Genomic DNA, 230,686 nt, shown 5'->3' on the forward strand with positions numbered 1-230,686 from the left:
TAGTATGATATGCAATTGTTCGATTTATCACTAGAAGAGCTAAAAAAATATAAACCAAAGAAAACAGCACGTCCTGATTTCTCAGACTTTTGGAAGAAATCACTCGAAGAACTGCGCCAAGTGGAGGCAAAGCCAACACTTGAACCTTATGACTATCCAGTGAAGGGCGTCAAGGTGTACCGCCTGACGTATCAAAGCTTTGATCATTCTCGTATTGAAGGCTGGTACGCGGTACCAGATCAATCGGGTCTGCATCCAGCGCTCGTTCGTTATCATGGCTATAATGCCAGCTATGACGGCGGCATTCACGACATCGTCAACTGGGCGCTGCACGGCTATGCGACATTTGGTATGCTTGTCCGCGGTCAAGGCGGCAGTGAAGATCAGGCAGTGACACCAGGCGGTCACGCTCTAGGGTGGATGACAAAAGGTATTTTATCAAAGGAGACTTACTATTATCGCGGTGTTTATTTAGATGCGGTTCGTGCACTCGAAGTCATTCAGTCCTTCCCGGAAGTGGATGAACACCGGATCGGCGTGATTGGTGGGAGCCAGGGAGGCGCATTAGCGGTTGCAGCTGCAGCTCTTTCAGACATTCCGAAGGCCGTCGTGGCAGATTATCCTTATTTATCAAACTTCGAGCGTGCCGTGGACGTTGCATTGGAGCAGCCTTATTTAGAAATCAATTCATACTTTCGAAGAAACAGTGATCCGGAAGTGGAGAAAAAGGCATTTGAGACATTAAGCTATTTTGATTTAATCAATTTAGCTGGATGGGTGAAACAGCCAACATTGATGGCGATCGGTCTGATTGACAAAATAACCCCGCCATCTACTGTGTTTGCGGCTTACAACCATTTAGAAGCAGATAAAGACCTTAAGGTATATCGCTATTTTGGACACGAGTTTATCCCGGCTTTTCAAACAGAGAAGCTCTCCTTCTTACAAAAGCATTTACTAAAATAAAAGAACAAAGAGGCCGCTCTAGGAGGGCCTCTTTTCAGATTTTTGACAAAGGGATAAAATGATTTTTATTTTAGCCCTTTGTCTTCTTTTCAGCGTGATAGAAAACCTTTGCAGTCTAGGAAGGACGAGTACCGGAGCGGAGCGAATTTGTCATTCGTGAGCACCGGCACACAGATCTGACAAAGAATGCGAGGGTTTGTCTACACGCTGAGAGGCCGTTCTAGGAGGGCCTCTTTTTTAATAACTCGTATTCTGTCTCGTTTTTTCATCAGGCACTAACGCTGTGATAATAAGGGCAAGAGCTGTGATGATATGCAGGATGAATCCAAGTATCGGAATCCAGGCAAGGCACGATGTGATAATCCCAATGATACTTCCAATCACTGGTCCTTGGTCTCGCTTCGATAAGACGAGTGTGATAATATGCAGAATAAGCATGACCATGAGCGGTGTATAGCCATTGCTGATCACAAATAGTCCTCCAATGACAGGGATGGCAAGACAGGCTTCAAAAATCCCGGTGATCCATTTCATGATGCGAGATATAGACATGAGATCCAACTCCTTTTTCATTATGTCTTATTCGTATTTTCCCAAAACGTGAAGAAGTCATGCAGGATTCTATAGAAAGAGTTGATGGATGATGAGAGAGAGAATCAAGGAAGAGCTGAAAATCATCGAAGAGACGTATGATGTAAAGATTTGCCTCGCGGTCGAATCCGGCAGCAGAGCATGGGGATTCCCTTCGACTGATAGTGATTATGATGTTCGTTTTTTATATGTTCCTCGAAAAGAATGGTATTGGGCGATGGAAGAACATCGTGATGTCATTGAACGGCCGATTGATGATGTGCTTGATATCAGCGGCTGGGAGCTGAGAAAGGCACTTCGTTTATTTAATAAATCGAATCCGTCCATCATGGAATGGCTGTCTTCTGACATTATCTATGCTGAATCTTTCTCTTTGGCAAAGCAGCTAAGAGAATTAAAGGATCGAGCGTTTTATCCCGCAGCATTGATGTATCATTACCTCAATATGGCGAAGCGGAATGAAAGCGGGTATTTACGAGGAGAGCAGGTGCGAATCAAGAAGTATTTTTATGTACTTCGTCCGCTGCTTGCTTGTCAGTGGATTGAACGCTACCAGACGGTTCCGCCGATGGATTTTCATGAACTGCTCGAGGAACTAGTGGAGGAAGGCCCGCTTTTAGCGGAAATCCATGAGCTGCTCAAACGTAAAATGGACGGCGAAGAAATGGATGTAGAGAACCGCCTCGCTTATGTCCATCCATTTATCGACAAAGAGATCGCGCGATTTGATGAATTGGTGAAAAGCTACAATCAGCCGAAAGAAAATCTGATGCAAGAATTAAATGAGCTGCTGCAGTCTACCCTTGATGAGGTGTGGGCGTAAGCAGGGAAGAGCCAGCCGGATCGCGGCAGGCTCTTTTTTATCTCTTATTGTGATAAAACCACAAAAAAAGTCAGAATTTTTGTCATCTTCAAATATTGTAGCGGACAGCTTATGAGCTTTACAATAAAGACATAGCTTACAAAGAGTGGGAGGTGCCCTTTATGGAGTCGGTCACAAGAAATTTCTTCTTGTTTTTGTCAAAGAGCAGTCTCTTGAACCATATTGCTCGTAATTGGGGAAGTGCTGTTGCATCTAAGAAAATCATCGGAGGGAAGGATTTTGAGAGTGCCATCCCTGTCATCAAACGATTAAATGAACAAGGAATGGCCGTGACAGTTGATCACCTTGGTGAGTTTGTCACAAAGGCAGAGATTGCAAATGAGCGGACGACTGAGTGTATACAAACCATTCAGCGGATTGCTGAGGCGGGACTCAATTCCCACGTGTCACTCAAAATGACATCACTTGGCCTGGATATTGACGATGACCTTGTGTATCGCAATATGAAACGTATTTTAGATACGGCAGAGAAGCACCGTATCATGGTGACAATCGATATGGAGGATGAACAGCGCTGTCAAAAAACGCTGGACATTTTTAAAGAGATGAAATCTCAATATGAGTATGTCAGTACGGTCTTGCAGGCGTATTTGTACAGAACAGAAAAGGATCTTGATGACCTAAATGAGCTGCAACCATTTTTAAGACTTGTAAAGGGTGCCTATAAGGAATCTGCCGAAGTGGCGTATCCAAACAAAAAAGACGTCGATCAGAATTATCAAAAGCTGATCGAAAAGCAATTGCTCTCAGGGAATTATACAGCCATTGCGACACATGACGATCAAATGATCGAGTTCACGAAAAATATTGTGAAAAAACACAATATACAAACAAGTCAGTTCGAATTTCAAATGCTGTATGGCATGAGATCAGAAACGCAGCAGGCACTTGTAAAAGAAGGCTATCAAATGAGGGTCTATACTCCGTATGGACGAGAGTGGTATGGCTACTACATGAGACGTCTTGCAGAACGGCCGGCAAACATTGCCTTTGCTTTAAAAGGGATGACGAGAAAATAATTTGAAACGGGAGCGTGACAAACATGACAACACCTTACAAGCATGAACCATTCACGGATTTTAGCCAGGAAGAAAACCGCAAAGCGTTTGAACAAGCATTAGCTAAAGTAACAGAATCACTTGGTCAAACCTATCCGCTCGTGATTAATGGAGAAAGAATCGAAACGAAAGACAAGATTGTTTCGATCAATCCAGCGAAAAAGGATGAAGTGGTTGGAACCGTATCAAAGGCCGGGAAGGAAGAGGCAGAACAAGCGGTTCAAGCAGCAGCGAAAGCATTTGAAACATGGCGCTATACGTCTCCAGAAGAAAGAGCTGGCGTATTATTCCGAGCTGCGGCAAGCATTCGCCGTAAAAAGCATGAGTATTCAGCCCTTCTTGTAAAAGAAGCAGGTAAGCCTTGGAATGAAGCGGATGCAGATACAGCAGAAGCGATTGACTTTCTAGAGTATTATGCCCGTCAAATGCTGGAGCTGGCGAAAGGCAAACCAGTGAACAGCCGCGAAGGGGAACGCAATCAATATGTTTACACACCAACTGGCGTGACGCTCGTTATTCCGCCGTGGAACTTCTTGTTTGCGATCATGGCTGGAACAACAGTAGCGCCAATCGTCACTGGGAATACGGTTGTTTTAAAACCAGCGAGTGCGACGCCTGTCATTGCAGCCCGTTTTGTGGAGGAGCTTGAGCAAGCCGGTCTGCCAAAGGGTGTTGTCAACTTTGTACCAGGAAGCGGAGCAGAGGTTGGGGATTACTTAGTAGATCATCCGAAAACAAGTCTGATTACATTCACTGGATCAAGAGAAGTAGGGACACGTATCTTTGAACGCGCGGCAAAAGTGCAGCCAGGACAGCAGCATTTAAAACGTGTCATTGCTGAAATGGGCGGTAAGGATACAGTGGTTGTTGATGAGGATGCAGATGTTGAATTAGCGGCTAATGCCATTTTCACATCAGCCTTCGGGTTTTCAGGTCAGAAATGTTCAGCTGGATCTCGGGCTGTCGTCCACGAGAAGCTGTATGACCAAGTGGTTGAGCGAGTGAAGGAAATCACAGAAACGAAAACAACAGCCAATCCACTTTCTGCGGATGTCTACATGGGACCTGTCATTGATCAAGCGTCCTTTGACAAGATTACGGATTATATCGAGGTTGGCAAACAGGAAGGCCGCTTAGTCACTGGCGGAACGAGTGATGATTCGGAAGGATACTTCATCCACCCGACCATTTTTGCAGATCTTGAGCCTACTTCCCGCTTAATGCAAGAAGAAATCTTTGGACCAGTCTTAGCTTTCTCGAAAGTGTCTAGCTTTGATGAAGCACTTGAGGTAGCCAACAACACAGAATACGGTTTAACAGGTGCTGTCATTACGAATAATCGTGATCACATCAACCGTGCGAAGCAGGAGTTCCATGTGGGGAACCTTTACTTTAACCGTAACTGCACAGGTGCCATCGTTGGTTATCACCCATTCGGCGGCTTCAAAATGTCAGGAACGGATTCAAAAGCAGGGGGTCCAGATTACCTAGCTCTGCATATGCAGGCAAAAACGATTAGTGAAATGTTTTAATATGGAAAAGCATGAACCTGCACTGACGGGTTCATGCTTTTTTTGCCTGCCTGCGACTTGTTTCTATACAAATCTGACTGGAAAGAAGTATGATAAATGTATCACTTAATCAGGGAGCAATCGGGATGGAAGAGATATTAGAAAAGCTTCACACATTTTTTGATGTCGATAAATTAATTGCATTTATTAGCGGATATTTAAAAAAACCAGTCATTTTAGAAAGCACAGAGTGTCAGCTCCTTGCTTATAATTCTTACAGCATTCAGCAGTTTGACCCAGTCAATCAGCAAACGATTTTCTCAAAGGAATGTCCGGGATCTGTGGTCGATTGGTTAAAGAGAACAGGGGTAATCGAGCGCCTTTTCGCGGAATCAAAGCCTTTTTATGTGAGCGGTCATGACGAGCTCGGATTTAATCGGCGGGTAGCTGTGAGCGCCAAGCATAAACAAGAGGTAGTAGGCTTTATTTGGGTGCAGGACATTGAGGACTCCCTCTCTCAGGAGGAGCTGCAATTTTTACACGAAGCTTCTTTTCAGGTTGGAAAAGTGATTTATAAGAATAAGAAACAGCTTGAGAAAAAGGAAGGCAAGATTGAAGAGTTTTTCAAAAAGGTCATGGATGATCATTTTTATACAGAAGAAGAGCTGAAATGGGAGGCTGAGAACTTAAGCATTCCACTGCCAGCCGTATTTACCGTCATGGTCGTGCACGCTGCCGATAACAAAAGTGAGACGGCAGAAGATGTGAAGGATGTCATTCGAACGTATTTGCAGCTAGAGGATAAGGTGAATCACGTCTATTCGGTTCAAGCAGATATCGTCGTCATATTAGGCAGCCTGTCAGACCGTCACTCACCGAAAGCGACTGCCGCTGATGTCATCAAACATCTGCAATCAAAAACGCATGCACATCCTTCCCCTTTGTATATCGGGATGGGAAGAGAGTATCGTGATGTCATGAAAATGAGTACAAGTCGATTTGAAGCGATAGAGGTCGTGAAGGCAGTGAAAATTGTCGGAGGACAAGAACTCATTCCATATGATTACGAGAATCTGGGGGTCTTCCGGTTTTTAGATTCCATTTACAGCCATCAAAAAAAGAAAAACGACTTCAATCCAGATTTGTTACGTTTGAAGGAAAAAGACCGCGAGAGTCAAACGTCGTTTTTAAAAACGCTGGAAGTCTACTTATTGAATAACTGCAAGCTAAAGCCAGCTGCGGAGCAGTTGTTTATTCATCAAAATACATTAAACTATCGAATGAAACAAATTTTTGACATGACCTCGATCGACTTAAGTCATTTTAGTCAGCGGTGTGAGTTGTTTATTGAATTGATGCTGATGAAAAAAGATCAATAATGATGATGGAATCCGCAGGTGCACGGGATCACCTGCGGATTTTCATGTGAAATGTGAAAATGGCATACAACGGATGCATTTCGTTGTATGATAGATAAAGATTTTATGAGAAAAGTGAAAGGGGGGCCACCTTTGGGATCAGTCACCTTAGCTATTTTGATTTTCATCATGACCCTCGTCCTTGTCATTTGGCAGCCAGGACGTATCACCATAGGATGGTCAGCATGTGGAGGCGCCATTCTTGCACTTGCCTTTGGCGTCGTTCATCTGGGCGATGTGTGGGAAGTCACGCAAATTGTATGGAACGCCACCTTTGCCTTTATTGGCATTATTATCATTTCGTTAATTTTAGATGAGATCGGTTTTTTTGAATGGGCTGCACTGCATATGGCAAAAGCCGCAAGGGGCAACGGTGTCCGCATGTTTATTTATTTAACATTGCTCGGTGCTGTTGTGGCTGCTTTTTTTGCCAACGATGGAGCGGCACTGATTTTGACCCCAATCGTTTTATCTGTGGTGAGAGCGTTGAAGCTGGATGAGCGCATGGTGCTGCCTTTTGTGATGGCAAGCGGCTTTATTGCAGATACAACCTCCTTGCCATTTGTCATTAGTAACCTGGTCAATATCGTATCAGCCGACTATTTTCATATTGGTTTTCTAGAATATACAGCGAATATGTTCGTGCCAAACCTTGTGTCGCTTGGAGCGAGCATGCTGGTTCTGTATGTGTTTTACCGAAAGCTTATCCCAAAAACCTACGATCTGTCACAGGCGAAGGAACCGGCATCAGCTATTCGAGATATTCGCATGTTCCGCTTGTCTTGGTATGTACTCGGCTGTCTGCTTATTGGTTATTTTGCAGGGGAGCTGATCGGTGTTCCAGTGTCCATCATCGTAGGCGGGATTGCCCTTGCTTTCTTGTGGCTGGCGAGAAGAAGTCCGCAAGTGGCGACAAAGCGAGTGATCAAAGAAGCGCCGTGGTCCATTGTGTTTTTCTCGATCGGCATGTATGTCGTCGTATATGGACTGAAGAATGTCGGTCTTACAGAAATATTGGCGGCATGGATCCAGCAAGGGGCATCACATGGCTTGCTTGCAGGAACGATGTTTATGGGCGTGCTTGCCGCAGTGTTGTCTTCTGTAATGAACAATCTGCCGACCGTTTTAATTGATGCGATTGCCATTGGACATACAGATACAGCAGGTGTCATGAGAGACGGACTGATTTATGCCAATGTCATCGGCTCCAACCTTGGGCCGAAAATGACCCCAATCGGCTCATTGGCGACATTGCTGTGGCTTCATGTCTTAAAGAAAAAAGGCGTCCATATCTCTTGGGGGGCTTACATGAAAGCCGGAATCATCCTGACCATCCCAACCTTGATTCTCACTTTACTTGGGTTATATGTGTGGTTATGGCTCATTCATTAAAAAAGAGCAGATCTCATGGATCTGCTCTTTTTTTGCTACAGATATTTCGCATAGCGTTTTTCTAAAAAGTCCTGAAGCAATGAGACGACACTGCAAATGCCCCAGTAAATGAGTGCGACCAAAATATACATGGTCATATAATCGAATTCTCGTCCGCCCACAATTTTTGCTTGCTGGAAGAGCTCTGGTACAGTAATCATCGCTGCCAGTGAGGAAGCTTTGATTAAATCGAGCATGACATTGGTCAATGGCGGCAGGGCGATGCGGACGGATTGAGGCAAAATGACACCGCGCATCGTTTGCCAATAGCTGAGACCTAATGATTTAGCGGCTTCTACCTGTCCACTTGGAACAGAGGAGAGGGCTGCCCGGTTAATTTCTGCAATATAGGCAGCACTATTGAAGCTGAATCCAATAATGGCGGCAGTGACCGCTGTGAACTCAATGCCGATATAAGGGAACCCAAAATAGAGAATAAACAAAATCACCAGAATGGGCACGCCACGCATGAATGAGATATACAGCCGTGCAGGCAGCCGAAGAATCCATGAATTCGCCATTCTGGCAAGAGCGATAAAAAAGCCAAGAATGGTACCAAAAAACATGCTCACAAAGGAAATGAGCAGCGTCAGCCAGATGCCTTTCATGACAAATGGAAATGACGCCTTTGCCAGTGCAGGATTAAATATATATTCTAAATGAATATCTCCCACGATTGCGGCTCCTTATTTGGAAATGTCGACATCTTCGACATCAGCATCAATTTTCTTTGAGACGTCTGCATGATTAAAGAATTTCTCAGAAATCTTTTTCATTGTTCCGTCTTTTTTCATGTCGCCTAATACACGATTTAATTCTTTTTGAAGCTCTTTGTTGTCCTTCTTCATAACAAAACCTTGTTCATTCGGCATGTACTTCAAGTCAGGGTGAATCGTAATATTTAGTTTAGGAAATGCAGCAAGAGCCAGTGTCTGCAAGTAATAATCATTTAGAATGACATCTGTTCGGCCGTTTGCAACATCCTTTAAGTATTGCTCGTTTGTCGCATTATCATAAATGACTTCCTTTGCACCGTACTTACGAGCAACATCCATGTAAATCGTCGTGGCAGCACCTGCTGCTTTCTTTCCTTTTAAATCTTTTAAAGTTTTAATGCCAGATAAATCATCTTTCCGTACGATAGCCGTTCCGTAGGAATATTTATAAGGAGTTGAAAAGGCGAACTTGTCTTTTCTGTCATCTGTGATGTCGATATCATTTGCAGCGGCATCCACTTGACCAGAATTAATGGCGCTCAGCATTCCATCATAGCCCATTTCTTTAAATTCTACTTTCACATCAAGACGTTTAAACGCTTCTTTGACGACTTCTACTTCATAGCCAGTTAATTGATCCTTGCCGTTAGAAGTATCATGATAAGACGTTGGATAAAGGGTGCCTGAAGTAGCAACGACGATTTTCCCCTTCTTTTTAATCTGATCCCACTTTGTGTCTCCAGATTGAGATGAGCCTGACTGACTGCAAGCAGACAAGATAAGTATGAAAGCAGATACAACAAGCATGATCCATATAGGTTTTTTATGATAAAAACGACTCATTTAAGAATCCTCCTCTATTTTTTATACAAAACAAAACATAGCACGCTTTTTCTGTTAGGACAACGTTTTCAGAAGAAAAGTGAAAAAGTAAGAATATTATAGGCAATTTGCGTTTTGAAATAATGTATAAAAAAGGAAAGTGAGCGCAAAATAAAGGCGAATAAAGGAGGGAACAACAATGATGAAAAAAATGAGTGGCTTGATCATCTTGTCGATGATGCTGTTATTTGGTTTTCATATAGAAACGGCTCATGGAGAAACACCTCAAATGGAAAAGCGCCCGGTGACACATCAAGTGAAATTAACAGCAGAGCAACAAAAACAAATTGAAATCCTTGAGCAGCAAATTCTTTCTAAGCGAAAAGAAGTCATTGAGAAATATGTACAGTATGGTGTGTTAACAAAGGAACAAGGCACACACATCACGAAGCGAATGGACGAGCATTACAATCACTTAAAGAATAACGGGTTTGTTCCATTACTTAAAAAACCACAGCACCATCGCCCTTAATAATGATGAAACCGGCAGCGAGGTGCCGGTTTTTTATTGTTGATCAAAAGGTGAGACTTTCCCCATCTTGAGGGATAAAAATGGCTTGATCTGCATGGTGCTCTTGAATGTACGCTTCTAAAGCAGCTCTTGTTAACAAGCAATGATTCACAGCTTCAAGATGACAGGCGACAATTTGAGCTTTTGGCTGAGAACGGTGAATGTCTAAAATTTCTTCCTTGGTCATTGTAATCGGATCGCCTTCTAAAAATTGAGCAGCTCCGCTATTGACCACAATGACGTCTGGCCTGCATGTATTCACAACCTCTTTCGGTTCATCACACCAAATGGTATCACCTGCAATATAAAGGGTAGGTTCATCAGGATGAGAGAAAACAAAACCGCTCACCTGTCCCATCCGCTTCGCCGTTTCTCCTGTCCCATGCTGTCCGCCTGTACGTTTAATATGAATGCCGCAAATGTCCATTTCATCTTCAATGCATGTGACATGCTGAAATCCAGCTTCTTCAACTTCTATTCGGTCCTTCTCCGATTGAGTATAAATTGGCCTATCTTGAGCTAATTTCCTTTTTGCCTCATCGTCAAAGTGATCCACATGTAAATGAGTGAGTAAGACAGCATCTTGGTGTAACAGACTGTCTAAATCAATGTTTACAGGAAGCTCCACAATAGGGTTGTTCAAATGTTGATTGGCTGTATGAGGGAACGGTGGATATGTTCCTTTTGCTGCTAAAAAGGGATCGATTAAAAAAGTTGAATGACCATAGTGAAGGTATAAAGTAGCATTGCGAATGAGTGTAATTTTCATAAGAAGGCCTCCTTTTTTTCTTATTAAGTTTACAGTATATTAAAAGAGTTCTATGTGACAGAGGATCATGAAAGTCTTTCATCGGAAGGGCTTGATTTTTGAAAGAGGTGAGCCAATGCTAGACCAAACAGATATGAATATTTTAAAAGAACTATCAAAAAACAGCCGATTAACCATGAAAGCTCTAGGTGAAAAAGTTCATTTAACTGGTCAAGCTGTTGCAAATCGGGTGTTAAAGCTAGAAGAAGAAGGCGTGATTGAAGCGTATACCATTTCAATTGATTGGCGGACAAAAAAGACGATTCAAACATTTTTGCAGCTCTATACCCGTAGTCATCATCATGAACCACTTCTGTCGTTTCTTTATGAAAAGGAAGAAATTAAGAATTTATTCAAAATAAGTGGTGAGGGCTGTTATATGGCTGAAGGACATTTCTCCAGTCATGATGAACTTGATCAGTTTTTAACGGAGCTGACAAATTACGCAAATTACAAACTGTCTATTGCGGTTAAACGTCTCATTCATCAGTAATAGAAGTGACGCAGGAGGAAAAGGAACGATGCAAAAATTAATCGAAAATCAAGCTGAACCGATGACAAAGGAAAGAATCAAAGCAGATCTGGTTCAACTTGGTGTGAAAAAGGGCATGATTTTATGTGTCCACTCATCATTATCATCTATTGGCTGGGTAAACGGAGGCGCTATAGCCGTCATACAAGCATTGATGGAAACCTTAACAGAAGAGGGGACGCTGATTATGCCGGCACAAACGTTAGAGCTTTCTGATCCCGCCGATTGGATCGATCCGCCTGTTCCTTATTCATGGTGGAAATCGATCAAAGAAACAATGCCAGCATTTGACCCAGCTTACACGACGCCAACAGCCATGGGAAAGGTGGCGGAAACGTTTTGGAAATACCCAGATGTTGCGAGAAGCAATCATCCCAATTTTTCATTCACAGCCTGGGGGAAAAGAAAACATGACATTCTGAAACACCATGCGCTATCCTTTGGCTTAGGAGAGGATTCGCCTCTTGGCCGCATGTATGATCTTCATGCTCAAGTGCTGCTGATCGGTGTATCATTTGAGAGCATGACAGCTTTTCATCTAGCTGAATACCGAATCCCTCAGCAGGACCTCATGACAAGAGGAGCTCCTATTTTAGAAAATGGGTGGAGGGTATGGAAAGAGTACCAAGATATCATCACAAGAGAAGAACTATTTGAACAGATTGGCCGTGATTTTCTGCAATCAGGAGGCACCCATCATCACAGTCAAATCGGCCTTGCCAATTCATACTTACTGCCCATGAGAGAATCGGTAGACTATGCGGAAAAGTGGCTTGATCTATACGATCAGTCGTAATCTACACCGTTTGGAAATTTACATAATAAACGTCTTGACCAGGCTGCTGTGAGGTATAGCAGGTAAGCTGATAGTCTCCTTTTGGAATGGAGAAAGACAGCACTTGGGCCATGACGCTTGTGATATAAACTTGATCACTTGTATGCGTAAAGGGCACTGTTATGGCTCTATCAACCGAGACTTGGGGCTCATCGCTATTTAATGTCACAACAATAGACGCTTTTCCATTATTGACCCCTTCAAAGGAAACTCCTTGATCTCCAGTTGCATATCCTTGAAGAATGTCCTCATCTGTCCAATCAATGATAGGTGGTGTTTCGCTTCCGGTGTATACAGTGATTTGGTGATAGGAGATAGATAGGGAATAGGCTTGGTTCAAGTGATTCATATAAAAAACTCCTTTATTTATGAATTTTTGTTGGAACGTGAATGGTTGAAAGAGTGATTCTTGAGGAGAGTGTTAGGCAGCAAGACGATTGTCGCCGTCTTGCGCTATTTGTTGTGGGATCTAGATGTGAAATTGCGAGACCATTGCTTTTAAATCTCCTGCTAAATGGGCGAGCGCTTCTGATGAAGCTGTTACTTCTTCCATTGCAGCAAATTGTTCTTCTGTTAAACCGGCTACTTGCTGTGAATGTTCACTCGTTCGTTTAACGCCTTCTGTAATAGAGGCGAAAGACTGTTTCGCATCGTTTGTATAAGCTGCGATTTTTTGAGATGCACTTGATAAATGTTTTATGCCATCTGCCATTTCTCTCATTGACTGCTGGATATCATGAAATGATTCCTCTGTATGAGAGATAAGGACAGCCCCTTGAGCAGCTTCCTCTCTTACTCGTTTGATGGCATTCGTCGAATGAGTCATCTCTTTTTGTATTTCAGAAATGAGACGGGAAATCATGTTTGATGATGCTTGAGATTCTTCAGCGAGCTTTCTCACTTCGTCTGCGACTACAGCAAACCCTTTTCCATGCTCACCTGCCCGTGCTGCTTCAATTGCTGCATTTAGAGCAAGCAGGTTTGTTTGACTGGCGATATCTGTAATGACTTTGGAAATATGATCAATTTCAGCTGAACGTGTTTCCAACGCTTGAATCGCTGTACCGTTTTCTTCAATTGATTTTGCAATAGACGTCATTTGTGAATGAACTTCACCGATATTGTGTACACCTTTTTGGGCCACTTCTTGTGCGGAGTGACTTCTTGAAGCCATTTGTCCTGCATTTTCAGTGATGTTTGCCAGCTCGTTTGATACTTGAATCATCGTGTGCTCACTGGCTGTCATTTGAGCTGATTGTTCTTCCGATGATTGTGCTACTTCTTGAATCGTGTGGGTGATTTTTTCTGATGCTGCACTCGTTTCTTCTGCGCTAGCTGACAGCTGCTCAGAGGATGTGGCCACTAATTCAGACGTGTTCATGACATTTAGAATGGTTTGATTTAGTTTTTCACGCATCTTATTGAAATGACCAGCCAGGTCAGACAATTCATCACCGGCAGTATCCGTTACATTGATGGTTAAATTACCTTCGCCTGCACTCTTAATGGCAGAAGCCATATGCTTGAGACGCGCCTGAATCCGCTTAGTGAAAATAGAAATAATGATGACTGAAACGCTCAGACTTAACAAAAGGACGATGACAAATTTTATATAGAATGACTGAAGCATTTGTGAAATCATGCTTTGATTGGCGCCTGTATAAAAAATACCAATTGTTTTGCCTGCTTCATTTTTGATCGGCATATAAGCCGTTTGATAATCTTTCCCGGCAACATTTGCTGTGCCGTAATAGTTTTCTCCTTTATCTAAAACAGTGGTCTTCACTTCAGGAGAGACTTCTGTACCTACAGCTCGTTTCCCGTTTAATAAGACATTCGTGGCAACACGGGTATTTCCTTGAAAAATCGTGATGGTATCACCGGTATATTCGGCTAATTGATCAACCAATTGGTTATGATCATTGATTTGAGTATTTCCTTTGTATAGCTTGTCCTCTTTTATCTGCCACGAGCCTGCTACTTTTTCATTCAGATAGGCGTAGCCTAGCTTTAAATCACCTTTTGCTTTTTCAGTTGCCATTTGCTTGATGTTTTCTGTCATTTCGCGATTCACCACATAACCAACAACTGCGGAAAAGATGATGAGGACACTTAAAAAGATCAGCAAAATTTTGGCACCAAGCCTCAGTTTTCCTTTTTTCTTCATGCTTTTTGACTCCTTTAGGTATAAGGTAGGATATCCCTCCTTAAGGATTATCGGCATGAAAAAAATGTTTAAAATACCTGCAAGCAGTCATGTGAAAATTTTTTTAATATAGAAAAGGGAAAGGCTGTTAATCGATGATAAATTGAATTCTTGTGCCGTCAGGATCATCCGATAATTGATGACTTACCCATGAGCCTGCGCCTCTATTATCTGAAGGGCGTACATATTTCACAGAAGCTCCTGTGCCTCCTTCTTTACACATTGCCATTGGCCATTCGTCCCGATCATATCCGCGCTTTGTTGGAATGCCATGTAGTGATCGATCCCTCTGTTCATCGCTATGTTTACGGTCAATTGTGCAAATGGACGAATGACCTTCATCAATGGCTTCTTCTATGTGCTTGGCTGTTTCGGGATAGCGATCTGATGGAAAGTGAATGGTTTTGTCATAAGATGAATTCGCTGTCTCTTGTTTCCCTTGCTCCAGCTTGATATAGCCTGTTGCTACACCAATGACAATTAATAAAAGCAAGAGAATGATTTTAAGAAGTTTCATAGATGCGGGCTCTCTTTCTTGTTTGCGTATTTTGTAAACAGAAGTATAGCAGAATTACTTACCAATTTCTCCTGGTTTTGAAAAAACGTCTTTTAAAATTCAAAAAACAGATTTTACTCGATCTCTTGCTTTTCATTTTTGTAGAAATTCATAAAATTTTTAATTTTGTGGTTTATAAAATGATTATGCTCATTCAAAATGGCATTATCACTGCTTTATTAGTTAATTTCAAGATTTTAACACACAGAAATATCAAAAAAATAAAATTGACTAAACCTATATGCTTTAATAATATGGAATCAAATATCAAAAAATGTCGTAATTTATCGAAATATGATTCTAATTACATTGCAGGGAGGAAGTACAAATGGCGGATGTCTCATATCGGCTCGGAATAGACATAGGCGGCACATTTACTGATTTATCGCTGATAAATGAAGCAACAGGGGTGCTGACTGAACTTAAGACGCCTACAGTGACAGATGACCCAGCTCAAGGAATTATCAATGGGCTAAATCTTCTAAAAAAAAGGGGTGTTGATTTATCCAAAATCCAATACCTCGTTCACGGTATGACAATCGGTCTTAATACATTATTGCAGCGAAAAGGAGCAGATTTAGCCCTTTTTGTGACGGAAGGCTTTCAAGATATATTGTCACTTCAACGTTTACGACTACCCATTCCTTATGACTTCAATTCTCGTTTGCCAGAACCATTGATACCACGAAAGCATGTATATCCAATTTCTGAAAGGTTGATACACGATGGTACGATCAAAAAACCTCTCCATCTGCAGCAATTAGATGATGCAGTCCAGCATGTTATGTCTAAAAAGCTAGCAGGTATCGTCATTTCTTTTTTACATAGTTATCAAAACCCAGTTCATGAATTACAGGCAAAAGCCTATATCAATCATCATTATCCGCAGTTAGAAGTCCTTACCTCATCTGAATTATGGCCTCAAATGAGGGAATACGAGCGTACAGTGATGTCTGTGGTTAATTTGTACATTCAACCAAAGGTGAAACAGTATTTACAAACATTGAAAAGCCGTTTGAAGGAAGAAGGTGTACCAATTTCTCCATACATTACACAGTCAAATGGTGGTTTAATGGATGCAGAAAGTGCAGCTGCCTCACCTGTTAAGACTCTCTTTTCTGGCCCGGCAGCTGGTGTCATCGGTGCAGCAAGAATTGCAGCATCAGCGAGCGAACCCAACCTGATCACTTTTGATGTCGGGGGGACGAGTGCAGACATCTCGATTATTCAAAATGGACAGCCGACAATGGCTCAATCGAATCAGCTTTCAGGTTTCCCTATTATTCTTCCATCTGTTGCGATGTATTCAATAGGAGCAGGGGGAGGTTCGGTCGCATGGATTGATCAGGGAGGGCTTCTCAAAGCAGGACCGGAATCAGTTGGCTCAAACCCGGGACCCGCTTCGTATGGAAAGGGAGAAAAAGCGGCTTTAACCGATGCGTTTCTCATATGCGGTTATCTCAATCAAGAACGTTTTGCCGGAGGACATTTACAATTACAACTGTCTGCGGCGAAAAAGGCCTTTCAGCCAATTGCTGATCAGCTCAACAAAACGGTTGAAGAGGCGGCTGACCAGCTCATTCAAGTAGCCGTAGCCAATATGTACACGGAATTAAGCAATGTCATGGAGCAGCAAGGGTTTGACCCTAGAGATTTTAGTTTGCTGGCGTTTGGCGGAGCAGGACCGGTTGTGGCGAATTTCCTTGCGAGAGAAATTCATGCGAAAAATGTGGTTGTTCCTCCAAGTCCGGGTACATTATGTGCGTTAGGTGCTTTAACAGCTGATTTTATTCATGATGCGGTGCTGTCTAAGAAAATATGCTTACAAGACTATTCGATCAACCAACTAAAACAAGATTATGAGATGCTGTCGCGAAAAGCGACTGATTGGGTCAGTCAGCAGAACATTCAGCATATCAATCAGACATCCATTCTATTATTAGCAGACGCGCGTTATCAAGGACAGGCATTTGAGATTGAATTGCCATTATCAATTGATTGGCTAAAGCAGGAACAAGATATCCACCAACTCATTGAAGCCTTTCACAAATTGCATCAGCGTCAATATGGCCATAGGGATGATCAGGCAAAAATCGAATTTACTCATTTACGCGTTCGAGTTATAGGCGAGACGCCTTCGCTGCCTTTCTCACCTGTTCATGAAAGCAGCGGTCAGTCTTTGAAACCATATGAATATAGACGAATCTTTATAGAAGAAAAAGAATACGAAGCATCGGTTTATAACCGGGATACGCTGTCAGTAGGTTCTATTGTAAATGGGCCTGCCGTTATTGAGCAGGATGATACGACAACGTTAATTTTGCCAAACTGGTCAGGCAGCATTGATCAATCAGGTAACTTGGTGATTTCAAAGGAGGCGGTTTTACATGAGAACTGACCCAGCAAAACTTGAGATGATGCGCAGTTATTTTAATGCGATTGCATCGGGTATGGGACATGTCATTGAACGGACGTCATTTACGACCTTCGTCAAAGAATCTGCTGATTTTGCGACAGCATTAGCCACACCTTCTGGAGATTTCTTTGTTTATCCGAAGACAGTAGGTGTGACGATCTTTTTAGGGCTGAGTCTAAGAAAAGCGATTGAAGAAAGCGGGCCGATGCAGCCAGGAGACATTATCATCACAAATGATCCTTATACGACAGATGGTTTGGCGACTCACCTTCCAGATGTCCATATCATTAAGCCGATTTTTGTAGATGGTGAAATTGTCAGCTATGCTTGGTCTTTTGTTCATGTCAGTGATGTGGGCGGACTTGTGCCTTCGAGTATTTCACCGACAGCGACGGATGTTCATCAAGAAGGATTAAGAATTCCGCCAGTAAAAATTTATGAAGGTGGGAAAGAGAATCAGGTCGTACGTACCTTTTTAAGAGCTAACAGCCGCTCTAGTCATTTAAATGATGGTGATATCAATGCGATGATTGCTGCAGTCAATACAGCAGATATTCGGTTAAAAGAAATGATTGAGAAATTTGGAAAAAACGAAGTGAAACAAGGAATGATAGACTTGCTGAAGCAAGCAGAGGATCGTGCTGGAAAGGTCATTGAAGCTATACCTGATGGAACGAGTGAATTTGCTGATTATTTAGATGATGATATGATTTCGGACGTCCCTATTCGGTTGAAAATCAAGCTAACGATCAAAGGAAAACAGCTGACGCTCGATTTTTCTGAGTGTGATCCGCAAGTAAAAACAGCCTTTAACCTTGTCACCAATGGTCAGAAGCATTCCTTTCTTTATCAAGGGTTGATTAATTACATCATTAGTAAGGATCCTTTTATACCGATCAATGGTGGAATAACGTATCCAATTGAAGTAATCTCTCCTAAAGGAACGCTGGTGCATCCAGAATACCCTGCCTCTGTCGGAATTAGGCATTCAATTACGATGAGGCTGTACAATGTCGTGCTAGGCGCCATTGGTAAGCTGTTACCTGAAGCAGTGCCGGCAGCAGGAGCAGGTCAATCTGCCATTGTGGTTCTCTCTGTACCTGATGATCGAACGGGAGGCAGGAAAATGTCCGTTGTCGAGCCATTAGGCGGAGGCGGCGGTGCTCAAAATGGTACTGATGGAGTGGACGGTATTGATCATTCATCTGGCTTTTTGAAGAATACCCCAATTGAGAGCTTGGAACAGCATATTGATATTCATGTTCATCGATATGAGCTTCTGCCGAATACAGGTGGAGCTGGTGAAAATCGAGGCGGACATGCGATTGGTTTGGAATTTGAAATGATGAAGCCTGAATCGATGGTGACAGCACGAGGAATGGAACGGATGAAGTTTCAGCCTTGGGGATTAATGGGCGGCCGAGCAGGAGCGATTGGTGAGGTCAAGCTGATCACAGCAAATGGTGAGAAACAAAATCAGCCCAAAATAGATGTTCTGCGCCTTGAAAAAGGTGATATCGTTCAATTGGTTTCACCAAGTGGAGGCGGCTGGGGGAATCCATTTGTTAGAAAGAAAGAAAAAGTCCTCCAGGAAGTGGAAGCAGGTCTATTAAGTGAAGAAAGAGCGCTGCAGCAATATGGTGTGAAAGTGTATTTAGACCAAAATGAATGGAAGATTGATGAAGTGCAAACGAGCAGGGTGCGTGAAAAGGTTGATGATCCTGCATCTACTGAGTTGTGGGATTTCGGAGAACAAAGAACAGCTTATGAGAAAGTATGGACGGACGAAGCCAGCAGTGAGCTAGCCGTTCAGCTGCGTTCTTATCCGGCTAATGAACGTACGCACTATAAACATGCAGTTCATCAACATTTCAGTCATAGAAATGAGCCGTTAACAAAGGAAGATATTACTCAAGCACTTCGTCAAATGAATGGACAAAAAGGGGGAAATGAATCATGAAAAGAAGATTAATCGCTATTTTTGCAGGTATCCTATCAATCGTTTTACTGCTGACCGCTTGTGGTGGAAATGGAAAGGATCAAGGCAAACAGCAGCAGACCGTGATTGTTGGTGTATATGGAGGCGATTGGGAAAAGAATATCAAACCAATCCTTGAAAAGTTCGAAAAAGATACGGGAATTAAAGTGCAAACCGTCTCTGGGGCGGATTCTGAATGGTTTACAAAATTAAAAGCGTCAAATGGTAAAAATCCACCGTATGACTTGCTTATTTTACAGCCTGATACGATTCAAAGAGGCATCGCAGCAAACGTTCTTGCGCCTATCGATGAAGATCAAGCACCGAACGTCAAAAAACTTTACCGCTCTGTCCAAAAGAAGCTCACTGTTGATGGAAAACAATATGCAGCAGGCTTTAGTATGGGTCAGCTTGGAATTGCTTATAGAAAAGACCTCGTAAAGCAGGAACCAAACAGTTGGACTGACCTATGGAGCAGTCAGCTGAAAGGGAAGGTAGCCATTTCATCTCCGACTTATTCAGCCGGTTTGCAATTTTTCTCTGCACTTGTTCATGCTCAAGGGGGGACAGAATCAAATCCTAAGGATATTGATAAAGCATTTAAAAGTCTCGCGCAATTAAAAGGTCATGTAGCTGCTTTTCCAGATAACCCAGGATCGATTCAAACCTTGTTAGAACGTGGCGACGTCGCGGCTGTTCCATATTGGGACGGGCGAGTATTTGCACTTGAAGAAGAAGGAATGGATATTGGTTTCTCCTATCCGAAAGAAGGCGCTGTTGCAGCTGTTGCGAGCTGGGCTTTAACGAAGGGAAATCAGCATGAAGAAGCGGCATACAAACTATTAAACTACTTAAGTGGTAAAGAAGCTCAGGAGGCTTTCTCTGAAAAATCTTATTATGGCATGTCGAATTCTGATGTGAAATACGGTGACAAGATTAAGGGGAAAGTGAAAGTCGGAGAGAATTACTACAGCAAGCTGACTTGGGTAGATTATGAAACAGCGACCTCGGAGCTTGGCAATTGGACAAATAGATGGAACGAAGTATTAGGCGGAGGAAAATAGGTGATCGCATGAGTGGAATCCATTTAGAACACATCAGTCAGCACTTCGGTGAGCAGATTGCTCTTAACGATGTCAGTCTTACGGTGAATGAGGGGGAGTTTTTCTCCCTTCTTGGTCCTAGCGGCTGCGGAAAATCAACGTTATTAAACATCATTGGCGGTTTTTTAGAACCAACAAAAGGTGTCGTCTATATTGGTGATCAGGATGTAACAGCTTTGCCGCCTTACCAAAGAAAAACAGGTATGGTCTTTCAAAGCTATGCACTTTTTCCGCATCTGACTGTATTTGATAATGTGGCGTACGGGCTAAAGGTTCAAAAGAAAAAGAAGGCGGAAATCAAAGAGAAGGTGATGGAAAGCTTGTCTCTTGTTCAATTAGAGGCATTTGCGAAACGGATGCCCCACCAATTAAGCGGTGGTCAGCAGCAGCGGGTAGCAATTGCAAGAGCGCTGGCGATTCAGCCGGCTGTCCTCCTTCTTGATGAACCGCTTAGCAACCTAGATGCTAAACTGAGAAAAAACATGCAGACAGAGCTTCGAAATATTCAAAGGAATGTCGGGATTACAACCATTCTCGTGACACATGATCAAGAGGAAGCTTTAAGTCTTTCTGATCGAGTTGGGATTTTAGGAGAGGGAAAAATCCAGCAGATTGGAACACCTTTAGAGGTGTACCGTCAGCCAAACAATCGATTTGTAGCTGAATTTATCGGACAGGTGAACATCTTTGAGGCCGTCTACAATGAATCTGATGCTGCATTTACGGTTTCTCATATAACCCATTCAAACGGTCAAAAGCTTCAGCTGCAGGCTGCGGCGCATCAAAAGAAGAAGGAAAAGCAGTTACTTATGCTGCGTCCTGAAAGAATCAGCATCTCTTCAGAGCGGGAGGAAGCTCGGCCAAACCATGTATCAGGCGTGCTGTCAGATGTGAGTTATATTGGGCATTCATTACGTTTGGTTGTGGGGCTTGATCATGGTGAAATCATTGTCCATGCTTCTGATGCTGCATTTCCTGAGCTGCCTAAAGTTGGAGAAACCGTTCATATCCATTGGCAGCCTGAAGATATTGTTTTCTTAGATTCGAAGGTGCATACGTGATGCGAATCAAGAAAAAGAATCAACGATTTCATTGGTTTATGCTGCTGCCAGCCTGTTTGTTTCTTGTTGTATTTTTACTAGCTCCGCTTGTGATGATGCTCGTCCTCAGTTTTCGCGATGTCGATTCGATGATGAATACATTACAAACGTATAGTTTTTCTCAATATATTCATGTGTTCACGACAGATGCATATGTGAAGGCGATTGGAAGTACTGTGTGGGTGGCTTTGCAGACAACGGTGATTTGTTTATTGATGGCATACCCCGCAGCATACTTGCTCGTCAAAGCACCTAATCCGCGTCTGCGGGCATTTTTCTATATCTTACTTGTATCGCCGCTTTTGACAAGTGTTGTGATTCGGACGTTTGCATGGATTGTTCTTCTTTCGCAAAATGGTCTGATCAATGGCATGCTACTAGATTTACATGTGATTGAGAAGCCGCTCTCGATGCTGTGGAATATGAATGCGGTCATTATTGCCTATGTCCAAGTCATGCTGCCATTTGCAGTACTGCCTATTGCAACGAGCCTAACCGATATGGATCGTCATTTAAGACCGGCTTCTATGAGTCTTGGAGCTGGCCGTATTCGAACCTTTTTTCATGTCACCTTACCGCTGACCATTCCAGGCATGGTGACTGGCGCGATCATCGTCTTCTCACTGGCAGCAGGAAGTTATATCACCCCGCTTTTAGTCGGCGGACGGATGCAGCCGCTGCTGCCGCTGTCAATTTATCAGCAGGTGATGCAGGTATATAATTTGCCTCTTGCTGCAGCTATGTCCTTTACATTGTTGGTTTGTGTGCTTGTGGTGGTCAGTCTATTAAGCTATTTCTTGAAGCGTTGGGAGGCGAGGATGCATGCGTAAAAAATCAATAGGTGACCGCTTGCTTTCCATCCTGATTTGGACTGCTGGATCATTGGTTTATCTTTTTTTAACCATACCTGTTCTTGTGATCGTCCTATCTGCTTTTAGTCCAAATGCTTTTCCTGAATTTCCACCGACTTCGTTCTCTGTTCGCTGGTTTCATGAGGTCGTGTCAAATCCAGAATGGATGGAATCTCTTCGGATCAGTGTGATTCTGCTATTCATCGTGACGCCTCTCACGGTTCTTTTAGGGACAATGGCTTCGTATGCTTTAGCAAGGCTTTCCTTTAAGGGAAAGGAGGCTGTCCAAGCTTTCATTCTGTCACCTCTCATGATTCCTCAGGTGGTATTAGGGATTGCTATGCTTTACTTGTTTACGGCTATGGGATTTACAGGGTCTTTGTGGGCGCTCGTTATTGGCCACGTCATCATTGGTTTTCCTTATGTGGTTCGAACGGTAGGCGTAAGTGTTTCGAATTTAGATCCGCGGCTTGAGCTGGCTTCAATGAATCTTGGTGCAGGACCCATTCGCACGTTTTTTCGAGTCACACTGCCTTTGATTAAACCGGGAATCATTGCAGGCGGGGTGTTTTCAGCTGTGACGTCATTTGGGGAAATATCAATCAGTTTGTTCGTTTCCTCTCCTCAAACCATCACAATTCCCGTCAGGACCTTTAATTACATTGAGCAGACCTTTGATCCGAGTGTCAATGCGATATCTGTCATATTTATTATCATTTCTATCATTGCGCTGCTCATTATTGAGAAAACGATTGGTCTGTCTAAGGTGATGTAAATATAATGAAGAAACAAGGAGTTGTCATTTGAAATGGCAGCTCTTTTTTTGTTGTTTTTACAGTAAAAAAATTCATTTTTTTAGGGAATGTAGTTCTTAAGATTTAAGAATTTGCGGGGGACGAAAGGAGACCTCTATCCTACATTTTCGGTCATATTTTCAAAATTTAAGGGAAAATATGAAATTTTTGCGGTATTTAGTCGATTATTTTCGGTTGAACGCAACTATTATTAGTTATTTTCGGTAAATATCGTCAAACATCAGGTGATACCTTCGGTATGACGCATGAATCTTTACACCCATTTTTCGGTGAAAAAAACAATATTTTCATATAAAGTGGACGTAAATAGAAAATATCTAAAAGAAAAGAAGAAAAAGGCAAATCTATGGAAACATAGAGACGCAAAGCCATGTCCTAAGGTAAATGATTCTTTTTTTGCTATGGTCGGCAGGCTACCGAATGAAAATGGGAGTCCCTCCGTTTTATTCGGGGTGGGCTCCTTTTCTGTTAAACCGTCTATTTTAATGAAATAGACTTGGTTCTTTTGATATAGAGGGTGCAGGGTGAAATTGGTGGAGAAAACATAGAAGAGGCGGAGGATGAGAATGAATACAGTTTATTACCCCTTAACACATGCGCAAAAGCGAGTATTCTACACGGAAAGATTTTATCCAGGTACAAGTATTTCTAACTTGGGTGGTTTCGCCAGATTGAGATCAGTATCAGGTCTCGATCCTTCTTTGGTCGTTGATGTGCTTCAAGCGTACATTCGACAAACTGACTCTCTTCGGCTGAGGCTCGTGTATCGAGATGAAGAGGAGGAGCCCGTTCAATATATCAAACCTTATGAAAAACAGTCGATTCGCATGGAGAAGGGCTGGAGTGAAGAGGAAGTAAGGGCTTGGGCAAACGAGCAAATTCGTGAGCCGATGCCATTGATTGACAGCCCCTTGATTGAATTTACGGTGTTTCAAATCAGTGATCAAGAGTGCTGGCTGTTCTGTAAAGCACATCATATTGTGGCGGATGGTATTTCCATCATTCTAATGGGAAATCGCATTATTGATTTATATCATGACATGCTGCAAGGAGTAGACATCTCGCCAGTTGAGGAGATTTCCTTCGTTGATCACATCATGAGTGAGCAGACCTATGAATCTTCTAAACGTTTTCAAAAAGACCAAGCTTTTTGGAATGAGCAATTTGCTCATATTCCAGACTTCGCATCATTAAAGCCGCATAAGGGATACGAGATGAGTTTACATGCGGAGCGATTTTCAGGGGATGTTCCAGATTCTTTAAAGGAGAAGCTTCGTGTCTTTTGTGAAGAGCAGAAAGTCAGCATGCTTTCAATGTTTATGTCCACTGTCTATATTTACTTACATCGTTTTAGCGGTATGGAAGATGTCGTTCTTGGAACCTTTATGGGCAACCGGACGAATGCCAAAGAAAAAAAGATGATTGGGATGTTTGTATCCACGATTCCAATGCGGGCATCTGTTCAAGGGTCGCAATCGTTTCTTGATTTCGTAAAGCAGGTCATGGCGGATCAAATGAAGATCTTACGTCATCAAAAGTACCCTTACAATCTGCTCATGAATGATTTGCGGGAAAGAGAAGGGTTTACAGGACGTCTTTTTGATATTTCTTTAGAATATCAGGTCATGCAGTGGCAGAAAAAAGAGAATTTGTCGTTCATTACTGAACCGATTTTTAGCGGGAGCGGAATGAATGACATTTCAATACATGTGAAAGACCGCTGGGATACTGATACATTGACCATTGATTTGGATTACCGTACAGATGTATTCACAGAAGAAGAAATGAGTAAGATGTTTGATCGATTCTTGATATTACTAGAAGCGGCGGTCTCTCAGCCTGATCAGCTGATCGGGACACTGCCTTTACTTTCAGCAGGTGAACAAAAGGAGCTGCTGCAATTATCTGAGGGAGAATCTTTTGAAAGACCAGCAGCAAAACCGGTTCATCACATGTTTGATGAGACAGCAAACAAGTATGCAGATCGGGCAGCTGTTGTAGCAGAAAATGGAACAATTACTTATGGAGAGCTGCAACAACAGGCAGAAAAGCTGGCGCAGTTTTTACAAATGAAAGGTATCTCACGTGATGTGCCTGTTGCTGTTCTAATGGATCGGAAGACAGATGCCATGGTGGCGGTCTTCGGCATATTAAAGGCTGGCGGGGCATATGTACCAATTGATCCGGCACTACCTGAGGAGCGCATTCAATTTATTGTGGAGGATTCAGGTGCCTCTATTGTGTTAACAGAGGAATCGTTCATTCAAGAGTATCCAGCCCTCTCGGAAAAATTGATCGTGCAGCAGCAAATATTATTAGATGATGGACGGCTGCCTGAGCTTATAGATCAGACGGCGCCGGATGATTTAGCCTACATGATTTATACATCGGGTACGACTGGAAAGCCGAAGGGCGTCATGATTGAGCATCTTCAGCTGCATCATTTGGTCCATGCTTTGCATCATGAGATTTATCAAGGGACGAATGAGTTACAAATGGCGCTTCTAGCCCCATTCCATTTCGATGCATCTGTGAAACAAATCTTTGCTGCCCTTTTATTTGGACATACGCTTCATATCATCCCGCGAGAAACGACGAGAAATGGCATGCAGCTAGCGGCTTATTACAGAAAACATCAAATTGAAGCGGCAGATGGAACTCCGGCGCATGTGCAGCTTTTACTTGCAGCGGATTTGGACGGGCTGTCATTGACGCACATGTTAATTGGGGGAGAAGCGCTGCCTGCGAAAGCGGCACGTTCACTCATCGAAGCGGTTCGTATGAGTCAGCCTGATTTTACTCTGTGGAATGTGTATGGTCCAACTGAGACGTGTGTGGATGCGGCGGTTCATCGTCTGGATCTCAGTGAGCTGAGCGAATCAACTGAACAGCGTTATGTTTCGATTGGCAAACCGCTTGGTCATCATCGTATTTATATTTTAAATGAGCATGATCAATTACAGGTGCATGGGGCAGCCGGAGAACTATGCATTGCCGGTATAGGTGTTGGGCGAGGCTATGTGAATCAGCCTGAATTGACAGAGAAGGTCTTCACGGCAGACCCGTTTTCTCCGGATGAGCGGATGTATCGAACGGGCGATCTAGTCAGGTGGCTTCAAGATGGCACGATTGATTATCTTGGCAGAATGGATGATCAAGTGAAAATAAGGGGTTACCGCATAGAAACAGGCGAGATTGAAGCGGTGATGGAGCAGGTAGATGGAGTTGATAAAGCTGTCGTGCTAGTGGTCGATGAAGCGGATGGGGAAAAGGCGTTAAGTGCTTACTATCAAGCTCGTCAAGAAGGTGTGTCTGTTGACATGCTGCAAGCGGCTATCAAACATCAGCTTCCAGCATACATGATGCCTCTTTATTTCAAAGAGCTTGATGCTTTTCCACTCACAGTGAGCGGCAAAGTCGACCGTCGTGCACTTGCTGCGTTAAAAGGTGATAGAGCGGTTCATGCTGTTTATACGGCACCTAGAAACGATATAGAAAAGAAGCTTGTTCATTTGTGGGAAGACATTCTTGATCAAGAGAAGATCGGTGTATATGATTCTTTCTTCGATCGAGGCGGGCATTCGCTCAAAGCGATGACCGTACTTACACAGGTTCAGCGAGACTTGCAAGTGGAGGTGCCGCTGTCCGTTTTATTTGAACAGCAGACGATTGCTGCTTTGGCTGCTTATATTGAGCAGGCAGATAGGTCTTCTGAAACGGTGATACCAAAAGCGCCGGCGGCAGATCATTATCCATTGTCGCCTCCACAGCAGCGCGTCTATATGGTGAGTCAATTGGAACAAAGCATTGCATATCATATGCCTGCTGTTGTGAGGTTAAAAGGAACTGTGCAGCTTGAGAGGCTGACTGAAGCCTTTGAAAGGCTGATCTCACGACATGATATGCTGCGTACTTCTTTTCATACGATAAAAGGTGTTCCTCGTCAGCGGATCGCTTCATCAGTGTCCTTTCAAATAGAACAGCTGACAGACGGTACGATGGAAGAAAACATGCAGCAATTTGTCAGACCTTTTGATCTTGAGTGTGCACCACTTCTTAGAATTGGTTTGCAGTCATTGCATGATCAGGAGCATTTGCTCTTTTTCGATATGCATCATCTGATTTCAGATGGTCTTTCGATCGATTTAATGCTGCGTGAGCTGTCAAATGCTTACGAGGGATCGGTTAGAGCACCATTGAAGCTTCAATATCAAGATTATGCTGTTTGGCAACAGCACCAAGGTTTTCAAAAAGAAGAGGCATTCTGGCTGCAAGAATTTTCGGGGGATATTCCTGCTTTACAGCTGCTGACCGATTATCAGCGTCCAGCTGTCCAGTCTTTCGCAGGTGATCGTGTCATCAAAGAAATAGATGAAGCGTTAAAGAATCAATTACAGGAGCTCGCAGCGAATCATCACACGACACTGTATACGGTTCTGCTTTCTGCTTACTATACATTGCTTGCGAAATATACGGGTCAAAAGGAATTTGTGGTCGGAACACCAGCGGCAGGGCGTGTGCATACAGATTTGAATGATATGATCGGTATGTTTGTCCAGACACTTGCTTTGCGGTCGGAGGTAGATCCGAATGGAACCATGTCTCAGCTGATTGAGCAAGTAAAGAAAAAGACGATGCAGGCATTTGAGCATCAGCAATATCCATTTGAACGGCTGCTTGAAAAGCTGAATGTGCCAAGAGATTTTAGCCGTCATCCATTGTTTGATACCGTCTTTACACTCGCGCCGGATCATGGAGCAGCCCAGCATATTGGAGACATGCTGGTCGAGGTTGAAGAAACCAATTTCCATATTGCGAAATTTGATTTAACACTGCAAGCCATGGAGTCAGATCAAGGTTTATCCTTTGTACTTGATTACAGTACGGCGCTATTTAAGCGAAGTACAGCAGAACAGATGCTTAAACACTATGTTTATCTGCTGGAACAGATGGTTCAAACACCGCAGGAAGCTATTCAATCCTATCGATTATTGTCTGAACAAGAAGCAGAAGCTCAGCTAAATATGTGGAATCCGTTACCTTCGCCTTATCCAACAGAAGAAACTATTGTGACGCAGTTTGAAAAACAGGTGCATCAGCATGGTCATCAGCCTGCATTGCAATGTGAAGATGTGGTTCTTTCTTATCAAAAGCTGAATGAACGAGTGAATCAGCTGGCTCATTATTTACGTGAAAAAGGTTTTGAAAAAGGGATGAAAGCGGCCTTATTCTTTGAACGATCCAATGAAATGGTGCTCTCTGTTTTGGCTGTGCTTAAGGCGGGCGGTGTCTATGTACCAATTGACCCCGATTTCCCTGATGAGCGCGTGAAGCACTTTTTAACAGACAGCGGTGCACAATTCTTATTGACACATCAAGTGCTGCGCCATCGCTCGGTGCTCACTGCATTTGAGGGAACCATCATAGAAATAGAAGATCAAGCGATTGCTCAGCAGTCAGACAGCCCTATAGATGCTCATATTTTACCTGAGGACTTGGCGAATTTGACCTATACATCAGGTACAACAGGTAAGCCTAAAGGAAATATGGTGACACACCGGAACATTTTGAGAACGGTGAAGCAATCGAATTATCTCACGGTTCATCATGAGGACACGGTGATGAGTATTTCAAACTATGTATTTGATGCCTTTATGTTTGATGTGTTTGGTGCTTTATTAAACGGAGCGAAACTCATTGTTCTGCCAAAGGACCATATCTTAAACATGAATGAGCTTTCTGGAGCGATTGAGAAGGAAAAAGTCAGTATTTTAATGATCACGACAGCTCTTTTTCACTTACTCATCGATATGAAAAAAGACAGCCTGAAGAATGTAAGAAAAGTGCTGTTTGGCGGAGAACGTGCTTCTGTGCCTCATGTAGTGACTGCACTTGAGATAGTTGGGAAAGACAAGCTTGTTCATATGTACGGACCTTCTGAGAGCACAATTTTCACCACATATTATCCTGTGAATCACATTGAGAAGCAGGCGTTATCCATCCCAATCGGAAAGCCAGTGAGTCAAACGGCTGTTTATATTGTAGATGAGTTTGGACATGTTCAGCCGCCGGGCGTGGCGGGAGAGCTATGTGTCGCTGGTGATGGACTGGTGAAAGGATATTATAAGCAGCCAGAACTAACAAACGAAAAGTTTGTCAAAAATCCTTTCCGCCCTGAAGAGACCATGTATAAAACGGGCGATCTTGCACGCTGGCTGTCAAATGGAGATATTGAATTCATTGGACGGATCGATCATCAAGTGAAGATTCGCGGACAGCGTATCGAGCTTGGAGAAATTGAACATCAGCTGCTGCGGCATCCTCAGGTGAAGGAAGCTGTCGTCATTGCTGCGCCGAATGATACGTTATGTGCGTATTTCACAGCAGAAGGATCTGTCTCATTAACTGATTTGCGCGAGCAAGCAGGACGTGAACTGCCTGTGTATATGATGCCGGCATTTTTCATGCAATTAGACGAGCTTCCTTTGACGAATAACGGCAAGGTCGATAGGCGGGCGCTGCCAGCACCTGATCTCAGTGAACAGGGGACAAATGAATACACCTCTCCTCAAACAGAAACAGAGCGTCTGCTGGCGAACATTTGGGAGGAAGTTCTTGAAGTGCCGCGAATCGGCAGGCACGATCATTTCTTTGAATGCGGGGGCCATTCGCTGCGAGGTATGAAAATGCTGAACAGGCTGTATGAAGAGATGCAGGTGGAGCTCACTTTGAAGTCTTTATTTGAATCCCCAACATTAGAGGCGTTTGCCCTTGCGGTTGATCAAGCGGATCAAACGGAGATCAAGCGAGTGGAAAACGCCAAAGAGGCGGCCTATTATCCAGTGACATCTGCTCAGAAAAGACTGTTTGTTTTGGAGAAAATGACTGATGCGGAGCAAAGCTATCACATGCCGGCTGCCTTAAAGCTAGAAGGCATATTCGATGAAAAACGCTTTGAAAAGGCAATTGATCAGCTAGTCCAACGTCATGAAGCTTTCCGAACGAGCTTTGATTTTGTTCAGAATGAACCCGTTCAACGGATTGAAACAAATGTCTCTATAGACATTGAAAAAATTGAACAGAACGGCCGGGATATACAGGAATTGATGAATGACTTTATCAGGCCATTTGATGTAGAAAAAGCGCCTTTACTCAGAATAGGGCTGGTTTCCGTCTCCGTAAATGTCCATTATTTACTGATTGATATGCATCATATCATTTCAGATGGTGCGTCTGTTGGCATTTTAATTGAGGAGCTTTCAGTCCTGTATCGAGGAGACAAATTAGAGGAATTGCCTGTTCAATATAAGGATTATGCTGTTTGGTCAAAAAGTGAGGCATCTGCTGCGCAAAAAGCAGCTGAAGAGGCATTCTGGCTGGATCAATTACAAGGGGAGCTGCCTGTACTGGCACTGCCGGAAGATCTGCCGAGGCCAAAAGTGCAAACATTCGCAGGAGATCGTGTCTCATTTAAGATCGAAGGTTCGCTTAAAGCGAAATTGGACGAACTCGTTAGAGCGCTCAACAGTACGACCTATACAGTCCTGCTTGCTGGCTACAGTCTTCTTTTAAGCAAGCTTTCAAGACAAGAGGATATCATCATTGGTTCTCCGGTTGTGGGCAGAACGCATCCTGATATTCAATCTGTGATCGGCATGTTTGTGAACACGCTGGCACTTAGAACAAAACCAGCAGGACATCAGACAGCTGCTGAATTTGCGTCAAATGTTCATCAGCTTGTGTTAGAGGCAAACGAGCATCAGCTGTACCCATTTGAAGAATTGGTAGATCAGGTGCAAACGGTTCGAGATACAAGCCGCCATCCAATTTTTGACGTGGTATTCTCAATGGAAAATGCGGATATTCGTGATTTATCAATGGATGGGCTTCACATTGTTCCACAGGCATTCGAAGAGAATATCGCCAAATTTGATTTGACCTTAACTGGAAACGAATCCGCAGATCAAATTGAGCTCGTGTTTGATTTTAATTGTTCTATCTTTCAAAAGTCGTCAATTGAAAAGTGGAAAGAATATTTCCTTCATTTGCTGGAACAAATGGTGTCATCACCAAATCAATCGTTAGATCAAATGCAATTATTGTCACCGCAGCAACAGCAAAAACAGCTGAACGAATGGTCAGGACCTGCCCTTGATGTCCCGTCAGATCAAACCGTTCATGCGCTAATTGAGTCTAGGGCACAAGAAGCACCTCATCAAAAAGCAGCGACCTTCTGCGGAATAAGCTGGACGTATAAAGAGCTGAACAGCCGGGCGAATGTAGTCGCTTCAAGGCTCATCGCAAACGGCACAAAACCAGGCGACCGTGTCGGCATTCTCACCCGCCCATCTCTTGATATGACTGCCGCTGTCCTTGGTGTCCTCAAGGCAGGTGCGGTATTCGTTCCAATTGATGCGGACTATCCAGCGCAGCGTATTGCGTACATGCTGGAAGACTGCGGGGCAGAGGTACTTCTGATGCAGAAAGGACTTACTGCACCAGCTTCATTCACAGGTCATGTCCTGTTCATAGAAGATGCGGTAGAAGGAGAAGCTCACGAGATTCGGGTTCATATCAAACCAACAGATCTCGCCTACATGATTTATACCTCTGGGACGACAGGACAGCCGAAAGGTGTCATGGTCGAGCACCAGTCCCTTGTGAATCTTGCATTCTGGCACAATGATGCCTTCCAAGTGACGAACAAGGATCGAACTGCGAAATATGCCGGCTTTGGCTTTGACGCTTCCATTTGGGAGATGTTCCCGACATGGATCGCCGGCGCAGAGCTGCATATCATCGACGAAGCAATTCGCCTCGATATGATCAAGCTTAATGCGTATTTCAATGAAGAAGGGATCACCATTGCCTTCCTGCCAACGCAGTTATGCGAGCAGTTTATGTCAATGGACAACCATTCTCTGCGCTACTTACTAACAGGCGGAGACAAGCTGAAACAGGTGAAGCCAGTTCCATATAAACTCATCAATAACTACGGTCCAACAGAAAATACGGTTGTAGCGACAAGCGGAGTCATCAATCCAGATCAAGGCACGCTTCCGATTGGAACAGCGATTGCCAATACACGTTTCTACATCATGGGTTCGTTATATGACCTGTCGCCGCCAGGCGTACCGGGCGAGCTTGTGATTGCAGGAAAAGGGCTGGCGAGAGGCTACTGGAATCTTCCAGAGGAAACAGATAAACGATTTGTCCCAGATCCATTTTATCCAGGCGAGCGCATGTACCGCACAGGCGATTTAGTGAAATGGACAGAGGATGGCGAGCTAATTTATCTCGGCAGAATAGACCATCAGGTCAACATTCGGGGCTTCCGGATTGAGCTGTCAGAAATTGAAGCGCAGCTCCTGACGCTGGATTCGGTCAAAGAAGCCGTTGTGACCACGGTCAAAGATGCGGGTGATCAGGACGCCCTTGCCGCTTACGTGATCACGGAGAATGATCCAGATACAGAGAACTTAAAAGAAAGCCTGAAACGAACGTTGCCTGAATATATGGTGCCAGCATGGATCATAAAGCTAGACCAATTTCCAATGACGGCCAATGGAAAGGTCGATCTCAAAGCATTGCCAGCACCTGATATCGAAGCGAATCAAACGGTATACGAAGCCCCAAGAGACGAAGTGGAAACACTGCTTTGCGGCATTTGGGAAGATGTCCTTGGCGTCAGCCAAGTCGGCATTCACGATCACTTTTTCTTCCTTGGTGGAGATTCGATTAAAGGTATCCAAATGGCAAGCAGACTCACGCAAGCGGGCTGGAAGCTCGATATGAAACTTTTATTCCAGTACCCAACGATTGCGGAGCTGCGCCCATATATTGAGGAAGCTGATCAAATGACAGCTGACCAATCACCTGTCGAAGGAGAAGTCATTTTAACACCGATTCAGCGCTGGTTCTTTGAACGAAACTTTACGAATCAGCATCATTGGAATCAATCGGTTATGCTTCATGCGCCGAATGGCTTGAATGAGGAAATCGTTCAGCAAGTGCTGGAGCAGCTCATGATTCATCATGATGCATTGCGAATGGTGTATCCGCTCGAAGAAGGGCGCGTCATCCAGCGTCATCGAGGAATCGAGGAAAACAATGTGGCAATTGATATGGTGGAAGTAAAAGGAGAGCTGTCGCAGCAGATCCAGCAGGTAGAGAAGCTGGCAAATGAAGTGCAGGCGAGTATGTCGCTAGCGGAGGGACCACTAGTGAAACCTGCCATTTTCCGAACGGACCAAGGGGACCATTTATTGCTCGCTGTACATCACCTTGTCATTGATGGTGTGTCATGGCGTATTTTCCTTGAAGATTTCATGGCTCTTTATGAACAGTCGAAGCGCGGGGAAACTCTTACCCTTCCTGAAAAAACACACTCCTTCCAAGAATATGCCCAAAAGCTGACTGAATACGCTGTGTCAGATGAGCTGCTATCGGAAAGAGATTATTGGAAAAAGGTACTTGCGCATTCCGTTCCTCCGCTTCAAAAGGATCATGTCACGGGGGATCAACGAATGCTTCATACAGAGACCCTTCGTTTTACATTGTCTGAGGAGGAAACGCACAGTCTGCTGACGGATGTACATGAAGCCTACCAAACGGAAATCAATGATATTTTGCTGACGGCATTAGGATTGTCCATGAAAGAGTGGACAGGTGAAGACAGACACTTTATTCATCTTGAAGGGCACGGGAGAGAGGACATCCTCCCTGGGGTCAATGTATCACGGACCATTGGCTGGTTTACTAGTATGTATCCAGTATTACTGGATATGTCGCATGCAGACGATCTTTCTTATCAAATCAAGCATTTAAAAGAGGAACTCAGGCACATTCCGAACAAGGGGATCGGCTATGGCGTTTTAAAATACTTAACGCCTGACAAGATGAAGGACGATATCGATTTTCAAGCCACACCCGATATCAGCTTTAACTATCTTGGTCAGTTTGATGAACAGATCGGCGGCGAACTGAGACGCTCTGCATGGCATGCAGGACAATCGCTGAGCCCTGAATCCGAGAAACCTCATGCGCTAGATATTGTTGGTTTCGTAGAACAAGCAATGCTCCATGTGACAATTTCCTATCATCACCTTGAATTCGAAGAACGTACGATGGAACAGTTCAAGGAACTTCTAGAAAAGAATGTGAAGGCATTGATCTCACATTGTCGATCACAGGATGAGAGTCAGATCACACCTAGTGATGTGGGGGATGAGGATCTCACCATGGATGAACTTGAAAAGCTAATGGACCTATTTTAAGCAAAACGAAGAGGTGGACTTATGAGCAAGCAGAAAATTCAAAAGGTATATCCTTTAACACCAATGCAAGAGGGCATGCTGTATCATGCCATGCTAGACCCTAATTCCTCCTCTTATTTCACACAGCTTGAGCTTGGAATAAGCGGAGATTTTGATCTCGATCTTTTTGACAAGAGTCTCAATGAACTCATACGGACATATGACATTTTGCGTACAGCCTTTGTCTATCAGCAATTACAAAAGCCTCGTCAGGTTGTACTGGCTGAACGTCATTTAGATGTGTATAGAGAGGATCTATCTCATCTGAATCATCAAGAGCAGAAAAAGGTATTGGATCAATATAAAAAGCAAGTGAGAAAGCAAGGATTTCACTTAACGAATGATCTATTGTTGAAAGTCGCTGTTTTTCAACTAAATGAAACAAACTGGCACCTGATTTGGAGCAACCATCACATCATTATGGATGGTTGGTCCATGGGTGTGTTGATGAAAAAACTGTTTCATTACTATGAATCTTATCGGAACGGCCGAACACCGGATCGCTCACAAGGTAAGCCTTATGCGGACTATATCCAGTGGCTTGGAAAGCAAAACAAACAAGAAGCGGAAGACTATTGGACGGAGCGGCTGGATGGGGCTGTTCAGCACCAAGGGCTGCTGCAGCAACAAGAAGCGAACGGACAATATGACCATCAGGAATGGACGTTTACATGGGACGCTCAAACGGTACAAGCTATTCAAGATGCGGCAAGACAATGCCAAGTGACAGCACCGAACCTTTTTCAGGCTGTCTGGTCCGTTCTTTTAGGCACCTATCATGCAGCGGATGATGTCACATTCGGAACAGTCGTATCAGGTAGACCTCCAAGTGTGTCTGGAATTGAGCGCATGGCAGGGCTGTTTATCAATACGATACCTGTTCGGGTGACATTGGATCAGGAGCAGACCTTTAAACAGCTGTTTCAAAAGGTTCAGCAGCATGCACTGGAAGCAGAAAACTATGATTTTATGCCGCTTTATGACATTCAGCAGAAAACAGCTGCTGGAGGAAAGCTCTTTGATCATTTGGTTGGGTTTGAAAACTATCCTTTAGATCAGGAGCTGTCTAGTGACACCATGTCTGCACGTCTCGGTTTTGCCATTGATGTAAAGGACGGATTTGAACAAACGAATTTCGATCTCAATGTCCTTGTCTATCCTGGTGAAACGTGGACATTGACATTCAAATACAATGCGGTGGCTTTTGAAGAAAAAGTCATTGAAAACATATCAAAACATCTGACCAATCTTATGAAGCAAATCATTCACAATCCTGATGTACGCCTTCATGAAGTGACATGTATTACAGAAGAAGAAAAGCAGCAGATTGAAGCTTGGAACCAGACGGAGCGAGATTATCCGAAGCACCTGTCCATTCCTGAGCTGCTCAATGAACGTATCAAGGCGCAGCCTCACCATCCGGCATTAGTCGAAGGCGAGCGAACATTCACATACGAAGAGCTTGGACAGGAAATCCGTCGTTTAGCCGGCAATCTTGTTGAAAACGGCGTTCAGCCGGGGGATGCTGTCGCGGTGTATATGAACCGATCAGCGGATGCGGTGATCGCCATTTTAGCCATTTTACATGCAGGGGCTGCTTATGTACCGATTGACCCAGCTCAGCCTGATGAGAGAATCCGTTGGATGCTTGAAGACAGCGGCGTATCCATTTTGCTCTATGCTGACAGCCAGCCGCCGGTTGATGAAAGCATCAAAGCTGTTCATGTGAACCGCATGTCTCATCACTCACAAGCGGAGTTATCGGTCCAGACGTCTCCATCTCAATTGGCATATATCATGTTCACATCGGGATCAACTGGACGTCCAAAAGGAGTTCAAATTGAGCATCAGCATATTGTGAGGTTAGCATGCTCTCAGGAAAAAATAGGGTTGAACACGTCGGATCGTATGGCGCATACAGGAGCTGTCAGCTTTGATGCGATTACCCTTGAAATCTTCACTACGCTTTTGAATGGAGCGACGCTTTATCCTGTTGACCGTGATACTTTATTGGATATTCACCGTTTCGAACAATTTATCCAAACACATCAGATCACGGCGCTCTTTTTAACGACTGGTTTATTTAATCAGCTCGCTCAGCAGCGGCCGCAAATGTTCAAAGGGTTAAAAACATTATTTACCGGCGGTGATGTGATCAATGTGAAAAGTGCGGAGCTTGTGAAAAAACATCATCCATCACTTACCTTGCTGAATGTCTATGGCCCAACAGAAAATACAACCATCTCGACCGTTTACGAAGTAAGAGGAGATGAAACGGGTCCGATCCCAATTGGTCAGCCGATCAATCACACGTCAGCTTATATTTTGGATGACTATCAAAGACTTCAGCCGATTGGAGCCCCAGGAGAGCTGTATGTGGGCGGAGATGGTGTTTCAAGAGGGTATATCAATCGTTCAGATTTGACTGATCAAGTATTCATGGCAGATCCTTTTAAGCCGTCAGGACGGATGTATCGAACAGGGGACTTGGCTAGATATGGTGCAGATGGTCAGATTGAATTCCTCGGCAGGACAGACGATCAGGTGAAAATTCGTGGTTTCCGTATTGAGCTGGGTGAAATAGAATCAGTGCTTCACCAAGAAGCGGGCATAGATGAAGCAGTTGTACTTGTTCAGCAGCTTTCCTCAGATGAAAAGGAAATCACCGCTTACTTCACAGGGACGCTGACAGAAGAAGAGGCACTAGGTTTATTCAATCAAAAACTGCCAGCTTATATGGTGCCGCACCATGTAATGAAGCTGGATACCTTTGCACTGACATCGAACGGGAAGGTAGATCGAAAAGCTTTACCAAAGCCTGACGAAGTGCAACGCGAAGAGATCAAAATCATTCTGCCTGAGACTGAGACAGAAAAGGCACTCGCTGACATTTGGGAGGAGCTTCTTGGGAAAACGATTGGGGTAGACGAGCATTTCTTTATGGCTGGCGGGCACTCGCTCAAAGCGATGATGATGTCTGCGAAGGTTCAAGAAGTGCTTCAAAAGGAAGTGCCGATTCAAGTGATTTTTGAGAAGCCGACGATTCGCTCATTAGCGGCTTACATCGATCAGGATGGTCAAGAAGAAACCGGACAGTCTATTTTACCAGCAGAGCAGGCCGACGAATATCCGGTATCACCAGCTCAACGCCGTTTATACATTTTGCAGACACTTGAACCTGACAGCACAAATTATCATATTCCGATCGTCTTAACGCTTGAAGGAACACTCGAATATCAGCGGCTCAAATCAGCGTTCAATCAGTTAATCCAAACACATGAAATCTTAAGAACGAGCTTTCATATGAATGGAGAAGACATTGTTCAAAGGGTGCATGAATGGACTGAATTTGAACTTCCTGTTCATGACATCAAGGAAGAAGAGGCTGAGGCATTTCTTACTGAACGTCAGTCGCCATTTGATTTAACAGCAGCACCTCTTTTGCGAGCTCAGCTGCTGAAAGTCAGTGAGAATCGTCATCTTCTCGTTTTGGAAGCACATCATCTCATTACAGATGGCAGCTCCATGAAGACATTCATTCAAGATTTGGCGAAGGCCTATGATGGAGAAGCTCTTACAGAAAGAGTCATTCATTATAAAGATTTCGCTGTCTGGCAGTTAAGTGAAGAAGAAACGAAGAAACAGAAGGAGCATGAAGCGTATTGGCTGAAGCAATTCGAAGGAGATTTACCGGTTTTAGAGCTGCCAACTGATTATCCGCGTCCAGCAGAACGTGATTTTTCTGGAGAACGATTCATGTTTGGCTGTGATCAAGCAACGACTCAGCGAATTCATGAACTGCTTCAGAAAACCGATACGACCATGTATATGTTCTTGTTATCTGCCTTTCAAGTGCTGCTTGCCTCCTATAGCGGGCAGGAAGATATCATTGTGGGTTCGCCTGTTGCTGGACGGACACACCCTGATATTCAGGACATGCCGGGGATGTTTATCAACACCATTGCGATGCGCGGGAAACCAGAACAAACCAAAACATTTTTACAGCTGCTTGAAGAAATAAAAGAAACAAGTATTGACGCTTTTGCACATCAAAGCTATCCACTCGAAGAGTTAATTGCACATCTTCCGTTAGACCGTGATACAACTCGGAGCCCGCTTTTTAGCGTGTCATTTAACATGCAGAACATGGAGGTTCCGGCGCTAAAGCTCGGCGATCTGCACATTTCGCCTTATGCCATTCAGCATCACTCGGTCAAATTTGATCTATCTCTAGAAGCATTTGAACGCGAGGGAGCATTAAAGCTGAGCTTTGACTATGCAGCGGCATTATTTAAAGAAGAGACCGTCCGCCGGTTCGGAACTCACCTCCTGGCGATTATTCGTGAGGCGGTTCGTTATCCGGAGGAACAGATCGGCTTGCTCCGTATACTGGATCAGCATGAACAAATAGAGCGTCTGGAGAAAAAAGCCGAAGGACAAATGAATCGTCATGAGCCATTCCATGTCCAATTTTCACGTCAGGCGAAGGAAACACCGGATGCTGTCGCCGTCATGGATGATCAAAGAAAACTCACCTACCGCGAGCTTGAGGATATGTCATATGCACTTAGCTGTGAGCTTAAAAAACGAGGCGTAGAGAAAGAAAAAACTGTGGCACTGATTCTTGACCGCTCTGTCTATGTCATCGTCTCCATGCTCGGTGTGATGAAAGCAGGAGGAGCGTTTGTCCCGATTGATCCAGCTTTTCCGGCTGAACGAATCCGCTACACATTAGAGGATTCAGATGTACAAGTCATCGTGACAAATGAGTCTCTAGCAGATTCCTATCAAAATCATAAGTCGATTCAAGTGGTGCAGGTTGAACAAGCAGTGCATCAAAGCCACTCACTAGAACTGCCAGAAGTATCGGTCGATCAGCTCGCTTATGTCATTTACACATCTGGTACTACAGGGCAGCCGAAGGGTGTACAGCTCACGCATCGTAATCTATCACACTATGTCAACTGGCTGACAAATGAGGTGACATTGCAGGAATGTGATCGGACGGCACTGCTTTCTTCATATGCATATGATCTTGGTTACACAAGCATTTTCCCTGTTTTAAAAGCAGGGGGGACACTCTATGTTCCTCGAGAAGACGTGTATACAGACCCTGTACGTTTGATGCGTTTGATTGATGAACAAGAGCTGACTTATATCAAAATGACACCATCCCTATTTCATATGATGGCAGATTCTAAGGAACATTCATTTAACGCTTTACGCCTGGTGGTACTTGGAGGAGAACCGATTATTCCTGAGGATGTTGAGACATTTATGATGCAGCATCCATGCGTGGCAGTCATGAATCATTACGGTCCGACAGAGACAACCATTGGTACAGTGACCAAGCTGATCACACCGCAAGAGCTGGACGCTTTGAAGGAACGATCTTTGATCGGGCAGCCAATTGCTCACACAAGAGCGCTCGTATGCAATCAGCAGCAGCGGCTTGTCCCTTATGGCGCACCGGGAGAGCTTTATATATCTGGAGAAGGCGTGTCAAGAGGATATTTGAATCAGACTGAATTAACAGCGGAACGTTTTCTTGAAAATCCATATGATCCTCAAGAGAGAATGTATCGCACAGGCGATTTGGTCAGACAGCATGCAAATGGAGATATTGAGTTTCTTGGAAGAGTCGATGACCAAGTGAAAATCCGCGGTTATCGCATTGAGAAACAGGAAATTGAGCATGCTGCACGTGCTCTGGCATCTATTCAAGAAGTCTATGTGAAAGTCCTGCACCTGTCCCGTTTACCGGAGCTTGCACTCTATTACACAGCACCTGAACACATTGGAACACTGACGTTTAGAGAAAATCTTGCGGAGACACTGCCGGATTATATGATTCCAACGTACTTTGTGAAAGTCGATCACATTCCACTTACCCAAAACGGAAAGGTGGATGCGAAGTCTCTGCCGCTTCCGCATGAGGTGCATATGAACCATGCGGCGCATGTGGCACCAGAAACGGAACTTGAGCAGGCGCTGTGTGACATTTGGTCAGAAGTTCTTGGAGTTGAACAAATAGGCGTACTTGACCACTTCTTTGAGTTGGGAGGTCATTCCCTCAAGGGCATGGTGCTCATTTCGAAGGTGCAAGCGAAGCTGAACAAGCATGTGCCGCTCAAAGTCCTTTTTGAAAAACCAACCATACGGGCAATGGCAGCCTACTTGGAAGAAACGGATTCTTCGGTGGTGACATCCATTCAGCCGGCAGAAAAGCAAGATTTCTATCCCGTCTCTTCTGCTCAAAAACGGATGTATGTCCTGCAGCAGCTGCATCCAGAAGCAGTTACTTATCATATGCCAGCCGTTTTAATGATGGAAGGCAGCCTTGATGTAAAGCAGCTAGAAGCAGCGCTTCAAGCCTTGATCGACAGACATGAATCATTGCGGACAGCCTTTGTAGAAATTGACGGCGTACCCGTTCAAAAAGTCTATCGCCAAGTACCGTTTACATTAGAGGCTGTTGAAATAGAGGGCGATCAGGAGCAGTCTGTCGTCGAGTCATTCATTACACCATTCTCATTACATCAAGCACCATTAATGAGGGCAAAAGTGGCGAAGCTTTCTGATGAGAAATATGTATTCATGATGGATATGCACCATATCATTGCAGATGGTGTCACACGCAGCCTGCTCATTCAAGAACTGGCAGAGCTGTATGAGAAAAAGACGTTACCGCCAGTTCAGCTGCATTACAAGGATTTTGCGGTATGGCAGCAGGAAGAAAAGCAGCAGACACTGCTTGAGAAACAGCGGCAGTATTGGCTGGAGCAATATGCGCAGCCGCCGGAAGACTTAGCGCTGCCTCTTGATTTTCCGCGTCCTCAAGTTCAGTCATTTGAGGGAGGGCGAGTCGATAGATGGTTGTCTGCTGAAAAGGTGCAGTCCATCAAAACGCTCATGGCGGAAAAAGGTGTGAGCTTAAACATGGTGATGCAAACGGCATTTGCTATTTTCCTTTCCAAGTTAACTGGGCAGACAGATATCGTCATAGGCGCAGTGACCGCAGGACGTACGCATGCTTCAATCGAGCGGGTTCCAGGCATGTTTGTCAATACACTGGCTCTTCGAAACGAAGTACAGCCAGAAGAAACGACAGCACAGCTGCTTGAAAAAATGAAAGATCGCAGTCTATCAGCCTATGAACATCAAGAATTCCCGTTTGAGGAATTGGTGGCTCAGTTAGATCTTCCGAAAGACACGAGCCGCAATCCATTGTTTAGTGTCATGCTGACAACAGATGACCGTGATCTGACGTTACCGGATTTGAATGGACTCAAACTGTCGCAAAAGCAGCAAGATACCGTTCATGCAAAATTTGATATAACGCTCGGTGTATTTGAAGAAAATGATCAAGTAGGCTTGCGCTTTGAGTATGCAGCGGCCCTGTTTAAAAACAGCACCATTCAGCGCTGGAGCCGATATATTGAAAAAATCATAGACGATATGCTGGCTAAGCTGAATCAGCCGATTTCAGCGCTATCTCTCATAACTGAAGAGGAAAAACGAGAGCTGATCAATGAATGGTCAGGACCAGACCTTGATGTCCCGTCAGATCAAACCGTTCATGCTCTGATTGAGTCTAAGGCACAAAAAGCACCGCATCAAAAAGCAGCGACCTTCTGCGGAACAAGCTGGACGTATAAAGAGCTGAACAGCCGGGCGGATGTAGTCGCTTCAAGGCTCATCGCAAATGGCACAAAACCAGGAGACCGCGTCGGCATTCTCACCCGTCCATCTCTTGACATGACAGCCGCTGTCCTTGGTGTCCTCAAGGCAGGTGCAGCATTTGTTCCAATTGATGCGGACTATCCAGCACAGCGTATTGCGTACATGCTGGAAGACTGCGGGGCAGAGGTACTTCTGATGCAGAAAGGACTTACTGCACCAGCTTCATTCACAGGTCATGTCCTGTTCATAGAAGATGCGGTAGAAGGAGAAGCTCACGAAATTCAGGATCATATCAAACCAAGTGATCTTGCCTATATGATTTACACGTCTGGGACGACAGGACAGCCGAAGGGTGTCATGGTCGAGCACCAGTCCCTTGTGAATCTTGCGTTCTGGCACAATGATGCGTTCCAAGTGACGAACGAGGATCGAACTGCGAAATATGCCGGCTTTGGCTTTGACGCCTCCATTTGGGAGATGTTCCCGACGTGGATCGCCGGCGCAGAGCTGCACATTATTGATGAGGCAATTCGTCTTGATATGATCAAGCTCAATGCGTATTTCAATGAAGAAGGCATCACCATTGCCTTCCTGCCGACTCAGTTATGCGAGCAGTTTATGTCAATGGACAACCATTCTCTCCGTTATTTACTAACAGGTGGAGACAAGCTGAAACAGGTGAAGCCTGTTCCATACAAACTCGTCAATAACTATGGTCCGACTGAAAATACAGTCGTAGCGACAAGCGGAATGATCGATCCAGAACAAGGCACGATTCCGATTGGAACAGCGATTGCCAATACACGTTTTTACATCATGGGTTCGTTATATGACCTGTCGCCGCCAGGCGTACCGGGCGAGCTTGTGATTGCAGGAAAAGGGCTGGCGAGAGGCTACTGGAATCTTCCAGAGGAAACAGATAAACGATTTGTCCCAGATCCATTTTATCCAGGCGAGCGCATGTACCGCACAGGGGATTTAGTGAAATGGACAGAGGATGGCGAGCTGATTTATCTCGGCAGAATAGACCATCAGGTCAACATTCGGGGCTTCCGGATTGAGCTGTCAGAAATTGAAGCCCAGCTCCTGACGCTGGATTCGGTCAAAGAAGCCGTTGTGACCACGGTCAAAGATGCGGGTGATCAGGATGCCCTTGCCGCTTACGTGATCACAGAGAACGATACAGAGGACTTAAAAGAAAGCCTGAAACGCACGTTGCCTGAATATATGGTGCCTTCATGGATCATAAAGCTAGACCAATTTCCAATGACGGCCAATGGAAAAGTTGATCTCAAAGCATTGCCAGCACCTGATATCGAAGCGAACCAAACGGTATACGAAGCCCCAAGAGACGAAGTGGAAACCCTGCTTTGCGGCATTTGGGAAGATGTCCTTGGCGTCAGCCAAGTCGGCATTCACGATCACTTTTTCTTCCTTGGTGGAGATTCGATTAAAGGCATCCAAATGGCAAGCAGACTCACGCAAGCAGGGTGGAAGCTCGATATGAAACTTCTATTCCAATACCCAACGATTGCGGAGCTGCGCCCATATATCGAGGAAGCCGATCTTCTCACAGCAGATCAATCACCTGTCGAAGGAGAAGTCATTTTAACACCGATTCAGCGCTGGTTCTTTGAACGAGCATTTAGCGATCAGCACCATTGGAATCTCTCGATGATGCTTCATGCGCCAAATGGATTTGACCTTTCCATTACAGAACAAGTCATGCAAAAACTGCTTTCACATCATGATGCACTGCGCATGGTATACAGACAGGAACATGGCGGCATCCTGCAATACAACCAGCGGGAGCTCCAGGAACCGATGGCGATTATTTCTCATGATGTCTCAAAAGAGGACGATGTGAAAAAGTCTATTTCCACATATGCCAATGAGTATCAGCGTCAGCTGAACCTCGAAACAGGTCCGTTAATGAAAGTGATTTGTTTCCATGCAGAAGATGGCGATCATTTACTCATCGTGACACACCATTTAGTCATTGACGGTGTCTCATGCCGAATTTTACTAGAGGACTTTATGTCCCTATATCAGCAGGCAGCTCAGGGACAAAAGCTTGTCCTGCCGCTGAAAACTCATTCCTTTAAAGAATGGGCAGAGGCCATTGAACGTTATGCACAGTCACAGCCATTAAAAAGTCAGCAGGAGTATTGGGCAGAAATTGAAAACAAACCATTCACCGCATTACCTGTTGATTATGAAGTGACGAAAAGAAAAGTTGCCGAAACCAAATCGGTTCAAATGCAGCTGACAGAAACAGAAACTGAGCATCTTTTGACCGATATTCATCTGCCGTACACAACGGAAATGAACGATATTCTTTTATGTGCTCTCGGTCTTGCTGTTCAGGAGTGGACAGGTGAGTCCCATGTACATGTGCAGCTTGAAGGTCATGGTAGAGAGGATATTTTATCAGGGCTGGATGTCTCTCGCACGATTGGCTGGTTTACGAGCATGTATCCAGTTGTTCTTGAAGCGAAGCTAGATCAGACCATAGCTGATGCCATTAAAGGAACGAAAGAAATGCTGCGCCGTGTGCCAAATAAAGGAATTGGCTACGGGATTTTAAAATACATGACAGCCGCTGAACCGTCAGGACAGCACGTACATCCTGACATCAGCTTGAACTATCTTGGACAGATTGATCAGGAAGTGACGACAGAACTCTTTGGGCCGTCGACTTATGATATGGGACGACAGGCAAGCCCGGATTCGGAAGCTGTTTATAAGCTGAACCTTAGTGGTCTTGTTCAACACAATCGATTCATTTTGTCTTGTTCCTATTGTGCAAGTGAATATGAAGAACAGACGATACAGCAGTTCATGGCATTGTTGAAGGAAAAAACCCAATCCATCATCACCCATTGCTTAGCGCAGCAAGAACGGGAATTTACGCCAAGTGACTTCTCTGCGGCTGACCTTGAAATGGATGAAATGGACGACATTTTTGACATGCTTGAGGAGAAATTGACTTAACAACAACACGAGATCAGTCATAAAAACAGGAAGGGAGGATGAAATAGATGAGTCAATTTAAAAGGGATCAAGTTCAAGACATGTATTATCTGTCACCGATGCAAGAAGGAATGCTGTTTCATACCCTCCATCATCAAGAAAAGGGCTTTTATGTAGAGCAAATGGATATGAACGTTAAGGGCACACTGCGTCATGACTTACTTGAGAAAAGCATGAATATCATCGTGGAGCGGTACGATATTTTTCGTACCGTGTTTCTCCACGAAAAAGTAAAGCGCCCTGTTCAAGTTGTGCTAAAGGAACGTCCTTTTACACTTGATGTTGTGAACTTGCAAGATCTTTCTGAAGATGACCAGCTTGAACGTATAGAGAAATTCAAACAACAGGATCAGCTGAGAGGATTTGACCTCTCGAAGGATTCTCTCATGCGGGCATCTGTTTTCCAAACGGGCCCTGCCAGCTATCGCTGGATATGGAGCTATCATCATATCCTTCTTGATGGCTGGTGCTTTGGGCTTGTGGTGCAGGAGTTATTTGCGATTTACCATGCACTTTTACATGACGTCCCTTACAAGCTAGAACCGGTCAAACCATATAAAGAATATATAAAGTGGCTGGAAAAACAAGATAAACAAGCATCACTTCAATATTGGCAGCAATCATTAGCAGGGTTTGATGGACAAACGACCTTTAAAGAACAGCGGAAACAAACGAATGAACATGAATTAGGCGAAATTGAATGGTCCATGAGCAAAGAAGAAACGGCCGCTTTATCGGAGTTAGCGCTTCAGCAAAATGCGACGCTAAGCAGTGCGCTTCAATCCGTTTGGTCGATTCTGCTGAGCAGGTATCAGCGGTCAAATGATGTGCTGTTTGGAACAGTTGTATCAGGACGTCCAGCAGACTTGGCTGGCGTTGACAGGATGGTTGGATTGTTCATCAATGTCATCCCAAGAAGAATTCAGCTGACAGATCATATGACATTTCGTGCGCTCCTGTCAGAAACACAGCAGCAGTCTCTTGCAGCCGAGCCTCACCAATATATTCCGATTTATGATATTCAGGCAAAGACAGGCCAGCAGCAGCTCATTGATCATATTGTTGTGTTTGAAAATGTCCCAACCGCAAAGAAGGACGAGCAAGAAGCACGGTTAGGGTTCACGGTGGAGGACATGAATGTCTATGAAAAATCAAACTATGATCTCAATCTGCTCGCATCACCTGGAGAAGAATTACTATTGAAGCTGGCCTTTAACCAAAGAGCGTTTGATCCTCAATTTGTTCACAAGTTAAAGGAACAGCTCAGTCTATTGATCAATGAGGCGGTCAAGCATCCCGATCAATCGGTTCATACACTCCCACTCGTCACGAAACAGGAAAAACAGCTGATTCTTGAGGAATGGAATGCACCTGAGCTTGAGCATGACCAGTTGTATTTGTCGAAATGGTTTGAGCATAATGTCCGCAAACAGCCAAATGCAGTGGCACTATCAGCAGAAGAGCAAACGATGACATATGCTGAACTGAATGAACAGGCCAATCGATTGGCAAGGCATTTGCAAAAAAATGGGGCCGAACATCAAACGGTCATCGCCATTTTAGCCGATCGAACGCCTGAACTCATTGTCAGTCTGCTTGCTGTTTTAAAAGCTGGCGCAGCCTATGTGCCCATTGATCCTGATTATCCAGAAAGCCGCATTCAATACATGCTTAAAGACAGCGGAGCGACGCATCTTCTGACTCACTCATCCTTTATTGGTCAGGCGAAGGGACTCGCGTTTGATGGCACGTATCTATTTGCAGATGATCAGGAAATTTCACTGATGAGCTCAGAGAATCTGCCGCTAGAAGCAGGTTTACATGATACGGCTTATATCATGTATACATCAGGCACAACGGGTCAGCCAAAAGGCATCATGACAACCCATTCAAATATTGCCCGGGTGGTCAAAAATACGAACTACTTAACCATTTCAGAAACAGATACACTGCTGTCGCTATCCAACAGCGTATTTGATGGCTTTACCTTTGATGTATATGGTGCGCTTTTAAACGGAGCGAAGCTTGTCCTGCCGAAAAAAGACACGATTTTAGATATGCACGAGCTGACGGAGCTGATTAAAAGAGAAAGTATTTCTGTCATGTTTATCCCAACTGCTTTATTTCATCTTCTCGTTGATGAAGAGACCGATTGGATGCGCAGTGTGCGCAAGGTGCTGTTCGGAGGGGAGCGTGCATCTGTACAGCATGTGAGAAAAGCCTTTGGTGTCATGGGAAAAGGGAGATTAATTAATGTCTACGGCCCAACCGAATCAACGGTTTTCGCCACCTATTATCCTGTAGATGAAGCTCCACCGCTAGAAGCGCATTCTATTCCAATTGGAAAGCCGATTAACCAAACGGGTGCTTTTATATTGAGCCAGCAAGGACAGCTTCAGCCGATTGGAATGGTCGGAGAACTTTGTCTCAGCGGCAAAGGACTTGCGAAGGGGTATTTGAATCGTCCTGATCTGACAAAAGAAGCCTTTATCACACATCCATTTGCTGCGGGAGAAAGGCTGTATCGTACGGGAGATTTGGCTTATTTTCGAGCAGACGGTCTGATTGAGTATGCAGGCAGAGTGGACGATCAGGTGAAAATTCGCGGCCACCGAATTGAGCTGACAGAAATTGAAGCCCACCTTCTCATGCATCCAGGCGTAAAGCAAGCTGCCCTGATAACGGATCAGCATGGCTCGCAGCATACAAGACTGCTCGCCTATATGACGTGTGAGGAGGAGTGGAAGGACAAGGTTGATGTGATCAAGTCAGGGCTGAAGGAGAAACTTCCGGCTTACATGCAGCCTCATGAGCTGATCAGACTTGAGAAAATGCCGCTGACACCAAACGGAAAGGTTGATAAACGTCAGCTGCCAAAGCCAGAGGTGCCTCAAGGAAACCGCCATGTGAAGCTTCCGGCAAATGAGGTAGAACAAAAGCTGATTGTCATGTGGCGTGAAGTGCTTGAACGAGATGATATCAGTACAGATGACCATTTCTTTGAGCTTGGCGGACATTCTTTAAAAGCGATGTCGCTTTTATCAAAGGTGTCGAAGGAGTTCGATGTTCAGGTGCCTATTCACTTGCTGTTTGAGACGCCGACAATTGAAGCAATCAGCCGTTATATTCAGCAGCAGGATCATGAAGCTGCCGGCTATCTTGTATTCAATGAATCTCAAACTTCAACAGTCTTTGCTCTTCCGCCATTACCAGGCTATGGCTTTATCTATCAGGAAGCCGCCAAAACGCTTGATAGCGTTCGTTTGATCGCCTTTGACTTTATTGAAGCTGATCACCGCATGACGCAATACGTTCAGCATATTCAGCACCTTCAGCCTGAAGGGCCGCTGACTTTGATGGGCTACTCTGGCGGGTGCTATCTGGCCTTTGAGCTCGTTCAATTGCTTGAACAAGCAGGGCGGACGGTGGATAAGGTCATCATGATCGATTCCTATAAGAAAATTGGAGAAAGTGATTTAGAAGGACGATCCATCGATGATGATATCGCAGCGATTGTCCATCAATCGAAGCAAAGTGAACTTGCCCAAGAAGAGCTCGTTCAAGAAGCGCTTGCTCAAAAAACGCGGGTCTATTATGAAACATTTGTTAAGGGGGTGAATCAAGGGAAAATACAAGCAGATATTGATTTCATCCAATCAGAAGAGCAAATTGAGATTCCAGACTGGATGGATCATTGGGAAGAAGCGACGACCGGTGCTTATCGCTATTATCAAGGCTACGGTGAGCACGCTGACATGTTCAAAAACAAAGAATGTGCAGCTCAAAATGCCCAGCTGATCCAAAAGATCGTGAATCAAAAAAATAGAGAAGCCGTTTTGTAAACTTTAGTTCAGGCAGGGGTGCATATTGGCAGCCCTGCCTGTCAAAAAAGGAAAGGAACTCATATGAAACCATCAATTATGAACGAATCAAATGTACATGAATCAATGGATACGATTTTACAAGATGTACAGAGAACCATTTTACAAACCAACGAAATCGAACGCTTCGCTGTTTTTTCTCGTGAAAAAACCATTCGACCGCGGCCATATCACCTCTCTCATTTATTTCTCGACAATCACATGGAGCAGGAGGCCGCAGCTGAATCGATACAGACGCAAACGGCTTCCCCTGCTTTAGCGGACATGCCGCCCGCCCTTTCCTATGGAGGGGATCTAGATGTTAACGCAGGAGCCCAAACCTTGCAGGACGCCTTAACAGAGGCGGCAAAAACGACAAATGGGCTGACTTATATCGTCAATAGTGAAAATGAACTCACGCAATCCTACGCGCAGTTAAAGGAGGACGCGGAGCGGGTTCTGACAGGTTTGAGGGCGCTCGGACTTAAACCGGGTGATCCTGTGTTCTTTCAGTTTTCATCCAATCATGCGATGGTAACAGCCTTTTGGGCGTGTGTGTTAGGCGGATTTGTTCCAACACTAGTGTCCGCTGCACCGACCTATCGTGAAATGAATGCCTCTGTGAAGAAGCTTCATCATGCGTGGAATCTGCTGGAGCATCCGCTCATTCTAACAGATGACTCGCTGATTGATGAGGTGCAAGGCTTATCTTTATTGTGGCATACAGACAAGTTACGTGTCGCAGCCGTTGAGCCGATGCTTTCTTTAGAAAGAGATATAGAAGCTTATCCAGCGTCACCGGATGATTCAGTCTTTTTTATCTTAACGTCTGGAAGTACAGGGATGCCCAAATGTGTAGAGCATTCTCATCGAAGCGTGCTGGCGAATGTCAAAGGAACAGTGGCAGCCAATGGGTTTACACAAGAGGATGTGTCGTTAGATTGGATGCCTTTAGATCATATTGGCGGCATTGTGATGTTTCACCTTGTCAATGTGTACACGGGCTGTGAGCAGGTTCGGGCGAGAACAGATGATTTTATCGCTCAGCCGCTGCGCTGGCTTGACTGGATGGACCGCTACCGTGCAACGAAGACATGGGCGCCTAACTTCGCATTTGCGATGATCAATGATTATGAGAAAGACATTTCGTCAGGATCATGGGATCTTTCTGCCATGACCTGTATGATCAACGGGGCAGAAGCGGTCGTACCGAAAACGATTCACCGATTTTTACACCTGCTGGCTCCGCACGGTTTAAAGGGAGACGTCATTAGACCGGCATTCGGCATGTCTGAAATTTCTTCAGCCGTTGTCTTCTCTTTTGCGATAGAGCGGGGAGATGCAAGCAGCGGGGTTCTAACCTTTGAGGAAACATCACTCACAGAGCAGCTAAGACCAGCAGAGGCACGTGAGACAGGAACCGTCAGCTTTACAGAGCTGGGAAGACCGATTCCGGGTATCACGATTCGTATCGTTAATCAGCAGCATGAGCTTCTTCCCGAAGATCATATTGGCAGTGTGCAAATTAAAGGGCCGACGACAATGAAGGGCTATTACAAGAATGACGAAGCGAATCAAGAAGTCTTTCAAACAGACGGCTGGTTCCACACAGGGGATTTAGGTTTTCTGCACGAAGGAAGGCTGACATTAACCGGTAGAGAAAAAGACATGATCATCATCAACGGGAAAAATTATCACAACTATGAAATAGAAGTCATTGCAGAGGAAGTACCCGGCGTCGAAACGAGCTTTGTAGCGGCCTGTTCCGCTCGGATGGAAGCATCTGCATCCGACGAGCTGATTCTCTTTTTTACACCGAAGCTGTATGAACCTTCTTATATCATGAGGGCAAGTCAGAATATTAAATCCCATATTGCTACAAAAATGGGACTGTCTGCATCGCGCGTGATTCCTGTCCAGAAGCATGCCTTTCCGAAAACAAGCTCTGGAAAAATAGAAAGGGCACAGCTCAAGAAGCGATGGCAAGAAGGCGAATTTGATGAAATCATCAAGGAGCTGGACATTAGACTAGAAAATGAACACACCTTGCCTGATTGGAGTTTACAAAAGATGTGGACACCTGCTCCGCTTCATAAAGCTGAAAAACAAATATCAGGAAACACGGTGATCTTTGCAGACACATTAGGACTGGCAGATCAATTGAGATCCCTTTCAAGCAATGAACAAACTTATATTACGGTTGAACCGGGTCAAGCATTCACACAACTCACACATACACACTTCATCATCCACCCGAATCGGCCGTCTGACTACGAACAACTCTTTGAGACGCTCCGTTCGTATGGCGTTTCGGTGAAACAAATCATTCACCTTTGGAACTATACAACTCAAGATGACACACTTCATGCAGCGTTGGCGAAAGAAGCGCAGAAAACTGGCAGCATGAGTGCATTATATGTAACAAAAGCGATCGCTGCCTATGAGGAGCCGGTAGCGATCACCTTTGTCTCTGCTCATGCGATGAATTTGCCAGAGGATCAAAAACATGATGTGGAGAAAGCAACGACAGCAGGACTGATGACAGCTGTTCAGCATGAATGGCCGTTTATCCAGGTGAGATGTCTTGATTTTTCTCTGGCAGAACCGGATGCTGGCCGTTCTCATGCATCATCGATCATGACAGAGCTCACACATGACACAAGCCATCATATCGCCGCTTATCGCGAAGGTGTTCGTTATACTCCTCTTTTAACACCGCTTCATCTGGAAAAAGAACAAAGGATGAAGAAACCGCCATTTGAATATTCCGGGCTTTATGTGATGACAGGCGGGCTTGGCGGCATTGGACGAATGCTGAGTGAGCACCTGCTGACATCCTATCAAGTGCATCTTGTGCTGGTTGGAAGAAAAGCGCGAGAGGCTTTATCTGCGGAGCAGCAAGACGTATTGATTTCACTTGAGAATCTAGCGGAAAAGCGCGGCGGCACCGTTCTTTATGAAAAAGTGGACATCACTGACGCAAAAGCCATTGAAGCCCTGATCTCAAGACAGGAGACGGCTTTAGGCAAAAGGCTGCATGGCGTTATTCATTTCGCTGGCATCATTCAAGAAGAGCTGCTTCGTGACATGACGTCTGTGTCATTACATGCGATGTACGAAGCGAAGGTATATGGCACGATTGCGCTTCATGAAGCAGCCTCTAAACGGCAGAATGTCTTATTCCTTTCTAGCTCGTCAGCTCGAACGTTAAAGGGCGGGATGACCGTTGGGGCTTATTGTGCGGCCAATGAGTTCGTTGAACAATTTGCTCATTATCAGAGGCTGACATCTACAGTGAAGCCGTATTGCTTTAGCTTTAGCATGTGGGATGAGACCGGAATGAGTGAAGGCTCGATGATCAAAGGCATGCTAAAAGAAAGGGGCTATCTCCCGATTCCAAAGCGGGCGGGCATTCAAACAATGCTGGCATGTTTGATGACAGATGCTCCTCTCATTTATATCGGGTTGGATCGGTCGAAGCAGGAAATTCAAGAGATGATACAAGGGGAGATTCAAGCAGAGCAGGCCGTCTATGTCTTTTTCAAGACCGATCAAACAAAGGCTGTTGAAGAAAGGCTGTATCAGTCCATTTATACGTGTATTCAGTCTCGTCTCTCTGGTGAATGTTCCGTCCATCTATACCCAGAAGAATACTGGAAAGAAACAGAGGATGGGATGCCGGACGAAGTGCATTTCAATGAATTAATAGAGGAAAGCGGACATGATTCAGAGGACAGAGCACCTCAAACCGAGACGGAGAAACTCTTGGCACACATTTGGTCCGAGCTGCTTGATGTCTCAAACATCAGCTGCGGTGATCATTTCTTTTTACTCGGAGGTCATTCGCTCAAGGCAACGCAAATGCTGTCTGCTGTTAGACAAAAAACGGGATTTGATGTGCCGCTCGCTGTTCTTTTTGAGCATACGAGACTTGGAGAGTTAGCGGACTGGATTGATTCACATGCCAAAGCCGATGAAGCGATTCCGATACGGAAAATAGAAAAGGGTCAGGAGCTTCCGATGTCCTATGCCCAGCAAAGACAGTGGTTTCTCTATCAATTACAGCCTGATCTGCCATTATACAATAATACGATTTCCTTTCGGATGAATGGTCCTTTAGATGTGAAGGTGCTTCAGTACAGCCTGCAGCAAATGGTGCAAAGGCATGAATCACTCAGAACATCCTTTGCGATGAGCGGCGATGAACCGGTACAGATCATACATGAGCATATGACTCTTCCAGCGCTTGAGGTGGTCGATGTATCAGATCTGGCATCAAAGGAAGAAAAAGAACAAAAAGCGGCTGAGTGGGCGAAAAAAGAAGCGGGCACCCCTTTCCGTTTAGAGCATGATGCACTCTTTCGCGCGAAACTGATTCGGCTGTCAGAAACAGATCATTTGCTGCTGATGTCCATTCACCACATCGTGTCAGATGGCTGGTCGATTGGCATTGCCGCAAGGGAGCTATCCGAATGGTATACAGCGATGATCGAGGGGAGGGAGCCTGATCTCTCACCGCTGCCGATTCAATATGCGGATTACGCACTTTGGCAGAAGGAGTATTTGACGGGAGAAACGCTGCATCAGCAGCTTTCCTATTGGAAGGAGCAATTTGCGGTACCTGTGGAAGAGTTGATGCTGCCGTATGACTATCCGCGTCCAGCCGTTCAATCCTACAGGGGAAAGACGAAAAAATACCGCCTGCCGAAGCCGCTATCTGAGCAGCTGGCTGCTCTTTCTAAAAATACAGACTGCACCCTTTATATGACATTACTTTCGGCTTTCTCTACCTTGCTGCATCGATTGTCTTCACAGGATGAGTTTGTCGTTGGATCCGTCATTGCCGGGAGAAATCGGGCGGAGATGGAGCAGCTCATCGGATTTTTCGTGAATACACTGGCACTTCGGATTGATCATAGCGGCAATCCGGCTTTCACAGAGCTTTTAGAGCGAGTGAAGGAAACAACAATGGGCGCCTATGCGCATCAGGATGTGCCGTTTGAGATGGTCGTAGATGAGCTGAATATTGTACGTGAGGCAGGCAGGCAGCCGCTGTTTCAGGTCATGTTTGTTCTGCAAAACCTGCCCCTTGAAGCTTCTCCGATGGGCGAGGCGACATCCGTTTTAGCCATTGAAGATAACGATACGGCTAAATTTGATCTATCCCTGTTTGTTTTTGAAGGGGCGGAGGGTCTTCAATTAAAACTGGAGTATGATGCAGACTTATTTTCTGACGACACGATGGATCGGTTCCTTTGTTACTACGAGCAGCTGCTTGCATGTATTTGTGAAAATCCAGCACTGCCGATCAGACAAATAAATTATCTTCCAGAGAAAGAGAAGCAGCAGCTGCTCTATGAATGGAGCGGCAAAACAGATCAACCATCAGGCCCTCTTCTCATCACAGAACGGTTTGAAGCGCAGGTGAAAAAGACACCTCATGCGATCGCCCTCGAATCTGGGGAAAACCAGTGGACGTATCAGGAGTTACAAGAGAAAGTCGACCGGCTTGCCGCTTATTTGCAGCATCGAGGAGTGAAGCCGCATGAACCGGTAGGGCTTCTGATCGACAGGTCGCCTGAAATGATTTTTGGGGTGCTGGCGATTGTGAAAGCAGGTGGGGCTTATGTCCCAATTGATCCTGAATATCCAGAAGCACGCATTGGTTATATGCTGAGGGATACAGGTATTCAGCTGTTACTGACAAAAAATGAATGGCTGAAACAAGTCTCGATCAGTCAAACCGAGCTCATTTGTCTTGATCAGGGATATGAAGAGTTTTTATCAGAGGCAGAACTCAAAAAACCTGCTGCTTTAAAACCTGATGGACTCGCTTATATCAATTACACATCAGGATCAACCGGTCAGCCAAAAGGGGTTTTAATTCCGCATCAAGCGGTCATCCGGCTTGTATGTGAAACAGATTATGTCACCCTTGATGAACATACGCGCATTTTACAGATCGCGAGCTTTTCCTTTGATGCCTTTACGTATGAAATATGGGGAGCCCTGCTCAACGGAGGAAGACTGATACTGACTGATCGAAATACGATCTTATCAATGGATACGCTGGCTGACACGCTGACATCTTACAAGATCACAACAGGATTTCTGACAGTGCCGCTGTTTAACCGATTAACAGAAGAACATCCAGAAGCTTTAAGTGGATTTGACGCCTTATTGGTCGGTGGTGATGCTTTGTCAGCTGCTCATATCCGTAAAGCGCTGCCGTATTTACCTGAAGGCCTTTTAAACGGCTATGGACCAACTGAGAATACGACGTTCTCCTGTGTGCATCATATTCGGGCACTGGATGAAGGGCAGGCCACGGTTCCTATCGGTCAGCCAATTGCGTATTCACAAGCCTATATACTAGACGACCAGCTGCAGCCGGTTCCGCAAGGTGTCATTGGAGAAATCTACGTAGGCGGTACAGGGCTTGCACTCGGTTACCTTGGAGATGAAGAAAAAACATCGCAATCATTTATCCCGCATCCTTTCCAAGAAGGAGCGCGTTTATATAAAACAGGCGATATGGGCCGCTGGCTGCCAAACGGCATCATCGACTGCCTTGGAAGAATCGATCATCAAGTGAAAATTCGCGGACACCGCGTCGAATGCGGAGAAATTGAAGCCGCTATGCTGCGCTTTGAAGACATCATAGAATGTGCGGTCATTCCGCATCAGCATGAGAGTGGTCATAAGCGATTGATCGGTTATTTTGTCCAAAAGGGCAGCATCACCACGCAACACATTCGCCATCAATTAAAAGAAATACTGCCAGATTATATGGTGCCAAGCCTATTAATAGAGCTGGACGAACTCCCGCTCACGGCAAATGGCAAGGTAGACCAAAAACGTCTCCCGCCGCCAGAGTGGAAACAGGAAAAAGTGGAGAAACCGGCTGACAGCGCACTCAGTGAGGAAGAACGCGTACTGGAAAAAGTGTGGACTCAGCTGCTCGGTACTCCTTCAATTGGTGTACACGATAACTACTTTGAGCTTGGCGGAGATTCGATTATTGTCATACAAATGGTGGCGCGCTTAGCACAGGAAGGCTACGTCATTCAGCCAAGAGATGTATTTGAAAAACAGACGATTTCACAGCTGGCACTCGCAATGAAAAGGGCAGATGTTTCTGTAACCTATGATCAGTCACCTGTGACAGGAGCTGTTCGTCTGCTTCCGATCCAATCATGGTTCTTTGAGCAATCAATGACAAACCAAGATTATTGGAATTTATCAGCGCATATGGAATTCAAGCAATTCATACAGCTAGAGCCGCTGACACAGGTTCTCTCAAAAATTGTCGATCACCACGATATGCTGAGAGCGGTTTATACAAAAGCAGCAGATGGTTCGTGGATTCAAACCATTCGTGCGCCTGGCATCACCCCTTGTGTCACCTTCTTTGATTTGACGGGTGTTTCTCAGGAGGAAGCGCTGGAACAAATCCGTATGGAGACCGCTGCTTGTCAAGGAACGTTGTCATTAGAGCGAGGAGAAGTGATCAAAGCCATACTTTTTCACACAAGTAATGGTACGTCTGAACTCTTTATTGCTGCCCATCATCTTGTGATGGATGGAATCTCATGGCGCATCATACAGGAAGACCTATTAAATGGACTGAAGCAGCTTGCGGCAGGTCAGGAAATCGCGCTTGCAAAGAAAACCGCGTCCTATCAGCAGTGGGCAGATGCTCTTTATGAATATGCACAAACCAATCAATTACAAGAGCAGGTTCCTTTTTGGCAAAATATCATCAATCAAGAGGAAGAGGGTTCTCCTTTTCAAACACCTGCACTTTTCAATATAGAAGAACATGCAGAGATCCTGTCTATTCAATTGACAAGGGATCAAACAGATATTTTACTAAGGCAGGCATCACAAGCGTACCGTACAGAGGTAAACGATTTACTCTTATCAGGACTCACGCAAGCCGTTGGAAAGCCGCTGCTCATTACGTTAGAAGGACACGGACGCGAGGATTTATTTGAACAAATGGATTTGTCACGAACAGTCGGATGGTTTACAAGCTCTTATCCTATTTTTATTCCTTTTATTCAAACCGATGTTGAGAGACAAATCAAAGATGTCAAAGAAACCTTAAGAGCTGTGCCGCAAAAGGGAATCGGCTATGGCTTGCTTCAATACATGACAGCATCTCGTTTACTCAAAAAAGCAGCGCCGCAGATGAGCTTTAATTACCTTGGACAGTTAGATCAATTAGACGGTGAAGTACATCTTTATTTAGCAGATGAACGAAATGGACATGTACATGATCCAAAAGCAGAAAGACAGCATTTGATCGATGTATACGGATATGTTGTGAACGGTCAGCTTCAGATGAATTTTATGATCCATCGTGAACTGCTTCAGTATGAAGAGGTGCGCCTGTTACCTGAACGATTCAAAGAAAAAATGGAAGATATTCTGACGCATTGTATAGAGACAAAAGGCGGCTTTACACCATCTGATTTTCCAATGGTTCAGCTGACGCAAGAGCAAATTGATGAGCTTCCAGACAGTGTAGTGGATGTGTATCCACTATCTCCAATGCAGCAAGGGATGCTGTTTCATGCACTATTAGATCAAGCGTCACAGGCGTATTTTGGTCAAGTGCATATGACGCTCGAAGGCTTAACGGACGGCGCAGCCTATGAAAAAGCCTGGAATCTGCTTGTAGAGCGTCATTCGATTTTGCGGACAACATTTGCTTGGGAAGGGCTAAAGGAGCCTGTTCAGTTGATTCAATCAGAAGGAAGCATTCATCTCACTCAGCACGATGTGCGCCACCTGAGTGAAATGGATCAGAAGGAAGCCATTCAGCAATATTTGCAAACAGATCGTTTAAAGGATTTCAAACTAGAAGATACGGATGAACCGCTGATTCGTATTGCTTTATTCCATCGTGATGAAAACACATGCACGTTTGTTTTTAGCTTTCATCATATTTTAATCGATGGCTGGAGCTTGTTCAGTTTCATTCAAGAATCCTTTTCTTTGTACCGCTCTCTTGTGGATGAACGGGAGATGGATCTTCCTGCTGTACGTCCATATAAAGATTTTATCGAGTGGCTGCAAAAGCAGGATCAAGAGAAGGCGCTAGAGTTCTGGAAAGGTTATATGTCAGGAGTAGAGGAGGCTACACCGCTTCCAGGAGAAGACGGGCCAGCTTCGGATCAAGAAGCAGGTGTTGATCAGCTAAGTATCAAACTAACGCCCGAAATGCAGCAGAAACTCGAAGAGATGACAGGCACGCAGAAGGTGACAATGAGCACCCTGATTCAAACAGCGTGGGGGCTGCTTTTGCATCTTCATTCAGGATCAGAGGATGTCGTGTTCGGAGTGACAGTATCAGGACGGCCGGCGGACTTACCACAAGTTGAAAGTATGACAGGGCTCTTTATTAACACATTGCCGCTCCGTTTGCCGATCACGCCAGAGTGGACCATTTCCAAGCTGCTGGCACATACGCAAGAAACAGTTTTTCAGATGCGGGAATTCGAATATACCGTACTGCCAGATATTCAGCAGCTGACCAACATCCCGAATGGAGATTCATTGTTTAACAGTATTGTCGTGTTTGAAAACTATCCGATTGAATCTATCGAGCCTTACGGTATACGCATTTTAGACATTGCGAGTCATGAAGAAACGAACTATGACCTGACCCTTGTGGCAGTTCCGGGAGATACGCTGGAGCTGCGGGTCACATACCGCTTCAATCAATATACAGAAAAGCAAATACAATCGCTGATGCAGCAGCTGATCTACACACTTGAAGCGATGACAGAACAAATGGAGACACCCCTCTCTTCCTTCACGATCGTCACGAATGAAGAAAAAGAGCGGATGATCACCGATTGGGCGAAAAACGCACAAGTCAGCGTGCTGTACCCAGATCAAGAAGAGGTCTATTCAGGTGTGCATGATCCTTCCTGTGAGACGGAAATATATGTCCTGAGCGAAGAGCATCAGCTCATGCCGGTAGGATTTCCGGGAGATATTTTTATCGGCGCAAAGGATATCAAAGCACTTTGCGGGGAGCTTGCCGATTGGATGGAGACGCATAAAATTCCGCATCCATTCAAACATCAAACTGGCGAATACCTCTATCCGACAGGGGATGTCGGCGTTTGGGCTGAAGAAAACAAGATTCAGATTTTGGATTGGATGTAGGAGGAGAAGAAACGATGTTAGTGAGTAGACGAAAAGGACATGCAGCAAATCATATCGTCAGAATCAACGGAAAACGGATGGATCTCAAAGCATTAGAGCAAGTCATGATGCTTCATTTTCCGCTAAAGGAATGTGCAATCATTCCGAAGAAAAATCAAGAAGGCAGTCTATCGCTTGTGCTATTTGCACAGGCGAAGGACCCTTCGCTGACAAGAGAGGATCTGAAGAAAGGTCCGCTTCATCCTCATGAAGTGCCAGCAGCTCTCGTCTTATTACCTTCTTTGCCAAAGACAGAAAGTGGAGCAGTCGACACAGAGGCACTGCTTTCAATTGAAAGCATAGATCAAGAGGAATTAAGAAAGATAGAAGAGCGCACCAAAGCTATAGATGGAGTAGAGGAAGCGGCTGCTTTCATTGAAAGTCAGTCAGAAAAACGAACGCCCTATCACTTAGATGATCTGTTTCCTGATCGACAGCGTACTCAAGGGAATGTACCGCTTTCGAAAAGTGAAGCGAGCGAAACAAAACCATCATCTGTCCATGAGAAGCCGCCCGCACTTGTGTATGGCGGAGATGTGATCAAAAAGCCAGGCACACCTGTCACACTGACAGAGGTGCTGATTCGATCAGCCTTTATGTCACCAGACCGCGGGGTGACCTATATGAAAGAAGACGGGCGTACGTTGACCCAAACCTATCCTGAATTACTAACAAGCGCTGAACGGGTTCTGTCCGGTTTAAGGGCAGCAGGACTGACAAACGGCGATCAGGTGTTACTTCAATTGAAAGATCATCAAGATTTTATCACGGTATTCTGGGGCTGTATTCTCGGAGGAATCATTCCGACCCCGGTCTCTGTGCCGCCGGTTTATGATGAAATAAATCAAGGTGTGAATAAGCTGAAGGGCGTGTTTCAGCTGCAAAATGAACCTTTCATTATTACGAATGAAGCAAGTGCTGAGGACATTGCTGGGCTGCGTGAGACATTTGAAGCAAAGATCATGCCTATCTTAACCATTGAAGCATTGCTGGCGTATGAACCAGATGAACAGCATTATGAGCCGGAGCCGGATGAGCCTGTGCTGCAGCTCCTGTCTTCAGGAAGTACGGGTGTACCAAAGTGTATCCGTCATCATCATCAAAGCATTTTATCTAGAATTATGGCTTTTGAGCAGGTAAACGGCTTTACACATGAGGATGTGTCGCTTAACTGGATGCCGCTTGATCATGTTGGTGGAATTGTCATGTTTCATGTACATGACGTCTACCTTGGCTGCCAGCAGATTAGTCCATCCATCGATCAATTTATCGAGCGGCCGATGGTGTGGCTGGATTGGGTAGAAACATACGGTGTCACTAGAACATGGGCCCCAAACTTTGCTTTTGCCATGATGAATGAATATGAGGACGACATTCGTAAGGGGAGCTGGGACCTGTCTACTCTGACTTATATCATGAATGCAGCCGAAGCGGTTGTCCCGAAAGTCACGCAGCGCTTCATGCATATCATGAGTCAGCACGGATTAAGCCGTCATGCGATGGTACCTGCTTACGGCATGTCAGAAACATCCTCAGCCATTGTTCAGTCAAAAAAATTCATGCGTAACGGTGAACTGGATGGACAGCTGACGATTGATCAAACCTCGTTAACAAGTGAGATCCAATATGTGACGCACGATCATCCGAACAAGATGACGTTTACAGAAGTCGGCACGCCGATTCCATCTGTATGGATTCGAATTGTCGATGAGCATCACAAGGTGCTGCCAGAAGATCAGGTCGGGCGCTTGCAGGTGAAGAGTCCGACAATTATGATGGGCTACTATCAAAATGAGGAAGCCAATCAAGAAGTATTTGCGGAAAACGGCTGGTTTCACACGGGGGATTTAGGGTTTATTCACGAAGGACGTCTCGTTCTGACCGGTCGAGAAAAAGACATCATTGTCATCAACGGCGCTAACTATTTGAATTACGAAATTGAAGCGGTTGTTGAAGAGGTGGACGGGGTTGAAGTCACCTTTGCCGCTGCGTACGGCATTTACAATCCCGAATCAAGTAATGACACGCTTGCCGTCTTTTTTGTCTCACAAAGGGATTCAATAGAGGAACAAATCACGATGATTCAACAGATGAGAGAGGCCATCATTCGAAAAATCGGCATAGAGCCTGATCACATCATTCCGGTGAAAAAAGACCAATTTCCGAAAACGGAGAGTGGGAAAATTCAGCGTGCCCAGTTAGGCGCAGCACTAAAAGATGGAGCATTCCGTGACATTGAACAGGCACTGGATCTTGCTTCTGAAAATGAACAAACACTCCCAGATTGGTTTTTCAAACGCATTTGGGCTAAAGAGCATATCGGTCCAACTCAGCCTTTTGCTGACCATGTACTCGTTTTCGAGGATGAAAAAGGGCTTTATCAATCGCTTTACGCCCAATTTGAACAAAAGAATCAGCCATATATTTCTGTGAGAAAAGGGCATGAATTTTTGCGTCTTTCCAAAGGGATGTACCAGATGAACCCGAGAATTAAGGGGGATTACGTCAGGCTCGTTGCAGCACTTGAAGCAGATGAACTAAAGACCGGGCGCATGCTCCATCTGTGGAATGTGTCAGACAAAGAAGACATCGTTGATCCTGCGCAGTTCAAAGAGCTGCATGCCAGCACCAATCAATCCATTTTGTACTTGTATCAAGCATTACGACAAGCAAATAAAGAGCCCATCCGTCTTGTCGTTGTGACAAAAGGCGGTCAATTTGTGAAGCCTGAAGACGATCTTCATGTGGAGAAAACGCCGCTTGTCGGTCTACTCAAAACCATTCCGCAAGAATGGGAAGGGGCAGAGGTGTCTCATCTTGATATTGAAGCGGAGAATGTAGAACAAGATGCCAAGCATATTGCGGAAGAATTGTCTGCGATTCATATAAAAGCAGAGGTGTCTTACCGAAATGGGCACAGATTCGTACCAAAGCTGGAAAAAGTCGATATGATCGAAGCGCCTCAAACTGAAGGTTTTTTAGAATATGAAGGTCTTTATTTATTAACTGGAGGACTTGGCGGGATTGGATTTGAGCTGTCTAAGCAGATGCTCCAATTTGGCTTAAAGCTCGTCTTGATCGGACGGACTTCTCTGGAAGACAGCTTGGAAAAGAAAGAAACCTTCTCACAGCTAAAAGATGTTGGTGACATCATTTATATCCAAGCGGATGTGACCAACTTATCTGACGTCGAAGAGGCGATTTATCAAGCAGAAAAGCATTTTGGACAATCAATCCGGGGGGTGCTGCATTTAGCCGGTGCTGGCAATGTGTCTGAGCATTTTCAGCATGTGGACAAGTATACACTGGCTCATACGTCAGAAGAGGATTTCACAAAAGAAATGTCAGGAAAAGCAGACGGGGCATGGGTCCTGCAGAAAGCCTTTAAGTATGATCCGACCGTACCGCTTGTCTTTTTTGGATCGGTCAATGGCTTTTTTGGCGGCACAACATTTGGGGCATACTCTGCGGCCAACAGCTTTTTAGATGGACTCGCGCACGCTCTCACCTTTCAAGAAGGAAGACGAGCGATTTCTTTGAACTACAGTATGTGGGATAATCTCGGTTTGTCTAAGGGACATACCGGAGCAGCTCTCACTGTTCGCAAGGGATTTCAATTGATTGGAAAGAAGCAAGGTCTCCATTCATTATGTCTAGGTGCCCGGCTCGATGAAGCGCATCTGTTTATCGGTCTCGACGGAGCAAATCCAGACATCGCCGGGTATCTTCAGCCAGCTCCAATACCGGTCTTTGAGAAAAAGCTTTTTTACACCGTTCAGCCTGGCAAAGAAGTGCATGTTGAAGAGATCACGAGCGCCGCAGAAGGTAAATGGGACATTCAGCAAGTACAGGAAATACCGAAAAAACAAGATGGCTCTATTGATCATGAAGCCCTCAAATTGAATCATCACAAAAATGGACAAAGTCTTGAAAAGCAATTGCCAGAAACGAAGACAGAGCAGCTTCTTGCTGCCATATGGGAAGATATTTTAGATGTGGATCGCGTGTACAAAGAGGATCAATTCTTCGACCTTGGCGGACATTCACTAAAAGCGACTCAAACCATTTCTCGGATCAACCATGAATTTTCAATGAAGGCGCCTTTAAAAATATTATTTGAAAGCAAACATCTCGCACATTTGGCGCAGATGGTTGATGACATCAAAGGAACGCCAGCCGTTCAGGAAACCGAAATTTCAAAGCTTGAAAAACAAACAAGCTATGAGCTGTCACATGCCCAGAAGCGCATTTGGTTCTTATCCACATTAGAAAAGAGCCATCATTACAATATATTAGGTGCTTGGAAGCTGACAGGACCATTACACATTCAAGCATTAACAAAAGCGATTGGCCTGTTAACAAAGCGGCATGAAGCACTTAGGGCAGTATTTAAATCACTTGGCGGCAAGCCGGTCCAACTCATTCGAGAAGACCTTCCGCCATCTGTGACAGTGGCAAATTTCTCGTTATTTAATGAAAAAACGAGAGCGAGAAGACTCAAGCAGCTCATTCAGCAAGAGGCAGAACGTGTCTATGATTTAGAAAGAGGACCTCTTGCGCAGTGGACGATAGTAGATATGGGCAAGGAGGAGTATTATCTCCTTTGCGCGCAGCACCACATCATTTCAGATGCATGGTCACTCAGCCTGCTCATTCAGGAGTTAGAAGTGGCATATGACGCACTGCTTGCAGATGAAACGCCGCAGCTCCCAGTCTTAGAAATTGAATGGACAGATTATGTACATTGGGAAAATGAACAATTAAAGCATCATCAAGAAGATCAAACCTATTGGCTCAATACGCTACAAGGTGAACTTCCAGTGCTGGAGATGCCGTTTGACCGTCCTCGTCCGCCGGTTCAAACATTTAACGGGGCTACAGAGCAAATTGTACTGGATGAACCGCTTATCCGCCGCTTGCAGGCTTTGTCCAAGCAGCAGGGCACGACCTTGTTCATGACGATGCTGTCCGCGTACTACGTCCTGCTTCACAAGCTGTCCGGACAGACAGATATCATCATTGGATCCCCTATTGCAGGGCGGGATGCCAAGCAATCAGAGAAGCTTGTTGGGATGTTTGTGAATACACTTGCGCTGAGACAGGACGTCTCAACAGCAGAGACGTTCGCTGATCTCTTGGAAAACGTGAAAGAGATGACGTTAAAAGCCTTTGAGCATCAGCATTATCCATTTGACAAGCTTGTCGATGACCTTTCGTTAGATCGAGATTTAAGCCGGTCACCTATTTTTCAGGCGGCCATGGGGTATGTCACCAATTCGCTCGATGTAAATCTCAAAGGGCTGACAAGTGAACATGTGATGGTTCATCATACAGTATCTAAATTTGATCTCACCCTGCATATATTTGAACAGGAAGAGCAGCTGTCGATTCATGTAGAATACAATACGGATTTATTTGATCAAGAGACGATCCAACGTTATATGAACTATTATCTCCATTTGTTAGAGGGCATGACGGCTCAGCCTGAGCGTACATTTGCTGATTATTGCTTAATGGACAAAGTGGAACAGGCGGCGATGATCATAGGAAAAAATCAAACAGATACGCCATATCCAAAGCGTACGATTCAAGAATTGTTTGAAGAACAGGTGCAGCGTGATCCGAATCGTATTGCCTTGTCCTATATGGATGAGCACATGACGTATGAAGCTTTGGGTGAGAAGTCGACAAAGCTTGCTGCTTACTTGCAGTCAAAAGGAATTGGACCAGGCTCCCTTGTCCCGATGCTTTTTGATCGCTCCTTTGACATGATTGTTTCGGTCCTAGGAATCGTCAAATCTGGTGCTGCGTATGTTCCGATGTCACCTGAATATCCAGATGCACGCATCCGTCTCATCGTTCGTGATACGCAAAGCGATGTGATCATCACCCAGTCTCATCTTGCAGATCGTCTAGTAGACTTTACAGGTACAAAGATTGACATGGACAAGCCAATACCAGAAACAAAAGCAGTGTATCAAAGAGAATCATCCATCATAGGTGAAGACCAGATAGCCTATGTTAACTACACATCAGGCTCAACAGGTACACCAAAAGGCGTGATGCTCCCTCATGCAGGAGTTGTCCGCTTGGTGAGAGAAACAAACTATATAAAGCTCGGTCCAGATGACAAAATGCTTCAGCTCTCAAACTATGCTTTTGATGCTTTTACATTTGAATTATGGGGAATGCTGCTGAATGGCGGTCAGCTGATTCTACTCCCAAAATATGCAGCACTGAATATGGACGAATTAACGCAGTTCATTAAAACGCATCAAGTAACAGCCAACTGTCTGCCAACCGCTTTATTTAATCGACTGGTGGAGCACGATCCAAAAAGTGTGGCAGGCTACCGCACATTACTCGTTGGCGGGGAAGCCATGTCTAGTGAGCATGCACGAAAAGCATTGCCGCATATGGAAGGTGTGCTCGTCAATGCTTACGGTCCAACAGAAAACACGACCTTAGCCACAACACATCAAGTCACACATGTGCCAGCAGGCGCAAAATCAGTTCCAATTGGTGTACCGGTGTCCAACTCAACTGTCGTCATACTGGATGATGCGCTCAATCCAGTACCAGCAGGCGTCAAAGGAGAAATTTATATCGGCGGAACTGGCCTTGCTAAAGGCTACCTTCATGATCCAGAGCGGACAAAGGAGCGGTTTATTGACAATCCTTTTCCTGAACTAAAGGGAGACAAGCTGTATCGTTCAGGTGACCTTGGTACATGGCGGTCAGATGGCACCATTGAATATCTTGGCCGAAAAGATCACCTGGTGAAAATTAGAGGCTACCGAATTGAATGCGGAGAAATTGAGACAGCCCTGCTCAAGCATCCGCAAGTCAAAGAATGTACAGTCATCGCCAAAACGTATGGCAGCTCAAAACGGCTGGCGGCCTACCTTGTGATAGATGGAGAAAATCCTGTTCCGGGCTGGAAAGCCTTTTTGCAGGAAAGCCTGCCAGGCTATATGATTCCAAGTTACTTTGTCGTACTGGATGAAATGCCGGTGACGACGAACGGGAAAGTTGATCAAAAAGCACTGCCAGAGCCAACAGAAACAATTTCCCTTTCACATGATGACGACAAACCGGTCACCGAAACGGAAGAGCGGATTGTCGCAGCTTTCAAGGAAGTGCTTGGTGTGAAACAAGTAGGTATGCATGACTCCTTCTTTGATCTGGGCGGCGATTCCATCATGAGTATTCAGGCTGTGGCCAAATTAAAAGAAAAAGGTGTTCGTGTTGATCCAAAATGGATTTTTATGCACCCGGCGCCTGCACAGTTAGCCGCACATTTGGACGCAGTGCCAGAAGCCGCTGAGAACGTCGAAAGGTCTCCAAAGGACTACGTGATCGAGCTGAAAAAAGGCGATCCAGCTGAACCGAGAATATTCTTTGCGCCGCCTGCTGGTGGGACGGTGATGGGCTATATTGATGTTGCTAAGCTTATGACACATCAAGGCGCTGTGTACGCTTTGCAGTCTCCTGGCCTATATGAGGATGAAGAGCCACAATTCCTCCATTACACGGAGCTTGTGACCCTTTTTATTGAAGCTATTGAGACGTTCTACCGTCCGGGGATTGACTATCTCGCAGGGCATTCAATGGGCGGGCATCTTGCCTACGGAATGAATCAGCGGCTCTGCCATGCAGGAAAAGCACCGAAAGGACTCATCATTTTAGATACAGTGCCAGTGCTAAGAGATGAGGCAGATCAGGCACTTCATGCCGATATGAACGAAGAAGAAGTGAAAATGCTCGCACTTGTCCTTGGAATGGGGAATCTGGTCGGCATTCAGCCAGAAGCTTTACAAGGATTGAGCTTCCAAGAAGTGAAGCAGAAAATACTCAAAGAGGCAGAAAAGGATGAAGTTGTTCATCAATTCATGAATGATCAATATTTAGATAAATATTTGCAAATGCAAACGCATAATACGATCATGTCACAAGCCATTGAATTAGAAAAAGAACCATTCCCTGTGCCATTTTATATTGTCCAAAGCAGTGATCACGCAAGCGATTTCCAGAAGAAGTTCGCAGACTGGGAGGCTTATACGAAAGAGTCGTGCTCGTATTACCACATCAAAGGCGACCATGTCACCATGATGAAAAGACCGCAGGCAGATGAACTGGCACGGATTCTTCAAACGATTATAAAGGGGTAAAGACGTATGAATCAGTTATTGAAAACCTTTGAAAAAAAATCAGATCTCATTCAGCTTATTTGTTTTCCTTTTGCCGGCGGATATTCCGCCTCATACCGTCCGCTCTTTGAACAGCTAAAAGACATGGCCGAAGTCACAGCAGCAGAGCCCCCAGGGCACGGCACCAATCTCATGCCGCTTGAATCAAACATTGACCGGCTGGCAGAGCTGTATAAAGAAGGACTCACGGACAAATTGAACCGCCCATTTATTCTGTTCGGACATTCAATGGGAGGACTTGTGGTATACAGACTAACCCAGCTGCTAGAAAAGGAAGGAATTTATCCCGCAGCAGTGGTGATCTCAGCCATTCAGCCTCCACAAACAAAACGCCAGATGCTGACCCATTTATCCAATGAAGCATTTGTACAGCATATTGCCGAAATGGGCGGGATTCCTAAGGAATTATTAGAGAACAAGCCAATGATGGATTACTTTACGCCGTCCTTGCGTGCAGACTACCGGGCACTGGAAACCTTCCAGCACACAGATCAATCGATCATCGACACACCTGTTTATTTATTCAATGGGAAGCAAGATGAGAAATGCATGCAGGATGCAAGCGGCTGGCAAAAATGGGCTAAAACCATCGAACGCACCAATTTCGATGGAGGCCACATGTACATCAACACACACCTTGAGCAATTTGCAGAAGAGATGAGACATGTGATTGAGCTTGCAGCCAAGCAACTGATCAGACATTAAAAAGAAAGCGGCCCTCTTTAATGAGGCCGCTTTTTCTTATGAATGCTGTTTCTTCACCACATTCCCGCCAATGACTCCACCAATGACCAGCACTCCTCCGATGAGATGGTACCAATCAATCGTTTCGTGTAAAATGAGAACCCCGGCGGCGACCGTGATAAACGCGGATAAATTGTTAAAGATGCTGACCTTCGCCGCTTCAAGCTGAGAGAGTGCATAATTTGATAAATACGCCGTGAGAAGCGATGAAACAATGCCTAAAAAGAGCATCGACCATACAAAGGATACTTGTGTAAATGGACTGAAAAACTCCGGCAATGACCCATTGATCGAATGCCGGATAAGCGCGGCGGCATTGAAAAAGACAAAGCCAAAGAAGGTCATCACAAAGGTGAGTTCGATCACGTGGAATCGTTTTGTAATCACTCTAGCAAACACACTATATGCACTGGATGACAAGGCTGAAAGTAAAATCAGCACATAACCGATGAAGTGAGAATGCTTGACATCAATTCCCTTCATGACAAAGAGAAGCATCACGCCGCACACAGAAAGAAAGGTAAACAGCACTTGTATCCATGTCGCACGTTCCTTTAAAAACCAGGCTGCCAGCAGCATCGTCAGAATGGGAATCGTCGCTTGAATGATGCCAGCCTCTGAAGAAGATGTATACATCAATCCCCATACTTGAAAAGCAAAGAACAAAACAGGATAAAGCAAGGAAAACGGAACGATATAAATGAGATCACGCCATTGAATGGATATTCGATACTTTTTTCGTAGAAACGGATACAGCAATAGAGCGGCTGCAAAAGAAATGGTAAAGCGGTGTGCCAATAAATCTATTGGGTTTGCTGATTCTAATGCTATTTTGACAAACAAAAAGGAAAAGCCAATGATAGAGGCGTATGCGATTGCGGAAGCATACGCTTTTTGTTTTGACATATTCATAACGTGACTCCTTACATGAGCATGCATGCTTCAAATGAATTGACCGGTTCTGTTCTTCTATCGTAATCGGATCACTTAACGTGTACAATAAGAGAACATGATATCTGTACCGGTACAAGGAGGAAAAGGTGTGAGGAAATATGATCAGCTTGTCTTGAGCTTAAAAGAAAAAATGGAGTCTGGTGAGTACAGTGCTGGGATGAAAATTCCATCCATTCGCCACTTAGCGGCTCAATATGCAGTGAGTAAAAGCACTGTCATCAAGGCGCTGGATACATTGGAGCGTGGACATCTGCTGTATTCTGTAGAAAGAAGCGGCTACTATGTCGTGAAAACGAAGCAGCCAGCAGGCAAGCAGGACGGCACATGGATTGATTTTGCTTCATCTGCACCTGATCCCGTCGTGTTTCCATATGTCGATTTCCAGCACTGCATCAACCAAGCGATCGATTTGTATCAAAATGACTTATTTATTTACGGCACAACCAACGGCTTACCATCACTGCTGCCAGTCATTTCAAAGCGATTAATGGATTATCAAGTGTTTGCTCATCCAGAACAGATCGTCATGACCTCTGGTATTCAGCTCGCTTTATCCATTTTAAGCACCATCCCTTTTCCGAATGGAAAACAAACCATACTAGTCGAACAGCCGGGTTATCACTTATATCTCCAATATTTAGAGAAAAATCAATTGCCTGTGCGCGGAATTCAGCGGACGGAAAAAGGGCTGGATCTTCAGGAATTAGAGCGTATCTTTCGAGAAGAGGAGATTCGTTTTTTCTATACGATGCCAAGATTTCAAAACCCGCTTGGAACGAGTTTATCAAAACGAGAAAAAAGAGCGATTGCAGCCCTTGCTGAGAAATATGATGTCTACATTGTTGAGGATGATTATATAGCAGATTTAGAATTCGACACAAAAAGAGACCCGATCTACTCGTACGATCAGGCAGGAAAGGTCATTTATTTGAAAAGCTTTTCTAAAATCATTTTTCCGGGGCTTCGAACAGGAGCGGTCGTCTTACCTGAAGAACTGATTCGACCTTTTAGCGAACACAAACGACTGATTGATATCGACAGCTCCATGCTGTCCCAGGCAGCCTTAGAAATATATTTAAAAAGCGGGATGTTTGAGCGGCATAGAGACAGGATGCAGGCGACCTATCGAAACCGCGCCAAGCAGCTCGTAGCAAGATTAAAAAATGATCAGAGCGCTTATCTGCTGGGAGAACAGGAGCCGGCTACCCATACACATTTGCGTGTCGACCGGTCGATTCCCATGAACCAGCTTATTCAGCAGCTGAAAAAGGCATCTGTTTCCATTCAGCCAATTGACCGTTATTACCTGTCGGCCTATCAAAAGGAGCCCATTCTTCAGCTGAACATCTGGCAGGTGAAAGAAGAGCAGATTACACGCGGAGTCGATCTATTAAAGACGGTATTTCAGCAAAGCACGCGTTATTAAAGGCGGGACAGTACATCGCTGCAAGCGAGTCTCTCAACGCTTTCAGCCGCAGCAGGTTTTCGTGTGCATACCGCCATTTGGTAGGCAGGGTCAAGTGAGTATGTTTGAACAAAGCAAGGCGCTTCATGATCAGGTAATGTCAACGCAGCCTGTCCATCCTCTGACAGACGGGCTGTAAAGGACGACAGCCCATAGGATAATCCTTTTCCAGTCAGCTTGATAAAGGCCTCCTTCATTGACCATAGATGAAAGAAATAGGCTTCCTGCCGTTCTGCCGGTTTTGAGAGTAAATCCTGATACTCATCCGCTGAAAAAAATCGTTTGGCAATCTCCAGATCAATAGGCTTGATTTCCTCAATATCAATGCCCACAGGTGCATCATCTACTGCGCAAACGACCCAATCGCCAGAGTGAGAAAGATTAAAATGAAAAGAAGGAAGCTGCCGGACAACAGGTTTGCCATTGCCCTCTGTTTCAAAAACGATCTGATCCATAGGCAGCTCGTACATATCATGGATCGTTTGACGAACCAGCACTTCACCTAACAAGGTTCTTCTTGCATCGATCAAAAAACGAAAGCGTTCAGCCGCAGCACGCTTTTCAGATGACACAAAGGGTTTCAGACGTTCTATTTGTTGTCGTGCATTGATTTCATCTAAGTGTTGTAATTGGATAGCAAATATCTTCATAACGAACCTCTAATTTTTTACATTGATTGTACCATTGGAGAGCGGCGTGCAAAAGGGTCCATTAACGTAAAAAGGCAGCGAGCCCCGCTACTTTTACGTACGATTCACGATGTGAACACCATTCGGATCAATTGTATCAACTCCATCATCATCCGTCATGAGCACGTCAAGCAGGGAAAGCCGTTCTCCTTTTTGCCAGCGAATGGGCTGATTCAAAGGTGATAGCAGCTGATCAACTTTAGGTGTCTTTGACAAATCAGGAACAGCAATTGTCATCGCATGCAGCGCATCGTTTCCATTTTCAATGACATCTGTACGGCGCTGTAACTCAAGCCTTAAACGAAGAGGTGTCGAAAGAAACGTTCTCCGTTCCCCAGCTTGGATTGGCCAGTTTAGTTCTTTAGCTTGTTTAAGCAGCTGATCATATTCTTTGTCTGAGACAAGAAAGCCGATGTGATCAAAAAGGACTTTTTTACTATAGCCAAATGTGATATTGATCTGTCCTTTTCTCATTTCGATGATTCGAAAGGTCGGCTGCTCTTCTCTAAAATCATCCCATGTCAGCGGGGGATGATAGGAGCCATCCTTTGTGAAACGGCCTTTAACCTCAAAGCCTAGCGAACGATATGTTTGTTCTGTCTCTTCAACAAATGGTGTCCAGTAATGATAGTGGAAAAGCTGCATGAGGTCTCATCTCCTATATCTGAATATTCCGTTAAATAATTTTAACACAAGAAAAGCCATTCTTATCATAGAATGGCTTGCTTTCATCTTGTAAGGGTTTGAACAGGTTTCTCTGCTGTTTTTGTAATGAGCAGCTGTAGGAGCCGTGTTGATTGCGGTAAGGAGAAACGCAGGACAAGACCTGTGAAGATAGCAGTCAAAATCGTTCCAATACCGATCGGTCCGCCGAGCATCCATGCAAACAAAAGCACAGTTAACTCAATACCATTTCGAACCCACTGAACGTTCAGCCCTGTTTTCGCTGAGATGAGCAGCATTAATGAATCCCTTGGCCCAGCGCCAAGATTGGCTGAGACATAAATGCCAACACCATACCCAGAGACAACAACACCTGTAATAAATACATATAAAGCCGGTAAATATCCATGTGGCGCAGGTAATACCGCATTAAAGAAATCAATAAACACGCCAATCAGCACCATATTGAGCAGGGCGCCGATCTTTGGAAATGATTTCGTGAAGACAGAAGTCAGTGTCACAATCAGTGCACCAATAATGATCGACCATTGTCCAATGGTTAAACCAAAATGCTGAAACAGTCCATAATGAAATGCGTCCCAAGGACCAATGCCAAGGATCTTTCCTTTCACTGTCAGCGATAGTCCAAAAGCAAGTACGATCAATCCAGTAAAGTAAAAAAACCAACGTAAAAGATGTTCCCGCTTCAAAAGCTTTCCCTTCTTTCTTAAACACTCGATTTCCATCGTAACATACTCGCACGCCCCTTTAAATGGCTTTGCTCAATTGTAATCGCTTACTCAAAAAAGAATTTTGTCGAATTGTAAGGGTCAAAGCATCAAAACAAGCAGCAAGACTTTCGGATTGTTTTTTTTAGCAAAAGAAGCCATTAATTTCCGCATTTTAAAAGAAAAAGAAAATAATTCAATATATTTTCCCAAAAAAATAATCTGCAACCAATTAAAGAATAATTATCTTTAAATAGAAGAGATTGTATATAAATCATGTCATTAGACCTGTTTGGAAGAAAAGGAAAATGCGGAGGTATACGATAAAAAAGGTCATTTTATTGGAAAAAACATAGGTGAATCAAACATCGAGAAGTGTATGTTACTAAATGACTATTTTTGTCGAAAATAGTCATTTAGTCATGTTGAGGCATTTGAAATGTTACTGATATTCTTTACCAAAGTGTGGGAGGTGAACTGGTACATACCATTACAATATGAAGCGAGAAAAAGGGGAGGTCAAAGAATGAACTTATTAAAAAGAACGAGTCAATTATTTCTTATATTGGTGCTGATCGTTGGAAATCTATTAACGGTCTCTCCATCTATCACTAAGGCCGCAGGAACAGTGGCAGTCAACAACACAGATTCCTATATCATTGGAAGTAACCCGTTAATTCTTTATCAGCTCGATGGGAATAACCCAACTAGCGTAAAGGCTAGTGTTCAGGTGAAAGGAATCAATTCGACTTCAGTGAACGGTGTGGCTGTAAATGATCAAGAAAATTTGGTGTATGCAACTACGACAGCAAATGGGGAGCCTGTTCTTTATAAAATAAATGCGACGACAGGACAAGCTGAGCGTGTAGGCGTTTTAGCTGGAGGTGCGTCTAATGCCGTTGTCCATAATGGGAAATATATACATTCTTACTCTTCGAATGGAGAATATTTCCTTGGAACATACGATTTAGCTACGGGTCAAAAATCGTCTAAAAAAATTGTCGGATATGACATCGGGTCTGGCGTTGGCGGAGATCTTGTCGTTGATAAGGACGGCTATCTTTGGTTCGCATCAAATGGCAGTGGGGCCATTGCGCAAATGAACCCTGATACAGCAGAAGTCATTCGTGTCATTCCGATTAAAAATGCAGATGGTAAAACGATTGACGGAGGCGTTCGGGGGATTAGCTTTTTGCCCAATGGACAAATGCTATTACAGTCAGGATTAAATGACTCTATTGGCCATTCCACTCTTTTTACACTTGATGCGAAAACATTAAGTACAACATATATGGGCACTGTAGGTGATTCATTATCTTACGATTTAGCTTCGCGGGTTAAGCCAGAATTTGATCCATATCCTCCAGAGCTTGAATCAGAAAAATCAGTTGTCTTACAGAAAAAAGCAGAGGGCAACACAGATGAGAAGCATCCAGAAGTAGGCGACACGTTACTTTATACAATTAAAGCAAAAAATACCGTGCAATATGGTATTGTCAAAAATCTGATCGTATCAGATAAACTGCCAAGCAGCTTAACGTATGTTTCAGGGTCTCTTAAGGTGGATGGAACGAGCGTAACAGATGCAAAAGATCAAGACAAAGGTGATTATACAAACGGCACTGTTTCAGGTCATATAGGTGACGTAAAAGATACCGATTGGCACACAGTGACATTTGAAGCGACGGTAGGCAAAGGTCAGGCAGGCAAAGATATTCAAAATACCGCGAATGTCAAAGGGGAAAACACACCGCCGGATGAACCAACAACAAACATAGAAATTTACCCGCGTGATCCAAAACTTGAATCAAAAAAATCAGCGGTCTTGCAGAAAAAAGCAGAAGGGAATACAGATGAGAAGCATCCAGAAGTAGGCGACACATTACTGTATACCATTCAAGCCCGTAATGCGATTGAAGACAGCGTCATTGAAGATCTTGTGATTTCTGATAAGTTACCTCAAGGGTTATCATATGTACCAAATTCACTTCAGGTAGATGGAAATCCAGTCACAGATGCAAAAGATGATGATAACGGTGATATGACAGATGGAACTGTCACCGGAACGATCGGTGAAGTGAAAGATGCGAAATGGCATACCGTGACGTTTGAAGTCACAGTTGAAAAAGGTCAGTCAGGCAAAGATATTCAAAATACAGCCAATGTTACAAGCGGCAACACACCGCCAGACGAGCCGACAACGAATGTAGAAATCTATCCGCGTGACCCGAAACTGACTTCAGAAAAATCAGCGGTCTTACAGAAAAAAGCAGAAGGGAACACAGATGAGCAGCATCCAGAGGTCGGTGACACCCTTCTTTATACAATTAAAACAAAGAATACGATAGAAGACAGTCTCGTTGAAAACTTAGTGATCTCAGATGAACTGCCGGAAGGATTGGCGTATGTACCGAATTCACTTCAGGTGAATGGAGATGCAGTCACAGACGCAAAGGATGACGATAACGGAGACTTTACAAACGGAACCATCTCAGGACAATTTGGCGACATTAAGGATACAGATTGGTATACAGTGACGTTTGAAGTCACGGTTGAAAAAGGACAATCTGGTAAAGACATTCAAAATACCGCGAGTGTCACAGGTGAAAACACACCGCCAGATAAGCCGACAACAAATACAGAAATCTATCCGCGTGATCCAAAGCTTGAATCAGAAAAATCAGCGGTCTTGCAGAAAAAAGCAGAAGGTAACAAAGATGAGAAACATCCAGAAGTAGGCGATACCCTTCTTTATACAATTAAAACAAAGAACACGGTAGAAGACAGTCTTGTTAAAAATCTTGTGATCTCAGATCAATTACCAAAAGGGCTGAAGTATGTCACTGGATCTCTTCAGGTTGATGGAGAATCTGTCACAGATGTGAAAGACGACGATAGTGGAGACTACACAGATGGAAAAGTTACAGGTTCTTTTGGTGATGTGAAGGACACGGATTGGCATACCGTGACGTTTGAAGTGACAGTTGAAAAGGGACAGGCTGGTCAAGACATTCAAAACACAGCCGAAGTAACTGGCGAAAACACGCCGCCAGATGATCCAACAACAAAAACAGAAATTTATCCTCGTGAACCAAAACTAGCATCAGAAAAGGCTGCGAGTATTCAGAAAAAGGCAGAAGGCAACAAGGATAAAAAGACACCACAAGTAGGCGATACCCTTCTTTATACGATCAAAACAAAGAATCTTGAAGAAGACAGCATCGTCAACAATCTTGTGATTTCCGATGAACTGCCAGAAGGTCTTCAATATGTCGAAGGTTCACTAAAAGTAGATGGACAAACCGTCACAGATGCAAAAGATGATGACAACGGAGACTACACAAAAGGCACAGTCACCGGTCAATTTGGCGATATTAAAGATACGAACTGGCATACGGTGACGTTTGAAGCGAAGGTCGCTAAAGGCCAATCAGGTAAAAGCATTCAAAACACAGCGAAAGTAACAGGCGAAAACACACCGCCAGATGAACCAACAACCGAAACAAACATTGATCCAAGAGATCCAAAGCTTGAATCAGAAAAAACATCTGAGATTGCTCAAAAAGCAGAAGGCAATACAGATGAAAAACAAGTACAGGCAGGCGACACCCTTCTTTACACCATCAAAACAAAAAATAGTGTAGAAGACAGTGTCATCAAAGATCTAGTGATCACAGATAAGCTGCCAGAAGGTCTTCAATATGTCGAAGGTTCACTTAAAGTAGATGGACAAACCGTCACAGATGCAAAAGATGACGACAATGGAGATTACACAAAAGGCACAGTGACCGGTCAATTTGGTGATATTAAAGATACGGACTGGCATACCGTGACGTTTGAAGCGAAGGTCGCTAAAGGCCAATCAGGTAAAAGCATTCAAAACACAGCGAAAGTAACAGGCGAAAACACACCGCCAGATGAACCAACAACCGAAACAAACATTGATCCAAGAGATCCAAAGCTTGAATCAGAAAAAACATCTGAGATTGCTCAAAAAGCAGAAGGCAATACAAATGAAAAACAAGTACAGGCAGGCGACACTCTCCTTTACACCATCAAAACAAAAAATAGTGTAGAAGACAGTGTCATCAAAGGTCTAGTCATCGCAGATCAATTGCCAGAAGGTCTTGAATACGTTGAAGGATCATTAAAAGTAGATGATCAAGCTGTGACAGATGCAAAAGATGATGACAACGGAGACTACACAAAAGGCACAGTGACCGGTCAATTTGGTGATATCAAAGATACGGACTGGCATACGATTACTTTTGAAGCGAAGGTTGCTAAAGGATCTGAAGGTAAAACCATTCAAAATATCGCAGTTGTGAAGGGTGAAAATGTTGATGAACCAGATAAACCTGAAAATTCAACAACGGTAGAACCGCCGCATGTGCCAGAGGTGCCAGGGAATCCAGAACAGCCTTCTCATTCAGAAACGGATACACCTGGACATCATCTTCCGAACACTGCAACAGCAATGTACAACCTTTTACTAGCAGGATTTGCCCTCGTACTAATAGGTGCAGCTCTTATCATCTGGAATAGAAGAAAAAGAAACGGATAAACAGTCATGTTTCAAAAATTCATCTCAGCGATATTGATCACAGCAGGTCTTTGTCTCGCAATTGTAGGGTATTTAAATATCGTTGATGGACAAAAAGAAGTAGAACAGTCATTTCAGTCTGCACAAGCAGCTATCCAGCAAAAGGGGCAAAAGGATTCCCCTTTTGCGCCGCAGGCTGGTGAAACGATTGGGATCTTGCACATCCCAAAACTAAGAGCTGAGTTACCGATTGTAGAAGGAACAGAAGCAGATGATTTAGCAAAAGGTGTTGGTCACTTTCATGAGAGTTATTTTCCGAATCAACAGGGACAAATCGTTTTATCAGGGCATCGTGATACGGTGTTTAGGCGAACAGGAGAACTTGTGAAGGGAGATCAACTCATTATTGAGCTTTCATATGGACGTTTTGTCTATGAAATTGAGAAAACAAAGATTGTGAAAAAAGATGATCAAAGTATTATTACACTACAACAGGAAAAGGAAGAACTTGTCCTGACAACATGTTATCCTTTTTCTTTCATTGGTCCTGCACCAAACAGATATATCATATATGGGAAGCGTATTTAGTCACTGGAGCAGCCTGCAGATTAACCGATTTGATCGCTTAATCCCTTTATAAAGAGGGAATCGTCTATATCATATCTAGAGATGCAGGAGGGGGCAATTTGTTAAATAACGATTATGTTAAATATATAGATAAATTTGGAAGAATTGTTCTTCCGACAGAGATGAGAAAACGGTTGAACATTCATCCGCAAGATTTTATGGAGATTTATCGAGAAGAAGACCAAATTGTGATGAAGCCGTATTGGCAGGACAAACCTTGTATTGTAACAGGACAAGTGACGTGTTCCAATAAAGTGCTATCCGGCGGGGTGGTTATCAGTCCAGAGGGAGCGAGACTGCTCCTGCAAGATTTACTGGCGCTTCGCCTTCAAAAAGAGATATAAAAAAAGGCTGTCCTCACCACGTGAGAACAGCCTTTTTTCATCATACTGGATTCAAAATCCGGTTTAAGAATTGTTTTGTTCGTTCTTCCTTTGGTCGTTTGAAGATTTCTTCTGGAGGACCTTGTTCGACGATGACGCCGCCATCAATAAAAATCACTTCGTCTGCTACTTCTTGGGCAAACTTGATTTCATGTGTGACAACTGCCATGGTCCAGCCTTCCTTCGCTAGATCCTTCATGACTTTTAAGACTTCCCCGACAAGCTCAGGGTCAAGCGCAGAGGTAGGTTCATCAAAAAGCATAAGCTCTGGCTGAATGGCAAGTGCACGGGCAATCCCGACACGCTGCTTTTGACCGCCTGACAGCTGGAATGGATACAGGTCTTTTTTATCTTCAAGACCGACCTTTTGCAAGAGCTGAATGGCTTCTTTTCGAACCGTTTCCTTTGGACGGCGCTGCACCTGAACAGGACCTTCCATCACATTTTCAAGCACTGTGCGGTGAGGAAACAGGTGATAATCTTGAAACACCATTCCTGATTTCCGGCGAAGCTTCAGCAGATCAGCTGATTTATTTTTTTTCGAAAAATCAATCGAGAAATCATCGAAGGTAAAGGAGCCGCCATTTGGTATTTCAAGTGCATTTAAACAGCGAAGCATCGTTGTTTTTCCTGAACCAGATGGACCAAGAATGGCCACAACCTGGCCTTTGTTAATCGAAAAATCAATCGACTTTAAAATCTCATTTTCCCCAAAGGATTTCTTTAAGCCTTTGACTGTTAGCATGTCGTTCCCTCCTTACCTTGCGACATATCGATCAAGTCGTTTTTCAATTTGGTGCTGAACGAGCGATAGAATGAAGCAGAATACCCAATAGATGAGGGCTGCTTCCATATAAATAAACAAGATTTGATCCAAGTTCGCCGCAGCAATTTCCTGTGATTTACGGAACATCTCTGCCACGAGAATTTGGGAGGCAAGGGATGTATCCTTCACCAAACTAATGAATGAATTAGAGAGCGGTGGAATCGATACACGCACAGCCTGCGGTAAAATCACGCGGACGAGTGTTTTGCGATGCGTCATTCCGATTGAATAACCAGCTTCCCATTGTCCTTTTGGAACAGACAGGACAGATGCACGGATAATTTCCGACGCATACGCACCTACGTTTAATGAAAAAGCAATAATGGCACTTGGATATGGATCCAGTGTGATATTAAATGTCGGAAAGAAATAGAAAATAATAAACAATTGCACAAAAAGCGGCGTTCCGCGAACGGCCGACACATAGATGGAGAAGATCCATCTGAGGGCTTTCATTTTAGACATTCTAGCAAGAGCTGTCACAAGCGCGATAAAAATACCAATAATAAAGGCAATGATGGCGAGGGGAATTGTATAATAAATCCCCTGCATCACCATTGGCCAAAAAGATTGCTGAAGAAGATCCCAAGGAATGACGACTCCTAGGATATTATTTTGTAACATCTTCACCAAACCATTTCTTAGAAATCTTAGCGAGTGTACCGTCTTTCTTCATTTCTTTTAGTGCGCCATTCACTTTGTCAACGACTTCGCCGCTGCCTTTTCTGAAGGCAAAATAAGTTTCTTGTGGATCTCCTGTTTCAAATGCAACTTTTAGGTTTTTGTTACCGCTTGTTTTCAAGTAATTCAATACAGCCAATTTGTCATTGAACGTTAGATCAGCACGTCCTTGCTGAATCAATTGAATGGATTGTGCAAGACCTTCAACGCCTTCAATCTTAGCGCCAGCATCTGTTGCTAGTTTATTGTAGTTACTTGTTAATGATTGTGCTGCTTTTTTACCTTTGACATCAGATAGTTTCTTGATGTCGTTGTTATCTGACTTTGTCACAACAATCGCTTGAGACGTTGTGTATTTATCAGAGAAATCATATTGATTTTCACGTCCAGTTTTACCAACTTGGTTCGCTACCACGTCAAAACGTTTTGCATTCAGTCCAGCAAACATGCTGTCCCATTGTGTTTCTTTGAATTCAGGTTTTAGGTCAAGACGTTTTGCTACTTCTGTGATGACTTCTACATCGTAGCCAGTTAATTTATCTGTCTTTTTGTCATGGAATGTGAAAGGAGCATAAGTACCCTCTGTTCCGATCGTCAGAACACCTTTATCCTGAATGGATTTCCAAAGGTCGCCTGATTCCTTAGACCCAGATTGTTTATTCGCGTTGTCGCTTGCACCAGATCCACATGCCGTGATCAATGCAACACAAACGCCTAACATAATGGCAAAGAACATTTTTTTCATTTTATTCCCCACTTTTCTTGTTGGTATTTACAACATATGATCTTACAGAGAAGCAACCTAAAAGTAAAGCATTTGAAACTAGCTTGAGCGAATCTCACCAACTTTATGCCCGCAACCCATTTCTTTCAAACCTAAAAAGTCATTCATCTTATTTGTGCGAACATTACTAAAATAAAGACTTTGAGACAGTGACCATAGAAGGAAGCATATTTATTATAAAAGATGTATAATTAGTAGGTTGTTTTGAAAATGGAATGAATCACATGGAGACATGTTTTGATAACAGAGCATCTTAGAAGAAGGAGGGCATCATTGTGGATGTTGGACAAAATCAGCCTGAACAATTGAAAAGGGCGATGACCTCCCGCCATTTATTTATGATTTCACTTGGCGGTGTCATTGGGACAGGCTTTTTCTTAGGAACGGGCTATACGATTGGACAAGCAGGGCCGGTCGGAGCCGTTCTTTCATATATTGTGGGCGGATTGATCATGTATTTAACCATGCTGTGTCTTGGGGAGCTGTCTGTTGCACTTCCTGTGTCGGGGTCGTTTCATACGTATGCGACGAAATTTGTCAGCCCGGCAGCTGGTTTTGCTGTTGGCTGGATTTATTGGCTCGGCTGGGCGGCAACGGTCGCCCTAGAGTTCTTATCAGCAGGACAGCTGATGAGGCGCTGGCTCCCGCAGGTGGATGTATGGATTTGGTGTCTCATATTCGGACTCTGTCTTTTCTTATTAAATGCCCGGTCAGCGAAAGCGTTCGGGGAGTCGGAGTTTTTCTTTTCTACCATTAAGATTATTGCGATTTTACTCTTTATTGGCGTAGGCGGAGCGGCGATGTTTGGGTTTATTGATACAACGAGCGGTGAACCCGCGCCTTACTTCAGTCATTTTGTGAATGATGGGCTGTTTCCAAATGGCCTGCTTGCCGTTGTGGTCACGATGATCACGGTGAATTTTTCGTTTCAAGGAACAGAACTGATCGGGATTGCGGCAGGAGAAAGTGAAAACCCTGAGAAAACCGTTCCCCGTTCGATCCATCAGACCGTATGGCGTACACTTGTCTTTTTCGTCTTATCTATTTTTGTCTTAGCCGGTATGGTGCCTTGGAAGGAAGCCAGTGTGCTGCAAAGCCCATTTGTTACTGTGTTTGAGAGAACGGGCATTCCTTTTGCGGCAGACATCATGAACTTTGTCATTATCATTGCTTTATTATCTGTTGCGAACTCTGGCTTGTATGCATCGACGAGAATGCTGTATTCCTTATCAAAGGAAGGAATGGCAGGGAAGGCGTTCAGACGAGTCAATCAGCGCGGTATTCCGATGAATGCCTTACTGCTCACCTTCCTGTTTACAGGGATTTCGCTGTTATCCGGGTTCTTTGCAGAGAAAACGGTATTTGCCTGGATCGTGTCCATTGCCGGTATGAGTGCCCAGACAGGCTGGATCACGATTACATTATCACAGCTGCTTTTCCGTAGAAAATATTTGAAAGCAGGCGGAAAGCTGGAAAACTTAAAATTTAAAACGCCTCTTTATCCAGTGCTGCCGATCATTGCAATTACACTGAATACCATCGTATTGGTCAGCCTTGCCTTTGATCAAGAGCAGCGCATCGGGCTATATGTCGGTGTACCGCTCATGATCATTGGGTATATTGTCTATCACCGCTATGTGAAAAAGCATCAGGCACAAAGTGAGCCACTGAAGCTGCAAATCCATGGAGATGACGAGATTCGGTTTTAAAATCAAAAAACACTAAATATAAGATATTTTAAAACACCTCAGATATAAATCTGAAGGTGTTTTTTTCTTGAAGTGATTCTGGAACTTCTCATATCAATAGAAGTACTATTTAACTGTGCTGTAGTTCTCAACTAACAACAAAAGTTAGTTCATATCCTGCTGTTTCAAATCTTGTTGTTCAAAATGTTGGAGTTTATTCTGATATCCTACGTTATTATTACCCCAAAGCTTCTCGTAATCCCATCCTGTTAGCGCTTTCAAAACACTTCTTGTTTCATCATCAGCCTGTTCCATTGAACCATTATTCTTTAACCTATTAATTTCATTAATCATAATGGAATGGGTTTTCTTAGATAATTTAAATTTAAATGAAATAACTAAACTAATACCGACTAGCCCTACAGTTCCGAAAAACAGAATACCTACAATCCCATTTATTGCTGTCGTAGACTGCGTCGTCGCGCTTGCAACAAATCCACTTTCCTGTAAAATAACTCCTACCAAGAATGTGGCTAAAGCTGTAGTACTCTTGCGTGTAAAAGTCATAATACCTGCAAATATTCCTTCTCTTCTTTTACGAGTGACCATTTCATCTACATCAGGAATGAAAGTGTAAATATTCCATGGTATATAATATAATCCACTCTTTCCGATTCCTAAGATAACAGAGAAAGCATACAGCGCTATAATCATATAAGTTGGTTGTGTGAAGTATAAAAATATATAACCACTTATACATGTAATAATAGCAATATAAGATATTCTCAAAGATGGCGCAGGACCTATTTTAATCACGAGCCAACCAAACAATATTGTACATAACATTTGAAGTAATGAACCAATAGATAATAAATCGGCTGCGAGCACTGCATCTTTATTTAAAGAAAACACAACAAAGTAGACAAAGACAGCGTTTAAAATATCCATGGCCGTAAACGAACAAATATACATCGTGAGGTGCTGACGGAAACTTCTTATTCTAAAAGTAGATGTTAAGTCAATGATGACTTTTTTTATGGATTCTATAGCAGGTACTTTTTCTACACCATCAGGTTCTATCATGTCTTCTTCTATTTTACGTTCCCATGTTGTTCTATGTGTAATTAATAATGCCGCCATAAAAATAAAGGTGAAGATAATCCCATTGTAAAGAAAAACTTGAGGTGAATCTTTTCCGAATATTTCGAATAATCTGCCTGGAATAAAGGTAGCTAAAAATGTTCCTAGTCCTGAATAGATTAATCTTATTGTTGAGAGCTTGGTCCGTGCATTAAAATCATTCGTCATTTCAGCTCCAAGTGTTTCAAATGGAATTAATACCATTGCTGCAAGGAATTCTAACAAAATATAAACCGTTAAATAGTACCAGTAATTCATATCAGAAATCCAAAGAAGAGAATAAATAACCATTAAAGGGCTTCCAACTAGCAAAAAGAATCTGCGTCTTCCAAATTTTTTCCCAAGTTTTGTACGACCAAAATTGTCCGTGATATGGCCCATAATTGGGCTTGCTATCGCATCAATAATACGTGCAATTGCAATAATAGATCCTGCTTCAACAGGGGTAAGACCACAGTATGTAATGAAAAAATATAACATCCATGCGCCTATTATAGCGAATGCTCCCCCTCCAAATAAATCCATTGTTCCATAACCAATATAATTTTTGAGTGTTAGTTTCCTGTTCTCAGTCTGCATTCTTATTTCTCCTTTCCAAGCCTACTTATAAATTTAAAAAAACATATAAAATAAAGATGTATGACAAGGAAAAAAATAAAAATATTAAACACCTGAATACGCCATAAAACCTCCATCAACAGGAATTGTCACGCCGGTAACAAATGCTGACATATGATCATCAACAAGCCATAATAGGGTACCAAGAAGATCTTCTGGCGTACCAAACCTTCTCATTGGTGTGTTCGAAATAATCTTATGAGACCTTTCTGTATAATCTCCTTCTTCATTTAGGAGAAGGTTTTTATTTTGTGAGGTTAAAAAGAAGCCCGGTGCAATAGCATTTACTCTAATTCCTGCCTCGGCCATATGAACAGCTAACCATTTGGTGAAATTTTCAATTGCAGCTTTTGCGGCGCTATAAGCAGGTACTTTGGTCATTGGAGAAGGGGCACTCATAGATGACATGTTGATGACAACTGCTCCCTTTTGATGAACCATATGTTTAGTGAAAATTTGTGTAGGAATGAAAGTCCCCATAAAATTTAAATCAAATACATTTTGCACACTATCTGTACTTAAATGAAAAAAAGTATTTAACTTAGGATTAGTAAGGTCTTCTGTTTGAAATATTTCGTTGGTTGTATTTGCACTTGAGTGGTTACCACCAGCTCCATTTATCAATATTGTACACATGCCTAATTCCTCTGATACAATCTTCTCGGCTTGTTCCACACTATCTTTATTCATCACATCACATTTAATCGCAATCGCTTTCCCACCCATAAGGTTAATTTCTTCGGCTACCTTTTCGCCCTTTTCGACTGTTCTATTTAAAATAGCCACAGACACGCCATGTCTAGCAAGTTCCTTTGCCATGGCGCTGCAAAGTACGCCACTTCCTCCTGTTATGACAGCTACTTTACCAGCTAAATTTTTATTTTCTTGTATGTTTACCATGTAGCTTCCTCCTTTGCTTCTTTTCGTACAGACTGTTTATTTTTTAAAGCATCCCAAGCTCCCCACAAATACATAATTCCAAGTGCTCTATCATAAAGACCATATCCAGGCCTGCATTGTTCATCCCAAATGTGTCTTCCATGATCGGGTCTACAATAACCTTTGAATCCGCTTTCATAATAAGCATGGATAATGGCTGAAACGTCTACTGATCCATCTTTTGATCGATGCGATGTTTCAACAAAGTCCCCGTTATCATATACGCGTACATTTCTTATATGAGTAAATGGTATTCTATCAATAAATTCGTGAATCATAGAAACTAAATCATTCTCTAAGTTTGCTCCTAAAGATCCTGTACAGAGCGTTATACAATGATATGGGCTGCTATTTAGTTGTAAAATTTTTCTGATGTTTTTTTGGTTAGTTACTATTCGCGGTAGACCAAAGACAGGCCAAGGTGGATCGTCAGGATGAATAGCCATCTTAATATCATGAAGTTCTGCAATTGGAATAATTTGATCTAAAAAATATTTCAAGTTGGCCCATAAATCATCTTCTGTTATATTTCTGTAGGCTTCAAACAGTTGGTGAAGGTGATTTAACCTCTCTGGTTCCCAACCTGGCATGGTTAAACTGGAGTTCTCACTAATTTTATTTACTAATTCTTTCGGATCAATATCTTTAATTCGACTATGTTCATAAAATAGAGCTGTAGATCCATCAGAAAGTGTTTTATTTAAGTCTGTACGGATCCAATCAAAGACAGGCATAAAGTTATAACATATGACTTTAACACCCACCTTTGCTAGCTTCTGAATTGTTTTCTTATAATTTTCTATGTATCGATCTCTAGTTGGAAGTCCGAGCTTAATGTCTTCATGAACATTCACGCTTTCAACTACTTCAATATGAAGGTTATGTTTATCAGCTAATTTTTTCATTTCTAACATTCTTTCTATTGGCCACTCTTCTCCTACGGGCACATCATGCAGTGCCCAAACAATTCCTTCCACTCCTGGAATCTGCTTTATTTGTTCCAGTGTGATCGTGTCGTTTCCTTCTCCAAACCATCTGAATGTCATCCTCATCTATTATCACCCCTAATTTTATTTGAAATAATTTGGATATTCTTTCTTCAATAATTCTTTATCAACAAGTGCAATTTTCAAATGTTCTTCCATGATTTTTTCAGCTTTATCAGCATCTTGATCTTGTATAGCTTTGAAGATATTCACATGTTGAGAAAGAATATGATCCCAATTATAATCTGTTACTAGCCTTAACATGCGACTCCTATTAAAGTGTACATTCATCTGTTGAATAACTAACCATGTTTTTTCTTTTTTACACTGTTTGAAAATAGTTCTATGAAACTCCTCATCTAATTCAAACATTTTTTTATAGTCTTTTTTCTTAACGCAAATTTTTTGCATACTTAAATTCATATCTAAATCATTCATCAACTCTTCAGAAAATTCCTGACAGGCTAGTCTAATCACTGCCTTCTCGAGATGTTCTCGCATAAACCGTGCTTCCTCCACAAGGTTCAAATCAATTAAAGAAACAAAAGTACCTCGTTGAGGATAGATACTTAATAATCCTTCTTGAGATAATTTTAAAAAGCTTTCTCTTACAGGAGTTCGACTCACATTAAATTGAACTGATATTTCTTTTTCAGAAATATTTGTCCCAGGTGGAAGCTTCAGGCTTAATATTTGATCTTTTAGCATATTGTAAACTTGTTCCCTCGTAGAGAGGTTTTGGTTTTTAAAATCAATATTCATTATTCTAATCTCCTTTCTCTAACATACTACCATACAAGTTCATGAGAATGGTAGACATTGATTTGATTTTTCTGAATATTTGTACTGTGAGCATTTGATGATTCCAACTATGTTAGACATTATCAATCATAAAAGTGTGGGATATTTAAAAGAAAATTCAAAAAAATATACAAAATTCAAAAAGATTGAGTTATAATGTTTTTGAGCTACCATACTAGTATAACTAGAATATTCATAAAACTCACGGTACTCTAATCTATCAGTTAGGTGAATCATTAAGTTTTTTGAAAGCGCTATCTCGTTATTAGAAGTGAACATTTATCTTCTTACAGAAGGGAAAGATGTATATGTCCAACATCGCAATAATAGGAACGGGATCTATTGCAACTGCCCATATCGAGGCTTATCTTGCAATGCCTGAAATGAGTAAAATTGTAGCTTTAGCTGATATTTATCCTGAAAAAGCAATGTCTGCAGCAACAAAATATAACCTAGAAGCACGAGTTGTCGCTAACTACCAAGAGTTATTGAATGATCCTACTATTGATGCCGTTTCCATTTGTACACCTCCTTATATGCACGCAACCATTGCCATCGATTTTCTTAAAGCAGGCAAACATGTCTTAGTAGAAAAACCGATGGCTTCTTCTCTAAAAGAATGTGACGAAATGATAAAAGCAGCTATTGAAAGCCAGAAGCTTTTATCCGTTGTTGCTCAAAACAGGTTTATGACTCCCATTATGAGATTAAAACATGTCCTTGATCAAAACCTAATTGGAAAAATCGCTCATACTCAAGTTGATTCTTTTTGGTGGCGTGGTCATAGTTATTATGATTTATGGTGGCGCGGTACATGGGAAAAAGAAGGTGGAGGTTGTACACTTAATCATGCTGTCCATCATATTGATATGTTGCAATGGATGTTAGGATTGCCGACTGACATTTTTGCAGCAACTAGTAATACCTTGCATGATAATGCAGAGGTTGAAGACCTTTCTATTGCTGTACTTCGTTATGGAAATGGCAGCTTAGCACAAGTAACCAGTTCTGTGGTTCATCATGGAGAAGAACAACAATTGATTTTTCAAGGTGAAAAAGCTAGAGTATCTGTCCCATGGAAAGTAAATGCTCAAATAGCTAAAGAAAATGGGTTTCCTCAAGAGAAAAATGATGAGGATTTAGAAAATCGTATTCAGGAAGCTTTTAATCAATATCCGGAATTACTATTTGAAGGGCATAAAGGACAAATAAATAATTTTTTAATGGCTATCAAGGGTAACCAGAAGCTTCTAATTGATGGAACAGAAGGAAGGAAAACACTAGAGCTTATTACAGCCATCTATAAATCTGCAAACCTTGGTGTTCATGTGAAGCTTCCTCTTTTAGCAGACGATCCTTTTTATACACGTGAAGGAATGCTCGCGAACGTGAAGCATTTTTATGAAAAACAAAGCAGTGTAGAAAATTTTTCAGACGATACTATAACCGTTGGAGGTAATTACGAGAAAATATGAATCTAACGTTATTAAGTGATAAATATTAAAAATAAACTGGAAGCTAGCTCGAGGAGGAACAATCATGCAGAAAAGTGATGGAATGAATTATGCTCCTAAGGGAAAAAGTGCCCCTGTCGTTACAGAAGGACAATTCGTAATGGCAGCTATAGGTCTTGATCATGGACACATCTATGCAATGTGCAATGGATTAACTGAGGCTGGGGCTACATTAAAATGGGTTTATGATCATGATCAGAAAAAAGTACAAGAATTTTGTAAAGCATATCCGGCGGTACAGGTAGCCAAAAGTGAGAAAGAAATTCTCGAAGACCCAGATGTAAGGCTCGTGGCAGGCGCAGCCATTACATCTAAACGCTGTGATTTAGGGCTGCGTGTTTTAGATCATGGTAAGCATTACTTTACGGATAAATCCCCTTTTACAACGTTAGAACAATTGGAGCTTGCTCGTAAAAAAACAGCTGAAACGGGACTTAAATGGGCTGTTTATTATAGTGAACGTTTGCACGTGGAGAGTGCCGTATTTGCTGGTCAATTGATTGAACAAGGAGCAATTGGCAAAGTGGTACAAGTTCTTGGAACTGGCCCACATCGTAGTAATGTAGAAAGCAGACCAAGCTGGTTTTTTGAAAAGGAATATTATGGAGGTATTCTATGTGATATTGGAAGTCACCAAATTGAACAATTCCTTTTCTATTCTGGCGCAAAAGATGCAAAAGTTGTACATAGTAAAGTGGGCAATTATAAACATCATCAATATCCAGAATTAGAAGACTTTGGTGATGCTACGTTGATTGCTGATAATGGGGCTACAAACTACTTTAGAGTAGACTGGCTGACTCCTGATGGCCTTAGCACTTGGGGGGATGGGCGCACATTCATTCTCGGAACAGATGGGTATATTGAAATTCGCAAATACGTAGACATAGCAAGAGATAAAATAGGAGACCATTTATACTTAGTAAATCAACATACAGAGCAACATTTTTCTCTAAATGGAGAAGTAGGATTCCCTTACTTTGGTGAACTTATTTTAGATTGTTTAAACGATACTGAAAATGCTATGACTCAAGAACATACTTTTAAAGCCGCAGAACTATGCTTAATTGCACAACGAGACGCAATCTACGTAAATACGGAGTTGGAATTAAGTAAGATCTAAAAAAGTGAGGTGTTATTTTTGTTAATAACACCTTATTTCATTTCATTGAGATTTTCTAAACAAGTATGAAGGATAAAGAAACGATAAAATGTATAGAGGTGACGATATTGTCTACATTCCTAAGCGAAGATATGATGCTTAATCACGAAAGTTCAAAAGTTCTTTATCATGATTACGCGAAAAATATGCCAATCTATGATTTTCATACGCATTTAATGGCTGCTGAAATTGCTACTAACAAAAAATATGAAAATATGACTGATATTTGGCTTAATGGAGATCACTATAAATGGAGGGCGATGCGATGGTTAGGCGTAGAAGAAAGATTTATCACGGGGAATGCAAGTGACAAGGAAAAATTCTTAGCTTGGGCCCAAACTGTTCCATATACAATAGGAAACCCTCTATATCATTGGTCACATTTAGAATTAAGTCGTTATTTCAATATCAATGAGTTGTTCTCAGAAAAAAATGCACATAAAGTTTGGGATATCTGTAATGAGAGATTAAATGAAAGTAACATGTCCACCAATGGAATTTTAGAAAAATTTAATGTAAAAGTTGTATGTACGACTGATGATCCAATCGATACTTTAGAAAATCATCAAATCATACGTAAAGATGTAGGAATTACAACTAGGGTCCTACCTACATTTAGACCGGATCATGCTTTAAATATTGAACAATCAAATTTTGTGAATTATATAGAACAATTAGGTGATTCAATCAACGGCGTTGTTTTAACATATGAAAACTTTATCGCTTCATTACATTCACGAATTGATTATTTTCACGCGAATGGATGCAGAATGTCTGATCATGGTTTTGAAATATTTCCATTTTCACCAGCTACTGAACAAGAAGTGTCTTCTATATTTGTACGTGCTCTGCAAGGAAAAACACTATCCCTAGAGGATATCAATAAATTTAAAACAAACACTCTTATTCACCTGAGTAAAAAATATCATTCTCTTCATTGGACTATGCAATTACACATAGGTGCTTTAAGGAATAATAACACAAGAATGTTCAAGTTAACGGGAAAAGATAGTGGATACGACTCTATGTCTGACTTCCACCTAGCAAGACATTTAAATGGTTTTTTGAATGAATTAGACAAAGACAATCTTTTACCTAAAACAATTATCTATAATTTAAATCCCGTTCATAATGCGATTGTGGCCTCTACTATAGGGAATTTTCAGTCTTCTGATGCCAGAGCAAAAATTCAATTTGGATCCGGGTGGTGGTTTAATGATCAAAAAGACGGCATGCTAGATCAAATGAAAACATTATCTAATATAGGTTTGCTTAGCACTTTCGTAGGCATGCTTACAGACTCAAGAAGCTTTTTATCGTTCCCTCGCCATGAATATTTCAGAAGAATTTTATGTCATTTATTTGGGACTTGGATAGAAAATGGTGAGCTTCCAAGGGATTACGAATTTATAGGGAAAATAGTCAAAGATATTTGTTATAACAATGCCGTGAATTATTTTAACATTGAAATAAATGAGACAGTACCAATAAAAACGAATGAATAATACAGTAAGATATAAATTTTCTTTCTGAATATAAAGCTCATGAAAAAGAGTTTTCTCCTATTGAGAACAGCTTTTTTTCACGAGCTTTTTCTAATAATATTAAGAGATTGATTTACTTATACTGGTGATTGGTCGATCATATTACATAATGAAGTTTTGATGATAAATAAAGTGAAAAACTGGACATGATGTACTCATGTCCAGTTTTTTATTAATGAACGCCTTTCATCGCTTTCTTAATCACTGGTGTAAGTAATAGCATCACACCGCATAAAACGATGGCCAGGAATCCGATGATACCGAAATAAACGGTTTCTGGCACTTTATCAAACAGTTTGACTACTTGCGCATTGATTGCCTGTGCCATCGCATTTGAAAGGAACCAAAGGCTCATCGTTTGCGCTGAGAAGGCAGCAGGTGCCAGCTTTGTTGTCGCAGAAAGTCCAACCGGTGATAAGCAGAGCTCTCCGATCACGACGAGGAAGAAGCTCAGAACGAGCCATAATGGGCTCACAAGTGTATTCGGACCAGACATGTATGCAGGAATGATCATGATGATGAAGGATAACCCTGCAAACAAAAGACCGAGTGAGAACTTAATCGGGGTAGACGGCTGTTTCTTCCCAAGTCTGACCCATAACCAAGCAAACACTGGAGACAGCAGCACAATAAAGATTGGGTTCAATGATTGGAACCACGAAGAGGCTAATGTCATCCCAAGGAAATTCAAGTTTGTTCGTTGATCTGCATATGTCGCTAAAATGTTTGAGCCCTGTTCTTGAATCGCCCAGAACATCACGGCAGCAAGGAACAATGGAATATAAGCGAGGACCCTGGATTGCTCCACTGCGCTCGTCTTTTTACTGAAATACATGATAATGAAATAAACAATCGGAATGAGTACACCAAGGGCACTGACAAACCAAGTGAATAGATTAATTGTGAGTGCGCCTGTTTGAATGCCAATGACAGCAAAAACCGCGAGCAAAATCACAACCAATGATCCGTAAATTTTGAAGTTCTTACGTTCGGCAGCTGATAACGGATTTGTCACATAAGTACCGGCAAGACCAAGGTTCGGTTTTTTTGTAATGACAAATGTAATGAGTCCAACAAGCATTCCAACGGCAGCGATTGAGAACCCGAGGTGGAAATTCACTTTTTGACCGAGTGTTCCGACAATTAATGGGGAGATAAAGCCGCCCATGTTGATTCCCATGTAGAAAATACTAAAGCCAGAGTCCCTGCGCGGGTCTGTTTTTGTATACAGGTCGCCAACAATGTTTGAAACGTTTGGCTTGAGAAGACCTGTCCCGATAATAATCAGTCCCATACTAATAAAGAGCGCTGTTGCTCCGCTTGGCAAAGCCAAAATCACGTGGCCAAGCATAATGAAAACTCCGCCATAAAAAACCGTACTGGATGATCCAAATACCCGGTCGGCGAGCCATCCGCCAATAACTCCTGACATATAGACAAGTGCACCGTAGACAGACATGATCGAATTGGCTGTCGTCTGGTCAAAGCCTAGACCGCCTTTTGTCACCTCTGTGTACATATAATAAATAAGCAGTGCACGCATGCCATAATAGGAGAAACGCTCCCAAAATTCAGTGAAAAACAGTGTGTAAAGTCCTTTTGGATGTCCAAAAAACCCTTTTTGAGGAACACTTTTAACAATTTTATCGTGGTCAATTGTAGACATGGCATAGATCCTTTCTTAAATAAAGAGATATGAGAAAAATGATATTCTTGTATAGTTCTTGTGTCAATATAAAACTATTCTAAAACAGGAAAATGTTAGTTCAATAGGCGTAAAGACTCAAAAAAATGAAAAATTCATTGAAGTGAAAATTATCGGAAAGTTATTCCAAAAGAATTTATTTAAAATTTGAAGCAATGTACAAGCAAACCTTTGACACATGCATAGGATGACGAGAGGACATGTGTAAAAAGGAGTGATTTAGGTTGGGGGAATTGAATGAAGCTGATCTAAAAAAACCTGTTGTCAATGTACTAGATTTTGGCGTAATTGCTGACGGGAAAACGGATTGTACAGCTAAGCTTAATGAATGTTTAGAATGGACAAAAGCACAAGGGTATTCCCATGTCTGGCTGCCGAGCGGCACGTATTTCATAGATGCGGTATACAGAGGTGATTCATTTTTTCCTTTTCGAGGTGCGGGTATACGGGTGCCAAGTCATATATTCATTGAGATGGCGTCAGACGCTGTGATAAAGGTAAAACCAAATGATTCATGGGGGTATGCAGCCTTTTATATAGGAAAGGTTCAGCATGTGACCATCCGAGGCGGGCGTATTGAAGGGGATCGTCATGAGCATGTATACAAGCCGCTCCCCACTGAACGAAGAACCCATGAATGGGGCTTTGGGATATGTATTGAAGGTGCCTCACATGTGGAGGTGAATCATGTCCAAATAAAAAATTGTACGGGAGACGGCATCATTGTCAGTCCCCATGGTTTATTGACAGAGGGTGAACCCTACTCACCTGCTGCATCTATTCATATTTCTGGCTGCACCATCACAGATTCGAGACGCAACAATATTTCGATTACAGGCTGTGATGGGGTTATTGTCGAGGACTGTCTCTTGGAAAGAGCAGGAGTAAATGGGGTCGAGCCAAGAATGGGCATTGATATTGAAGGCTATGGAGAAAATGCCGTTAATATGGAGGAGCCACTGAATATTCAGATTCGTAATAACATCGTCAGAGGAGGTGCTGCAAGCTCCATCTATAACTTTAACGGCTATGGTGTGATCATTGAAGGAAATCATACAGATAGCAGTATTTCCTATGGCTTTTCCACCGAAACGATCATTGCCAACAATTTGATTCGTGCAGTAGGAGGAGGTGTTACAAAAGCAGGGATTACGAGCTTAGGCGTCTCACTTGGTCAAACGGAAAACAATGTGATGATTATTGGCAATATGATTGAGGGGTTTGAAAAAGGAATTGATGTGAGGGGAGACAGCGTTCACATTACAGGCAATAAGATTAGTCTTTTTGAAGATGCGGCTGTGTCCGTTTATATGGCGAATCGTATTCTAATAGAAGGAAACCATATTGAATCAGGAACGAATACCGGAAAAAGAAGCGCCTCGCTGCGTATCTATCAATCGGATAGTGTCGTCTTTTCAAACAATACGGTCTACTCAGTTATCGATGCGGCCATGGTGAGAGGAACGAATATTCTGATCCAGCACAATCAATTCAAAGAATTCAGCAGAGGAATCTGGGTGCAGGAAGGGGAAGCCGGGATCAACGGCAATCACTTTATTCAAGAAGGACATCCAGAGCTTGTATCCTCGTATACCATTAGTATCACCGGAAATGCAAAGGCTTTCATCTGGCAGAATCGCTTTAAGGACTATCAAAACTACGCTGTATACAGCAGTACGACGGGGGCATTAGAGATTAAAGATAATTCCTTTGAAGAAACATCCTTATATGTGGTGATGTATATTAAAAATGGTTCACCACAAATTGGAGATAATCGTTTCTATTTAAATCGATCGATTGGACAGCCGACGGCGATTTTTATTGACCAGGCCGCCTCAGCCCGTGTGCTGCGCAATAACATCATCAATCTATCTCCTCAAAAAGCAATTGCCGTCCGCACCGCAAATTCCACTCATTCTGTGATCGCTCACAACATGCTGGAACGAAGTCAATTGGTGACACATACAACAGACCGGCTCATCGGAAATATAGAGATAGATACACCGTCATGAGCGTTTGAAATCCCTTATTTTGGGGGTTCAGAAGGCGGTTGACAATCCTGTAAAAAGGGCATATAGTAATAATTATTTTTCATTTTTTCGCAACATTTGCCCTTTTTTTATTAATAAAACCGATTAATTCAATCAGAAAAATGTATCTAAGGACTTCAGTTTGATACATTTAGGATATAGAAAGGATGAAGAACAAGTGTCACAGCCGAAAAGGAAGCTCAAGCTAGGCGTATTCATCGCAGGAACTGGACATCATGTTGCCTCTTGGAGACATCCAAATGCAGTACCAGACGCAGCCATGAATCTAGATTATTTTAAACAATTAGCGAAAAAGGCAGAGGAAGGAAAGCTGGATTTACTCTTTTTAGCCGACAGTTTATCCATTAATCAAACCTCTCATCCGAACGTATTAACGAGATTTGAACCGCTGACCCTGCTTTCATCCATTGCTGAGTCTACTTCAACCATTGGTTTAGCAGCAACAGCATCCACTACATACAGTGAGCCTTTCCATATTGCAAGGCAGTTTGCCTCCCTTGATCATTTATCAGGCGGAAGAGCGGCATGGAATGTGGTCACATCTTCTATTGAAGAAACAGCGAAAAATTTTAGCGGAGAAGAGCATTTAGCACACCATAAACGATATGAGCGGGCAGAAGAGTTCGTCGAGGTCGTCAAAGGTCTCTGGGATTCTTGGGAGGAAGACGCTCTTGTCAGAAACAAGGAAACGGGAGAATTCTTCAAATCTAATAAGCTTCATGAGCTCCAGCACAAAGGTGAGTTCTTCTCAGTAAGGGGTCCTCTCAACGTATCACGCACGCCGCAAGGGCAGCCAGTGATCATTCAAGCGGGATCTTCCGAAGATGGCCAAAAGCTTGCAGCAAAAACAGCAGAGCTCATTTTCACTGCACAAAACGATCTCGATAAAGCGAAGGAATTTTATCAAAGCTTGAAGGGGAAAGTAGAGGCTGCTGGCCGTGCTAGAGAGGACGTCAGTATCATGCCGGGTATCTTCCCGATCATTGCTGATACAGAGGAAGAAGCCCAAGCGAAATATGAAGAATTACAGGAGCTGATTGTTCCTGAGATTGGACTGAGCATTCTGCAAAATTACTTAGGCGGAATTGATCTGTCTCAGTATCCTTTAGACGGACCGCTTCCAGAGATTGATCCGAGCACGTCAAATGCGGTGAAAAGCCGTTTTGATCTCGTGATGAATATGGCGAGAAAGGATAACCTGACCATTCGCCAGCTTTATCAATCGGTTGCCGGCTCACGCGGTCATAATATTTTTATTGGAACACCGCAGCAGCTGGCAGATGTGATGGAAACATGGCTTCATGAAGAAGCAGCAGACGGCTTTAATGTCATGCCGCCGCTCTTGCCAGAAGGGCTGGATGTGTTCGTAGACCGCGTCGTCCCAATTCTTCAGGAACGCGGCTTATTCAAAACCGATTACACAGGACAAACCTTACGAGAAAATCTCGGATTAACAGAGCCAAAAAATCGCTACACGACATAAGGGTGAGGTGAATAACGTTGGGATACACGTTTCGTCTGGCAACAGAGGCAGATATAGAGGCGCTGCTTGAACTGACTACAAGAGCCTATGAGCCAATTCGTGAGCTTGGAATCCAGTTCCAAGCAGCACATGCTGATTTCGCTCTCGTTCAGAAAAATGTACAAAAGAATCTTTGCTATGTGATGGAAGAAAACGGAGAGCTTCTATCCACTTTATCACTCCGTATGCCTTGGGGAGAGCAGCCAGGACCGTTCGGCGTCCCTCACATCTGGTGGTTTGCATCAGAACCAGCTGCCAAAAAAGGCACAGGTTCTGCCTTGCTGGAATGGGTTGAAACCGAAGTGCTAAGGGATACACTGAAGGTGCCGTACGTGTCGCTCGGTACAGCTGATAAGCATCCATGGCTGATAGAGATGTATGAGCGTAAAGGCTATGTCAGAGCAGGAGAAAAAGATTTAGGCAAAGGTCATATCACGGTTTATTTCAAAAAACAATTAAGATCAGATATCATACAACCATAAGAGGAAGAAGGGTTTACAAACATGAAAAACAAAAAGTGGCTAATCGTTCTATTTGCAGCAATGCTGGCAGTTTTAGCAGCGTGCGGCGGGGGTAATCAGAGTGAAGGCAAAGACGAAAAAGTGTTAAAAGTAGGCGCTACAGGACAAAGCTATCCGTTTGCTTATAAAGACAATGGCAAGCTTGTAGGATTCGATGTTGAAGTAACAGAAGCCATTGCGAAAAAGCTTGGCTACAAACTAGACTGGCAGCTGAGTGAATTCAGCGGACTGATGGGACAGCTGACATCTGGTAAGCTCGATACCGTGTCAAACCAAGTCGCAGTCACAGACGAGCGTAAACAAACGTTTAACTTTACAGATACGTACGCTTACGCAGGAACACAAATCATCGTGAAAAAAGACAACAACGACATCAAAGGTCTTGACGATTTAAAAGGAAAAACAGTGGCGGCGGTTCTTGGCTCTAACCATGCTAAAAACTTAGAGAGCAAAGACCCAGACAAGAAAATCAAGATTAAAACATATGAAACGCAAGACGGCGTATTAAATGAAGTGGCAAATGGGCGTGTAGATGCTTATGTCAACGGACGCAGTGTATTACTTGCTCAAATTGAAAAAACAGGTCTGCCGCTGAAAATCGTAGGCAACCCAATTGTGTATGAAGAAGTAGGCTACCCATTTGCTAAAGATAAAAAGCATGACAAACTAAGAGAAGAATTTAACAAAGCCATCAAAGAATTAAGAGAAGACGGGACACTTAAGAAATTGTCTGAGAAATATTTCAAAGACGATGTCACAGTGCCAATTAAAAAATAACGACAGCGGCGGTGAAGAGCAGACATGAACAAAATTGATTGGCAGTATATGGTGACGGTTTTTCCGACATTGCTTCAATACTTGCCGATAACGATCTTCATGGCGATTGTCTCCATGGTATTTGCCATTATCATTGGTGTGGTATTCGCTCTCATTACGAAAAACCGGATACCTGTTTTATACCAATTTGCCAAGCTGTATATTTCTTTCTTCAGAGCGGTTCCAACCTTGGTTCAGCTCTTTCTCATTTATTTTGGTCTCCCGCAGCTATTCCCTGCGATGACCTCAATGGATGCTTTAACAGCGGTCATTATCGGATTAAGTATTAAAAACTCAGCATACTTAGCAGAAATTTTCAGAGCGGCTCTGAACTCAGTGGATGAAGGGCAGCTGGAGGCGTGCTTATCTGTCGGTATGACAAGATGGCAGTCTTACGTTAGAATTATTTTCCCGCAGGCCATCAGAAATGCAATTCCAGCGACGGGGAATACCTTTATCGGTCTTTTAAAAGAAACATCTCTTGCCTTTACGATTGGTGTGGCAGAAATGTTTGCACAAGGGAAGATGATTGCATCGGCGAACTATAAATACTTTGAAACCTATTTAGCCGTAGGGATCGTGTATTGGGTGATGACGATCATTTATAGCTTCCTGCAAGACCTATTTGAACGAAAAATCAGCAAACCTTACCGGAATTAAGGAGGTGTGGACATGATCAAGCTCACCAATTTGAAGAAATCATTCGGCGATCTTGTCGTCTTAGACGGAATTAATCTAGACGTGAAAAAAGGGCAGGTTGTGGCCATTATCGGACCTTCTGGCTCCGGTAAATCCACCTTGCTGCGCTGCTTAAATTTATTAGAAACACCTGATGAAGGTACGATTGAAATTGGCGATGCGAAGCTCGATGCGTCCAAATATTCACGTAAAGAAGCCTATCACCTGCGTCAACAAACGGCCATGGTGTTTCAAAACTATAATTTGTTTAAAAACAAGACAGCACTGCAAAACATTACAGAATCATTGCTTGTAACGAAAAAAATGACGAAGCAGCAGGCGAATGAAATCGGTATGAAACTGCTGAAGCAGGTAGGGTTAGAGCAAAAGGCTGACAGCTATCCAGTCACGTTATCTGGCGGACAGCAGCAGCGGATTGGGATTGCCCGTGCGTTAGCAGTTGATCCACATGCGATTTTGCTGGATGAACCAACGTCAGCGCTTGATCCAGAGCTTGTTTCAGGTGTGCTTCAAGTCATTAAATCCATTGCGATTCAAGAAACAACGATGATCATTGTCACACATGAAATGGCGTTTGCAAGAGAAGTGGCAGACCATGTGATTTTCATGGCGGATGGTCATATTATCGAGCAGGGGACGCCAACTGAGTTATTTGATGAAACAAAGAATGAACGGACGAAACGATTTATCCAAAAAGAAGCAGCGGCTGAAGAAGCATAAGCTGCTTTTTATTCTTTAGAGGGGTGAGTGTCTAGTGAAATCAATAGGAAATGAAGATTTAAACAAACGTTTGATTCATATTCGCCGAGCGCTTCATGAGCATCCAGAGCTGGCGTTTGAAGAATATGAAACGACAAAGAAACTGCGCCGCTGGTTAGAAGAAGAAGGGATTACTGTGCTTGATATCCCGGCACTTCAAACAGGTGTTGTCTGTGAAATCAAGGGAGAACAAGAGGGACCGACGATTGCTCTGAGAGCCGATATTGATGCACTTCCGATTGAAGAAGCATCAGGCGAACCATTTTCTTCAAAGGTACCGGGTAAAATGCATGCATGCGGTCATGATTTCCATACAGCTTCTATTTTTGGTGCGGCTCTTTTATTAAAAGAGCGGAAACACGAGATCAAAGGAACGGTTCGTATTTTGTTCCAGCCGGCTGAGGAAGTTGCTCAAGGGGCGAAACACGTCATAGAGGCAGGCGTTTTAGATGGAGTCGATGCGATTTTCGGTATGCACAACAAACCTGACCTGCCAGTCGGCACGATTGGCATTAGAGAAAAAGCATTGATGGCGAGTGTGGACCGGTTTGAAATCGATATTAAAGGAACGGGTGGTCATGCGGGTATTCCAAATCACACGGTAGATCCCATTGCCATCAGCGGGCAGATTACAAGCGCCCTTCAGCAAATCGTCAGCCGACGCATCAGCTCCTTGCATCATGCGGTTGTCAGCATCACACGCATTCAAGGCGGCACATCATGGAATGTGATTCCCGACCGTGTCGAGATGGAAGGAACCGTTCGGACGTTTGAGCCTGAAGTAAGAGCGATGATTCCAGAGCTTATGAAACAAATCGTCAGCGGGATTGCAGAAGGTTTTGGAGCAGAGGCAGAAGTGAAATGGCATCCTTATTTGCCTTCTGTCATGAATGATGAGCGTCTGACAAAGGTGGTAGAAGAAACGGCGGACTCGCTTGACTTACATGTCGTGCAGGCAGAGCAGTCACCGGGAGGAGAAGATTTTGCCCTGTATCAAGAACGCATTCCAGGCTTTTTTGTATGGATGGGGACTAGTGGTACGAAGGAGTGGCATCACCCTGCGTTTACATTAAATGAAGACGCACTTCCAGTTTCCGCTGCCTTCTTTGCTGAGCTTGCCGTTCAGGCATTGGAGTCTCGATCATGGAATTAACAAAACAACTGGCAGAAGCAGTGCTTTCTGCTGATCCGCTGCAAGATGAACGGGCCATTCAAATGGCGAGAAATGGTCTGTTAGACGCTGCGGCATCAGCGCTTGCTGCGAAAGAGGATGAAGGAATTCAGAAGCTGATGCAGCTTGTTGAACAGGAAGGAGGAACCGCTCAGATTCCTGTCATTGGACAAGGAAAGAAGGTGAGCCGCCAATCCGCAGCGATGCTGAACGGCTACCTCATCCATGCCCTTGATTATGATGATGTGCACTCAGATGTGAGAGGACATCCAAGTGCGGTCATCATTCCGGCGCTGCTATCACAGCTGACAGACGGCAAAGGGTATGGCGAGCGGTTTTTAGCTGCCTATATCACTGGTGTTGAAGTGATGGCAAGACTTGGCGAATCCATCGGCAAGGCGCATTATGAGCGGGGCTGGCATAATACAGGAACACTCGGAGCCATTGCGGCAGTATGCGCGATTGGTTATTTGAAACAAGTCTCGCAGGAAGAACTGACGAAAGCAATTGGCTTTGCCGGAGCGCAATCAGCCGGAATGCGAAAGCAGTTTGGTTCTGATATGAAACCATTACAAGCCGGCTTAGCTGCTAAAACAGCCGTTTGGTCTATGGATTTAGCTTGTTCAGGTTTTGGAGGGAATGACTCGGTTCTTGATGGCGCACTTGGTTTCTTTTCACTCTATGGAGATATGGAACTTGCGAAAAGTCGTTTACTAGAGGGCTATGGTTCTTCATGGCGTATCGTTTCACCGGGGCTGTGGTTCAAAGTATATCCATTCTGCTCAGCTGCCCACCATGCAGCAGATGCGATCCAATCCTTAATGAAAGAGCGGGCTTTCTTGCCGGAGCAGGTGAGACAGGTCGATGTTATATTCCCGCCAGGCGGAGATGCAGCGCTTATTGAGCAGACACCTTTGACTGGAGAAGAAGGACGATTCAGTGTCGAATACGTCATCGCACTGGCGGTGTTTGGACAGACGCTAACGCTGGATGCCTTTACGAAAAAAACCATTCCATCAGACATGCGAACATGGATGAAGCGGGTGAGCAGAGGATATGATCAAACGATAGAACCTCATCCCGATGCTGTTCCAAAAGGACGCTTTACGATTGTGAAGCTCACCTTATCTGACGGCACGACCATCAGCAAACGTGTTGATATTCCTCAGGGAGCACCAGGACACGCGTTATCGAAAGAAGACATCATACAAAAGTTAAGCAGTGTCACAAGCGCATCACAGGCACAGCAGATTTTACAGGTGGTTGAAGAGGGAAACAACGCTGCTTATTTGAAGTTGCTGGCACGATAAAAAGCTCATCGATAGAGATGAGCTCTTTTAAATAGATCTATCATATAACTGTCATGAAGTTCTTTCTCTAAATATATGAGACTTCCTCATGAGTTAAAGAACCATAAATGACGCTGTCCTCGTCTTGATATTTTGTAAAGTCATGTTGAATATCTTCAACTAATATCTTGACCATCTTCTGCAATTCCATCATAAAAAAACCTCATGTGATTCACCGCAGTATTAGTTCTTTCAAAAAGTATGAATAAAAGATGACCAATCGATGATAAGTTCATAAAAACAGTGGAATCCAATTGAGATTTGAAAGGGAACATGTAAAATAAAGCTACATAAAGAAAAACAATGGTAGCAGCGGAGGCTGATCATGAAAATATTAATGATTGAAGATAATCAGAGCGTTTGTACAATGACGGATATGTTTTTTCAACGAGAGGGATTTCAAGCGGAATTCGTTCATGATGGATTAGAAGGATTGAATCGCTTTAAGCAAGAGGAGGATTGGGATCTACTCATTTTAGATGTCATGCTTCCTTCGATGGATGGTCTGACCATTTGTCAAAAAGTGCGCCAGATCAGTGACATTCCGATTATCATGCTGACAGCCAAGGAAACCGAGTCTGATCAGGTACTTGGTTTTGATCTTGGGGCAGATGATTATGTGACCAAGCCCTTTAGTCCACTAACCTTGATGGCAAGAATTAAAGCGGTGAAACGACGCTTTGCTCATACAACTACTCAAGAAAAGATGAATGAGGGCGAACGGCTGGAGACAGCACATTTTCAGTTGGATAAGAAAACGAGGGAAGTTTTCCTGGATGGAAAGCGAATAGAGAACCTCACACCGAAAGAATACGATCTGCTGTGCTTTTTTATTCAGCATCCTCGGCAAGTATTTTCACGAGAACAATTGCTTGAGCAAATTTGGGGATACCAATTTTATGGGGATGAACGAACGGTAGATGTTCATATTAAACGGCTGCGCCAAAAAATTGGGGACGGGCCTAAGCCCTTTTTGTATACAGTATGGGGCGTAGGGTATAAGTTCGATGAAGATTAAATATTTTTATCAGCTGCTGATCAGTCACCTTGGGTTATTGCTCATCGCCATTGTCATTATCAGCACCCTTTTATCTCATTTTGTGAAAGATATTGCCTATCAAAACAGAGTGAATGAAATGAGCTCCTATGGGAATGAAATCTTGCAAGATTATAAACGTCTCCCTAAAAGCGAGATGACCTTTCGTCTGCGTCCATTTGAAGATATTCTTTCGACGAGGCAAATTCGTTTTTTCGTGTTTGATGAAAAAGGAGATATTCTGTCTCAGCAGCAAGAGATGCCGCCGCATGAAGCATTATTGACAAAGGATTTATGGGCCAAACTCTCGAAAGGAGAGCAAATCATTGTCAAGCGAAGTGATTCACGCCGCCTTGATCAAGAGGCATCACTTGTGGCGCTCCCTGTCATGGAGGATGGAAAGCTAAAGGGCGGAGTCGTTCTTATTGCCCCGATTCAAGGCGCTGAACAGCTCATCGCCCAAATGAATCGTTATCTGTATATCATCGTATTTGTGGCGCTGACGATCACCTTTATTCTCAGCCTGTTCCTGTCTAAATTTCATGTGAACCGCATCAAAAAGTTGAGAGAGGCGACTGAAAAGATTGCGCAAGGTGATTACAACATCAAGCTTGAAAACAAACACCTTGACGAAATTGGCACACTTGGTGAGGATTTTAATATGATGGCCAAGCGTCTTCAGCAATCAAGAGAGGAAATTGACCGGCTCGAAAAGCGAAGACGCCAATTCATCGCAGATGTGTCTCACGAATTGAAAACACCGCTGACCACCATTCGAGGACTGGTGGAATGGCTGAACACTGCGGATGTGTCAGCAGAAGAGAAAGAGAAATGCTATGCCTTAATCACTGATGAGACAAAACGTATGCTGCGCCTCGTCAATGAAAATATGGATTATGAGAAAATTAGATCGAATCAAATTACCCTTCAGAAATTTCACTATCCACTTATTGACACATTTGAAGTGATGAAAGAGCAGCTGAGCCGAATCGCCGAAGAGAAAAACAATCAGCTGATCGTGGACGTTGATCCCAAGCTAAAGGTTTATGCAGATTATGACAGGCTTATTCAAATACTTGTCAATATTACAAAGAACGCGATTCAATTCACAGAAGACGGCCGTATTTACTTAAGAGGAAAACAAGAAAATCAAGAGACGATCATCGAAGTGGAAGACACAGGCATTGGCATTGCGCCAGACGAAGTCAAACACATATGGGAACGTTTTTATAAAGCGGATCTCTCAAGAACGAATACACCGTATGGAGAATACGGATTGGGCTTGTCCATCGTGAAGCAGCTTGTGGACCTGCATGAAGGGCATATTGATATGAAAAGTGAAAAAAACAATGGAACGACATTTACCATACGACTGCCGTTTCCAGAAGAAAAGGGCTAAAATGAAGTTCATTTTAGCCCTTTTTGGTGAATCACCACTTATTCATTCTTGGTAAACGTCAATCCAATATGAGCAAGTGCCTGCGGTAAATCTTTGCGAATGGTGATGTCTTTAAACGATATATTGGATTGAATCGCACTTAAAGCAAGGTCTTGCTTAATGCCGGTTAAAACTGCTGAAATTCCTAAAAGTCTCAGCGTTTGTGCATAGCTGACCAAATATTGAATGCTTTGTTCATTCAGGCTTTTTGTTCCCGATACATCAATGACCAAATGAGAGAGTGACAGCCTGTAGCTTTCCTGTAAAATGGTTTCCAAAATATGCTGAGCACGTGTCTCTTCGATATCACCAAGCAGAGGAAGAACGGCGACACCGTCAACCACTGGTACGATCGGTACAGACAATTGCTGAATTTGCCGGTTAGCACGGTCTAGTTCGAGAACGTAGCTTAATAAAGAAGCCATCGTTTCAAACATATACACATGCTCTTCTGTAAATTGCTTCGGTCTCAAATCAAGTCCGCAAATCGTCCCGTAGTTCGTCCCATCAGTGAAATCAATGGGAACCCCAATAAACGAGCCGCTTTGAAGATGTTTCGTGACCTCTAAGTATTTAGATCGATCATCCCTCGAAATGTCAGGGATGACAAGTGTATCCTGATGATCGACCGCCAGCTTGCAAAATGTTTTTTCGTAAGGAAGTTCTTCTCCTTCTTCAAGAAGCTGCTCGTCATGATTTAGCACCTTTACAATCTGATTGGTGTTTTGATCATTTTTAGCAATAAACAGTGTATTCACATCAATGAATTGACTCATCATGTTTAAAATACTAGTAGAAGCATCATGAAAATTGCGAAACTGTTTTAATAGTTGTTGACGAGGCATTGTTTTAGGACTCCTTGTAGCTCCGAACATAGGCCGGAACGTGTAGTTGATGTGTCTCTATCATACAAAATCAAACAAGAAATAGATACACTTTAATGCGCAAAAACACTCTGACCGTCGAGATGAAAAAAGACTGCCGATCCAAAGATCTGGCAGCCTGCTGATTAAAGAGAGACAGGGACAGTAGACATAGAGAAAAATTCCTCATACAAGGCTTGAACAGCTTCTTTTTCTTGCGCTGCTTTGACGCCAAACATCATGCTGACCTCTGAAGAGCCTTGATTGATCATTTCAATATTGACCTTCGCTTTTGAGAGCGCCTTTGCAGCTCTTGCTGTTGTGCCAACATTATGACGCATCGCTTCTCCTACAACCATAATAAGCGAGAGGTTTCGCTCTAAAACGACCTCATCTGCATCAAGCACGAGCTTCAAGCGGTCTAGCAGCTCCTCTTCAATTTGCTGCTCCTCCAGCTGATCCTGCCGTAAAATAATGTTCATATCATCAATGCCAGAAGGTACGTGCTCATACGTAAGCCCATATTCCTCTAGTGTTTGCAGCACCTTACGTCCAAAACCGACTTCTCTGTTCATCAAATATTTGCTAATGTAAATGCTGCAAAATCCATTGTCTGAGGCAATTCCAACAACAGGTCCATTTGTATGATCCCGCTGATTCACGATTTTTGTACCTTTTGCCGACGGGTTATTGGTGTTTTTAATCTGAACCGGAATGCCTGCACGGAAGGCTGGAATAAGTGCTTCATCATGGAACACAGAAAAACCAGCATAAGACAGTTCGCGCATTTCCCGGTACGTCAGCTCAGTAATCTCTTTCGGTTCATGAACGATCGTTGGATTGACTGCATAGACAGCATCCACATCTGTAAAGTTTTCATACATATCTGCTTTCAGGCCGTTCGCCAAAATGGAGCCGGTAATATCGGAGCCGCTTCGCGAAAAGGTGACGATGTCTCCTGCTAGACTAAAGCCAAAAAAGCCGGGGAATATAATAATGCCAGAGCGCTCTCTTAATTTGTACAAATGATCATATGACTCCGGCAGGACTTGCGCTTGGCCAGGCTCATCGCTCACAAACAAACCAGCTTCCTTTGGATTCACATAATGAGCTTCAACACCTTGGTGGCGGAAATAGGCGGCAATGAGCTTAGCGTTATTGTCTTCACCGCTTGCTTTAATGGCATCAAGATAGCACTCAGGGCGTGATGAATCAGCCTGTAATAGTGCCTCTAGATCTTGCCTGATGGTATCGATAATGTCATGACCTAATCCGAGTTCATCTGCTATTGAGGCATACCGCTCGATAACTGCTTCCTTTAAATCATGTGCTTCACCTAAACGTAAATATTGTTCACCGCAGCTAATTAATAGATCGGTGACCTTCGTATCCGTTGAATGCCGTTTTCCTGGTGCGGAAACAACGACTGCTTTTCGAGCTGGATCTGCTGTTACAATGTCAAATACCTTTTGCAGCTGCTTGCCAGAGGCAAGTGAACTGCCACCAAATTTAACGACCTTCAATGCATACATCTCCTATAGTAAAAATTTTCTCACAAATTGAATAGTTCCTATTATCAACTCTTTTCTTTAATTTATCAAGGTTTTTCTTCACTAGAAATACAAATGTATTTATAGAGAGGACGGTATTGTGTGAGTATATGAAAAAAGAGCCGGCCATATGCCGAGCTCTTTTTCTTATGAAGAAGACGAGGAGGAAGATATCTCCTGCTTCATCACTTTGTTATCACGTTTTGCCTTTAAGAAAAAGGAGAGGATGAGTCCAATGACTGCAATCAGACCAGAAATGAAAAATGATGTATTCATTCCATGAACGGCTGATTTTAATGGATTGGCTAATTCTGCATTTGCAGCAGAGCTGCTCATGATGGAAACAAGCACAGCCGTTCCAATGGAACCGCCTACTTGTCTCATCGTGTTATTCATCGCTGTCCCATGCGGGATCAAATGAGGCGGTAATGCGTTAATACCTGCCGTTGTCAGCGGCATCATGATCATCCCAACCCCGATTAAGCGAAGCGTATAGGCGACCGTAATGAGAGCGATCGATGAATCAAGGGTGAGCAGCATAAATGGCAGGGTGGTAACGGTGAGGATCGTAAATCCGCCTAATGCCAGCCCTCTTCCGCCGACTTTATCAAAAATCCGTCCAATAATTGGTGACAGGAGTCCCATAAAGAGAGCACCCGGCAATAAGATAAGCCCTGTATCAAGTGCAGACAGCCCTCTGACATTCTGCGTATAAAGCGGCAGAATCGTCTCTGTCCCAATCAATAAAGCAAAGACAAGCATCCCGAGGAAAGTTGTTAAGCTAAAGATCGCAAATTTAAATACGCCAAACTCAAGCATCGGTCTTGTTAAGTTCGACTGGCGCAGGATAAAGAAAAACAAGCTCACGGCGCCGACAATCAGCGAAATGAGAACAGTTGCACTCGTCCATCCATACGTGCCGACACTAGAAAATCCGTAAAGCAGCCCGCCGAAACCGAAGGACGACAAGATGACAGATAACACATCAATACGTGTCTCTCTTTGCTGCGTCACATTTTTCATTAAGAAGAAAGCAAGAATGAGATCAATGATACCGATTGGCATAACAATATAAAACAGGGCCTTCCAGCTGAAGGAATCGACAATCCAGCCGCCAAGTGTTGGTCCAAGTGCTGGTGCGAACGAAATGACAAGTCCGACCATGCCCATTGCCTGCCCGCGTTTTTCTTTTGGGAAAATGGTTAAAAAGATCGTTTGCATCAGCGGCATTAAAATCCCTGCACCGGCTGCCTGTACGATACGCGCTGCAAGTAACACCGGGAAATTCGTAGCAAATGAAGCAAGAATTGTACCGGCTGTAAAGATGCTAAGTGCCGTTAAAACTAAAGAACGGCTCGAAAATTTCTCAATTAAGAAAGCTGTAATCGGGATGAGAATCCCGTTTGTCAGCATAAAGGCTGTTGTAAGCCATTGTCCTTTGCTGACCTCAATATTGAAGTCCCCCATGATATGTGGGATCGCTGGAATAAGAAGCGTTTGGTTTAATATCGCGACGAATGCCCCAACGAGGAAAATCCCAACAATCACAGATCGATTGTAAGATGTTGTTGATTGGTTCATGTTATCCCTTCTTTATCTATAAAATGATGTTTTTTAGCTGTGACACGTTTTGTGATAAAACGCTGTTTTTACCTAAATAATCGAGCAGAGAGCTGACTAAAAAGGTTCTCGGTTCATCCTTTGATAATTCTTGATTGAGCAGCTCATACGCAGAGAGGAGATCGTCCTTTTCTTCTCCATTTGACAGTGCTTGAAGCTCCTGTTTGATCTTCGTTAAGTACGAGATGACAAGTTTTTCCTCATCATATTCGTCCTGTGAGGAAAACAAATAAGAGTCCATCAGCTGATCTGTTAACACAGGCTCAATCGAGCAAGGCTTTTTCGATACACGGTCCATCACACCGATGATCATCTCGGCAGCATTTTCTAATTTGATGTTCTTGTGCTCAATCGCCAGCATTAAGATGAATTCTCTCATTAATCCATTGAGAACAATCACAAGATCCCAAACATAAGGAGCGACAGATTCACCATATGTGCTCAAAATAATGTCTCTGTGCCGCTGCATGATAATGGAGCGTGTCTCGCGCAAGTGTTTAATGACAATAGGCGAATGCTGTGAAAAAGCTTCAAAGGACAGCATGTTCAAAAATTTATGATTCTCCTTAAACTCTTCAAGCTCAAGCTTGATCTTCTTTGTGAATTTTTCCTTTTTGGACAGCGTCGTTTCTGAATGAATGATCTGAGAAATCTCTCTCATTTTGCACTGATTGTATTTAATCAGTTCTAATAGAAGAGCTTCCTTTGAATCAAACAGTTTATAAATAGACGCTTTTGATATTTTACAGGCATCGGCAATTGACTGCATCGAGACACTCATATAGCCTTTTTGAGAAAATAATTTCTTTGAAACCCGCAAAATCTCTTCTTGCTTTTCGTTCATCTTCATAAGTCCTTTCCGAATCGGCAAAACCATATGGTCACAATGGAAACCGAGTGGTCACTTTTGCTATGATAACAAAACCAATGACCCATGACAAGAAAATGAACTTAAAAAAATACCCGTCTGCATGACAGGTATTTTATCCTTCCGCATGTGCGACATATATTTTTGTTTTGCCGTGAAGTTCGACGACCAACATGTCTTCTCTCTCCTTCACAGAGTAAATAGCGGTCCCTTTTTGCAACCTAGAAGCTGTTCCATGCTGAAAATCTTTAGTAGATGTTCTTTTTACAACACCTACTTGCTGATGTTTGGTGACGGTTTGTTGATCGTCCATATCCAAGTTATTTTGATAGACAGTTCCTTTCCATTGAAAGATATCGGCATGGGGCTCGTGAGCTAATAACTCTTCCGCACTAGGTGGTTTTGACTGAAAAGATTGAACGGACTGGCAGGCGCATAAGGAGATCGTGAGCATCATCATCATTAAACTAATCCATATGTTACGTGTCAAAATGGGTTCCTTCCCTTCAAGGCAGTCTCATTCATAATGGACGTTTGTGAAGTCATATCGTTACTTGACTAGTCAGCTCCAGATGAATGAGATTGTATGTTGGCACAAAATACGATACATTTATCGTATGACGAATCCAAACCATCCAAACCAAGAAGATATGAGACTGATTTCTGTGCTGCACGCATTGGCTGATCCAATCCGGTTAGAAATTGTTCGCTGCTTAGCAGAGGCGGGGGAGAGGACATGCGGCACGTATGAGATGAATATCGCCAAATCCACGCTTTCCCATCACTTCAAAGTGCTGAGGGAGGCAGGCGTTGTGAAAGTGAGAATTGACGGAAAGCACCGTTATTACTCTCTAAGAAAAGAAGACATCGAGGCCGCTTTTCCTGGACTCGTGTCATCCATTTTAGCCGTAGATAAAGAGCGGTGGTAAGCCAGCTGTTTCTGTAAAGAGCAGCTGGCTGTTTTATTTCCCAAAAATGGCGTCATACAGCCGTTTCACCGCTGGCTCAATATCCTCTGGCTGCATATGCGAGAAGCCAAGGACAAGCGGGACAAAGCCTTCTTTGTGACCGGGTACTTGCTCATCAAGGGTAAAACGATCCATTCCGTACATTTTCAGCTTTCTTTCTTTCGCTCGCTGTAAAATCTCATGCTGAGACCGATTTGAGCGGAACTCTGCGATAAAATGAAGCCCAGCATTTTCTCCAATAATCCGCACATTGTCAGCAAAAACCGTATTGAGCTCTCCAATGAGCTGCTTCCGTTTTTCCTCATATAAACCATTCATTCTTTTAATATGCCGTTGATATGCCCCATCTTTTATAAAATGAAGAAGGGTGTATTGTGTAAAAAGATTGGCTGTTTGAATGAAAAAATGCTGTTCTTCTTTATAGCGTCTCAATAAATGCTGAGGCAGCACCATATAACTTAGCCGTAAGCCAGGCAGCAATGATTTTGAGAAGGTGCCCATATAAATGACTTTGTCATATCGATCCAGACTTTGCAGCGCCGGAATGCTGTCTGTACCATATTTAAATTCACTGTCATAATCATCCTCAATGATATAACGATCTGGCTGATCGGCTGCCCAGTTTAACAGCTGAATGCGCCGGGAAATCGGCATAATCACCCCTGTTGGAAATTGATGTGAAGGGGTAATGATCAACACATTCGGCTGTTTTTTATGAATGTCGCTCATTCGCACCCCTTTTTGGTCAATGCCAATCGTTTCAATTTGGTGATGATTGTTTTTCAGCATTTGATAGAGCCGGCGGTAACCGGGGTTTTCTAATCCATATACTTGATCGGCCGGAAGAATGCTTGATAACGAATGGATCAGTGACTGTGTGCCTGCACTTAAAATGAGCTGTTCCGGATAGCATTTGACTCCTCGTGCAAGTCCGATCAGCCGGGCGATCGTTTCCCTCAGCTCATACACACCTTGTGGATGCGGAAGCTCACCGAAGGCTTCTTGATGGAGGTGGATCGCCTTTTGTTCACTTTTCAGCCAGCTTTTAAATGGAAAGTTCGCTGTATCGACGGAGATATGTGAAAAGGAATACCAGTCGTCTCGTGCAATCGGCTCCTCCTTTAAATCTTCAGGAAGAGAAGAGGGTTTCAGCTGACCTGACTCATGAAACGTCTCTAGTGATTCCACGAAAAACCCTTTGCGTTCAACCGAATATAAATACCCCTCGGCAAGCAGCTGCTGATAGGCGCCATTCACTGAATTAACGCTGACGTTTAATGCATCAGCTAACTCTCGTTTGGACGGTAATTGATCGTGCGGCTGAAGGTTGCGGTTTAAGATTTCCCCTTTAATTTTCGTATAAATTTGATGATAAATATATCCGTTTTGCCCTGTTTGATCTAGTTGAATTGTCAGCATCTCACCATTCCATCCTCTCTGGTACCATGAAAAAAATGATATTGGTACTTTCTATCATACCAAAAAATATTCAGAATAATAAAAAAGGATATAAAGGGGATGGATGACAATGAGTCAAACGACAACAAACCGTTTTTCAACCGAAGAATGGCAGGGAAAAAGAGATCAATACGTCGCAAGAGGCGTCAGTAATGGCAACCGTCATCTTGCAGCGAAGGGGAAGGGAGCCGAGCTGTTCGATATCGATGGGAACCGATTTATCGATTTTGCAGGCGCCATTGGCACATTAAACGTAGGACATTCACATCCAAAGGTTGTTGAAGCGGTCAAAGCACAGGCAGAGAGCCTGATTCACCCAGGATTCAACGTGATGATGTACGAATCGTATATCGAATTGGCAGAGAAGCTGTGCCATCTCACACCAGGGGACCATGACAAGAAAGCCATTTTTCTTAATTCAGGTGCAGAAGCGGTTGAAAATGCAGTGAAAATTGCACGTAAATATACGAAAAGACAGGCCGTTGTGTCGTTCACAAGAGGTTTTCACGGCAGAACGAATATGACAATGAGCATGACGAGCAAGGTCAAGCCATATAAATTTGGCTTCGGACCATTTGCGTCAGAGGTGTACCAAGCACCATACCCGTATTACTATCAAAAGCCAGAAGGATTAAGCGATGCAGCGTACGACGAGTACATCATTGATCAATTCAATCAATTTTTCGTCGCAGCCGTTGCACCAGTAACCGTTGCTTGTGTGGTCATGGAACCAGTCCAAGGGGAGGGCGGATTCATTGTGCCATCGAAGCGTTTCGTTCAGCATGTCGCTTCATTCTGTCAGCAGCACGGGATTGTCTTTGTTGCAGATGAAATCCAAACCGGTTTTGCAAGAACAGGGAAATACTTTGCGATTGAGCACTTTGATGTGGTGCCGGACTTAATCACTGTGTCAAAATCTCTTGCAGCTGGCCTGCCGCTGAGCGGTGTCGTTGGCAGAAAAGAACTGCTTGATGCGGCAGATCCAGGGGAGCTTGGGGGAACATATGCAGGAAGTCCGTTAGGCTGTGTAGCAGCACTGGCTGTTCTTGATATCATTGAAACAGAACAATTGAATCAACGATCTGAACACATTGGACAAGTCATTGAGGACAAAGCAAATGAATGGAGAACAGCGTATCCATTCATTGGGGAAGTCCGCCGGTTAGGGGCAATGGCGGCAATTGAAATTGTGGAAGATCAAACAACGCGTACACCAGATAAGAAAAGAGCCGCAGCTATTGCAGCATATGCAAATGAGCACGGGCTGCTCTTATTAACGGCAGGGATTAATGGGAATATCATTCGCTTCTTAACACCACTTGTCATCACAGATGAGCTGCTTCACGAAGGACTAGGGATCATCGAGGACGCCTTCAAAGCACGCTAAACAACAAAGGGGGATGGTTGTATGCAAAAACAACAAATGGCAAAAACCATGTCGCAGTCTGACGTACTGTTTTTGTCCATTGGTGCAATGCTTGGCTGGGGCTGGGTTGTACTTTCGGGAGATTGGATTTTAACAGCTGGATTTTTAGGCAGTGTGATTGCTTTCGTTATAGGCGGTATTCTCGTCATCTTTATTGGACTTACGTATGCTGAGCTTTCGTCTGCGATTCCAGAGACAGGCGGAGGGCTCGTCTTTGTCCAGCGGGCTTTTGGGATGAAAGCAGCGTTCGTCTCAGCATGGGGCGTATTGTTTGGTTATGTGTCCGTGATTACGTTTGAAGCTGTCGCCTTGCCGACCGTCATTGATTATGTGATTCCAACACAGCATGTTGGCTTCTTATGGAATATAGGGGGATGGGACGTTTATTTCACGTGGGTATTGATTGGATCTGGCGGTGCATTGTTTTTAACAGCGCTGAATTACATTGGGGCGAAGCCTGCTGCCATTTTTCAATCCGTGTTCACAGTGGCGATTATTCTGACAGGTTTTCTTCTTTTAGGCGGCGCAACATTTAATGGAGATTTTGCAAACCTAGAGCCTATGTTTCAAGGCGGTGTTGGCGGTCTTATGGCGGTGTTAGTCATGATTCCCTTTTTATTCGTTGGGTTTGATGTCATTCCACAAGTAGCGGCGGAGATTAACGCACCAAAAAAAATCATTGGGAGAATCTTGATTATCTCCATCGTGAGCGCGGTCATTTTTTATCTACTTATTGTCTTTGGGGTAGCTGCTGGAATGTCAAAAGGACAGCTTGAAGCCTCTTCATTAGCGACAGCAGATGCGATGGTACAGCTTCTCGGTCATCAAGCGTTTGGAACAGTGCTTGTCATTGGAGGGGTAGCAGGAATTGTGACGAGCTGGAATGCTTTTATTATCGGTGCAAGCCGTATTCTATATGCTATGGCGGAAAGAGGTATGATTTCTAAATGGTTTGCGTATATTCATCCAAAGTATAAAACACCGACAAATGCCATTTTATTTCTTGGTGCTTTGGCTTTTTTCGCTCCATTATTAGGGCGCCCTGCCCTCGTATGGATTGTCAATGCGGGCGGTGTAGGAATCATCGTCGGGTACTTAATAGTATCCATTGCTTTTATGAGACTTCGCAAAACAGAACCTGAGCTGGAACGTCCATACAGCATTAAATATTGGCGGACCACAGGTGTTTTAGCCATCGGACTGAGTCTTCTTTTCCTTTCATTTTACTTTCCAGGAATGCCGGCGTCCTTATCGTGGCCAGCTGAATGGATATTGCTTTTAAGTTGGGTACTCATTGGGTATATACTATATGTAATGAATCCAAGAACGAAGGAGACGGTAGAGCATGACAAACGAACTCAAAGTGTATAATCCTGCAACAGGAGAAGAAATTGCTTCAGTTGCTCAGCATACAAAAGAACAAATCGAAGACGCAATTTCCCGCTCACACAAAGCATTTAAATCATGGGCGAAAACGTCAGCGCATGAACGTGCCAATATCATTCGCAAGTGGTTTGATCTGATGATTGAGCATAAAGAAAGGCTTGCGAAAATCATTACAGAAGAAAACGGAAAGCCGTACCAAGAAGCATTAGGGGAAATCGTCTATGCGGCTGGTTATATTGAATGGTACGCAGAGGAAGCAAAGCGAATCTACGGCAGAACCATCCCGTCACATACGACAAACAAACGCCTTTTCGTCACAAAACAGCCAGTTGGTCCTGTTGCTGCCATTACTCCGTGGAATTTCCCTGCGGCGATGATTACGAGAAAGGCAGCTCCAGCGCTTGCAGCAGGCTGTACGTTTATTGTAAAACCTGCTGAAGACACACCGCTGACAGCCATTGAACTAGTAAAATTAGGTCATGAAGCTGGCATTCCAGAGGATGCACTGCAATGGGTTGTGGGAGATGGAAAAGAAGTGGGTGAAATCTTCACAGATAGTCCATTGATTCGTAAAATCACGTTTACAGGCTCAACGCCCGTCGGAAAGCATTTGATCAAAAACAGTGCCAGCACAGTCAAACACGTATCAATGGAGCTTGGCGGTCATGCCCCGCTCATCGTAGACAAGGATGCAAATCTTGAATTAGCTGTCAAACAAGCAGTGGCATCTAAGTTTCGGAACGCCGGGCAAACCTGTGTCTGTGCCAACCGCTTAATTGTGCATGAAGACATTCATGAAGCATTTGCTCAAAGCTTCAGCAAAGAAGTAGAAAAGCTGAAAGTGGGAAATGGCTTTGAAGAAGGCACATCCATCGGTCCGATTATTAACAAGCGCGGCTTTGATAAAATTGTCGGCCAAATTCAAGATGCAGTGGATAAAGGGGCGAAAGTTCTTGTCGGCGGCGATACGCATTTCGACGATGACAAGTCGTATTATTTTGTCCAGCCAACGGTTCTTACACATGTGGACCTTTCGATGAACATCATGCATGAAGAGACCTTTGGTCCAGTGGCACCGATTACGACATTCAAAACGTTAGACGAGGCAATTGAATTAGCCAACGATACACCTTTTGGCCTTGCAGCTTATTTCTTTACAGAAAATTATCGAAACGGACTCTACATTTCAGAAAATCTCGATTATGGGATTATTGGCTGGAATGATGGCGGTCCATCGGCTGTCCAAGCACCTTTTGGCGGTATGAAAGAGAGCGGGATTGGCCGAGAAGGCGGCATCGAAGGGATCGAACCTTATTTAGAAACAAAATATGTATCGATTGGGTTAGACGAATAAACGTGAAAAAGACTGTCCGAGGAATCTCGGCAGTCTTTTTTTATTAAACAGCCGGCGGGAAAAGCTGATCCACCGTTTCTTTCGTTTCTTTCAGAATTTCGTGTATGTAATCTGTAGATGCCTGCTCCATGCTGCTGAACAAAAGCCGTTCAACAGGCTGAATGCCAATAAAATTGAAGACTTCAGTATCCGTTGTCATGTGATGGGAGGAGGTGAAAATCTTATTGGAATCCAGAAAAGTCCTCGGGGCATCGTGCGTGTTGATGATAACACCTTGTTTGTGCCGAAGCAGATTTTCAATCTCTCCAACCTCATTGATCTGATAAGCAAAACCCTCAGAAAAGACGCGCTCTACATAACCCTTTAGCATAGCCGGCAAGCCTGTCCACCATATTGGAAAAATAAACGTCAGCACATCCGCCTGCTGTATCAGCTTCTGCTCTCTTTGAATGGCGATCGGGACATCACCGCATTTGATGGCAGCCTTTTCTGCAATGGTGAGCTCTGGTGAAAAACCTAGAGCATAGACATCACGAACAGTCACTTTATGACCATTGTTCAAAAGAGTGCTCACAACAAGATCTAATAAGGTTTGATTTAAGCTTTGCTGGGGATGAGCAAAAATGATTACATGGTTCATCTCATAGCCTCCTAGGTGGTCATGTGTCCCATTATGGCATGCGGCTTTATCCTATTCAATCCTATATTGGCAATAACAAGTTGGGAAAATGGAAAATAATTGATCTCTCGCATTTGTTCCGATATGTGTAAAGGAAGAAAAAGCGATCGTTTCTGAGAAAACGATCGCTCATACAGCCTTTATTTCTTTCTAAAAGCAAGTCCAAGTGCAATCAGTGCCACGACTAGAGCAGCAATGGACAGACCAAGGACAAGTGGTGAGGAAGAAGCAGAGGCTGTTTCAGAGGCCTTTTCTTCTTTTGGTTTTTCCTGGCCATGTGAATCCGTTACGGTATTAGATGCCACAATGTTTGTGATGGAATGAGGTTTATCAGCATCTTTATCGCCAGTCCATTCAACGACCGTTCCATCCTGATAATATTGATACGCATCCCATGCAGCTTCACCTGCTTTCTCAGGGTTTTTCGCTACAAAAACGAATTGCTGGAATTGTCCAGCAAGCACACCTTTACCTGTTGCTTCCCAAGTCACTCTTGTCACCTTGCCATCTTTCTCTTCAGTAGACGTTTTCCAGCCAGGTACTGGCTCATATTGCTGGAATTCTACGCCTTTAGGTATTGTCAAGACAACCTTTGTCGTCGGGCTGTCACTCTCAGAAGGAACCTTTAATGTATAGGTTTCCCAAGCATTTGTCGCAGATGTATCAGGCTTGACTGTCACGTGCGCACTCACAGGAATCGCCAATAAAAATGAAGCGAGAAGCATTGGTAATAAAGCTTTAACGTATTTTTTCATTTGTCATGAACTCCTTTTAATTTCTTCTAATAAATGTAGTATCGATATTCTTAAAAGAACCAGTTAACGCATGGATTTCAATTTTCCATGTGCCTTTTTCATTTAATAAGAGATTTTCAGCAGAGAAATGACCATTTTTTAATCGTTTCAGCTGGAATTCACTTGGTGTCTCATCACCGAATAAAGCCACCTTATGGATCTTGGCTGTCACAGATTGAATATCAGTGATCGTTTCTCCATTCTTCTTTGTAAATGCCACTTCGAACGAGTTTTTGCCCGGGGCATTCGGGGTAATGCTCAAGGACACAATGTCACGATGCTCGACCTGATTTGCGCCAAAGAAGGGCTCAGGTGCAGGCGGAGGAGGGCTCGGAATATTGGTGAAGACAGCCGTTAATAACAAAATGGCGATCCCGATCATCCATTCAGCTCGTAAGGAAATGCTGCGTTTCTGCTTCTTTTCCCATCTCAGCATCAAGTAATGCATAAGCCCAAGGAGGCCCATGATGATAAATAAACCAAGTTTGATTAAAAAGGTGCGTCCGTATGCTGATTGGAAAAGAGCGTCAAACGATTGCAAAATAAAGATGGCATTCACAAATCCTGAAAACACAATGAGCCCAACAGAGAGCAGTGCCCAAGGATGAAATGCTGCCAGCGTACTCCGAATGAGCGGCTGATCTTCATTTGGCAGTTTCTTCATCAATAGAAGGACAATGGCTGTTAAACCACCGACCCAAATCGAAGCAGAGACGAGATGGATGAAATCAAGTGATGTTGTGAGTATTTTATTGTCTGTTGCGGCTGGATGTCCGATTTGTGCTTTCACCCAAAGGAGCACTGTGAATAGGAGCAGTGGAAACAGCCAAACCCGAAAAGAAGAGAAGTCCCCTTTTCTCACCGCCACAATCGTCCAGATGGTGAGAAGAACAAATGACGCCATAAGCATCATCCACAGACTGCCGCCAGAAGTGGACGCAATCGTTTCTTGTAAAAGCGAAGGCTGAAATGCCCCCCAAAAGGACACGTCTGCCGCTGATTTTGTTTGAATCGGCAGCTGGAACACAAGTGCTCCGCCCATCATGATCAATGACACGGTCAAAAGCCGCTTCATTCGTTTCGCCAATACAGGTGAAATCGCTGCCCTAAACCAAAGCAGTCCAAACAAAATGGTCCCAAGGAATAAGCTGAATGACGTATAAAGAAAGGCTTTATCAATAGTTGAGGCCACATCAATGGATTCATCCGTTTGACCTTGTTCTAATTGGTCAAAACCGCCATCCGCTTTTCCAATACTAAACGGAATCATGCCAGAGACAGAGTGTCCGTCCGCTGATACCGCATTCCACTGAATGGTGTAAATTCCTTTTGGTAAATTCTTTTTTAAAGCTGCTTCCATGATCTTTTGATCTTTAATGACCGTATCTCCTTTATCCACACGATCACCTTTTGCATTTAGCACCTTAATGGCATGAAATCCGCTTTCAATCCCTTCACTAAATGTGATCGAAACTGAAGGGGGCTGCTGATCCAGCTCTTCATTTGCCGCTGGGTTCGAGCTCACGACGTATGCGTGAGCAAATGCTTCCTTTGGAATGAAAAAAGTGAACATGACCATGAGAAGCAGAAGCCACTTACTATTTTTAAACAAGGTGAATAACCGCCTTTCTACCTTTGAAAATGTCTCATGTATCAGAAAGAAAGCGGCAGTAAACTGTGAGTCACAGAAAAAAACCGCTCCTCCTATTGTACCGCCCTCTCTAAAAGGTAAACGAAACAAACAGCAAGATGGTTCACTTTTTCTGTGTCATGTCTGCGCAGACATTTCTTGATTGAATAGATTTGATCAATTATAAGCCTATTCGATTTAAGAAGAGGAAACAAGAAGAGACCATTTGAAAGTTGTGAAATTCCCATGAATTTTGCGTAAAAACAACGACAGATCAAGCTTTTCACCCATTATATGTTGGGATCTGACAGAGAGTTCATGTCATATTTCAATTTTGTCACACACTAAGTGACAAAGTGACATTTAGTTTCAATTGAAGAGAAAGTGAAAGCGTTTTACGATAGGCATAAGGGCTTCACTGAATCTTGTTCTTATATCTTTTGACCTATAAAGCCCTAAATAAAGGGAGAGAAGAAAGGAGTTTTCATAGATGCAGGAAAAAAGCGGATTTCGCGTAAAAGTACAGCGCTTCGGAAGCTATTTAAGCGGTATGATCATGCCGAATATTGGAGCGTTTATCGCTTGGGGACTCATCACCGCATTGTTCATTCCAAGTGGTTATTTTCCAAATGAACAATTAAATACACTAGTTGGCCCAATGATCAACTACTTGCTGCCGCTCTTAATCGGTTACACAGGCGGGAAGCTCGTATATGACCATCGAGGCGGGGTACTCGGTGCAACAGCTACGATTGGGGTTATTGTCGGTTCGGACATCCCGATGTTTTTAGGTGCGATGATCATGGGACCGCTTGGCGGTTATCTCATTAAGAAAATCGATCAGCTGTTTAAAGACCGAATCAAATCAGGTTTTGAAATGCTGATTAATAATTTTAGTGCAGGTATTCTAGGTGCCATTTTAGTCGCCATTGCTTTCTACGCAATCGGCCCAGTCGTACTAGGTCTGAATAAAGCCCTTGCGGCAGGTGTAGATATCATTGTGAATGCACATTTACTTCCGCTGGCAAGTATCTTCATTGAACCAGCGAAAGTATTGTTCTTAAACAATGCAATTAACCAAGGGATTTTAGGTCCATTAGGGGTGGAGCAAGCGGCGAAGACAGGCCAGTCCGTTCTGTTCTTGCTTGAAACAAACCCAGGACCAGGTCTAGGTGTTCTTCTAGCCTACATGTTCTTTGGAAGAGGGACTGCAAAGCAGTCTGCACCGGGTGCGATTGTCATTCAATTCTTAGGGGGAATCCATGAGATTTACTTCCCATACATCTTAATGAAGCCAAAGCTCATTTTAGCGGTTATTGCTGGGGGAGCAAGCGGCGTTCTGACCTTTACACTGCTAAATGCAGGCTTAAAGGCTGTGCCGTCACCAGGAAGCATTATCGCTCTTATGCTCATGTCACCAAAAGGCGGCCACCTTGCCGTACTAGCAGGTGTTGTCGTGGCAGCGGTCGTATCGTTCCTTGTCGCTTCTGTCATTTTGAAAGCGTCTAAAGCAGTGGACGAAGACTTAACAGCAGCAACAGAGAAAATGCAAGACATGAAAGGCAAGAAAAGTGCAGCAGCAGCTGCTCTTACAGCACAAAAGGAAGGTGCTGAAGCAAGCGAGCAAGCAGCATCTCCAGATGAAATCAATCCAGATGACGTGAACAAAATCATCTTTGCCTGTGATGCAGGAATGGGCTCAAGTGCGATGGGTGCGTCCGTTTTAAAGAATAAAGTCAAAAAGGCAGAGCTTGATATTGATGTGACAAATACATCCATCAGCAACATCCCAGATGATGCCGATGTGGTCTTTACTCATAAAGATTTAACAGATAGAGCCAAGGCAAAACTGCCAGGAGCTGTGCATATCTCAGTTGATAATTTCTTAAACAGCCCGAAATACGATGAGCTGATTGAGAAATTGAAAAAATAACATGACGAAACGGGTTGAGTCCAATTTTTCCTAATTGAACTCCCCGTTTTGGTTGTTTTCTGATTTTCTATTCTAAAAAAGGTGTGTGATCTTTCATGAAACAAGTACTTTCAAAAGACAATATTTTTCTAAACGAACAAGCAGGCTCTAAAGAAGAAGCCATTAAAAAAGCAGGCGAAGTCTTAGTGGCAAACGGTTATGTCACAAGTGATTATGTGGACAAAATGTTTGAAAGAGAAAATATTTCTTCTACATTTATGGGCAACGGAATTGCTATTCCTCATGGAACAGAGGATGCGAAAGCGGCTGTCCTTCATTCAGGAATTTCCATTATCCAAATTCCAGATGGCGTTGAATATGGCGATGGAAATATTGCCAAAGTCGTATTTGGCATCGCTGGTAAAAACAATGAGCATCTCGATATTCTTTCTCAGATTGCGATTGTCTGTTCAGAGGAAGAAAACGTAGAACGAATCATTCATGCAAAGGATCAGGATGAACTGATCGCCATCTTTAACGAGGTGAACTAACATGAAGGCACTTCATTTTGGAGCAGGCAATATTGGCAGAGGGTTTATCGGATCTTTGTTAAAAGCATCAGGCTTTGAGCTCGTTTTTACCGATGTAAATGAAGCGGTTATCAACGAGCTGAATGAAAAAGGAGAATACACAGTGGAACTCGCAGCTCCAGGGCAGCAGCAAGAAGTAGTCGGTTCTGTGTCCGCCATCAATTCCGCAAAAGATCCAGCTGCATTAACTGAGGCAGTAGCAACAGCTGACCTCATTACAACAGCTGTTGGACCAGCTGTTTTGAACATCATTGCTTCATCGATTGCTGAAGGTTTAAAACAGAAAAAGCCTGATCATATCATCAACATTGTGGCGTGTGAAAATATGATTGGCGGCAGCTCTCATTTAAAGGAAGCTGTTTTCTCTCATCTAACAGCTGATGAACAAGAAGCGCTGTCACACACAGTTGGTTTTCCAAACGCTGCGGTTGACCGCATTGTCCCCATTCAGCACCATGAGGACATTTTGAAAGTATCAGTCGAGCCATTTTTCGAGTGGGTCATTGATGAGACAGGCTTTATTGGAGACGTTCCTCAGATCGATGGAGCGACATTTGTACAAGATTTAACGCCTTATATTGAGCGTAAGCTCTTTACTGTCAACACAGGACATGCACTAGCTGCTTATGTTGGGTATGAGAAAGGCGTTCAAACGATTAAAGATGCTGTCGATACACCAGAGATTCGTCAAGTGGTCGAAGGTGCACTTCACGAAACGGGCAGTTATTTAATCGACACATATGGCTTTCAAAAAGAAGAACATGATGCGTATATTCAAAAAATCATCAAACGATTTGAAAATGCCTTTATCTCTGATGAAGTCACGCGCGTCGCACGTTCCCCGCTTAGAAAGCTTGGAGCAGATGACCGTTTAATCGGTCCAGCGAAAAAGATCAAACAGCCAAAGTATTTAATTAAAGGCATTGTGGCAGCTTTGGCTTACGACTTTACTGGAGACGAAGAAGCTGTTCGTTTGCAGGCATTAAGAAAAGAAAAAGGCATTGAAGGTGTGCTGGAAGAGGTATGTGGACTCTCGCCAACAGACGATCTTTATCAAGCCATTCTGAAAGAAACAGCTCAATAATGAGAAAAATCCCTTTCCATCGTGCGAAAGGGATTTTTTCTATGACTTTTTTAATACTTTTCCCTGCTTGACGATATATAAAGTAAGGGGGAATTTGTACATGAAAAAGAAAGCGTTTGCGTCAAGAAGTGTCTTTTTTCAATTAATGTCTGCCATTATCGTGATCACGATTTTAACGGGCGGACTAGTTGGAACAACGGGTTATTTGTTAGCGAAACATGTCTTAATTGATGCAGGGAAAGCAGATTTAAAGCACATCGTCAGCGGAGCGATGGCCACACTTGAACAGTTGAATGACCGTGTGGAGAAAAAAGAACTGACGCTTGAGCAGGCGCAAGAACAAGCCCGGCTTTACTTGAGCGGACCCAAAAATGACAACGGGAAGGGATACCAATCTCAAAAATCAGATTTTATCTATAAAAATAAAGGCTATCTGATCGCTTATGGCACTGACTATTCAACCCAGGTTCATCCTGTCAACGACATCGGTATTATTCCAGATAACACGACCAATCGTCAAAAAATGGTCGCTGGCGCTAATGCAAAAGGTGAGGATGCACACTATGTGACCTATATGGATAAGGACGATGCAACCGGCGAAGAAAAAGAAAAGCTCGCCTATATGAGCCAGTTTACGCCGTGGAATTGGAGTGTAGGTATTGCTGTCTTCCAGGACGAATTTTATAAAGAATTAGAGCAGATGAAGCTCTATATTATTCTCATTACAGCGGGTGTCGCCCTTCTGAGTCTAGGCGTCTTTTATTTAGCTGCTCGAGGAAAAGTCAGACTGCTCAAGCAAGTCACTGCTGCTTCAAAGGAAATTGCGGCGGGGAATATTGAACGCACGAATTTAAAGGAAACAACGGATGAAATCGGACAGCTGGCAAAAGGCTTTAACCATATGTCAGGAGAGCTCAGAACACTGGTGAGCGGTTTACAGGAAACGAGCAGTCATCTTGTTGAATCAGCGACAGATTTATCGGCGATATCTGAAGAAACCTCAGCCAGCAGTGAAGAAATTGGACGAGCCATTGGAGACATTTCGACTGGAACACTTCATCAAGCATCTGATCTTGAAGTAGCCAATCAACAAATGACTCAGTTTAATCAATCTATTGAGAATGTCAAAGAACAGAGTGATCAAATTAAACGGATTTCCGACCAATCGAGTCAATCATCACAGCAGGGCCAGCAAATCGTACAGCAATTAAAACAATCGAATGAACAATCGATTCAGGCGTCTCAAGGCATTAGAGCAGGAATCGAGCAGTTAAGTACAAAAGTACAGGATATTTCTCAAATCACAGATACGATTGAGAGCATTTCAAATGAGACGAATTTACTGGCACTGAATGCAAGTATTGAGGCAGCACGTGCAGGAGAGCACGGCAAAGGCTTCTCAGTTGTGGCGAGTGAAGTGCGGAATTTAGCTGAACAGACAAAGCAATCAGCTGTTCAAATTCAGCAAATGATCCAAGGCATTAAAGAAGAAACGACAACAACAGCTGGTATCATGTCTAATACAATGGATCGTTTTGCCGAGCTGGATGAAGCGGTGCATGCTACAGAACATGAATTCAATGCCATTTCTACATTGATTTCACAAACCATCGTTGAAACAAACGCGATGGCAAAAGAGCTGAATACACTGCTGGAACAAAACGACCTTATCACAAAAGCCATGCACGGCGCAGCACATGTTTCTCAAGAAAATGCGGCGGCGATCGAAGAAATCACTGCATCCACCGACGAACAAGTGACAGCCATCTCTAATGTGGCAAAAGCAGCAGAAAGACTCAATGAGCTTAGCATGCGATTGAATCAGGACATTGCGCGTTATCGTCTATAAATCATTTTGACTATGTATCACTTGTCAGGTACGATGAAGTTAATCAAAACCTTGCTCACGCAATCAAAAGGAGTGTTCCGGTCATGAAAAAGAAGATATTGATGTTCTTACCTTGTGGCTATGGATACTCCACTGCTGTTTTCTTTTAGGATAGATAGAAATTGGTGAAGTCTGTCTACAAAACGAAGAAACTAGCAGAAAAATAAACGTGAGTGAGGGACATAACATGGAAAAAATCACGAGAAAAAACCCAGAAAGTATGCCAAAACCTGTTGGTAACTACAGTCATATCACAAGGGTGCCAAAGGGTGCGGGATTATTTGTTACATCGGGTCAGGTAGGGACAGATATAGATGGGCAGATCCCATCAAGCTTAAACGACCAAGTAACGAATACGTTTGAAAACATCAAAAAAATCCTTGAATCAGAAGGATTGAATGAAGAACATGTGATCAAGGTCAATATATGGGCAACAGAAGAAATCGACTGGGACCATCTATATCCTCAGTGGGATACGATCTTCAAAACAGCTTACCCATCAATGACGGTTGCTTATGTATCAGCTTTAGGATGGCCGGAGCTGAAAATTGAAATTGAATTATGGTGTGCGGATATATGATTAAAAAAAAGAACAGCGATGCTGTTCTTTCAAATTGTGGACAAAGGGCTAAAATGATCTTGATTTTAGCCCTTTGTCTTCTTTTTTTCAGCGTGATAGAAAACCTTTGAATTCTAGGAAGGACGAGCACCGGCACGCAGACCTGACACCGAGTGCGGGGATTTGTCTACACGCTGAGCCGCTTTGTGATCCATCCAGCAAGGAACGTAAAAACGGTATAGACAATAACCCAAATGAGAAAGGATACATTCCCGCCAATAGAGGTGAACATGAAGATCATGCTCGCTAACAGCACAATCAAAGTGGGCATCCAAACATTCTTCAAAAAGAGCGTACCCAAAATGCCAATCAGCACAGAGACAATAGGAAAGCCAAATACAATGAATAGAATAAAAACAGCCATATTGCTAACTCCTTTTAACAAGTGTTTACATCAAAACATAAAAGACCGAAGCAGCCATGTGCGGAAGTGCAAAAATCATCACAAGAAAAGCCGTATCAAGGCGCCACATGCGGTGTTCCTTTGTTTCAGAAAGATAGGCTGCTCGTGTCTCTTCTCCACTTGTCCAAGCACCCATTAGCACCCCAGACATCACGACCCCAATAATAGAGATTCCGCCGCTGACAAACCCAATCCATTCAAGGTGCTGCAACATCATAGCGGCACTGCAAATCACAATCATTGAGCAAACACCAGCGAAAAAGGCATGTTTTTTTCTCATTCTGGTTTACTCCCTTCAAAGACAATTAGGAGACCGCATCACATATTTCAATGAAATGACCATCAGGATCAGACACATAAGCGACCGTTTGACCCCATGGTTTTTTTGCAGGTTCTTTGATGATCGGTACCCCTTTTTCTTTCATTGATGCAATCGTTTGATCCACATCATCCACAACAAAGCCAATCTCAAACGTTTGAGACGCTTGATTTGCTTCAGGGACAGGCAATCCGAGTGCTTCTTTGACATCTTGGCGTGAATTAATCGATAATGTCACGTCTCCAGTATCAAACTCAACATAGGATTCAACCCTCAATTTTATTGGGAAACCGAGTACTTGTTGATAGAAATGAATACTCGCCTCCACATCGTTTACATATAAAATGGTATATTTCATTTTCATGTGAAAAACTCCTCTCTTCATATACGTGTCAAAAACGGAAAGGTTTCCCACTCATTGTACCATATAGGATATAAGGTGTATTTCATTCCAAAAAAATCAAAAAAATTAGATCGATCGTCTTGAAAAACAAAAAGTGGTGACATATGATAAAAATGTAAAAATAGAAAAAATAGGGGGATATTATATGTTGAAAAAAATCATGGTGGCTGTCCTGTCTTTAGGTCTTTTACTAAGCTTTACGCAAGTCGGCACCCACACAGCAGATGCAAAAACGGTCAAGTCTTATAAAAACTGCAAAGCGCTGAACAAGGTATATAAAGGCGGCGTAGCAAAAAGCAAAAACACGAAAAACAAAGGCGGAAAAACAAAGTACAAGCCATATGTATCAAAAGCACTCTATCAAAAAAATATGCGGCTTGACCGCGACAAAGACGGCATTGCGTGTGAACGCTAAGCACATGTGAAAAGACCTATCACAAGGTCTTTTTTCTATGGGATCAAACTCGTCCCTTTGTGCCAGCTTCATCTTTATATTAAAATAAAGATAGTTTCAAAAATCGATACAAAGTGGGGTACTCAATTTGTCAACACAAGCTCATAAGAAAGACATCCGATTGATTGCCATTGATATGGATGGCACGCTGTTAAACAGTGAGCACATCATTCCAGAGGAAAATAAACAAGCCATTAAAGAAGCTGAAGCAAAAGGGGTCCATGTGGTCATTAGCACAGGGCGGACACTGATGACATGCCGAGAGCTGGTTGAGCCGCTCAAGTTATCGTCTTACCTCGTGACAGCAAACGGAAGTGAGATCTGGGATTCAAACTTCCAGCTGATCGAAAGAGATCTGCTGCATCCTGATCACGTCCAAATGATGTGGGATTTAAAAAATAGGTACGAAACCGATTACTGGGCTTCGACTGTGGATAAGGTGTGGAGAGGTGAATTCCCAGAACGAATTCATGACCATGAATGGCTGAAATTTGGCTTTGATATTCATGATGATGATGTTCGTGAGGAAGTACTCAATACATTGAAAACAAATAAGCATCTAGAGATCACAAACTCAAGTCCAACGAATATCGAAGTTAATGCAGCCGGCATTAACAAAGCGGCAGCTCTTGCAAAAGTAGCAGAACGCATTGGCTGTACGATGGACAACGTCATGTCACTTGGCGACAGCCTCAATGATATGGCCATGATTCAAGAAGCCGGATTAGGCATTGCGATGGGAAATGCCCAGGAAGTGGTGAAAGAGGCAGCTGATTGGATTACGGCTCCTAACACAGAACATGGCGTTGCAAAAGCCATCCAACATTGGGTGCTGTCTAAATAGGGTGCACTTCATTACAAGAAAAAGTGAGAGGACTTTGCCTCTCGCTTTTTTTGTTTTCTCGTAGTTCTATTGTTATGTTTTCTTCCAATTTCATGTGCAGTCTATCCAAAGTTGGTATAATTAATATAAATTCGAATATTCGGACTTTACATTCCGTATTTCGGAACAACAAGGAGGGGTTCTATGTATCAAGTGGATATCAACTGTGATTTGGGAGAAAGCTTTGGTCAATACACAATCGGTGCAGACGAACAAATCTTAGAATATGTTACTTCAGCCAACATTGCTTGCGGTTTTCATGCAGGAGATCCAACGGTTATGAGAAAGACGGTCAGAATGGCACTCGGTAAAGGGGTCAAAATTGGTGCACATCCGGGTTTGCAAGATTTGGCCGGCTTTGGCAGACGTCCAATGGCTATCTCCGCAGAGGAAGCCTATGATCTTGTCATCTATCAAATTGGCGCTCTATCAGCCTTTCTCAAGGCAGAGGGCGGCACGATGCAGCATGTCAAACCACACGGCGCCCTCTACAACATGGCGGCTAAAAATACTGAATTATCTGAATCAATTGCGAAGGCTGTGTATGATGTGGACCCAAACCTTGTGTTATTTGGTCTGTCAGGCAGTGAACTTGCGTTAGCAGGTGAACGAATAGGTCTGCAAGTGGCACATGAAGTTTTTTCTGATCGGACGTATCAAACAGACGGGACGCTGACATCCCGCCGCGAACCACATGCACTCATTGAAGAGGATGAACGGGCCGTCCAGCAGGTTGTTCGTATGGTGAGAGAAGGCAAGGTTCGTACAGTTCAAGGAGAAGATATCAAGCTCAAAGCAGATACGGTCTGCATTCACGGAGACGGCAGCCATGCGCTTCAATTTGCGAAAACCATTACAGCGAAGCTAAAAGAAGCCGGTATTCAGCTCAAGGCCTTTCAATAAAAAACGTCATCAAAGGGGGAAACAGCATGAAAACAGAGAAAGTCAAACATATGAAGGCACCAAAGGGGAATCGGTCTATGCTGATGGGCGCTGCCTTTTTAATGGCGACGTCTGCGATCGGACCGGGATTTTTAACACAAACAACCGTCTTCACACAGCAGCTTGCGGCTAGCTTCGGATTTGTCATTTTGATCTCAATTTTATTAGATATTTTTGCACAAACAAATGTATGGCGCATCATTGCCGTCTCAGAAAAACGAGGTCAGGATATAGCAAATATGGTGCTCCCGGGTCTCGGGTATGTGCTGGCCTTTTTGATTGTCATTGGAGGACTTGCCTTTAACATCGGAAATATCGCTGGGGCTGGTCTCGGTTTTCAGGTGATCTTCGGCGTCGATCCGCGAATTGGCGCAGGGATCAGCGCTGTGATTGCCATTCTCATCTTTGTGATCAAAGAGGCTGGGAAAGCGATGGACCGTTTCACACAAGCAGCAGGCTTTGTGATGATTGGCCTGATGCTGTATGTGGCGATTTCAACAGCGCCGCCAGTTGGAGAAGCAGCTGTGAGAACATTTGTCCCTGAGACAATCGATATTTTATCCATTGTGACACTTGTGGGCGGAACAGTAGGCGGCTATATCGTCTTTGCTGGCGGGCATCGCTTGCTGGATGCAGGTATTAAGGGGAAGGAAGCACTGCCGCAAGTGACGAAAAGCTCTATTTTCGGTGTCTTAATTACATCTGTTATGCGTGTAGCACTCTTTCTTGCCGCATTAGGAGTTGTCTCAAAAGGCTTGCAGATTGATCCATCCAACCCGCCTGCCTCTGTTTTTCAATTAGCTTCAGGAAATATCGGATATAAAATGTTCGGGATTATAATGTGGGCTGCGGCAATTACATCCGTCATTGGAGCAGCATACACATCTGTTTCCTTCTTTAAAACCTTCTCGCCAAAAATTGAGCAAAACCAGCGTGGTATCATCATCGGCTTTATTGCCCTCTCGACCCTTTGTTTTATTACGATCGGAAGACCAGTGAACATATTGATATTAGTTGGAGCGATCAATGCATTGATTTTGCCGCTCGCCCTTGGGACATTACTCGTTGCGGCCTATAAGAAAGACATTGTCGGCGATTACCGCCACCCATTCTTTTTGACAGTGTCAGGTGCATTTGTTGTGGTCATCATGACGATGATGGGCGGCTATACCATTATCAATGAAATCCCGAAACTATGGAGTTGATTCAGATGAATGTCTATCAAACATATGAGCCATCACAGATAAGAGAATTGATTCGCGAAAAAAAGATCACAGGCCCAACAGCTGGCTTTGCAGAGGGGTTTGCTCAAGCCAATTTAATGATTGTTAAAAAGGAACTGGCCTTTGATTTTCTTTTATTTTGTCAGCGGAATCCGGCTGCATGTCCATTGCTTGATGTACTGGACCCAGGTGATCCAGTGCCAAGACGGTCGGCGCCTCAAGCAGATATTCGTACGGACTTTCCTAAGTACCGTATTTACCGAAAAGGGATTCTTGAAGAAGAGGTCACAGATATCTCTGCTTATTGGGAGGATGATATGGTTGGCTTTCTCATTGGATGCAGTTTTACGTTTGAGCACGCGCTTATGCTGAATGACATTCCTGTCCGCCATATCGAAGACGGTCATAACGTACCCATGTATCAAACGAATATAGCTTGTGAAAAAGCAGGAGTCTTTCATGGTCCGATGGTGGTCAGCATGAGACCCATTCCGGCGCATCAAGTCACAAGAAGTGTTCAAGTGACATCTCGATTTCCATCAGTCCATGGCGGCCCGATCCATATAGGGGACCCAGCGGTGATTGGCATTTCCGATGTAGATCAGCCTGACTTTGGAGAACCATCTGTGATCAAAGAAGGAGAAGTCCCGGTGTTTTGGGCATGTGGTGTGACGCCGCAAGCCATTGTCATGCATACAAAACCCGATATTGCGATCACTCATGCACCCGGTCATATGTTCATCACAGATCGAAGAGATCAAAAGCTAGGTGTACTGTAGAAAGAGAGGTGTCCTCAAGTGGCTTTTTCAACGATAAAAGAATCCATCACCTTCCACCCGCTAGGAGATGCAGCGATCGTCATCCAAGCTGGAGCTGACATATGTGAGGAGATTCATGAACGTGTTGAGCGGCTGTTTGCATGTATTGAACAGCACCCATTTGAAGGGTATGTAGAAGCCGTTCAAGCCTTTACAAACGTGACTGTTTTTTACGAGCCTTATACCGTTCATCAATCGGCGCAGCTTCAACAACATGACCTGTCTCCGTATGAATGGGTCAAAGGCTATATTGAACAACTTCTTGAAGACAAATGGCAAGAGGGAGTTCAGGTAAAGCGCCGCATCGTTGACATTCCAGTCTGTTACGGGGGAGCGCTGGGCCCTGATTTAGAAGAGGTTGCCAGTATCAATGGTTTAACGCCAGAGGAAGTCGTGCGTATTCACACTGCCGGGACGTATCTTGTCTATATGATTGGATTTGCCCCAGGGTTTCCGTTTTTAGGCGGGCTGTCTGAAAAGATCGCAGCACCACGCAGAGAAACACCAAGAATGTCCATTCCAAAAGGCTCTGTTGGTATTGCGGGAAAGCAGACAGGCGTTTATCCAATTTCCACACCCGGGGGCTGGCAGCTCATTGGACAAACCCCGCTGCCGCTTTTTCGCCCAGACGAGGAAATTCCGAGTCTATTGAAAGCAGGGGACGAGGTCAGATTTGTCCAAATGTCTGAAAAGGAATTTTTCAGCATGAAGGAGGCAGAACGTTGAGTATTCATGTCATCAAGCCAGGGATGTACACAACCATTCAAGATAAAGGGCGGCAAGGCTATCAAAAGTATGGTGTCTTAACGAGCGGCGGCATGGACCCGCTCTCACTTAGAATCGCCAACATTCTCACCGGCAACCAAGAAAACGAAGCCGTGCTGGAAGTGACGTTGATGGGGCCGGGGCCTGTGCTCACATGTGAGAAGGATCAGCTCATTGCCGTCACTGGTGCTGATGTAGAGATTGATATTGACGGAGAGCAGGCACCTTTATGGAAGCCGCTCTATGTTCGATCAGGAAGCACGATCACCTTTGGTCTTTGTAAGAGAGGCTGCCGCGTTTATCTTGCTGTCGCAGGTGGATTTGATGTGGAACCAGTCATGCAGAGCAAAAGCACTTATGTCAGAGCGGGAATCGGTGGACTGAAAGGACGACCGCTTGAAAAAGGTGACGTTCTGTCCATTGGAGAGCCGTCTATCGTAGCAAATCATTTGTTTGCAAGGCTAAAAAATAAAGTGAATCAGGCGGGATACGGCGCACCCGATTGGACAGTGAGTCATGCTCATTTTTTACCGCTGCGGAAATCACCAGTGATTCGTGTGCTGGCAGGCAGGCATCTTTCTTTTTTTCAAGAAACATCTCAAATTGCTTTTTTTGAGCAGCCTTATCAGGTCACACCCCAATCAGATCGCATGGGCTGCCGGCTGAAGGGGGAGCCGGTTCATTTAAAAGAAAAGCTGGAATTGATCTCAGAAGCGGTTGCCTTTGGATCTATTCAAATTCCTCCCGATGGCCAGCCGATTATTCTGCTGGCAGATCGGCAAACGACAGGCGGATACCCGCGTATTGGAGAAGTAGCTACTGTAGATTTGCCGCTTATTGCACAGGCGATGCCTGGGGCAAAGCTGTATTTTGAACAAATAGATCATCGGGAGGCAGAGCAGGCGTTATTTAAGCAAGAAGCAGAACTGAGGGAGCTGGCCGCAAGAATTAAGCTGGAAGCATTCTCGTCTAGAAAAGGTGAAGAAGATGCAAAACACAAATAAAACGGTTGTGAAATCAATGGAGATTTTGCGGCTGTTTATCGCTCACGATCAATTAACATTAAATGAAATGATCGAGCTTTCCGGGATGCCGAAAACATCTGTCCATCGCATGGCGAGCTCTTTAGCTGATATGGGGCTGTTAGAAAAGCAAGAAACAGGGGTTTATCGATTAGGCTTAATGTTTCTTGAATACGGTCAGCTTGTGGCGGACCGCCTTGATATTCGAAGGATTGCAAGACCATTTATGGAAAGCTTACGGGATGAAGTAGGAGAAGCTGTACAACTCATTGTTCGTGAGGGCGACGAAGCCATTTACGTGGAAAAGATTGAAGGTACGCAGCCTGTTCGTCTCTACACCGCCGTTGGCAGACGGTCTCCCCTATATGCGGGTGCCTGTGCGAGAAGTATTCTCTCCTTTTTGCCAAAGAGCGAGAGACTTGCCTATATTGATTCAATTGAGCTGGGAAAGATCGGAATTGGGACCATCACAGATAAAGAGGTTCTAAGAAACATGCTGGAAGAATCAAATGCGCGGGGATATACGCTAAGCTATTCTGAGCTTGAAAACTATACAGCTGCGATTGGAGCCCCAATTTTCAATCATCTCGGGGAAGTCGCAGCAGGTATTAGCATTGCGGGATTTGAAGCTGGCTATCAAAAAGAGCGCCTGCCTTACTTAATTAAACAGGTGAAAAAAGCCGCCAGTGATATTTCGAGAGAATTAGGCTTTTCATCTGAACAAATAAAAAGCCAATGACCGTAAAGATCATTGGCTTTTTGCGTGCAGTTATTAGAAAGTTTTTCCTAAAGCTTTCGCACGTTCGATTGCATCTGCTTTAATTTGCTCTGCTTTCGCAGGCTCAGCATTGTGACCTTCAACGATAAGACCTTCGAAAGAAGGAATTCCGAAGAAGTTAGCGATTGTACCAAGGTAACGGTGACCTGCTTCAAGTTCAGCAGCAGGACCTTCAGTGTAGTATCCGCCACGTGCTTGGATATGAAGAGCTTTTTTGTCTGTTAGTAATCCAACAGGACCTTGCTCAGTGTATTTGAATGTTTTACCAGCTACAGCAACAGAGTCGATGTATGCTTTAAGAACTGGTGGGAATGAGAAGTTCCAAAGTGGTGAAACAAATACGTATTTGTCAGCAGAAACGAATTGATCACTTAATTCGTTAAGGCGAGCAACTTTCGCTTGCTCTTCAGCTGAAAGTGTATCGAAGCCAGCACCAGATTGAAGTTTGCCCCAGCCAGCGAATACATCTGCATCAATGTGAGGGATGTTTTCTTTGTACAAATCGATATGTACAACCTCGTCACTTGGGTTTGCTTCCTTATAAGATTCGATAAATGCCTTAGCAGTAGCCATACTGTAAGAAACTGTTTCATCATGCGGATGTGCAGTGATGTATAAAACTTTTGCCATGTTCATTCAATCCTTTCTGTTTCAGTGATTTTTTTAGTGTATCCCAATGATACACTGAATATGTGGCATCTTTAATCATATTGGAATGCTATGAAAAAGATGTAACAAGCACAGTTACATGAAAACTGATATTTTCATTGTAATCACAATGTAGTTTGAAGTCAAGGTATAAAGTCTCGAAATCAAGATAAAAAGTTTGTAAATTTTTCTGGAACGCGTAAACACGCAGTTTTCAGCGCAAAAAGCTTACTCTTATTGAACAAAAAATCGTTCGATATCGCAAGTAAAGAGTTTGTAAAGGCGCTGCATCTCAAAAAAAGATGGATGCCCCTAAGTCATCTGCTACAAGCATCTGTTCTCCGAATTCGTATATATAAGAGAAGGCAGGAGAGAGTGAGGGATAAGAGTGGGACGATCCTATGTTGCGATTGGAGATTCCTTAACAGTTGGGGTGGGGGCACGTTTATTTGGCGGAGGATTTGTTCAACGGTTTTGGTGGATGCTTGAAAAAAAGACGCATGCACCAGTTGAGCTGTCCGTATTTGCAAAATCAGGGTTAACGACCGAGCAGATTTTACAGCTCTTCAAACGGTCAGAGGTGAGACGTTCGATTGCGGCAGCTGATATCATCACCATCACAGGCTGTGGGAATGACCTTGTTCAAGCTGTTCAGCAGTATGAAGAAGGTGAAGATGAAAAGAAACTGCTGCAAGCGGTCATGCATTGCCAGGCGAATTTTAGCAAAATGATTCAAGAGATTGCTCAGATCAAAAAAGGACAGCATCAGCCTTACTACGTATATTTCATGAATTTATATAATCCATTTCCGCAAATACCAATAGCCGGGCGGTGGCTTCAGCAATATAATCAACAACTTCGTTTGCTTGCTGCGAATCCGCATGTAGAAGTTGTGGATGTGTACCGAGCGTTTGAAGGGCATGAAAGAGCCTACTTATCGATTGATCAATTTCATCCGAATCCTAAGGGGTATGAAGCGATGGCAGAAGCATTGTTTAAGGCATACTGTAAACAGCTGTAATCCGGTGGGATTGCAGTTTTTTTCATCCTTTTCAATAAATGAAGGTTTCGATATGATAAAAGAAACGAAGGCGAAAGAGGTGTGCAGGCATGGAGGAGATCAGTGCATATTTTCAAGAGATGACTGGAACAGCTTATGAAGTGGGAAAACAGCAGGCTGTCTGGCTTAAGAAGAACCCGCTGCTACAGGCACAATATATTCGGACAGAGCCGGCAAGAAAGGAGGCTGTGAAGGAAACGAAGCAGCTGATGCGCCCTTATCTTCCTCAGTTAGATGAAGAGATTGCTGGGTTTTGTGACGAACTGCAATTAGATGAGCGTTATTTGACCTTTTTCTATTCATCGCATCTTCAGCCAGGCTGTTCCCACTGCGTAAGACAGGGGAATATGGCAGCCGGTCAACAAACGGTCATGCTGCGCAACTATGATTTCTCCCCGATTTTTGATGATATGCGTCTTGTTACGACACATGTGAAAGGCTCGGCATATCATACAGGCTCGTCGCTGCTCTTGTTTGGCAGATCTGATGGGATGAATGAGTATGGTCTTGCTGTGACTTTCTCTGCTTGCGGTCCGCCGGTTGGCAATGAACCCGGTTTAAAGCCCCCAGCAGTGGCTGGTTTGCAGGTGTATCATGTGATTCGCTCTGTTCTGGAATCCTGTCAAACGGTCGAGGAAGCCATTCGCTCTATCCAGGAAATGCCCGTTGCCTCAAATGTTCATATCATGCTTGCCGATCGAAAAGGAGAGGCGGCTGTGATTGAAATCATTGATGGTCAAAAAATGGTGAGAAAACCGGAGACAGGTTATATTGCCGCAACGAATCATCCGGTAGCGGATCAAACAGCAAAAGGGATGACCAAACATCATTCTGTTGTCAGATACGATATGTTAATGGAAGCGTTAAAAGAACAACGATCAAGTGATTCTCTTGTGAAACTGTTCCAGACAGAATATCCTGATGGTCTGGCTGTGCACAATTATGAGGAGCTGTTTGGAACGATGCGAACCGTCATGTTCCGTCCGGAAGAAGGCACAATCGATTATTGCTTTGGCTCTCCAGTATACAATCCGACTTATTCTTTAAAAGCCGGGGGTTCACTGCCTTTTCAAGAACAAAAGGTTCAATTTCATCAAAAGGATTATGGACCGTCATTTTGGAGAAGCGTCTGATGAAATCCTTGTTTTTAATTTTGTCATAGCCGCTGTGCCAAAGTCAGATCAACTAAAGATTGCATCGCTTGTTGAAAGCGTTTTATATTAAGGTGTGACAATAGACCTATTTATGCAGAAGGAGGCATTTCATGTACATAACGGCACGAGAACAGAAAGTCATTAAATACATCATTCAGCAAAATCGTTATGTCACCATTCGTGAGATAGCCGATTCTGTTCAGGTGAGTACTAGAACGATCCATAGAGAACTAAAATCCATTAAACCAATATTAAAAGATTATCATCTTTCATTAGATAAACAGCCGGGGAAAGGTTTGAAGGCAGTCGGCGAACAGGAGGATAAACAGCGGCTTCTTGCTCATATGTCAAATGAGGATCAAATCGAATATAGTTCAGATGAACGAAAACTCTTAATCCTATGTGCGCTGCTTGAAGCGAAGGAACCGGTGAAATTATACACACTCGCAGCTGACTTGCAGGTAACGAATGCGACGATCAGCTATGATTTAGATGAACTGACGGAGTGGATTGCTCCATATGGTTTGCAGCTTATCCGTAAGCGCGGGTACGGCATTGAATTAAAAGGGCCTGAGGAAGCAAAACGGAAAATTGTCGGCAATCTCATTGTTGACCGGCTCGACATTCAATTATTTTTAGAAACGATTGAAATGAATATCAAACATCGAACGAAAGCGACGGAAAAGGTGTTTGGTGTTGTCAGCAGAGGACAGCTGCTTAAGGTAGAAAGGCTGCTCTTTCATTTGAAAGATCGACTGTCACTCTCCTTATCGGATAGTGCCTATATTGCACTTGTTGTTCACTTAACCTATGCTATCGAACGTATTCAGCTTGGGGAAACCATTCGAATGGAAGAGGAAGAGCTGCTGGAATTAAAGCGGACGAAGGAATTTGAATCATCACTTCGAATGGCAAGAGCGCTTGAACGCATGTTTAATGTGGAGATCCCTGAAGCGGAGGTCGGATATATGACCATCCATCTTCGCAGTGCAAATCGCAGCTTTGGGGCAGAATACCGTATTGATGAAATTGAGCTGGATATAGCGCTGAGAACGAAAAAGCTCATTGATTTTATTTCAAATAAAACCGGCTATCATCTCAATGAAAATGATTCATTGTATGAGGGGCTCGTGTCTCATCTTGAGCCTGCCATGAACCGTCTAAAGGAAAAAATGAGAATCTATAATCCGCTCACACAACAAATTAAAAAAGACTACTTTTTGCTGTTTATGGCGATTGAAGAAGGAGTCGAGCGTTTCTTTCCAGAGATTGAATTTCCAGAGGATGAAATTGCCTTTATTGTGCTTCACTTTGGCTCAGTGCTTGAAATCAAAAAAGAAGAAACAAAAATTCATGCGCTGGTTGTTTGCTCGAGCGGGATTGGTTCCTCGAAAATGCTCGCCTCTCGGTTGAAAAAAGAATTGCCGGAGATCGCCAAGTTCGATCTATCCTCCTTGATGGAGCTAAAGGAAATCGATGCATCGAGCTATGACATGATTGTCTCAACTGTTCCGATCCCATATGAGCATATCGATTACATCATGGTCAGCCCGCTTTTAAACGAGGATGATGCCATGCGTGTGAAGGCTCATATTAAACGGAAGATTCCCTATATCATCGAGAAAAAAAGAACAAAAGAAACTCCCGAAGAATTGGTGCAAGAAACCGTTGATATGATGGCGGTTGCAGAGCAGGTGACGAATTATATGTTTGTGATTCGCAGCATCCTGTCTCATTTTACCATCGAAAAAAGAGAGACGATGCCGCAGCATGATGAAACCATTAGGCAGCTGCTTCGTCAGCTTGAAGAGGAAGGGTTTATCATACATGCGGATGATGTGGCGAGCGGCCTTCTGGAACGTGAACAGCAAGGCGGCTTAGGCATACCTGGTACCGAATTTGCTCTTTATCATTTAAAGCATGCATTCATCAAGGAACCGATCTTTCATATTTATGATCTTGATCAGGCATACGAGGTTAAAAGCATGGATGGCGGGCAGCAGCAGATGTCACGAATGCTCATGATGCTGGCGCCGCAAGAGCTTGGCAAGGAAGGGTCAGAAATGTTTAGTCTGATCAGTTCATCCATCATTGAAAGTGAAGAAAGCATGGCGCTTTATGGACAAGGAACAAAGGAAGACATTGAACAGAAATTACATCAGCTTTTCTATCAATTTGTCAAAGAGGCAAAGTGGTAAGAAAAAGGCCGAGAGCTTATTCGCTTCTCGGCTTTTTTGCCGTGACACAGACAGCAAGGGTAGGGCGAATTTCTTCATACTCAATAGAGAATTCGTCAAACCCTGCAAACTGCAAGTCATTTAATATGCTTTCACCCATCTCTTTTGTCCGCTTGGCGTCAGCTCCTTTTTCTCTTGGCTGCATCACAATAACGAGAGTCCCGCCTGGTTTCAAGGTGTGATAAAGATTGAGTAAGCCCGTCTTTGGATCATCCCAAATCGTAAAATTGTTAACAGACAGCACTTTGTCATACTGCTCTCCGGGAAGGCGTGTTTTCTCAATTTTTCCGACATACAGCCGGACCTGTTTGTCTTTTGCTCGTTTGCTGACGCGGGACTGTGCTTGCTCCTGCATGGTGGAAGAAGCATCCAGCCCATCAATGTGAAGGCCTTGATAATGCTTGAGCATATGTTTGATACTGTAGCCGGGTCCATAGCCAATTTCCAAAATGTTTTCACCATCTGTCAAATCTAAGTGGCGGATGGCCCACTGATTCAATGCTTTGTTTTCATTTGCCATAATGAATCCAGCGATGCTTCCGAGCCAGCCTTTTGGTCTGCTAAAGGTTTTCGAAATAGTAGACAGCATATGAGAACGCTCCTTTTTGATGATCATGTAACCGATTTTTCTCCTCTTCAAACATGCTGATTTTCGGGAACACATCTGTACAGCTTCATGATGTTTGAGTGAAAAAATGAGGTGGTAATGAAAGGGTACATCAACAAATCAAGGAGGAGCTTACACATGGATTTACGTGATTATTTAACAAATGGCATTCCGCGCCAAACGCAGGATCAGCAGCCAGGAAGTGAAAGAGAAATGAATCCAGCGCCGATCTTTGAGGATGAATCATATCAAGGTTCTGGCAAACTAAAAGGAAAAGTGGCACTGATTACAGGCGGAGATAGTGGAATTGGACGGGCAGTATCTGTTGCCTATGCAAAAGAAGGTGCACATGTCGCCATTGTGTATTTAAATGAACATGAGGATGCAGAGGATACGCAAAAACGTGTAGAACAGGAAGGCGTTAAATGCTTAACGATTGCAGGAGATGTCGGTGACGAAGCCTTCTGCGAGAAAGCAGTAGAAAAAACAGTTGAAGCCTTTGGTCAATTAGACATTTTAGTGAATAATGCGGCTGAACAGCATCCGCAAGAACGTATTCAAGATATTTCTAGTGAACAGCTTCACCAAACCTTTAGAACCAACTTCTATTCCTATTTCTATTTTACGAAAAAGGCACTCGAGTATTTAAAACCGGGAAGTTCAATCATTAATACAACATCCATTAACCCATATCGGGGTAACCCAGTGTTGATTGATTATACGGCAACAAAAGGAGCCATCAACGGCTTTACGCGTTCTATGGCACAATCGCTTGTGAAAGATGGGATTCGTGTGAACGGTGTAGCGCCAGGTCCAATTTGGACGCCGCTCATTCCATCTACATTTGATGAAGACAGTGTGGAAAGCTTCGGGGCAGAAACCCCGATGGGAAGACCAGGACAGCCTGTCGAGCATGTCGGCTGCTTTGTACTGCTGGCTTCTGACGAATCGTCTTATATGACAGGACAGACACTTCATGTCAATGGCGGTTCCTTTATGAATACATGATCTACCGCGGCACCGCCCAGCTTTGATTGGGCGGTGTTTTTAGTATTTCTTGCGATTCTTCTGCACAGATATGAAAGACCATACGATAATGCCCACAACAACTGCCGCAATGACAAGTGAACTCAAATGGAACATCGTTTCATGATGCATGTTCAACTTCTCCCTTCATTGAACCTGTTTCCTATAGCATCAGCCAGAAGGTCTCTTTTTATGAAAAACACATTTCTTTGTTTAATGAATGGTCTGTCGTGGAAACCTAAGAATACGGATGAAATTTTGAAGGAGTGAAACGATATGTCTCAAGAAGAATTAAAACAAAAGGTATTAAACCTGTTAGATGAACAAAAGGTCGGAACACTCGCGACTGTTGAACAGGATAAGCCGCATACCCGCTATATGACTTTTTTCCATGAAGGTCTGACGTTATATACACCAACGAGTAAAGAAACACATAAAGCAGAAGAAATTGAAAAAAACCCGAATGTTCATATTCTCATTGGATATTCAGGCGAAGGATTCGGTGATACGTATGCAGAAATTGCAGGCACCGCAACATTAACCGTTGATTCGGAACTGATCGACCGTCTTTGGTCTGATGAGATGGAGAAATGGTTTAAAGGAAAAGATGACCCGAATTTAGTGATTCTGAAGATTGACCCAACCTCCATTCGTTATATGAATGAAGGAAGCCGTACACCAGCAGAATTATCACTTTAACACTTGCGTATGCAGGGGGAATGTGTTATAGTTTGATATTAAGTGTTGAAATAAGCAAATAAATAAAGAAAGTAAACTTTCTTTTTTCTATGACATAATGAGAAGCAATAGAGCTTCTACTTGATAAGAACGAGACGCTGTCAAAGCGAACAAACTTATTCTTTTCCTTCTGCCACCGCCCCCCTATAAGAGCGGAAGAATGGAAAAAAGACGTTTTGATTTACAATTCACACTGGCACGGCTTCGGAGCCGTAAGGACGAATGAGAGGTAGGGCTTTCGTTGTCTTGTTATCCAGAACTTCCATGGCGTTTACTTTCAAACGTAGGTTCACTCGGAACACATATGACACACTGATATGAACGAATCTTAATTCATACACTCCGTAACGGAGATTAAACATTGATTATTTATTTGCATGAAAAGAATAAGGAAAAGGCTGCCATCTATTTGGCAGCCTTTTTCATTGGGTCAAACAATAGAACCCCGAAACCGATGAGCCCGAGAAAGATCATCAGAGAGAATAAGGCAAGTTTCATGATCATTTACTTTGTCCTTTCTTCTGATAGTGCCAAATCCGCTCAATAAAAAAGAACATGACCGCCAACAAAATAGAAAACATGAACATGTCCAGCAGTGTCACGCCTCTATTTGGGTGCACAAGACCAAACCAAATGAATTGAAGAACAAAAGAGATCGCAAAATATAGAATCGATTTTTTCATCATTTTCCCCTTTTTACTTATTTTTTTGTCCCTTAAGCCACATCAGCCAAATGATGAAGGAACCTATCACACATGAGAGCAAAGTGACAGGCGGCAAGGTGTGCCAGCTAGTCAGCCCCTTTACAAAACACATATAAAAAAAGAAAATGGAAATGGATACGAGTACCCATTGCTTGAACCAGCGAGGGACACGCAGCCAAGCTGCTAGAATGATTGATGATAGCTTATCCAATGAGATAACTCCTTTTTTGAATCTGATTGGATTTTATCGTAAACAACAAAGTTTGTAAAATATGGATTTTAGAGGCTTTGATGGTATTCTTCTAGCATGAAACATTTTCTCTGTACTGACGTATAAGTGAAAGGAACCTCATGAAAGGAAGCGATCAAGTGAAAAGAATACCAGTCATCTTCCTCAGATATATTGTCTTCTTTATTCCAGCAATCATTCTCAGTGTCTTGGTGTGGAACCATTATCAAGATGATTTGTCCGCAGGGAAAGTAACAGAGTATGACGTCAAAGGAATGTTTACATTTGATGAAGGAAAACGAGTGGTGAGTGCTGTATCAAAAGACCAGCAGCTCCATTTTGCAATGTATGATCCTCAATCAGGAAAAAGAATCAGTGAATGGACCACAGAAAGTGATACATTTAATGAAATGCTGCCATCCATTCAAGGAAACAATCTCTTACTGGCTTTAAAAAATAAAGACGGGCAGCTGTTGATCGAGAAGATAACACCAAGCGGAGAAAAGAAAGAGCTCGTTCAAAATAATTTGCAGATTCCCTCATTTTTAAAAACGAATACATACCAATGGAATGGACGGCTCGTATTTACAGGAGAAATGGACGGTGCCGCTGCAGTCATTGGTGAGCTAAAGAATGGTCAGTTTCATGTGCACAATCTGAACGAGCTAAAGCTGCCAGCAAGACCCGTTTCTATCGATGTCGTCATGAATTCCTTTAGAGGACAGACCCCTATTCCTATATTTGAAATAGCCTTGAAAAATGATCAGAAGGCGTATGTCAGCGGAATCTCAAACGAGAAGCATCAGCTTGGGGTCTATGTCTCCAAAAACGCTGAACCGTTCAGTCTCATTGAAGATAAAGTGGAGCAGCAGCTTGAGAAAACAATCGGAACATCACAAAACTTTGCAGTCGCTGTCGAATCTAACTATCCAAAAAGAGCAAGGAAAGTGAATGCAGAGGGAAGGCTTGGGGAAGTCGTTCCAACACCAAAGCCGATTTACCAAACCTTTATTTACCAGCTTAATGAAGAAGAAGTTCTTCTGGCAGGCTCTACAGCAAAGGACGAAGCAAAAGGCAAACTGACAGGTTATATTTATAACCATCGCACAAATAAGGCGACGTCTGCCAGCAAGCTTTTGCAGTCGTTTTCATATGAATCTTTACAAAGAGAAGGGCTCTCTTTCAATAAAAATGTGAAAAGTGATTGGCTCTATTATTCATTCGAAAATCAATTAACGGGGGCATTTGAGACGAAGAGTAAAGAGCTAAAGGAATTTCCGTTGCAAAAGGTCATCTCAATTGAAAACGCCAGTCCAGCCCACCAAACGTCTGTTGACACCTTTACGCAATATGTCTTGAAGGGCGGACCGCTCATTCTCAACTGGGCGATATGGATCTTGATCCCGCTATTATTATTTGTGCTAGCGATCTTCCTGCCGCCGATTTTGAGGCTGGTGAGGAGAAACAAGATAAAGGACAGTGTCACATTAGAAGCCAATATTTTGTCTGTTAAAGAAACGGGCACCTACATCAACGAACAGCCAGTCGTCAAAATGCAGCTTCAATTTCAATATGATGGGGAAAACATCGAGAAAGCGGTTAAAACGGTTGTATCCTATACCCAGATACCACAGCCGGGTCAGCGTATCGCCATCCTCTATGATCCGAAGAAGAAAAAAGCAATGCTCTTAAAAGAAGGTGACTTCTCGCAGCCAAGCGGGCCAAAATTCATCAAAGGCGCTGTTTTAAGAAAAATAGAATCATATGGAACTGTAGGACGAGGCACCGTCTTATCACTCACATTTGAATTAGATCAGAAAACGTATATCATTCCGATGATTCAAGCCGCTGGTTTTGAATTTAGAACAGGAGAAAAAGCCGATCTCGTTGACATCAACGGCCAGCTCAAAATGGCCGCCTATGGTCATGAAGTGCGGAATCGATCGGGGAAAGATGTGACGTTAACAGGAACGATCCAGCGTGTGAAGCAATATCCAATGGCCATCCATGAACAAAAGCCTATTCAGCTGGATGTGTCGGTTTCAAACGGAGATGAGTCTATCACAAAAACGGTCAGCCAATTCATCCCTGATCATATGCAGGTCGCAGCCGGCACTCAAATCACGATCCAGACAAAGAAAGAAGAGCTGGATAGAGAAATGGGTCTTATGCAAGAGAAACAAGGAAGTGCAAAAGTGACCAATGTCGAATTTGCTGGTGTCATCGGCAACCAGCCGTTAGCGATCATTCAGGTTGAGAGAGATGGCATCATGTATGAAGTGAAACAGCCAATCGATCCAATCACTAGCGTCTTGCCTGGTGATGAATTATGGGTGGCGTATCACGACATGACGCGTCAAGCAGCCATTGTGAAATATGCATCGATTTAAAAAAGCGTTCCCAGCGTGGAAAAAAAGGGCTAAAACGAAATTCGTTTTAGCCCTTTTTGATTATGCTTTTGTATCATATTGGCGGAGCACCTTATCGTAGGCGAAGTTACCGAAAGGAATGAAAGCCGCAAAAAAACCAGCGATGGACCATTTCAAATGCCAGCGAACTTTAAAAGTCACATATGCCAAAACGAGCATATAGATGACAAACAATGCGCCATGAAGAGAGCCTACAATAGTGACTGCCATCGGAATATCCGCAAAATATTTTAGAGGCATGGCAATTAAAAGAAGGGTTAAAAGAGACATACCCTCAATAAAACCCGCCTGTCGAAGACGGCTAATACTTGTATGCATATACAAATCCTCCTGTATAAAAGCTAGTTTCTCATCTTCTAATATAAACGAAAGATCATCTGGACATGCTGAAATCTACGAAAAATTCAAAATATGTTCATGGAATGCTTAAAAAATGGGAAAAGTCCTTTACTCCTTGTTTGTTTCAGAGAGTACTTGCTTTAAGTGCATCACATCATGAAATAAATGCTCCGTCATTGCTTGAACGGCTTCTGTGGAGCGGCGCTTTTTTATTTCAGAATAGATGGCTCCATGCTCTCTTTGAATGGTTTCAGCACGAGCCCCGCCGCTAAAATGGAAGATGCGGCAATAGTGAATGAGTGCATTCACGTGATTCAATTGTTTGGATAAGCGGTCATTGTGACTCGCCAAAATGATTTTTTGGTGAAAGGCTTCATGTAACTGGACGATCTCTTTAGAGGGCAGCTGCTGCTTGATCGCTTCGTCCGCCTGCGTGAGAACCTGCTCAATTTCATCCATTTCTCTTTGCACGGCTTCCTTACAGGCAAGCTCAACAGCAAGTGTTTCTAAAGCCACCCGAATTTGATAAAGCTCCTCGACATCTTTTTCTGTTAACGTATAGACGGAGTAGCCTGATCGATGATCCGCGATTAAGAGCTCGTCTTTTTCTAACAGCCTCATCGCCTCTCTTACCGGTGATCGGCTTACGCCAAATTGCTTGGCAAGCTGTGTTTCATTGATGCGCTCTCCTGGCTGAAACTGGCCATCAAAAATCATTTGCTTCAGCTGTTCATAAAATTGCATGTGATACGGTGTTGGTCTTTCCATCTCGAATGAATTCATCCCATCATTCCCTCTTTTGTACATCATCTTTTGTCTCATGTTATCCAAGTTTTTCCCTCTAGGCAAGCCTGCATCGAAAAGTCAATATCGTACAATCCAAGAGAAAAAGGGTGTGCTACACTTATGATCAGTTCAGTGAAAAGAGGGATCGACATGAACACACAAGAGGAACGAACTGTACATTTTGATCAAGACTTGCAAATAGAGGCGTATCGCTTTCATGCCATCATCAAAAAGTTCCCAAAACATTTTCATACATACTATGTGATTGGATTTATTGAAGGCGGTCAAAGACGTATGTTCTGCCAAAATCAAGAATACATCATTGAAAAAGGAGATATCCTTCTTTTCAATCCGTACGATAACCACGCATGTGAACAATTTGATCACATGCCGCTAGATTATCGCAGCTTAAATATTGAACCAGAGTTGCTGGAGAAGGCCTTTCAGCACAAGCCGCATTTTAAAGCCCCTGTGGTTTCACAAAGTGAACTAGCAAAGCAATTATATGATCTTCATCAAATGATCACAGAAGAAGCTCCTGCTATGAATAAACAGGAAGCCTTTTACTTTTTGATGAAGCAGTTGATCGAAACCTATTCTGATACACCAGAGGAAAAAGCATCAGCAGCCAATGCCAATGAACAAAAAGTCCAAGACGTACAGCAATACATTGAAACACATCTCACGGAAAATATATCGTTAGATGACTTAGGTGAGCTTGTGTCCATGAACAAATATTCATTGCTACGTGCTTTTACAAAGTTCAGAGGCATCACGCCGTATCGTTATTTACAGACAATCAGGGTGAACTATGCGAAGGAGCTTCTCGCCCAAGGAATGAAGCCAATAGATGTAGCTGCTGCTGCTGGATTTTCTGATCAAAGTCATTTGACTCATTTCTTTTCGGAATTTATTGGGCTTACGCCAGGACAGTATCAGCAAATTTTTGAAAAGCAGGTAACAGCAAAATGAAAAATAAACAGCTTCTTGGTCATCTAGCAGCCATGTTCACCATTTTTTTATGGGGATCTACCTTTATCTCTACCAAAATATTATTAACGGCTTTTTCTCCAACAGAGATTTTATTTTTTCGTTTTTTCTTTGGGTACCTTGCCCTGATGATCATTTATCCAGTCACCATGAAGGTGCAGCGTAGAAAGCATGAAGGGATGTTTGCGCTCGCAGGGTTATGCGGTGTGGTCTTATACTATTTTTTAGAAAATGTTGCACTTACCTATACGTTCGCTTCGAATGCAGGTGTCATCAGCTCCGTTGTCCCATTCTTCTCTTTTCTATTGTCTTATTTTTTATTAAAAGATGAGCCGCTGCACAGCCGATTTTTCATAGGCTTTTTCATCGCGATGATGGGAATTGTACTGATTAGTTTTAATGGGATGACGACGTTCCAATTGAATCCGCTCGGTGATGCTTTAGCATTTATGGCTACCATCGTCTGGGCATTTTATTCCATTTTATCGAAAATGATCAATCAATATGGCTACCATATTATTCAGGTGACAAGACGTGTCTTCTTTTACGGGCTGTTATGGATGATTCCACTGATCTGGCATTTTAAGGTTCGTTTAGACTGGGAGCGGTTGGCGAATCCATCGTTTGCCTTCCACTTGCTGTTTTTAGGCGTCTTTGCATCTGCTATTTGTTTTCTGACATGGAGCTTTTCCGTGAAGACGATCGGTGTGGTGAAATCAAGTGTGTATATTTATGGAGTGCCCATTATCACGATGATCATTTCAATGATCGTTCTTCACGAGAGCTTGACCTTCATGTCTGGGCTTGGAACAGCACTGACCTTAGGAGGTTTGCTGCTTTCAGATAAAAAAAGTGCGGGAAGAAAGAAACAGAAGCCCCTGATACTGATGCAGGATAAAAAGGCGCTTTGATCAAAAAAGCGTCTTTTGTCCATTGTAAGAACAGACACTCTCTAGTAAACTCGAATTAAATGGTCGACGGTCGACCGATAACAAAGGGGGAAAAACCAATGAAGCATGTTTCAATTGCAGCGATACCAGGTGATGGGGTTGGAAAGGAAGTTGTGCCTGAAGCTATTCGAGTTTTGAAAGCGGTATCAGATGTGCATGGCGGTCTGTCTTTCACCTTTCAGGACTTTCCGTGGAGCTGTGAGTATTATTTAGAGCATGGCGAAATGATGCCAAAGGATGGATTGGAACAGCTAAAAGCCTTTGACAGCATTTTCTTAGGAGCAGTCGGAGATGCCAATTTAGTGCCGGATCATGTATCACTTTGGGGATTGCTTATTAAAATTAGACGTGAATTTGAGCAGGTGATCAACGTTAGACCTGCAAAACAGCTGAGCGGCATTCGCTCCCCGCTTGCTCAGCCAAAGGATTTCGATCTTCTTGTTGTAAGAGAAAACGGTGAAGGTGAATATAGTGAAATCGGAGGCCGCATCTATCAAGGGGAAGATCAGCTTGCCATTCAAAATGCTGTTTTCTCAAGAAAAGGGACAGAACGAGCCATGCGTTTTGCCTTTCAATTAGCTGAAAAGAGAAGAAAGCATGTGACAAGTGCAACCAAATCGAATGGAATCGTTCATACAATGCCATTTTGGGATGAAGTGTTTCAAGACGTAGCAAAGGATTATCCAGAGGTGACAGCAGACTCGCAGCACATTGATGCGCTTTCAGCCTTCTTTGTGACAAGACCTGAGAAATTCGATGTGATTGTTGCCAGTAATTTATTTGGCGATATTTTAACTGATCTTGGGGCGGCCATTATGGGAAGTATTGGCGTGGCGCCTGCTGCCAACATCAATGTAAATGGCAAATATCCATCCATGTTTGAGCCTGTACATGGATCAGCCCCAGACATTGCAGGAAAAGGAATCGCCAACCCAATCGGTCAAATTTGGACCGCTAAACTCATGCTTGATCATTTCGGAGAGGAAGAACTCGGTACACACCTGCTCGAAATCATCGAGTCAGTCACAGCAGACGGCTTTTTAACGGCAGACATCGGCGGGGCTTATCAAACACAAGAAATCACAAACGAAATCATCAAGCGCTTGAAGAAATAATCCGTCATTAGAACCACATCTCCACGTCTGCTATAATAAAAGGATGGATAGAAGAAAGAGATGTGAAATTTAGTGTCAAAAACAGTTGTATTAGCAGAGAAACCTTCAGTAGGACGTGACTTAGCGCGTGTGCTGAAGTGTCATAAAAAAGGAAATGGTTTTTTAGAAGGAGATCAATACATTGTCACGTGGGCGCTTGGCCATTTGGTCACACTGGCTGATCCAGAAGGCTACGGAAAAGAATTTCAATCCTGGCGTTTAGAGGATTTACCGATCATTCCAGAGCCGCTCAAGCTTGTCGTCATGAAAAAGACAGGTAAACAATTTCAAGCAGTGAAAGCGCAGCTTGCAAGAAAAGATGTAAAAGACATTGTCATCGCAACAGATGCTGGACGTGAAGGGGAGCTTGTCGCAAGATGGATTCTTGAAAAAGCGCATGTGAAAAAGCCGCTAAAACGACTATGGATCTCATCTGTTACAGACAAAGCCATTCAAGAAGGCTTCAAGCGATTAAAAGACGGCAGAGAATATGATAACCTGTATCGCTCGGCAGTTGCACGTGCAGAGGCAGACTGGATTGTAGGGATCAACGCAACAAGAGCGCTGACGACCAAGTTCAATGCACAGCTTTCCTGCGGACGGGTACAGACACCAACGATTGCCATGATCGCAAAACGAGAAGAAGACATTCAGCAATTCCAGCCGAAGCCGTTCTATGGATTGACTGCACAAGTAGATGGACTTACCTTGACCTGGCAGGATGCCAAAACAAAGCAAAACCGCACATTCCAAGAGAATGTCATAAAAGAGCGCTTAGCAGGCTGCAAAGGAAAACCAGCAGTGATCGATGCATTGAAAAAAACAGCGAAAAAAGCTTTTGCTCCAGGGCTGTACGACCTGACTGAATTACAGCGTGATGCGCATAAACGCTATGGCTTCTCAGCAAAAGAAACATTATCTACGCTTCAACGGTTGTATGAGCAGCATAAGCTTGTGACATATCCGCGTACAGATTCACGATTTATTTCGGCGGATATCGTTCCTACATTAAAAGATCGTTTGAAAGGAATGAACGTGAGACCGTACGCACAGCATGTGAACCGCATTTTACAATCAGGCGTGAAAGCGCACAAAGGCTTCGTTAACGATGCAAAAGTGTCTGATCACCATGCGATCATTCCGACCGAGGAAGAGCTGTATCCAGGTGCATTAAGTGATAAAGAGCGTAAATTATATGATCTGATTGCCAAACGATTCCTTGCTGTACTTATGAACCCTTTTGAATATGAGGAAACAATGGTAATCGCTAAAATAGGCAGTGAAACATTCACAGCAAAAGGAAAAACCGTACAATCAGCGGGCTGGAAAGCCGTGTATGATCAATCCTATGAAGACGAGGAATCAGCCGAAGCAGATCAGCATCTGCCGGTACTTTCCGAAGGGCAATCACTTGAAGTACGCCAGCTGAAAGAAACAAAGGGAGAAACGAAACCTCTTGCTCGTTTTAATGAAGCAACCCTGCTATCTGCTATGGAGAACCCAGCGGCATTCATGCAAAATCAGGAAAAGGACTTAGTGAAAACCCTTGGTGAAACAGGCGGACTAGGGACAGTGGCCACAAGAGCTGATATCATTGAAAAGCTGTTTAACAGCTTCTTAATCGAGAAAAAGGGCAAAGACATTTTCATCACATCGAAAGGGAAGCAGCTGCTCTCCTTAGTGCCTGAAGACTTAAAGTCTCCTGCGTTAACAGCGGAATGGGAACAAAAGCTTTCTAAAATCGCAAAAGGACAGCTAAAGGCTGCTCAATTCATGAGTGAAATGAAGTCCTATGCAAAACAAGCCGTATCTGAAATCAAACAGACGAACCAAACCTTTAAGCATGACAATGTCACTGGCACCCATTGTCCGGACTGCGGAAAACTGATGCTGAAAGTGAACGGGAAACATGGCACCATGCTCGTGTGCCAAGACCGAGAATGCGGCCACCGTAAAAATGTGGCGAAGAAAACAAACGCACGCTGCCCGAACTGTCATAAAAAGCTCGAGCTGCGCGGAGAAGGCGATGGCAAAATCTTTGCTTGTGTGTGCGGCCATAGAGAAAAACTATCTGTTTTCGAAAAACGCAAATCACAATCCAATCAAAAGAAAGCCAGTAAGCACGATGTGTCTAAATATATGAAGAAACAAAAGAAAGTGGAAGAACCAATCAATAACGCACTGGCTGAGCAATTAAAAAAATTGAAATTAGATCAATAGTAGTATAAAAACCCATGCGGAAACGCATGGGTTTTCCAATGTAATCAAGTATATCGGCATATTGTTTTTCTGAAAATGGGAATGCCTATGCGAAAAGACTCGTAATTTGGTATAAAATATTTATTTAAATTTAAACAGAAACACTCTATAATAAATCGTTGGATGCTAAGAGAACGGGAGTTGAAAGGGGACACGAATGGATACACCCATACATCGCATGGCTATTGTTTTACTCATTGTCATTCTACTAGGCGGATGTACCTGGAAACAGCAGAAGGAATCAACTTATCCAGCATCACCACAGCCTGTATTGCCTGGAGAATATTTTATCACTCACTACTTAATGACAGATCAAGGCATGATTCGCACCTCATTTGCAGAGCAGCACATCTACTTATCTGAATCACTTGGACTTTGGATGGATTATCTTGTTCGAAAAAAAGATCAAAATTCGTTTGACCAACAATTTGGTGTCCTGCAAGATCAATTTTTACTAGACCATCATCTTCTCAGCTGGCAAATCGAATCTGATCAAAAAAGTAAGGCCAATGCCTTAGTTGATGATTTACGGGTAGTGGCGGCACTTCAAAAGGCAGATCGTTTATGGAAGAATTCAGCATATCAAACCACAGCAAAAGAAATCGCACAAGCGTTAAAAGACAAGAATATGTATAGAGGCATCTTGTCCGATTATTATGATGCATCAACAAATCGAACTTCACACACAATCACACTCTCATATATAGACCCAAAAGCAATCAAAGAATTGGAATCCCTCAAAATATTCACGAAACAAATGACGAGTAACCAGTTGTCCATTCTAAAACAAGCACCGAGAAAAAAAGGATTCTTTCCTAAATCCTATGACATAAAGAAAAAAGCCTATTCATTTGATCGAGAAATCAATATGATTGATCAACTCTATACGGCTCAACATGCCGATCGTGCAAAAGTGAATACGTCCGCAATCATGAAATGGCTTAAAACGACTTTTACAAAAGAAGGAAAATTGTACGGTAGATATAAACTGAGCACATTGCAGCCAGCAGTGACATATGAATCGCCTTCTGTATATGCACTGGTCATCTTGTATGCTCTTAAACGAAACGAACCGGAATTCGCAAAAGATGTGTATGACCGCATGAAAGAATTACAAATTCAAGATCCTCTCACAGATTATTACGGAGGATACATGAACGAAAAAGACACACATTCATTTGATAATTTATTGCCTCTAATTGCAGAAAGGGAGCTTTTTAATGAATCGGTTATTCAGTAATACGTATCGTTTGTACTATTCTCTGCTCCTCACGTTTGCAGGTCTTATTTTGTTTATGGGCTACCTCAGCGTACAGGATGCGGAGAGCTTTATGATGATCACACTGACTTTTGCCGTGTTAGGATGCGGGATTTTATTTGGCATCTTACCAGCATTAATTTTTACCTTGCTGATGTTGTTCTTTATAGGAAGCGCTATGTTCTTTACAGAGCTTGGCCACACAACCCCCTTCTTTTCCAATCAAACATTGCAAGATGTGGTGATTTGGGGCGCAGCCCTTCTCTTTTTCGCGATTTCAGCAGGAAGCTTGCATGAGCGGATTAAGACGATGCGTCACACCATTGAACAACAAAAGCAGGCTATGAAACAATTTGTGGCGATTGACTCGACAACAGGGTTTGACAATGCAGAGCGGATGAGGCTGGAACTGTCCGAGGAAATGAAACGGGCAGAGCGCTACAAACAGCCATTCGTTTTTATTCTTCTTCACATCCATTATGCAGCGGAATTCAAATCGTTATATGGAGAAAAAGAAATGAAACACCTATTTCAGCAATTAAGTATCAAGATCCGCGAAAGTGTCAGAGAAACCGATAAGAAATTTCGAATAACTGAAGAACGAATAGGCCTGCTGCTTACTCACACACCAGAAGAGAATGTCTCTGTCGTCCTTGAGAAGCTAAAGGATAAATTGCAAAAGCATGTGCTGTTAAACGGTCGTGAAGTCACCTTGACATTTCATGTCTGTCATTTAACAAGCAGTTCGGATTATCGTACGCCAGAGCAATTTTTAGAAGAACTAGAAAAAGAGATGATGATGAATGAACTTTAATTCTTTAATGAAATGCTGTTTGATGATCGCTCTTTTTTTAATTCTTTCGTTTCAATACATGGCTCCAGCCGACGCTCTTGACAAGCCAAATACCCTCATCGTTTATTCGACAGAATCGGGGGAAGCGACTCCAGCTGTGCATATGCTGGATCTACTCGCCGGACATTTTTCTAAACAGACGACGATTGTATCTGATGAACATTTGGCTGAAAAGAGGATCAGTGAATTTCAGCAAGTCATCTACCTAGGGGAAATAAAGAGAACCTTACCAAAACAGACAATTCGTGTGATAAACGAAGCACAGAAAATAATAGCCATTGGATACAATGCGGACCAGCTTCGCCCATTTTCCGCGCTTACTTTTCAGAAACAAGATCACACGAGTCAAATCAAATATACAGATGATCAAGCTTACCGTCAGCTAGAGAAAAAGATCAGTGCGTTAACGGTTCAAGGGGCAGACTTACAAAGTGAATTTCTCTTGAAGAAGCATGATGCTGATCTTCCATTTGTGGTTCAAACGAAAGAAGGTGCGGCCTATATCGGAATCTTAGATGTTGTGCAGCACAACGAGCTTCTTGCAGAAGTGCTAGAAAAACACCTGCCTACTTCTGATCAGCTGACCACAAAGTATTTAAAGCTTGGGAACATCAGTCCTGTCACTGCCGAGAAGAAGCTGCTTGAGCTTGGCCAATACGCGTCTACTCGGCATGTTCCGTTTCTGATAGCGGTAACCCCTGTTTGGGTGGATCGAACAACAGGTGATGAAGTGACACTGAGTGACCGCCCGAAGCTTGTAAAAGTGTTAAAACAATTGCAAAGCGATGGAGCCAGCATCATTCTTCATGGATTTAGCCGTACGTATCGAACGGAGGATTCTGGTAAGGACTTTGAGTTCTGGGATGCAAAGAATGATCAATCCATTACGTCAAATGACCCGAAAAAAGCCGAGAAGAAGCAAAGTGAAAGCCATTTTTCAAATGAAAAAGATTTCCATGCATATACGAGATCGAATCAACAGCAAGAAATCATCTATACAGAAGAAAAACTGACAAAAGGCATTGAGCTTCTTGCGCAGCAAGGTCTATATCCACTGGCATTCGAGGTGCCGCATGATGCCATATCTCAACAAGGTTATGAAGTGATATCAAGGCATGTGTCCAGTCTGTTTGGACAGGTACAGCTGTCGGACCATACTTGGAAAACGGCCGGTGCTCCGCCACTCGTGACGAAACCCGCCATGCTTCATGGCATGACCTTATATCCTCAGCAACCAGTGGAGGCAGCATCTGACGAAGAAGGTTCAAATGTTTTAACAGAACAGAAAATTCAATCCATCCAGCATCTTCAATCAGCCGCAATCGGGCTTTCCTATGATGTGGAATCGGGAATAGCTGGACTGCAGAATCTGATGACGATGATGGATGCAATTCCTTCTAGTGAATGGCTGGATTTAAAGAGAACAAAACAAACAGTCCAAACATCACATGTACAGATCAAAACATTAGGGAATGGACATATTCAAGTAGAACAATTCAATAGAGCGGAAACCACAACAGTCAAACGAAGCGGTATGGAAAATATGCTGCGAATTCTAACAGTCGTGGTAATGCTGTTTATTGCGGCATTTGCCTTTTACACATTGTATTTAAGACTGACAATGAAAAAACGAATTTTTAAGGAGAGAAAATTAGGTGGCTGATATCTTATTTTATCTTTCATTAATACTGATTTGGATCATGCTCCTATACCATATGTTTCTCATGCAGGGCGGCTTTCAGCACTACCTGACCTACGAAAAAGTGCTGCCTGAATGGACGAAACAAGGGAAGGAACTGCCGACCGTCAGCATTCTGATTCCTGCTCATAATGAAGAAGTTGTCATCCGGCAAACGCTAAAAGCAATGGTCCAGCTATCCTATCCTAAGCATCTCCTTGAAATCATTGTGATTAATGACAATTCCTCCGATGGCACAGGGGACATCGTGCAATCATTCAGTGAACAATATGATCATGTCCATATGATTGAAACGAAGCCGCCATTTGCAGGAAAGGGAAAATCCACTGCACTGAACGAAGGCTTAAAGGCTTCAACAGGAGAAGTCATCTGCGTATACGATGCAGATAACATGCCTGAACAAAAGGCCGTCTATCATTTGGTTCTTGGTTTATTGAATGACCCGAAGGCAGGCGCTGTTGTTGGGAAATTCAGGGTCATCAATGCAGCCAAAAATCTGCTGACCAAATTTATTAATATTGAGACCATCTGCTTCCAATGGATGGCGCAGGGCGGAAGATGGAAGTGGTTTGGCATTGCGACAATACCGGGCACCAACTTCGCCATCCGCCGTCACATTTTAGAAGAGCTTGGCGGCTGGGATGTTCACGCGTTGGCTGAGGACACCGAATTAACGATCCGTGTCTATAACCTTGGCTATGTCATTCGATTTTTCCCGGCTGCGATCACATGGGAACAAGAGCCTGAGACGTGGAAGGTCTGGTGGCGGCAAAGAACGCGCTGGGCTCGAGGCAATCAATATGTTGTCCTCAAATTTTTAAAGCAGTTTATGAAGCTGAAACGAAAACGAATGATTTTTGATTTGTTTTATTTCTTCTTTACGTATTTCTTATTTTTCTTCGGTGTCCTGCTCTCAAATGGCATCTTTATCGTGAACCTATTTGTTGACCTTCACTTATCTGTAGGGGCTGTTGCACTGATCCTGTGGGGATTGGCCTTCTTCCTCTTTCTAACAGAAGTGATGATTACATTAAGCATTGAGAAAACAGAGCTCACCAAACAAAATATACTCATTGTGGCACTCATGTACTTCACTTATTCTCAAGTATGGATTGCGCTAGTCGTGTACTCCTTATGTGTAGAGGCAAAGAGCCGTTTATTCAAACAAGAAGTGAAATGGTACAAAACCGAACGCTACGATCAACAACAAAAGAAAAGCGGGTGACAAATTGAAATCGGTAAAATGGATGATTTTTATATTGATGATATCCCTTGCCATTCAGCCTTTTTTCATGGCGGGTCAAGCAATGGCGCAATCAAATCGAGTACAAGTGAAAGATGACTGGATTCGCTCTTCTAAAGGAAGTCAAACAGAAACGCAGCATTTATCAGAAGATGTAGTGACCTTGTATGGACAAGAAGACCGCACTGAATTTTCCTATCAAATAGAAAAAGAAAAAGTAGAGTCTAGCACCCTTACATTGAATATAGAGGCTTCACCATTACTCATTTCGCCATCTTCGTTCACAGTCATGATTGATGGAGAGATTGAAAAGACCATTCCCGTATCAGGGAAAAACCAAAAGAAATCAATTCAAATCAAATTGAACAAAGCGCAATTGAAAAAAGGATCTCATAGGGTTCAGCTCGCATTTTATGGCGTGTTAAAAGAAGGTGTGTGTATCAACCAAGAGACACCTGCCAATTGGCTGAAAGTATATCCTGAAAGTGAGCTGGCTTTCAAAGGAACTCAAACAAAAGACGTGACGTTAGACAGCTTCCCTTCGCCTTTCATTCAAACAGGTGATCAGAAAGAACAAACAGATATTGTAATTCCAAATTCACCGGAAGCAGCTGAATTAGAAGCGGCTATGAAAGTATACCGGACGTTGAAAAACAAAGACCGCCAAGCAGACCTCAAAATCGTCCAAGAAAAGGACCTCAAGCAAATCGCTCATCCAACCATTGCTGTAGGAGCAAAAGGAAACTGGGATGGTCGAGTGAAATCGATCGAGAAAGCTGCGAAGATGAAAACAGCAAACAATCAACTCACATTAGCGGTGAGAACCTTGACAGGAAAGAAAAAAGAACAGCCCATTTTATTTGTCACTGCTGAACAGCCAAAAACAATTGCTGAAAAAATCAATGTCCTGACTCAACCAGAACTGACAGGTCAGCTCACTGGGACAGATTTACTCCTTCAAAAGGTTACTGCTAAAGCATCAAAACCATCTCATCAAATTCGTTTAAAAGATTTTGGTAGTGATGATGTCACGGTTGGAACCAAAAAGACGGCATCTGATCATTACTATTATCCGAAGGCATTGATCGCTAATCAAAAATCAGGAGCAAAACTAAATCTATCATTTAAAAAATCTGATACAGCGAACAAAGCGGAACGCTTAACAGTCATGATCAATAACGAACCGCACGACGTACCGCTAACAAAACTAGGAAACAAAGATGAGAATGGATTCTATCATGTGTCAATTCCAGTAGATTCACAAGTACTCCAAAAGAACGAATATATTGATTTGCAATTTGTCACTACAGGCTTTAAAAACATGGAAGCCTGCAGACATACGGATGAAGAAGACTGGATTTACATTGATAAGAACAGCTCTCTTCAAATACCAGAAGGGACGACTAGTGATACACCGGATTTAGCCGTATGGCCGCTTCCTTTTACATCAAAAACAATGATCATCATGCCAGACCAAATCAAGCAAGAAACGATCAATCAAATGGCGATGCTGACAGAATCATTTAGTCAGCCGGAAGCTACTCAATATCAGTTGATCAAAGCATCAAAAGTGACAAATGATCAATTGGAAAATCACTCTCTTATTTTCATCGGGGGCATTCATACGTTCTCTCTTTTAAAAGAAAAGGCAGACGATCTCATCGTTCCTGCGAAAAAGGATCAGTATGATGTATCCTCCTTTGGCATGATCAACGAAACGACTGCTCGTATTGTATGGACGCAGCCATCTGTATGGAATAAAGAACAAACAATGACCGTCTTTTCAGGAATGAATGCAGCTGATGCTGATCTTTCACATGAAGTGATTCATTTCCTGCAAACAAATACGGAAACGGCAACAGTTGCAATCGAGAGCAAAAACAAAGACATGTTCTCTAATCATCTAACGGTCAGCAGCACAACAAATGATCTCAAAAAAGGTGAAAAGCAAGGCATCGGAGATACTTGGATTTACTTTGCATGTATCGCTGTGCTGATTATTTTTGTGGTCGTGATGATTATTTATTTCGTACGAAAAAACCGCAAAAAGACTGATTGATAAACGATCAAAAGACCTTGAAAAAATGTCTTTACTTTGGTGTCAAACGGGAGTATGATCTCTTTTATAAAAGACCAATCGCTGAATCATTTCGATGAGCGGGGGAACCATTAGTAGTGTAAAGCACTACATGGGGTGAATCCTTTTTAGGTAGGGCAAAGTCTCATGCGCCCGAATCCGTCAGCTAACCTCGTAAGCGTTAAAGAGAGCAAAGACCAACCTGTGATCTAAATAATAGACGCAGGGGCATTCTATTGCCTCTGTGTCTTTTTGGCGATCCATCTTTTGTAACATAATTCGTTTGACACTAAAGGAGCGGGCATCACATGTACAGTTTGATGAAGCGTATTTTAATTGGGAAACCATTAAAATCACAGGCAGCAGGAGAACAAAAACTATCAAAAATCAAAGCGTTGGCATTATTGTCATCAGACGCATTGTCATCCGTTGCATACGGTACAGAACAAATCTTGATTGTTCTTTCAGTCGTTAGTGCAGCAGCATTTTGGTACTCACTCCCGATTGCAGGTTGTGTATTAATTCTTTTAATGGCGTTAATTCTATCTTACCGCCAGATTATTTATGCTTATCCAGAAGGCGGCGGAGCCTATATCGTCTCTAGCAGAAACTTAGGTGAAAAACCAGGACTGATCGCAGGCGGATCATTGCTTGTAGATTATATTTTGACTGTAGCAGTGAGCATATCAGCGGGTACCGATGCCATCACATCGGCTTTTCCGGCACTATATCCATATCATGTGCTGATTTCAATTGTATTGGTCATTTTGATCATGGTGCTTAACCTTCGTGGTTTGACAGAATCGGCATCTATTTTGGCTTATCCCGTATACTTGTTTGTCATATCACTCCTTATATTAATTGGAGTCGGCGGTTTTAAATTATTAACAGGAGGCGTTCCTCCAGCACCTGAGCATACAGCGATAGGCACGCATGTACCTGGCATTACATTGTTTCTTTTATTAAAAGCATTTTCGTCTGGCTGTTCTGCACTGACTGGGGTAGAAGCCATTTCAAATACCATTCCATCCTTTAAAAAACCAGCTGCGCAAAATGCAGCGAGAACATTATTGATGATGGGTGGATTACTAGCCGTATTATTTGTTGGCGTGACATTGCTTGCGTTTGGTTTTGGCATCTCACCAAAGCCAGAAGAAACGGTTGTATCACAAATTGCATCAGATACATTTGGACGTACATTTTTCTATTATGTCATTCAAGCTGTCACAGCTTTAATCTTGATATTAGCGGCAAACACCGGCTTTTCCGCCTTTCCTTTATTGGCGGTCAACTTAGCAAAGGATAAATATATGCCGCGCATGTTTACAGTAAGAGGGGATCGACTCGGTTATTCTAATGGCATTATCTTTTTAGGTGTAGCTTCCATGCTGCTCATTTGGTTGTTTGATGGGAAAACGGAACACCTCATCCCGCTATATGCTGTCGGTGTATTTATTCCATTTACCTTGTCACAGACCGGCATGTGTGTGAAATGGATTCGTGAAAAACCGCAGGGCTGGAAAACGAAAATGCCTATCAATATTGTCGGAGCGCTAATTTCGTTCACGGTTCTCATGATTCTCATTTTGACCAAGTTCCATCTTGTATGGCCAGTATTTGTTTTCATGCCTATTGTGCTATTGATCTTTCATTCCATTAAAAAACATTATCTGTCTGTTGGAGAACAACTGCGTTTAATGAATGAAACAGAGCCTGTTGAGATTAAAGGAAATGTGGTCATCGTGCCAATAGCGGGTGTGACGCGTGTTGTCGAACAATCTATTCAATATGCAAAGTCTTTGTCAGATCAAGTCATAGCGGTTCATGTATCCTTTGATAAAGAAAAGGATAAGAAAATTGAAGAGGATTGGGAAAAACTTAATAGCGGTGTACGACTTGTGTTGCTTCATTCGTCCTATAGAAGCCTCATACACCCGCTTGATAAATTTCTTGAAACCGTTGAGGCAAAAGCAAATGCGCATCAATATAAAGTGATGGTGCTCGTACCTCAATTCATCCCGAAAAAAAGATGGCATACGATCTTGCATAACCAATCTGCCTTTTTATTAAGATTCCGTCTATTATGGAAGCGAGATATAGTGGTCGCCACTCTTCCATATCATTTTAAAAAGTAGCAGCAAGTTGAAACGTTTGATCAAAAGGGTGCGGTGGTATGGAGTAAGAAAAAAGGAGTTTTCTCACATGCCGCAAAGAACCGCAGGAAAAGAAGTAACAGCGCTACTGGAAGAGTGGGGCGTAAAACATATTTATGGAATGCCCGGCGACAGCATAAACGAATTGATTGAAGAGCTTAGGCATGAATCAAGCCAAATACAATTTATACAAACGAGACATGAAGAAGTGGCGGCACTTTCAGCGGCGGCTGATGCCAAACTAACAGGTAAGCTCGGTGTCTGCTTATCCATCGCTGGACCGGGTGCTGTCCACTTATTAAATGGACTATACGATGCAAAAGCAGATGGGGCACCCGTATTAGCAATTGCAGGGCAGGTTGCGTCGACTGAAGTAGGGAGAGACGCCTTTCAAGAAATCAAATTAGAGCGGATGTTTGACGACGTCGCTGTCTTTAATCAGCAGGTACAAACAGCAGAAGCTCTGCCTGATTTATTGAATCAAGCCATTAAAGCAGCTTATACCCACAAAGGTGTGGCAGTTCTCACCGTATCGGATGACTTATTTTCTCAAAAAATTAAGCGTAAGCCTGTTTATACATCTCCTCTTTATGTTGAGGGAGAAGTACGGCCAAAGAAAGATCAACTGTTAAAAGCAGCACAGCTGATTAACAATGCGAAGAAGCCAGTCATCTTAGCAGGTAAAGGATTAAGAAATGCTAAAGAAGAGCTTCTGTCGTTTGCAGAAAAGGCTGCTGCACCTATTGTCATCACACTTCCTGCAAAAGGGGTTGTGCCAGACAGGCATCCATACTTTTTAGGAAACCTAGGTCAAATTGGAACGAAGCCAGCATATGAAGCGATGGAAGAGTGTGATCTCTTAATTATGCTTGGAACCTCCTTTCCATATAGAGACTACTTACCAGAGGATACACCTGCCATTCAACTGGATATTAAACCAGATCAAATCGGTAAAAGATACCCGGTAGACGTGGGAATCGTGAGTGACAGCAAGAGTGGTTTGCATGAACTGACCTCTTACATTGAATATAAAGAGCAGCGTGGTTTCCTTGAAGCTTGTACTGAGCATATGATGAAATGGCGAGAAGAAATGGATAAGGAAAAATCCGTTGCCACATCACCGCTTAAACCTCAGCAAGTCATTGCTAGATTAGAAGAAGCAGTCGAAGACGACGCCATTCTTTCTGTTGATGTAGGGAATGTGACCGTATGGATGGCACGCCATTTCGAAATGAAACAGCAGGATTTCATCATCTCCAGCTGGCTTGCCACAATGGGCTGTGGGTTGCCTGGAGCGATCTCTGCAAAGTTAAATGAACCGAATCGTCAAGCAATTGCTGTCTGTGGTGATGGTGGCTTCACAATGGTCATGCAAGACTTTGTGACAGCGGTAAAATATAAACTGCCGATCGTTGTTGTGATCTTAAACAACAACAACCTTGGAATGATTGAATATGAACAACAGGTAAAAGGAAACATCAATTATGGTATAGAGCTTGAAGATATTGATTTTGCTAAGTTTGCGGAAGCATGCGGCGGCAAAGGAATCTCCGTGTCATCACATGAAGAACTAGCTCCAGCTTTTAGTGCAGCCCTTCAATCTGATAAACCCGTCATTATTGATGTTGCTGTCACCAATGAACCGCCGTTACCTGGGAAAATTACGTACACACAAGCAGCCGGTTTTAGTAAGTACTTACTGAAAAAATTCTTTGAAAAAGGCGAGTTGGATATCCCTCCACTCAAGAAAAGTTTAAAACGCTTTTTCTAAACAAAATGTAGTCGGTTCTCTCAAAAGAGGACTGACTTTTTTTGATGAAAGGAAAAAACATTTCAATTATCACTTGTTTTATTTCCTCTAAAAACATCTGGAGTTTATTTTTGTAACTTAAAGCCTATTTTTCCAATTCGATGAGAAAGGTAAAATAGACTTTATGATCAATAATGGAGGGAGTGACTTCTGCTGGGCAAGATACTTGATTCAAAAGCACTAACCAGTGCCATGGACACAAGGGCAAAACACTATCAGGAACTCCGCGAACAAATGGTAAATTTAAAAAAGGCATTACAAGGTGTGGCCAATCTCGGTGATGACTTCACTGGAAAAGGTGCAGATAACATTAAAAGCTTTTATAAAGAGCTTGCCGGAAATGTACACATGTTTATCAGCTTCATTGATAAGCAAAAAGCCTTTCATGAAGGTGTTTCTGGGACACTGGATGATACGAGCTTTGGCGGAGATACATTTGTAGAAGAACACTTTTTAGAGAACGCAGTACATATGGGCATCAAGAATGCCAAAAGCATTGTGAAGGATCAAAAAAAGGCACTCAAATCCATTTTTCAAGACATCGATGACCTTATTTCTCTAGAGGTATTTGATAGTCAAACCTTTGATGAAAAAATAGAAGATGCGGAAGATGAACGAAAAAAGACAGTAAAAGACTTAATAGAGCTTGATCAAAATTTAAAAGATGAATATGCTTTGTCAGAGACGGAGCAGCAAGCTACAATGGCATTGTACGCTGAAATGATGAATGCGACAAATGACGGAAAAGCGATTTCGCCTATGAATTTTGATAAGAAAGCGTATCAAAATAGCGAAATCTACAAGGCGAAAAGCGATATTGAGAAGCAAACTGCTGAATATCTCAAAATCAAAAAAGAACAAGAAGAAGCCCGCGAGATCGCAAAAGAACAAGAAGCCCTCGCCAACCGTTCTTGGTATGAAAAAGCGCTCGATTATGGTGGAAACATCGTGAATGAACTGACTGGAGTGAACGATGCCAAACGTGCTGCTACAGGCGTCGATCCAATTACAGGCGAGGAACTCACCGCAGGCCAGCGAGTCGCGGCAGGCGGTATGGCAGCAGCAGGTTACATCCCAATCGTCGGCTGGGCAGGGCGCATTTTCAAAGGCGGAAAAGCTGTCTATAAAACGACCCAAGCCACATCAGCCGCAGTCAGAGCAGTCGACATTTACAAGACATCACAAAAGTCTTTTGACGCCTTAAGAACATCTCAAAAAGGCTTATATGGTCTCGCCGCCACCAACGGCTTCAGCGAAGCGATCACAGGCCGAGACATGTTTGGAAACAAGATTTCGAAAGAACAGCAGGAAGCGAGTATGAACTCGGCGTTGGGGATGCTTTTGCCGTTTGGGGTAAAAGGAGTTAAAAGTAATGTAGATTCAATCAAAAAACCCCAATATATACCAAAGGATATCAATGGTAAAAATGCGAGTCTGCCAAAATATGAGAATGGGAAGCTAGTCAATGGAACAGTCCATAAACCAGATTCACAGTTTCCTCATACGCAAATTGGTTATAGGAAAGGGCGTAAAGGAGGGTACATTCAAACCCTTGAATGGGGAAAAGATGGTAAGCCGATACAAAGAACAGATTGGACGAATCATGGTAGAGGTGATCACACCAATCCCCACTCTCATCCTGCGGTCTTTAAGGATGGATCATGGAGTTTTAAAGAATAATTTGGAGGAGATTTGAATGGGTGTAAAAGAATCAGAGTTTCTATTAAAAATAAGAGGCATGGAATACTTTAATGATGAGTTATCTTGCTTAGGCGATCAGCTTGCTAAGATACTATTGTGTATAAAGGAATTTAAACAGGATTATCAATGGTATGTATTTGATGTTTTTGGTTCAACTCATTCTTCTCTTTTTGAGCTATTTCCAAGTCAAGATTTGAGTGTAATGTCAACAGATAGATTAATAGATAGTGTAAGACAAGTTGTTCAATTTGAATCAGGTGTCTTTATAGGGTTTCAAAAAGGTTTACAGGTTGAATGGGATTTGAATTCTATGCCAGAAACGGAAGAAGATGAGGGAATCCAACACCCTTTAGCTGAAATTGAAATTAGAGCATTTGATTTTTCTTATTTTGAAGTTTATGGTAACGATATAAAGATTGAGAAATATTTGATTCATAATCTTAATAAGTAAGAGAATTTCGATACGTTGTTGAGTATAAATGTATCTTAAAAATCTTATATCATTAACCACCTGAAAGCTAACAAATCACCACAAAAAAGGAGAAAAAACCATGCTATGGATTTTCACACAAAACCAGCAAAGTTTCGTTCATGTCCACGAAATCACAGTAGCCGGCAAAAAGATTGAAGGGATGATCGCAGGAAGCGATACTTGGGTGAAGACGCTCGGCAAGTATGATTCAAATGATCGAGCATCAGAGATCCTTCAAGACATTGTGAAAACAATTGAAGCCAATCAAAATACCACTGTGACTTACAGAATGCCAAATCAATAAAAAAGAAACCACCTTTCCATTGCGAAAAGGTGGTTTTTGTTTATGATGGTGTTTTTGTAAAGGCTAAAAATAAAGGGATGCCTGTGCCGACAAGAGTTGTGGCAAATAGGAACATACCGCAAATGAATAGAAAATGGCTGGCTGAAAAGACAAGTGCCAGAATGAGAAAAACGATGCTGAATCCTGCCATACTATATGATGGGACAAAGCGGCGTTTGTAGGTGGCTTTCTTTGTTAAGAATGAGAAGAAAATACCAAATAATAATGGGACAATCCATAAGTAAAATAAAATAATAAGAGACATACTTCATACCTCGATTTTTCCTTCTATTTTATCAGATGCTGATCGCAACGGATACTACAAAGCTTCACTTTGTAAAATAATTCATGCAATCGACACAATTAAGTAGGCTGATTCATAGAATGCGTTTTTTCTTCCATATATTCAGGCTGCAAAAGGGCGTATACACAATGATCCGTAAAGCGGTCTCCCAGCCATTCACATTGTCTCAAAATGCCCTCAAGCGAAAAGGATAATCGCTCTGCGATGCGTCTGCTCTTTTGGTTATCGACAGCAGCCCTGATTTCAATGCGGTGCAGTCGACATTCTTCAAATAAATAACGAATGACTGCTTTGCACGCTTTTGTCATGATGCCTTTTCCTTGATAGCCTTCTCCGAGCCAATAGCCAATTGAAACAGTCCTGTCGATCCAATGAATTTGGTGGGTGCCGATGATCCCGACAAGCTCTCCATGTGACCAGATGCCCGCTTGAAAACCGTTGTTCTGCAAGGCTTGCTGCATTGCGCCTTGAATGAACGCCATGCTGTCTTCCTCTGTTTTCGTTGAATCCACCCAAAGCATCCATTCACGTAAATGCTTTCTTGACCGCTGGATGAGCAAATATAGACTTCTTGCGTCTCTTGGCTCAAGCAGCCGCATGGCTATCTCTTGATCCTGATAAAAAAACATGTGCCCACATCCTCTCAGGGGAATTTTACCATAACCATATGAAAAGAAAAAGACAGCATCACTACTGTCTTTTACATAAACGTATCTACAATTAAAAAGAGATTGAGTGCGACAACAAGAGCTGCTATCACCCAAGATATTCCTGTTACCCAGCGGGCATTCGTCAATTCGCCCATAATTCGTTTTTTACTTGTAAATAAAATGAGCGGAATTAAAGCAAAGGCAATACCAAAGGATAAGACCACCTGACTCATCACAAGTGCGGATGTCGGATTCACCCCAGATGCAATGATCACAATAGGGGGAATCATCGTAATCAGCCGGCGGACATACAGCGGAATCCGGTATTGAATAAAACCCTGCATAATGATATCGCCTGACAATGTACCGACAGAAGAGCTTGATAGTCCGGCTACAAGCAGGCCTACACCAAATAAGATAGCTGATACAGGACCCGCGAGTGTGTTAAAATGCTGGAACGCAACATCCAGATCTTCAACAAAAAGACCATTTTTATAAAATAAAGCGGCTGCCACAATCAACATACTGGCATTGATGGCTCCAGCGACTAGCATCGCAATAAGGATATCTAAAAACTCAAAGCGGAAAATCTGTTTTTTCTCCTTTTCCGTTCTGCCGACGACTCTCCTTTGGGTTAAAGCTGAATGTAAATAGATCGCGTGCGGCATCACAGTGGCACCTAAAATTCCAGCTGCAAGCAGTACACTATCTGCGCCATCAAATTTTGGAATGAAAAGCCCGCCTGCGACACTTGCCATATCAGGCTTGGCGACAAAGGTTTGCACAGCGAAAGCGATCACGACAACGAACAGCATGCCGGTGATGCCGGCTTCTAATGCGCGATATCCCCGTCTTTGCAATTCTAAAATCGCAAATGATCCGATGGCTGCAATAATGGATGCTTCAAGCAGCGGGATCCGAAAAAGCAAGTATAAACCAAGTGCAGCCCCGATAAACTCGGCTAAATCTGTGGCAATAATGACGAGTTCGCCCTGAATCCATAAACCGATGGAGACGGGTTTTGGAAACTCTTCACGTGCGATTTCAGGTAAGTTTTTACCTGTCGCTATTCCAAGCTTTGCCGACAAGGATTGGATGAGCAAAGCCATGAGATTTGATATGAGAATGACCCATAAGAGGAGATATCCATATTTGGAGCCAGCTGCAATGTTGGTGGCAAAATTTCCCGGATCAATATATGCAATGGCAGCGATAAAAGCAGGGCCTAGAAAAGGAAGAAGCCTTCTAAATCCTTTGACCTTTCCTTCAAGTGCACGCTCAGCTGCCGCTGACATATGTGCCTGTGCATCGATGTATTTGTTTGTCATATGTCATCACCTAGATTCTACAAAGTTTTGCTTGGGCACAAAAAGTTTCCTTGATGCAATTTTTAATCATCATATGCCCATCTTCATGAAAAGTCAACTATCTGAACTAATAGGTTTGTTTATCATATGTAAGTGAAAAAAATAGATACCTTGTCAACGCGCAACATAAAAAACACCGCCTCTTAGACGGTGTCCCTACTGCTTCCTCTGGTATTTGTTTTTTAAGATACCCTTGATCCCACACTGCGGAAGATCAGGCTTAAGATAATGACAAAGATTGCTGCTCCTAAGATCGCTGGAATGATCGCAAAGCCTGCCAGACTAGGACCCCACGTTCCAAGTAATCCATGACCAATCCAAGCGCCTACAAACCCGGCAATCATTGAACCGATCCATCCTCCTGGTACACTGCCCCCAGCGAGTGCACTACCAATGAGACCGATGACAATCGCCACAACTAATGAAATTAGAAATCCTAACATGTTGATCACTCCTCTTTTGTTTGTTTATTAAGCAATAACCGTTTTGAAAAAGATTAAAACCTTTCGGAACCACTTCAATGTTCTATACGTATGATGGACAAGGATTGTGTATAATAACAGACAAATACTTCAGCGGCATCTAGGAGGCATATGACATGGAGGAAAAAGAGTGGCTAAAAGCACAATTAAAGGAGATTGAAAAGTGGGAGAAAGACCAGCAAAAGGTATGGTTTTGGGAGAAATTCAGCCGCCTTCCATTTCAAATGCTGGACAAGCTGACGCCTGCTTTTATTCAGAAAAAAATCGGTGTGCTGCTAGATGAAATGGGTCATTACATTCAATCTGGCGGTGCCTATTTGACATCGGAAAAAGGCATCATTCATCAATTTCAAAAGAAGTGTGAGGGCGAATCCATCCAGCGTATAGAGGATATTGGAAAGGCCCCAATCGACATAATGGATGCCATTAGTGAACAAATGGGAAAAAACAGAACGAATCTCGCGACGGTGCAAGGGGCGACAACTGGTGTCGGCGGAATGTTTACACTAGCTGCTGATATTCCTGCGGTCCTGGGTCTCTCCCTGAAAACATTACAGGATATTGCCGTCACCTATGGCTATGATCCTAAAAACAAAGAGGAGCGGATCTTCATCATTAAATGCTTGCAGCTGAACTCTGCGGATGTCGTTGGAAAGAAATCGATTCTAAAAGAGCTGAAAAGCTATCATGCATCCGAAGGGAAGCATGAAAACATGATTTCTCAAATCCAAGGGTGGCGTGAGGTCGTCTATAATTACCGGGATTCGTTTGGCTGGAAGAAACTGTTTCAGCTTGTTCCCATAGCTGGGATTTTGTTTGGTGCAGTTTCGAACCGCTCCCAATTAAAAGGGATTGCCGAAACAGGCATGATGCAATATCGAAAGCGAAGAATTTTAACAAGATTAGAAGAGCTCACGCAGCAAGAACAGAGTGAGTCCGGCGCATAAAAAAATCCCTCATCGAAGGGATTTTTTATTTGCGTTCATTCATCCTCTTCCTGAAAAGCATGAATAGGTGAGTGTTCATAACGTGCACGCAGTTCGCGAATCTGTTTGATTAGGGTGGAGCCAATCGTTTTTTCGGCTTCATCATACAAAGGATCAAGGGCTTGCATCCATTTTTGTCTTTCAGCTGGCGTCAATTCATGAATGGCAATCGGCGATTCACGTTTAATGTCCTCCAGCTGATCTTTGTTCATCTGTTCTGCATGCTTTTCATTCCAAGCCGTCGTTTCTTCCATGGCTTCAAGTAAAATTCGTTTCGTTTCGGGTGTCTGGCGGTCAAAGAAGGATTGATCTGTTAAGACCACATAGCCTAAATACCCGTGATTGCTGATCGTCATATAGTCTTGTATATGATAGAATTTTTTTGAATAAATATTTGAAATGGTATTTTCTTCACCGTCTACTTTTTTTGTTTCTAATAGCTGAAACGTTGAATTAAATGATTCCTGATAGGGCTTTGCGCCAAGAAGTTTGAATTGTTTTTCAATCATGTCGCTTTGCATAATGCGGAGAGACTGGTTTTTTAAATCAGCCGGCTGTTTGATGGGCCCTTTATTAGAGGTAATTTGCTTAAAGCCATTTGTCCAATAAGCCATTCCCTTTAATCCATCTTTTTGCAGCGTGCCAAACAACCTTTGTCCAATTGCACCGTGCAGGCCTTCTTGAACTGCATTGTAATTTGAAAAAGCAAAGGGAAGATCAAGTGCCAGCCACTCAGGAGACAGCATGCCGAGCTTCGAGGTAGACGGAGCGATAAATTGAACTTGATTCTCTTTGAGTGCATTAATTTCTTCAATATCAGAATAAAGGCTTCCGTTGGAGAAAATTTGAATGCTGATCTTTCCATCGGATTTTTCGTGCACGAGCTCAGCAAATTTCTTTGCGGCAAGTCCTTTAGGTGTATTGTCTGCCACGACATGGCTGAATTTGAACACAAGCTGGTCCTTCAGTCCTGTCTGTTCATCATCAAAGGTTGTCGCTGATTTTGGCATCATATGATAAAAACCAAAGTATAAAGCGGTTACAAAACCAATCATGAGCAAAAGTGTATAAGCGAGTAAATTCTTCATGCGTCAGATCCCCCTTATGTCAAGCATACTTGACAGAGGAAGAATTCGTAAAGATACAGGTGAAAAAATGATGAGAAATCGATTGAAATTACAACAATTATCTATTAGATGGAAGCTTACCATCCTCACATATTTCGTTGTCATTTTCGCCCTTTTAATCGGAGGAATTGTCCTTGTTGGGGGAATTCAGCAAACAGAGGAACGGGAGCTTCGAAAAAGACTCATGAACACGGCGAGAACCGTGGCCGAAATGAACGAGGTGAAGCAGGCGTTAGCTGATCAGACAAAGGAACGTGATCGATTACAGCATGCGATCGAAGAGATTCGGATTATTCAAGACGCTGACTATATTGTCGTGATGGATATGGATCATGTGAGATTAACGCATCCGGTGAAAACGAGAATTGGCCAGCGCTCAGAAGGAACAGATGAAGAGCCGGCTTTTGCAGAGCATATTTATTTCTCAGAAGCAGAGGGAGAGCTTGGAACAGCCATCAGAGCTTTTTATCCAGTGAAGGATGATCAATTTAATCAAACTGGGGTTGTGCTTGTAGGAAGAACCCTGCCAAGTATGGCAGATATATTAGGAGAAATGAAGCGCGATATCCTTATGATCCTCCTCTTGACGCTCAGCTTTGGGCTTGTGGGTTCATTTTTGCTTGCTCGTCATATTAAACAGCAAATGTTTAAGCTGGAGCCGCATGAGATTGTGCGAATGCTAGAGGAACGCACTGCAACCTTTCACTCTATTAATGAAGGGGTCATCGCCATTGATAATCAGCACATGATTACCATTTTTAATGAGAAGGCGAAGCAGATATTTGGCGTGACGGGAGATGTCGTGGGCCGGAATATTTGGGATGTGCTGTCTGACACAAGACTTCCTGAGATCATTGATCGCGCAGAACCCGTCTACAATGAAGAAATCCATATGAGCGGAAAGCGGATCATGAGCAGCCGGATTCCAATTGTGATGAAAAAGAAGATCATCGGAGCGGTCGCCATTTTTCAGGACCGGACGGAAGCGGCAAAATTGGCGGAGGAGCTAACAGGGGTTAAGAATTTTGTGGACGGTTTGCGGGTGCAAAACCATGAGCATATGAATAAGCTTCATACGATTGCCGGGCTGATTCAGCTTGGTAAAACTGATCAGGCACTTAATCTAGCCTTTCAAACGACAGAGGAGCAGGAACATGTGACGGACTTTCTTCACCGCGTTATTCAGCATGATGCTGTCGCAGGATTATTGATGAGCAAAATCAGAAGGGGCAAGGAGCTTGGCATCAAGGTCGAAGTAGATGAACATAGCTGTCTCCGTAATTTCCCTGAACGGCTTGATCAGCATGATATGACGAAACTGCTCGGAAATCTCATTGAGAACGCCTTTGCCTCGTATGATACTGTAGAAAGAGACACAAAAGTCATTTCCATTAGTATCGATCAAACGGAGGATGTCCTCGCGATTTTAATTGAAGACAATGGCTCCGGGATCGAAGAGGAACTGATTCCTTATATTTTCGATAAAGGCTTCACCCACGGCAAAGAGGGCGGAACCGGCTATGGCCTGTATATTGTAAAAACGATTATCGACAAAGGGATGGGAAATGTAGAAGTCACATCAAGCATCGGCATTGGTACCACCTTCTCAATCGAATTCCCAATGACAATAGAGGAGAGAGACAGATGACTCAGATTAAGGTGCTATTAATTGAAGATGACCCGATGGTGCAAGAAGTGAATAAAGAGTTCATTAAGAGTGTTCCCGGCTTTCAAGTTGCAGCAGTCGCTGGGAACGGCGAGCAGGGCATTCAGCTGATCAAAGAGATTCGTCCAGACCTCGTGGTACTTGATGTGTATATGCCAAAAAAGGATGGCGTCAAAACGCTGCAAGACATCAGAAAACAAAAGATGCAAGTGGATGTGATTGTCATTTCAGCAGCGAAGGACAAAGAGACCATCGGCATCATGCTTCAAAATGGTGCGCGGGATTATATTATTAAACCATTCAAATTTGAACGAATGAAAGAATCACTTGAAAGCTATAAGGCGTTTAAATCGAAAATTCGAACAGCAGCAGAATTTTCTCAGGAGATGCTGGATGATATCATACGAAAGCCTGCTGTTAAGCAGGAAGATACTTGGCTTCCTAAAGGGTTGAATGTGCATACAATGAACGAAATTAAAGCGTATATGGGCTTGCAGGAAGGCGCGCAGTCTGCAGAGGAAGTTGCCAATGCACTTGGCATAGCCCGCGTCACGGCACGCCGGTATTTAGACTTCCTCGTAAAAGAAGGCGAGCTGAAATTAGATATGCAATATGGAGGGGTAGGACGGCCTGTGAATAAATATATCGTACATTCTGACTAAGAGACCAAAAAGACCAAAATGTACGATATGTCCATAAGCTTCACAGCCTTTGGTGAAATCGCTATCATTTATCTACAGATAATAGTTAAGCGTTTACATCAAAGGGTGAGGGAGTTGATTTTTTATGAAAAGGCTTTTGAAGAACCTGACATTTCAGGTGATTGCAGCTGTCATCATCGGGATCATTGTCGGGATGGTTTGGCCAAACGTCGGAAAAGAAATGAAGCCGCTTGGTGATACCTTTATCAATGCCGTTAAAATGGTCATTGCACCAATTATTTTCTTAACCATTGTTCTTGGTATTGCCAAGATGGGTGATATGAAAAAGGTTGGAAAAGTTGGGGGAAAAGCATTTATTTATTTTGAAGTTGTCACGACACTTGCTCTGGTCATCGGTCTTTTCGTTGTGAATATCATGAAGCCAGGTGCAGGTCTTGACTATAGCAAGCTTGAAAAAGGGGATGTCTCACAGTATACACAAAATGGGGGACAGGGTATCGACTGGATGGAATTTGTCACTCACATCGTGCCATCTAACATGGTTGATGCTTTCGCAAAGGGTGATATTTTACAGGTCTTATTCTTCTCTATTTTATTCGGTGTTGCGCTTGCTGCACTTGGCGAGAAGGGGAAAGGAATCATTGAATGGCTCGATAAGCTGTCACTCGTTTTCTTTAAAATCATTGGATATATCATGCGTGCTGCGCCGCTCGGTGCGTTTGGGGCAATGGCTTATACAATCGGACACTTTGGGCTGGCATCGATTAAACCGCTGGCAAGTTTGATGCTCTCCGTTTATATGACGATGTTCCTGTTCATCTTTGTTGTACTGAACATCATTTGTAAAATGTATGGCTTCAGTTTGTTCGGTTATCTGCGATTTATCAAAGATGAAATTTTGATTGTTCTTGGCACAAGCTCTTCAGAATCCGTGCTGCCAAGAATGATGGATAAAATGGAACGCTACGGGTGCTCTAAGTCTGTTGTTGGTCTTGTCATTCCAACAGGTTATTCCTTTAACCTAGACGGAACCTCAATCTATTTATCGATGGCCGTCGTCTTCTTGGCGCAAGTGTTTGGTGTAGACTTGTCGATCGGTCAGCAAATCACCATTATCCTGGTTCTGATGCTTACATCAAAGGGAGCAGCTGGGGTGACAGGAAGCGGATTTATCGTGCTTGCATCTACTCTTGCGGCACTTCAGGTCATTCCGTTAGAGGGTCTTGCACTGCTGCTTGGGGTTGACCGATTCATGAGTGAAGGAAGAGCAATTACAAACCTCATTGGAAATGGAATCGCAACAATTGTTGTCGCGAAGAGTGAAGGTGAATTTGACGAGGCGAAGAGTAAAACAGCACTTCAGGAAATGCGGAATATGAAGCAGGCTGTTTAGTATAAAAACAACCAAAAACCGAAACCTTATGTTCTACATGGGTTCGGTTTTTTTTGTGTAAAAAAGAAAAACCAATAAAATTAATACGAATCGTAAGACCTCAAAGACCTTTTATTATATAATTTACAGAAAGATCCGATATAATGTATATCAGATACAATGAAAAATAGACTTTAGTCCTGGCAGGTGTGTAACGTAATGGCGGCATTTTTAAAATTGTTCGAAAAACCCGGTGTTAAGCGGTTTTCAGTATTTGTAGTATTAGCCACAGCATTATATCTATTAAGAGGAATGATGAATTTAATTCTTTTGACCTTCATTTTCACCTTTTTGATGAATCGGTTAGAAGGGGTCATTAGGGGCTTTTTAAATCGCTTCCTGAAAATAGGACAGAAATCGGTCATTACCATTTTGTATATTCTTCTGGCTGGTGGATTGACATTTGGCGGATTCGTTTTTGTGCCAATCATTGCCAAACAGGTAGAGCAGCTATTTCATTTAGGAAAGAAAATTGCAGATCATCCACAAGATTTACCCTTCTTTGACGTCATCACGAACGTATTCGGAGATTTCAAAATATCAGCTTTCTTTGAGAAAGGGTTTAATTTCCTCTATACATACATAACCGATTTCAGCACATTCAGTATCCAGGTCATTATGTCCTTAATATTAAGCATGTTCTTCCTGTTCGAAAAGGAACGCCTCATTCAATTCATGAACAAGTTCAAAACGAGTAAAATCTCCGTGTTCTATCATGAAATTGCCTTCTTTGGACGTAAATTTTCCCGAACGTTTGGAAAAGTACTCGAAGCACAGTTTATTATTGCAACCGTTAACTGTGTGCTAACGACAATTGCGCTAGGCATTATGGGTTTCCCGCAGTTATTTGGATTAGCGGTCATGGTCTTTTTGCTAGGCTTAATCCCAGTAGCTGGTGTAGTGATCTCTCTTATTCCACTCAGCATCATTGCGTATACACTCGGAGGCGGGATGTATGTCCTGTATATTGTGCTAGTGATCGTGATTATCCATGCCATTGAAGCATACTTCTTAAATCCGAAGCTCATGTCAGCTAAAACAGAACTCCCTATTTTCTTCACGTTTATTGTGCTGATCTTCTCTGAACACTATATTGGCATTTGGGGACTTATTATCGGTATCCCAATCTTTGTGTTTATTTTAGATATTCTTGAGGTCACAAATAGGGAAGAAAGTAATTAAAAAGTTCATATGAACCTGTTTACAATTTTCTAAAAATAAGGTATAAATGGTATGAAAATATCATATTACCACACGCTTAATCCTTCTAAAGGAATGGGGGACCCATGTTTTTGGGGTGAATTTTTCTTATCTGAGAAAAAAGGACATCTCTTCGTCCTAACCCGTCAGCTAACCTCATCGGCGTGAAGAGAGTAGACAGTGGTACATGTATGGACACGCAGGCCCACGAGAAGACTCTCTCGTGGGCTTTTTGACGAGGAAGGGGAGATTTTATTGAAGCTAGCGACGAAAATTATTATTGCCTTGTTTGTAGGTGCCATCACAGGATTGCTGCTCAACCTATTTGCTCCAAATGTATTCAAAGTGTTAGACCCTTATTTATTTACACCTCTAGGTCAAATCTTCTTAAATCTGATTAAAATGCTGGTTGTGCCCATTGTATTTTTTTCGATCACGCTTGGTGTTGCAGGCCTTGGTGATCCAAAAAAGCTAGGCAGAATCGGCGCAAAAACCATTACTTATTTCCTGCTCACTACGACTTTTGCCATCATCATTGGCATCTCATTGGCCTTACTCATTAAGCCGGGCGCGTTCGGCAATTTTGATACAAAATCGGCTGATTATTCCGCAGAAGAAGCTCCATCAATGGCAGACACACTACTCAACATTATTCCAACCAATCCAGTCCAATCGTTAGTTGAAGGAAACATGCTTCAAATTATCGTTTTCTGTGTATTTTTAGGTCTCGGTATTGCATTGCTCGGTAAAAAAACAGAAGGTTTGCTGAGGCTGTTTGAACAAGGAAATGAATTAATGATGTATCTTGTCGGTGTTGTGATGAAATTCGCACCGTACGGGACATTCGGTTTGATCGCAACAGCGATCGGCAGTCAGGGGCTGGATGCCATGAAGGCGATGGGACTTTACTTCTCAGTCGTTTTAATTGCGCTGATCCTGCATTTCTTCCTGACCTATGGATCAACCGTTGCCATTTTAGCTAAACGAAATCCAATGGCATTCTTTAAAGGATTTTCACCAGCGATGGTTGTGGCGTTTAGTACATCAAGCAGTAACGCTGTGCTGCCGGTATCAATGGAAACAGCTCAAAAGCGCTTGAAGGTGCCAGAGCCTATTTCAAGCTTTGTACAGCCGCTTGGTGCGACCATTAATATGGATGGTACAGCGATCATGCAAGGGGTTGCGACTATTTTTATCGCACAAGTGTATGGAGTTGAATTAACCCTTGTTCAAATGCTGACTGTTGTCTTAACGGCTGTATTAGCAAGTATCGGCACAGCAGGTGTCCCAGGGGTAGGGCTCATCATGCTGGCCATGGTGTTAAATTCCGTGAATCTTCCTGTTGAAGGAATAGCGCTGATCCTTGGCATAGACCGCTTATTAGATATGGCAAGAACCGTAGTTAATATTACAGGTGACGCAGCATGTGCGGTGATTGTTTCTGAAACCGAAAAGAAGCACGAAAAAGAAGCGCCGACACCTAACTTATCACTGTAATAAGCAAGAAGGGCTGACTGGATCAGCCCTTTTTTTCATGGATTGATTTGTCTCGCGTGATATACTTTTTACAGGATGAGCGGTCGTAACTGCCGCCATAGGCTTTACATCAGAAGGAGGAACCACTTTGCAGTCTGCTGTTTTAAAAGTAGAGAAAGTCGATAAACAAATTGGCCGGAAAATGATCTTGCAGGATATTTCTATAGACATTGGGCGAGGAGAAATTGTCGGATTACTTGGTCCCAATGGATCTGGAAAAACAACCTTGATTCGATTGATCGTTGGCTTGATGAAAAAAAATAATGGCCGAATCATGATCAATGGATATTCACAAGATGAGGATTTTCTCCAAGCGATGTCATCAGTTGGTGCGATCATAGAAAACCCAGAATTTTATTCGTATTTAACAGGCTTTGAAAACCTTGAAATGTATGCAGCGATGCACGATGGCGTGACGGAGGAACGCATTCAGGAAGTGGTGGAAAGAGTTCGTCTGGAGGATGCCATTCATCAGAAGGTCAAGACGTATTCACTAGGGATGAAACAAAGGCTTGGGATTGCACAAGCTATTTTGCATCGGCCGAACCTGCTCATTTTAGACGAACCGACAAATGGACTGGACCCTGCAGGAATGAAGGAATTCCGGGAGCACTTGCAAATGCTCGTAAAAGAAGAAGGAACCTCCGTGTTATTTGCGACGCATTTATTGCATGAGGTAGAGGAGCTATGTGACCGCATGATCATCATTCAAAAGGGACAGATCAAAGCTAGTACTCATCTCCGGGATATGGAGGGGAAAGAGCAGGTGCTGATGAATATTCAGCCAGTAGAAAAGGCGGTTTCATGGCTTGACGAAAACGAGTATACATATAAACGAATTGGAGAGCGTGTATTGCTTCAACTGAACAAAGAACGTGTGCCAGAGCTGAACAAACAGCTTGTGCTGGCAGGGTTTGATGTACTTGAAATGATGCCTCAAAAGCAGTCAATTGAAGAGGCGTTTATGAAATGGACGGAAGGCGGGACGACAGATGCTTAACCTCATCAAGAATGAGCATAAGAAAATCATGAGGAAAAAGATCACATTCATTGCCCTTTTATTGATCGTTGTATTTCAACTGGCAATGGCTCTAACGTTGAAACGAGTCATATCAAGCTTTGGTGGACAAGACACAGTCGCAAACTATTTTGCTTATTCCACGAACGTCGTGTTTATTTTACAGGTGCTTGCTGTCGTTATTGGCGCGACCTTGATCTCCACAGAGTTTCAGAAAAGGACGATCAAGTTTTTATTGATTCGGCCAAAAACAAGACTCCACATTTTTCTGTCAAAATATATCACGCTTTTGCTGACAGTCATTTATTTGTTTGTTTTTTATTATGTTTTGGCTTTTCTATTTGGTCTTATTTTCTTCGGTACTGATTTTGATGAAAGAACGGGGCAATTATTTCAGCATACGTTTGCCGTCATTGGATCTCAGTGGGTCGAAGTGGTCATGATGGCAAGCTTTGCTTTTATGTGTTCCAGTTTGTTTAGAAACAGTCTTGTTGCGCTTGTGACCTCATTTTTTGTTTTATATGCGGCGAAATCACTTGTGCCGATCATGTCTCTCTTAGAAAATCAGTGGGGGAAAATTCTCCTTTTTGCGAATACGGACTTTACTCAGTACAGCTTTCAAGGACCGCCTCCTTTTGATGGGATGAGCCTTTTGTTTTCTCTATTTATAGTGGGGGCGCATTTTGTTTTCTTCGTTGGATCGGCTTGGATTCTTTTCTGGAAACGTGATGTAAATGTGTAAAAATTGTGTCAAATAACAAGAAAAATTCGTGACATCTTTGTGAAAACCAGTCTGTATTTCACGATAACCGGCTGATTTTGTCTTATAATAAGAAGGAGTCATGGAGGTGGCACTATCGTGAAAAATTTCATTACGGCTTTACCAATTTTGTTGCTGCTGTCGTTTTCGTTTGTGTCTTTTGCCTTCCAGTTTGATCATCTTGTTTATTTCAGACTAGCGCTGGGGATCTTTTCGTTAGCGGGTCTTTTCTTTCTGTATACACTTAAAAGAAACATGAAATGGTTCATGGTCTATTTATATGCGAGCTGGATCGTTCTTGCTGCCGTCACGACATTTGAGGAACCAGTCTTTTCTCAATTTTTCTTCGGTGGTTTAACGATGACAATGGGTTATCTCACATATATGCTCATTTATTTAGGAATGAAGCAGGACCGTGTAGCGAAATCACATTAAAACAAAAGCCGATAAAATCGAATAACAGATTTTATCGGCTTTTTTCATTTTGTTGAAGCAGACAAAAGAGCAGCCAGCGATGACTGCTCTTCTTGTGCTTATGATTCACGCCCAGCAGCTGCAAGCTGCTTCTGGTGTTTTTTGTCGATGGTTTCGTATATACTTTCCATCATTTGAGGATCGCGCATGATGGCCTTTTTGTTCTCTTCAATCAATTGTTGATAGGTTTTGATTTTCTTCTTAGACATGTGACTTATCGCTCCTTTATTAGAATGGACGTCTATAGGATTCCACATAGATGAAATTGATAATCATTTTCAATTAGAAACTCCATTATACAAAGACAAATGTCAGAAGTAAAGATTCAATTCAGAAAATTCACGTAACCGACATATTCCAAGCTGGATCGACGCTGCATTCTTTCCCAGGAAATAATGTTGTCATTACTTGTCGGAAGTGAAACATCTATTTGAAACGTTTTGGCTGCGCAACTCGTCTTATGAAGAGATTTGAAAAGAAAAAAGACATCAGCAAGTCTTTGCTGATGTCCTTCGTTTCATCCATTAAGAAACGTGTTCTTGAAGAAAATCTGTCACTTCTTCAGGTGATTTTGCGTTTGCACTGTGTAAATGACCTGTTTTTTCACCATTTTTGAAAATTAACAGGCTTGGTATACCCATTACCTGATACGTTTCAGCTAATTCAGGGAAATCATCTTTATTTATTTCAAACCATTCATGGTGAGCATAAGCTTCTAGGATGTCTGGAATGAACATGTCCATTCTTGTGCAGTCAGGACACCATGTTGCAAAGAATTTAACGATGACTTCTTTGTCTGATTGAATGATTTCATTGAATTGTTCAGTACTTGTGATTTTTTTCAATTTGTCACAACTCCTTTTCAATGTCATTTTAATATAAATGAAAGGCGAATGACATACAAATGCTCGGGAGGCGCTTACAACTTTCACAAATCATTTCAATTACGTAACAACAAAAATTAATTAGAGCATTTTTGCTTGAAAGTGATAAGATAGTAAAGATGAATTTTAGTGGGGGGAGTATCCATTGAAAATAAGTTTAGGATTGATTTACGGCGGAAAGTCAGCCGAACATAATGTATCACTGCAAACAGCCCTTGCAGTTACAAAAGCACTTAACACTGAGAAGTTCGATATACATCCAATTTATATTACAGAAGAGGGTGAATGGTTAAGAGGAGAAAAACTCACTGAACCAGTATCAAACGTCAAAATGCTTCAATTTGAACAGAACGCAAAGACGTTTTTACCAACTTCTTTAAATGAAAGCATGTTTCCACAGCCTGCATCGGCTGATGAGAAAATTGATGTTGTCTTCCCATTGCTGCATGGACCAAATGGAGAAGATGGCACAATGCAAGGATTACTTGAACTGTTAAATATTCCGTATGTCGGCAACGGCGTTCTCGCGTCTGCTGCGGGTATGGATAAAGTCATGATGAAAGATGTTTTTGCACAAGCAGGACTTGCGCAAGCAAAGCACCTTTCTTTCAATAAAAAAGACTATGAGAAAGCGACACAAGACAGCTTAGAACAGGTGGAACAAGTACTTGGCTATCCATGCTTTGTGAAACCTGCCAACATGGGATCAAGTGTTGGAATTAGCAAATGCCGCAGCAAAGAAGAATTGCAGACTGCATTTGACCTCGCTTTCCAATATGATCGTCGTGTGGTCGTCGAAGAAGGCGTCGTTGGAAGAGAAATTGAGATTGGTGTATTAGGCAATGATGAGCCGAAATGCTCTGTCGTTGGTGAGATTGCACCTAAAACAGATTTTTATGATTACAAAGCAAAATATGAAGATGGCGATACAGATTTGATCATTCCTGCGAGTGTCTCAGAGGATGAATATAAGACGATTCATGACATGGCGATTAAGGCATTTAAAGCCCTCGATGGATCTGGCCTCGTACGTGCAGACTTTTTCCTTACAGAAAAAGGTGAAGTGTTGATCAATGAAGTGAATACAATGCCTGGATTCACACCTTTTAGTATGTTCCCATTGCTTTGGAAGCACACTGGTGTTGAGTATCCAGAGTTGATTGAAAAGCTGGTGTCACTTGCAATTGAACGCCATCAAGAAAAACAAACCATTAAAACAACTTTTTAATGTGAGCAGCAAGCAGACACTATCCTTAGGTAGTGTCTCTTTTCCTTCAAACGTGAAATGAGAAAGAGAGGCGAAAAATCATGATCAAACGTACAGTGAAACAAATCGCCCAAATGGCTGGTGGAACCCTATCTAATCAAGCTTTTGGCGAAGAGCAGATTCACGGAGTGACAACAGATACACGAAAAGTATCAGATGGCGCCCTGTTTATCCCGCTTATTGGAGAACATTTTAACGGTCACACATTTGCTTCGAAAGCAGTGGAGCTTGGAGCATCAGCTGTTCTTTGGAATCAAAAAGAAGCCAATCCTCCAGAAGGCGTTCCGGTAATTCTTGTAGAGGATACACTAGCTGCGCTTCAACAGCTGGCGAAATCATACTTAAAAGAAGAAAAACCTCGTGTTGTCGGTATTACAGGAAGTAATGGGAAAACCACAACGAAAGACATGATTCATTCCGTCCTGCAAACAGCGTATCAAGTCCATAAAACAGACGGTAACTTTAATAATCATATCGGTCTTCCGCTCACCATTCTTGCAATGCCGGAAGGAACAGATATTGCGGTTTTGGAGATGGGCATGAGTGCAAAAGGCGAAATCGAATTTTTATCAAATCTCGCTGAGCCGGATGCAGCAGTCATCACAAATATCGGGGAATCTCATATGCAAGATTTAGGATCAAGAGAAGCCATTGCTGATGCAAAATGTGAGATCGCAAAAGGGTTAAAAGAAGATGGCATTTTTTATTACTTAGGTGATGAGCCCTTGCTTCGCGAAAGAGCAAGTTCACTCTCTCAGCGTGCAAAAACCTTTGGAGAAGCAGAAGACTGTGATATCAAGGTAACGCACATCAACCAGCTTGCAGAGGGAACAGAATTTCAAGTCGAAGGGTATGCCCAGGGTTTTCTCATTCCTGTATTAGGGAAACATAATGTGAAGAATGCACTTGCTGCTATTGCTATAGGCCAGCATTTTGGGCTGAATGAAAGACAAATTGCCCAAGGACTGATGCAAACGAAGTTGACGGGAATGCGTCTTGAGCTGATTAAAACAGACAAAGGAATCACTGTCATCAATGATGCATATAATGCAAGTCCTACTTCTATGAAAGCAGCCATTGATCTTGTGGGGGATATGGACGGCTTCGCCAATCGCATTCTTGTACTTGGAGACATGCTCGAAATGGGCAGCGAAGAAGAAACGTATCATTATGAATTAGGCCGTTACATCAAGCCAGAATTTATTGATCATGTCATGACGTATGGCCGTCTAGGTGCATTCATTGCTGAAGGAGCGAAAAAATCATTCGGGGCTGAGCACGTGTTCTCCTTTATGGACAAAGAGGATCTAAAGAAAAAGCTAGCTGAAGTGGCAGGGCCTGACGATGTTGTGCTTGTCAAAGCCTCACGCGGAATGAGATTGGAAGAAGTCATTACTGCACTATAAAAGTGAGAAGGTGACAGAATGATTGGCTGTTTATGTATCCACGGTTTTACTGGTGCCCCTTATGAAGTAGAACCGCTGGCACAGTATTTAAAACAGGCGGCAGATTGGAATGTGCAGTCTGTCACGCTTCCGGGGCATGGGGATGAGCTTCAGTTAAAAGGCATTCTTTATCAAGAATGGATAGCGACAGCTGAACTCGAACTTCTATCCCTTTATCGAACTTGTGACACCGTGTATTTGGTCGGCTTTTCAATGGGTGGAATGATTGCTTCTTACTTAGCAGCAAAGTACCCAGTTGCTCGTCTCGTTCTTTTAAGTGCTGCGGCCAAATATGTGAACCCAAAACAAATGATGCAAGACACAAGGCAGATGGTGAAGGAATCCCTGTCTGGGTTAATTGATACAAACCCTTTGTATGATCGATATCGTCATAAGCTCACAAGCACACCGCTGTCAGCTGCGATAGAATTTATGAAGCTGGTAAAGCAGACGAAGAATTCGCTTGAGAAGCTTCATCTGCCTGTGTTAATTGTTCAAGGTGAAAGCGATGGGATTGTGCCTGCTTCTAGTGCAGAATTTATTTATCATAAAGTCCCATCTCGGCAGAAAGAAATGTTTTATTTGCCCGATTGTAAACATCATGTTTGTCATGAGCCATGTGCCCAGCAATTGTTTGAGAAAGTAGAACATTTTCTAAAAAAAGCAATTTAATATATAGAAAAGCTAAAATGTGGCTAAACTAATATAAATTGAATCCCACTTGTTAAAATTTGCATCATTTTTGTCGAATGTGTGACAGGCCTATGGTACAATAGGAAAGAAAAGGTGGTTGATTCGGTTGTTTCAATATGACGGAAAAACCTTTATCCCGCAGTCTAATTCGAGTAACGGAGAAGTATCAGCAGGAACCATATTTCAATATCGTCAGGACGGAAATATATTAACGGGCACATATCAAGGCGGCAGTATTGTATCTGGCGTACTTGTAGGAACTGTGAATGAGGATGGAACACTTCATTTTAGATACCACCATGTAAGCAAGGACGGCAGCATGAGAAGCGGGGCTTGCGAGTCCACTCCTAAGCAGCTGGATAACGGAAAAATTCAACTGTTTGAAAAGTGGAAATGGATGGACGGAGATCAAAGTGAAGGTGAATCTGTCATTGTAGAGCAGTAGATATATCCATTTCTGTCTTGTTGAAAAACAAATAGTGTAATGGTAAGATATAAGGTAGGGTAATTCGGGCTTTGTATATAATGGACCTGTCCTTTCAGAAAAGGGCAGTTTTTAATGATCATTCACGAGATTACTGAAACAGCAATTAGAAGGAGTTTGAATAAATTGACTATAACGTTTCAAGATTTTCAATTAAGCGAAAGTCTCATGAAGGCTATTAACCGCATGGGATTCGAAGAAGCAACACCGATTCAAGCAGAAACGATTCCTCTCGGTCTTCAAAATAAAGATGTCATCGGACAAGCACAAACAGGAACAGGAAAAACTGCAGCATTTGGTATTCCTCTTGTAGAAAAAATCGATCCAGCGTCTCCAAATATCCAAGCGATTATCATTGCGCCAACAAGAGAATTAGCCATTCAAGTATCTGAAGAGCTATATAAAATCGGCCAAGACAAGCGTGCACGCGTACTTCCGATTTACGGTGGACAAGATATCGGCCGTCAAATCCGTTCGCTCAAGAAAAATCCTCATATCATCGTAGGGACTCCAGGACGTTTACTCGATCACATTAACCGTCGTACAATGCGTCTTCAAAACGTTGAAACAGTTGTGCTAGATGAAGCAGACGAAATGCTAAACATGGGTTTCATCGAAGACATTGAAGCAATCCTTTCAAATGTACCAAGTGAACACCAAACACTTTTATTCTCTGCGACAATGCCTGCACCAATTAAGCGCATTGCAGAGCGTTTCATGACAAACCCAGAACACGTAAAAGTAAAAGCGAAAGAAATGACAGTCTCTAACATCCAACAGTTTTACTTGGATATCCACGAGCGTAAGAAGTTTGATACGTTGACTCGTCTTCTTGACATTCAATCACCTGAGCTTTCAATTGTCTTCGGCCGTACGAAACGCCGTGTTGACGAATTGACTGAAGCACTTAACCTTAGAGGTTATACAGCTGAAGGAATTCATGGTGACCTGACTCAAGCAAAACGTATGGTTGCGCTTCGTAAATTCAAAGAAGGTTCAATCGATGTGCTTGTAGCAACAGACGTTGCAGCACGTGGACTTGATATCTCAGGCGTAACACACGTGTATAACTTTGACGTGCCGCAAGATCCAGAAAGCTACGTTCACCGTATTGGACGTACAGGACGTGCTGGACGTACAGGTATGGCGATGACATTCATCACACCACGTGAAAAAGATATGCTTCGTGCGATTGAGCAAACGACTAAACGTAAAATGGATCGTATGAAAGAACCTACACTAGATGAGGCGATTGAAGGACAACAGCAAGTAACAGTTGACCGTCTACGCACGATCATCAGTGAAAACAACTTAAACTTCTACATGACAGCTGCTGCTGAATTGCTAGAAGATCATGATTCTGTGACAGTGGTTGCGGCTGCCATCAAAATGATGACAAAAGAGCCAGATGCAACGCCTGTTCGTTTGACAGATGAAGCACCAATGATTTCAAAACGCAATCGTAACAACCGCAGCTCTTCTAAACGTAGAGACGGTGGCGGCGGAGGCGGCTATCGCGGGAAAAGCCGTTCATCTTACGGTGATAAAAAGCGTTCTTCAAATGACCGCAATCGTTCTTCTAACGATCGTCGTCAAAAGAAATCTTATAACAACTAATTCTAAAGCGAATCCTTTGCAGGGTTCGCTTTTTTTAACAGGCTAATATTGAAACTTTTTAGGCTTTGTTTCGTAATATATTGATAGAAAAGTAAGAGAATGGGGGAAGAATGTGAGAAAACAGCCGCAACGTCAAATTAGTTTAAATGGTCTAAAGGTATGGCGTCTTCAAAATGGAATTATCTCATTGATTTTCTTACTCATCATCATTGGGGTATTTGTTGCTAGCTACTATTTTCAATGGCCATATTGGATTGGAGCGATTCTTTCTGGTTTATGGGTTTTGCAGGTCATTTTTGGCATTTGGCTCATACCAAAAATCCGCCATCACATCTGGCGCTACGAAGTCTTCGAAAATGAAATTGAAATACAGCATGGACTCATTCGCGTCACACGTGTGATTGTGCCGATGGTGCGTGTTCAGCATGTTGATACATCTCAAGGGCCGCTTTTAAGGCGCTACCGTTTGGCATCTGTTCAAATTTCAACTGCTGCCACAGTTCATGATATACCGGCGCTAGAATTAGAAGAGGCAGATGAGCTTCGTGATTACATATCTCGTTTAGCAAGGGTGACGGAAGATGATGTCTGAACCAAAACGTGTACATCCCATCTCGATGTTCATTGATTTTATATCAGATGCTGTATCCATGATCAAAAACTTCATTATCCCTTTTTTCGTGCTGATTTTTGTGAACTCGAATTCGAGCATTCGCTTTTATGCATTTATCATTCTCGGTGTCCTTCTTTTATGGAAAGCTGTTTTTACCATTTTAGAATGGAGACGATTCACCTACCGGATGGAAGACGATGAATTTCGTGTGGAATCGGGTGTGATCACGAAAAAGAAAAAATATATCTCGTTAGAACGAATTCAAACGGTCAATACAAGTGAAGGTATTTTCCAGCGGATTTTCGGTTTAGTGCGGGTCCAAATCGAAACGGCAGGCGGAACGGATGGTCCAGAAGTGAGCCTGACCGCGATTACAAAAGCAGAAGCGGAACAATTAAAACAGTCGATTTTCAATCGGAAGAAAAGCTTGCAGGAAGATGAAATGACGGATGAAGCAGGACATCTGCATGGCGATTTGACTGCCCAAAAACCTGTGCAGGAAGAAATCAATGTCTCCTATCGTATGGGTGTGCCAGAACTGCTTTTGGCTGCGACCACTTCCAGCGGTATCGGAGTCATTATATCCGGGTGTCTCGCCATCTACACGCAAATAGATGAAATTCTTCCTTTGGATGGGTTCTTCAAGCAGTTCTCTTTTTTAAGCCATGCGAGCGTTGAAATCTATGCGATTTTGATATTTCTTGCCGTATTGATTGCGTGGATCCTGAGTGTCGGGGTAACAGCACTTCAGTATGCGAATTTTGCTGCAAAGCGAAAAGGGAATGACATCATCATTACAAGAGGGCTCATCGAGAGACATCAAATGACCATTCCACTTGCGAGAATTCAAGCAGTGAAAATCAAAGAAAATATTATCCGTGAGCCTTTTGGCTTTGCGACGGTGATGCTGGTTAGTGCAGGAGGTTCGATTACAGAGAAAGAAACCTCTTCAGTCTTATTTCCGCTCATTCGGAAGAAAAAGATCAATGAACTGCTCTCCCAATTCACCGATCATTATCATGCAGCACCAGAAAGCGAGCTGAAAAAGGTACCGAAGCGTTCACTCAAACGCTACTTGATCTCATATGGCTTTGTGCCGTTACTTGTAGGTGTTATCCTGTCGGTACGCTTTCCGCCATGGGGGTATTTGGGACTCATTCCGTTACCGCTTGCTCTATTCTTTGGCTATTTAGCTTATAAACAATCAGGATATACAATCAAAGGTTCATTGATTCAAATGACATCAAGAAGCATTGGCAAGACCACAGGCATTGTCTTGAGAAAACGAATGCAAAACTATACGATGACGCAATCTTTTTTCCAAAAGAAAGGCCGGGTCGCAAGTATTCACACCTTTGTGAAATCCTCTGCGCTGCTTGATTCCTTTGGTGTACATCACCTTGAGGAAGAAGATGCTGCACGTGTATTTGATTGGTATTCGTATGAAAAAAATGAATCGTCTTAAACGAAAAATGTCGATCAGCTCCCGCTTAAGGAGTGATCGACATTTTTTATGAGATTAATATCGTCTTTTTTTCGAATGGAAGAACAGCGTAATAGGTGCTAGAATCATACCGCCGATCAATCCAAATAAGTGAGCCATGATATTGATGTTCGAATTGACGAACGTCATGATGACAGAAACAGCAAGAATCGTTAAAATCACTTGTGAATTGCCGCGGTCCATCATGTGCGGTTTAAATAGGACAAGGTATAAATAAACCCCAAACAAACCAAAGATCGCACCAGAGGCGCCAACGTGTACATACTCTAAAGGCTCAACCCAATAGGTTCCGAGATTGCCAATGAACCCTGCACCAAGATAAATGATCAGAAATCGAACCTTCCCAAGCAAATGTTCAAGCGCTGGGGCGAACAAGAAAAGGGACATGGAATTGAATAAAATATGTGTGAGACTTCCGTGTAGAAAAATAGGTGTGATGAGCCGCCACCATTCCCCAGCTGCTACACCATAATTGAAACCGACGAGATGATCCTGTCCAAGCTGTATAATTGGGATAGGAATCGCAAATATAAGCCACAGGCCGATTTGTAAAGCAAGGATCGCTGTTACGATTGGATACGATCTAATAAATTGTTGAAAGCTCTCCGTTCGAATAAACATAACAAACCCCTTTTGACTAGATAATGGTAAGTTTATAGTAACACGTTTATGAAGCGAACACTCAAATTAGTACGAGTATCATAGGAGGTACCTCATGATCATAGGAATAGGCATTGATATTGTAGAGATCGACCGGCTCTCGCGAGTGCTCAGCAGACAGCCCCGTTTACCGGAACGAATTTTGACTTTACGTGAACAGGACGTCTTTCGTACACTCAGTGAAAAAAGACAGCTGGAATTTTTGGCAGGGCGCTTTGCGGCAAAGGAAGCCTTCGCTAAAGCATACGGAACGGGAATCGGTCAGCATTTAAGCTTTCATGACATAGACATTCAAAAAGACGATCATGGAAAACCCTTCATCAAAAGCGAGAAAGCGGAGGGAGATCAGGTTCATGTGTCGATTACCCATACAAAGGAATATGCTGCGGCACAAGTTTTAATTGAAAGGTTGTCAAGCTAGTCTGCATATTGTTTGTCCCCCCTTCATATATTGGGTAGTGCGATAAGGAAGGGCGAGTTGCTAACAGGCTTTGATGGTTCGCGGTACGCAGTTAACTCTTGAGGCGTACTGTTAAAGTCAAACAAGCGGTTTCTTCCTTTTAACACAATTAACGAAGGGGTTGAAAAGGGTGAGAAAAAGCTTTGTTTTGCTTGTAACGGGAATCCTTTTTGTACTGATTCTCTCCGCATGCGGTCAAAAATCTCAGAAGGATATCGTTGGAGATTTAAACAAAAAGGCAGAGGAAATGACATCATACAAAGCCAAAGCAAAAATGACCATTGAGACAGGAAATGACCCGCAGGAGTACCAGGTAGAAATTTGGTACAAGAAGCCGGAGCTTTACCGTGTCTATTTAGAAAATCCGAAAAAGGATCAGAGTCAAGTCATTTTAAGAAATGGCAATGGTGTATTTGTGCTGACACCTTCATTGAACAAGAGCTTCCGTTTCCATAGTGATTGGCCGAATAATAGCAGTCAGGTTTATTTATTCGAATCACTCGTGAAGGACATTAAAAATGACAGTGCAGCTCAGTTCAAAGCGAAAGAATCAAAGTATGTGTTCGAAACGAAGACCAATTATCAGCATAACCAAATGCTGCCTACCCAAGAGATTACCTTTCATAAGAAAACAATGGCGCCTGCCAGTGTGAAAGTGCAGGATAGCGACAAAAAGCCAATGGTGAAAGTGGAATTCTCTCACTTTGAATTCAATAAATCCTTTGACAAAGATGCATTTGACGAGAAGAAAAACATGACCCTCTCTCAAATGGATGTTGCCACAAGTGCAGACCCATCTGACAGCTTTGCGGTGAAAACACCAGTTGATATGCCAGAAGGCGTGAAGAAGATGGAAGAGAAAGAAATGACGACAGATGCTGGGAAGCGTTATGTGATTACGTACGGCGGCAAGAAATCCTTCACACTCATTCAGGAAAAAGCGAGAGTAGCTGAAGCATCTACGCCTGTCACGATGAATGGCGAGCCGGTCGATCTTGGTATGACAGTAGGGGTTCTGACAGATCAATCCCTCTCATGGACATCTGACGGAGTTGACTATTTAATTTCCTCAAGTGATCTATCGAAGGAAGAGCTGTTGATGGTTGCAAACAGTGTAGAAGGCCAGTCAGCTAAATAAATGATTATTTCAGGCGAAAGCCTTGAAAATGAAGCATCAGCCCTGTGCAAGGGCTGATTTTCTTTGATTTGTTTCACATTATTCTTGATTTTTAGTATCATATGAGGGGATTGAATCATTCAATAGGGAAGTGTGACTGATGGACACAAATGCCTTTTATAGAGACACATGGGCAGAAATTAATTTAACTGCAATCAAGCATAATGTTTCACATATGAAAGATCATATCGGTCAAAATGTTCAACTGATGGCTGTTGTGAAAGCCAATGCATATGGACATGGAGATATAGAAGTGGCAAGAGCTGCCCTCAAAGCAGGTGCAGACTTGTTAGCTGTAGCCTTTTTAGATGAGGCCATTTCTTTAAGAAATCAAGGCATTAAAGCACCGATTCTTGTACTCGGCGCTGTGCCGCCGGAGTATGTCAAAACCGCCGTTCGATACAATGTGGTCATGACCGCTTACTCCACCAGCTGGCTGAGGGAAGTCGTTCGTATGGTGAAAGGGCAGATGGGACAACCCCTTCGTTTTCATTTGAAAATAGACAGCGGAATGAACCGTTTAGGTGTGAAAACGTTAGAGGAAGTGAATGAAGTAAAGAAGCTTGTCAGCGAGCATTCTTATTTACAGCTGGAAGGTGTATTTACTCACTTTGCGACAGCAGATGAAAAGGATGAGAACTATTTTGAGCGGCAAGTCGACACCTTTCAAACTCTGCTTCAGCCGCTTCATACGGACGAACTGCTCGTTCATTGTGCCAATAGTGCAGCAGGTTTACGGTTCAAAGAAGTGTTGTTTAATATGGTTCGCTTCGGCATCAGTATGTACGGGCTGTCACCGTCAGAGGAAATCAAAGATGAACTCCCTTTCAAGCTGGAAGAAGCCATGTCTCTTCATACAAAGCTCGCTCATGTGAAGCTCATTCAAAAGGGTGAGAGTGTGAGCTATGGGGCGACGTATACCGCCAATCAAGATACGTGGATCGGTACGGTACCAGTCGGCTATGCAGACGGGTGGATCCGGAAGCTGACAGGCACGGAAGTACTTGTTGGCGGAAAGCGCCGGAAGATTGCCGGAAGGGTATGTATGGATCAATTCATGGTTGAACTGAAAGAGAATTTTCCAGCAGGGGAGCCAGTCGTTTTGATTGGTGGACAAGGTGAAGAAATGGTATCAGTCGATGAAATTGCAAAAAGGCTAGAAACCATTAACTATGAAGTCACTTGTTCCATTGGCTACCGCGTCCCAAGAGTATATATAGAGGACGGCAAAAGGGTGCATGTGCGGAATCCGCTGCTTCAAGGCGGGCCAAGCTTTTTCTAAACAGCTTTCACAGGAACGATCGTCAAACTGACATCGTTCCTTTTTATTCTACAAAGAAGGGGTAAACATTCTCCCTTTTTTAGAGATTTTGGAAATACCGTATGATTTTCGGAAAAAAGCGTATAATGTGAAAGAGGAACTCCATTATCATCTTGATTTACGGGTGGCGAGCCGTTTCATGTTCTAATAAGGAATCATGAAAAAACAGCTTTGCTTGCGCATTGAATAATGGTATGATTAGTCTTGGAATGGATCGATACGGTATCCGTAAGTTTTGTGGAGGTGTATGTTTTTTGTCTGAATCCAGCGCAACAAACGAAATGAAGATTCGACTGCCGGAGGCTTTAATGTCTGAGATCGAACGAGTAGCAGAGCAGGATAAGGTAACAAGAAATGAATTGATCTACCGAGCGACAAAAACGTATATTCGTGAACGTAATATTCGACAAAATCGTGAATCGATGAGACGCGGCTACATGGAGATGGCGAAAATTAATCTGAATATCTCTTCAGAGGCACAATACGCAGAGTTTGAGGCTGAGAATACAGTTGAGCGATTAGTCAGCGGGGGTTAAACATTTGATTGTTAAACGCGGTGATGTTTACTTTGCTGATTTATCTCCTGTTGTTGGCTCCGAGCAGGGCGGGGTTCGCCCAGTATTGGTGATTCAAAATGACATTGGAAATCGCTTCAGCCCGACTGCTATCGTTGCAGCCATAACAGCCCAAATACAAAAAGCGAAATTACCGACTCACGTCGAAATTGATGCAAAGCGCTACGGCTTTGAACGAGATTCTGTCATTCTTTTGGAGCAGATTCGTACAATCGATAAACAAAGATTGACAGACAAAATCACACATCTTGATGATGAGATGATGGAGAAGGTTGATGAAGCCTTACAAGTTAGTTTGGCTCTTATTGATTTTTAATATGGTGATATTTGGTTGCTCTCTTGGGAGCAACTTTTTTTTGTGTTCAATTTTTTTTAACGTTATAATGAAGAAAGACTAAAAGAAGTGCTGTTTATGTACGTAGGGGGTAAAACATGTCGAATCAAATCGTGTTAGCTTTCGCAAGAGAGCATCAAGAGGAATTACAAAAAGAGTGGACGGACATTTTAAAACGACTCGGAGACAAAGAAAAGGACATGATGCTGAACGACAACATGTATGAAACCATTTGTTCGGAATATGTTCAATTAATTATTACATCTCTTTCAGAAGGGTATGCTGAAGATTTTGAAGAAAAAGTGCAAACTTTTGCTTTAAAAATTGTTCAAATGGGTATATCACTTAAGTTACTGGCAAATGGTCTAACAGAAATCCGTACACATTTATATCAAAAAATGAACGACGACAAAGATACAACAGAAGAAAGTCATGATCTCATCTGGCAAATCGATCAATTCATCACACCTATTCATAACGAGATCTTAAACCAGTATTCCATCTCATGGGAGAGAACAGTCAACCTTCAAAAAATCGCGCTGCAGGAACTTTCTGCCCCGCTGATCCCAGTATTTGAGCACATCACCGTCATGCCGCTTGTTGGAACAATTGATACAGAACGTGCGAAAAAAATTATGGAGAACCTGCTCAATGGTGTCGTCAAACATCGCTCACAGGTCGTCTTGATTGATATTACGGGTGTACCTGTCGTTGACACAATGGTAGCGCATCATATCATTCAAGCATCAGAGGCTGTGAGATTAGTAGGTGCGAAGTGTTTGCTTGTCGGCATTCGCCCAGAAATAGCCCAAACCATTGTGAACCTTGGAATTGATTTATCTCAAGTTACAACAAAGAATACCCTTCAAAAAGGAATTCAAACTGCTTTGGAAATGACAAATCGAAAAATTGTTTCATTGGAGGGATAACCCAGTGAGAAATCACCCGAAGATTCCAATCTTAAAACTATATAATTGTCTTCTGATTTCGATACAGTGGGAGCTTGATGATCAAACAGCTCTCCACTTTCAAGAAGACTTGCTGAATAAAATTCATGAAACAGGAGCAAACGGTGTTGTCATTGACCTCACATCCGTCGATATGATTGATTCCTTTATCGCAAAGGTTTTAGGTGATGTGATCACCATGTCCAAGCTCATGGGGGCAAAAGTTGTATTAACAGGAATACAGCCGGCAGTCGCTGTGACGCTGATTGAACTTGGTATATCGCTTGAAGAAATTCAGACAGCACTAGATCTTGAACAAGGGCTTGAGACACTGAAGCGGGAATTGGGGGAATAGATATGAAAGACCAATCCTGTGTAAGAATATTGACGGAATGGGACATAGTCGCAGCAAGACAATTGGGGCGCAATGTTGCAAAAGAACTTGGATTTGGAACAGTTGACCAAGCAAGAATTACGACGGCCATTTCAGAATTAGCTCGAAACATCTATTTATACGCTGGTAAAGGTCAGATTTGTATAGAAGAAGTGATGGAGCGCGGAAAGCGTGGACTCAAAGTGATCGCAGCCGATGAGGGGCCGGGTATCATGGATATTCGTAAAGTAATGGAAGACGGATTTTCAACATCAGGCGGACTCGGAGCAGGTCTTCCGGGCGTCAGAAGACTGATGGATGAATTTAAATTAGATTCTGCACCAGAACAAGGAACGGAGATACAAGCTGTTAAGTGGCTTCGCTAGGAGGGAAACCATGGATTTTAAGGAGGTAATGGAGCAGCGGTACCATCAGCTGCTCAGTCGTTATATCAGTGATTTAACTGAAACATCGCTTTATCAAGCTCAAAAATTTAGCCGAAAAACCATTGAGCATCAAATACCTCCTGAAGAAATAGTGAGTGTTCACCGAAAAGTGATTCAGGAGCTTTACCCTGATTTGCCGGAAGATGTTTTTCATTCACTAGACTTCTTAATTGAAGTCATGATTGGGTACGGACTTGCCTACCAGGAACATTTAACACTCAGAGGCATTCAGCAAGAAATAAAATCTGAAATCGAAATTGCTGCAAATGTTCAGCAAACCCTTCTGGAAACGAAAATTCCAGAAGGAGATACCTTTGATATTGGGGCGATTAGTGTACCGGCAAAACAGATGAGTGGAGATTATTACCATTTTGTGACGGATCACGATACAATCAATATCGCGATCGCAGATGTCATTGGAAAAGGAATTCCGGCTGCGCTCTGTATGTCGATGATTAAATATGCGATGGATTCCTTACCTGAGTCAGGAAGCGGCCCAACAAAGGTGCTGAAAACCTTGAATCGTGTTGTTGAGCAAAACGTAGACCCTAGCATGTTTATCACGATGTTCTATGGCAGCTATAATAAAGAAACGCATGAGTTTAAATATGCATCGGCTGGTCATGAGCCGGGCTTTTTCTATTGCAAAAAAGAGAATTCATTTTACGATTTAGACGCGAAAGGGCTAGTCCTTGGGATTGCACCAGACTTTGACTATAGACAGTACGAGAAGCATTTGGAAGCAGGAGACATGGTCATCCTATTCTCTGATGGGGTCACAGAATCCAAGTCAGAAGACGGTTTCTTAGAGCGGGAGGACATTAAAGCACTCATTTCAGAGCACCTATCCTACTCAGCTCAGGAAATGGTGGATGCCATCTACGCCAGCTTACTCAAGCTGCAGGATTTTCAGCTTCACGATGACTTTACTTTACTTGTCCTCAAAAGAAAGGTTTAGAAAGTGAATATGCGGGTATATAAAACTTTAGGAAACAAGAATTTCGAGGTGAATGCATAATGAATATGTCTGTAAAAGAGCATCAAATAGATCAAAAAACGAAAATCAGTGTCAGCGGGGAAATCGATGTATACTCCGCTCCTCAGCTAAGAGAAACGCTCATGCCTAAAGCAGAGGCGGGAGAGCATCTTGAAATCTGTCTAAAGGATGTTACGTATATGGATAGCACAGGTTTAGGTGTATTCGTTGGGCTGTTTAAAGCGGCTCAAAAAGCAGGTGGAACATTAAAGCTTGAGAACTTGTCAGAACGGCTTGTAAGGTTGTTTGAAATCACTGGATTAAAGGACATCATTGACATTTCTGCAAAGTCAGAGGGTGGGGTACAATGAACGAATCAGTAGATCTAATCGAGATGAAAATACCGGCGAAACCAGAATATGTAGGCATCATTCGTTTGACTCTTTCAGGCGTAGCGAGCCGGATGGGCTATGTCTATGAAGAGATTGAGGACTTAAAAATTGCCGTCAGTGAGGCCTGTACAAATGCAGTTCAGCATGCCTACAAAGGTGAAGACGGCGAAGATGGAGAGGTAGCTGTCCGCTTTCTTGTCTACGAGGATCGTCTAGAAATCATTGTTGCTGACAAAGGTGGCAGCTTTGACTTTAAGCAAAAACAGGAAGACCTGGGACCGTACACATCTGCTCATACGGTAGAACAATTGGCAGAAGGAGGTCTTGGTTTATACTTAATGCAAACATTGATGGATGAAGTCGAGGTGCAAGCAAACTCCGGAGTTACCGTGGCGATGACAAAGTTTTTAAACAGGGAGCGAGTTGACCATGACACAACCATCCAAAACTATGAAACTAACTAAAGATGAAGTAGACCGCCTCATCCAAAGCTATCAATCCAATCATGATGAGCAGGCGCAGCTCACGCTGGTCGAATGCTATACGAACTTGGTTGATATGCTGGCGAAAAAATATTCTAAAGGAAAAAGCTTTCATGAAGACCTCAGACAAGTTGGAATGATTGGTTTACTTGGCGCCATTAAACGATACGACCCGCTCGTCGGTAAATCATTTGAAGCCTTTGCTATTCCAACCATCATCGGGGAAATCAAACGCTTTTTACGAGATAAGACATGGAGTGTCCATGTACCAAGGCGGATCAAAGAGCTTGGACCGAGAATCAAAATGGCAGTCGATCATTTGACAACAGAGACACAGAAATCACCTAAAGTCCAAGAAATTGCAGAATACCTAGATGTAACAGAAGAAGAAGTACTTGAAACCATGGAGATGGGCAAAAGCTATCAAGCACTGTCTGTTGACCAAGGCGTAGAGGCTGATTCTGAAGGAAGTACTGTGACGATTTTAGACGTTGTCGGCTCACAGGAAGAGGGCTACGAACGTGTGAACCAAAAAATGATGCTTGAGAGTGTGCTTCATGTGCTGTCGGATAGAGAAAAAGAGATTATCAATCTGACTTACTTGCAAAATAAAAGTCAGAAAGAAACAGGCGATTTACTTGGTATATCCCAAATGCATGTATCGAGACTGCAGCGGAAGGCAGTGAAAAAACTGCGAGATGCATTATCAGAAGATGCGTCTATGGAGCTAGGGTAATGAAGCAGATTGAACAGCATGAGCATGTAAACGCCATTATCTATCAATCGAATAAAGAAGGAAAACCATGCTGCGGGGACAGTTTTTTTATTAAAGCAGATGATGAAGAACTAATTTGTGCTGTAGCAGACGGATTGGGCAGCGGCCAGTACGCCAATGAATCATCTTCTTTAGTCAGCGAAATTGTCGAAGAATATGGACATGAGGATGTGACGACCCTCATCGACAGATGCAATCAGGCCATGAAAAATAAACGCGGGGCCACCGTGGCCATATTAAAGGTGAATTTTTCCCAGCAGCAATTTACCTATTGTTCGGTTGGTAATATTCGGTTTATCTTGAATGCACCTTCTGGCGATTATATTTATCCACTTCCGACATCAGGATATTTATCAGGGAAACCTAGAAAATATAAAACATACACCTATTCCTACGAAAAAGGATCGATATTCATTATGTATTCAGACGGACTGAATGTGCCAAACATGCGCATGTGTTTAAAGCATGGACATTCAGTTGAAGACATAGCCAAACAGCTTGAAACATACACACAAGACAAAAAGGACGATCTCACCTATGTACTTGGTCAGCTCACGTAAAATAGCTGACCTTTTTTCTGTTTTCCCGGTTTTTTTGATACACTAAAAGAGAAGACACAGTGAGAGGATGCAAAGTATGAAGACATCTGACTTTTTATTGAAACAAATTGCAGCAGAATTAAAGCTTTCAACGAAACAAATTGAAAGTGTGATCAAGCTTTTAGAGGATGGCAACACCGTCCCGTTTATTGCCCGTTATCGGAAAGAGCAGACAGGCTCACTGGATGAGGTGCAAATTCAAACCATTTCAGAGCGCTATACATATATCCAAAATGTCACGAACCGAAAAGAAGAAGTCATTCGCTTAATTGCTGAACAAGACAAACTGACTGATGAATTAAAACAGAAAATTGAACAAGCTCATAAACTGCAAGAGGTCGAAGATTTATACCGGCCATTCAAACAAAAGCGCAAAACAAAGGCGAATGTAGCCAAAGCAAAAGGGCTGGAGCCGCTGGCGGAATATTTACTTACGCTGCCAAGCGATCAGATCGAGAAGAAAGCAGCTGCTTTTATTAGCGAAGAAAAAGAAGTGACAAATGTAGAAGAAGCACTTGAGGGTGCGCAGCACATCATTGCTGAACAGCTGGCAGATGATCCTGATATGCGAAAATGGATTCGCAGTGAAACGTACCAAAAGGGCAGTCTGGTCACATCAGGAAAAGACGTCGAAAGCGATGAGAAAAACGTCTATGAAATGTATTACGATTATCAAGAGCCAATCAAAAAGATTGTTCCGCACCGTGTACTAGCGGTCAACCGCGGGGAGAAAGAAGGCATTTTAAAGGCTGCCATCGAACCACCCGCTGAAAATATTCGCTTCTATCTCGACAAACAAGTTCTAAAAGGCAAACAAACAACGGCGAGACCGTTTATTGAAGCGGCAATCGATGATGCATATAAACGTCTTATTCAGCCTTCAATTGAACGCGAAATACGAAAAGAGCTCACAGAAAAAGCAGAGGCACAAGCGATTCATATTTTTGCTGAAAACTTAAGAAAACTGCTGCTTCAGCCGCCGATGAAAGGGAAGCGTGTACTTGGAGTCGACCCTGCATTTCGGACAGGCTGTAAATTAGCCGTCGTGGATGATACGGGCAAAGTCCATCATATTGGCGTCATTTACCCGCACCCGCCTGTGCAGAAAAAAGCGGAAGCGAAACAAAAAGTCAAAGAGATCATTCAATCATCAAACATTGAGGTCATTGCGATTGGAAACGGAACAGCCTCAAGAGAGACAGAACAATTCATTGCAGACTTGATTCAAGAGCTGGATCAGCCGGTGTCCTATTTGATCGTGAATGAAGCAGGAGCAAGTGTTTACTCCGCATCAGCGCTGGCAAGAGAAGAGTTTCCAGATCTGCAAGTCGAAGAAAGAAGCGCCATTTCAATCGCTAGAAGATTACAAGATCCTTTAGCAGAGCTCGTGAAAATTGATCCGAAGTCTGTCGGTGTGGGTCAATACCAGCATGACGTGAGTCAAAAGCAATTAAACAGCTCGTTAACCTTCGTTGTTGAGACAGTCGTCAACCAAGTCGGTGTGAACGTCAATACAGCCTCACAGGCGCTGCTGCAATACGTATCAGGCCTTTCAAAAGCCGTCGCTGGGAATATCATCAAGCGGCGCGAAGAGATTGGGAGATTCACAAGCAGAAAAGAGCTGAAGGATATTCCAAGACTTGGTGCTAAGACATATGAGCAGTGTATCGGTTTCCTGCGTATTACAGATGGACAAGATCCACTTGATCGTACAGGCATTCACCCAGAGAGCTATAAAGAAACAAAACAGTTTTTACGCATGATCAACATGACGCCAGACGATCTTGGCACAGAGCAGTTAAAAGAGAAAATTGCTGAAGTTAAACTGGACGAAGCAGCCCAGCAGCTGGACATTGGGACAATTACACTTCAAGATATCATCGATCAGCTGACTAGACCTGAGCGTGATCCGCGGGATGAAGTGCCAAAGCCGCTGCTCAAAACAGATGTGTTGAAATTGGAGGACTTGAAGCAAGGAATGGAGCTGCAAGGAACAGTAAGAAACGTTGTAGACTTTGGCGCATTTGTTGATATTGGTGTAAAGCAGGATGGGCTTGTGCATATTTCCAAACTAAGCAATCGTTTTGTGAAGCATCCGCTTGACGTTGTATCAGTTGGTGACATTGTGACCGTATGGGTGGATTCTGTTGACCAGGCAAAAGGCCGCGTTGCCCTCTCCATGCTCAAACCAGAGTAAACAAAAAAACGAGGCGCACCTTAGGATGGGGTGTGCCTTGATGTGACTGAATGTTTTTTTCTATAAAAGTACCAGCATTGATTCAGCAACTTGATTTGATAATGATTTTTCTCATAAAATGCCTTCTGCATCTGATTTTTCAGCCAATTGGGCATCGCCCATTCCTCCTTTGATCGAAACAGTGGATGTACCTTCAATGTATGCTTAGGGGAAATTGTCCCGTTCGAGGTTTTTATAGAAAGGAACGATCTTGATTGAACGAGAGAGAATTACAGCAGTTAACAGAGCACATTTCCCAGCAGTTCTTTGGCAAGACATTCAGCCATCAGGCTGTTTTTAATGACCGGCTAAAAACGACAGGCGGGCGATATTTACTTGGGACACACAATATTGAACTGAACCGCCGATATCTAGAGGAGCATGGACGAGAAGAATTAATCGGGATCATCAAGCATGAGCTGTGTCATTATCATCTGCACCTTGAGGGAAAGGGCTACCAGCATCGCGACCGTGATTTTAAAGAGTTATTAAAACAAGTAGGAGCCCCGCGTTTTTGTACACCGCTAAAGACTGTACGAAATAAGCGGCGTGCGGAGAAACGCCATGAATATGTCTGCACAGGATGCGGCCGGTCTTTTATAAGGAAAAGACGGTTTGATACCTCTCGTTATGTATGCGGCGCCTGCAAAGGGAAATTAAAGTGGCAGCGTACAACCGATTCATTGTGAAAAGCATTCCTCTAAGGGAATGCTTTTTTTGTTCCGATAGATGTGTGGACATATTGAGACAAAAAGAGACGCATGTCTCATTTTGTCTCTTTTTTTATCAGTTTGATTTGGTCAAAGCCTAAGTGTTCATGCGTCGTCATGTTGGCACGATTTTTGCTTGTATAGAAGTGCAAGCAAAAAAGATAGGAGGTTTTACCAAATGAAAATGGCATTGACTAAAGAAAAAGCCGTATGGATGTATCAAAAAATGCAGGAAATCCGCCAATTTGAAGATCGAGTACACACGCTTTTTACAAAAGGAATTTTGCCGGGGTTTGTCCATCTTTATGCTGGCGAAGAAGCTGTTGCCGTAGGAGTCTGTGCTCATCTGAATGAAAAAGACAGTATCACAAGTACCCACCGGGGCCACGGTCATTGTATAGCGAAAGGCTGTGACCTAAAAGGAATGATGGCAGAAATCTATGGGAAAGCCACAGGTCTGTGTAAAGGCAAAGGCGGATCCATGCACATTGCAGATTTTGATAAAGGAATGCTCGGTGCCAACGGAATTGTTGGAGGCGGCTTTCCTCTTGCGTGCGGGGCAGCCCTCACAGCCAAATATAAAAAGACAGAAAATGTAAGCGTTTGCTTTTTTGGAGATGGTGCAAACAATCAAGGGACTTTCCACGAAGGAATCAATCTAGCAGCCATCTGGAAACTGCCTGTCATTTTCATCGCAGAAAACAATGGATACGGGGAGGCGACACCATTTTCCTATGCTTCAAGCTGCAAATCAATCGTAGATCGAGCCGCCGGTTATGACATTCCTGGGATTCAGGTAGATGGAAAAGATGTGATGGCCGTTTATCAAGCCGCAGAACAAGCAATTGAACGAGCAAAAAATGGAGAAGGTCCGACATTGATTGAATGCATGACATATCGGAATTACGGCCATTTCGAAGGAGACGCCCAGCGTTATAAAACCAATCAAGAAAAAACAGAACACCAAGAAGAGAGAGATGCGATCGCTCTTTTTAAAAATGAATTAATCAAGCAGCAGCTGCTGACGAATGGAGAGCTATCAAATATTGAAGCGGCTGTAACAGAAGCGATAGATGAGGCTGTTCAATTCAGTGAAGAAAGTGAATATCCAGATCAGACCGAATTATTGACCGACGTATATGTTTCGTATCAATAAATCAGAAGGAGGAGAGGAAAATGACAAGAGAAATCAGCATGTCTAGTGCATTGAATGAAGCGATTAAGCTAGCCATGAGAAGAGACGAGAATGTCATTTTAATGGGGGAAGATGTTGCTGGAGGCGCTCATGTAGATCACTTACAAGATGATGAAGCATGGGGCGGTGTGCTTGGTGTAACGAAAGGAATCGTTCAGGAGTTTGGACGTGAGCGAGTCCTTGACACACCGATTAGTGAAGCTGGCTATGTAGGTGCGGCCATGGCAGCTGCTTCCACAGGGCTAAGGCCAATTGCAGAACTCATGTTTAATGATTTTATCGGCACCTGTCTGGACCAAGTGCTGAATCAAGGAGCAAAATTCCGATATATGTTTGGCGGAAAAGCAGAGGTGCCGATCACGATTAGAACGACACATGGAGCGGGTTTTAGAGCAGCTGCTCAGCATTCACAAAGCTTGTATGCGCTATTTACAAGCATCCCTGGATTGAAAGTGGTAGTGCCTTCTTCACCATACGATGCCAAAGGATTGCTGCTGGCAGCCATTGAAGATCAGGACCCTGTCATCTTTTTTGAAGACAAAACGCTTTACAATATCACAGGAGATGTTCCAGAGCGATACTACACGCTGCCGCTTGGCAAAGCAGATGTGAAAAGAGAAGGATCAGATGTGACCATTTTTGCGGTAGGCAAACAAGTTCATACAGCACTCGAAGCGGCAGAGCAATTAGCTGCACGTGGAATCGAAGCGGAGGTGATTGATCCAAGGAGCTTGTCGCCGCTCGATGAAGAGGCCATTCTGACTTCAGTAGAAAAAACAAATCGGCTTGTCATTGTGGATGAAGCAAATCCAAGGTGCGGAATTGCCGCAGATATTTCTTCTCTGGTTGCGGATAAAGGATTCGATTTACTCGACGCTCCAATCAAAAAAGTGACGGCTCCTCATACACCGGTTCCGTTTTCACCACCGCTTGAAGACATATATTTGCCGACACCTGATAAGGTTGTGAACACCGTCTTAGAGATGGTTGGAAAGAGTCATGACAAGATCTTGAACTAAAGAAAGGAGAGAGGGAGATGGCTGTCGAGGTTGTGATGCCGAAATTGGGCATGTCGATGAAAGAAGGAACGGTATCTGTCTGGAATAAAGAGATCGGAGAGACCGTGAATAAAGGGGAAAGCATTGCAAGCATCAACTCTGAAAAAATTGAAATGGAGATCGAATCACCTGCTGAAGGAACCATATTGGATATAAAAGTGTCTGAGGGAGAAGGTGTACCGCCTGGCACGGTCATCTGCTATATCGGTGAAGGAAATGAACAGGTCGAGGAAAAGAAAGAAAAAGACATGCAGCCAAAACAAAAGAAAGAGAGAACGAAAATCTCCCCTGTTGCACGTAAGATTGCTCAAAGCGCTAATCTAGATATTCATACACTCGTGGGAACAGGACCAGATGGGAGAATCACGAAAGCGGATGTGCTTCGGGCACTTCCTGATGAAAAAGAAACACAACAAAATGAACCAAAGCATCAGCCAGTCAGTATGATGCGGAAAACCATTGCCTCGCGAATGATGGAAAGCCTGCAAACAAGTGCACAATTAACAATAACGATGAAAGCGGATGTGACAAAGCTGACAGCATTACAGTCTGAGTTGAACGAAACAGCTGGAGCACAACATGATTTGAAATTAACTATGACCGATTTTGTAGCCAAAGCAGTGATTCTTTCGCTGCTAGAGCATCCTGCAATGAACAGTCAATATCAGAATGATAGAGTCGAAACTTTTGAGTATGTTCATCTTGGAATCGCTGCTGCTTTAGATCACGGGCTGGCAGTGCCTGTTATTCGGCATGCGGAAAAACTTTCACTTATTGAGCTGGCGAAGAGCATCAAATCGTATGGGAAAAAAGCACGTGAAGGCAGACTTCTCCACGATGAAATTGAAGGCTCTACCTTTACAATCACTAATCTAGGCGCCTATGGTGTGGAACATTTCACCCCGATTTTGAATCCGCCAGAAGCAGGCATTCTTGGCGTTGGCAAAGCGGATCACATGCCTGTTTATCATGAAAATGAATTATGTAAAGGGACGATCCTGCCACTCAGTCTGACATTTGACCACCGCGTGCTGGACGGAGCGCCGGCATCACAATTTTTATCAACTGTTAAAACGTATTTAGAAAATCCAGTATCCATTCTTTTATAGGAAGAAGGTGAAATGAATGACGCTTGTCATTATAGGAGGCGGGCCAGCAGGATATGTGGCGGCAATAACAGCCGCCCGTTTTGGCAGAGAGGTTGTATTAATCGACCAAGGCCTGTTAGGAGGTACTTGCCTGAATGAAGGCTGTATTCCAACGAAAGCACTTTTGCAAAGCGCCGATATGTACGAGCATGTGAAATCAGCTGGACATTTTGGAATTGAGCTTTCAGAAAAGGAGCCTATCATTCATTGGGAGGCCGTACAAAAGCGGAAACGGTCAGTCGTCAAGCAGCTGACTGATGGCGTTCGTTATTTGATGAATAAAAACAAAATCAGCGTGTTAAATGGGAAGGCGTCATTTCTTTCAGCTCATGATCTATTGATAGAAAGTGAAGGGAAATCTGAAATCATTCAAGCTAAACAAATCATTATTGCTACAGGATCAGAACCTGCTGCTTTACCTTTCGCCCCATTTGATAGAGAGTGGATCATTGATAGTAAGGATGCCATGACGCTCCCTTCAATACCAGATTCGCTTTGTATCATTGGGGGAGGGGTGATCGGCTGTGAGTTTGCAAGCATCTTTAGCAGAATGGGATCAAAGGTTGTCATGGTTGAACAGGCAGCACACATTTTACCTGAAGAAGATCACGATACAGCTAACTGTCTTCACGATCAGCTTCAAAAAGCAGGTGTAGAAATTTTGACATCAGCAGCAGTCAAACAGCTTGATGCAAGCTCAAGAAAAGTGGTGGTTGAGAAGGAGGATCATGGGGAGCTTTGTGAAATCCAGTCTGATCATTGTTTAGTCGCCATTGGCAGAAAACCGAGGCTGGGAGAGCTGAATCTTGAGCAGATCGGCATTGAATTTGATAGAAACGGCATCTGCGTCAATGAGCATATGCAAACCAACCTCTCGCATATCTATGCGTGCGGCGATGTGACAGGTGGCGTTCAGCTTGCTCATGCTGCTTTTCATGAAGGAACGATTGCGGCATCACATGCATCAGGTGAAGATGTAAAGGTCAATGAACACGTGATTCCAAGGTGCATCTACACTTCTCCAGAAATCGCTAGTGTTGGTTTAAATGAAGAGAGTGCTAGAAAACAATATGGGGAGATTCGAATAGGGAAATTCGCATTCTCTGCAAATGGAAAAGCATTAATTTTAAATCAGCCAGCTGGTCAAGTGAAGGTCATTGTCGAACCGCAATATCAAGAAATTTTAGGTGTATCCATCATTGGGCCGAATGCAACAGAACTGATTGGACAAGCGGCGGTGATGATGCATACAGAGTTGACAGCTGATACATTAGAGCAATTTATTGCGGCACATCCGACACTCTCTGAGGCGATACACGAAGCCTTGCTGCAAACAAATGGACGAGCAGTGCACTGCTGATAGAGAAACTTTCTATCCGAATGTCTTCCTGGGTCAGCCAATAATTGAAAGCGCTTTTATAATTATCTATAATGGATAAAAAGCCCCCAGAGGAGAGGATGGAATGAATCCGACGCCTTGCTATTTAAATACTTGGAAACGTTTTGTTCGTGAAGGTTTGCTTGATAGGTCTCGTCTGGATAAGAGAGTGATGGAGTCATGGCACAGATGTAAACAGGCAAATGTGAATCCGTATTTAGATAAAGGACAGTCGTTGTTAGAAAAGGAATTATTCAGTGTTCAAAAAAAGAAATACTCACTATTTCTAAATGCCGCTCTTCCTTACTTAAATAAAATCAGTCAGCAATTAAAAGAATCTGAGATGATGGCATTACTCATCGATGCAGATGGTTATGTGCTAAGTCTGTCAGGAAGCCAAAGGACGCTGGTAGAAGCGAAAAAAATAAATTTTATGGAGGGCGCGCGCTGGACCGAAGCCGATGTGGGGACGAACGCTATTGGAACGGCACTGGTCATTGGGGAAGCTGTAGCGATCAACGGAACGGAGCATTTTTCAGTCGCTTCCCACCATTGGAGTTGTTCAGCGGCCCCTATTCGTGATGCAGACGGCACGATCATAGGAGTCATTGATATCTCCTGTATGGCGGATCAAAGTCATCCTTTTATGCTTGGAATGGCTTCAACAGTTGCATATGCCATAGAGAGAGAAATTCAGGTCCAGCAAAAAAGGAAAGAGATGGAGCTGATCAGTCATTGTCTCCAGCAGGTAGAAGCGGACGAGCCGTATGTTGTCTGTAATGAGAAAAAGCAGATTGTTTTGGCAAGCAGGCCGATTAGAGACCGGTTTTCAGACTGGTATGGAATGGATGTTGAGCGGCTCACGGGTGATACATTTGTTACACGGGACAAGCAGATCATTCAGTCAGAGCAGGACGGAAAGCTGCTTGGCATGTCTTTTTCGCTTGAAGAAGCAGCGAAGAGCAATATAACCGTTTCTTTTGCTCAATTTCCCGGGGAATCTGGAACAAGTACGGTATTTCAACAGACGCTCAGCAAAATAAAACGAGCGGCACAAACAGATGCAAATGTCTATATTTGGGGAGAAACAGGTACAGGGAAAGAACTGGCCGCTCGAGCGATTCACTTAGCTAGTGAAAGACATAATGGACCGTTTATTGCCGTTAATTGTGGAGCCATACCTGAAAGCCTGTTAGAAAGCGAACTATTTGGTTATGCTGAAGGAGCTTTTACAGGGGCAAAACGTTATGGAGCAAAGGGGAAATTTGAACAGGCGCAAAAAGGAACGCTCTTTTTAGACGAAATTGGCGAGATCCCTTATGCGATGCAAGTGGCGCTTCTTAGGGTCATTGAAGAAAGGAAAGTCGTACCGCTAGGCGGGACAAACGAAATCCCCTTGGATATGAGAATCATTACAGCGACACACCGGAATATGAACGAACTGCTGAGGGAAGGGAAAATACGAGAAGATTTGTATTATCGTCTTCATGTCTATCCAATCAACATCCCGCCCCTTAGAGAAAGAAAAGAAGACATTGTTGATTTATATCGTTATTACCAAAAGAAACACCATTGGAATGCAACATTTCCTGAATCATTTTTTCGTAAGCTAGAAGCGTACCATTGGCCAGGAAACATACGAGAACTTTTTAATCTGTTTGAACATATAAGGGTACTGTTTCCTAAAGGAGGATGGATTGGTGAATCGCAATACGCTGCGGTATTAGAGACGATGGATCAGAAAAAGCAGAAGCTGCCTCCAGCAGAATGTAACGAGATTCCAAAAGAGCTCACGTTTAGGGAACGCATTCAAAAGCAAACAGTGATAGAAGCACTGCACAAAACAAAAGGTCATGTGTCAGAAGCAGCGAGGTCAGCAGGGGTGCCAAGAAGCACCTTTTACAAGTGGATGCGGAAGTATAAGCTGTCATGAACTCATAGGGAGCGCAGCTGCAAGGAGGCCTTGGTCTTTCAGTTAGAGGTCGGGGCCTTTCTATCATGTTTAACAGAAAACAAAAAGGAAGGAAGAAAGGCTTGACTGTTATATTAGTATATGTTAAATTATAAAAGCCGTCGCTAATGAGGCAGGAATGAAACACTTAAAAATTCTTGACACATTTTTCTGGCATAGATATAATGAAACATGTCTTATTATTCCGCAGTAGCTCAGTGGTAGAGCTATCGGCTGTTAACCGATCGGTCGTAGGTTCGAGTCCTACCTGCGGAGCCATAATGGAGAAGTACTCAAGTGGCTGAAGAGGCGCCCCTGCTAAGGGTGTAGGTCGTGTAAGCGGCGCGAGGGTTCAAATCCCTCCTTCTCCGCCATTATTGTATGGCCCGTTGGTCAAGCGGTTAAGACACCGCCCTTTCACGGCGGTAACACGGGTTCGAATCCCGTACGGGTCATGTTTTGTTTTTTGATTCGTTGGGCTATAGCCAAGCGGTAAGGCAACGGACTTTGACTCCGTCATGCGTTGGTTCGAATCCAGCTAGCCCAGCCATTTTTTATATATGTTTTTCTGCATAGCAGATGAGCCATTAGCTCAGTTGGTAGAGCATCTGACTTTTAATCAGAGGGTCGAAGGTTCGAGTCCTTCATGGCTCACCATTGTCACGCGGGTGTGGCGGAATTGGCAGACGCGCTAGACTTAGGATCTAGTGTCTTTATGACGTGGGGGTTCAAGTCCCTTCACCCGCATTGTTTTTTCAAACAGTGCACTTATGAATATATGAGCACATCATACACGCGGTCGTGGCGGAATGGCAGACGCGCTAGGTTGAGGGCCTAGTGGGTGAATAACCCGTGGAGGTTCAAGTCCTCTCGGCCGCATCTAAGAAACCAAAGGTGGTAGACCTTTGGTTTTTTTGTGCTTTCTAATTAGTTTGAACAGTTATATATGACAGTTTACGATGATAACAAGTTCAATGAAAAAAGAATTTTTCTAAAATTATGATAAAATATTGAAATATAGGAAAGGGGAAATAAATACATGTCAATTTACCATAAAGTTATTGGAGAAGGATTTCCAATCGTTATATTGCATGGTTGGACACTTGACCATCAAGTGATGTTACATGCATTGGAACCGGTATTTGAAAAACAAAGCGGTTGGAAAAGAATATACATAGACTTACCGGGGATGGGACGTTCCGAGCCGCAACCGTCTATTCAGAATTCTGATGATATGTTAGAAGCGGTATTGCGTCTTTTGGACGAGATTATCCCTGATGAACAGTTTATTGTTTGTGGTTATTCGTATGGAGGGTACATAGCTAGAGGTATTGTTCATTCACGCCGGGAAACCGTTCGTGGATTACTGCTCGTGGCCCCAATGACTATACCTGTATTCGATAAAAGAGTCGTGCCAGAGAAGACCGTTCTAAAAAGTGACAGCAGATTGATATCACAACTCTCTCCAGAGGAGACGGATGAATTTTGCTCCATGGCCGTTGTGCAAGGAAAGACGGAATGGGAGAGGTTTCGAGATGAAATTTACCTTCCTTCTAAACAAACAAATCATGAATTCATCAACAACATTCATCAAAATGGGTATGGCTATACCTTTGACATTTCATCTGAATTTCAGTACCCCACGCTCATTATCACAGGGCGTCAAGACAATGTAGTCGGATATCACGATGCGTGGCGGCTCATCGAAGATTATCCAAGAGCCACTTTTGCGGTGCTTGATATGGCTGGCCACAACCTGCAAATCGAACAACCCGATGTATTTAACTCATTAGTCCATAACTGGTTAAACAGACTTGAGTCTGAAAATGTTAAGTAAGTTTTATCTAAATGAAAGTCCACTCATCTTAAGTGAGTGGACTTTTTGTTTGAGAATAATATTATTATATAATGCATTCCAATCATACTAATACTGTTTAGAAGGTTATATTGTAAATCCGATGAAATGCTACACAACTATTAGTAAGATGTTCTCTACGAATGTGACGTATAATGAAAATTTCCAAACAACAAAATTATAAAGTGGGGTTGAGTAAATGCTTGGTTTACCAAGAGGGGAAGTTTTTTTAGTTCCTTGGTCTGTTGAATGGGTCAAAGAATATGAAAGTGAAAAGAAACGAATAATAGAAGTTATCGGAAAGTATATAGTGAATGTCCACCATATTGGAAGTACAGCAGTAATTGGTTTGAGTGCGAAACCCATTATTGATATTGCGATTGAAATCAATCATTTTCTTGACGGAGAACAGTGCGTAACAGCTTTGCAAGGGCTTGGTTATTCATATAAAGGGACCAATGTGTTGCCTGAAAGACACTATTTCATCAAAGGAGAACCACGTACACACCAAATCCATATGTATCAAACGGGCAATAGATATCTACTCGAACAAATAAATTTTAGGAATTACCTGAGAAGTAACGAACTAGCAAGAAGTGAATACGAGCAGCTTAAACTTAACCTATCAAGTATAAACAAAAATGACAAACACAAATATGCAGAGGGAAAAACTGATTTTGTTAAGTCAATTTTAGAGAGAATTTAGAGAAGGTTCTCTCTTTTGGTGTTCAAAATAACTGATTTTATGCACAAGGGGAATCACTAAAAAGGAGAGTTTCTTCTTTTAACCAAAATCTTTCCATCATTAAGCTCCTCCTGCCTAATTAGTGTCACGATATCATGTGTGGTGTTCTTTTAAATCCTAAATTGCAATTATTTCCGATTCATGTTACAATAAGAATAATTATTTTTGTTCGGCGTAAAGGATAGCATGAAGAAAGACTTTTCGTCTTGAGGATACTTTGGGCAAGGATAGTATAATACATTGTGTGGTATACGCACGAGGAGGCAACAAACATGGAACAAGGTACAGTAAAATGGTTTAACGCAGAAAAAGGTTTTGGATTTATCGAACGTGAAGAAGGCGACGATGTATTCGTACATTTCTCAGCTATCCAAGGTGACGGATTCAAATCTTTAGACGAAGGTCAAAAAGTAACATTTGACGTAGAGCAAGGTTCTCGTGGAGCTCAAGCTGCTAACGTTCAAAAAACTGCTTAATCTTCATCCTTTTAAAACAGGTTCTCTGTAGAGAGCCTGTTTTTTTATGCTTTCACTTATTTCTTCAATAAAAAACCCTACTCAGCGTACAAGTAGGGAGGTGTTACAAGGTAATCGTAAAAAAATTCATGCTTCAAAGGTTTATCAACAGTATAGCATATTGGATTTACAATATGCGGAATTTGCCTAAATAAATTCTTTTTTTCTTTAATAAATTGAAGGGTGGACATGTTCGTAGAGAACATGTATTCAAAAATGGTGAGCGTGGAAGAGGTTCTTAACAGAAACTTTTGATTTGTTTTTCTGTAATCCCTTTGATGACTTCTAATTCACTTAGCAAAAATTCATGGGCATCATCTAGCATTTTCTTTTCACTTGCATTGAGTGCTTTCTCTTTCTTCATACGCATCAGATCACGCACAACTTCAGCACCTTCTTGGATGTTACCCGTTTTTATTTTGTTTGTGTTAATTGTATGCCGTTCTTTCCATGTCAGTAATTGATCTGATTTGCCATGCTGGAAAATGTGCATTACATTCTTTAAAGCCAGTATATCTGTAACAGGTCTAATACGTGAACCTGACATTTTCCGTGTTGGAATCATTACTTTCATATGACTGATTGACATTTTAATCACATAATACTGTTGCTTTTCATCAGAGAATTCTTTTTCCTCTATGGCTTCAATTATACCTGCTCCGTGCATTGGATAAACAATGTTATCACCAATTTGAAACATATCATCCACCTCCATATAATGTATCTACTTTAAGGGTACCACACTTAGGGGTTAAATAATCAAATTTTTAATAATAACATGTTTATTTATTTGTTGTCAACAAATTTTGTTCTAAAAAAGAGAGGTTATTTTGTGGGAATTTTGGATGTGATTTTTTTCATTTGATCATATCCTCCTCGCTATAAGAAAAACAGGATATCCACAATAACAGCTCGGACTCCACCTTTTATATCCGTCATCCAGTCATTCAAACGTAAACAGCTGTTTAAGAGGACATCGTGTTAAATAGCTGAAATATAAAAAGACTAGCCATTGAGCTAGTCTTTCAAAATGGAATCCGATCATAACGTCGAAATATCAATCACAAACCGGTAACGCACATCACTTTTCAACACCCGTTCATACGCTTCATCAACTTGATTCGCATTGATCACTTCAATTTGTGGTGCAATGTTATGAGCAGCTGCGAAATCGAGCATTTCTTGTGTTTCTTGGATGCCGCCAACGAGTGAACCAGCTATGCTGCGGCGGCCAGAAATTAATGAAAAGACGTGGAATTGATCCGGCTTAGGCGGTGCACCGACGTTCACTAAGGTTCCATCTACTCGGAGTAAGGACAAATAAGCATCCACGTTAATGTTGGCAGAGACCGTATTGAGAATGAGGTCGTACTGACCGGCTAGTGTCTGAAACGTATCAGGATCACTTGTAGCAAAATAGTCTTTTGCGCCAAATGACAGTGCCTCTTCTTTTTTATTCAAGGAGCGGCTCAATACCGTCACATCAGCGCCTAGAGCACTCGCGAATTGAATGGCGACATGGCCGAGCCCGCCCATTCCGACAATCGCAACCTTTTTGCCAGGACCTGCCTTCCAGTGCTTTAATGGTGAATAAGTTGTTATGCCAGCACAGAGAAGAGGACTTGCGGCATCAAGGGGCAGTTGATCAGGAATGCTGACGACAAATCGTTCAGTCACGACAATTTTTTGACTGTAGCCGCCATATGTCGGTTCCCCGTCATAGTCACGGCTGTTATACGTTTGGACGACCCCTTTTGTGCAATACTGCTCGTCTCCATTTTGACAATACTCACAGGTGCCGCAGGAATCCACAAAGCAGCCAACGCCTACACGGTCTCCGATCTGAAACTTCGTCACATCATCCCCTACAGCTGCAACGACCCCAGTGATCTCGTGACCTGGAACCATCGGGAAAATGCCGCCGCCCCATTCATCAAAAGCGCTGTGGATATCTGAATGACAGATCCCGCTAAATTGAATATCAATTAAAATATCATGTGGACGAAGCGCTCTACGTTCAATGGTCGTCCGTTCAAAATTCGCTTTTGCGTGTGAAACACTTAAAACATTTGATTGGTGCGTCTGACACATTCTTGATCATCCTTTCAAATATAAGATTCGATTCTTTCCTCTATACTGTACTTCTTAAAGTGAACTATAAGTCAACAGAAAACCTTCTGTGATAACGAATTTAGGCTTTTACAACATTCCTGAATCAAGAATTGAGCCAAAAGCATCTTGCTTTCTTTTTCAAAATGGAGATGATGAGGAAAGGGAGATCGGAAGGTAAGAGAAAGAAGGAGGGCACAATGAAAATAGCACAAGCAGCAAAACAGCTCGATTTATCCACTGCGACACTTAGATATTACGAAAATATTGGTTTGATTAGGCAAATTAAACGTGACGATCATGGGATTCGTGATTATACAGAGGATGATCTTCAATGGATTGAATTTATCAAGTGTATGAGAAATGCAGGGCTCTCGATTGATGCACTTAGAGAATATACAGCCTTATTTTTTGAAGATGATGATTATACTTTATCTTCGAGAAAAAACATTTTGGTCAATGAACGAGAAAGACTCGTCGAAAAACAAAAGGAAATCGAAGAGACCATTAAACGATTGGATTTCAAAATAGAAAGTTATGAAGATATTATCCACAATCATGAGAAAAAACTCGCTCATCAGCTGAAAACTCATTCTAATTAAATGAAGAAAAACCTGTGACAAGTCACAGGTTTTTTTGATAGAGTTATCTTTTTGTGTAACGCACCCAGTTGTAATGGGCGTAAAGTGGTGTAACCCCGTTGTAAGAACCGAGCCATTCATCGACACCTGCACCATTCCATAGGTTCATCATAATTTTCCCTGGTGTTTGAGGAATTTGAGTAGTGGCAGTATGCTTTAATTGTCCATCAACATACCATGTGATAGAGTTCGGCTGCCAGTCGAATGCATACGTGTGATAAGAGTTCGCTGCATCAAATCCAAGGTCGACGATCTTCTCATGATTTCCTACACCATTCGTATAGTAGTTAAACTGAACCTTTGTCGTATCTTTTCCTAGAAATTCAATATCAATCTCATCCCAAGGCGTACCATCAGTCGGTCCCGTATAAGTGAAGAAAGAAGAGACGATCCCCACATTTTTGGCTGGCTTCATGTTGACTTCATATAGCCCATAGCCATACGTTTGAACGGAGCGGTTTTCCCCGCAGTCAAACTTGTTATAGGAGGGACTTGTGAGTGATAAACGCATTTCACCTGATGATGTCATAGACACGTTATTTGCACGCCACGTACAGTTAAACATGTTTCCATTCGAGTATCCATCGGCTTTTTGCCATAACCCCGTATTATAGTTGTTAAAAGGTTCATAAAACGATCCACCCGTTTGTGCCGAGGCACCCGCAGTAAATGTGGACAAACTCAAGACTAATCCAGTGACAAGCAGTATCAACATTCGTTTCATACGGTACATATTCGCATTCTCCTCTCCTTTTGTGGAAGCGCTTTCTTTATTGATCATACATGATTCTTTTAAAAGGGAAAATCGGTCTAAATAATGATAAACAGTGTGTATTATTTAATAGAATTGAAAGAAGGATCATAAGTAAAAAATAATGATTGACATTGCGGACAGTTGTCCGTAAGATAATATCGGGACAATTGTCCTAAGAAAAACATGAAGTGTTTTGATTTAACACATAGAGATGAGTGTCATGTGGATGAAGGTAAAGAAGGTGAGCAAGGTGGAAAAGGATATTGGGGAGGAAATTGAAGAGATCGCATTCTCCTTGTTTCAAGAATTTGGTGTAGAAAATGTCAGTATGCATAAAATTGCGAAAACAGCTGGTGTTGGGCAGGGCACTCTTTACCGCCGCTACGCCAATAAAAGTGATTTGTGCCTTTCTATCCTTGGGGAGAGATTTGAACAGCTGATCCCAGCTTTGCATCTTTACTTGAGCAAAATAAGTGATCAGCCGGTTCGTGAACGTTTGCGCTATGTTCTCGAAGAAATTCATTTGATCGTCGGTCACCATCTAGACTGGATTCGGATGCTCACAATCTCTGGGAATTTAGAGCAGACAAGTAAAGTGTATGAGAGTCATTACAGTCAATCACTTAGAAAAATCATTCGTGATTTGCTTGAGGAAGCGAGAGAAAAGGGAGAAGCGAACATACAGGATATAGAATTGACAACGTTATGTATGTCCTCTCCAATGACGCCTGAGCTCATGTTTTATATACATGAATCTGGCTATTCAATCGAAAGAATAGCTCAATTTGCTGCAGAAAAACAGATTTTATCCGTCTTTCAATAGACATTTAAAGTGGCTCATTTCTGACCACCCTGACTTCCTAAGGTTCATCTAAATTGAAAAAGAAAAGGAGCCAACTTAATATGAACAAACAGCAAGCAGCAGCTTCTGACATTCGAACGCTGCCCATTATTATTTCTTTTATCACGGCTGGATTTATTGGCCTGTTCAGTGAAACGGCATTAAACATGGCGCTGAGAAGTTTAACGTTAGACTTTGGAATTGAAGCGACGACTGCTCAGTGGCTGACAACAGGATATTTATTAACACTTGGTATTCTCGTACCGATTTCAGGACTCATTCTTCAATGGTTTACGACAAGGCAGCTTTTCATTACATCGCTTGTCTTTTCGATCATCGGAACATTTATTGCGGCAGTTGCGCCGGTCTTTAGTATTTTAATGGTAGCACGTGTCGTGCAGGCAGTCGGCACAGCATTGCTTCTGCCATTGATGTTTAATACGATTTTGGTCATCATCCCGCCTCATAAACGAGGCAGATCAATGGGAATTATTGGTCTTGTGATTATGTTTGCACCAGCAGTCGGTCCAACTGTCTCTGGTCTTATTCTGAAATCGTTGACGTGGCATTGGATTTTCTGGATTTCACTTCCTTTATTAATGGCTGCACTCGTATTTGGTTATATCTTTATGCAAAATATTACGGAACCAACAAGACCGAAAATCGACATCTTATCGATTGTGCTTTCAACTATTGGTTTCGGCGGAATTGTGTATGGCTTTAGCAGTGCCGGTGAAGGCGGCGGCTGGAGCAGTATGCATGTTATTGTTGCAATTGTAGTTGGTGTCTTAGGGATTCTCGTGTTCTCCTTAAGACAGTTGAACATGAAAGAACCAATGCTGAACTTAAGCCCGTTTAAATATCCGATGTTTGTCATTGGGTTACTTCTGATTTTAGTGTGTATGATGGTGATGCTGTCTGCTATGATGATTTTGCCATTGTATCTGCAAACATCCTTGGCACTTTCTACATTTACAGCAGGTTTAATGCTATTGCCAGGTGGAATTATCAACGGACTCCTATCTCCAATCATGGGTGGTCTGTTTGATAAGTTTGGTCCAAAATGGCTTGTGATTCCAGGTCTTGTCATTGTCGCAGCGACGATGTTTGGCTTTACGAATCTAAGTGTGAATACGTCGATTGGATTCATTGTCACCCTTCATATTACATTAATGATCGGAATCGCGATGATCATGATGCCTGCACAAACAAATGGATTAAATCAGCTGCCGCCAGAGCTATATCCGCATGGTACAGCGATTATGAATACATTACAGCAGGTGTCAGGAGCCATTGGTACTGCGGTCGGTATTTCGATCCTTTCTTCAGGCGCCCGCAGCTTTATGGAAAATGTGGCTGATCCCGCAAATCCGGTGAATCAGCTGCTCGCCTTCACAAATGGCGTCCAGCACGCATTTATCTTTGCAGTGATCATGACCATCGTTGGTTTAATTATTGCTTTCTTCATTAAACGAGTGAAGGTAGAACAGCAAGTATCATAAGAGAAATCAAAAGCACTGAGGACATAGCGCCGCAGTGCTTTTTTATTTGCTCAATGCTTGTTTCAAAGAGAGGGAAAAAGGGGAGATAGGTAAAAAGTGAACCAATATAAGTTGCTGTTGATTTAGTAGGAGGAAAAGAGGAAAAGGAAACGAATGAGTAACTAAGAAATGAATAAGATAGGAGTCTGAGATCATGAACTTAGAAGAACAAATCAAAATCGCTGCTTCATTACGCCAGCCATCTGAAGGTTCATTAGCGAGTCAATCGGAACTAAAGCCAGTAAATCCTCCTGAAGTGAACAAAATGGAATATGATATTCCAACAAGTGCTGGTGAAACAAAGGTGTGGGTATTTAAGCCGGTGAACACATCAAAACAGATTCTTCCAGTTTTTGTGAATTTACATGGCGGCGGATTTATCATGGGCAGTGCTGAAATGGATAATCCATGGTGTCCAGTTATTGCAGACAGGGCGCAATGTATTGTCGTCAATGTCGAGTATCAGCTTGCCCCAGAGCACCCATTCCCAGCCGCTCTTCATGAATGCTATGATGTCCTGAAGTGGCTGTATGAACATCCTGACGAGCTTCAAATCGATCGGAATGCATTAGCCATTGGTGGACATAGCGCAGGAGGAAACTTGGCAACGGCTGCATGTCTATTGAATATTCAAAAAGGAAATACAATCCCAATTGTCTATCAAGTGCTTGATTATCCGCCGCTTGATCTAGCCACTGATCCAGCAGAAAAGCCAGCGTTTGAAGAAGCGATCCCAGTTGAATTGGCGAGACTCTTTAATTCCTTCTATCTGCAAGGCCAAGATCCGCACAATCCGCTCGTTTCTCCGGTTTTTGCAGATCGTTCATCCTTGGCTCAAATGCCTCCAGCTCTCGTCATCACAGCAGAGAGGGATTCGCTAGCTGAAGAAGCCGAGCAATATGCTGCCAAGTTAAAAGAAGCTGGGGTAGACGTCACGTACAAACAATTTAAAGGAGTTCCACACGGCTTCACGCACGCCGGAGATTTAGCCATAGCTGAAGAAGCTTGGCATCTAATGAGTGATCAATTGAAAAAGGCGTTTCAATAAGAAAAGAAGAAAGATACAAAAGCACAGGAGACAGCGGGCCTGTGCTTTATTGTTGTGAAATGAATGAAAAAGATCAGTTATCTGTCTGTATAGTCGATATAATAGAAAGAATAGACGACTTAAAAAAAGGAGCGAATCTAATGGAAAAAGAGAAATTACAGGCATTTTGTCTTTCTTTAAAAGGAGTCACCCATGATTATCAGCCAGAATGGCAGGCAGATCGTTATCATATTGGCGGAAAGATGTTTGCTATGATGGGCGGAGATGCGAATCGAAAGCCTGTCATCACATTAAAATGTGACCCTCAACGTGCTGAAGAACTAAGAGAGATGCATGAAGGAATTATCCCTGGCTACTATATGAATAAGACTCATTGGAATTCCATTTACCTTGATGCAGACATTCCATCCTCATTTGTAGAGGAGTTAATCGAACATTCCTACCAATTGGTTTTTCAAAAATTAACAAAAAAATCTCAACATGATATCCTCCAAAATGATTCAAAAGGAAATGACTGAGGAGCTGTCCTAAGTTAGACATGCTGCCCTTCGACTCTCTTCAAAATTGACTTGAGCGAAATGCTGTCGTTATAATTTAACCAGTAAGAAGACACGAATAGGGGGATATGAAATGGGTTATACAGTCATTACAGGAGCAAGCTCAGGTATTGGATATGAGGCGGCTCTCGCCTTTGCAGCACGAGGGGAAAATCTTATATTAGCTGCACGCCGGCTCGATAAACTCCAAGAATTGAAAAAGAAGATTCATGATCAATATCCCGATATCAAAGTAGACATACAATCAGTCGATTTAACAAACATAGAGCAAGTGTATTCGTTTTATGAGTCATTGTCAGATTATGAGCTGGATACGTTCATAAATAATGCAGGGTTTGGTCACTTTGGCTCTATAGGAGAACAAGATTTAAGTAAAATTGGAAGTATGCTTCATCTGAATATCGAAGCATTAACGATTCTATCCACCTTATTTGTTCGTGATTATGAGCAAGTAGAGGGAGCGCAGCTGATTAACATTTCTTCACGAGCCGGCTATACAGTCGTCGGCAATGCCGTCACCTATTCAGCCACGAAGTTTTACGTGAGTGCCTTTACAGAAGGACTGGCACTAGAGTTGAAAGGAAAAGGAGCCAAATTACAGGCGAAAATATTAGCACCTTCCGCGACAGAATCAGAATTTGCAAAGCGTTCATTGGATGTAGACGAATTTGAATATGAAGGCAATTTCAAGAAATATCATACATCAAAAGAAATGGCAGCTTGTCTGCTTGAGCTTTATGACAGTGAAAAAACAGTCGGTATTGTGGACGGAAAGACATTCGAATTTGAATTGAAAGAACCGATCTTTTCACACGCTGGTACAAGTATGAAATAACGATTCCCATCACTGAGGTAGATTTCCTCAGTGATTTTTTTTTTGGCATGATTGACTGTGTGGTCAAGCGTAGGAGATATGTACCAAGTGAAGGCTATTAAGCATCACAAAATATACTTTTCGTCACTATATAGAACAGGATCTTGTACGTCCTGCGAAGATCGCTCAAAAGGATACCGATTATTTGATGAAAAAAAGATAGACACGCTTTATCTAATTTTCTTTCAACATTCAATTGAATTAAATCGAATTTAGGTATAAAGAATTGAATAAATCTTTAATATAATGCCCTTTTTACCTTTAATTGGTTATATATCTTTAGCCTCATGCCGATGAATGAAGGTATGGTATAAAGTAAATCCTATAGGAAGAGATTTAGCCATGAAATCCATCAAATGAGGAAAAGAGATGATCCAATGAACATGACAAAATGGTTAGGTGCTGTCCTTCTTTCTGTTTTATTACTAGTGACAGCAGCCTGTGCGAACACAGGCACTCAAGAAAATACTCAAAGCGAAAAAGAAAACGTATCCAATGAAACAAAAGAGAAAAACAATGCGGTTGAAACAGGGAATAAGTCCTTATCAAATATTAAGGTATTAGCCACAGGCGGGACGATTGCTGGCAGTTCAGACAGTGATACAGATACGACGGGCTATAAATCTGGTTCACTTGGCATTGATAAAGTCATTGCTTCAGTTCCACAGCTGAAGGATATTGCAAATGTTACAGGTGAGCAGGTAGCGAATGTTGGAAGTGAAAATGTTGATGACGCTCTTCTTTTAAAATTAGCCAAACGAGTGAATGAGCTATTAAAAGATGATCAAGTGGATGGCATTGTCATCACGCATGGAACAGATACACTTGAAGAAACAGCTTACTTTTTACATCTGGTTGTCAAAAGTGATAAGCCTGTTGTGGTCGTTGGCTCAATGAGACCAGCGTCGGCTATCAGTGCAGATGGCCCGCTTAACTTGTATCATGCTGTGAAAATTGCATCCACAAAAGAAGCAAAGGGCAAAGGGGTCATGGTCACATTAAATGATCGAATTGCTTCGGCTCGTTTTATTACGAAAACAAACACGACCACAACCGATTCCTTTAAGTCACTTGAGCAAGGATACATCGGGGAAGTTACTGGTGAAGTGGTGTCCTTTTATAACGAACCGACAAGAAAACATACGACTGAAAGTGAATTTGATGTATCAAAGATAAAAGAATTACCGCAAGTCGATATTTTATACGGCTATCAAAATGATCAAAAATATATGTATGATGCCGCAGTAAAAGCAGGAGCGAAAGGGATTGTCGTAGCCGCAGCAGGAAATGGAACGATGTCTACAGAAGCCATCAAAGGGGCAACAGATGCTGTGAAAAAAGATGTGGTTCTCGTGAGATCAAGCCGTACGGGTAATGGAATTGTCACCCACGAAAAAACGGATGATGAACATCACTTTGTGTCGTCTGATTCATTAAACCCGCAAAAAGCACGCATTCTGCTCATGCTGGCACTAACGAAGACAAAAGATCCAGTTAAAGTGCAGAGGTATTATGAACAATATTAATGAAGAAAAAGACCCGAGTAATATCGGGTCTTTTTTTATGCATGTTCCTGACGTTCAGCACGTTCCTTTAAAGAGAGTAAAATATCTCGCCAAATATCGTCTACATCTGTAAGAAAGTGCCCCGCTTGATTTATATAATAGGTTTTGACGTTTGAAATCGCCTGAGCTATTTTTTCTATTTCTACAAATGGAGCCATCGTATCCTCTTTCCCATGCCATACATCAACAGGGATTTGAATATCTTTCATTTCGAATGCCCATGGCTTCGAGAGTAAAATAGGTTCACGAATACATTCATCCACCGATTGACGAGTCGCTTCGTGTAAATGTGTCATCATCATTTCTAACTGCTCATCGGTTTGAAGGAATTGCCGATCCCATGGATGTAAATGCTTGTTTTCGTTTTTGGCCAGCTTCTTAAATTTCTCTGGTTTGTTCTCAATCATTTTCTTCTGGGAACGATAGCTTGCTTTCAATAGCCAAGGAAACTTCTTACTAAGGAAAAAAGCCAATTTGTTTTCTTTCAGCATACTTTTAGGCGGTTTTCCGTCCCGAAAAGGGGTTGTACTTGAGATCAGTGCAGCTGAAAGGACGCGATCCGGCAATTGATAGGCACAGCCAGCAGCGAATGCGCCGCCTCCAGATACACCCATCACTGAAAAATGTTGAATGCCAAGATCATCTGCCACTTCCAGCACGTCTTTTGCCCAGTCTAAAATTGTACGGTCAGGGAGAGGGGTAGATAAACCAAATCCAGGTCGATCCAAACAGATGAGACGAATGCCGAGCTCTTGAGAGATTGGATCATCATCTAAAAACATCACTCTTGATCCAGGTGTCCCATGAAAAAAGAATACTGGAAACCCTTCAGGATCACCGTATTGAGTCAAACCGATGTGACGGCCATCTTGTAAATGAACGCTTTTCATATTTTCATCCCCTTAATAGTTTAACTAGCTTAAATGTTGATGAGAGAAACACCGTATTAAGGCGCTTCTTTCGCAATCTGATAGATTTTTTCGTATAGAGATAGTAATGTTTTTAAATCTTCTTTTGGAAGCTTGGCATAGTATTTTTGAATAAGGTGCAATTGAATGTCTTCCGTATTCTTGTGATAGTCATGGCCCTTTTGAGCAAAATCAACAATGATTTCTCTTCGGTTATGTGGATTAATTTCTCGTTTGACATAGCCGAGCTTCTCAAGCTTTGATACAAGCTGGCTAGCTGCGCTGGCAGAAATCGAAAAGTAATCAGCTAATTCATTGATTGTTCTCGTTTTCGTGCGCAGCAGCTCAAGTGTCAGCTCTTGTTTGGCTGATAAATCTGCATACTCATGTTTTAAAAATCGTTGATACTCTTCTACATAAATTGAGCCTAATGCATTCGAGTATTCAATGATCTTTTTACCGTAATGAATGATTTCCTCATCCAATGACATCACCTCTCTTTTATTATAGGCAATCTTTATATTTAAGTGAAGTTAAATATAAAGAAAAGTTAAATGAATGACGGATTACACTTAAAAGGGAAATCACCGGTATATCCACTTTTTCATCAAAAAGGGACATAGTATACTTCCCATGACCCCTGCACATTCATAAAATGTGGTTGGTTTGAATTTGAACACGTAGTACACCAAAGTAGCCATGAAAAGGTCGCAGAAGAAAAATACATATAAGTCCTTTTTGGTGATAGCGCAAATGACTGTTTTGTTTGTTTTCACATGAATCACTCCTTATGAAGTCGATGACTTTTTCATTGTATTATAAGGAAAATCCATTTATAATTAAAAAATAAACCAACTGGTCGGTTTTATTTAGTCTGCATGAAGAAATGCAGGGTAGAAAGGGATTGTGACACATGACAAGTACACAAAGCGGGGCTGGAAAGAGTGAGAAGACGAAGCAAAAAATCGTTACCGCTTCTCGTGATTTATTTGCGAAAAAAGGATATTCAGAAACATCCGTGCGCGATATTTTAGAGGCTGCTGAGGTTAGTAAAGGCAATCTCTATCATCATTTCAAAGGAAAAGAGTTTTTGTTTCTTCATATTATGGAAGAGGATCATCGTTTGATGATGGAAACGTGGCATGAGGAGAAGAAAACACAGCACCGGGCTGTCGATAAGCTCGCTGCATTTGCAGAGATGCTCAGTCAAATGGGTATTAACTACCCATTAATGAGAGCGAGTGAGGAATTTTGTGCCAGTGCCTTTACATCAGACGAAGTCATGGAACGGCTGAACAAGATTGATGTCGATTTTGATGATGTGATGAGAGATATCTTACTTGAAGGAAACAAGGATGGCAGCTGGTCGATCCAGCATGTGGAGTCAAAAGTGAAAATACTACTTTCCGTTTTTTATGGATTAGACGTGTTATATAAAAATGACACCATCGAGCAGAAGAAAGAGTTACAAAAAGAGGCGATCTCATTGTTTATTCACGGAATCAACCATCATGAGTAACAAGTGAGTCAGTAAAGGGGAAACAAACATCATGCAAAAACCGATTCGTGAGCAAAAAGCAGTACTCGTTATTTTATTAAGTAATATATTTATTGCGTTTTTAGGCATCGGTCTCATTATTCCTGTCATGCCGCTATTCATGAATGTCATGCATCTAACAGGGAGTACAATGGGATACCTTGTGGCGGCGTTTGCCGTTGCTCAGCTCATCGCATCACCTATTGCAGGTAGATGGGTAGACCGCTACGGAAGAAAGATTATGATTGTGTCTGGGCTGTTTCTATTCGCGTTATCAGAACTAGTCTTTGGTCTTGGGACACATGTGTATGTGCTGTATTTTGCAAGGCTGCTTGGAGGTATTAGTGCGGCATTTATTATGCCGGCTGTCACTGCTTATGTCGCAGATATCACGACCGTTCAAGAAAGATCAAAAGCAATGGGATATGTGTCAGCGGCCATTAGTACCGGCTTTATTATTGGTCCTGGGATTGGCGGATTTATTGCAGAATACGGCGTACGCCTACCATTCTTCTTTGCAGCAGGGATTGCCTTTATAGCCGTCATTTCGTCTATGTTTTTGCTAAAGGAGCCATTAACAAAAGAAGAGCGAGCGAAGCAGATGGATCAAGTGAAGGAATCGACCTTCTTTAAAGATTTGAAAAAATCAATTCATCCAAGCTACCTCATCGCCTTTATCATTGTGTTTGTCCTCGCATTTGGACTATCTGCATATGAAACAGTCTTTAGCTTGTTTACAAATCATAAGTTTGGATTTGGTCCAAAAGATATTGCCGTGATCATTACCGTCAGCTCGATTGTGGCGGTTATCATCCAAGTACTTGTGTTTGGTAAACTGGTAAATGCCATAGGAGAAAAAAGAGTGATTCAGCTATGTCTGATTATCGGGGCTGTCCTTGCTTTCGTTTCAACCGTTGTGTCAGGCTTTTTGGTTGTCCTGATTGTCACATGTGTCATTTTCCTTGCGTTTGATTTATTGCGCCCAGCATTAACGACCTTTTTATCAAAAATTGCTGGCAACCAGCAAGGATTTGTTGCAGGGATGAACTCCACCTACACAAGCCTAGGTACGATTTTCGGGCCGGCACTAGGCGGTATTTTATTCGATCAAAATATTCATTTTCCATTTTTATTCGCAGGTGTTGTCTTATTTCTTGGATTAGGCTTAACTCTGATTTGGAAGGGTAAGGTGACAGAAGAAGCATCAGCAGAATAAGATCATGCAGAAGTAAGAGACCTTTTACATGAGGTCTCTTTTTTAAAATGGCGCCTTTAATGCAAAATCCCTTTTTTGCAAAGAATTCTCCATGTGTCAGCCGTTTTTTCTTTATAATGGAAGGATAGGAGGGAGCATCGTGCATCTATTGAGGCAGCAAAAGGCACTATTAATGAAAGAAGGAATTCGTCAGATTGACCCGGCATATCCAGTGTTTGTAGATGCGGTCATGGATGGTTTTATCCAAGGAAATCTTTATGTAGATCATGCAGAGTATCCGCTTGTTTATTTTCTCGAAACTTCATGCGGCATTTATTATGTTGCAGGAAGAAGTGAAGTGGAGCTGTTACGCTGCTCAGCCTTCATTGTGGATGTGTACGAAAGGCAGAAAAGACAAAACGGCCGATTTACCATATTTTCAGCGAATCCATTAACAGATGCGTTGATGAAAAAATGCCTTGGGTTACATCTGAATGAGATGGAAAGACATGCGTACGTTTATCCACAGGCACATTCTCATGTCACTCAGCCTCATCAAGGCTATAGAGTAGAGCGGACAAATGAGCAGGTGATGATTGCAAGCAGTGCTTTTTCTCCTAGCTATTACGAAGCCTATTGGGGAGGAGCAGATCGCTTTCTATCAAAGGGAATCGGAATTGCCATTTTTGATGGAGAGAACGTGGTGAGTGAATGTGTCTCCATTTTTTTAAGTGAAGATCGTGCGGAGATTGATATTTGGACAGATGAGACTTATCGAGGAAAAGGTTTGGCACTGCTGGCAGCTCAGCATATGATCAGCATCTGTCTTGAAAAAAAGAGGACACCGCATTGGGATTGCGATGTCCATCACCTAGCTTCAATCAACCTAGCAGAGAAGTTAGGCTTTCAGAGGATCAAAACCTATCGATTGTTTTATGGTTCAAGATGAGAAGGTTTTGAGATACCAAGCATCCATTGCAGAATGCTCAGAGCCTTCAAGCGGTTTTGAAAGAAGAGAAAATCCATATCGCTGATAAAGGCCTGTAGCCGCTGTTAATTCCCGGCGGGTCTCTAAATAACACGCTTCGTAGTATGTAGAGGCATATTCCAGCGCCGTATCCATCAGTTTTTTGCCCGCACCTTTTCCTTGTGCTTTTGGACTTAAATAGAGCTTTTGTAATTCACATACTCCATTTGTAAAAGGAGCAATCCCTACACCGCCCACAATGCCACCCTGCTCTTCAGCAATCCAATAGGCTGCATGAGTCAATGATTGATAGTATTCGAAAAGCTGGTCAAGGTGGGGATCAGTGTATGCTGTTCCTTCAATTGCCAGATTCGCTGATTCTAGTGACTGGCGGATAATCGCTGCGATGTACGGGTTGTCTTTTTGCTCAATGAGTCTGATGTTCATTTGAAGTACCTCCATTGTTATGGGATCAAAAAAGAGAATAGGAGTTGACATACATGTTCTGGCTGCAAACCGCCTTTTTTACAATCGTTGTCCTTTGTCTCTCATGGTGGGCGGGGAAAAGACGCCGGCAGCGCCATACGGGGTTCATTGTTCCTATATGCTTGATGTTATTTGGTTTGGTTTTATTGATTGTCAGTTTCTTTATTGGCAGATGGGAAGGCATGGCGCTTAGTCTATCAAGTGTCTCTATCGTTCTCTCTTCCATCATTTGTTTAATCATCGTCATTGGGATTCAATTTTTTAAAAAAGATGACCCTTCTTAAGCAGGAGCATCTGTATTCATCATGTGGTTATATTCTTCACGAAGGATGCCCATGATGATGACATCTGAGTATGTACCGTTGAAATAGAGCGCTTGGCGTCTTTTTCCTTCATATTGAAACCCGGCTTTCTCATAGCTTCGAAAGGCCCTTGGATTGTGGGAAAAGACTTCAAGCTCAAGGCGGTTGAGTTCTAATGTGTCAAAGGCAAATGCTTGAACCATCCGAACCGCTTCAGTGCCATAGCCTTTTTGAAAATGCTCCGGCCCGTGAAGCGCAATGCGGAAGCTTGCCGTATGATTGATTGGATCAATGTCCACAATCGCCGCATCCCCAATCATCTCTTTCGTGTCTAGCAGACAAATGGCGAAATCTCGTCTGCTGTCATCTTGCAGAAAGCGGGTGTAGGCGGAGCGAATTTCTTCTAGTGTAAACGTTTTGCGTGTGCCAGTCATATAAAGTGTTTCTGCATGCTGGCACCCTCTTTGAATACCAGGATAATCTTGCTCTTCAATCGGTCTCAAAAATATACGAGTCATGACGGATCACCCTCCTCTATATATCGAGAGATTTCAATTAAATTCAGATCAGGATCACGGATATAAACAGATTCAATTGGACCTAATGTACCGGTGCGTCTGACCGGTCCCTCTTCAATGGGAACCACTTGCTTCCGGAGGTGCAGCAGCAAACTGTCCATGTCTAAATCGGTGATAAAGCACAAATCATGAGATCCAGGAAGAGGATGAGCCGCTTTTGGCTCAAATTCATGACCAGCTTCATGAAGGTTGATTTTCTGTAAACCAAAACGAAGCGCTTTACGGCCTTCACCAAAAGTTTCTTCCTTCATCCCTAATACGTTTGTATAAAAGCGAATGGTGTCCTCCATATGTTGTACAGTCAACACGATATGATCAAGTCGTCGTATCATCAGTCTCTCCTCCAAGTATGATCATTGATTGAACTGACTCTATTATATCATCACCTGAAGAGGATACCTTATTTAATCACGGTTTTATAGCTCCAGCTTGCTAAGGACATTTCCTTTCCGCGCAATTCCCTTTCATCAAACTCCACCCACCCATTTTTTCGGTAGAAATGACGATTGGCTTCGTTGTGTGTAATCAGCGTGAACAGTCCGCCGCCTTGCCGGGCGATAAAGGGAAAAAGACATTGTTTTAACATGCGGCTTCCAAGTTTTTTTCCTTGCTGGTCTTTTGCCACGACAAGTGCTTCTAAATACCAGTAAGGCTGCTTTAAGGAAGAACACGCTTTTTTCGCCTCCTTTAAAACACGGAACACATGCTGAATCGCTGATATACCGCCAGTGAAGAGCAGCTTTAACCCACCTGATAACACATAATCCATGACGCCTGGTTCAGGAAGACGCGGATGCTTTAAAAGGGCAGCAGTCACAATTTTTTCGTTCTCAACCCCGACCAAACAGATTTGATGCTGAAAGTACACCTTTGTATTGATCAAATGCAGCTGACGAGCGAAAGCAGAACGTCTTGAGACCTTTTCACATAATAAGTCAAAAAATGAATAGTCCTGAAACGAATCATCTAACAACTCTGCCACTTGAGGCAGTTCATCCTCTCTAGCAAGTCTGAAATGAAACATATGATGGTCCCCCTTTATTGAACATATATAGATTATTGAACATGTGTTGATTATAATAAGGAGTAAACCAACCGAACATCGGCAATGGATGAGATCCTGTTCATAAATAGACATTAAGCGCCGAATTGTTCAGAAAAGGAGGGAATTTCATGAAGGACAGAAGAACAATCAAAACAAAAAGAGCCATTCGGGAAAGCTTTCTTGCGCTGCTAAAGGATAAGGAAGTGCAGCAGATTACGGTATCAGAGCTATCAAGGAAAGCGGATTTAGGCAGGGGAACCTTTTATTTGCACTATCAAGATGTGTTTGATTTATATGAACAGCTTGAGAAAGAACTATTCGATCAGCTTGGGGGGTTATATGATGAAACCTTTCCAAGTCAGGACCCTCTTGATATGCTTTCCTTTTTAAATAAAACGACTGAGTACTTGAAAGAGAATCAATATATGTTGACGTTATTTGTAAAACCAAATGGCCCAACAACCAATCAATTCAAAGCATTTTTCAAAGAAAAAATCATGAAAGAGTGGCAGCTTGATCAGCGGCCGATTACAGAAAATGAACAAATCGAGGCCTCTTTTGTCGTGTCTGGTGTCGTGGGTGTACTCGAGGAATGGATTCATGAAGAAATGACCATTGAGGCTGGCAAGCTCGCGCATAAATTATACGAACTTCTCGTCAAGGTGGAACAGGAATCGTAAAAAGGAAAAAAGGTATGTGGGGCGATGAGTATCGATGGATATTTAGCGAAGGAACGCATATCATCCCGAAAATATCTTATCATTTGTAAAAAAATGAAAGAATGTCGGCGGCGGGGGACTGCTTCAATCTTTCATACAAGCAAGATTGGTCGAGGAGCTTTTTTTCAAATCGTACCTGTCATGATTGGAAGAGGAATTACTCTGTTTTAACCGGCGGATCTTGAATTTAGGTTTTCGTTACAGGAAGTACATTTTATCTTAAAAGAAGAGGATCACTGAACCAAGGTGGTCTTTTTTTTTATGAAATAAACTCGTTGACAAGAAAATATCCTAGTGTTAGGATAAATTTATCCTAGTTTTAGGATTTCTTGAAAAAGGAGTAGTTGCCATGGTGCAGCATGATCATGAATTAGATTTAAGGCTATTCCGCGTGTGGATGAAAGCCTATCAAGCCCTTTTTACAAATATCCAAAAAGACATTGAACGTTATGATATCGGATTTGAAAACTTTCAAATCCTTGAATTGCTCTACAGTAAAGGGCCTCAGCCTGTTCAAAAAATTAGCGACATCCTGTCAATCCCAAGTGGAAGCATGACATATGTCGTGAACAAACTAGAAAAACAAGAACTGGTGAAAAGGCAATGTGCGCCTTCAGATAAGCGGGTATTCCATGTACGGCTTACGGAAAAAGGGAAGCAATTGTTTGACGACATTTTCCCTAAACACACAGATGTCATTTCGCAAAATCTATCCTTTATTGAAAAAGAAGAAAAAGAACAGCTGATTGAATTACTAAAAAAAATCGGTTTAGGTGCAAAACAACTTCGCGAAAAGGGGAAACAAGATGACACTCAGCTTTGATACATTGGTACGTGAAAGACGATCCGCATCAAATTTTTTGCCAAATATCTCGATTTCGAGAGAAGAGCTTAACAGCATATTTGAAGAGGTCAAGCTGGCACCATCTGCTTTTAACTTACAGCACACACAATATGTTGTCGTCCAAACAGAAGAGCTGAAAGAACAAGTAAGAGAAGCGGCATTTGGACAATATAAAGTGCACTCTGCTTCAGCAGCGATCATCGTACTCGGAGATCCAAATGCTTATGAGCACGCAGGGAACATATACGAAGGCCTGAAAATGCTAGGCATTATCAATGCGCAGCAATATGAAGAAATGGTCAGAGAGACCGTGAGCTTTTATGAGCAGAGAGGAGCAGATTTCCAGAAGGAAGAAGCGATTCGCAATGCTTCCTTATCTGCCATGCTGTTGATGCTTGCGGCTAAAAATAAAGGCTGGGATACTTGCCCGATGATCGGTTTTGATCCCGAAGCAATGAAAAAGGTATTAAACATTCAATCAGATTTGGTTCCTGTGTTAATGATTACACTTGGAAAAGAAAAAGTAGAGAGCAGACAAGCGAGAGGCTATAGAAAGCCAGTTTCTGAATTTGTGACATATTTATAAGATAGGGGGTTCCAATCATGGAACTAGGAATTAGTACATTTGTCGAAACAACACCTGATTTTCAAACAGGAAAAACAGTCAGTCACGCACAGCGTATTCGAGAAGTAGTAGAAGAAATTATTTTAGCAGATCAAGTCGGTCTCGATGTATTTGGCGTAGGTGAGCATCATCGTGAGGATTTCGCCGCATCGAATCCAGCTGTCGTCTTAGCGGCTGCAGCAACACAAACAAAAAATATTCGTCTGACAAGTGCAGTGACGGTCCTTTCATCAGCAGATCCTGTTCGTGTATTTCAGGATTTTGCAACGCTTGATGGACTATCAAACGGACGTGCAGAAATTATGGCAGGCCGTGGTTCATTTATTGAATCATTCCCGCTCTTTGGCTATGACCTGGATGACTATGAAGAATTATTTGAAGAAAAGCTTGATTTGCTGCTCAAATTACAGCAGTCAGAGCGTGTAACATGGAGCGGAAAGCATCGCCCGTCCATTCAGGATGTTGGGGTGTACCCAAGACCTGTTCAAGATCCGCTTCCAATCTGGATCGGCAGTGGAGGAAACCGTGAATCGGTCGTACGTGCTGGATTACTAGGGTTACCGCTTGTACTCGCAATCATTGGCGGAAGTCCTAGACAGTTCGCACCTCTCGTTCAGCTGTACAAGCAAGCGGCAGTGCACGCTGGACATGATCCTGAGAAATTAACTGTAGCATCACATTCGCATGGATTTGTTGCGGCAGAAACAGACTTGGCAGCAGATCAATTCTTCCCATCGACACAGCATGTGATGAACACATTAGCGAGAGAGAGAGGCTGGGGACCTTATACTCGTTCTACGTTTGACGCAGCGAGAACTTTAGAAGGCGCGCTGTATGTAGGAGATTCAGATACCGTGGCAGAGAAAGTCATCCACCTTAGAAAAAATGTCGGCATCACACGTTTTATGCTTCATGTACCGGTTGGTTCAATGCCGCATGATCAAGTGCTAAAAGCCATTGAGCTATTTGGTAAAGAAGTGGCTCCTAAAGTAAGAGAAGAGGTTGCCCGCTGGGAAGCAGAGCAAAAATAAATAAAAAGGCCGATCAAGTGAATAGGCTTGATCGGCCTTTTCTTATGCTTAAGGATCAATGACACATGGTTTCACTGTAGGACATGAAGCAGCAGAAGCAAATGGTGTGATTGTCAAAGTGAAGAGGAAAACAAGTTGAAAACAGATGAGCCATTTTTTCATGAAATCACCTCCGTTCACAATTGTTTCACTAGATTGAGATGAGGATAAAATCATAGAAGTATGTAACACTCACTATCCAGCATAAGACAATGATATCATAATTTTCTAAAAAATGAAAAAATAACTTACAAAAGTTCTAAATTATGGTATAGTTTATACGTTCAACAAAAAAAGGGAGGGATTTTTTTATGAAAAAGGTCATGTCTTCTGTTTTGGTTGGAGCAATTGTCTTAACGGGTGCTGGAGTCACAACTGCTCCAGTGGAAGCAAAGGAGCAAACAAACAGTGAAATAACGGCTCAGGCCAGTCGAACTGTTTCAGTAACAAGAACATATACGACATCAAACATCCCAGAAAGTATTGTATATGCAGAGGATGGCTGGGTCGGGATTTTAAAACAAACCTCTATTGAAGAATTAGGATTAGGAAAATATAGAGTCACATTTACTGGAACAGTGGTACGCGATCCAGGATTTAATTAAATAAAACGCAAAGCTGACAGGTGGACAAGCCTGTCAGCTTTTTTCATGAGGATAATAAAGAATCATTTGCATTCGGACCATTTGTTCCCCGGTTTGTTGATACGTGTGCGACCGGTCCGCTTTAAAACGAATAGAGTCTCCAGCTTTTAAGGTGTATTGTTCATCACCAATGGTTAAATCAAGGACTCCCTCAAAAACAGTGATCAACTCCTCTGTTCCTCCAATGTGTTCATTCGCACGCAGCGACCCGCCTCGATCAATTTCCACTCGGTACATTTCAAATTTCCCCCGGTCATCAAAAGGAAAAGTCGTGTACACACGATATCGGCCGTCGTCCTCAGTTAAAACCTGTGCATCTTCCTTGCGTACTACCTTGATTTCAGGCTGCGGTGCGTGAATGAGCTCACTAAAAGATACTTTTAATCCGTTGGCTATTTTCCACAAAGTCGTGATGGTAGGGGTTGATTCTCCTCTTTCAATTTGTCCAATCATGGTCTTGCTGACACCAGTTAATTCGGCCATCTTTTCTAGGCTCAATTTTTTTTGATCTCTAAGAAGCCTCACATTTTTCGAAATAATCGATTGTACGTCTTCCATGAAAAAACTCCTTTCTCTATTTACTTTATAAAGATCAAACGGTACAATAAAACGCATCATACGTAATGAAGTAATTAAAGTCTATATAACGTATAAAGGAGGTTTCATCTTGATTGTATCTATGTTGATCTATGCTTTTGTTAGCAGCTTTACCCCAGGGCCAAACAACATCATGGCCATGGTCTTTACGAATAAATATGGGGTCAAGCAAACATTTCGATTTTGTTTAGGTGTGGGGATCGGATTTCTCGTTATTTTGTGTTTGAGCTGCTTCTTTAATATCATTCTTTATCAAGTGATGCCGAAAATAGGCTGGGTCATGGCGTTCATCGGAGCTGCATACATGATTTATTTAGCGGTCAAAATCATGAAAAGTAAAGGCGGAGATGACGAAACACTTGATCGCTACAATCATTTTATCCCTGGTATGATGCTGCAATTTATCAACCCAAAAGCGATCTTGTATGGATTGACTGTGATTTCAACATTTGTTTTGCCATATGGACAATCTAATATGCAGTATGTCATATGGACGCTGATTCTCGCACTCATTGGCTTTCTCGGTACATTCAGCTGGAGCTTATTTGGTTCTTTGTATAAGCGTTTTTTGACTGCTTACGAAAAACCGTTCCAGTATGTGATGGGACTGCTCCTGATATACAGTGCGATTTCAATGGTATGGAGCTATGTGATGTAAATAGTCAGAAGCTTGGCCGCTGTCTGCCCATCACAACAGTATCATAATATAATCCGTCACTCAGCCGTTTATCGTTTTTTAATACACCTTCAATCAGAAAGCCGTGGTTCTCATATAACCGAATGGCTTTTTGGTTGGTTTCCAGCACTTGAAGTGACATCTTCTGGATGCCTTGCTGATCAGCCCAGTCAATAGAAGCGGCTAATAGCTCTTTGCCAATGCGATAGCCCCAAGCATCTTTTTGAATGGCGACGCCAAAAGTCACTTTGTGAGCAGAGCGTTTGAGTGAATGTCCTTCACATCTGGAGAAACCAACAAGTTCTCCTTCAATATCAGCGACCAAAAATAAATGCCTGCTTTGTTTGGTATCCTCTTGAATCAACACCTCAAAATCTTTTTCATGAAGAAAGGCTTCGCCTGGTTCACGGTCTAAATATTCTGTTTCACCA

General features: G+C 42.8%; 190 protein-coding genes, 7 tRNA genes and 3 riboswitches (1 of these 200 only partly in view). Of the genes, 139 read left to right on the forward strand and 58 right to left on the reverse strand.

Annotated elements, in window-relative coordinates; all coding sequences use genetic code 11:
* Positions 1-9 precede the first annotated feature (9 nt).
* Positions 10-966 (forward strand): acetylxylan esterase, encoded by a 957-nt coding sequence (locus tag ACLGGR_RS13360; RefSeq protein ID WP_410973239.1) that lies wholly within the window; start codon positions 10-12, stop codon positions 964-966.
* Positions 967-1,203: 237 nt separating this feature from the next.
* Here ACLGGR_RS13360 and ACLGGR_RS13365 read toward each other — a convergent pair whose 3' ends face one another.
* The gene (locus tag ACLGGR_RS13365; RefSeq protein ID WP_034283282.1) at positions 1,204-1,518 is read right to left on the reverse strand and encodes a hypothetical protein; all 315 of its coding nucleotides are present in this window, start codon (positions 1,516-1,518) and stop codon (positions 1,204-1,206) included.
* Positions 1,519-1,609: 91 nt separating this feature from the next.
* Between ACLGGR_RS13365 and ACLGGR_RS13370 the strand changes: the two genes are divergently transcribed.
* The 5 genes from ACLGGR_RS13370 (at position 1,610) to ACLGGR_RS13390 (ending at position 7,819) form a co-directional block, all read left to right on the forward strand.
* On the forward strand, positions 1,610-2,380 hold the full coding sequence (locus ACLGGR_RS13370) for a nucleotidyltransferase domain-containing protein (RefSeq protein ID WP_410973240.1): 771 nt from the start codon (positions 1,610-1,612) through the stop codon (positions 2,378-2,380).
* A gap of 161 nt (positions 2,381-2,541) precedes the next feature.
* A complete protein-coding gene (locus ACLGGR_RS13375; protein WP_251216848.1) occupies positions 2,542-3,459 on the forward strand; it encodes a proline dehydrogenase family protein in 918 nt (305 codons plus the stop codon).
* A gap of 23 nt (positions 3,460-3,482) precedes the next feature.
* On the forward strand, positions 3,483-5,030 hold the full coding sequence (gene pruA / locus ACLGGR_RS13380; protein WP_024424316.1) for an L-glutamate gamma-semialdehyde dehydrogenase: 1,548 nt from the start codon (positions 3,483-3,485) through the stop codon (positions 5,028-5,030).
* Positions 5,031-5,155: 125 nt separating this feature from the next.
* Complete coding sequence (locus ACLGGR_RS13385; protein WP_142946721.1) at positions 5,156-6,388, forward strand: PucR family transcriptional regulator; 1,233 nt, start codon at positions 5,156-5,158, stop codon at positions 6,386-6,388.
* Positions 6,389-6,520: 132 nt separating this feature from the next.
* A complete protein-coding gene (locus ACLGGR_RS13390) occupies positions 6,521-7,819 on the forward strand; it encodes an arsenic transporter (RefSeq protein WP_323649988.1) in 1,299 nt (432 codons plus the stop codon).
* A gap of 35 nt (positions 7,820-7,854) precedes the next feature.
* Here the strand turns inward: ACLGGR_RS13390 and ACLGGR_RS13395 are convergent, their stop codons facing one another.
* Both ACLGGR_RS13395 and ACLGGR_RS13400 read right to left on the reverse strand, forming a co-directional pair.
* Positions 7,855-8,532, reverse strand: coding sequence for an amino acid ABC transporter permease (locus tag ACLGGR_RS13395; protein ID WP_034283291.1), 678 nt, complete (start codon positions 8,530-8,532; stop codon positions 7,855-7,857).
* A gap of 12 nt (positions 8,533-8,544) precedes the next feature.
* A complete protein-coding gene (locus ACLGGR_RS13400) occupies positions 8,545-9,417 on the reverse strand; it encodes a transporter substrate-binding domain-containing protein (RefSeq protein ID WP_267587761.1) in 873 nt (290 codons plus the stop codon).
* Positions 9,418-9,598: 181 nt separating this feature from the next.
* Between ACLGGR_RS13400 and ACLGGR_RS13405 the strand changes: the two genes are divergently transcribed.
* Positions 9,599-9,928 (forward strand): YckD family protein, encoded by a 330-nt coding sequence (locus tag ACLGGR_RS13405; RefSeq protein ID WP_142946724.1) that lies wholly within the window; start codon positions 9,599-9,601, stop codon positions 9,926-9,928.
* A 43-nt stretch (positions 9,929-9,971) separates the two neighbouring features.
* Here the strand turns inward: ACLGGR_RS13405 and ACLGGR_RS13410 are convergent, their stop codons facing one another.
* Positions 9,972-10,736: an MBL fold metallo-hydrolase gene (locus tag ACLGGR_RS13410; RefSeq protein WP_410973241.1), complete on the reverse strand. Its 765-nt coding sequence runs from the start codon at positions 10,734-10,736 to the stop codon at positions 9,972-9,974.
* A gap of 115 nt (positions 10,737-10,851) precedes the next feature.
* Here ACLGGR_RS13410 and ACLGGR_RS13415 point away from each other — a divergent pair, with 115 nt between their 5' ends.
* Together ACLGGR_RS13415 and ACLGGR_RS13420 are read left to right on the forward strand one after the other, a co-directional pair.
* Complete coding sequence (locus ACLGGR_RS13415; protein WP_251216851.1) at positions 10,852-11,268, forward strand: Lrp/AsnC family transcriptional regulator; 417 nt, start codon at positions 10,852-10,854, stop codon at positions 11,266-11,268.
* A 28-nt stretch (positions 11,269-11,296) separates the two neighbouring features.
* Positions 11,297-12,103, forward strand: a complete 807-nt coding sequence (locus ACLGGR_RS13420; RefSeq protein ID WP_251216852.1) for an AAC(3) family N-acetyltransferase — start codon at positions 11,297-11,299, stop codon at positions 12,101-12,103.
* A gap of 1 nt (position 12,104) precedes the next feature.
* On the opposite strand, the gene ACLGGR_RS13425 is transcribed toward ACLGGR_RS13420, so the two are convergent.
* The 3 genes from ACLGGR_RS13425 to ACLGGR_RS13435 form a co-directional block, all read right to left on the reverse strand.
* Complete coding sequence (locus ACLGGR_RS13425) at positions 12,105-12,491, reverse strand: competence protein ComJ (RefSeq protein ID WP_142946728.1); 387 nt, start codon at positions 12,489-12,491, stop codon at positions 12,105-12,107.
* Between the two features lie 120 nt (positions 12,492-12,611).
* On the reverse strand, positions 12,612-14,309 hold the full coding sequence (locus tag ACLGGR_RS13430) for a methyl-accepting chemotaxis protein (RefSeq protein WP_410973242.1): 1,698 nt from the start codon (positions 14,307-14,309) through the stop codon (positions 12,612-12,614).
* Positions 14,310-14,436: 127 nt separating this feature from the next.
* The gene (locus tag ACLGGR_RS13435; protein ID WP_142946730.1) at positions 14,437-14,865 is read right to left on the reverse strand and encodes a NucA/NucB deoxyribonuclease domain-containing protein; all 429 of its coding nucleotides are present in this window, start codon (positions 14,863-14,865) and stop codon (positions 14,437-14,439) included.
* A gap of 367 nt (positions 14,866-15,232) precedes the next feature.
* Between ACLGGR_RS13435 and ACLGGR_RS13440 the strand changes: the two genes are divergently transcribed.
* From ACLGGR_RS13440 to ACLGGR_RS13495, 12 genes are all read left to right on the forward strand, one after another.
* Positions 15,233-17,302 (forward strand): hydantoinase/oxoprolinase family protein, encoded by a 2,070-nt coding sequence (locus ACLGGR_RS13440; protein WP_251216854.1) that lies wholly within the window; start codon positions 15,233-15,235, stop codon positions 17,300-17,302.
* Entirely contained in the window at positions 17,292-19,280 is a 1,989-nt protein-coding gene (locus tag ACLGGR_RS13445) for a hydantoinase B/oxoprolinase family protein (protein WP_410973243.1), read from the forward strand. Before ACLGGR_RS13440 ends, ACLGGR_RS13445 begins: the two co-directional genes overlap by 11 nt.
* Complete coding sequence (locus tag ACLGGR_RS13450; protein WP_267587750.1) at positions 19,277-20,362, forward strand: ABC transporter substrate-binding protein; 1,086 nt, start codon at positions 19,277-19,279, stop codon at positions 20,360-20,362. Before ACLGGR_RS13445 ends, ACLGGR_RS13450 begins: the two co-directional genes overlap by 4 nt.
* An 8-nt stretch (positions 20,363-20,370) precedes the next feature.
* Positions 20,371-21,462 carry an ABC transporter ATP-binding protein gene (locus ACLGGR_RS13455; RefSeq protein WP_251216855.1) on the forward strand — a complete coding sequence of 364 codons (1,092 nt, stop codon included), beginning with the start codon at positions 20,371-20,373 and terminating at the stop codon, positions 21,460-21,462.
* Complete coding sequence (locus tag ACLGGR_RS13460) at positions 21,462-22,331, forward strand: ABC transporter permease (protein ID WP_142946736.1); 870 nt, start codon at positions 21,462-21,464, stop codon at positions 22,329-22,331. The genes ACLGGR_RS13455 and ACLGGR_RS13460 overlap by 1 nt, the downstream gene beginning before the upstream one ends.
* Positions 22,324-23,127: an ABC transporter permease gene (locus tag ACLGGR_RS13465; protein WP_024424298.1), complete on the forward strand. Its 804-nt coding sequence runs from the start codon at positions 22,324-22,326 to the stop codon at positions 23,125-23,127. The genes ACLGGR_RS13460 and ACLGGR_RS13465 overlap by 8 nt, the downstream gene beginning before the upstream one ends.
* Positions 23,128-23,494: 367 nt before the next feature.
* A riboswitch (cyclic di-GMP riboswitch) is annotated at positions 23,495-23,588 on the forward strand.
* Positions 23,589-23,727: 139 nt separating this feature from the next.
* A complete protein-coding gene (locus ACLGGR_RS13470) occupies positions 23,728-34,443 on the forward strand; it encodes a non-ribosomal peptide synthetase (RefSeq protein ID WP_458773721.1) in 10,716 nt (3,571 codons plus the stop codon).
* Between the two features lie 21 nt (positions 34,444-34,464).
* Positions 34,465-45,159 (forward strand): non-ribosomal peptide synthetase, encoded by a 10,695-nt coding sequence (locus tag ACLGGR_RS13475; protein ID WP_410973245.1) that lies wholly within the window; start codon positions 34,465-34,467, stop codon positions 45,157-45,159.
* 47 nt (positions 45,160-45,206) lie between these two features.
* Positions 45,207-49,040, forward strand: coding sequence for a non-ribosomal peptide synthetase (locus ACLGGR_RS13480; RefSeq protein ID WP_410973246.1), 3,834 nt, complete (start codon positions 45,207-45,209; stop codon positions 49,038-49,040).
* 63 nt (positions 49,041-49,103) lie between these two features.
* Positions 49,104-59,240 carry a non-ribosomal peptide synthetase gene (locus ACLGGR_RS13485; protein ID WP_410973247.1) on the forward strand — a complete coding sequence of 3,379 codons (10,137 nt, stop codon included), beginning with the start codon at positions 49,104-49,106 and terminating at the stop codon, positions 59,238-59,240.
* Between the two features lie 14 nt (positions 59,241-59,254).
* A complete protein-coding gene (locus ACLGGR_RS13490) occupies positions 59,255-67,450 on the forward strand; it encodes an amino acid adenylation domain-containing protein (RefSeq protein ID WP_410973248.1) in 8,196 nt (2,731 codons plus the stop codon).
* 6 nt (positions 67,451-67,456) lie between these two features.
* Positions 67,457-68,194 carry a thioesterase II family protein gene (locus tag ACLGGR_RS13495; protein WP_410973249.1) on the forward strand — a complete coding sequence of 246 codons (738 nt, stop codon included), beginning with the start codon at positions 67,457-67,459 and terminating at the stop codon, positions 68,192-68,194.
* A 36-nt stretch (positions 68,195-68,230) separates the two neighbouring features.
* Here ACLGGR_RS13495 and ACLGGR_RS13500 read toward each other — a convergent pair whose 3' ends face one another.
* Positions 68,231-69,145 carry a DMT family transporter gene (locus tag ACLGGR_RS13500; RefSeq protein WP_251216862.1) on the reverse strand — a complete coding sequence of 305 codons (915 nt, stop codon included), beginning with the start codon at positions 69,143-69,145 and terminating at the stop codon, positions 68,231-68,233.
* A gap of 130 nt (positions 69,146-69,275) precedes the next feature.
* Here ACLGGR_RS13500 and ACLGGR_RS13505 point away from each other — a divergent pair, with 130 nt between their 5' ends.
* The gene (locus ACLGGR_RS13505) at positions 69,276-70,613 is read left to right on the forward strand and encodes an aminotransferase-like domain-containing protein (protein ID WP_410973250.1); all 1,338 of its coding nucleotides are present in this window, start codon (positions 69,276-69,278) and stop codon (positions 70,611-70,613) included.
* Here the strand turns inward: ACLGGR_RS13505 and ACLGGR_RS13510 are convergent.
* From ACLGGR_RS13510 to ACLGGR_RS13520, 3 genes are all read right to left on the reverse strand, one after another.
* Entirely contained in the window at positions 70,610-71,302 is a 693-nt protein-coding gene (locus ACLGGR_RS13510) for a 4'-phosphopantetheinyl transferase family protein (RefSeq protein WP_142946751.1), read from the reverse strand. The genes ACLGGR_RS13505 and ACLGGR_RS13510 overlap by 4 nt on opposite strands.
* Before the next feature lie 93 nt (positions 71,303-71,395).
* Positions 71,396-71,986 (reverse strand): hypothetical protein, encoded by a 591-nt coding sequence (locus ACLGGR_RS13515; RefSeq protein WP_410973251.1) that lies wholly within the window; start codon positions 71,984-71,986, stop codon positions 71,396-71,398.
* Positions 71,987-72,069: 83 nt separating this feature from the next.
* Positions 72,070-72,714 (reverse strand): YczE/YyaS/YitT family protein, encoded by a 645-nt coding sequence (locus tag ACLGGR_RS13520; RefSeq protein ID WP_142946753.1) that lies wholly within the window; start codon positions 72,712-72,714, stop codon positions 72,070-72,072.
* A 544-nt stretch (positions 72,715-73,258) separates the two neighbouring features.
* On the opposite strand from ACLGGR_RS13520, the gene ACLGGR_RS13525 reads away from it, so the two are divergent.
* From ACLGGR_RS13525 to ACLGGR_RS13535, 3 genes are all read left to right on the forward strand, one after another.
* Positions 73,259-77,296: an isopeptide-forming domain-containing fimbrial protein gene (locus ACLGGR_RS13525; RefSeq protein ID WP_410973252.1), complete on the forward strand. Its 4,038-nt coding sequence runs from the start codon at positions 73,259-73,261 to the stop codon at positions 77,294-77,296.
* 6 nt (positions 77,297-77,302) lie between these two features.
* Entirely contained in the window at positions 77,303-77,863 is a 561-nt protein-coding gene (locus ACLGGR_RS13530) for a class D sortase (RefSeq protein WP_142946755.1), read from the forward strand.
* Positions 77,864-77,961: 98 nt separating this feature from the next.
* Complete coding sequence (locus tag ACLGGR_RS13535; protein WP_039176465.1) at positions 77,962-78,246, forward strand: AbrB/MazE/SpoVT family DNA-binding domain-containing protein; 285 nt, start codon at positions 77,962-77,964, stop codon at positions 78,244-78,246.
* Between the two features lie 40 nt (positions 78,247-78,286).
* Here ACLGGR_RS13535 and ACLGGR_RS13540 read toward each other — a convergent pair whose 3' ends face one another.
* From ACLGGR_RS13540 to tcyA, 3 genes are read right to left on the reverse strand one after another with little or no spacing between them, the layout of a single operon-like run.
* Positions 78,287-79,030, reverse strand: a complete 744-nt coding sequence (locus ACLGGR_RS13540) for an amino acid ABC transporter ATP-binding protein (RefSeq protein WP_024424287.1) — start codon at positions 79,028-79,030, stop codon at positions 78,287-78,289.
* 12 nt (positions 79,031-79,042) lie between these two features.
* Positions 79,043-79,735, reverse strand: a complete 693-nt coding sequence (locus ACLGGR_RS13545) for an amino acid ABC transporter permease (protein WP_024427294.1) — start codon at positions 79,733-79,735, stop codon at positions 79,043-79,045.
* Positions 79,722-80,537 (reverse strand): cystine ABC transporter substrate-binding lipoprotein TcyA, encoded by an 816-nt coding sequence (gene tcyA, locus ACLGGR_RS13550; protein WP_142946756.1) that lies wholly within the window; start codon positions 80,535-80,537, stop codon positions 79,722-79,724. The genes ACLGGR_RS13545 and tcyA overlap by 14 nt, the downstream gene beginning before the upstream one ends.
* Before the next feature lie 314 nt (positions 80,538-80,851).
* Between tcyA and ACLGGR_RS13555 the strand changes: the two genes are divergently transcribed.
* Positions 80,852-82,285 carry an amino acid permease gene (locus ACLGGR_RS13555; RefSeq protein ID WP_142946757.1) on the forward strand — a complete coding sequence of 478 codons (1,434 nt, stop codon included), beginning with the start codon at positions 80,852-80,854 and terminating at the stop codon, positions 82,283-82,285.
* Between the two features lie 144 nt (positions 82,286-82,429).
* Here ACLGGR_RS13555 and ACLGGR_RS13560 read toward each other — a convergent pair whose 3' ends face one another.
* From ACLGGR_RS13560 to ACLGGR_RS13575, 4 genes are all read right to left on the reverse strand, one after another.
* Complete coding sequence (locus ACLGGR_RS13560) at positions 82,430-83,983, reverse strand: MFS transporter (RefSeq protein ID WP_142946758.1); 1,554 nt, start codon at positions 83,981-83,983, stop codon at positions 82,430-82,432.
* A gap of 84 nt (positions 83,984-84,067) precedes the next feature.
* Positions 84,068-84,922, reverse strand: a complete 855-nt coding sequence (locus tag ACLGGR_RS13565) for an SDR family oxidoreductase (protein ID WP_410973253.1) — start codon at positions 84,920-84,922, stop codon at positions 84,068-84,070.
* Entirely contained in the window at positions 84,916-86,013 is a 1,098-nt protein-coding gene (gene uxuA / locus ACLGGR_RS13570) for a mannonate dehydratase (protein WP_041106572.1), read from the reverse strand. The genes ACLGGR_RS13565 and uxuA overlap by 7 nt, the downstream gene beginning before the upstream one ends.
* A gap of 18 nt (positions 86,014-86,031) precedes the next feature.
* Entirely contained in the window at positions 86,032-86,709 is a 678-nt protein-coding gene (locus ACLGGR_RS13575) for a GntR family transcriptional regulator (RefSeq protein WP_142946760.1), read from the reverse strand.
* Between the two features lie 347 nt (positions 86,710-87,056).
* Between ACLGGR_RS13575 and ACLGGR_RS13580 the strand changes: the two genes are divergently transcribed.
* The 3 genes from ACLGGR_RS13580 to uxaC all read left to right on the forward strand — a co-directional run bounded on the left by ACLGGR_RS13580 (position 87,057) and on the right by uxaC (position 90,929).
* Positions 87,057-88,223, forward strand: a complete 1,167-nt coding sequence (locus tag ACLGGR_RS13580; RefSeq protein WP_410973254.1) for a Gfo/Idh/MocA family protein — start codon at positions 87,057-87,059, stop codon at positions 88,221-88,223.
* A 64-nt stretch (positions 88,224-88,287) separates the two neighbouring features.
* Positions 88,288-89,385 carry a Gfo/Idh/MocA family protein gene (locus ACLGGR_RS13585; protein WP_410973255.1) on the forward strand — a complete coding sequence of 366 codons (1,098 nt, stop codon included), beginning with the start codon at positions 88,288-88,290 and terminating at the stop codon, positions 89,383-89,385.
* A gap of 107 nt (positions 89,386-89,492) precedes the next feature.
* On the forward strand, positions 89,493-90,929 hold the full coding sequence (gene uxaC, locus ACLGGR_RS13590) for a glucuronate isomerase (RefSeq protein WP_410973256.1): 1,437 nt from the start codon (positions 89,493-89,495) through the stop codon (positions 90,927-90,929).
* Between the two features lie 211 nt (positions 90,930-91,140).
* Here uxaC and ACLGGR_RS13595 read toward each other — a convergent pair whose 3' ends face one another.
* Positions 91,141-92,634, reverse strand: coding sequence for a peptide MFS transporter (locus tag ACLGGR_RS13595; protein WP_142946764.1), 1,494 nt, complete (start codon positions 92,632-92,634; stop codon positions 91,141-91,143).
* A gap of 263 nt (positions 92,635-92,897) precedes the next feature.
* Between ACLGGR_RS13595 and ACLGGR_RS13600 the strand changes: the two genes are divergently transcribed.
* The 8 genes from ACLGGR_RS13600 to ACLGGR_RS13635 all read left to right on the forward strand — a co-directional run bounded on the left by ACLGGR_RS13600 (position 92,898) and on the right by ACLGGR_RS13635 (position 101,522).
* Complete coding sequence (locus tag ACLGGR_RS13600) at positions 92,898-94,685, forward strand: right-handed parallel beta-helix repeat-containing protein (protein WP_410973257.1); 1,788 nt, start codon at positions 92,898-92,900, stop codon at positions 94,683-94,685.
* A 196-nt stretch (positions 94,686-94,881) separates the two neighbouring features.
* The gene (locus ACLGGR_RS13605) at positions 94,882-96,207 is read left to right on the forward strand and encodes an LLM class flavin-dependent oxidoreductase (RefSeq protein WP_251216874.1); all 1,326 of its coding nucleotides are present in this window, start codon (positions 94,882-94,884) and stop codon (positions 96,205-96,207) included.
* Positions 96,208-96,224: 17 nt separating this feature from the next.
* Positions 96,225-96,728 carry a GNAT family N-acetyltransferase gene (locus ACLGGR_RS13610; RefSeq protein ID WP_142946767.1) on the forward strand — a complete coding sequence of 168 codons (504 nt, stop codon included), beginning with the start codon at positions 96,225-96,227 and terminating at the stop codon, positions 96,726-96,728.
* A gap of 21 nt (positions 96,729-96,749) precedes the next feature.
* Positions 96,750-97,544, forward strand: a complete 795-nt coding sequence (locus ACLGGR_RS13615) for an amino acid ABC transporter substrate-binding protein (protein ID WP_410973258.1) — start codon at positions 96,750-96,752, stop codon at positions 97,542-97,544.
* Between the two features lie 24 nt (positions 97,545-97,568).
* The gene (locus ACLGGR_RS13620) at positions 97,569-98,243 is read left to right on the forward strand and encodes an amino acid ABC transporter permease (protein WP_024427305.1); all 675 of its coding nucleotides are present in this window, start codon (positions 97,569-97,571) and stop codon (positions 98,241-98,243) included.
* Positions 98,244-98,255: 12 nt separating this feature from the next.
* Positions 98,256-99,002, forward strand: coding sequence for an amino acid ABC transporter ATP-binding protein (locus ACLGGR_RS13625; RefSeq protein WP_044332617.1), 747 nt, complete (start codon positions 98,256-98,258; stop codon positions 99,000-99,002).
* A gap of 43 nt (positions 99,003-99,045) precedes the next feature.
* Positions 99,046-100,194 carry an amidohydrolase gene (locus tag ACLGGR_RS13630; protein ID WP_410973326.1) on the forward strand — a complete coding sequence of 383 codons (1,149 nt, stop codon included), beginning with the start codon at positions 99,046-99,048 and terminating at the stop codon, positions 100,192-100,194.
* Positions 100,185-101,522, forward strand: a complete 1,338-nt coding sequence (locus ACLGGR_RS13635) for an MmgE/PrpD family protein (RefSeq protein WP_410973259.1) — start codon at positions 100,185-100,187, stop codon at positions 101,520-101,522. Before ACLGGR_RS13630 ends, ACLGGR_RS13635 begins: the two co-directional genes overlap by 10 nt.
* Positions 101,523-101,589: 67 nt before the next feature.
* On the opposite strand, the gene ACLGGR_RS13640 is transcribed toward ACLGGR_RS13635, so the two are convergent.
* On the reverse strand, positions 101,590-101,715 hold the full coding sequence (locus ACLGGR_RS13640) for a hypothetical protein (RefSeq protein ID WP_410973260.1): 126 nt from the start codon (positions 101,713-101,715) through the stop codon (positions 101,590-101,592).
* Between the two features lie 171 nt (positions 101,716-101,886).
* Between ACLGGR_RS13640 and ACLGGR_RS13645 the strand changes: the two genes are divergently transcribed.
* Positions 101,887-102,579: a winged helix-turn-helix domain-containing protein gene (locus ACLGGR_RS13645; protein ID WP_410973261.1), complete on the forward strand. Its 693-nt coding sequence runs from the start codon at positions 101,887-101,889 to the stop codon at positions 102,577-102,579.
* A complete protein-coding gene (locus ACLGGR_RS13650; RefSeq protein ID WP_410973262.1) occupies positions 102,569-103,996 on the forward strand; it encodes an ATP-binding protein in 1,428 nt (475 codons plus the stop codon). Before ACLGGR_RS13645 ends, ACLGGR_RS13650 begins: the two co-directional genes overlap by 11 nt.
* Positions 103,997-104,034: 38 nt before the next feature.
* Here ACLGGR_RS13650 and ACLGGR_RS13655 read toward each other — a convergent pair whose 3' ends face one another.
* The 5 genes from ACLGGR_RS13655 to ACLGGR_RS13675 form a co-directional block, all read right to left on the reverse strand.
* Positions 104,035-104,880, reverse strand: a complete 846-nt coding sequence (locus tag ACLGGR_RS13655) for a GAF domain-containing protein (protein ID WP_410973263.1) — start codon at positions 104,878-104,880, stop codon at positions 104,035-104,037.
* Between the two features lie 164 nt (positions 104,881-105,044).
* Positions 105,045-106,421, reverse strand: coding sequence for an aspartate kinase (locus ACLGGR_RS13660; RefSeq protein WP_410973264.1), 1,377 nt, complete (start codon positions 106,419-106,421; stop codon positions 105,045-105,047).
* A gap of 174 nt (positions 106,422-106,595) precedes the next feature.
* Positions 106,596-108,029, reverse strand: coding sequence for an MDR family MFS transporter (locus tag ACLGGR_RS13665; protein ID WP_142946705.1), 1,434 nt, complete (start codon positions 108,027-108,029; stop codon positions 106,596-106,598).
* A gap of 16 nt (positions 108,030-108,045) precedes the next feature.
* Positions 108,046-108,912 (reverse strand): TetR/AcrR family transcriptional regulator, encoded by an 867-nt coding sequence (locus tag ACLGGR_RS13670; protein WP_410973265.1) that lies wholly within the window; start codon positions 108,910-108,912, stop codon positions 108,046-108,048.
* A gap of 139 nt (positions 108,913-109,051) precedes the next feature.
* Positions 109,052-109,426 (reverse strand): hypothetical protein, encoded by a 375-nt coding sequence (locus ACLGGR_RS13675; RefSeq protein WP_251216880.1) that lies wholly within the window; start codon positions 109,424-109,426, stop codon positions 109,052-109,054.
* 127 nt (positions 109,427-109,553) lie between these two features.
* On the opposite strand from ACLGGR_RS13675, the gene ACLGGR_RS13680 reads away from it, so the two are divergent.
* The gene (locus tag ACLGGR_RS13680) at positions 109,554-109,865 is read left to right on the forward strand and encodes an ArsR/SmtB family transcription factor (RefSeq protein ID WP_285707181.1); all 312 of its coding nucleotides are present in this window, start codon (positions 109,554-109,556) and stop codon (positions 109,863-109,865) included.
* Between the two features lie 33 nt (positions 109,866-109,898).
* Here ACLGGR_RS13680 and gabR read toward each other — a convergent pair whose 3' ends face one another.
* A complete protein-coding gene (gene gabR / locus ACLGGR_RS13685) occupies positions 109,899-111,323 on the reverse strand; it encodes a MocR-like transcriptional regulator GabR (RefSeq protein WP_142946702.1) in 1,425 nt (474 codons plus the stop codon).
* Between the two features lie 109 nt (positions 111,324-111,432).
* On the opposite strand from gabR, the gene gabT reads away from it, so the two are divergent.
* Genes gabT through ACLGGR_RS13700 form a run of 3 tightly spaced genes read left to right on the forward strand, consistent with a single transcriptional unit; the run spans position 111,433 to position 115,528 of the window.
* Positions 111,433-112,749, forward strand: a complete 1,317-nt coding sequence (gabT, locus tag ACLGGR_RS13690) for a 4-aminobutyrate--2-oxoglutarate transaminase (RefSeq protein ID WP_410973266.1) — start codon at positions 111,433-111,435, stop codon at positions 112,747-112,749.
* 21 nt (positions 112,750-112,770) lie between these two features.
* Entirely contained in the window at positions 112,771-114,159 is a 1,389-nt protein-coding gene (locus tag ACLGGR_RS13695) for an APC family permease (RefSeq protein ID WP_410973267.1), read from the forward strand.
* Positions 114,134-115,528 carry an NAD-dependent succinate-semialdehyde dehydrogenase gene (locus tag ACLGGR_RS13700; protein ID WP_142946699.1) on the forward strand — a complete coding sequence of 465 codons (1,395 nt, stop codon included), beginning with the start codon at positions 114,134-114,136 and terminating at the stop codon, positions 115,526-115,528. The genes ACLGGR_RS13695 and ACLGGR_RS13700 overlap by 26 nt, the downstream gene beginning before the upstream one ends.
* Before the next feature lie 43 nt (positions 115,529-115,571).
* Here the strand turns inward: ACLGGR_RS13700 and ACLGGR_RS13705 are convergent, their stop codons facing one another.
* The 3 genes from ACLGGR_RS13705 to ACLGGR_RS13715 form a co-directional block, all read right to left on the reverse strand.
* Positions 115,572-116,168: an NAD(P)H-dependent oxidoreductase gene (locus ACLGGR_RS13705; RefSeq protein ID WP_142946698.1), complete on the reverse strand. Its 597-nt coding sequence runs from the start codon at positions 116,166-116,168 to the stop codon at positions 115,572-115,574.
* A gap of 179 nt (positions 116,169-116,347) precedes the next feature.
* On the reverse strand, positions 116,348-116,962 hold the full coding sequence (locus ACLGGR_RS13710; protein ID WP_142946697.1) for a YcnI family copper-binding membrane protein: 615 nt from the start codon (positions 116,960-116,962) through the stop codon (positions 116,348-116,350).
* Between the two features lie 16 nt (positions 116,963-116,978).
* Positions 116,979-118,613, reverse strand: coding sequence for a copper resistance CopC/CopD family protein (locus ACLGGR_RS13715; protein ID WP_410973268.1), 1,635 nt, complete (start codon positions 118,611-118,613; stop codon positions 116,979-116,981).
* Positions 118,614-119,121: 508 nt separating this feature from the next.
* On the opposite strand from ACLGGR_RS13715, the gene ACLGGR_RS13720 reads away from it, so the two are divergent.
* The 5 genes from ACLGGR_RS13720 (at position 119,122) to ACLGGR_RS13740 (ending at position 124,685) form a co-directional block, all read left to right on the forward strand.
* The gene (locus tag ACLGGR_RS13720) at positions 119,122-120,564 is read left to right on the forward strand and encodes a PTS mannitol transporter subunit IIBC (protein ID WP_144473029.1); all 1,443 of its coding nucleotides are present in this window, start codon (positions 119,122-119,124) and stop codon (positions 120,562-120,564) included.
* 95 nt (positions 120,565-120,659) lie between these two features.
* Positions 120,660-121,094: a PTS mannitol transporter subunit IIA gene (locus tag ACLGGR_RS13725; protein ID WP_142946694.1), complete on the forward strand. Its 435-nt coding sequence runs from the start codon at positions 120,660-120,662 to the stop codon at positions 121,092-121,094.
* 1 nt (position 121,095) lies between these two features.
* Entirely contained in the window at positions 121,096-122,217 is a 1,122-nt protein-coding gene (locus ACLGGR_RS13730; RefSeq protein ID WP_410973269.1) for a mannitol-1-phosphate 5-dehydrogenase, read from the forward strand.
* A 100-nt stretch (positions 122,218-122,317) separates the two neighbouring features.
* Positions 122,318-124,066, forward strand: a complete 1,749-nt coding sequence (locus ACLGGR_RS13735) for a methyl-accepting chemotaxis protein (RefSeq protein ID WP_410973270.1) — start codon at positions 122,318-122,320, stop codon at positions 124,064-124,066.
* 226 nt (positions 124,067-124,292) lie between these two features.
* Positions 124,293-124,685: a RidA family protein gene (locus ACLGGR_RS13740; RefSeq protein ID WP_039176565.1), complete on the forward strand. Its 393-nt coding sequence runs from the start codon at positions 124,293-124,295 to the stop codon at positions 124,683-124,685.
* Between the two features lie 166 nt (positions 124,686-124,851).
* Here the strand turns inward: ACLGGR_RS13740 and ACLGGR_RS13745 are convergent, their stop codons facing one another.
* Genes ACLGGR_RS13745 through ACLGGR_RS13755 form a run of 3 tightly spaced genes read right to left on the reverse strand, consistent with a single transcriptional unit; the run spans position 124,852 to position 125,810 of the window.
* Complete coding sequence (locus tag ACLGGR_RS13745) at positions 124,852-125,088, reverse strand: DUF2651 family protein (protein WP_251216887.1); 237 nt, start codon at positions 125,086-125,088, stop codon at positions 124,852-124,854.
* 25 nt (positions 125,089-125,113) lie between these two features.
* Positions 125,114-125,407 (reverse strand): DUF5316 family protein, encoded by a 294-nt coding sequence (locus ACLGGR_RS13750; RefSeq protein ID WP_251216888.1) that lies wholly within the window; start codon positions 125,405-125,407, stop codon positions 125,114-125,116.
* 25 nt (positions 125,408-125,432) lie between these two features.
* A complete protein-coding gene (locus tag ACLGGR_RS13755) occupies positions 125,433-125,810 on the reverse strand; it encodes a VOC family protein (RefSeq protein WP_142946689.1) in 378 nt (125 codons plus the stop codon).
* Between the two features lie 184 nt (positions 125,811-125,994).
* On the opposite strand from ACLGGR_RS13755, the gene ACLGGR_RS13760 reads away from it, so the two are divergent.
* The 8 genes from ACLGGR_RS13760 (at position 125,995) to ACLGGR_RS13795 (ending at position 132,695) form a co-directional block, all read left to right on the forward strand.
* Positions 125,995-126,264: an excalibur calcium-binding domain-containing protein gene (locus ACLGGR_RS13760; RefSeq protein ID WP_410973271.1), complete on the forward strand. Its 270-nt coding sequence runs from the start codon at positions 125,995-125,997 to the stop codon at positions 126,262-126,264.
* A 127-nt stretch (positions 126,265-126,391) separates the two neighbouring features.
* Entirely contained in the window at positions 126,392-127,147 is a 756-nt protein-coding gene (locus tag ACLGGR_RS13765) for a Cof-type HAD-IIB family hydrolase (RefSeq protein WP_024425552.1), read from the forward strand.
* Between the two features lie 183 nt (positions 127,148-127,330).
* Positions 127,331-128,089 (forward strand): LamB/YcsF family protein, encoded by a 759-nt coding sequence (locus ACLGGR_RS13770; RefSeq protein WP_410973272.1) that lies wholly within the window; start codon positions 127,331-127,333, stop codon positions 128,087-128,089.
* 26 nt (positions 128,090-128,115) lie between these two features.
* Positions 128,116-129,333, forward strand: coding sequence for an NRAMP family divalent metal transporter (locus ACLGGR_RS13775; protein ID WP_142946687.1), 1,218 nt, complete (start codon positions 128,116-128,118; stop codon positions 129,331-129,333).
* Between the two features lie 5 nt (positions 129,334-129,338).
* Positions 129,339-130,130: a putative hydro-lyase gene (locus ACLGGR_RS13780; RefSeq protein WP_410973273.1), complete on the forward strand. Its 792-nt coding sequence runs from the start codon at positions 129,339-129,341 to the stop codon at positions 130,128-130,130.
* A gap of 18 nt (positions 130,131-130,148) precedes the next feature.
* Positions 130,149-130,895: a 5-oxoprolinase subunit PxpB gene (gene pxpB, locus ACLGGR_RS13785; protein ID WP_410973274.1), complete on the forward strand. Its 747-nt coding sequence runs from the start codon at positions 130,149-130,151 to the stop codon at positions 130,893-130,895.
* The gene (locus ACLGGR_RS13790; protein WP_410973275.1) at positions 130,892-131,938 is read left to right on the forward strand and encodes a 5-oxoprolinase subunit C family protein; all 1,047 of its coding nucleotides are present in this window, start codon (positions 130,892-130,894) and stop codon (positions 131,936-131,938) included. The genes pxpB and ACLGGR_RS13790 overlap by 4 nt, the downstream gene beginning before the upstream one ends.
* Positions 131,922-132,695 (forward strand): IclR family transcriptional regulator, encoded by a 774-nt coding sequence (locus tag ACLGGR_RS13795; RefSeq protein WP_142946683.1) that lies wholly within the window; start codon positions 131,922-131,924, stop codon positions 132,693-132,695. Before ACLGGR_RS13790 ends, ACLGGR_RS13795 begins: the two co-directional genes overlap by 17 nt.
* A gap of 33 nt (positions 132,696-132,728) precedes the next feature.
* Here the strand turns inward: ACLGGR_RS13795 and ACLGGR_RS13800 are convergent, their stop codons facing one another.
* Entirely contained in the window at positions 132,729-133,364 is a 636-nt protein-coding gene (locus ACLGGR_RS13800; protein WP_024720223.1) for an FMN-dependent NADH-azoreductase, read from the reverse strand.
* Positions 133,365-133,770: 406 nt separating this feature from the next.
* Between ACLGGR_RS13800 and ACLGGR_RS13805 the strand changes: the two genes are divergently transcribed.
* The 3 genes from ACLGGR_RS13805 (at position 133,771) to ACLGGR_RS13815 (ending at position 137,794) form a co-directional block, all read left to right on the forward strand.
* Positions 133,771-134,403, forward strand: a complete 633-nt coding sequence (locus tag ACLGGR_RS13805) for a GDSL-type esterase/lipase family protein (protein ID WP_410973276.1) — start codon at positions 133,771-133,773, stop codon at positions 134,401-134,403.
* 89 nt (positions 134,404-134,492) lie between these two features.
* Positions 134,493-135,575 (forward strand): C45 family autoproteolytic acyltransferase/hydrolase, encoded by a 1,083-nt coding sequence (locus ACLGGR_RS13810; protein ID WP_410973277.1) that lies wholly within the window; start codon positions 134,493-134,495, stop codon positions 135,573-135,575.
* Between the two features lie 131 nt (positions 135,576-135,706).
* Complete coding sequence (locus ACLGGR_RS13815; protein ID WP_410973278.1) at positions 135,707-137,794, forward strand: BglG family transcription antiterminator; 2,088 nt, start codon at positions 135,707-135,709, stop codon at positions 137,792-137,794.
* A gap of 16 nt (positions 137,795-137,810) precedes the next feature.
* On the opposite strand, the gene ACLGGR_RS13820 is transcribed toward ACLGGR_RS13815, so the two are convergent.
* The gene (locus tag ACLGGR_RS13820; RefSeq protein WP_410973279.1) at positions 137,811-138,449 is read right to left on the reverse strand and encodes a class I SAM-dependent methyltransferase; all 639 of its coding nucleotides are present in this window, start codon (positions 138,447-138,449) and stop codon (positions 137,811-137,813) included.
* Between the two features lie 129 nt (positions 138,450-138,578).
* Between ACLGGR_RS13820 and ACLGGR_RS13825 the strand changes: the two genes are divergently transcribed.
* The gene (locus ACLGGR_RS13825) at positions 138,579-139,448 is read left to right on the forward strand and encodes an SDR family oxidoreductase (RefSeq protein WP_142946679.1); all 870 of its coding nucleotides are present in this window, start codon (positions 138,579-138,581) and stop codon (positions 139,446-139,448) included.
* Positions 139,449-139,742: 294 nt separating this feature from the next.
* The gene (locus tag ACLGGR_RS13830; protein WP_410973280.1) at positions 139,743-140,165 is read left to right on the forward strand and encodes a pyridoxamine 5'-phosphate oxidase family protein; all 423 of its coding nucleotides are present in this window, start codon (positions 139,743-139,745) and stop codon (positions 140,163-140,165) included.
* Positions 140,166-140,704: 539 nt separating this feature from the next.
* Here the strand turns inward: ACLGGR_RS13830 and ACLGGR_RS13835 are convergent.
* Both ACLGGR_RS13835 and ACLGGR_RS13840 read right to left on the reverse strand, forming a co-directional pair.
* Complete coding sequence (locus ACLGGR_RS13835; RefSeq protein WP_410973281.1) at positions 140,705-140,887, reverse strand: hypothetical protein; 183 nt, start codon at positions 140,885-140,887, stop codon at positions 140,705-140,707.
* 13 nt (positions 140,888-140,900) lie between these two features.
* Positions 140,901-141,119, reverse strand: coding sequence for a hypothetical protein (locus tag ACLGGR_RS13840; protein WP_034283837.1), 219 nt, complete (start codon positions 141,117-141,119; stop codon positions 140,901-140,903).
* Between the two features lie 158 nt (positions 141,120-141,277).
* On the opposite strand from ACLGGR_RS13840, the gene ACLGGR_RS13845 reads away from it, so the two are divergent.
* Positions 141,278-143,527, forward strand: coding sequence for a hypothetical protein (locus ACLGGR_RS13845; RefSeq protein WP_410973282.1), 2,250 nt, complete (start codon positions 141,278-141,280; stop codon positions 143,525-143,527).
* Between the two features lie 60 nt (positions 143,528-143,587).
* Here the strand turns inward: ACLGGR_RS13845 and ACLGGR_RS13850 are convergent, their stop codons facing one another.
* Together ACLGGR_RS13850 and ACLGGR_RS13855 are read right to left on the reverse strand one after the other, a co-directional pair.
* Positions 143,588-143,884 carry a DUF3817 domain-containing protein gene (locus tag ACLGGR_RS13850; RefSeq protein ID WP_034664017.1) on the reverse strand — a complete coding sequence of 99 codons (297 nt, stop codon included), beginning with the start codon at positions 143,882-143,884 and terminating at the stop codon, positions 143,588-143,590.
* 129 nt (positions 143,885-144,013) lie between these two features.
* Positions 144,014-144,688 carry a GntR family transcriptional regulator gene (locus ACLGGR_RS13855; protein ID WP_410973283.1) on the reverse strand — a complete coding sequence of 225 codons (675 nt, stop codon included), beginning with the start codon at positions 144,686-144,688 and terminating at the stop codon, positions 144,014-144,016.
* Positions 144,689-144,841: 153 nt separating this feature from the next.
* On the opposite strand from ACLGGR_RS13855, the gene ACLGGR_RS13860 reads away from it, so the two are divergent.
* The 14 genes from ACLGGR_RS13860 to ACLGGR_RS13925 all read left to right on the forward strand — a co-directional run bounded on the left by ACLGGR_RS13860 (position 144,842) and on the right by ACLGGR_RS13925 (position 163,614).
* Complete coding sequence (locus ACLGGR_RS13860; RefSeq protein WP_410973284.1) at positions 144,842-145,663, forward strand: AraC family ligand binding domain-containing protein; 822 nt, start codon at positions 144,842-144,844, stop codon at positions 145,661-145,663.
* Complete coding sequence (locus ACLGGR_RS13865; protein WP_410973285.1) at positions 145,660-146,592, forward strand: DMT family transporter; 933 nt, start codon at positions 145,660-145,662, stop codon at positions 146,590-146,592. Before ACLGGR_RS13860 ends, ACLGGR_RS13865 begins: the two co-directional genes overlap by 4 nt.
* A 98-nt stretch (positions 146,593-146,690) precedes the next feature.
* On the forward strand, positions 146,691-147,746 hold the full coding sequence (locus ACLGGR_RS13870; RefSeq protein WP_044335059.1) for a tartrate dehydrogenase: 1,056 nt from the start codon (positions 146,691-146,693) through the stop codon (positions 147,744-147,746).
* 72 nt (positions 147,747-147,818) lie between these two features.
* A complete protein-coding gene (locus ACLGGR_RS13875; protein ID WP_410973286.1) occupies positions 147,819-150,005 on the forward strand; it encodes a DNA topoisomerase III in 2,187 nt (728 codons plus the stop codon).
* A 196-nt stretch (positions 150,006-150,201) separates the two neighbouring features.
* Entirely contained in the window at positions 150,202-151,284 is a 1,083-nt protein-coding gene (locus tag ACLGGR_RS13880) for a glycosyl hydrolase family 8 (RefSeq protein ID WP_410973287.1), read from the forward strand.
* Complete coding sequence (locus ACLGGR_RS13885) at positions 151,265-152,116, forward strand: diguanylate cyclase domain-containing protein (protein WP_251216906.1); 852 nt, start codon at positions 151,265-151,267, stop codon at positions 152,114-152,116. The genes ACLGGR_RS13880 and ACLGGR_RS13885 overlap by 20 nt, the downstream gene beginning before the upstream one ends.
* Complete coding sequence (locus ACLGGR_RS13890) at positions 152,106-153,818, forward strand: DUF2334 domain-containing protein (RefSeq protein WP_410973288.1); 1,713 nt, start codon at positions 152,106-152,108, stop codon at positions 153,816-153,818. Before ACLGGR_RS13885 ends, ACLGGR_RS13890 begins: the two co-directional genes overlap by 11 nt.
* 37 nt (positions 153,819-153,855) lie before the next feature.
* Complete coding sequence (locus tag ACLGGR_RS13895; protein WP_175579069.1) at positions 153,856-155,079, forward strand: glycosyltransferase family 2 protein; 1,224 nt, start codon at positions 153,856-153,858, stop codon at positions 155,077-155,079.
* A gap of 4 nt (positions 155,080-155,083) precedes the next feature.
* On the forward strand, positions 155,084-157,156 hold the full coding sequence (locus ACLGGR_RS13900) for a cellulose biosynthesis cyclic di-GMP-binding regulatory protein BcsB (RefSeq protein WP_410973289.1): 2,073 nt from the start codon (positions 155,084-155,086) through the stop codon (positions 157,154-157,156).
* Positions 157,157-157,225: 69 nt separating this feature from the next.
* A riboswitch (cyclic di-AMP (ydaO/yuaA leader) is annotated at positions 157,226-157,370 on the forward strand.
* 112 nt (positions 157,371-157,482) lie between these two features.
* The gene (locus tag ACLGGR_RS13905; protein WP_410973290.1) at positions 157,483-159,309 is read left to right on the forward strand and encodes an APC family permease; all 1,827 of its coding nucleotides are present in this window, start codon (positions 157,483-157,485) and stop codon (positions 159,307-159,309) included.
* Positions 159,310-159,376: 67 nt separating this feature from the next.
* On the forward strand, positions 159,377-161,098 hold the full coding sequence (locus ACLGGR_RS13910) for a pyruvate oxidase (protein ID WP_251216911.1): 1,722 nt from the start codon (positions 159,377-159,379) through the stop codon (positions 161,096-161,098).
* 231 nt (positions 161,099-161,329) lie between these two features.
* The gene (locus ACLGGR_RS13915) at positions 161,330-162,817 is read left to right on the forward strand and encodes a ribonuclease YeeF family protein (protein ID WP_410973291.1); all 1,488 of its coding nucleotides are present in this window, start codon (positions 161,330-161,332) and stop codon (positions 162,815-162,817) included.
* Between the two features lie 16 nt (positions 162,818-162,833).
* Positions 162,834-163,289 carry a hypothetical protein gene (locus ACLGGR_RS13920; protein WP_251216913.1) on the forward strand — a complete coding sequence of 152 codons (456 nt, stop codon included), beginning with the start codon at positions 162,834-162,836 and terminating at the stop codon, positions 163,287-163,289.
* A 100-nt stretch (positions 163,290-163,389) separates the two neighbouring features.
* Positions 163,390-163,614, forward strand: a complete 225-nt coding sequence (locus tag ACLGGR_RS13925; protein ID WP_142946658.1) for a hypothetical protein — start codon at positions 163,390-163,392, stop codon at positions 163,612-163,614.
* A 40-nt stretch (positions 163,615-163,654) separates the two neighbouring features.
* On the opposite strand, the gene ACLGGR_RS13930 is transcribed toward ACLGGR_RS13925, so the two are convergent.
* The 4 genes from ACLGGR_RS13930 to ACLGGR_RS13945 form a co-directional block, all read right to left on the reverse strand.
* Positions 163,655-163,918, reverse strand: a complete 264-nt coding sequence (locus ACLGGR_RS13930) for a response regulator (protein WP_142946657.1) — start codon at positions 163,916-163,918, stop codon at positions 163,655-163,657.
* 98 nt (positions 163,919-164,016) lie between these two features.
* Positions 164,017-164,586 (reverse strand): GNAT family N-acetyltransferase, encoded by a 570-nt coding sequence (locus ACLGGR_RS13935; RefSeq protein ID WP_142946656.1) that lies wholly within the window; start codon positions 164,584-164,586, stop codon positions 164,017-164,019.
* Positions 164,587-164,657: 71 nt separating this feature from the next.
* Positions 164,658-165,935 carry an Nramp family divalent metal transporter gene (locus ACLGGR_RS13940; RefSeq protein ID WP_142946655.1) on the reverse strand — a complete coding sequence of 426 codons (1,278 nt, stop codon included), beginning with the start codon at positions 165,933-165,935 and terminating at the stop codon, positions 164,658-164,660.
* Between the two features lie 221 nt (positions 165,936-166,156).
* Positions 166,157-166,417: a GlsB/YeaQ/YmgE family stress response membrane protein gene (locus ACLGGR_RS13945; RefSeq protein WP_024427360.1), complete on the reverse strand. Its 261-nt coding sequence runs from the start codon at positions 166,415-166,417 to the stop codon at positions 166,157-166,159.
* A 155-nt stretch (positions 166,418-166,572) separates the two neighbouring features.
* On the opposite strand from ACLGGR_RS13945, the gene ACLGGR_RS13950 reads away from it, so the two are divergent.
* A complete protein-coding gene (locus ACLGGR_RS13950; RefSeq protein ID WP_410973292.1) occupies positions 166,573-167,403 on the forward strand; it encodes an EcsC family protein in 831 nt (276 codons plus the stop codon).
* Between the two features lie 35 nt (positions 167,404-167,438).
* Here the strand turns inward: ACLGGR_RS13950 and ACLGGR_RS13955 are convergent, their stop codons facing one another.
* On the reverse strand, positions 167,439-168,530 hold the full coding sequence (locus tag ACLGGR_RS13955; protein WP_251216918.1) for a TRAP transporter substrate-binding protein: 1,092 nt from the start codon (positions 168,528-168,530) through the stop codon (positions 167,439-167,441).
* Between the two features lie 67 nt (positions 168,531-168,597).
* On the opposite strand from ACLGGR_RS13955, the gene ACLGGR_RS13960 reads away from it, so the two are divergent.
* The 8 genes from ACLGGR_RS13960 (at position 168,598) to ACLGGR_RS13995 (ending at position 177,278) form a co-directional block, all read left to right on the forward strand.
* A complete protein-coding gene (locus ACLGGR_RS13960; RefSeq protein ID WP_410973293.1) occupies positions 168,598-170,217 on the forward strand; it encodes an ATP-binding protein in 1,620 nt (539 codons plus the stop codon).
* Entirely contained in the window at positions 170,214-170,897 is a 684-nt protein-coding gene (locus ACLGGR_RS13965; RefSeq protein ID WP_142946651.1) for a response regulator, read from the forward strand. Before ACLGGR_RS13960 ends, ACLGGR_RS13965 begins: the two co-directional genes overlap by 4 nt.
* Before the next feature lie 124 nt (positions 170,898-171,021).
* Positions 171,022-172,290 (forward strand): C4-dicarboxylate transporter DctP, encoded by a 1,269-nt coding sequence (gene dctP, locus ACLGGR_RS13970; protein ID WP_034666695.1) that lies wholly within the window; start codon positions 171,022-171,024, stop codon positions 172,288-172,290.
* Between the two features lie 198 nt (positions 172,291-172,488).
* Positions 172,489-173,511, forward strand: a complete 1,023-nt coding sequence (locus ACLGGR_RS13975; protein WP_142946650.1) for an AI-2E family transporter — start codon at positions 172,489-172,491, stop codon at positions 173,509-173,511.
* Positions 173,512-173,574: 63 nt separating this feature from the next.
* Positions 173,575-173,708, forward strand: a riboswitch (cyclic di-AMP (ydaO/yuaA leader).
* Positions 173,709-173,784: 76 nt separating this feature from the next.
* Complete coding sequence (locus tag ACLGGR_RS13980) at positions 173,785-175,026, forward strand: dicarboxylate/amino acid:cation symporter (protein ID WP_142946649.1); 1,242 nt, start codon at positions 173,785-173,787, stop codon at positions 175,024-175,026.
* 127 nt (positions 175,027-175,153) lie between these two features.
* Entirely contained in the window at positions 175,154-176,065 is a 912-nt protein-coding gene (locus ACLGGR_RS13985) for an ABC transporter ATP-binding protein (protein WP_410973294.1), read from the forward strand.
* Complete coding sequence (locus ACLGGR_RS13990; RefSeq protein ID WP_251216921.1) at positions 176,058-176,825, forward strand: ABC transporter permease; 768 nt, start codon at positions 176,058-176,060, stop codon at positions 176,823-176,825. The genes ACLGGR_RS13985 and ACLGGR_RS13990 overlap by 8 nt, the downstream gene beginning before the upstream one ends.
* 117 nt (positions 176,826-176,942) lie before the next feature.
* Positions 176,943-177,278 (forward strand): hypothetical protein, encoded by a 336-nt coding sequence (locus ACLGGR_RS13995; protein WP_017366657.1) that lies wholly within the window; start codon positions 176,943-176,945, stop codon positions 177,276-177,278.
* Between the two features lie 98 nt (positions 177,279-177,376).
* Here ACLGGR_RS13995 and fbpB read toward each other — a convergent pair whose 3' ends face one another.
* The gene (gene fbpB / locus ACLGGR_RS14000) at positions 177,377-177,526 is read right to left on the reverse strand and encodes a Fur-regulated basic protein FbpB (protein WP_065215285.1); all 150 of its coding nucleotides are present in this window, start codon (positions 177,524-177,526) and stop codon (positions 177,377-177,379) included.
* A 315-nt stretch (positions 177,527-177,841) separates the two neighbouring features.
* Positions 177,842-178,162 (reverse strand): thioredoxin family protein, encoded by a 321-nt coding sequence (locus tag ACLGGR_RS14005; protein ID WP_142946646.1) that lies wholly within the window; start codon positions 178,160-178,162, stop codon positions 177,842-177,844.
* Between the two features lie 184 nt (positions 178,163-178,346).
* Here ACLGGR_RS14005 and ACLGGR_RS14010 point away from each other — a divergent pair, with 184 nt between their 5' ends.
* The 7 genes from ACLGGR_RS14010 (at position 178,347) to ACLGGR_RS14040 (ending at position 185,785) form a co-directional block, all read left to right on the forward strand.
* Positions 178,347-179,429 (forward strand): D-alanine--D-alanine ligase, encoded by a 1,083-nt coding sequence (locus ACLGGR_RS14010; protein WP_142946645.1) that lies wholly within the window; start codon positions 178,347-178,349, stop codon positions 179,427-179,429.
* An 80-nt stretch (positions 179,430-179,509) separates the two neighbouring features.
* On the forward strand, positions 179,510-180,874 hold the full coding sequence (locus ACLGGR_RS14015; protein WP_410973295.1) for a UDP-N-acetylmuramoyl-tripeptide--D-alanyl-D-alanine ligase: 1,365 nt from the start codon (positions 179,510-179,512) through the stop codon (positions 180,872-180,874).
* Positions 180,875-180,892: 18 nt separating this feature from the next.
* Positions 180,893-181,585: an alpha/beta hydrolase gene (locus ACLGGR_RS14020; RefSeq protein ID WP_251216925.1), complete on the forward strand. Its 693-nt coding sequence runs from the start codon at positions 180,893-180,895 to the stop codon at positions 181,583-181,585.
* Positions 181,586-181,712: 127 nt separating this feature from the next.
* On the forward strand, positions 181,713-182,051 hold the full coding sequence (locus tag ACLGGR_RS14025; RefSeq protein WP_081124015.1) for an avidin-fold protein: 339 nt from the start codon (positions 181,713-181,715) through the stop codon (positions 182,049-182,051).
* Positions 182,052-182,216: 165 nt separating this feature from the next.
* Positions 182,217-183,707 (forward strand): degradosome RNA helicase CshA, encoded by a 1,491-nt coding sequence (gene cshA / locus ACLGGR_RS14030; RefSeq protein WP_017358400.1) that lies wholly within the window; start codon positions 182,217-182,219, stop codon positions 183,705-183,707.
* A 112-nt stretch (positions 183,708-183,819) separates the two neighbouring features.
* A complete protein-coding gene (locus ACLGGR_RS14035) occupies positions 183,820-184,299 on the forward strand; it encodes a PH domain-containing protein (RefSeq protein ID WP_024425383.1) in 480 nt (159 codons plus the stop codon).
* Positions 184,289-185,785, forward strand: coding sequence for a PH domain-containing protein (locus tag ACLGGR_RS14040; protein ID WP_410973296.1), 1,497 nt, complete (start codon positions 184,289-184,291; stop codon positions 185,783-185,785). The genes ACLGGR_RS14035 and ACLGGR_RS14040 overlap by 11 nt, the downstream gene beginning before the upstream one ends.
* A gap of 54 nt (positions 185,786-185,839) precedes the next feature.
* Here the strand turns inward: ACLGGR_RS14040 and ACLGGR_RS14045 are convergent, their stop codons facing one another.
* The gene (locus ACLGGR_RS14045; RefSeq protein ID WP_410973297.1) at positions 185,840-186,445 is read right to left on the reverse strand and encodes a rhomboid family intramembrane serine protease; all 606 of its coding nucleotides are present in this window, start codon (positions 186,443-186,445) and stop codon (positions 185,840-185,842) included.
* Positions 186,446-186,539: 94 nt separating this feature from the next.
* Here ACLGGR_RS14045 and acpS point away from each other — a divergent pair, with 94 nt between their 5' ends.
* The 14 genes from acpS (at position 186,540) to ACLGGR_RS14115 (ending at position 197,538) form a co-directional block, all read left to right on the forward strand.
* On the forward strand, positions 186,540-186,905 hold the full coding sequence (gene acpS / locus ACLGGR_RS14050; RefSeq protein WP_142946640.1) for a holo-ACP synthase: 366 nt from the start codon (positions 186,540-186,542) through the stop codon (positions 186,903-186,905).
* Positions 186,906-187,065: 160 nt separating this feature from the next.
* Positions 187,066-188,082, forward strand: a complete 1,017-nt coding sequence (locus tag ACLGGR_RS14055; protein ID WP_410973298.1) for a LolA family protein — start codon at positions 187,066-187,068, stop codon at positions 188,080-188,082.
* Between the two features lie 139 nt (positions 188,083-188,221).
* Entirely contained in the window at positions 188,222-189,403 is a 1,182-nt protein-coding gene (gene alr / locus ACLGGR_RS14060) for an alanine racemase (RefSeq protein WP_410973299.1), read from the forward strand.
* 293 nt (positions 189,404-189,696) lie between these two features.
* Positions 189,697-189,978, forward strand: a complete 282-nt coding sequence (locus tag ACLGGR_RS14065) for a hypothetical protein (protein ID WP_003214273.1) — start codon at positions 189,697-189,699, stop codon at positions 189,976-189,978.
* A 4-nt stretch (positions 189,979-189,982) separates the two neighbouring features.
* Positions 189,983-190,333: a type II toxin-antitoxin system endoribonuclease NdoA gene (gene ndoA, locus ACLGGR_RS14070; RefSeq protein ID WP_024425388.1), complete on the forward strand. Its 351-nt coding sequence runs from the start codon at positions 189,983-189,985 to the stop codon at positions 190,331-190,333.
* Between the two features lie 116 nt (positions 190,334-190,449).
* Positions 190,450-191,280: an RsbT co-antagonist protein RsbRA gene (locus ACLGGR_RS14075; RefSeq protein WP_142946638.1), complete on the forward strand. Its 831-nt coding sequence runs from the start codon at positions 190,450-190,452 to the stop codon at positions 191,278-191,280.
* 4 nt (positions 191,281-191,284) lie between these two features.
* A complete protein-coding gene (gene rsbS, locus ACLGGR_RS14080; protein ID WP_003214235.1) occupies positions 191,285-191,653 on the forward strand; it encodes an RsbT antagonist protein RsbS in 369 nt (122 codons plus the stop codon).
* A gap of 2 nt (positions 191,654-191,655) precedes the next feature.
* On the forward strand, positions 191,656-192,057 hold the full coding sequence (locus tag ACLGGR_RS14085) for an anti-sigma regulatory factor (RefSeq protein ID WP_024427376.1): 402 nt from the start codon (positions 191,656-191,658) through the stop codon (positions 192,055-192,057).
* Between the two features lie 10 nt (positions 192,058-192,067).
* Positions 192,068-193,075 (forward strand): PP2C family protein-serine/threonine phosphatase, encoded by a 1,008-nt coding sequence (locus tag ACLGGR_RS14090; RefSeq protein WP_251216930.1) that lies wholly within the window; start codon positions 192,068-192,070, stop codon positions 193,073-193,075.
* 59 nt (positions 193,076-193,134) lie between these two features.
* On the forward strand, positions 193,135-193,464 hold the full coding sequence (locus ACLGGR_RS14095; RefSeq protein WP_017358393.1) for an anti-sigma factor antagonist: 330 nt from the start codon (positions 193,135-193,137) through the stop codon (positions 193,462-193,464).
* Complete coding sequence (rsbW, locus tag ACLGGR_RS14100) at positions 193,461-193,949, forward strand: anti-sigma B factor RsbW (RefSeq protein ID WP_142946636.1); 489 nt, start codon at positions 193,461-193,463, stop codon at positions 193,947-193,949. The genes ACLGGR_RS14095 and rsbW overlap by 4 nt, the downstream gene beginning before the upstream one ends.
* Positions 193,915-194,703, forward strand: coding sequence for an RNA polymerase sigma factor SigB (gene sigB, locus ACLGGR_RS14105; RefSeq protein ID WP_410973300.1), 789 nt, complete (start codon positions 193,915-193,917; stop codon positions 194,701-194,703). Before rsbW ends, sigB begins: the two co-directional genes overlap by 35 nt.
* Positions 194,703-195,302, forward strand: coding sequence for a PP2C family serine/threonine-protein phosphatase (locus ACLGGR_RS14110; RefSeq protein ID WP_048240337.1), 600 nt, complete (start codon positions 194,703-194,705; stop codon positions 195,300-195,302). Before sigB ends, ACLGGR_RS14110 begins: the two co-directional genes overlap by 1 nt.
* A 76-nt stretch (positions 195,303-195,378) precedes the next feature.
* Positions 195,379-197,538 (forward strand): Tex family protein, encoded by a 2,160-nt coding sequence (locus ACLGGR_RS14115; protein ID WP_410973301.1) that lies wholly within the window; start codon positions 195,379-195,381, stop codon positions 197,536-197,538.
* A 20-nt stretch (positions 197,539-197,558) separates the two neighbouring features.
* Here ACLGGR_RS14115 and cmpA read toward each other — a convergent pair whose 3' ends face one another.
* The gene (gene cmpA, locus ACLGGR_RS14120; RefSeq protein WP_008346893.1) at positions 197,559-197,693 is read right to left on the reverse strand and encodes a cortex morphogenetic protein CmpA; all 135 of its coding nucleotides are present in this window, start codon (positions 197,691-197,693) and stop codon (positions 197,559-197,561) included.
* Between the two features lie 99 nt (positions 197,694-197,792).
* On the opposite strand from cmpA, the gene ACLGGR_RS14125 reads away from it, so the two are divergent.
* The 16 genes from ACLGGR_RS14125 (at position 197,793) to ACLGGR_RS14200 (ending at position 208,093) form a co-directional block, all read left to right on the forward strand.
* Positions 197,793-198,266, forward strand: coding sequence for a SprT family protein (locus ACLGGR_RS14125; RefSeq protein ID WP_410973302.1), 474 nt, complete (start codon positions 197,793-197,795; stop codon positions 198,264-198,266).
* Between the two features lie 199 nt (positions 198,267-198,465).
* Positions 198,466-199,443 (forward strand): thiamine pyrophosphate-dependent dehydrogenase E1 component subunit alpha, encoded by a 978-nt coding sequence (locus ACLGGR_RS14130; RefSeq protein ID WP_410973303.1) that lies wholly within the window; start codon positions 198,466-198,468, stop codon positions 199,441-199,443.
* Between the two features lie 20 nt (positions 199,444-199,463).
* Positions 199,464-200,501 (forward strand): alpha-ketoacid dehydrogenase subunit beta, encoded by a 1,038-nt coding sequence (locus ACLGGR_RS14135; RefSeq protein ID WP_041107434.1) that lies wholly within the window; start codon positions 199,464-199,466, stop codon positions 200,499-200,501.
* 17 nt (positions 200,502-200,518) lie between these two features.
* Complete coding sequence (locus ACLGGR_RS14140) at positions 200,519-201,649, forward strand: dihydrolipoamide acetyltransferase family protein (RefSeq protein WP_410973304.1); 1,131 nt, start codon at positions 200,519-200,521, stop codon at positions 201,647-201,649.
* Between the two features lie 16 nt (positions 201,650-201,665).
* Positions 201,666-203,048, forward strand: a complete 1,383-nt coding sequence (lpdA, locus tag ACLGGR_RS14145; RefSeq protein WP_410973305.1) for a dihydrolipoyl dehydrogenase — start codon at positions 201,666-201,668, stop codon at positions 203,046-203,048.
* Positions 203,049-203,151: 103 nt separating this feature from the next.
* On the forward strand, positions 203,152-204,999 hold the full coding sequence (locus tag ACLGGR_RS14150) for a sigma-54-dependent Fis family transcriptional regulator (protein WP_410973306.1): 1,848 nt from the start codon (positions 203,152-203,154) through the stop codon (positions 204,997-204,999).
* A gap of 222 nt (positions 205,000-205,221) precedes the next feature.
* Positions 205,222-205,296, forward strand: a tRNA-Asn gene (locus tag ACLGGR_RS14155).
* Between the two features lie 4 nt (positions 205,297-205,300).
* Positions 205,301-205,391: transfer RNA gene (locus ACLGGR_RS14160), tRNA-Ser, on the forward strand.
* A 9-nt stretch (positions 205,392-205,400) separates the two neighbouring features.
* Positions 205,401-205,472: transfer RNA gene (locus tag ACLGGR_RS14165), tRNA-Glu, on the forward strand.
* Positions 205,473-205,492: 20 nt separating this feature from the next.
* Positions 205,493-205,567: transfer RNA gene (locus ACLGGR_RS14170), tRNA-Gln, on the forward strand.
* A gap of 31 nt (positions 205,568-205,598) precedes the next feature.
* Positions 205,599-205,674: transfer RNA gene (locus tag ACLGGR_RS14175), tRNA-Lys, on the forward strand.
* A 7-nt stretch (positions 205,675-205,681) separates the two neighbouring features.
* Positions 205,682-205,764, forward strand: a tRNA-Leu gene (locus ACLGGR_RS14180).
* 48 nt (positions 205,765-205,812) lie between these two features.
* Positions 205,813-205,896 (forward strand) — tRNA-Leu (locus ACLGGR_RS14185).
* Positions 205,897-206,056: 160 nt separating this feature from the next.
* The gene (locus tag ACLGGR_RS14190; RefSeq protein WP_410973307.1) at positions 206,057-206,854 is read left to right on the forward strand and encodes an alpha/beta fold hydrolase; all 798 of its coding nucleotides are present in this window, start codon (positions 206,057-206,059) and stop codon (positions 206,852-206,854) included.
* 217 nt (positions 206,855-207,071) lie between these two features.
* On the forward strand, positions 207,072-207,578 hold the full coding sequence (locus tag ACLGGR_RS14195) for a GrpB family protein (RefSeq protein WP_410973308.1): 507 nt from the start codon (positions 207,072-207,074) through the stop codon (positions 207,576-207,578).
* 311 nt (positions 207,579-207,889) lie between these two features.
* A complete protein-coding gene (locus tag ACLGGR_RS14200) occupies positions 207,890-208,093 on the forward strand; it encodes a cold-shock protein (RefSeq protein ID WP_003214229.1) in 204 nt (67 codons plus the stop codon).
* A gap of 277 nt (positions 208,094-208,370) precedes the next feature.
* Here the strand turns inward: ACLGGR_RS14200 and ACLGGR_RS14205 are convergent, their stop codons facing one another.
* Both ACLGGR_RS14205 and ACLGGR_RS14210 read right to left on the reverse strand, forming a co-directional pair.
* On the reverse strand, positions 208,371-208,832 hold the full coding sequence (locus tag ACLGGR_RS14205; RefSeq protein ID WP_098677662.1) for a CarD family transcriptional regulator: 462 nt from the start codon (positions 208,830-208,832) through the stop codon (positions 208,371-208,373).
* Between the two features lie 341 nt (positions 208,833-209,173).
* Positions 209,174-210,223 (reverse strand): NAD(P)-dependent alcohol dehydrogenase, encoded by a 1,050-nt coding sequence (locus tag ACLGGR_RS14210; protein ID WP_111927695.1) that lies wholly within the window; start codon positions 210,221-210,223, stop codon positions 209,174-209,176.
* Between the two features lie 218 nt (positions 210,224-210,441).
* Here ACLGGR_RS14210 and ACLGGR_RS14215 point away from each other — a divergent pair, with 218 nt between their 5' ends.
* Positions 210,442-210,843, forward strand: coding sequence for a MerR family transcriptional regulator (locus ACLGGR_RS14215; RefSeq protein WP_142946627.1), 402 nt, complete (start codon positions 210,442-210,444; stop codon positions 210,841-210,843).
* 43 nt (positions 210,844-210,886) lie between these two features.
* On the opposite strand, the gene bglS is transcribed toward ACLGGR_RS14215, so the two are convergent.
* A complete protein-coding gene (bglS, locus tag ACLGGR_RS14220) occupies positions 210,887-211,615 on the reverse strand; it encodes a beta-glucanase (RefSeq protein WP_410973309.1) in 729 nt (242 codons plus the stop codon).
* Positions 211,616-211,862: 247 nt separating this feature from the next.
* On the opposite strand from bglS, the gene ACLGGR_RS14225 reads away from it, so the two are divergent.
* The 6 genes from ACLGGR_RS14225 to ACLGGR_RS14250 all read left to right on the forward strand — a co-directional run bounded on the left by ACLGGR_RS14225 (position 211,863) and on the right by ACLGGR_RS14250 (position 218,023).
* Positions 211,863-212,459, forward strand: coding sequence for a TetR/AcrR family transcriptional regulator (locus ACLGGR_RS14225; protein WP_251216942.1), 597 nt, complete (start codon positions 211,863-211,865; stop codon positions 212,457-212,459).
* Positions 212,460-212,539: 80 nt separating this feature from the next.
* On the forward strand, positions 212,540-213,979 hold the full coding sequence (locus ACLGGR_RS14230) for a DHA2 family efflux MFS transporter permease subunit (RefSeq protein WP_142946625.1): 1,440 nt from the start codon (positions 212,540-212,542) through the stop codon (positions 213,977-213,979).
* Positions 213,980-214,172: 193 nt separating this feature from the next.
* Positions 214,173-215,066 carry an alpha/beta hydrolase gene (locus tag ACLGGR_RS14235; protein ID WP_410973310.1) on the forward strand — a complete coding sequence of 298 codons (894 nt, stop codon included), beginning with the start codon at positions 214,173-214,175 and terminating at the stop codon, positions 215,064-215,066.
* 140 nt (positions 215,067-215,206) lie between these two features.
* Positions 215,207-215,584, forward strand: a complete 378-nt coding sequence (locus tag ACLGGR_RS14240) for an MmcQ/YjbR family DNA-binding protein (RefSeq protein WP_142946623.1) — start codon at positions 215,207-215,209, stop codon at positions 215,582-215,584.
* 112 nt (positions 215,585-215,696) lie between these two features.
* On the forward strand, positions 215,697-216,458 hold the full coding sequence (locus tag ACLGGR_RS14245; protein WP_410973311.1) for an SDR family NAD(P)-dependent oxidoreductase: 762 nt from the start codon (positions 215,697-215,699) through the stop codon (positions 216,456-216,458).
* 416 nt (positions 216,459-216,874) lie between these two features.
* Complete coding sequence (locus ACLGGR_RS14250; protein ID WP_410973312.1) at positions 216,875-218,023, forward strand: type II asparaginase; 1,149 nt, start codon at positions 216,875-216,877, stop codon at positions 218,021-218,023.
* A 35-nt stretch (positions 218,024-218,058) separates the two neighbouring features.
* Here ACLGGR_RS14250 and ACLGGR_RS14255 read toward each other — a convergent pair whose 3' ends face one another.
* On the reverse strand, positions 218,059-218,952 hold the full coding sequence (locus tag ACLGGR_RS14255; protein WP_410973313.1) for an alpha/beta fold hydrolase: 894 nt from the start codon (positions 218,950-218,952) through the stop codon (positions 218,059-218,061).
* Between the two features lie 56 nt (positions 218,953-219,008).
* Entirely contained in the window at positions 219,009-219,461 is a 453-nt protein-coding gene (locus ACLGGR_RS14260; protein ID WP_025093559.1) for a MarR family winged helix-turn-helix transcriptional regulator, read from the reverse strand.
* A gap of 422 nt (positions 219,462-219,883) precedes the next feature.
* Between ACLGGR_RS14260 and ACLGGR_RS14265 the strand changes: the two genes are divergently transcribed.
* The 3 genes from ACLGGR_RS14265 to ACLGGR_RS14275 all read left to right on the forward strand — a co-directional run bounded on the left by ACLGGR_RS14265 (position 219,884) and on the right by ACLGGR_RS14275 (position 222,651).
* Complete coding sequence (locus tag ACLGGR_RS14265) at positions 219,884-220,489, forward strand: TetR/AcrR family transcriptional regulator (protein WP_024427803.1); 606 nt, start codon at positions 219,884-219,886, stop codon at positions 220,487-220,489.
* 31 nt (positions 220,490-220,520) lie between these two features.
* Positions 220,521-221,723: an MFS transporter gene (locus ACLGGR_RS14270; protein ID WP_410973314.1), complete on the forward strand. Its 1,203-nt coding sequence runs from the start codon at positions 220,521-220,523 to the stop codon at positions 221,721-221,723.
* Between the two features lie 139 nt (positions 221,724-221,862).
* Entirely contained in the window at positions 221,863-222,651 is a 789-nt protein-coding gene (locus ACLGGR_RS14275; protein ID WP_410973315.1) for a GNAT family N-acetyltransferase, read from the forward strand.
* On the opposite strand, the gene ACLGGR_RS14280 is transcribed toward ACLGGR_RS14275, so the two are convergent.
* Positions 222,643-223,116, reverse strand: coding sequence for a GNAT family N-acetyltransferase (locus ACLGGR_RS14280; RefSeq protein WP_251216951.1), 474 nt, complete (start codon positions 223,114-223,116; stop codon positions 222,643-222,645). The genes ACLGGR_RS14275 and ACLGGR_RS14280 overlap by 9 nt on opposite strands.
* A 53-nt stretch (positions 223,117-223,169) precedes the next feature.
* Here ACLGGR_RS14280 and ACLGGR_RS14285 point away from each other — a divergent pair, with 53 nt between their 5' ends.
* Positions 223,170-223,439, forward strand: coding sequence for a YesK-like family protein (locus tag ACLGGR_RS14285; protein ID WP_410973316.1), 270 nt, complete (start codon positions 223,170-223,172; stop codon positions 223,437-223,439).
* Here the strand turns inward: ACLGGR_RS14285 and ACLGGR_RS14290 are convergent.
* The 3 genes from ACLGGR_RS14290 to ACLGGR_RS14300 all read right to left on the reverse strand — a co-directional run bounded on the left by ACLGGR_RS14290 (position 223,436) and on the right by ACLGGR_RS14300 (position 225,059).
* Positions 223,436-223,975 carry a GNAT family N-acetyltransferase gene (locus ACLGGR_RS14290; RefSeq protein WP_254806192.1) on the reverse strand — a complete coding sequence of 180 codons (540 nt, stop codon included), beginning with the start codon at positions 223,973-223,975 and terminating at the stop codon, positions 223,436-223,438. The genes ACLGGR_RS14285 and ACLGGR_RS14290 overlap by 4 nt on opposite strands.
* Positions 223,972-224,367, reverse strand: coding sequence for a VOC family protein (locus ACLGGR_RS14295; RefSeq protein WP_024425420.1), 396 nt, complete (start codon positions 224,365-224,367; stop codon positions 223,972-223,974). Before ACLGGR_RS14295 ends, ACLGGR_RS14290 begins: the two co-directional genes overlap by 4 nt.
* Before the next feature lie 68 nt (positions 224,368-224,435).
* Positions 224,436-225,059 (reverse strand): GNAT family N-acetyltransferase, encoded by a 624-nt coding sequence (locus ACLGGR_RS14300; protein WP_251216952.1) that lies wholly within the window; start codon positions 225,057-225,059, stop codon positions 224,436-224,438.
* A 149-nt stretch (positions 225,060-225,208) separates the two neighbouring features.
* Here ACLGGR_RS14300 and ACLGGR_RS14305 point away from each other — a divergent pair, with 149 nt between their 5' ends.
* From ACLGGR_RS14305 to ACLGGR_RS14325, 5 genes are all read left to right on the forward strand, one after another.
* Positions 225,209-225,760, forward strand: a complete 552-nt coding sequence (locus ACLGGR_RS14305; RefSeq protein WP_251216953.1) for a TetR/AcrR family transcriptional regulator — start codon at positions 225,209-225,211, stop codon at positions 225,758-225,760.
* A gap of 388 nt (positions 225,761-226,148) precedes the next feature.
* Positions 226,149-226,622: a MarR family winged helix-turn-helix transcriptional regulator gene (locus ACLGGR_RS14310; protein ID WP_251216954.1), complete on the forward strand. Its 474-nt coding sequence runs from the start codon at positions 226,149-226,151 to the stop codon at positions 226,620-226,622.
* Positions 226,606-227,229 (forward strand): nitroreductase family protein, encoded by a 624-nt coding sequence (locus ACLGGR_RS14315; RefSeq protein ID WP_410973317.1) that lies wholly within the window; start codon positions 226,606-226,608, stop codon positions 227,227-227,229. The genes ACLGGR_RS14310 and ACLGGR_RS14315 overlap by 17 nt, the downstream gene beginning before the upstream one ends.
* A 17-nt stretch (positions 227,230-227,246) precedes the next feature.
* Positions 227,247-228,299 carry an LLM class flavin-dependent oxidoreductase gene (locus ACLGGR_RS14320; RefSeq protein WP_410973318.1) on the forward strand — a complete coding sequence of 351 codons (1,053 nt, stop codon included), beginning with the start codon at positions 227,247-227,249 and terminating at the stop codon, positions 228,297-228,299.
* A gap of 350 nt (positions 228,300-228,649) precedes the next feature.
* Positions 228,650-228,943 carry a hypothetical protein gene (locus tag ACLGGR_RS14325; RefSeq protein WP_024425427.1) on the forward strand — a complete coding sequence of 98 codons (294 nt, stop codon included), beginning with the start codon at positions 228,650-228,652 and terminating at the stop codon, positions 228,941-228,943.
* A gap of 33 nt (positions 228,944-228,976) precedes the next feature.
* Here ACLGGR_RS14325 and ACLGGR_RS14330 read toward each other — a convergent pair whose 3' ends face one another.
* Positions 228,977-229,540: a helix-turn-helix domain-containing protein gene (locus ACLGGR_RS14330; RefSeq protein WP_142946606.1), complete on the reverse strand. Its 564-nt coding sequence runs from the start codon at positions 229,538-229,540 to the stop codon at positions 228,977-228,979.
* A 109-nt stretch (positions 229,541-229,649) separates the two neighbouring features.
* Here ACLGGR_RS14330 and ACLGGR_RS14335 point away from each other — a divergent pair, with 109 nt between their 5' ends.
* Positions 229,650-230,237 (forward strand): LysE family transporter, encoded by a 588-nt coding sequence (locus tag ACLGGR_RS14335; RefSeq protein WP_142946605.1) that lies wholly within the window; start codon positions 229,650-229,652, stop codon positions 230,235-230,237.
* A gap of 4 nt (positions 230,238-230,241) precedes the next feature.
* On the opposite strand, the gene ACLGGR_RS14340 is transcribed toward ACLGGR_RS14335, so the two are convergent.
* A protein-coding gene (locus ACLGGR_RS14340; protein ID WP_142946604.1) for a GNAT family N-acetyltransferase crosses the window boundary here: on the reverse strand, positions 230,242-230,686 show its 3' portion. The gene runs 107 nt beyond the window's last position; 445 of the gene's 552 nt are visible here — the last part of the coding sequence; the start codon falls outside the window, past its right edge; it ends in the stop codon at positions 230,242-230,244.

The sequence above is a fragment of the Bacillus sp. BD48 genome (genome assembly GCF_046566805.1).
Lineage (GTDB): Bacteria > Bacillota > Bacilli > Bacillales > Bacillaceae > Bacillus > Bacillus safensis.

Excerpts from the sequence above, each read along its gene's own strand:
- ACLGGR_RS14290 (WP_254806192.1), bottom strand. The coding sequence starts at position 223,975 with ATGACTCGTATATTTTTGAGACCGATTGAAGAGCAAGATTATCCTGGT.
- ACLGGR_RS14210 (WP_111927695.1), bottom strand. The coding sequence starts at position 210,223 with ATGTGTCAGACGCACCAATCAAATGTTTTAAGTGTTTCACACGCAAAA.
- ACLGGR_RS13455 (WP_251216855.1), top strand. The coding sequence starts at position 20,371 with ATGAGTGGAATCCATTTAGAACACATCAGTCAGCACTTCGGTGAGCAG.
- ACLGGR_RS14205 (WP_098677662.1), bottom strand. The coding sequence starts at position 208,832 with ATGTTTCAAATTGGTGATAACATTGTTTATCCAATGCACGGAGCAGGT.
- ACLGGR_RS13915 (WP_410973291.1), top strand. The coding sequence starts at position 161,330 with ATGGACACAAGGGCAAAACACTATCAGGAACTCCGCGAACAAATGGTA.
- ACLGGR_RS13485 (WP_410973247.1), top strand. The coding sequence starts at position 49,104 with ATGAAACCATCAATTATGAACGAATCAAATGTACATGAATCAATGGAT.
- ACLGGR_RS13800 (WP_024720223.1), bottom strand. The coding sequence starts at position 133,364 with ATGGCAAAAGTTTTATACATCACTGCACATCCGCATGATGAAACAGTT.
- ACLGGR_RS13880 (WP_410973287.1), top strand. The coding sequence starts at position 150,202 with ATGGATACACCCATACATCGCATGGCTATTGTTTTACTCATTGTCATT.
- ACLGGR_RS13795 (WP_142946683.1), top strand. The coding sequence starts at position 131,922 with ATGCAAAACACAAATAAAACGGTTGTGAAATCAATGGAGATTTTGCGG.
- ACLGGR_RS13560 (WP_142946758.1), bottom strand. The coding sequence starts at position 83,983 with ATGCAGACTGAGAACAGGAAACTAACACTCAAAAATTATATTGGTTAT.
- ACLGGR_RS13670 (WP_410973265.1), bottom strand. The coding sequence starts at position 108,912 with ATGAACGAAAAGCAAGAAGAGATTTTGCGGGTTTCAAAGAAATTATTT.
- ACLGGR_RS14095 (WP_017358393.1), top strand. The coding sequence starts at position 193,135 with ATGAATATGTCTGTAAAAGAGCATCAAATAGATCAAAAAACGAAAATC.
- ACLGGR_RS13695 (WP_410973267.1), top strand. The coding sequence starts at position 112,771 with ATGCAAAAACAACAAATGGCAAAAACCATGTCGCAGTCTGACGTACTG.
- ACLGGR_RS14240 (WP_142946623.1), top strand. The coding sequence starts at position 215,207 with ATGGAAAAAGAGAAATTACAGGCATTTTGTCTTTCTTTAAAAGGAGTC.
- ACLGGR_RS13865 (WP_410973285.1), top strand. The coding sequence starts at position 145,660 with ATGAAAAATAAACAGCTTCTTGGTCATCTAGCAGCCATGTTCACCATT.
- ACLGGR_RS13440 (WP_251216854.1), top strand. The coding sequence starts at position 15,233 with ATGGCGGATGTCTCATATCGGCTCGGAATAGACATAGGCGGCACATTT.
- ACLGGR_RS13620 (WP_024427305.1), top strand. The coding sequence starts at position 97,569 with ATGAACAAAATTGATTGGCAGTATATGGTGACGGTTTTTCCGACATTG.
- ACLGGR_RS13575 (WP_142946760.1), bottom strand. The coding sequence starts at position 86,709 with ATGAATATTGATTTTAAAAACCAAAACCTCTCTACGAGGGAACAAGTT.
- ACLGGR_RS13820 (WP_410973279.1), bottom strand. The coding sequence starts at position 138,449 with ATGATCATCAAAAAGGAGCGTTCTCATATGCTGTCTACTATTTCGAAA.
- ACLGGR_RS13735 (WP_410973270.1), top strand. The coding sequence starts at position 122,318 with ATGAAAAAGAAAGCGTTTGCGTCAAGAAGTGTCTTTTTTCAATTAATG.
- ACLGGR_RS13700 (WP_142946699.1), top strand. The coding sequence starts at position 114,134 with ATGACAAACGAACTCAAAGTGTATAATCCTGCAACAGGAGAAGAAATT.
- ACLGGR_RS13465 (WP_024424298.1), top strand. The coding sequence starts at position 22,324 with ATGCGTAAAAAATCAATAGGTGACCGCTTGCTTTCCATCCTGATTTGG.
- ACLGGR_RS13370 (WP_410973240.1), top strand. The coding sequence starts at position 1,610 with ATGAGAGAGAGAATCAAGGAAGAGCTGAAAATCATCGAAGAGACGTAT.
- ACLGGR_RS13565 (WP_410973253.1), bottom strand. The coding sequence starts at position 84,922 with ATGGTAAACATACAAGAAAATAAAAATTTAGCTGGTAAAGTAGCTGTC.
- tcyA (WP_142946756.1), bottom strand. The coding sequence starts at position 80,537 with ATGAAAAAAATGTTCTTTGCCATTATGTTAGGCGTTTGTGTTGCATTG.
- ACLGGR_RS13635 (WP_410973259.1), top strand. The coding sequence starts at position 100,185 with ATGGAATTAACAAAACAACTGGCAGAAGCAGTGCTTTCTGCTGATCCG.
- ACLGGR_RS13435 (WP_142946730.1), bottom strand. The coding sequence starts at position 14,865 with ATGAAACTTCTTAAAATCATTCTCTTGCTTTTATTAATTGTCATTGGT.
- ACLGGR_RS14040 (WP_410973296.1), top strand. The coding sequence starts at position 184,289 with ATGATGTCTGAACCAAAACGTGTACATCCCATCTCGATGTTCATTGAT.
- ACLGGR_RS14320 (WP_410973318.1), top strand. The coding sequence starts at position 227,247 with ATGGAACTAGGAATTAGTACATTTGTCGAAACAACACCTGATTTTCAA.
- ACLGGR_RS14250 (WP_410973312.1), top strand. The coding sequence starts at position 216,875 with ATGAACATGACAAAATGGTTAGGTGCTGTCCTTCTTTCTGTTTTATTA.
- ACLGGR_RS14270 (WP_410973314.1), top strand. The coding sequence starts at position 220,521 with ATGCAAAAACCGATTCGTGAGCAAAAAGCAGTACTCGTTATTTTATTA.
- ACLGGR_RS13410 (WP_410973241.1), bottom strand. The coding sequence starts at position 10,736 with ATGAAAATTACACTCATTCGCAATGCTACTTTATACCTTCACTATGGT.
- ACLGGR_RS13960 (WP_410973293.1), top strand. The coding sequence starts at position 168,598 with ATGATGAGAAATCGATTGAAATTACAACAATTATCTATTAGATGGAAG.
- ACLGGR_RS14245 (WP_410973311.1), top strand. The coding sequence starts at position 215,697 with ATGGGTTATACAGTCATTACAGGAGCAAGCTCAGGTATTGGATATGAG.
- ACLGGR_RS13540 (WP_024424287.1), bottom strand. The coding sequence starts at position 79,030 with ATGCTAACAGTCAAAGGCTTAAAGAAATCCTTTGGGGAAAATGAGATT.
- ACLGGR_RS13490 (WP_410973248.1), top strand. The coding sequence starts at position 59,255 with ATGTTAGTGAGTAGACGAAAAGGACATGCAGCAAATCATATCGTCAGA.
- ACLGGR_RS13955 (WP_251216918.1), bottom strand. The coding sequence starts at position 168,530 with ATGAAGAATTTACTCGCTTATACACTTTTGCTCATGATTGGTTTTGTA.
- ACLGGR_RS14195 (WP_410973308.1), top strand. The coding sequence starts at position 207,072 with ATGCTTGGTTTACCAAGAGGGGAAGTTTTTTTAGTTCCTTGGTCTGTT.
- ACLGGR_RS13870 (WP_044335059.1), top strand. The coding sequence starts at position 146,691 with ATGAAGCATGTTTCAATTGCAGCGATACCAGGTGATGGGGTTGGAAAG.
- ACLGGR_RS14085 (WP_024427376.1), top strand. The coding sequence starts at position 191,656 with ATGAAAGACCAATCCTGTGTAAGAATATTGACGGAATGGGACATAGTC.
- ACLGGR_RS14305 (WP_251216953.1), top strand. The coding sequence starts at position 225,209 with ATGAAGGACAGAAGAACAATCAAAACAAAAAGAGCCATTCGGGAAAGC.
- ACLGGR_RS13450 (WP_267587750.1), top strand. The coding sequence starts at position 19,277 with ATGAAAAGAAGATTAATCGCTATTTTTGCAGGTATCCTATCAATCGTT.
- acpS (WP_142946640.1), top strand. The coding sequence starts at position 186,540 with ATGATCATAGGAATAGGCATTGATATTGTAGAGATCGACCGGCTCTCG.
- ACLGGR_RS13365 (WP_034283282.1), bottom strand. The coding sequence starts at position 1,518 with ATGTCTATATCTCGCATCATGAAATGGATCACCGGGATTTTTGAAGCC.
- ACLGGR_RS14325 (WP_024425427.1), top strand. The coding sequence starts at position 228,650 with ATGAAAAAGGTCATGTCTTCTGTTTTGGTTGGAGCAATTGTCTTAACG.
- ACLGGR_RS14150 (WP_410973306.1), top strand. The coding sequence starts at position 203,152 with ATGAATCCGACGCCTTGCTATTTAAATACTTGGAAACGTTTTGTTCGT.
- ACLGGR_RS14295 (WP_024425420.1), bottom strand. The coding sequence starts at position 224,367 with ATGATACGACGACTTGATCATATCGTGTTGACTGTACAACATATGGAG.
- ACLGGR_RS14215 (WP_142946627.1), top strand. The coding sequence starts at position 210,442 with ATGAAAATAGCACAAGCAGCAAAACAGCTCGATTTATCCACTGCGACA.
- ACLGGR_RS13835 (WP_410973281.1), bottom strand. The coding sequence starts at position 140,887 with ATGAAAAAATCGATTCTATATTTTGCGATCTCTTTTGTTCTTCAATTC.
- ACLGGR_RS13545 (WP_024427294.1), bottom strand. The coding sequence starts at position 79,735 with ATGTTACAAAATAATATCCTAGGAGTCGTCATTCCTTGGGATCTTCTT.
- rsbW (WP_142946636.1), top strand. The coding sequence starts at position 193,461 with ATGAACGAATCAGTAGATCTAATCGAGATGAAAATACCGGCGAAACCA.
- ACLGGR_RS13510 (WP_142946751.1), bottom strand. The coding sequence starts at position 71,302 with ATGAAGATATTTGCTATCCAATTACAACACTTAGATGAAATCAATGCA.
- ACLGGR_RS13480 (WP_410973246.1), top strand. The coding sequence starts at position 45,207 with ATGAGTCAATTTAAAAGGGATCAAGTTCAAGACATGTATTATCTGTCA.
- ACLGGR_RS13580 (WP_410973254.1), top strand. The coding sequence starts at position 87,057 with ATGTCCAACATCGCAATAATAGGAACGGGATCTATTGCAACTGCCCAT.
- gabT (WP_410973266.1), top strand. The coding sequence starts at position 111,433 with ATGAGTCAAACGACAACAAACCGTTTTTCAACCGAAGAATGGCAGGGA.
- ACLGGR_RS13930 (WP_142946657.1), bottom strand. The coding sequence starts at position 163,918 with ATGTCTCTTATTATTTTATTTTACTTATGGATTGTCCCATTATTATTT.
- ACLGGR_RS13595 (WP_142946764.1), bottom strand. The coding sequence starts at position 92,634 with ATGTCTACAATTGACCACGATAAAATTGTTAAAAGTGTTCCTCAAAAA.
- ACLGGR_RS13640 (WP_410973260.1), bottom strand. The coding sequence starts at position 101,715 with ATGATGGAATTGCAGAAGATGGTCAAGATATTAGTTGAAGATATTCAA.
- ACLGGR_RS14020 (WP_251216925.1), top strand. The coding sequence starts at position 180,893 with ATGATTGGCTGTTTATGTATCCACGGTTTTACTGGTGCCCCTTATGAA.
- ACLGGR_RS13400 (WP_267587761.1), bottom strand. The coding sequence starts at position 9,417 with ATGAGTCGTTTTTATCATAAAAAACCTATATGGATCATGCTTGTTGTA.
- ACLGGR_RS13860 (WP_410973284.1), top strand. The coding sequence starts at position 144,842 with ATGAACACACAAGAGGAACGAACTGTACATTTTGATCAAGACTTGCAA.
- ACLGGR_RS13420 (WP_251216852.1), top strand. The coding sequence starts at position 11,297 with ATGCAAAAATTAATCGAAAATCAAGCTGAACCGATGACAAAGGAAAGA.
- gabR (WP_142946702.1), bottom strand. The coding sequence starts at position 111,323 with ATGCTGACAATTCAACTAGATCAAACAGGGCAAAACGGATATATTTAT.
- ACLGGR_RS13415 (WP_251216851.1), top strand. The coding sequence starts at position 10,852 with ATGCTAGACCAAACAGATATGAATATTTTAAAAGAACTATCAAAAAAC.
- ACLGGR_RS13625 (WP_044332617.1), top strand. The coding sequence starts at position 98,256 with ATGATCAAGCTCACCAATTTGAAGAAATCATTCGGCGATCTTGTCGTC.
- ACLGGR_RS13910 (WP_251216911.1), top strand. The coding sequence starts at position 159,377 with ATGCCGCAAAGAACCGCAGGAAAAGAAGTAACAGCGCTACTGGAAGAG.
- ACLGGR_RS13515 (WP_410973251.1), bottom strand. The coding sequence starts at position 71,986 with ATGCAGCTTTTCCACTATCATTACTGGACACCATTTGTTGAAGAGACA.
- ACLGGR_RS14200 (WP_003214229.1), top strand. The coding sequence starts at position 207,890 with ATGGAACAAGGTACAGTAAAATGGTTTAACGCAGAAAAAGGTTTTGGA.
- ACLGGR_RS13935 (WP_142946656.1), bottom strand. The coding sequence starts at position 164,586 with ATGTTTTTTTATCAGGATCAAGAGATAGCCATGCGGCTGCTTGAGCCA.
- ACLGGR_RS13445 (WP_410973243.1), top strand. The coding sequence starts at position 17,292 with ATGAGAACTGACCCAGCAAAACTTGAGATGATGCGCAGTTATTTTAAT.
- ACLGGR_RS13425 (WP_142946728.1), bottom strand. The coding sequence starts at position 12,491 with ATGAATCACTTGAACCAAGCCTATTCCCTATCTATCTCCTATCACCAA.
- ACLGGR_RS13730 (WP_410973269.1), top strand. The coding sequence starts at position 121,096 with ATGAAGGCACTTCATTTTGGAGCAGGCAATATTGGCAGAGGGTTTATC.
- ACLGGR_RS13775 (WP_142946687.1), top strand. The coding sequence starts at position 128,116 with ATGAAAACAGAGAAAGTCAAACATATGAAGGCACCAAAGGGGAATCGG.
- ACLGGR_RS13760 (WP_410973271.1), top strand. The coding sequence starts at position 125,995 with ATGTTGAAAAAAATCATGGTGGCTGTCCTGTCTTTAGGTCTTTTACTA.
- ACLGGR_RS13825 (WP_142946679.1), top strand. The coding sequence starts at position 138,579 with ATGGATTTACGTGATTATTTAACAAATGGCATTCCGCGCCAAACGCAG.
- fbpB (WP_065215285.1), bottom strand. The coding sequence starts at position 177,526 with ATGTCTAAGAAGAAAATCAAAACCTATCAACAATTGATTGAAGAGAAC.
- ACLGGR_RS14285 (WP_410973316.1), top strand. The coding sequence starts at position 223,170 with ATGTTCTGGCTGCAAACCGCCTTTTTTACAATCGTTGTCCTTTGTCTC.
- ACLGGR_RS14225 (WP_251216942.1), top strand. The coding sequence starts at position 211,863 with ATGAAGGTAAAGAAGGTGAGCAAGGTGGAAAAGGATATTGGGGAGGAA.
- ACLGGR_RS13780 (WP_410973273.1), top strand. The coding sequence starts at position 129,339 with ATGAATGTCTATCAAACATATGAGCCATCACAGATAAGAGAATTGATT.
- pruA (WP_024424316.1), top strand. The coding sequence starts at position 3,483 with ATGACAACACCTTACAAGCATGAACCATTCACGGATTTTAGCCAGGAA.
- ACLGGR_RS14300 (WP_251216952.1), bottom strand. The coding sequence starts at position 225,059 with ATGTTTCATTTCAGACTTGCTAGAGAGGATGAACTGCCTCAAGTGGCA.
- ACLGGR_RS13655 (WP_410973263.1), bottom strand. The coding sequence starts at position 104,880 with ATGCCTCGTCAACAACTATTAAAACAGTTTCGCAATTTTCATGATGCT.
- ACLGGR_RS13965 (WP_142946651.1), top strand. The coding sequence starts at position 170,214 with ATGACTCAGATTAAGGTGCTATTAATTGAAGATGACCCGATGGTGCAA.
- ACLGGR_RS13940 (WP_142946655.1), bottom strand. The coding sequence starts at position 165,935 with ATGACAAACAAATACATCGATGCACAGGCACATATGTCAGCGGCAGCT.
- ACLGGR_RS14015 (WP_410973295.1), top strand. The coding sequence starts at position 179,510 with ATGATCAAACGTACAGTGAAACAAATCGCCCAAATGGCTGGTGGAACC.
- ACLGGR_RS13470 (WP_458773721.1), top strand. The coding sequence starts at position 23,728 with ATGAGAATGAATACAGTTTATTACCCCTTAACACATGCGCAAAAGCGA.
- ACLGGR_RS13745 (WP_251216887.1), bottom strand. The coding sequence starts at position 125,088 with ATGGCTGTTTTTATTCTATTCATTGTATTTGGCTTTCCTATTGTCTCT.
- ACLGGR_RS13990 (WP_251216921.1), top strand. The coding sequence starts at position 176,058 with ATGCTTAACCTCATCAAGAATGAGCATAAGAAAATCATGAGGAAAAAG.
- ACLGGR_RS13585 (WP_410973255.1), top strand. The coding sequence starts at position 88,288 with ATGCAGAAAAGTGATGGAATGAATTATGCTCCTAAGGGAAAAAGTGCC.
- ACLGGR_RS13770 (WP_410973272.1), top strand. The coding sequence starts at position 127,331 with ATGTATCAAGTGGATATCAACTGTGATTTGGGAGAAAGCTTTGGTCAA.
- ACLGGR_RS13650 (WP_410973262.1), top strand. The coding sequence starts at position 102,569 with ATGAAGATTAAATATTTTTATCAGCTGCTGATCAGTCACCTTGGGTTA.
- ACLGGR_RS13710 (WP_142946697.1), bottom strand. The coding sequence starts at position 116,962 with ATGAAAAAATACGTTAAAGCTTTATTACCAATGCTTCTCGCTTCATTT.
- uxuA (WP_041106572.1), bottom strand. The coding sequence starts at position 86,013 with ATGAGGATGACATTCAGATGGTTTGGAGAAGGAAACGACACGATCACA.
- ACLGGR_RS14075 (WP_142946638.1), top strand. The coding sequence starts at position 190,450 with ATGTCGAATCAAATCGTGTTAGCTTTCGCAAGAGAGCATCAAGAGGAA.
- ACLGGR_RS13725 (WP_142946694.1), top strand. The coding sequence starts at position 120,660 with ATGAAACAAGTACTTTCAAAAGACAATATTTTTCTAAACGAACAAGCA.
- cmpA (WP_008346893.1), bottom strand. The coding sequence starts at position 197,693 with ATGCCCAATTGGCTGAAAAATCAGATGCAGAAGGCATTTTATGAGAAA.
- ACLGGR_RS13755 (WP_142946689.1), bottom strand. The coding sequence starts at position 125,810 with ATGAAAATGAAATATACCATTTTATATGTAAACGATGTGGAGGCGAGT.
- ACLGGR_RS14265 (WP_024427803.1), top strand. The coding sequence starts at position 219,884 with ATGACAAGTACACAAAGCGGGGCTGGAAAGAGTGAGAAGACGAAGCAA.
- ACLGGR_RS13975 (WP_142946650.1), top strand. The coding sequence starts at position 172,489 with ATGGCGGCATTTTTAAAATTGTTCGAAAAACCCGGTGTTAAGCGGTTT.
- ACLGGR_RS13525 (WP_410973252.1), top strand. The coding sequence starts at position 73,259 with ATGAACTTATTAAAAAGAACGAGTCAATTATTTCTTATATTGGTGCTG.
- ACLGGR_RS14280 (WP_251216951.1), bottom strand. The coding sequence starts at position 223,116 with ATGAACATCAGACTCATTGAGCAAAAAGACAACCCGTACATCGCAGCG.
- ACLGGR_RS14255 (WP_410973313.1), bottom strand. The coding sequence starts at position 218,952 with ATGAAAAGCGTTCATTTACAAGATGGCCGTCACATCGGTTTGACTCAA.
- ACLGGR_RS14230 (WP_142946625.1), top strand. The coding sequence starts at position 212,540 with ATGAACAAACAGCAAGCAGCAGCTTCTGACATTCGAACGCTGCCCATT.
- ACLGGR_RS13530 (WP_142946755.1), top strand. The coding sequence starts at position 77,303 with ATGTTTCAAAAATTCATCTCAGCGATATTGATCACAGCAGGTCTTTGT.
- ACLGGR_RS14135 (WP_041107434.1), top strand. The coding sequence starts at position 199,464 with ATGACAAGAGAAATCAGCATGTCTAGTGCATTGAATGAAGCGATTAAG.
- ACLGGR_RS14090 (WP_251216930.1), top strand. The coding sequence starts at position 192,068 with ATGGATTTTAAGGAGGTAATGGAGCAGCGGTACCATCAGCTGCTCAGT.
- dctP (WP_034666695.1), top strand. The coding sequence starts at position 171,022 with ATGAAAAGGCTTTTGAAGAACCTGACATTTCAGGTGATTGCAGCTGTC.
- ACLGGR_RS13720 (WP_144473029.1), top strand. The coding sequence starts at position 119,122 with ATGCAGGAAAAAAGCGGATTTCGCGTAAAAGTACAGCGCTTCGGAAGC.
- ACLGGR_RS13895 (WP_175579069.1), top strand. The coding sequence starts at position 153,856 with ATGCTCCTATACCATATGTTTCTCATGCAGGGCGGCTTTCAGCACTAC.
- ACLGGR_RS13615 (WP_410973258.1), top strand. The coding sequence starts at position 96,750 with ATGAAAAACAAAAAGTGGCTAATCGTTCTATTTGCAGCAATGCTGGCA.
- ACLGGR_RS13740 (WP_039176565.1), top strand. The coding sequence starts at position 124,293 with ATGGAAAAAATCACGAGAAAAAACCCAGAAAGTATGCCAAAACCTGTT.
- ACLGGR_RS14310 (WP_251216954.1), top strand. The coding sequence starts at position 226,149 with ATGGTGCAGCATGATCATGAATTAGATTTAAGGCTATTCCGCGTGTGG.
- ACLGGR_RS13885 (WP_251216906.1), top strand. The coding sequence starts at position 151,265 with ATGAATCGGTTATTCAGTAATACGTATCGTTTGTACTATTCTCTGCTC.
- ACLGGR_RS13375 (WP_251216848.1), top strand. The coding sequence starts at position 2,542 with ATGGAGTCGGTCACAAGAAATTTCTTCTTGTTTTTGTCAAAGAGCAGT.
- ACLGGR_RS14110 (WP_048240337.1), top strand. The coding sequence starts at position 194,703 with ATGAAGCAGATTGAACAGCATGAGCATGTAAACGCCATTATCTATCAA.
- ACLGGR_RS14045 (WP_410973297.1), bottom strand. The coding sequence starts at position 186,445 with ATGTTTATTCGAACGGAGAGCTTTCAACAATTTATTAGATCGTATCCA.
- ACLGGR_RS13495 (WP_410973249.1), top strand. The coding sequence starts at position 67,457 with ATGAATCAGTTATTGAAAACCTTTGAAAAAAAATCAGATCTCATTCAG.
- ACLGGR_RS13855 (WP_410973283.1), bottom strand. The coding sequence starts at position 144,688 with ATGAATTCATTCGAGATGGAAAGACCAACACCGTATCACATGCAATTT.
- ACLGGR_RS13705 (WP_142946698.1), bottom strand. The coding sequence starts at position 116,168 with ATGAACCATGTAATCATTTTTGCTCATCCCCAGCAAAGCTTAAATCAA.
- ACLGGR_RS13925 (WP_142946658.1), top strand. The coding sequence starts at position 163,390 with ATGCTATGGATTTTCACACAAAACCAGCAAAGTTTCGTTCATGTCCAC.
- ACLGGR_RS13920 (WP_251216913.1), top strand. The coding sequence starts at position 162,834 with ATGGGTGTAAAAGAATCAGAGTTTCTATTAAAAATAAGAGGCATGGAA.
- ACLGGR_RS13430 (WP_410973242.1), bottom strand. The coding sequence starts at position 14,309 with ATGAAGAAAAAAGGAAAACTGAGGCTTGGTGCCAAAATTTTGCTGATC.
- ACLGGR_RS13945 (WP_024427360.1), bottom strand. The coding sequence starts at position 166,417 with ATGTTAGGATTTCTAATTTCATTAGTTGTGGCGATTGTCATCGGTCTC.
- sigB (WP_410973300.1), top strand. The coding sequence starts at position 193,915 with ATGACACAACCATCCAAAACTATGAAACTAACTAAAGATGAAGTAGAC.
- ACLGGR_RS14140 (WP_410973304.1), top strand. The coding sequence starts at position 200,519 with ATGGCTGTCGAGGTTGTGATGCCGAAATTGGGCATGTCGATGAAAGAA.
- ACLGGR_RS13405 (WP_142946724.1), top strand. The coding sequence starts at position 9,599 with ATGAAAAAAATGAGTGGCTTGATCATCTTGTCGATGATGCTGTTATTT.
- ACLGGR_RS14190 (WP_410973307.1), top strand. The coding sequence starts at position 206,057 with ATGTCAATTTACCATAAAGTTATTGGAGAAGGATTTCCAATCGTTATA.
- ACLGGR_RS13645 (WP_410973261.1), top strand. The coding sequence starts at position 101,887 with ATGAAAATATTAATGATTGAAGATAATCAGAGCGTTTGTACAATGACG.
- ACLGGR_RS13500 (WP_251216862.1), bottom strand. The coding sequence starts at position 69,145 with ATGAATATGTCAAAACAAAAAGCGTATGCTTCCGCAATCGCATACGCC.
- lpdA (WP_410973305.1), top strand. The coding sequence starts at position 201,666 with ATGACGCTTGTCATTATAGGAGGCGGGCCAGCAGGATATGTGGCGGCA.
- ACLGGR_RS13890 (WP_410973288.1), top strand. The coding sequence starts at position 152,106 with ATGAACTTTAATTCTTTAATGAAATGCTGTTTGATGATCGCTCTTTTT.
- ACLGGR_RS13950 (WP_410973292.1), top strand. The coding sequence starts at position 166,573 with ATGGAGGAAAAAGAGTGGCTAAAAGCACAATTAAAGGAGATTGAAAAG.
- ACLGGR_RS14130 (WP_410973303.1), top strand. The coding sequence starts at position 198,466 with ATGAAAATGGCATTGACTAAAGAAAAAGCCGTATGGATGTATCAAAAA.
- ACLGGR_RS13750 (WP_251216888.1), bottom strand. The coding sequence starts at position 125,407 with ATGAGAAAAAAACATGCCTTTTTCGCTGGTGTTTGCTCAATGATTGTG.
- ACLGGR_RS13680 (WP_285707181.1), top strand. The coding sequence starts at position 109,554 with ATGACGAATCCAAACCATCCAAACCAAGAAGATATGAGACTGATTTCT.
- ACLGGR_RS14315 (WP_410973317.1), top strand. The coding sequence starts at position 226,606 with ATGACACTCAGCTTTGATACATTGGTACGTGAAAGACGATCCGCATCA.
- alr (WP_410973299.1), top strand. The coding sequence starts at position 188,222 with ATGGACACAAATGCCTTTTATAGAGACACATGGGCAGAAATTAATTTA.
- ACLGGR_RS13475 (WP_410973245.1), top strand. The coding sequence starts at position 34,465 with ATGAGCAAGCAGAAAATTCAAAAGGTATATCCTTTAACACCAATGCAA.
- ACLGGR_RS14115 (WP_410973301.1), top strand. The coding sequence starts at position 195,379 with ATGAAGACATCTGACTTTTTATTGAAACAAATTGCAGCAGAATTAAAG.
- ACLGGR_RS13460 (WP_142946736.1), top strand. The coding sequence starts at position 21,462 with ATGCGAATCAAGAAAAAGAATCAACGATTTCATTGGTTTATGCTGCTG.
- ACLGGR_RS13815 (WP_410973278.1), top strand. The coding sequence starts at position 135,707 with ATGTACATAACGGCACGAGAACAGAAAGTCATTAAATACATCATTCAG.
- ACLGGR_RS14330 (WP_142946606.1), bottom strand. The coding sequence starts at position 229,540 with ATGGAAGACGTACAATCGATTATTTCGAAAAATGTGAGGCTTCTTAGA.
- ACLGGR_RS14235 (WP_410973310.1), top strand. The coding sequence starts at position 214,173 with ATGAACTTAGAAGAACAAATCAAAATCGCTGCTTCATTACGCCAGCCA.
- ACLGGR_RS13665 (WP_142946705.1), bottom strand. The coding sequence starts at position 108,029 with ATGAACCAATCAACAACATCTTACAATCGATCTGTGATTGTTGGGATT.
- ACLGGR_RS14260 (WP_025093559.1), bottom strand. The coding sequence starts at position 219,461 with ATGTCATTGGATGAGGAAATCATTCATTACGGTAAAAAGATCATTGAA.
- ACLGGR_RS13905 (WP_410973290.1), top strand. The coding sequence starts at position 157,483 with ATGTACAGTTTGATGAAGCGTATTTTAATTGGGAAACCATTAAAATCA.
- bglS (WP_410973309.1), bottom strand. The coding sequence starts at position 211,615 with ATGTACCGTATGAAACGAATGTTGATACTGCTTGTCACTGGATTAGTC.
- ACLGGR_RS13850 (WP_034664017.1), bottom strand. The coding sequence starts at position 143,884 with ATGCATACAAGTATTAGCCGTCTTCGACAGGCGGGTTTTATTGAGGGT.
- ACLGGR_RS13385 (WP_142946721.1), top strand. The coding sequence starts at position 5,156 with ATGGAAGAGATATTAGAAAAGCTTCACACATTTTTTGATGTCGATAAA.
- ACLGGR_RS13360 (WP_410973239.1), top strand. The coding sequence starts at position 10 with ATGCAATTGTTCGATTTATCACTAGAAGAGCTAAAAAAATATAAACCA.
- ACLGGR_RS13810 (WP_410973277.1), top strand. The coding sequence starts at position 134,493 with ATGGAGGAGATCAGTGCATATTTTCAAGAGATGACTGGAACAGCTTAT.
- ACLGGR_RS13830 (WP_410973280.1), top strand. The coding sequence starts at position 139,743 with ATGTCTCAAGAAGAATTAAAACAAAAGGTATTAAACCTGTTAGATGAA.